General features: G+C 69.2%; 223 protein-coding genes and 1 pseudogene (2 of these 224 running past the window's edge). 98 read left to right on the forward strand and 126 right to left on the reverse strand.

The window, feature by feature from the left end; all coding sequences use genetic code 11:
- The 4 genes from JNUCC0626_RS22100 to JNUCC0626_RS22115 all read left to right on the forward strand — a co-directional run.
- On the forward strand, positions 1-581 hold the 3' portion of the coding sequence (locus JNUCC0626_RS22100; protein ID WP_394621678.1) for an ABC transporter permease. The gene continues 220 nt to the left of window position 1, outside the view; 581 of the gene's 801 nt are visible here — the last part of the coding sequence; its start codon lies beyond the left edge, outside the window; it ends in the stop codon at positions 579-581.
- Positions 582-632: 51 nt separating this feature from the next.
- Positions 633-1811 (forward strand): RtcB family protein, encoded by a 1179-nt coding sequence (locus JNUCC0626_RS22105; RefSeq protein ID WP_394621679.1) that lies wholly within the window; start codon positions 633-635, stop codon positions 1809-1811.
- Positions 1812-1882: 71 nt separating this feature from the next.
- Positions 1883-2467, forward strand: a complete 585-nt coding sequence (locus JNUCC0626_RS22110) for a hypothetical protein (protein ID WP_394621680.1) — start codon at positions 1883-1885, stop codon at positions 2465-2467.
- Positions 2460-2999, forward strand: coding sequence for a hypothetical protein (locus JNUCC0626_RS22115; protein WP_394621681.1), 540 nt, complete (start codon positions 2460-2462; stop codon positions 2997-2999). Before JNUCC0626_RS22110 ends, JNUCC0626_RS22115 begins: the two co-directional genes overlap by 8 nt.
- Positions 3000-3059: 60 nt before the next feature.
- On the opposite strand, the gene JNUCC0626_RS22120 is transcribed toward JNUCC0626_RS22115, so the two are convergent.
- The 5 genes from JNUCC0626_RS22120 to JNUCC0626_RS22140 all read right to left on the reverse strand — a co-directional run bounded on the left by JNUCC0626_RS22120 (position 3060) and on the right by JNUCC0626_RS22140 (position 9325).
- Complete coding sequence (locus JNUCC0626_RS22120) at positions 3060-3407, reverse strand: hypothetical protein (protein ID WP_285646168.1); 348 nt, start codon at positions 3405-3407, stop codon at positions 3060-3062.
- A 287-nt stretch (positions 3408-3694) separates the two neighbouring features.
- Positions 3695-4462, reverse strand: coding sequence for a GntR family transcriptional regulator (locus JNUCC0626_RS22125; RefSeq protein ID WP_394621682.1), 768 nt, complete (start codon positions 4460-4462; stop codon positions 3695-3697).
- A 31-nt stretch (positions 4463-4493) separates the two neighbouring features.
- Positions 4494-5327, reverse strand: coding sequence for a glutamate ABC transporter substrate-binding protein (locus tag JNUCC0626_RS22130; RefSeq protein ID WP_394621683.1), 834 nt, complete (start codon positions 5325-5327; stop codon positions 4494-4496).
- Between the two features lie 174 nt (positions 5328-5501).
- Positions 5502-8135: a GNAT family N-acetyltransferase gene (locus JNUCC0626_RS22135; protein ID WP_394621684.1), complete on the reverse strand. Its 2634-nt coding sequence runs from the start codon at positions 8133-8135 to the stop codon at positions 5502-5504.
- Between the two features lie 17 nt (positions 8136-8152).
- Positions 8153-9325, reverse strand: a complete 1173-nt coding sequence (locus JNUCC0626_RS22140) for an acetoin utilization protein AcuC (protein WP_394621685.1) — start codon at positions 9323-9325, stop codon at positions 8153-8155.
- A 78-nt stretch (positions 9326-9403) separates the two neighbouring features.
- Here JNUCC0626_RS22140 and JNUCC0626_RS22145 point away from each other — a divergent pair, with 78 nt between their 5' ends.
- The gene (locus JNUCC0626_RS22145) at positions 9404-10009 is read left to right on the forward strand and encodes a hypothetical protein (RefSeq protein WP_394621686.1); all 606 of its coding nucleotides are present in this window, start codon (positions 9404-9406) and stop codon (positions 10007-10009) included.
- Between the two features lie 29 nt (positions 10010-10038).
- Here JNUCC0626_RS22145 and JNUCC0626_RS22150 read toward each other — a convergent pair whose 3' ends face one another.
- The gene (locus tag JNUCC0626_RS22150; protein ID WP_394621687.1) at positions 10039-10890 is read right to left on the reverse strand and encodes a sulfurtransferase; all 852 of its coding nucleotides are present in this window, start codon (positions 10888-10890) and stop codon (positions 10039-10041) included.
- A 78-nt stretch (positions 10891-10968) separates the two neighbouring features.
- Between JNUCC0626_RS22150 and JNUCC0626_RS22155 the strand changes: the two genes are divergently transcribed.
- From JNUCC0626_RS22155 to JNUCC0626_RS22170, 4 genes are read left to right on the forward strand one after another with little or no spacing between them, the layout of a single operon-like run.
- Positions 10969-11664 carry a metal-dependent transcriptional regulator gene (locus JNUCC0626_RS22155; RefSeq protein ID WP_394621688.1) on the forward strand — a complete coding sequence of 232 codons (696 nt, stop codon included), beginning with the start codon at positions 10969-10971 and terminating at the stop codon, positions 11662-11664.
- Positions 11661-12836 carry a galactokinase gene (galK, locus tag JNUCC0626_RS22160; protein WP_394621689.1) on the forward strand — a complete coding sequence of 392 codons (1176 nt, stop codon included), beginning with the start codon at positions 11661-11663 and terminating at the stop codon, positions 12834-12836. The genes JNUCC0626_RS22155 and galK overlap by 4 nt, the downstream gene beginning before the upstream one ends.
- A 36-nt stretch (positions 12837-12872) precedes the next feature.
- Positions 12873-13835: a UDP-glucose 4-epimerase GalE gene (gene galE / locus JNUCC0626_RS22165; RefSeq protein WP_394621690.1), complete on the forward strand. Its 963-nt coding sequence runs from the start codon at positions 12873-12875 to the stop codon at positions 13833-13835.
- Between the two features lie 6 nt (positions 13836-13841).
- Positions 13842-15845: a S9 family peptidase gene (locus JNUCC0626_RS22170; protein WP_394621691.1), complete on the forward strand. Its 2004-nt coding sequence runs from the start codon at positions 13842-13844 to the stop codon at positions 15843-15845.
- On the opposite strand, the gene JNUCC0626_RS22175 is transcribed toward JNUCC0626_RS22170, so the two are convergent.
- A complete protein-coding gene (locus tag JNUCC0626_RS22175; RefSeq protein ID WP_394621692.1) occupies positions 15815-16852 on the reverse strand; it encodes a DUF4192 domain-containing protein in 1038 nt (345 codons plus the stop codon). The genes JNUCC0626_RS22170 and JNUCC0626_RS22175 overlap by 31 nt on opposite strands.
- Positions 16853-17026: 174 nt before the next feature.
- Positions 17027-18826 (reverse strand): Xaa-Pro dipeptidyl-peptidase, encoded by a 1800-nt coding sequence (locus JNUCC0626_RS22180; RefSeq protein WP_394621693.1) that lies wholly within the window; start codon positions 18824-18826, stop codon positions 17027-17029.
- 108 nt (positions 18827-18934) lie between these two features.
- Here JNUCC0626_RS22180 and add point away from each other — a divergent pair, with 108 nt between their 5' ends.
- Together add and cutA are read left to right on the forward strand one after the other, a co-directional pair.
- The gene (gene add / locus JNUCC0626_RS22185) at positions 18935-19936 is read left to right on the forward strand and encodes an adenosine deaminase (protein WP_394621694.1); all 1002 of its coding nucleotides are present in this window, start codon (positions 18935-18937) and stop codon (positions 19934-19936) included.
- On the forward strand, positions 19933-20247 hold the full coding sequence (gene cutA / locus JNUCC0626_RS22190; protein WP_394621695.1) for a divalent-cation tolerance protein CutA: 315 nt from the start codon (positions 19933-19935) through the stop codon (positions 20245-20247). Before add ends, cutA begins: the two co-directional genes overlap by 4 nt.
- Here the strand turns inward: cutA and JNUCC0626_RS22195 are convergent.
- Both JNUCC0626_RS22195 and JNUCC0626_RS22200 read right to left on the reverse strand, forming a co-directional pair.
- On the reverse strand, positions 20230-20721 hold the full coding sequence (locus JNUCC0626_RS22195; protein WP_394621696.1) for a hypothetical protein: 492 nt from the start codon (positions 20719-20721) through the stop codon (positions 20230-20232). The genes cutA and JNUCC0626_RS22195 overlap by 18 nt on opposite strands.
- Positions 20703-22247, reverse strand: coding sequence for a UvrD-helicase domain-containing protein (locus JNUCC0626_RS22200; protein ID WP_394621697.1), 1545 nt, complete (start codon positions 22245-22247; stop codon positions 20703-20705). The genes JNUCC0626_RS22195 and JNUCC0626_RS22200 overlap by 19 nt, the downstream gene beginning before the upstream one ends.
- 298 nt (positions 22248-22545) lie before the next feature.
- On the opposite strand from JNUCC0626_RS22200, the gene JNUCC0626_RS22205 reads away from it, so the two are divergent.
- Genes JNUCC0626_RS22205 through lspA form a run of 3 tightly spaced genes read left to right on the forward strand, consistent with a single transcriptional unit; the run spans position 22546 to position 24851 of the window.
- Complete coding sequence (locus tag JNUCC0626_RS22205) at positions 22546-23844, forward strand: 6-phospho-beta-glucosidase (protein WP_394621698.1); 1299 nt, start codon at positions 22546-22548, stop codon at positions 23842-23844.
- A gap of 4 nt (positions 23845-23848) precedes the next feature.
- The gene (locus JNUCC0626_RS22210; protein WP_394621699.1) at positions 23849-24316 is read left to right on the forward strand and encodes a YybH family protein; all 468 of its coding nucleotides are present in this window, start codon (positions 23849-23851) and stop codon (positions 24314-24316) included.
- A 49-nt stretch (positions 24317-24365) separates the two neighbouring features.
- The gene (lspA, locus tag JNUCC0626_RS22215; protein WP_394621700.1) at positions 24366-24851 is read left to right on the forward strand and encodes a signal peptidase II; all 486 of its coding nucleotides are present in this window, start codon (positions 24366-24368) and stop codon (positions 24849-24851) included.
- Here lspA and JNUCC0626_RS22220 read toward each other — a convergent pair.
- Positions 24823-25479, reverse strand: coding sequence for an endonuclease V (locus JNUCC0626_RS22220; RefSeq protein ID WP_394621701.1), 657 nt, complete (start codon positions 25477-25479; stop codon positions 24823-24825). The genes lspA and JNUCC0626_RS22220 overlap by 29 nt on opposite strands.
- Complete coding sequence (locus JNUCC0626_RS22225) at positions 25457-26422, reverse strand: DUF3500 domain-containing protein (protein ID WP_394621702.1); 966 nt, start codon at positions 26420-26422, stop codon at positions 25457-25459. The genes JNUCC0626_RS22220 and JNUCC0626_RS22225 overlap by 23 nt, the downstream gene beginning before the upstream one ends.
- Before the next feature lie 78 nt (positions 26423-26500).
- Between JNUCC0626_RS22225 and JNUCC0626_RS22230 the strand changes: the two genes are divergently transcribed.
- Together JNUCC0626_RS22230 and JNUCC0626_RS22235 are read left to right on the forward strand one after the other, a co-directional pair.
- Complete coding sequence (locus tag JNUCC0626_RS22230; RefSeq protein WP_394621703.1) at positions 26501-26848, forward strand: ArsR/SmtB family transcription factor; 348 nt, start codon at positions 26501-26503, stop codon at positions 26846-26848.
- Positions 26841-27377, forward strand: a complete 537-nt coding sequence (locus JNUCC0626_RS22235) for an SRPBCC domain-containing protein (protein ID WP_394621704.1) — start codon at positions 26841-26843, stop codon at positions 27375-27377. The genes JNUCC0626_RS22230 and JNUCC0626_RS22235 overlap by 8 nt, the downstream gene beginning before the upstream one ends.
- Positions 27378-27454: 77 nt before the next feature.
- Here JNUCC0626_RS22235 and JNUCC0626_RS22240 read toward each other — a convergent pair whose 3' ends face one another.
- The 4 genes from JNUCC0626_RS22240 to JNUCC0626_RS22255 form a co-directional block, all read right to left on the reverse strand.
- The gene (locus tag JNUCC0626_RS22240; RefSeq protein WP_394621705.1) at positions 27455-28384 is read right to left on the reverse strand and encodes an MBL fold metallo-hydrolase; all 930 of its coding nucleotides are present in this window, start codon (positions 28382-28384) and stop codon (positions 27455-27457) included.
- 25 nt (positions 28385-28409) lie between these two features.
- Entirely contained in the window at positions 28410-28838 is a 429-nt protein-coding gene (locus JNUCC0626_RS22245; RefSeq protein WP_394621706.1) for a CBS domain-containing protein, read from the reverse strand.
- 139 nt (positions 28839-28977) lie between these two features.
- Positions 28978-29139, reverse strand: a complete 162-nt coding sequence (locus tag JNUCC0626_RS22250; protein WP_285646227.1) for a hypothetical protein — start codon at positions 29137-29139, stop codon at positions 28978-28980.
- Between the two features lie 209 nt (positions 29140-29348).
- Complete coding sequence (locus JNUCC0626_RS22255; RefSeq protein ID WP_394621707.1) at positions 29349-30548, reverse strand: DUF6923 family protein; 1200 nt, start codon at positions 30546-30548, stop codon at positions 29349-29351.
- An 87-nt stretch (positions 30549-30635) separates the two neighbouring features.
- On the opposite strand from JNUCC0626_RS22255, the gene JNUCC0626_RS22260 reads away from it, so the two are divergent.
- Positions 30636-31394, forward strand: coding sequence for a hypothetical protein (locus tag JNUCC0626_RS22260; RefSeq protein ID WP_394621708.1), 759 nt, complete (start codon positions 30636-30638; stop codon positions 31392-31394).
- Here the strand turns inward: JNUCC0626_RS22260 and JNUCC0626_RS22265 are convergent.
- From JNUCC0626_RS22265 to JNUCC0626_RS22275, 3 genes are all read right to left on the reverse strand, one after another.
- A complete protein-coding gene (locus tag JNUCC0626_RS22265) occupies positions 31391-32047 on the reverse strand; it encodes an EcsC family protein (protein WP_394621709.1) in 657 nt (218 codons plus the stop codon). The two genes, JNUCC0626_RS22260 and JNUCC0626_RS22265, sit on opposite strands and share 4 nt — an antisense overlap.
- A gap of 28 nt (positions 32048-32075) precedes the next feature.
- Positions 32076-34574, reverse strand: coding sequence for a PEP/pyruvate-binding domain-containing protein (locus tag JNUCC0626_RS22270; protein WP_394621710.1), 2499 nt, complete (start codon positions 34572-34574; stop codon positions 32076-32078).
- 87 nt (positions 34575-34661) lie between these two features.
- Positions 34662-35558, reverse strand: coding sequence for an ADP-ribosylglycohydrolase family protein (locus JNUCC0626_RS22275; RefSeq protein WP_394621711.1), 897 nt, complete (start codon positions 35556-35558; stop codon positions 34662-34664).
- 37 nt (positions 35559-35595) lie between these two features.
- Between JNUCC0626_RS22275 and JNUCC0626_RS22280 the strand changes: the two genes are divergently transcribed.
- On the forward strand, positions 35596-36381 hold the full coding sequence (locus JNUCC0626_RS22280; RefSeq protein WP_394621712.1) for a LysR family transcriptional regulator: 786 nt from the start codon (positions 35596-35598) through the stop codon (positions 36379-36381).
- On the opposite strand, the gene JNUCC0626_RS22285 is transcribed toward JNUCC0626_RS22280, so the two are convergent.
- The gene (locus JNUCC0626_RS22285) at positions 36356-36907 is read right to left on the reverse strand and encodes a hypothetical protein (protein WP_285646243.1); all 552 of its coding nucleotides are present in this window, start codon (positions 36905-36907) and stop codon (positions 36356-36358) included. The genes JNUCC0626_RS22280 and JNUCC0626_RS22285 overlap by 26 nt on opposite strands.
- Positions 36908-37006: 99 nt before the next feature.
- On the opposite strand from JNUCC0626_RS22285, the gene JNUCC0626_RS22290 reads away from it, so the two are divergent.
- The gene (locus JNUCC0626_RS22290; RefSeq protein WP_394621713.1) at positions 37007-37528 is read left to right on the forward strand and encodes an HNH endonuclease; all 522 of its coding nucleotides are present in this window, start codon (positions 37007-37009) and stop codon (positions 37526-37528) included.
- A 90-nt stretch (positions 37529-37618) separates the two neighbouring features.
- Here the strand turns inward: JNUCC0626_RS22290 and JNUCC0626_RS22295 are convergent, their stop codons facing one another.
- The 3 genes from JNUCC0626_RS22295 to JNUCC0626_RS22305 form a co-directional block, all read right to left on the reverse strand.
- Positions 37619-40441 carry a vitamin B12-dependent ribonucleotide reductase gene (locus JNUCC0626_RS22295; protein ID WP_394621714.1) on the reverse strand — a complete coding sequence of 941 codons (2823 nt, stop codon included), beginning with the start codon at positions 40439-40441 and terminating at the stop codon, positions 37619-37621.
- Between the two features lie 67 nt (positions 40442-40508).
- On the reverse strand, positions 40509-40979 hold the full coding sequence (gene nrdR / locus JNUCC0626_RS22300) for a transcriptional regulator NrdR (protein WP_394621715.1): 471 nt from the start codon (positions 40977-40979) through the stop codon (positions 40509-40511).
- 274 nt (positions 40980-41253) lie between these two features.
- On the reverse strand, positions 41254-41526 hold the full coding sequence (locus JNUCC0626_RS22305) for a hypothetical protein (RefSeq protein ID WP_394621716.1): 273 nt from the start codon (positions 41524-41526) through the stop codon (positions 41254-41256).
- Between the two features lie 234 nt (positions 41527-41760).
- On the opposite strand from JNUCC0626_RS22305, the gene lexA reads away from it, so the two are divergent.
- Positions 41761-42438, forward strand: a complete 678-nt coding sequence (gene lexA, locus JNUCC0626_RS22310) for a transcriptional repressor LexA (protein ID WP_394622075.1) — start codon at positions 41761-41763, stop codon at positions 42436-42438.
- A gap of 55 nt (positions 42439-42493) precedes the next feature.
- Here the strand turns inward: lexA and JNUCC0626_RS22315 are convergent, their stop codons facing one another.
- On the reverse strand, positions 42494-43552 hold the full coding sequence (locus JNUCC0626_RS22315) for an SAVED domain-containing protein (RefSeq protein WP_394621717.1): 1059 nt from the start codon (positions 43550-43552) through the stop codon (positions 42494-42496).
- Positions 43553-43675: 123 nt separating this feature from the next.
- Here JNUCC0626_RS22315 and JNUCC0626_RS22320 point away from each other — a divergent pair, with 123 nt between their 5' ends.
- Positions 43676-44935 (forward strand): helix-turn-helix domain-containing protein, encoded by a 1260-nt coding sequence (locus tag JNUCC0626_RS22320; protein WP_394621718.1) that lies wholly within the window; start codon positions 43676-43678, stop codon positions 44933-44935.
- Positions 44932-45582 carry a toll/interleukin-1 receptor domain-containing protein gene (locus JNUCC0626_RS22325; RefSeq protein ID WP_394621719.1) on the forward strand — a complete coding sequence of 217 codons (651 nt, stop codon included), beginning with the start codon at positions 44932-44934 and terminating at the stop codon, positions 45580-45582. The genes JNUCC0626_RS22320 and JNUCC0626_RS22325 overlap by 4 nt, the downstream gene beginning before the upstream one ends.
- Here JNUCC0626_RS22325 and JNUCC0626_RS22330 read toward each other — a convergent pair.
- From JNUCC0626_RS22330 to JNUCC0626_RS22340, 3 genes are read right to left on the reverse strand one after another with little or no spacing between them, the layout of a single operon-like run.
- On the reverse strand, positions 45579-46490 hold the full coding sequence (locus tag JNUCC0626_RS22330) for a hypothetical protein (protein ID WP_394621720.1): 912 nt from the start codon (positions 46488-46490) through the stop codon (positions 45579-45581). The genes JNUCC0626_RS22325 and JNUCC0626_RS22330 overlap by 4 nt on opposite strands.
- A 35-nt stretch (positions 46491-46525) precedes the next feature.
- Positions 46526-47989, reverse strand: coding sequence for a GTPase HflX (gene hflX / locus JNUCC0626_RS22335; protein ID WP_394621721.1), 1464 nt, complete (start codon positions 47987-47989; stop codon positions 46526-46528).
- Between the two features lie 25 nt (positions 47990-48014).
- Positions 48015-48515, reverse strand: a complete 501-nt coding sequence (locus JNUCC0626_RS22340) for an ArsR/SmtB family transcription factor (protein ID WP_394621722.1) — start codon at positions 48513-48515, stop codon at positions 48015-48017.
- Positions 48516-48572: 57 nt separating this feature from the next.
- On the opposite strand from JNUCC0626_RS22340, the gene JNUCC0626_RS22345 reads away from it, so the two are divergent.
- Entirely contained in the window at positions 48573-49814 is a 1242-nt protein-coding gene (locus JNUCC0626_RS22345; RefSeq protein ID WP_394621723.1) for an MFS transporter, read from the forward strand.
- The gene (locus tag JNUCC0626_RS22350; RefSeq protein ID WP_394621724.1) at positions 49807-50688 is read left to right on the forward strand and encodes an SMP-30/gluconolactonase/LRE family protein; all 882 of its coding nucleotides are present in this window, start codon (positions 49807-49809) and stop codon (positions 50686-50688) included. The genes JNUCC0626_RS22345 and JNUCC0626_RS22350 overlap by 8 nt, the downstream gene beginning before the upstream one ends.
- A gap of 32 nt (positions 50689-50720) precedes the next feature.
- On the opposite strand, the gene dapF is transcribed toward JNUCC0626_RS22350, so the two are convergent.
- From dapF to JNUCC0626_RS22365, 3 genes are read right to left on the reverse strand one after another with little or no spacing between them, the layout of a single operon-like run.
- Positions 50721-51515, reverse strand: a complete 795-nt coding sequence (gene dapF, locus JNUCC0626_RS22355; protein ID WP_394621725.1) for a diaminopimelate epimerase — start codon at positions 51513-51515, stop codon at positions 50721-50723.
- The gene (miaA, locus tag JNUCC0626_RS22360) at positions 51503-52411 is read right to left on the reverse strand and encodes a tRNA (adenosine(37)-N6)-dimethylallyltransferase MiaA (RefSeq protein WP_394621726.1); all 909 of its coding nucleotides are present in this window, start codon (positions 52409-52411) and stop codon (positions 51503-51505) included. The genes dapF and miaA overlap by 13 nt, the downstream gene beginning before the upstream one ends.
- Positions 52408-53088, reverse strand: a complete 681-nt coding sequence (locus JNUCC0626_RS22365) for a class III extradiol dioxygenase subunit B-like domain-containing protein (RefSeq protein WP_394621727.1) — start codon at positions 53086-53088, stop codon at positions 52408-52410. The genes miaA and JNUCC0626_RS22365 overlap by 4 nt, the downstream gene beginning before the upstream one ends.
- 171 nt (positions 53089-53259) lie before the next feature.
- On the opposite strand from JNUCC0626_RS22365, the gene JNUCC0626_RS22370 reads away from it, so the two are divergent.
- On the forward strand, positions 53260-54612 hold the full coding sequence (locus JNUCC0626_RS22370) for a DUF349 domain-containing protein (RefSeq protein WP_394621728.1): 1353 nt from the start codon (positions 53260-53262) through the stop codon (positions 54610-54612).
- Between the two features lie 62 nt (positions 54613-54674).
- Here the strand turns inward: JNUCC0626_RS22370 and JNUCC0626_RS22375 are convergent, their stop codons facing one another.
- Both JNUCC0626_RS22375 and miaB read right to left on the reverse strand, forming a co-directional pair.
- Positions 54675-55181, reverse strand: a complete 507-nt coding sequence (locus tag JNUCC0626_RS22375) for an Rv2732c family membrane protein (RefSeq protein ID WP_394621729.1) — start codon at positions 55179-55181, stop codon at positions 54675-54677.
- Positions 55178-56662 (reverse strand): tRNA (N6-isopentenyl adenosine(37)-C2)-methylthiotransferase MiaB, encoded by a 1485-nt coding sequence (miaB, locus tag JNUCC0626_RS22380; protein ID WP_394621730.1) that lies wholly within the window; start codon positions 56660-56662, stop codon positions 55178-55180. The genes JNUCC0626_RS22375 and miaB overlap by 4 nt, the downstream gene beginning before the upstream one ends.
- Before the next feature lie 143 nt (positions 56663-56805).
- On the opposite strand from miaB, the gene JNUCC0626_RS22385 reads away from it, so the two are divergent.
- Positions 56806-57717, forward strand: coding sequence for a TAXI family TRAP transporter solute-binding subunit (locus JNUCC0626_RS22385; protein ID WP_394622076.1), 912 nt, complete (start codon positions 56806-56808; stop codon positions 57715-57717).
- Positions 57718-57727: 10 nt separating this feature from the next.
- On the opposite strand, the gene JNUCC0626_RS22390 is transcribed toward JNUCC0626_RS22385, so the two are convergent.
- The gene (locus JNUCC0626_RS22390; RefSeq protein WP_394621731.1) at positions 57728-58669 is read right to left on the reverse strand and encodes a hypothetical protein; all 942 of its coding nucleotides are present in this window, start codon (positions 58667-58669) and stop codon (positions 57728-57730) included.
- Between the two features lie 223 nt (positions 58670-58892).
- On the opposite strand from JNUCC0626_RS22390, the gene JNUCC0626_RS22395 reads away from it, so the two are divergent.
- Positions 58893-59837: a M23 family metallopeptidase gene (locus JNUCC0626_RS22395; protein ID WP_394621732.1), complete on the forward strand. Its 945-nt coding sequence runs from the start codon at positions 58893-58895 to the stop codon at positions 59835-59837.
- A gap of 48 nt (positions 59838-59885) precedes the next feature.
- On the opposite strand, the gene JNUCC0626_RS22400 is transcribed toward JNUCC0626_RS22395, so the two are convergent.
- Positions 59886-61271: a sensor histidine kinase gene (locus JNUCC0626_RS22400; RefSeq protein ID WP_394621733.1), complete on the reverse strand. Its 1386-nt coding sequence runs from the start codon at positions 61269-61271 to the stop codon at positions 59886-59888.
- A gap of 56 nt (positions 61272-61327) precedes the next feature.
- On the reverse strand, positions 61328-62002 hold the full coding sequence (locus JNUCC0626_RS22405; protein ID WP_266042156.1) for a response regulator transcription factor: 675 nt from the start codon (positions 62000-62002) through the stop codon (positions 61328-61330).
- 159 nt (positions 62003-62161) lie between these two features.
- Here JNUCC0626_RS22405 and JNUCC0626_RS22410 point away from each other — a divergent pair, with 159 nt between their 5' ends.
- The 4 genes from JNUCC0626_RS22410 (at position 62162) to JNUCC0626_RS22425 (ending at position 65426) form a co-directional block, all read left to right on the forward strand.
- Positions 62162-62890: an amino acid ABC transporter ATP-binding protein gene (locus JNUCC0626_RS22410; protein WP_176960056.1), complete on the forward strand. Its 729-nt coding sequence runs from the start codon at positions 62162-62164 to the stop codon at positions 62888-62890.
- A 40-nt stretch (positions 62891-62930) separates the two neighbouring features.
- The gene (locus JNUCC0626_RS22415; protein ID WP_394621734.1) at positions 62931-63824 is read left to right on the forward strand and encodes a glutamate ABC transporter substrate-binding protein; all 894 of its coding nucleotides are present in this window, start codon (positions 62931-62933) and stop codon (positions 63822-63824) included.
- A 79-nt stretch (positions 63825-63903) separates the two neighbouring features.
- Positions 63904-64551: an amino acid ABC transporter permease gene (locus tag JNUCC0626_RS22420; RefSeq protein WP_394621735.1), complete on the forward strand. Its 648-nt coding sequence runs from the start codon at positions 63904-63906 to the stop codon at positions 64549-64551.
- Positions 64548-65426: an amino acid ABC transporter permease gene (locus JNUCC0626_RS22425; RefSeq protein WP_394621736.1), complete on the forward strand. Its 879-nt coding sequence runs from the start codon at positions 64548-64550 to the stop codon at positions 65424-65426. Before JNUCC0626_RS22420 ends, JNUCC0626_RS22425 begins: the two co-directional genes overlap by 4 nt.
- 49 nt (positions 65427-65475) lie before the next feature.
- Here JNUCC0626_RS22425 and JNUCC0626_RS22430 read toward each other — a convergent pair whose 3' ends face one another.
- From JNUCC0626_RS22430 to JNUCC0626_RS22440, 3 genes are read right to left on the reverse strand one after another with little or no spacing between them, the layout of a single operon-like run.
- Positions 65476-65943 carry a hypothetical protein gene (locus JNUCC0626_RS22430; protein WP_394621737.1) on the reverse strand — a complete coding sequence of 156 codons (468 nt, stop codon included), beginning with the start codon at positions 65941-65943 and terminating at the stop codon, positions 65476-65478.
- Positions 65928-66293: a hypothetical protein gene (locus JNUCC0626_RS22435; RefSeq protein ID WP_394621738.1), complete on the reverse strand. Its 366-nt coding sequence runs from the start codon at positions 66291-66293 to the stop codon at positions 65928-65930. The genes JNUCC0626_RS22430 and JNUCC0626_RS22435 overlap by 16 nt, the downstream gene beginning before the upstream one ends.
- 21 nt (positions 66294-66314) lie before the next feature.
- Positions 66315-66584: a hypothetical protein gene (locus tag JNUCC0626_RS22440; RefSeq protein WP_394621739.1), complete on the reverse strand. Its 270-nt coding sequence runs from the start codon at positions 66582-66584 to the stop codon at positions 66315-66317.
- Positions 66585-66698: 114 nt separating this feature from the next.
- On the opposite strand from JNUCC0626_RS22440, the gene JNUCC0626_RS22445 reads away from it, so the two are divergent.
- A complete protein-coding gene (locus JNUCC0626_RS22445) occupies positions 66699-67355 on the forward strand; it encodes a response regulator (RefSeq protein ID WP_394621740.1) in 657 nt (218 codons plus the stop codon).
- Position 67356: 1 nt separating this feature from the next.
- Here JNUCC0626_RS22445 and JNUCC0626_RS22450 read toward each other — a convergent pair whose 3' ends face one another.
- From JNUCC0626_RS22450 to JNUCC0626_RS22475, 6 genes are all read right to left on the reverse strand, one after another.
- On the reverse strand, positions 67357-67734 hold the full coding sequence (locus JNUCC0626_RS22450; protein WP_394621741.1) for a hypothetical protein: 378 nt from the start codon (positions 67732-67734) through the stop codon (positions 67357-67359).
- 20 nt (positions 67735-67754) lie between these two features.
- Positions 67755-68156, reverse strand: coding sequence for a hypothetical protein (locus tag JNUCC0626_RS22455; protein ID WP_394621742.1), 402 nt, complete (start codon positions 68154-68156; stop codon positions 67755-67757).
- 170 nt (positions 68157-68326) lie between these two features.
- Positions 68327-69076: a succinate dehydrogenase/fumarate reductase iron-sulfur subunit gene (locus JNUCC0626_RS22460; protein ID WP_394621743.1), complete on the reverse strand. Its 750-nt coding sequence runs from the start codon at positions 69074-69076 to the stop codon at positions 68327-68329.
- Entirely contained in the window at positions 69073-70941 is a 1869-nt protein-coding gene (locus JNUCC0626_RS22465) for a fumarate reductase/succinate dehydrogenase flavoprotein subunit (RefSeq protein ID WP_394621744.1), read from the reverse strand. Before JNUCC0626_RS22465 ends, JNUCC0626_RS22460 begins: the two co-directional genes overlap by 4 nt.
- Positions 70942-70950: 9 nt before the next feature.
- Entirely contained in the window at positions 70951-71715 is a 765-nt protein-coding gene (locus JNUCC0626_RS22470; protein ID WP_394621745.1) for a hypothetical protein, read from the reverse strand.
- Between the two features lie 86 nt (positions 71716-71801).
- On the reverse strand, positions 71802-72092 hold the full coding sequence (locus tag JNUCC0626_RS22475; protein WP_285646288.1) for a hypothetical protein: 291 nt from the start codon (positions 72090-72092) through the stop codon (positions 71802-71804).
- A gap of 227 nt (positions 72093-72319) precedes the next feature.
- Between JNUCC0626_RS22475 and edd the strand changes: the two genes are divergently transcribed.
- From edd to JNUCC0626_RS22495, 4 genes are all read left to right on the forward strand, one after another.
- Entirely contained in the window at positions 72320-74176 is a 1857-nt protein-coding gene (gene edd, locus JNUCC0626_RS22480; RefSeq protein ID WP_394621746.1) for a phosphogluconate dehydratase, read from the forward strand.
- Positions 74177-74390: 214 nt separating this feature from the next.
- Positions 74391-75014 carry a bifunctional 4-hydroxy-2-oxoglutarate aldolase/2-dehydro-3-deoxy-phosphogluconate aldolase gene (eda, locus tag JNUCC0626_RS22485; RefSeq protein WP_394622077.1) on the forward strand — a complete coding sequence of 208 codons (624 nt, stop codon included), beginning with the start codon at positions 74391-74393 and terminating at the stop codon, positions 75012-75014.
- A 226-nt stretch (positions 75015-75240) separates the two neighbouring features.
- Positions 75241-77202, forward strand: a complete 1962-nt coding sequence (locus JNUCC0626_RS22490) for a PEP/pyruvate-binding domain-containing protein (protein WP_394621747.1) — start codon at positions 75241-75243, stop codon at positions 77200-77202.
- The gene (locus JNUCC0626_RS22495; protein ID WP_394621748.1) at positions 77202-78437 is read left to right on the forward strand and encodes an MFS transporter; all 1236 of its coding nucleotides are present in this window, start codon (positions 77202-77204) and stop codon (positions 78435-78437) included. The genes JNUCC0626_RS22490 and JNUCC0626_RS22495 overlap by 1 nt, the downstream gene beginning before the upstream one ends.
- Here JNUCC0626_RS22495 and JNUCC0626_RS22500 read toward each other — a convergent pair.
- The 3 genes from JNUCC0626_RS22500 to JNUCC0626_RS22510 form a co-directional block, all read right to left on the reverse strand.
- A complete protein-coding gene (locus JNUCC0626_RS22500) occupies positions 78397-80937 on the reverse strand; it encodes a helix-turn-helix transcriptional regulator (protein WP_394621749.1) in 2541 nt (846 codons plus the stop codon). The genes JNUCC0626_RS22495 and JNUCC0626_RS22500 overlap by 41 nt on opposite strands.
- A 199-nt stretch (positions 80938-81136) precedes the next feature.
- Positions 81137-81550, reverse strand: a complete 414-nt coding sequence (locus JNUCC0626_RS22505) for a zf-HC2 domain-containing protein (RefSeq protein WP_394621750.1) — start codon at positions 81548-81550, stop codon at positions 81137-81139.
- Between the two features lie 2 nt (positions 81551-81552).
- Positions 81553-82080, reverse strand: a complete 528-nt coding sequence (locus tag JNUCC0626_RS22510; protein WP_394621751.1) for a sigma-70 family RNA polymerase sigma factor — start codon at positions 82078-82080, stop codon at positions 81553-81555.
- 257 nt (positions 82081-82337) lie between these two features.
- Between JNUCC0626_RS22510 and JNUCC0626_RS22515 the strand changes: the two genes are divergently transcribed.
- Positions 82338-83567 carry a DUF4142 domain-containing protein gene (locus JNUCC0626_RS22515; RefSeq protein ID WP_394622078.1) on the forward strand — a complete coding sequence of 410 codons (1230 nt, stop codon included), beginning with the start codon at positions 82338-82340 and terminating at the stop codon, positions 83565-83567.
- A gap of 32 nt (positions 83568-83599) precedes the next feature.
- Here JNUCC0626_RS22515 and JNUCC0626_RS22520 read toward each other — a convergent pair whose 3' ends face one another.
- From JNUCC0626_RS22520 to JNUCC0626_RS22530, 3 genes are read right to left on the reverse strand one after another with little or no spacing between them, the layout of a single operon-like run.
- Entirely contained in the window at positions 83600-84736 is a 1137-nt protein-coding gene (locus tag JNUCC0626_RS22520; protein WP_394621752.1) for an AAA family ATPase, read from the reverse strand.
- Complete coding sequence (locus tag JNUCC0626_RS22525) at positions 84729-85496, reverse strand: RNA ligase family protein (protein WP_394621753.1); 768 nt, start codon at positions 85494-85496, stop codon at positions 84729-84731. The genes JNUCC0626_RS22520 and JNUCC0626_RS22525 overlap by 8 nt, the downstream gene beginning before the upstream one ends.
- A gap of 42 nt (positions 85497-85538) precedes the next feature.
- The gene (locus tag JNUCC0626_RS22530) at positions 85539-86300 is read right to left on the reverse strand and encodes a hypothetical protein (RefSeq protein WP_394621754.1); all 762 of its coding nucleotides are present in this window, start codon (positions 86298-86300) and stop codon (positions 85539-85541) included.
- Positions 86301-86446: 146 nt separating this feature from the next.
- Here JNUCC0626_RS22530 and JNUCC0626_RS22535 point away from each other — a divergent pair, with 146 nt between their 5' ends.
- The gene (locus tag JNUCC0626_RS22535) at positions 86447-87244 is read left to right on the forward strand and encodes a S1 family peptidase (RefSeq protein WP_394621755.1); all 798 of its coding nucleotides are present in this window, start codon (positions 86447-86449) and stop codon (positions 87242-87244) included.
- Positions 87245-87309: 65 nt separating this feature from the next.
- Here the strand turns inward: JNUCC0626_RS22535 and JNUCC0626_RS22540 are convergent, their stop codons facing one another.
- From JNUCC0626_RS22540 to JNUCC0626_RS22570, 7 genes are all read right to left on the reverse strand, one after another.
- A complete protein-coding gene (locus tag JNUCC0626_RS22540; protein WP_394621756.1) occupies positions 87310-88113 on the reverse strand; it encodes an alpha/beta fold hydrolase in 804 nt (267 codons plus the stop codon).
- A 158-nt stretch (positions 88114-88271) separates the two neighbouring features.
- Positions 88272-88724 carry a MarR family winged helix-turn-helix transcriptional regulator gene (locus JNUCC0626_RS22545; protein ID WP_394621757.1) on the reverse strand — a complete coding sequence of 151 codons (453 nt, stop codon included), beginning with the start codon at positions 88722-88724 and terminating at the stop codon, positions 88272-88274.
- 78 nt (positions 88725-88802) lie between these two features.
- Positions 88803-89309, reverse strand: coding sequence for a regulatory protein RecX (locus tag JNUCC0626_RS22550; protein ID WP_394621758.1), 507 nt, complete (start codon positions 89307-89309; stop codon positions 88803-88805).
- Positions 89310-89322: 13 nt separating this feature from the next.
- The gene (recA, locus tag JNUCC0626_RS22555) at positions 89323-90369 is read right to left on the reverse strand and encodes a recombinase RecA (RefSeq protein ID WP_045309366.1); all 1047 of its coding nucleotides are present in this window, start codon (positions 90367-90369) and stop codon (positions 89323-89325) included.
- 147 nt (positions 90370-90516) lie between these two features.
- Positions 90517-90711, reverse strand: coding sequence for a DUF3046 domain-containing protein (locus tag JNUCC0626_RS22560; protein WP_394621759.1), 195 nt, complete (start codon positions 90709-90711; stop codon positions 90517-90519).
- Between the two features lie 9 nt (positions 90712-90720).
- Positions 90721-91977 carry an MFS transporter gene (locus JNUCC0626_RS22565; protein WP_394621760.1) on the reverse strand — a complete coding sequence of 419 codons (1257 nt, stop codon included), beginning with the start codon at positions 91975-91977 and terminating at the stop codon, positions 90721-90723.
- A 53-nt stretch (positions 91978-92030) separates the two neighbouring features.
- On the reverse strand, positions 92031-93878 hold the full coding sequence (locus JNUCC0626_RS22570; RefSeq protein ID WP_394621761.1) for an Hsp70 family protein: 1848 nt from the start codon (positions 93876-93878) through the stop codon (positions 92031-92033).
- Positions 93879-93987: 109 nt separating this feature from the next.
- Between JNUCC0626_RS22570 and JNUCC0626_RS22575 the strand changes: the two genes are divergently transcribed.
- Positions 93988-98532, forward strand: coding sequence for an ATP-dependent helicase (locus tag JNUCC0626_RS22575; protein WP_394621762.1), 4545 nt, complete (start codon positions 93988-93990; stop codon positions 98530-98532).
- A 103-nt stretch (positions 98533-98635) separates the two neighbouring features.
- On the opposite strand, the gene JNUCC0626_RS22580 is transcribed toward JNUCC0626_RS22575, so the two are convergent.
- The 4 genes from JNUCC0626_RS22580 to JNUCC0626_RS22595 all read right to left on the reverse strand — a co-directional run bounded on the left by JNUCC0626_RS22580 (position 98636) and on the right by JNUCC0626_RS22595 (position 101385).
- Positions 98636-99622, reverse strand: coding sequence for a 1-aminocyclopropane-1-carboxylate deaminase (locus JNUCC0626_RS22580; protein ID WP_394621763.1), 987 nt, complete (start codon positions 99620-99622; stop codon positions 98636-98638).
- Positions 99619-100248: a GntR family transcriptional regulator gene (locus JNUCC0626_RS22585; RefSeq protein WP_394621764.1), complete on the reverse strand. Its 630-nt coding sequence runs from the start codon at positions 100246-100248 to the stop codon at positions 99619-99621. Before JNUCC0626_RS22585 ends, JNUCC0626_RS22580 begins: the two co-directional genes overlap by 4 nt.
- Before the next feature lie 82 nt (positions 100249-100330).
- Positions 100331-100894 (reverse strand): GNAT family N-acetyltransferase, encoded by a 564-nt coding sequence (locus JNUCC0626_RS22590; protein WP_394621765.1) that lies wholly within the window; start codon positions 100892-100894, stop codon positions 100331-100333.
- Positions 100891-101385 carry a YbaK/EbsC family protein gene (locus tag JNUCC0626_RS22595; protein WP_394621766.1) on the reverse strand — a complete coding sequence of 165 codons (495 nt, stop codon included), beginning with the start codon at positions 101383-101385 and terminating at the stop codon, positions 100891-100893. The genes JNUCC0626_RS22590 and JNUCC0626_RS22595 overlap by 4 nt, the downstream gene beginning before the upstream one ends.
- A 203-nt stretch (positions 101386-101588) precedes the next feature.
- Between JNUCC0626_RS22595 and JNUCC0626_RS22600 the strand changes: the two genes are divergently transcribed.
- Together JNUCC0626_RS22600 and JNUCC0626_RS22605 are read left to right on the forward strand one after the other, a co-directional pair.
- A complete protein-coding gene (locus tag JNUCC0626_RS22600; RefSeq protein WP_394621767.1) occupies positions 101589-102056 on the forward strand; it encodes an SAV_6107 family HEPN domain-containing protein in 468 nt (155 codons plus the stop codon).
- Complete coding sequence (locus tag JNUCC0626_RS22605) at positions 102053-102799, forward strand: maleylpyruvate isomerase N-terminal domain-containing protein (protein WP_394621768.1); 747 nt, start codon at positions 102053-102055, stop codon at positions 102797-102799. Before JNUCC0626_RS22600 ends, JNUCC0626_RS22605 begins: the two co-directional genes overlap by 4 nt.
- On the opposite strand, the gene JNUCC0626_RS22610 is transcribed toward JNUCC0626_RS22605, so the two are convergent.
- Positions 102776-104347: an alkaline phosphatase D family protein gene (locus tag JNUCC0626_RS22610; protein WP_394621769.1), complete on the reverse strand. Its 1572-nt coding sequence runs from the start codon at positions 104345-104347 to the stop codon at positions 102776-102778. The two genes, JNUCC0626_RS22605 and JNUCC0626_RS22610, sit on opposite strands and share 24 nt — an antisense overlap.
- A 24-nt stretch (positions 104348-104371) precedes the next feature.
- Between JNUCC0626_RS22610 and JNUCC0626_RS22615 the strand changes: the two genes are divergently transcribed.
- The gene (locus JNUCC0626_RS22615; protein WP_394621770.1) at positions 104372-104881 is read left to right on the forward strand and encodes a VOC family protein; all 510 of its coding nucleotides are present in this window, start codon (positions 104372-104374) and stop codon (positions 104879-104881) included.
- On the opposite strand, the gene JNUCC0626_RS22620 is transcribed toward JNUCC0626_RS22615, so the two are convergent.
- Complete coding sequence (locus JNUCC0626_RS22620; RefSeq protein WP_394621771.1) at positions 104868-105155, reverse strand: hypothetical protein; 288 nt, start codon at positions 105153-105155, stop codon at positions 104868-104870. The genes JNUCC0626_RS22615 and JNUCC0626_RS22620 overlap by 14 nt on opposite strands.
- A 61-nt stretch (positions 105156-105216) precedes the next feature.
- Entirely contained in the window at positions 105217-106869 is a 1653-nt protein-coding gene (locus tag JNUCC0626_RS22625; RefSeq protein WP_394621772.1) for a DUF885 domain-containing protein, read from the reverse strand.
- A 99-nt stretch (positions 106870-106968) separates the two neighbouring features.
- Here JNUCC0626_RS22625 and JNUCC0626_RS22630 point away from each other — a divergent pair, with 99 nt between their 5' ends.
- A complete protein-coding gene (locus JNUCC0626_RS22630; RefSeq protein ID WP_394621773.1) occupies positions 106969-107631 on the forward strand; it encodes a DUF3153 domain-containing protein in 663 nt (220 codons plus the stop codon).
- 9 nt (positions 107632-107640) lie between these two features.
- On the opposite strand, the gene JNUCC0626_RS22635 is transcribed toward JNUCC0626_RS22630, so the two are convergent.
- A complete protein-coding gene (locus JNUCC0626_RS22635) occupies positions 107641-108522 on the reverse strand; it encodes a methylenetetrahydrofolate reductase (protein ID WP_394621774.1) in 882 nt (293 codons plus the stop codon).
- A gap of 124 nt (positions 108523-108646) precedes the next feature.
- Here JNUCC0626_RS22635 and JNUCC0626_RS22640 point away from each other — a divergent pair, with 124 nt between their 5' ends.
- The 3 genes from JNUCC0626_RS22640 to JNUCC0626_RS22650 all read left to right on the forward strand — a co-directional run bounded on the left by JNUCC0626_RS22640 (position 108647) and on the right by JNUCC0626_RS22650 (position 112213).
- The gene (locus tag JNUCC0626_RS22640; RefSeq protein WP_394621775.1) at positions 108647-109708 is read left to right on the forward strand and encodes a polyprenyl synthetase family protein; all 1062 of its coding nucleotides are present in this window, start codon (positions 108647-108649) and stop codon (positions 109706-109708) included.
- 169 nt (positions 109709-109877) lie between these two features.
- Positions 109878-111326, forward strand: a complete 1449-nt coding sequence (gene mptB / locus JNUCC0626_RS22645; protein WP_394621776.1) for a polyprenol phosphomannose-dependent alpha 1,6 mannosyltransferase MptB — start codon at positions 109878-109880, stop codon at positions 111324-111326.
- Positions 111323-112213 (forward strand): phytoene/squalene synthase family protein, encoded by an 891-nt coding sequence (locus JNUCC0626_RS22650; protein ID WP_394621777.1) that lies wholly within the window; start codon positions 111323-111325, stop codon positions 112211-112213. Before mptB ends, JNUCC0626_RS22650 begins: the two co-directional genes overlap by 4 nt.
- 95 nt (positions 112214-112308) lie before the next feature.
- Here JNUCC0626_RS22650 and JNUCC0626_RS22655 read toward each other — a convergent pair whose 3' ends face one another.
- Positions 112309-112677, reverse strand: a complete 369-nt coding sequence (locus tag JNUCC0626_RS22655) for an Rv2175c family DNA-binding protein (RefSeq protein WP_394621778.1) — start codon at positions 112675-112677, stop codon at positions 112309-112311.
- 101 nt (positions 112678-112778) lie between these two features.
- Here JNUCC0626_RS22655 and pknB point away from each other — a divergent pair, with 101 nt between their 5' ends.
- Entirely contained in the window at positions 112779-114791 is a 2013-nt protein-coding gene (gene pknB / locus JNUCC0626_RS22660) for a Stk1 family PASTA domain-containing Ser/Thr kinase (protein ID WP_430623503.1), read from the forward strand.
- A gap of 66 nt (positions 114792-114857) precedes the next feature.
- On the opposite strand, the gene JNUCC0626_RS22665 is transcribed toward pknB, so the two are convergent.
- The gene (locus tag JNUCC0626_RS22665) at positions 114858-116246 is read right to left on the reverse strand and encodes a class II 3-deoxy-7-phosphoheptulonate synthase (RefSeq protein WP_285646345.1); all 1389 of its coding nucleotides are present in this window, start codon (positions 116244-116246) and stop codon (positions 114858-114860) included.
- Between the two features lie 165 nt (positions 116247-116411).
- Here JNUCC0626_RS22665 and JNUCC0626_RS22670 point away from each other — a divergent pair, with 165 nt between their 5' ends.
- The gene (locus tag JNUCC0626_RS22670; protein ID WP_394621780.1) at positions 116412-117419 is read left to right on the forward strand and encodes a DUF2891 domain-containing protein; all 1008 of its coding nucleotides are present in this window, start codon (positions 116412-116414) and stop codon (positions 117417-117419) included.
- Between the two features lie 27 nt (positions 117420-117446).
- Here the strand turns inward: JNUCC0626_RS22670 and JNUCC0626_RS22675 are convergent, their stop codons facing one another.
- Positions 117447-118211, reverse strand: a complete 765-nt coding sequence (locus JNUCC0626_RS22675; RefSeq protein WP_394621781.1) for an IclR family transcriptional regulator — start codon at positions 118209-118211, stop codon at positions 117447-117449.
- A gap of 80 nt (positions 118212-118291) precedes the next feature.
- Between JNUCC0626_RS22675 and JNUCC0626_RS22680 the strand changes: the two genes are divergently transcribed.
- The 3 genes from JNUCC0626_RS22680 to dmpG are packed head-to-tail and all read left to right on the forward strand — an operon-like array spanning position 118292 to position 120989.
- Positions 118292-119068 carry a 2-keto-4-pentenoate hydratase gene (locus JNUCC0626_RS22680; protein WP_394621782.1) on the forward strand — a complete coding sequence of 259 codons (777 nt, stop codon included), beginning with the start codon at positions 118292-118294 and terminating at the stop codon, positions 119066-119068.
- Positions 119068-119994, forward strand: a complete 927-nt coding sequence (locus JNUCC0626_RS22685) for an acetaldehyde dehydrogenase (acetylating) (protein ID WP_394621783.1) — start codon at positions 119068-119070, stop codon at positions 119992-119994. The genes JNUCC0626_RS22680 and JNUCC0626_RS22685 overlap by 1 nt, the downstream gene beginning before the upstream one ends.
- The gene (gene dmpG / locus JNUCC0626_RS22690) at positions 119991-120989 is read left to right on the forward strand and encodes a 4-hydroxy-2-oxovalerate aldolase (RefSeq protein WP_394621784.1); all 999 of its coding nucleotides are present in this window, start codon (positions 119991-119993) and stop codon (positions 120987-120989) included. Before JNUCC0626_RS22685 ends, dmpG begins: the two co-directional genes overlap by 4 nt.
- A gap of 3 nt (positions 120990-120992) precedes the next feature.
- Here the strand turns inward: dmpG and JNUCC0626_RS22695 are convergent, their stop codons facing one another.
- Genes JNUCC0626_RS22695 through JNUCC0626_RS22710 form a run of 4 tightly spaced genes read right to left on the reverse strand, consistent with a single transcriptional unit; the run spans position 120993 to position 124112 of the window.
- The gene (locus tag JNUCC0626_RS22695) at positions 120993-121922 is read right to left on the reverse strand and encodes a 2,3-dihydroxyphenylpropionate 1,2-dioxygenase (protein ID WP_394621785.1); all 930 of its coding nucleotides are present in this window, start codon (positions 121920-121922) and stop codon (positions 120993-120995) included.
- A complete protein-coding gene (locus tag JNUCC0626_RS22700; protein WP_394621786.1) occupies positions 121922-122806 on the reverse strand; it encodes an alpha/beta fold hydrolase in 885 nt (294 codons plus the stop codon). The genes JNUCC0626_RS22695 and JNUCC0626_RS22700 overlap by 1 nt, the downstream gene beginning before the upstream one ends.
- Positions 122803-123330 (reverse strand): cupin domain-containing protein, encoded by a 528-nt coding sequence (locus tag JNUCC0626_RS22705; protein WP_394621787.1) that lies wholly within the window; start codon positions 123328-123330, stop codon positions 122803-122805. Before JNUCC0626_RS22705 ends, JNUCC0626_RS22700 begins: the two co-directional genes overlap by 4 nt.
- 14 nt (positions 123331-123344) lie before the next feature.
- The gene (locus tag JNUCC0626_RS22710; RefSeq protein ID WP_394621788.1) at positions 123345-124112 is read right to left on the reverse strand and encodes an SDR family oxidoreductase; all 768 of its coding nucleotides are present in this window, start codon (positions 124110-124112) and stop codon (positions 123345-123347) included.
- 39 nt (positions 124113-124151) lie between these two features.
- On the opposite strand from JNUCC0626_RS22710, the gene JNUCC0626_RS22715 reads away from it, so the two are divergent.
- The 4 genes from JNUCC0626_RS22715 (at position 124152) to JNUCC0626_RS22730 (ending at position 127291) form a co-directional block, all read left to right on the forward strand.
- Complete coding sequence (locus JNUCC0626_RS22715) at positions 124152-124934, forward strand: IclR family transcriptional regulator (RefSeq protein ID WP_394621789.1); 783 nt, start codon at positions 124152-124154, stop codon at positions 124932-124934.
- A gap of 77 nt (positions 124935-125011) precedes the next feature.
- Positions 125012-126517: a flavin-containing monooxygenase gene (locus JNUCC0626_RS22720; RefSeq protein ID WP_394621790.1), complete on the forward strand. Its 1506-nt coding sequence runs from the start codon at positions 125012-125014 to the stop codon at positions 126515-126517.
- Positions 126489-126935 (forward strand): cupin domain-containing protein, encoded by a 447-nt coding sequence (locus JNUCC0626_RS22725; protein WP_355302445.1) that lies wholly within the window; start codon positions 126489-126491, stop codon positions 126933-126935. Before JNUCC0626_RS22720 ends, JNUCC0626_RS22725 begins: the two co-directional genes overlap by 29 nt.
- Positions 126932-127291: a nuclear transport factor 2 family protein gene (locus JNUCC0626_RS22730; RefSeq protein ID WP_394621791.1), complete on the forward strand. Its 360-nt coding sequence runs from the start codon at positions 126932-126934 to the stop codon at positions 127289-127291. Before JNUCC0626_RS22725 ends, JNUCC0626_RS22730 begins: the two co-directional genes overlap by 4 nt.
- Positions 127292-127319: 28 nt before the next feature.
- Here the strand turns inward: JNUCC0626_RS22730 and JNUCC0626_RS22735 are convergent, their stop codons facing one another.
- The 5 genes from JNUCC0626_RS22735 to JNUCC0626_RS22755 all read right to left on the reverse strand — a co-directional run bounded on the left by JNUCC0626_RS22735 (position 127320) and on the right by JNUCC0626_RS22755 (position 132064).
- Positions 127320-129116: an FAD-dependent monooxygenase gene (locus JNUCC0626_RS22735; RefSeq protein WP_394621792.1), complete on the reverse strand. Its 1797-nt coding sequence runs from the start codon at positions 129114-129116 to the stop codon at positions 127320-127322.
- A gap of 2 nt (positions 129117-129118) precedes the next feature.
- On the reverse strand, positions 129119-129481 hold the full coding sequence (locus JNUCC0626_RS22740) for a putative quinol monooxygenase (protein ID WP_394621793.1): 363 nt from the start codon (positions 129479-129481) through the stop codon (positions 129119-129121).
- A 209-nt stretch (positions 129482-129690) separates the two neighbouring features.
- Positions 129691-130719 (reverse strand): 6-phosphofructokinase, encoded by a 1029-nt coding sequence (locus tag JNUCC0626_RS22745; protein WP_382431188.1) that lies wholly within the window; start codon positions 130717-130719, stop codon positions 129691-129693.
- Positions 130720-130795: 76 nt separating this feature from the next.
- A complete protein-coding gene (locus JNUCC0626_RS22750; protein WP_394621794.1) occupies positions 130796-131308 on the reverse strand; it encodes a polyadenylate-specific 3'-exoribonuclease AS in 513 nt (170 codons plus the stop codon).
- Positions 131309-131329: 21 nt separating this feature from the next.
- The gene (locus JNUCC0626_RS22755) at positions 131330-132064 is read right to left on the reverse strand and encodes a lysophospholipid acyltransferase family protein (RefSeq protein WP_382439744.1); all 735 of its coding nucleotides are present in this window, start codon (positions 132062-132064) and stop codon (positions 131330-131332) included.
- A gap of 181 nt (positions 132065-132245) precedes the next feature.
- On the opposite strand from JNUCC0626_RS22755, the gene JNUCC0626_RS22760 reads away from it, so the two are divergent.
- Complete coding sequence (locus JNUCC0626_RS22760) at positions 132246-132758, forward strand: hypothetical protein (RefSeq protein ID WP_394621795.1); 513 nt, start codon at positions 132246-132248, stop codon at positions 132756-132758.
- 381 nt (positions 132759-133139) lie between these two features.
- Here the strand turns inward: JNUCC0626_RS22760 and JNUCC0626_RS22765 are convergent, their stop codons facing one another.
- The 6 genes and pseudogenes from JNUCC0626_RS22765 to JNUCC0626_RS22790 all read right to left on the reverse strand — a co-directional run bounded on the left by JNUCC0626_RS22765 (position 133140) and on the right by JNUCC0626_RS22790 (position 137409).
- On the reverse strand, positions 133140-134141 hold the full coding sequence (locus tag JNUCC0626_RS22765; RefSeq protein ID WP_394622079.1) for an ROK family glucokinase: 1002 nt from the start codon (positions 134139-134141) through the stop codon (positions 133140-133142).
- A 14-nt stretch (positions 134142-134155) separates the two neighbouring features.
- A complete protein-coding gene (locus JNUCC0626_RS22770; protein ID WP_394621796.1) occupies positions 134156-134503 on the reverse strand; it encodes a hypothetical protein in 348 nt (115 codons plus the stop codon).
- Positions 134504-134515: 12 nt separating this feature from the next.
- Positions 134516-135722 (reverse strand): annotated as a pseudogene (locus JNUCC0626_RS22775) (ArsA family ATPase).
- Positions 135719-136159, reverse strand: a complete 441-nt coding sequence (locus JNUCC0626_RS22780) for an SRPBCC family protein (protein ID WP_394622080.1) — start codon at positions 136157-136159, stop codon at positions 135719-135721. The pseudogene JNUCC0626_RS22775 and the gene JNUCC0626_RS22780 overlap by 4 nt, the downstream one beginning before the upstream one ends.
- A 23-nt stretch (positions 136160-136182) precedes the next feature.
- On the reverse strand, positions 136183-136971 hold the full coding sequence (locus JNUCC0626_RS22785) for a metallophosphoesterase family protein (protein WP_394621797.1): 789 nt from the start codon (positions 136969-136971) through the stop codon (positions 136183-136185).
- 57 nt (positions 136972-137028) lie between these two features.
- Positions 137029-137409 (reverse strand): polyketide cyclase / dehydrase and lipid transport, encoded by a 381-nt coding sequence (locus JNUCC0626_RS22790; protein WP_394621798.1) that lies wholly within the window; start codon positions 137407-137409, stop codon positions 137029-137031.
- Positions 137410-137507: 98 nt separating this feature from the next.
- Here JNUCC0626_RS22790 and JNUCC0626_RS22795 point away from each other — a divergent pair, with 98 nt between their 5' ends.
- Together JNUCC0626_RS22795 and JNUCC0626_RS22800 are read left to right on the forward strand one after the other, a co-directional pair.
- Entirely contained in the window at positions 137508-139304 is a 1797-nt protein-coding gene (locus tag JNUCC0626_RS22795; protein ID WP_394621799.1) for an AMP-dependent synthetase/ligase, read from the forward strand.
- Positions 139305-139555: 251 nt separating this feature from the next.
- The gene (locus JNUCC0626_RS22800) at positions 139556-142420 is read left to right on the forward strand and encodes an AfsR/SARP family transcriptional regulator (RefSeq protein ID WP_394621800.1); all 2865 of its coding nucleotides are present in this window, start codon (positions 139556-139558) and stop codon (positions 142418-142420) included.
- 201 nt (positions 142421-142621) lie between these two features.
- On the opposite strand, the gene JNUCC0626_RS22805 is transcribed toward JNUCC0626_RS22800, so the two are convergent.
- From JNUCC0626_RS22805 to JNUCC0626_RS22820, 4 genes are all read right to left on the reverse strand, one after another.
- Complete coding sequence (locus JNUCC0626_RS22805) at positions 142622-143725, reverse strand: glycosyltransferase family 4 protein (protein ID WP_394621801.1); 1104 nt, start codon at positions 143723-143725, stop codon at positions 142622-142624.
- Positions 143726-143734: 9 nt separating this feature from the next.
- Complete coding sequence (locus tag JNUCC0626_RS22810; protein ID WP_394621802.1) at positions 143735-144502, reverse strand: hypothetical protein; 768 nt, start codon at positions 144500-144502, stop codon at positions 143735-143737.
- 10 nt (positions 144503-144512) lie between these two features.
- Entirely contained in the window at positions 144513-145517 is a 1005-nt protein-coding gene (locus JNUCC0626_RS22815) for a C40 family peptidase (RefSeq protein WP_394621803.1), read from the reverse strand.
- 65 nt (positions 145518-145582) lie between these two features.
- Positions 145583-146953, reverse strand: a complete 1371-nt coding sequence (locus tag JNUCC0626_RS22820; protein ID WP_394622081.1) for an NYN domain-containing protein — start codon at positions 146951-146953, stop codon at positions 145583-145585.
- A 183-nt stretch (positions 146954-147136) separates the two neighbouring features.
- Here JNUCC0626_RS22820 and JNUCC0626_RS22825 point away from each other — a divergent pair, with 183 nt between their 5' ends.
- A complete protein-coding gene (locus JNUCC0626_RS22825) occupies positions 147137-148837 on the forward strand; it encodes a DEDD exonuclease domain-containing protein (protein ID WP_394621804.1) in 1701 nt (566 codons plus the stop codon).
- A gap of 90 nt (positions 148838-148927) precedes the next feature.
- Positions 148928-149212 carry an Lrp/AsnC family transcriptional regulator gene (locus tag JNUCC0626_RS22830; protein ID WP_394621805.1) on the forward strand — a complete coding sequence of 95 codons (285 nt, stop codon included), beginning with the start codon at positions 148928-148930 and terminating at the stop codon, positions 149210-149212.
- 60 nt (positions 149213-149272) lie between these two features.
- Here JNUCC0626_RS22830 and qcrB read toward each other — a convergent pair whose 3' ends face one another.
- The 4 genes from qcrB to ctaE are packed head-to-tail and all read right to left on the reverse strand — an operon-like array spanning position 149273 to position 153540.
- Entirely contained in the window at positions 149273-150943 is a 1671-nt protein-coding gene (qcrB, locus tag JNUCC0626_RS22835; protein ID WP_394621806.1) for a cytochrome bc1 complex cytochrome b subunit, read from the reverse strand.
- Complete coding sequence (gene qcrA, locus JNUCC0626_RS22840) at positions 150940-152070, reverse strand: cytochrome bc1 complex Rieske iron-sulfur subunit (RefSeq protein ID WP_394621807.1); 1131 nt, start codon at positions 152068-152070, stop codon at positions 150940-150942. Before qcrA ends, qcrB begins: the two co-directional genes overlap by 4 nt.
- Complete coding sequence (gene qcrC, locus JNUCC0626_RS22845) at positions 152067-152879, reverse strand: cytochrome bc1 complex diheme cytochrome c subunit (protein WP_285647248.1); 813 nt, start codon at positions 152877-152879, stop codon at positions 152067-152069. The genes qcrA and qcrC overlap by 4 nt, the downstream gene beginning before the upstream one ends.
- Before the next feature lie 52 nt (positions 152880-152931).
- Positions 152932-153540 (reverse strand): aa3-type cytochrome oxidase subunit III, encoded by a 609-nt coding sequence (gene ctaE, locus JNUCC0626_RS22850; RefSeq protein WP_394621808.1) that lies wholly within the window; start codon positions 153538-153540, stop codon positions 152932-152934.
- 93 nt (positions 153541-153633) lie between these two features.
- Between ctaE and JNUCC0626_RS22855 the strand changes: the two genes are divergently transcribed.
- From JNUCC0626_RS22855 to JNUCC0626_RS22870, 4 genes are all read left to right on the forward strand, one after another.
- Positions 153634-154035 (forward strand): hypothetical protein, encoded by a 402-nt coding sequence (locus JNUCC0626_RS22855; RefSeq protein ID WP_394621809.1) that lies wholly within the window; start codon positions 153634-153636, stop codon positions 154033-154035.
- Between the two features lie 65 nt (positions 154036-154100).
- Positions 154101-154511, forward strand: a complete 411-nt coding sequence (locus JNUCC0626_RS22860) for a hypothetical protein (RefSeq protein WP_394621810.1) — start codon at positions 154101-154103, stop codon at positions 154509-154511.
- Between the two features lie 6 nt (positions 154512-154517).
- Positions 154518-155561, forward strand: coding sequence for an anthranilate phosphoribosyltransferase (gene trpD, locus JNUCC0626_RS22865; RefSeq protein WP_394621811.1), 1044 nt, complete (start codon positions 154518-154520; stop codon positions 155559-155561).
- Positions 155562-155735: 174 nt separating this feature from the next.
- On the forward strand, positions 155736-156422 hold the full coding sequence (locus JNUCC0626_RS22870) for a lysophospholipid acyltransferase family protein (RefSeq protein ID WP_394621812.1): 687 nt from the start codon (positions 155736-155738) through the stop codon (positions 156420-156422).
- Positions 156423-156674: 252 nt separating this feature from the next.
- On the opposite strand, the gene JNUCC0626_RS22875 is transcribed toward JNUCC0626_RS22870, so the two are convergent.
- Both JNUCC0626_RS22875 and ctaC read right to left on the reverse strand, forming a co-directional pair.
- A complete protein-coding gene (locus JNUCC0626_RS22875) occupies positions 156675-157091 on the reverse strand; it encodes a cytochrome c oxidase subunit 4 (protein WP_382439721.1) in 417 nt (138 codons plus the stop codon).
- Between the two features lie 12 nt (positions 157092-157103).
- Positions 157104-158036 (reverse strand): aa3-type cytochrome oxidase subunit II, encoded by a 933-nt coding sequence (gene ctaC, locus JNUCC0626_RS22880; protein WP_394621813.1) that lies wholly within the window; start codon positions 158034-158036, stop codon positions 157104-157106.
- Between the two features lie 194 nt (positions 158037-158230).
- On the opposite strand from ctaC, the gene asnB reads away from it, so the two are divergent.
- Positions 158231-160159 carry an asparagine synthase (glutamine-hydrolyzing) gene (gene asnB, locus JNUCC0626_RS22885; RefSeq protein ID WP_394621814.1) on the forward strand — a complete coding sequence of 643 codons (1929 nt, stop codon included), beginning with the start codon at positions 158231-158233 and terminating at the stop codon, positions 160157-160159.
- 45 nt (positions 160160-160204) lie between these two features.
- Here the strand turns inward: asnB and JNUCC0626_RS22890 are convergent, their stop codons facing one another.
- Both JNUCC0626_RS22890 and JNUCC0626_RS22895 read right to left on the reverse strand, forming a co-directional pair.
- Positions 160205-160969, reverse strand: coding sequence for a class I SAM-dependent methyltransferase (locus tag JNUCC0626_RS22890; protein WP_394621815.1), 765 nt, complete (start codon positions 160967-160969; stop codon positions 160205-160207).
- Between the two features lie 7 nt (positions 160970-160976).
- Entirely contained in the window at positions 160977-161909 is a 933-nt protein-coding gene (locus JNUCC0626_RS22895; RefSeq protein ID WP_394622082.1) for a carbohydrate kinase family protein, read from the reverse strand.
- Between the two features lie 157 nt (positions 161910-162066).
- Here JNUCC0626_RS22895 and JNUCC0626_RS22900 point away from each other — a divergent pair, with 157 nt between their 5' ends.
- Positions 162067-162240 carry a hypothetical protein gene (locus tag JNUCC0626_RS22900; RefSeq protein ID WP_394621816.1) on the forward strand — a complete coding sequence of 58 codons (174 nt, stop codon included), beginning with the start codon at positions 162067-162069 and terminating at the stop codon, positions 162238-162240.
- A gap of 151 nt (positions 162241-162391) precedes the next feature.
- On the opposite strand, the gene JNUCC0626_RS22905 is transcribed toward JNUCC0626_RS22900, so the two are convergent.
- Both JNUCC0626_RS22905 and JNUCC0626_RS22910 read right to left on the reverse strand, forming a co-directional pair.
- Positions 162392-162763, reverse strand: coding sequence for a HesB/IscA family protein (locus JNUCC0626_RS22905; RefSeq protein WP_089922497.1), 372 nt, complete (start codon positions 162761-162763; stop codon positions 162392-162394).
- Positions 162764-162938: 175 nt separating this feature from the next.
- Positions 162939-164012: a glycerate kinase family protein gene (locus JNUCC0626_RS22910; protein WP_394621817.1), complete on the reverse strand. Its 1074-nt coding sequence runs from the start codon at positions 164010-164012 to the stop codon at positions 162939-162941.
- 42 nt (positions 164013-164054) lie between these two features.
- Here JNUCC0626_RS22910 and JNUCC0626_RS22915 point away from each other — a divergent pair, with 42 nt between their 5' ends.
- The 3 genes from JNUCC0626_RS22915 to JNUCC0626_RS22925 are packed head-to-tail and all read left to right on the forward strand — an operon-like array spanning position 164055 to position 166351.
- Positions 164055-164693 carry a DUF3043 domain-containing protein gene (locus JNUCC0626_RS22915; RefSeq protein WP_394621818.1) on the forward strand — a complete coding sequence of 213 codons (639 nt, stop codon included), beginning with the start codon at positions 164055-164057 and terminating at the stop codon, positions 164691-164693.
- Positions 164693-165331, forward strand: coding sequence for a class I SAM-dependent methyltransferase (locus tag JNUCC0626_RS22920; RefSeq protein WP_394621819.1), 639 nt, complete (start codon positions 164693-164695; stop codon positions 165329-165331). Before JNUCC0626_RS22915 ends, JNUCC0626_RS22920 begins: the two co-directional genes overlap by 1 nt.
- Positions 165332-165364: 33 nt before the next feature.
- Complete coding sequence (locus JNUCC0626_RS22925) at positions 165365-166351, forward strand: aldo/keto reductase family protein (protein ID WP_394621820.1); 987 nt, start codon at positions 165365-165367, stop codon at positions 166349-166351.
- Between the two features lie 17 nt (positions 166352-166368).
- Here the strand turns inward: JNUCC0626_RS22925 and JNUCC0626_RS22930 are convergent, their stop codons facing one another.
- Positions 166369-166569 carry a hypothetical protein gene (locus JNUCC0626_RS22930; protein ID WP_394621821.1) on the reverse strand — a complete coding sequence of 67 codons (201 nt, stop codon included), beginning with the start codon at positions 166567-166569 and terminating at the stop codon, positions 166369-166371.
- A gap of 20 nt (positions 166570-166589) precedes the next feature.
- Here JNUCC0626_RS22930 and cobU point away from each other — a divergent pair, with 20 nt between their 5' ends.
- From cobU to cobS, 3 genes are read left to right on the forward strand one after another with little or no spacing between them, the layout of a single operon-like run.
- On the forward strand, positions 166590-167129 hold the full coding sequence (cobU, locus tag JNUCC0626_RS22935; RefSeq protein WP_394621822.1) for a bifunctional adenosylcobinamide kinase/adenosylcobinamide-phosphate guanylyltransferase: 540 nt from the start codon (positions 166590-166592) through the stop codon (positions 167127-167129).
- A 10-nt stretch (positions 167130-167139) separates the two neighbouring features.
- On the forward strand, positions 167140-168222 hold the full coding sequence (gene cobT, locus JNUCC0626_RS22940) for a nicotinate-nucleotide--dimethylbenzimidazole phosphoribosyltransferase (protein ID WP_394621823.1): 1083 nt from the start codon (positions 167140-167142) through the stop codon (positions 168220-168222).
- A complete protein-coding gene (gene cobS, locus JNUCC0626_RS22945; protein WP_394621824.1) occupies positions 168219-168920 on the forward strand; it encodes an adenosylcobinamide-GDP ribazoletransferase in 702 nt (233 codons plus the stop codon). Before cobT ends, cobS begins: the two co-directional genes overlap by 4 nt.
- Positions 168921-168922: 2 nt before the next feature.
- Here cobS and JNUCC0626_RS22950 read toward each other — a convergent pair whose 3' ends face one another.
- Entirely contained in the window at positions 168923-170014 is a 1092-nt protein-coding gene (locus JNUCC0626_RS22950; RefSeq protein ID WP_394621825.1) for a branched-chain amino acid aminotransferase, read from the reverse strand.
- Between the two features lie 92 nt (positions 170015-170106).
- Here JNUCC0626_RS22950 and JNUCC0626_RS22955 point away from each other — a divergent pair, with 92 nt between their 5' ends.
- Positions 170107-170379, forward strand: coding sequence for a hypothetical protein (locus JNUCC0626_RS22955; protein WP_394621826.1), 273 nt, complete (start codon positions 170107-170109; stop codon positions 170377-170379).
- On the opposite strand, the gene JNUCC0626_RS22960 is transcribed toward JNUCC0626_RS22955, so the two are convergent.
- Positions 170318-171553, reverse strand: coding sequence for an amino acid permease (locus tag JNUCC0626_RS22960; RefSeq protein ID WP_394621827.1), 1236 nt, complete (start codon positions 171551-171553; stop codon positions 170318-170320). The genes JNUCC0626_RS22955 and JNUCC0626_RS22960 overlap by 62 nt on opposite strands.
- Before the next feature lie 199 nt (positions 171554-171752).
- Between JNUCC0626_RS22960 and JNUCC0626_RS22965 the strand changes: the two genes are divergently transcribed.
- Positions 171753-173225, forward strand: a complete 1473-nt coding sequence (locus JNUCC0626_RS22965; RefSeq protein WP_394621828.1) for a leucyl aminopeptidase — start codon at positions 171753-171755, stop codon at positions 173223-173225.
- Positions 173226-173231: 6 nt separating this feature from the next.
- Here JNUCC0626_RS22965 and JNUCC0626_RS22970 read toward each other — a convergent pair whose 3' ends face one another.
- Positions 173232-173756 (reverse strand): nucleotidyltransferase family protein, encoded by a 525-nt coding sequence (locus tag JNUCC0626_RS22970; RefSeq protein ID WP_394621829.1) that lies wholly within the window; start codon positions 173754-173756, stop codon positions 173232-173234.
- A gap of 100 nt (positions 173757-173856) precedes the next feature.
- Between JNUCC0626_RS22970 and JNUCC0626_RS22975 the strand changes: the two genes are divergently transcribed.
- Both JNUCC0626_RS22975 and JNUCC0626_RS22980 read left to right on the forward strand, forming a co-directional pair.
- Positions 173857-174324 carry an OsmC family protein gene (locus tag JNUCC0626_RS22975; RefSeq protein WP_394621830.1) on the forward strand — a complete coding sequence of 156 codons (468 nt, stop codon included), beginning with the start codon at positions 173857-173859 and terminating at the stop codon, positions 174322-174324.
- Positions 174325-174358: 34 nt separating this feature from the next.
- The gene (locus JNUCC0626_RS22980) at positions 174359-175345 is read left to right on the forward strand and encodes a MerR family transcriptional regulator (protein WP_394621831.1); all 987 of its coding nucleotides are present in this window, start codon (positions 174359-174361) and stop codon (positions 175343-175345) included.
- Here the strand turns inward: JNUCC0626_RS22980 and JNUCC0626_RS22985 are convergent.
- Positions 175342-175668, reverse strand: a complete 327-nt coding sequence (locus JNUCC0626_RS22985) for an oxidoreductase (RefSeq protein WP_285647209.1) — start codon at positions 175666-175668, stop codon at positions 175342-175344. The genes JNUCC0626_RS22980 and JNUCC0626_RS22985 overlap by 4 nt on opposite strands.
- Positions 175669-175847: 179 nt before the next feature.
- Between JNUCC0626_RS22985 and lpdA the strand changes: the two genes are divergently transcribed.
- From lpdA to JNUCC0626_RS23015, 6 genes are all read left to right on the forward strand, one after another.
- A complete protein-coding gene (gene lpdA, locus JNUCC0626_RS22990) occupies positions 175848-177236 on the forward strand; it encodes a dihydrolipoyl dehydrogenase (protein ID WP_394621832.1) in 1389 nt (462 codons plus the stop codon).
- A 54-nt stretch (positions 177237-177290) separates the two neighbouring features.
- On the forward strand, positions 177291-179036 hold the full coding sequence (gene sucB / locus JNUCC0626_RS22995) for a 2-oxoglutarate dehydrogenase, E2 component, dihydrolipoamide succinyltransferase (RefSeq protein WP_394621833.1): 1746 nt from the start codon (positions 177291-177293) through the stop codon (positions 179034-179036).
- A gap of 172 nt (positions 179037-179208) precedes the next feature.
- Positions 179209-180099: a TIGR01777 family oxidoreductase gene (locus JNUCC0626_RS23000; protein WP_394621834.1), complete on the forward strand. Its 891-nt coding sequence runs from the start codon at positions 179209-179211 to the stop codon at positions 180097-180099.
- Positions 180096-180674, forward strand: a complete 579-nt coding sequence (locus JNUCC0626_RS23005; RefSeq protein WP_394621835.1) for a phosphatase PAP2 family protein — start codon at positions 180096-180098, stop codon at positions 180672-180674. Before JNUCC0626_RS23000 ends, JNUCC0626_RS23005 begins: the two co-directional genes overlap by 4 nt.
- Positions 180631-181356: a lipoyl(octanoyl) transferase LipB gene (gene lipB, locus JNUCC0626_RS23010; protein ID WP_394621836.1), complete on the forward strand. Its 726-nt coding sequence runs from the start codon at positions 180631-180633 to the stop codon at positions 181354-181356. The genes JNUCC0626_RS23005 and lipB overlap by 44 nt, the downstream gene beginning before the upstream one ends.
- A gap of 103 nt (positions 181357-181459) precedes the next feature.
- Positions 181460-181924 (forward strand): hypothetical protein, encoded by a 465-nt coding sequence (locus JNUCC0626_RS23015; RefSeq protein WP_394621837.1) that lies wholly within the window; start codon positions 181460-181462, stop codon positions 181922-181924.
- A gap of 156 nt (positions 181925-182080) precedes the next feature.
- Here the strand turns inward: JNUCC0626_RS23015 and JNUCC0626_RS23020 are convergent, their stop codons facing one another.
- Genes JNUCC0626_RS23020 through JNUCC0626_RS23030 form a run of 3 tightly spaced genes read right to left on the reverse strand, consistent with a single transcriptional unit; the run spans position 182081 to position 184344 of the window.
- Positions 182081-183013, reverse strand: coding sequence for an LLM class F420-dependent oxidoreductase (locus tag JNUCC0626_RS23020; protein ID WP_394621838.1), 933 nt, complete (start codon positions 183011-183013; stop codon positions 182081-182083).
- A gap of 30 nt (positions 183014-183043) precedes the next feature.
- Positions 183044-184051, reverse strand: coding sequence for a CaiB/BaiF CoA transferase family protein (locus JNUCC0626_RS23025; RefSeq protein ID WP_394622083.1), 1008 nt, complete (start codon positions 184049-184051; stop codon positions 183044-183046).
- Entirely contained in the window at positions 184048-184344 is a 297-nt protein-coding gene (locus tag JNUCC0626_RS23030) for an antibiotic biosynthesis monooxygenase family protein (protein ID WP_394621839.1), read from the reverse strand. Before JNUCC0626_RS23030 ends, JNUCC0626_RS23025 begins: the two co-directional genes overlap by 4 nt.
- Before the next feature lie 94 nt (positions 184345-184438).
- Between JNUCC0626_RS23030 and JNUCC0626_RS23035 the strand changes: the two genes are divergently transcribed.
- A complete protein-coding gene (locus JNUCC0626_RS23035; RefSeq protein ID WP_394621840.1) occupies positions 184439-185215 on the forward strand; it encodes a cyclase family protein in 777 nt (258 codons plus the stop codon).
- Positions 185216-185389: 174 nt separating this feature from the next.
- Here the strand turns inward: JNUCC0626_RS23035 and JNUCC0626_RS23040 are convergent, their stop codons facing one another.
- The 7 genes from JNUCC0626_RS23040 to JNUCC0626_RS23070 form a co-directional block, all read right to left on the reverse strand.
- Entirely contained in the window at positions 185390-186370 is a 981-nt protein-coding gene (locus JNUCC0626_RS23040; RefSeq protein WP_394621841.1) for an acyltransferase domain-containing protein, read from the reverse strand.
- Positions 186371-186374: 4 nt separating this feature from the next.
- Positions 186375-187589: a ketosynthase chain-length factor gene (locus tag JNUCC0626_RS23045; RefSeq protein ID WP_394621842.1), complete on the reverse strand. Its 1215-nt coding sequence runs from the start codon at positions 187587-187589 to the stop codon at positions 186375-186377.
- Positions 187586-188854: a beta-ketoacyl-[acyl-carrier-protein] synthase family protein gene (locus JNUCC0626_RS23050; RefSeq protein WP_394621843.1), complete on the reverse strand. Its 1269-nt coding sequence runs from the start codon at positions 188852-188854 to the stop codon at positions 187586-187588. Before JNUCC0626_RS23050 ends, JNUCC0626_RS23045 begins: the two co-directional genes overlap by 4 nt.
- Entirely contained in the window at positions 188851-189564 is a 714-nt protein-coding gene (locus JNUCC0626_RS23055; RefSeq protein ID WP_394621844.1) for a hypothetical protein, read from the reverse strand. Before JNUCC0626_RS23055 ends, JNUCC0626_RS23050 begins: the two co-directional genes overlap by 4 nt.
- Before the next feature lie 201 nt (positions 189565-189765).
- Positions 189766-190701: an aromatase/cyclase gene (locus JNUCC0626_RS23060; protein WP_394621845.1), complete on the reverse strand. Its 936-nt coding sequence runs from the start codon at positions 190699-190701 to the stop codon at positions 189766-189768.
- Between the two features lie 29 nt (positions 190702-190730).
- Positions 190731-190982, reverse strand: coding sequence for an acyl carrier protein (locus tag JNUCC0626_RS23065; RefSeq protein ID WP_285647185.1), 252 nt, complete (start codon positions 190980-190982; stop codon positions 190731-190733).
- 159 nt (positions 190983-191141) lie between these two features.
- Entirely contained in the window at positions 191142-191951 is an 810-nt protein-coding gene (locus JNUCC0626_RS23070) for an AfsR/SARP family transcriptional regulator (RefSeq protein ID WP_394621846.1), read from the reverse strand.
- A gap of 210 nt (positions 191952-192161) precedes the next feature.
- On the opposite strand from JNUCC0626_RS23070, the gene JNUCC0626_RS23075 reads away from it, so the two are divergent.
- The 5 genes from JNUCC0626_RS23075 (at position 192162) to JNUCC0626_RS23095 (ending at position 199494) form a co-directional block, all read left to right on the forward strand.
- Positions 192162-192347 carry a hypothetical protein gene (locus JNUCC0626_RS23075; RefSeq protein ID WP_394621847.1) on the forward strand — a complete coding sequence of 62 codons (186 nt, stop codon included), beginning with the start codon at positions 192162-192164 and terminating at the stop codon, positions 192345-192347.
- Positions 192344-194605 (forward strand): TOMM precursor leader peptide-binding protein, encoded by a 2262-nt coding sequence (locus tag JNUCC0626_RS23080; RefSeq protein ID WP_394621848.1) that lies wholly within the window; start codon positions 192344-192346, stop codon positions 194603-194605. The genes JNUCC0626_RS23075 and JNUCC0626_RS23080 overlap by 4 nt, the downstream gene beginning before the upstream one ends.
- 26 nt (positions 194606-194631) lie before the next feature.
- Entirely contained in the window at positions 194632-195276 is a 645-nt protein-coding gene (locus JNUCC0626_RS23085; protein ID WP_394621849.1) for a hypothetical protein, read from the forward strand.
- 99 nt (positions 195277-195375) lie between these two features.
- Positions 195376-197643, forward strand: a complete 2268-nt coding sequence (locus JNUCC0626_RS23090; protein ID WP_394621850.1) for a sensor histidine kinase — start codon at positions 195376-195378, stop codon at positions 197641-197643.
- Between the two features lie 39 nt (positions 197644-197682).
- Positions 197683-199494 carry a sensor histidine kinase gene (locus tag JNUCC0626_RS23095; RefSeq protein ID WP_394621851.1) on the forward strand — a complete coding sequence of 604 codons (1812 nt, stop codon included), beginning with the start codon at positions 197683-197685 and terminating at the stop codon, positions 199492-199494.
- On the opposite strand, the gene JNUCC0626_RS23100 is transcribed toward JNUCC0626_RS23095, so the two are convergent.
- Both JNUCC0626_RS23100 and JNUCC0626_RS23105 read right to left on the reverse strand, forming a co-directional pair.
- Positions 199458-200465: a ketoacyl-ACP synthase III family protein gene (locus JNUCC0626_RS23100; RefSeq protein ID WP_394621852.1), complete on the reverse strand. Its 1008-nt coding sequence runs from the start codon at positions 200463-200465 to the stop codon at positions 199458-199460. The genes JNUCC0626_RS23095 and JNUCC0626_RS23100 overlap by 37 nt on opposite strands.
- A gap of 5 nt (positions 200466-200470) precedes the next feature.
- On the reverse strand, positions 200471-201058 hold the full coding sequence (locus JNUCC0626_RS23105) for a flavodoxin family protein (RefSeq protein ID WP_394621853.1): 588 nt from the start codon (positions 201056-201058) through the stop codon (positions 200471-200473).
- A gap of 108 nt (positions 201059-201166) precedes the next feature.
- On the opposite strand from JNUCC0626_RS23105, the gene JNUCC0626_RS23110 reads away from it, so the two are divergent.
- On the forward strand, positions 201167-201772 hold the full coding sequence (locus JNUCC0626_RS23110) for a response regulator transcription factor (RefSeq protein ID WP_394621854.1): 606 nt from the start codon (positions 201167-201169) through the stop codon (positions 201770-201772).
- A 19-nt stretch (positions 201773-201791) separates the two neighbouring features.
- Here the strand turns inward: JNUCC0626_RS23110 and JNUCC0626_RS23115 are convergent, their stop codons facing one another.
- Genes JNUCC0626_RS23115 through JNUCC0626_RS23125 form a run of 3 tightly spaced genes read right to left on the reverse strand, consistent with a single transcriptional unit; the run spans position 201792 to position 204128 of the window.
- On the reverse strand, positions 201792-203009 hold the full coding sequence (locus JNUCC0626_RS23115; protein WP_394621855.1) for an NAD(P)/FAD-dependent oxidoreductase: 1218 nt from the start codon (positions 203007-203009) through the stop codon (positions 201792-201794).
- Position 203010: 1 nt separating this feature from the next.
- On the reverse strand, positions 203011-203790 hold the full coding sequence (locus JNUCC0626_RS23120; RefSeq protein ID WP_394621856.1) for an SDR family NAD(P)-dependent oxidoreductase: 780 nt from the start codon (positions 203788-203790) through the stop codon (positions 203011-203013).
- A 14-nt stretch (positions 203791-203804) separates the two neighbouring features.
- Positions 203805-204128, reverse strand: a complete 324-nt coding sequence (locus JNUCC0626_RS23125; protein ID WP_090070928.1) for a 2Fe-2S iron-sulfur cluster-binding protein — start codon at positions 204126-204128, stop codon at positions 203805-203807.
- A 152-nt stretch (positions 204129-204280) separates the two neighbouring features.
- On the opposite strand from JNUCC0626_RS23125, the gene JNUCC0626_RS23130 reads away from it, so the two are divergent.
- Both JNUCC0626_RS23130 and JNUCC0626_RS23135 read left to right on the forward strand, forming a co-directional pair.
- A complete protein-coding gene (locus JNUCC0626_RS23130; RefSeq protein ID WP_394621857.1) occupies positions 204281-204721 on the forward strand; it encodes a DinB family protein in 441 nt (146 codons plus the stop codon).
- Positions 204722-204994: 273 nt separating this feature from the next.
- Positions 204995-206413, forward strand: a complete 1419-nt coding sequence (locus tag JNUCC0626_RS23135) for an alpha/beta fold hydrolase (protein WP_394621858.1) — start codon at positions 204995-204997, stop codon at positions 206411-206413.
- 77 nt (positions 206414-206490) lie between these two features.
- Here JNUCC0626_RS23135 and JNUCC0626_RS23140 read toward each other — a convergent pair whose 3' ends face one another.
- Together JNUCC0626_RS23140 and JNUCC0626_RS23145 are read right to left on the reverse strand one after the other, a co-directional pair.
- A complete protein-coding gene (locus JNUCC0626_RS23140; protein ID WP_382439675.1) occupies positions 206491-207720 on the reverse strand; it encodes a cytochrome P450 in 1230 nt (409 codons plus the stop codon).
- A gap of 30 nt (positions 207721-207750) precedes the next feature.
- Entirely contained in the window at positions 207751-208509 is a 759-nt protein-coding gene (locus JNUCC0626_RS23145) for an SDR family NAD(P)-dependent oxidoreductase (RefSeq protein ID WP_394621859.1), read from the reverse strand.
- A 99-nt stretch (positions 208510-208608) separates the two neighbouring features.
- On the opposite strand from JNUCC0626_RS23145, the gene JNUCC0626_RS23150 reads away from it, so the two are divergent.
- The gene (locus JNUCC0626_RS23150) at positions 208609-208938 is read left to right on the forward strand and encodes a hypothetical protein (protein WP_394621860.1); all 330 of its coding nucleotides are present in this window, start codon (positions 208609-208611) and stop codon (positions 208936-208938) included.
- 49 nt (positions 208939-208987) lie between these two features.
- Here JNUCC0626_RS23150 and JNUCC0626_RS23155 read toward each other — a convergent pair whose 3' ends face one another.
- Positions 208988-209995 (reverse strand): zinc-binding dehydrogenase, encoded by a 1008-nt coding sequence (locus JNUCC0626_RS23155; RefSeq protein ID WP_394621861.1) that lies wholly within the window; start codon positions 209993-209995, stop codon positions 208988-208990.
- A 16-nt stretch (positions 209996-210011) separates the two neighbouring features.
- Positions 210012-211226: a cytochrome P450 gene (locus JNUCC0626_RS23160; RefSeq protein WP_394621862.1), complete on the reverse strand. Its 1215-nt coding sequence runs from the start codon at positions 211224-211226 to the stop codon at positions 210012-210014.
- Between the two features lie 136 nt (positions 211227-211362).
- On the opposite strand from JNUCC0626_RS23160, the gene JNUCC0626_RS23165 reads away from it, so the two are divergent.
- A complete protein-coding gene (locus JNUCC0626_RS23165; protein WP_394621863.1) occupies positions 211363-212487 on the forward strand; it encodes an epoxide hydrolase family protein in 1125 nt (374 codons plus the stop codon).
- Entirely contained in the window at positions 212484-213890 is a 1407-nt protein-coding gene (locus tag JNUCC0626_RS23170) for an MFS transporter (RefSeq protein WP_394621864.1), read from the forward strand. Before JNUCC0626_RS23165 ends, JNUCC0626_RS23170 begins: the two co-directional genes overlap by 4 nt.
- Before the next feature lie 54 nt (positions 213891-213944).
- Here the strand turns inward: JNUCC0626_RS23170 and JNUCC0626_RS23175 are convergent, their stop codons facing one another.
- Positions 213945-215153 carry a cytochrome P450 gene (locus tag JNUCC0626_RS23175; RefSeq protein ID WP_394621865.1) on the reverse strand — a complete coding sequence of 403 codons (1209 nt, stop codon included), beginning with the start codon at positions 215151-215153 and terminating at the stop codon, positions 213945-213947.
- 142 nt (positions 215154-215295) lie between these two features.
- On the opposite strand from JNUCC0626_RS23175, the gene JNUCC0626_RS23180 reads away from it, so the two are divergent.
- The gene (locus JNUCC0626_RS23180; RefSeq protein ID WP_394621866.1) at positions 215296-216132 is read left to right on the forward strand and encodes an NAD(P)H-binding protein; all 837 of its coding nucleotides are present in this window, start codon (positions 215296-215298) and stop codon (positions 216130-216132) included.
- A 59-nt stretch (positions 216133-216191) separates the two neighbouring features.
- On the opposite strand, the gene JNUCC0626_RS23185 is transcribed toward JNUCC0626_RS23180, so the two are convergent.
- Complete coding sequence (locus JNUCC0626_RS23185; RefSeq protein ID WP_394621867.1) at positions 216192-216644, reverse strand: hypothetical protein; 453 nt, start codon at positions 216642-216644, stop codon at positions 216192-216194.
- Positions 216645-216817: 173 nt separating this feature from the next.
- Here JNUCC0626_RS23185 and JNUCC0626_RS23190 point away from each other — a divergent pair, with 173 nt between their 5' ends.
- Together JNUCC0626_RS23190 and JNUCC0626_RS23195 are read left to right on the forward strand one after the other, a co-directional pair.
- Positions 216818-217042 carry an acyl carrier protein gene (locus JNUCC0626_RS23190; RefSeq protein ID WP_394621868.1) on the forward strand — a complete coding sequence of 75 codons (225 nt, stop codon included), beginning with the start codon at positions 216818-216820 and terminating at the stop codon, positions 217040-217042.
- A 9-nt stretch (positions 217043-217051) separates the two neighbouring features.
- The gene (locus JNUCC0626_RS23195) at positions 217052-218092 is read left to right on the forward strand and encodes a ketoacyl-ACP synthase III family protein (protein ID WP_394621869.1); all 1041 of its coding nucleotides are present in this window, start codon (positions 217052-217054) and stop codon (positions 218090-218092) included.
- Positions 218093-218141: 49 nt separating this feature from the next.
- Here the strand turns inward: JNUCC0626_RS23195 and JNUCC0626_RS23200 are convergent, their stop codons facing one another.
- Positions 218142-219614, reverse strand: coding sequence for an amino acid adenylation domain-containing protein (locus JNUCC0626_RS23200; protein WP_394621870.1), 1473 nt, complete (start codon positions 219612-219614; stop codon positions 218142-218144).
- A gap of 143 nt (positions 219615-219757) precedes the next feature.
- Between JNUCC0626_RS23200 and JNUCC0626_RS23205 the strand changes: the two genes are divergently transcribed.
- On the forward strand, positions 219758-220231 hold the full coding sequence (locus JNUCC0626_RS23205) for a hypothetical protein (protein ID WP_394621871.1): 474 nt from the start codon (positions 219758-219760) through the stop codon (positions 220229-220231).
- 205 nt (positions 220232-220436) lie between these two features.
- Here JNUCC0626_RS23205 and JNUCC0626_RS23210 read toward each other — a convergent pair whose 3' ends face one another.
- Together JNUCC0626_RS23210 and JNUCC0626_RS23215 are read right to left on the reverse strand one after the other, a co-directional pair.
- The gene (locus tag JNUCC0626_RS23210) at positions 220437-222185 is read right to left on the reverse strand and encodes an MFS transporter (RefSeq protein WP_394621872.1); all 1749 of its coding nucleotides are present in this window, start codon (positions 222183-222185) and stop codon (positions 220437-220439) included.
- A gap of 246 nt (positions 222186-222431) precedes the next feature.
- Positions 222432-222515, reverse strand: partial view of an acyl-CoA dehydrogenase family protein gene (locus JNUCC0626_RS23215; protein ID WP_394621873.1) — the final stretch only. 996 nt of this gene lie beyond the right edge of the window; 84 of the gene's 1080 nt are visible here — the last part of the coding sequence; its start codon lies beyond the right edge, outside the window; the stop codon is at positions 222432-222434.

Raw genomic sequence — 222515 nt, forward strand, 5'->3', positions numbered from 1 at the left:
CCACCATCACCGGCAGCGGTCTCGCCGAGGACATGACCAAGGGCATCATCGACCGGTTCCGGTCGTTGCCGATGGCGCGCTCGGCCGTGCTGATCGGCCGCACGACGTCGGACCTGGTGAACAACGCGCTGGTCATCGTGATCATGATGATCACCGGCCTGATCGTCGGCTGGCGCATCCACTCGTCGCCGCTGGAAGCTCTCGCAGCGATCGGGATCCTGCTGCTGTTCGCCTACGCGTTCTCGTGGGCGATGGCGTGGATCGGGTTGCTGGTGCGCAGTCCCGAGGTGTTCAACAACGCCAGCTTCATCTTCATCTTCCCGATCACCTACATCGCGAACACGTTCGTGCAGTCGGAGAACCTCCCGGCGGGCCTGCGGCACATCGCCGAGTGGAACCCGGTCTCCGCCGTCACGCTCGCCGCCCGCGAACTGTTCGGCAACACCTCTCCCCTGCAACCCGCGCCCGACGCGTGGCCGTTGCAGCACCCGGTGATCGCGTCCCTGGCCTGGGTCGTGATCTTCCTGCTGATCTTCGTTCCGCTGGCCAACTACCAGTACAAGCGCGCGGTGGCCCGGTGAGTCCCGAAAACCCTTTGGTGGAACGGCAAAGCGCCACCTAACCTCGAACGCATGGCAGCAACCCTGGTCCGCGGTCAGAACGTGGACATTCGCATGTGGACTCGGCCGGAAGAGGTCGAGGAGTTCGCCATGCGGCAGTTGCAGAACATCTCCTCGCTGCCCTGGGCTTTCAAGCACGTCGCGGTGATGCCGGACGTGCACTACGGCAAGGGCGCCACGGTGGGTTCGGTGATCGCGTTGCGCGACGCCGTCTCCCCCGCGGCGGTCGGCGTGGACATCGGCTGCGGCATGACCGCTGTGCGCACCTCGCTCACGGCCAACGACCTGCCGGAGACACTGCGCGGGCTGCGGTCCCGCATGGAGTCCGTGGTCCCGGTCGGGTTCGGACAGCACCGCGCGACGGCGTTCACCGAGAGGGACGCGTCCGACTGGGGCTCGTTCTGGCGGAAGTTCGACGACCTCACGCCGGTCGTGAAGGCGCGCGCCGACAAGGCGATGCACCAGATGGGCACGCTCGGCGGCGGCAACCACTTCCTGGAGGTCTGCCTGGACGGCGACCAGCAGGTGTGGGTCATGCTGCACTCGGGGTCGCGCGGGATCGGCAACGAGCTGGCGCAGCACCACATCGCGGTGGCGCGCACGCTCGCGCACAACGCCGAGCTGCCGGACCCGGACCTCGCCGTGTTCCTCGCGGGCACGCCGGAGATGGCGTCCTACCGGCACGACCTGTACTGGGCGCAGGACTACGCGCGCCGCAACCGCGCGGTCATGCTGCGCCTGGTGTGCGACGTGCTGCGCAAGGAGTTCCCGCAGATCTCCTTCGACGAACCCATTTCCGCGCACCACAACTACGTGGCCGAGGAGAACCACTTCGGCGAGGACGTGCTGGTGACGCGCAAGGGTGCGATCCGTGCCGGACGGGGCGAACTGGGCATCATCCCGGGCTCCATGGGCACCGGGTCGTACATCGTGCGCGGGCTCGGGAACCCCGACTCGTTCATGTCGGCGTCGCACGGCGCCGGCCGGAAGATGTCGCGCAACAAGGCCCGCAAGACGTTCACGACGAAGGATCTCGCCGCCCAGACAAGTGGTGTCGAGTGCCGCAAGGACTCCGGTGTCGTGGACGAGATTCCGGGCGCGTACAAGGACATCGACGCGGTGATGGCGAACCAGTCCGACCTGGTCGAGGTGGTCGCCAAGCTCAAGCAGGTGGTTTGTATCAAGGGTTGATGTTTCCCTTGTGAGTGAACGGGAAAGCCTCCCGGACAGCCAGAGAGTTTGCCTGTCTTGGAGGTTTTTCCATGTCAACGGGCGCCATCATCGGCGTTGTGGTCGCGATCGTCGCGGCATTGGTGATCCTCGCGATCGTGCTGAGGCCTGCCATGCAGCGCAAGAAGCTTCGCGACCGCTTCGGCCCTGAGTACGACCGCGTGGTCGAACGCAGCGACAACAGATCAGCTGCGGAGAAGGAGCTCGCGGAGCGGGAACACCGCCACAGCGAGTTCGACCTGAAGCCGCTTTCCCCGACGGCGCAGGAGAGTTACCGCCGGCACTGGGCGAACGTGCAGGCGAAGTTCGTCGACTCGCCGGAGAGCGCCATCGCCGACGCCGACCGCCTCGTGACCGATCTGATGGCCGAGCGCGGGTATCCCACCGAGGGGTACGAGGCGCAGCTGAGCGTGCTGTCCGTCGAGCACGCGCGGACGTTGGAGCACTACCGCAAGGCGCACGACATCTCGGAGCGCCAGGAGATCGGCGAGGCGAGCACCGAGGACCTGCGCACCGCGATGGTCCACTACCGCGAGCTGTTCACCGATCTGCTCGAACACGGCGCGTCCCCGCGCAAGAACCCCGAAGCCGTGCGGAAGGAGAAGTCTGATGTCTGAGGCCCCGACTCACGCCGCGGGGGTTCCCACCCCGGCCCGGCCCCAGCACACACCACAGCAGACGCCCCAGCAGTCGCCGCAGCAGCCCGAGCGCATGCCGCAGCAGGCTCAGCGCGTCGAGGCGCAACACGCTGAGGCACAACGGATTGACGCGCAACGCACCGACGCTCAGCGCACGGATGCCCAGCGCGCCGACGCACAGAAGACCGAAACGCAGAAGACCGAACACCAGCGCACGGAACCGCAACGCACCGAACAGCGGCACGCGGAACCGCAGCGTTCCACGGAGTCGCGGTCGATCGGCAAGCTGGAAGACGAGTGGCAGGCCGTGCAGTACGACTTCGTCGACGACCCGAAGTCCGCGGTCCGCAAGGCCGACGACCTCGTGACGCGCGCCCTGGAGGAGCTCACCAGCCGCCACCGTTCCCTCACCAAGCAGCTCGAGGGAAACAGTGATCCACAGACCGAGGACCTGCGACTGGCTCTCCACCGCTATCGGGAACTCTTCAAGTCGCTGGTCGCCGTCAAATAAGTGCTGGAAGCCCCGGCGCCGTGGCCGTAACAGGTGGCGGCGCCGGCAGGCATGTCCGGACTAGCTGGGGAGTTCGCGGATCTCCATCTCCAGCACGTCGATCTCGTCGCTGATCGCCTCGTCCAGCATGTCGTCGAGCAACTTGCGGCACTCCGCCGATCCGCAGCGCGGCAGCCCCGCGCCGAACCGCGGCACCTGCTCCCACCACACGGCGGGGTTGTTCCAGAACGACCCGGACCCCTGGTCGACGCCTTCGAGGCAGCGCAGCCTCTGGTCGGTCTCCGGAAGGGCGCGCACGAACTCGATGAACAACGCGAGCGCGTCGGGGTTGCTCACCGGGACGGCGCCGTAGCCGCGCAAGCAGTCTTCGAGTTCTGCGAGGAACTCCGCCTTGAAGGACACGGCCACCCCCGCTCCTCCGCACCGTTGCGGACGTCCTGAAGTTCGTACCACCAACAGTACCTCCGCTGCTTGAGCGGGGAACGAGTGCGAACGGGCGGTCTCTTCCTGTGGCCGCACGGGATTCCGGTGACCCGCAGTCACTTCGTCCGCCGGTGCGGCGGCGCTCGCGTCAGCGCGGCCGAACGTCACTCTCCCGGACGCGCCAAGGAAGTCACGCAAAGTGCGGGGCGTCGTCCGTTGGGGCCCGAAGGAACTCCCTCCACAGTGGACAGGGCACTGCGGTGGGCTCGGGGTCAGCGTTCGGCGTGCAGCCTCGCGACGAAGCTGAAGCGGTCGCCCCGGTACAGCGACCGGGCGCGTTCGATCGGGTGACCCTCGACGTCGTAGGACACGCGGTGCAGCAACAGCATCGGCAGTGCCGGGTTCGTGCCGATCAGCAACGCCTCGCGGGGCGTGGCGAGGACCGTCTCGACACGTTCCTCGGCCTCCGCGAACCGCACGCCGAGCCGTTCGGTGAGGCAGGCGTAGAGCGAGCCGGCGGGGTCGAGCTTCTCCAGCAGGTCCGGGAAGCGGGTCAGGCTGAGGTAGGTCGATTCGAGGCCGATGCGTTCGTCGTCGGCGAGCAGCACGCGTTCGAGGTGCAGGATCGGGTCGCCGGGTTCGAGCGTCAGGTCGCGGGCGAGGCCCTCGTCGGCGCCGAGTTCCTCGACGGTGATGACCGTGCGGTTCGGCTCGACGCCCTGACGGCGCATGCCCTCGGTGTAACTGACCAGGGACAACGGCTGGACGAGCTTGGGCGGCGCGACGAACGTGCCGCTGCCCTGGCGCCGGATGAGCTTGCCTTCGAGGACGAGTTCGCTGACGGCCTGACGGAGCGTGACGCGCGAGACGGAGAACCGTTCGGCGAGCTCGCGTTCGGACGGCAGGACGGTGCCTTCGCCGAGGTTCTCGACGAGGTCGAACAGTTCGGCCTTGACCGCGTAGTAACGCGGGACGCGGCCGTGTTCTGGAATGCCCGCGCGAACGGGTCGATCAGCGCGGTGCGGCGGGACGCGGTTCACGTGGCGTGAGCCTACGTGACGCCCCGTGTGATCACGGGGCCAGCTTCGGCGGGTCGGGAATCTTGTAGCCGGAAGATCCGATGTTCGCCTCGAGCGACTTGCGCCACGCACCCGTGTCGATCATCTTCTGCATCGCGGCCTGGACCTTGGCCTTGCTGTCCGGGTCGTCGCGGTGCAGGCCGACGCCGTACTCCTCCTTGCTGAACGGGTCGCCGACGACCCGCAGGAGTTCGGGGTTCTGGGCGGCGTACCCGGCGAGCAGCACGTCGTCGGTGGTGACGGCGTCGACGTTCTCCGCGAGCAGCGCCGTGACGCAGTCGCTGAACTTCGCGTACTCGACCATCTTCACGTCCTTGGCGAACTGGTCGCGGACGTAGGCGGCGGAGGTCGACCCGGCGGTGGAGCACAGGCGCAGGGTGGCGTTGAGGGACTTCGGGCCCTCGATGCGGTTCTCGTTCATGCGCACCAGCAGGTCCTGGCCCGCGACGAAGTAGGGGCCGACGAAGTCGACGATCTGCTTGCGCTTGTCGGTGATCGAGTAGGTGGAGACGACCATGTCGGCTTCACCGCTGGTCAGAAGCGTTTCGCGGTTGCCCGGCTGCGCTTCCTTCCAGGTGATGTTCTGCTCTTTGACGCCCAGCTCGTTCGCGATGTACTTCGCGACGTCGACGTCGAAGCCGCGGTAGCTGCCGTCGAGCCTGCGCACCGACAGTCCGGGCTGGTCGTACGACACGGCGATGATCATGCGGTCGTTGGAACTGACCTTGCCGGCCATTCCGTTCCCGCCGCCGCCCGCGCACGATGCGAGCAGGAGCACGGCGGCGATGGTGGTCGCCACCAGGCGGAGAAGTGCTCTTGGCGTCATTCGTCCCTACTCACAGCGATTCTCAGCTACAACGCTTATTCCACGGGCGTGCGCCTGCACACCTGGGAGGCGCTGCGTCGGCGATGCGGGAAACCTAAGCGCCGAAAGGACGCATGTCCATACCTCAACGCGAATGAAACATCGGAATCGTTGCGGTAACTCATCAGTAGCGTCTTACCGAAGACGGCGTGGACCCGCGTCGTGCAGCGAGGGAGGAGGCCCGACGACGATGCGCGCGCTGCTCACGAAAGCCCCTGCGGCAGAAGCAAGAACCGGTTCGAGCTTCAACGACCGCACCTCCGGAAGGTCCTCGGCCAACGCGGCCAAACGGAGTACCAGTTCCTGAAGTGCTTTCAGGTCCGCGGGTTCGTCGCCGCGGTAGCCGGTGAGCAACGGTGCTGCTTTCGGCGCGGCAACGAGTTCCGCCGCGTCGGTGTCGGTGAGCGGGACCGCCCGGTAGGCGCGGTCGCCGAGAAGATCGCTGACCAGTCCCGACAGTCCGAACCAGACCAGCGTGCCGAAGCTCGGGTCGTCCTGCAGGCCCAGGACGCAGCTGACTCCCTTGGGCGCCATGCGTTGCACGTAGACGCCGTGGTTGCCGGAGAGCGCGGCGAGGTCGTGGTAGGCGGCCCGGACGGACTCCTGCTGGGCGACGTCGAGGCGCACGCCGACGAGATCCGTGCGATGGCGCAGGCGTTCGCTGGTGGACTTCATGGCGACGGGGTAGCCGAGTTCGTCCGCGGCCTCGGCGGCTTCCTGTTCGCTGTGGGCGATGCGGAACGGGACGACGTCGATGCCGTAGCACTGCAGCAGTTGCACGGCCTGCTCGTCGCTGAGCCTGCGTTCGGCGTCTGGGCTGTCCACAATGGACCTCGCGCGGTCGAGGTCGATGCCTTCGGGCCGCACGAACATGCCCTGCGGCGCGGCCCGCCAGCGGGCGTAGCGGACGGCCCGCGCGAGGGCGAGCACGGCGCGTTCGGGACTGGCGTAGCTGGGAATCCCGCCCTTGCCCGGAATCCGCAGCTCGTCGGGGACGCCCTCGACCGCGAGGAACGTCGACACGATCGGCTTCGCGCGGTGGGCGGCTTCCCGGATGGCGCGCGCGTAGGCGGTGCCGGGAACGGCGACCGGCGGCACGAACACGACGACGAGGGCGTCGGTGTCGGCGCGGTCGAGAGCCTCCCGGACGGCCTTCGCGAACTCCTCCGGCGTGGCCTGGGCGCCGACGTCGACGGGATCGCCCGCGAGGTCGAGGTCCTGGGCGAGCAGGGTGTCGGCGGCGAGCAGGCCGATCGCGGTGGAGTTGCCGACGACGGCGACGCGCTTGCCCTTGGGCAACGGCTGGTGGGAGAGCAGCAGGGCGGTGTCGAAGAGCTGGGCCAGCGAGTCGACCCTGATCACGCCGGCCTGCTCGAACAGGGCCTGGACGCTCGCCTCGTCGACCTTGGCGGCGGTGGCGGCGAGGCCGGGGACGACGGCGTGCCGTCCGGACTTCACCGCGACGATGGGTTTGGTGCGGCCCAGTCGTCTGGCGAGCCTCGCGAACTTGCGCGGGTTGCCGAAGGACTCCAGGTAGAGCAGGACGACGTCGGTGGCGGGATCGGTCTCCCAGTACTGGAGCAGGTCGTTGCCGGAGACGTCGGCGCGGTTGCCGGCCGACACGAACGTCGACAGGCCGAGGCCCCAGCCGGCGGCGTTGGCGAGGATGGCCGTGCCGAGGGCGCCGGACTGGCAGAAGAAGCCCGCGCGGCCGCGTTCCGGCAGCTTGGGGGCGAGGCTCGCGTTGAGGCGGACCTTGGGGTCGAGGTTGAGCACGCCGAGCGCGTTCGGGCCGACGACGCGCATGCCGTGCGCTCTCGCCTCCGCCGCGAGTCTGCGTTCGGCCGACAGCCCGTCCGGTCCCGTCTCGCCGTAGCCGGAACTGACGACGACGAGTGCCTTCACGCCCTTGGCGAGGCATCCGTCCATGACCTCGTCGACGCTGGCGGCGGGCACGGCGACGACGGCGAGGTCGACGTCGTCGGGGATGTCGAGCACGGTCGGATAGGCCCGCACGCCCCGTACGGCGCGATGTTCGGCGTTGACGGGGTAGACGGGCCCGTTGAAGTCGGCTTCGAGGAGGTTCTTGAGGACCGCGTGCCCGATCTTGGTGGGGTCGGTGGACGCGCCGATGACCGCGACACTGCGGGGATGCAGCAGGTTGTGCACGCTGCGCGCCTCGGCGGCCTGCTCGCGCGCCCTGGCGACCGCGACGGACTCGTCGGTCTGGTCGATCGCGAACTCCAGGTGCAGCACGCCCTCCTCGAACGCCCTGCTGACCTGGTACCCGGCGTCGCGGAACACCCGCACCATCTGCCCGTTCTCGGCGAGCACCTCGGCCTCGAACCGCGCGAGCCCGACCTCCCGCGCCGCAGCGGCGAGGTGTTCGAGCAGGATGCTGCCGAGCCCACGCCCCTGATGCCCGTCCTCGACGACGAACGCGACCTCGGCGCTGTCCCCGCGGTGCCCCTCGCCGTGCAGCCGGTCGAACCGCCCGACGGCGACGACGTCGTCGCCGAGCAACGCGATGAGCGCGACCCGATCGTGGTGGTCGACGGTGCTGAACCGCTCAAGATCCCGCTGCGGAATCCGCGGATAGGGCCCGAAGTACCGGAAGTACCGCGTCCGCTCCGACAGCCGCCCGTGGAACTCCCGCAACTTCTCGCCGTCGTCCGGCGTGATGGGCCGCAGATGGACCGTCCCGCCGTCGCTCAGGACGACGTCGGCCTCCCACCGCCGCGGAAAGTCGAACGGATCCCTGCCCGGCACGCTGTCCACCACTTGTGTCAGTCCCTGGGGTCGTCGGGATCAAGCCCGTGCAGCGGGAACACCGCACGACGAGTCTCGCGGATCGCCTTGTCCACCGACTCCTCCGCGTCCCCGCCCCACGGCTGGTACCCAGGGTCGCATCCGTCGGTCATGGACGCGGGCAACGGCCACTCAGGCGCGATCCGTGTCGCATGAGCCACCCAGTCCGCGGGCAACGGCCGATCGGGGTCGACATCCCGATCCAGCACCGTCGCCAACAAGTGCGTCCACGACCGAGGCACCACCCGCAACAACTCGTACCCGCCCCCACCAAGCGCGAGCCACTTGTACCCGTGCTCGTTCACGAGGTCCCGAAACGCCTGGTAGATCGCCCGATGCCCGTCCACGCTCAACGACAGGTCCGCCAACGGATCCTCCCGATGCGTGTCCACCCCGCACTGCGTCACCAGCACCTGAGGCCGAAACGCCCGCAACAACGCCGGCACCGTCGCGTGAAACGCCCGCAACCACCCACCGTCCCGAGTCCCGGCGGGCAACGGCACGTTGACCGAACTCCCCTCGGCCCCAGCGCCCCCGACCTCGCCGGCCCACCCGGTCCCCGGCCACAAGCTCATCGGAGTCTGGTGCAACGACACCGTCAGCACCCGCGGGTCGTCCCAGAACGCCGTCTGCACCCCGTCCCCGTGATGCACGTCGACGTCAACGTAAGCAATCCGCTCCACCCCACTGCGCAACAACCACTCGATGGCCACCGCACAGTCGTTGTAAACGCAGAACCCAGCCGCGCTGTCCGGCATCGCGTGGTGCAACCCACCAGCGATGTTGACGGCCCGATCCACCTCCCCCGACGCAATGGCCCGAGCCGCCACCAGCGACCCGCCCACCACCAACGCCGAAGCCTCGTGCATCCGCTCGAACACGGGGTTGTCCGCCGTCCCCAACCCGTGCCCGACATCCCACCCAGCAGTAGGCGCGGCCTGCACAGCACTCAAATACCCAGGCTTGTGCACCAGTTCGATCTCTTCGTCGCTGGCCGCCTCAGGCACCCGCAACTCGACGCCGTCCAACACCCCGAGCGCAGTAGCGAGCCGCACCGTCAGATCGAGCCGGACGGGATTGAGCGGATGGTCGCCACCGAGGTCGTACCCGAGGAAGGACCTGTCCCAGACAACCGCGGCTGGCTTACCCATGCCCAGCAACCTACAGTCGCTTCGCCCCGGCGCACCTGGCCGGCGGAACCGATCTCACCGAACAGGGGTCAGAGGCGCATGCACCCGAGAGCAGCGGCCGTACTCGCAGCACTGAGCCTGACCCTCCTCGCCGCCACAGGCTGCGCCGCCGAGGTCAAGGGCACCGCCACAGCCGACCCGAACGCCACCCAAGAGGCCTCCGACCCCACCACGACCTCGAGGAAACCGCCGGCCAGCACCGCCAACTCCAAGCCGGCCACCCCCACCAAGCCACAACAGCAGGGCGCCGTGAAGATCGGCACCAAGAAGAAGGCCAACGGCCTGGAAATCTGCGGCGTCCTCAAAGCGGCGGACATCGAAGCCGCCACCGGCGGCAAGTCCTCGGCGGACGGCGGCTGCATCCACACCACCACCGGCCCGTCCGCCGTCATCACCCAGATCGTCACGGTCCCGGACATCGCAGACCAGGACGGCGAGAAGAAGCAGATCGAAATCGGCGGCAACACCGCCTGGCAGGTAGCCGCCGGCAAGGAGGACTGCCAGGTCACCGTCATCCTGACCGACGACCCGACCGTCATCACCTCGGCCTTCTCGGTGAGCGTCCTGGCGATCGATGACCTGGACACCTGCGCCACGGCCCTCAAACTCGCCACCGAGGGCTTCAACCGAATCCCCAACGCCTAGGCCCCATCCACAACCACCCGCCGCACAGGTCAGCCGCCGGTAGCGACCTCCCGGTCCAACGCACACCAGTTGGACCACGACCCGGCGTACAACGCGGCCGGCTTCTCGGCCGACGTCACGCCCGCAACCTCCAGCGCGAGCACCACGGACGAGGCGGTCACCCCAGACCCGCAATACGCCCCGACAGCCACCCCGTCCGACACCCCGAGCCCAGCGAACCGCGAGGCCAACTCCTCAGCCCCGAGCCACCGCCCGTCCGCCCCGACGTGCCCAGCGCTCGGCGCGTTGAGCGCACCCGGAACGTGCCCGGCCTTCGGATCCACCGGCTCGGTCTCCCCGCGGTACCGAGCGGCCGCACGAGCGTCGAGCAACACGCCGTCCCGCGCGAGCGCCGCCGCCCCGTCCGCGTCCAGCACCGGCATCTGCCCGGACCGCACCACCACGTCGCCGAGGCCATCGCCAGCCAGTTCGGACGGCACCTCGTCGGTCACCGGCAACCCGGCGGCCTCCCACGCGGCGAACCCGCCGTCCAGCACCGCGACCTCACCGAACCCGGCCCACCGCAGCAGCCACCACACCCGCGCGGCGACCGACCCGTCCCCCGCGTCATAGGCCACGACCTGGCCGCCCTCACGCACGCCGGCGCGGCGCAGCACCTCCTGCAGACGCTCCGGCTCCGGCAGCGGATGGCGGCCCCCGACACCGGGCGGAGCGGACAGCTCGGTGTCCAGATCCAAGTACACCGCGCCAGGCACGTGGCTGACCTCGTAGTCTTGGCGTCCGGGTGGTCCACCGAGACGCCACCGGACGTCCAGCACAACGGTGGCCGGGCGCGCACTCAGCGCATCGGCGAGGGCCTCAGGAGTGATCAAGGGATGCACGACTCACATCCTGCACCCGCGCGGACACCTGTGTCCCCCGGCACGACTACCATTGACACCATACGAAGGGGAGCGGGTGTGAACGACCTCATCGACACCACGGAGATGTATCTCCGCACGATCTACGAGCTTGAGGAAGAGGGCGTGGTGCCGCTGCGCGCCCGCATCGCCGAGCGCCTGGGCCAAAGTGGACCGACGGTGAGCCAGACCGTCGGCCGCATGGAACGCGACGGCCTTGTGGTCGTGGCGGAGGACCGCCACCTCGAACTCACCGAGCAGGGCCGCAACCTCGCGATCGCCGTCATGCGCAAGCACCGGCTCGCCGAGCGCCTCCTCGTGGACATCATCGGGCTCGAGTGGGAGCACGTGCACAGCGAGGCATGCCGCTGGGAGCACGTGATGAGCGAGGCGGTCGAACGCAAGCTCATCAAGCTCCTCGGCAACCCCACCACCTCGCCCTACGGCAACCCGATCCCCGGCCTCGACAAGCTGGGCGACGGCGAGCCGGCGCCGCCCGCCGAGGCGGACCTGGTGCGCGTGGACGAGGTGGCCCGCCGCGGTGGCGGACGCGTCGAGGTGCGCCGCATCGCCGAGCACGTCCAGCTCGACCCGGACCTGATGGCCGAACTGAAGGACGCCGGCGTGGTGCCGGGCGGCACCGTGGAGGTCGAGGCGCTGGGTGGCGCCAAGGTCATCCAGGTGCGCGGCGGCAACGGCAACTCCGCTGAACTCGACCCCGCGGTCGCCCACGCCGTCCTGGTGCTCGCCCGGTGACCCAGGCGACAACACCGGCGGCGAAGGCGGCCGAGGCGTTCCAGCGTCTGTACGGACGCACGCCGGAGGGAGTGTGGTCGGCCCCTGGCCGCGTCAACCTCATCGGCGAGCACACCGACTACAACGACGGCTACGTGCTGCCGTTCGCGTTGCCCCACCGCATCGCGGTAGCGGCGTCGCCCCGTGCCGACGGCGTCATGAACGTCGGCACGATGGGCGACGACGGCGAGGTGCAGGAGGCGGACCCGGTCGTGGTCGCCGACCTAGTCCCCGGCACCGTCAAGGGGTGGGCCGCGTACCCCGGTGGCGTCGCCTGGGCCCTGCGCGAGCAGGGGATCCCCGTCACCGGCGGGGCGGACCTCGTCATCGCGGGCGACGTGCCCGCGGGGGCCGGTCTGTCCTCCTCGCACGCCCTGGAGTGCGCTGTCGCGCTCGCGCTGCTCGGCCTCGCCGGCGTCGACGCCGAACGGCCGGACATCGCGCGCTGGGTGCAGCGTTCCGAGAACGACTTCGTGGGCGCGCCAACCGGCATCCTGGACCAGACGGCATCGCTGTGCTGCGTCGAAGCGCACGCGCTGTTTTACGACGTGCGCTCCGGCAAGCCGGAACAGGTCGCGTTCGACGCGGCTGCCAGCGGGCTCGAGGTCCTCGTCATCGACACCCGCGCCAGCCACGCCCTCGTCGACGGCGGCTACGGCGCCCGGCGGGCCGGCTGCGAACGTGCGGCCGGCATCCTCGGCGTGCCCGCCCTGCGGGACGTCGACATCGCGGAGCTCGACCAGACACTCGTCCGGCTGCCCGAAGACCTGCGTCCGCTGGTGCGGCACGTCGTGACCGAGAACGACAGGGTCCTGCGAACGGTCGAACTGCTCCGCGCGGGCCGGCTCGCCGACGTCGGCCCGCTGCTCTCGGGTTCCCACGAGAGCCTCCGGGACGACTACCGCGTCTCCTGCCTGGAGCTCGACGTCGCCGTCGACTCCGCGATGGCGGCTGGCGCCCTGGGCGCCCGGATGGTCGGCGGCGGTTTCGGTGGCTCGGCCATCGCCCTCGTGCCCGTCGAACGGCACGACGAGGTCGAGCGGTCCGTGCTCGCCGGCTTCGCCTCGCGCTCGCTCACGCGGCCGAGGCTTTTCACGGCGGTTCCGTCCGCGGGTGCGGGCAGGGACCGGTAGCGAAGAACGATCCTGATCAGGAATGCGAGGACTGTGGTGAAGCTGCTCGTCACGGGCGGGGCCGGATACGTCGGCAGTGTGTGCGCTGCCAGGCTGCTCGAAGCCGGGCACGAGGTGGTCGTCCTCGACGACCTCTCGACCGGCCACGAGGACGCCGTGCCCGCGGGAGCGCGCTTCATCCAGGGCGACATCGCCGAGGTGATCGGCGATGTCCTCGCGGAAGGGTTCGACGGAGTTCTGCACTTCGCGGCGAAGTCCCTCGTCGGCGAGTCCATGCAGGACCCCGGCAAGTATTGGACGGGCAACGTCCTTACCGCGATTGATCTGCTCGACGCGATGAAGGATCACGGCACGCCGAAGCTCGTCTTCTCCTCGACTGCCGCGACGTACGGCGAGCCGCGGGAGGTTCCGATCCCCGAGACCGCCCCCACGGCTCCCACCAACACCTACGGCGCCACCAAGCTGGCCATCGACCACGCGATCACGTCGTACGCCGCGGCGCACGGCCTCGCGGCGACGAGCCTGCGGTACTTCAACGTCGCCGGCGCCTACGGCAGCATCGGCGAGCGGCACGCGACCGAGACCCACCTCATCCCGCTCGTGCTGCAGGTCGCGCTCGGGCAGCGTGAGCACATCTCGATCTACGGCGAGGACTGGCCCACCGAGGACGGCACCTGCGTCCGCGACTACATCCACGTCCTGGACCTCGCGGACGCCCACCTCCTCGCGCTCGAGAACGCCACCGCGGGCGAGCACCGGATCTACAACCTGGGCAACGGCACCGGCTTCTCGGTGAAGCAGGTCATCGACACGTGCCGCGAGGTCACCGGCCACGCGATCCCCGCCGTCGTCGCCCCCAGGCGCGCCGGCGACCCGGCCGTCCTCGTCGCCTCCGCCGAGAAGGCCCGCACCGAACTCGGCTGGAAGCCCGAGCGCGCGGACATCACCGGCATCGTCCGCGACGCGTGGGAGTTCACCCGCGCCCGGCACGAGGCCTGAGCCGTGATGACCGACTTCGCCTCCTTCGAGAGCTACAACGCCACCCCGCGGCTCGCGTCGCTCGCGCTGTCCCCGGACGGCACCCGGCTCGTCACGGTCGTGTCCACGCTCGCCGCGGACGGCAAGACGTGGCAGGGCGCGCTCTGGGAGGTCGACCCCACCGGCGAGCGGGAGGCCGTCCGGCTCACCCGGTCCGCCAAGGGGGACTCCTCCCCGGTGTTCGCGCCGGACGGGTCGCTGCTGTTCCTCTCGGCGCGCCCCGACCCGCTCGCGAAGCCAGGCGAGACCAAGGACAAGAAGGCGCTGTGGCGGCTTCCGGTCCGCGGTGAGGCCGCGGAGGTCCTGCGGCCGGGTGGCGGAGTCGGTCAGGTGCGTGCCGCCGGCGAGACGGTGCTGTTCACGTCGTCGGCGTACCGCTTCGCGGAGTTCGGCGAAAGCGACGAAGCCAAGCGCAAGGCCCGCGAGGACGCCGGCGTGACAGCGATCCTGCACGAGTCGTACCCGATCAGGTACTGGGACGCGGACCTCGGTCCTGCCTACCCGCGCCTGTTCGCCGCTCCCCTCGCGAACGTCGGCGCCGACACGGTTGGCGCCCTGAGCGAGGACTCCGAGAGCAGGCTCAGCGACGAGGACATCACGCTCAGCCCGGACGGAAAGCTGGCCGTCTACGGCCACGACGTCGACGTCAGCGCCGCCTACGGCCGCCGCACCGAACTGCGGATCGTGGCGACCAGCGGCGGGGAGTCCCGCGCCATCGCCTCCGAGGAAGGTTTCTCCTTCCACGGCGCCACGTTCACGCCGGACTCGGCCGCGGTGATCGCGATCCGGTTCCGCGAGTCCACTTCCGACTCCCCGCACCGGCGTGATCTGGTCCGCATCGACCTGGCCGCCAACACGATCACGCCAGTGGCGCCCGACTTCCAGGAGGAGCCGGACCACCCGGTGGTGAGCCCGGACGGGTCCGCGGTGTTCTTCACCGCGAGCCACCTCGGGCACCAGCCGCTCTGGCGCCTGGACCTCACGACCGGTGAGATCACGAAGCTGACTGTTTCCGGTTACTACAGCGATCTGGTCGTGAGCCCGGACAGCAAGACGCTGTACGCGTTGCGCAACTCCGTCGACCACCCGCCGCAGCCCGTGCGGCTCGCCGCCATCGGTGCCGATCAGGATCCAGAACGGCTGCGGGCGCCCGGTGCCCTCCCGTCGATGCCCGGCACGCTCACCGAGATCTCGACGGTCGTCGCCGACGGCAGGAAGGTTCGTTCCTGGCTGGTGCTGCCCGAACGCGCCTCCGCCGACTCCCCCGCGCCTCTGGTGCTGTGGGTGCACGGCGGTCCGGTCATGAGTTGGAACGGCTGGACCTGGCGCTGGAACCCGTGGCTGATGGCCGCCCGCGGCTACGCCATCCTGCTGCCCGACCCCGCCTTGTCGACCGGTTACGGGCCGGACTTCATCAAGGCCGGCTGGGGCCGTTGGGGTGCTGAGCCCTACACGGACCTGATGGCCATCACGGACGTCGCGGTCGATCGGGCCGACATCGACGCCACCCGCACCGCCGCCATGGGTGGCTCGTTCGGTGGCTACATGGCCAACTGGATCGCGACTCAGACCGACCGGTTCCGCGCCATCGTCACGCACGCCTCGCTGTGGCACCTCGACGCCTTCTCCGGCGGCACCGACAGCTCCTACTTCTGGATGCGGGAGATGGGCGACCCCCTCACGCAGCCCGAGCGGATCCAGGCCAACTCTCCGCACCTGCGCGTGGCCGACATCAAGACCCCGATGCTCGTCATCCACGGGGACAAGGACTACCGGGTTCCCATCGGTGAGGGACATCGCCTGTACTTCGACCTCGTCCGCCACGGGGTCAAGGCGAAATATCTGTACTTCCCAACTGAAAACCACTGGATTCTCACCCCCGGCAACTCTCGGGTCTGGTACGAGACGGTGTGGGCGTTCCTGGCCGAGCACGTGCTGGATCAGGACTGGGAGCGACCCGAACTGCTCTGACCGCGGGAGAGCAGACGGGCGTTGTCCATGTACGTCGTGGACAGCGCCCTCAGGTCTGAGGGCGGGAACGCGGAGCTGACCGCGTCGCGGATCAGGCTGCTCAAGGCGTGCCCGGGGCAGGCTTCGTCCGCAGCGTCGAGCGCGATGGACGCAACGCCGCCATCGCCGCGCTGGTAGGCGTAGAACGCGAGCAATGCTGCCGGCTCCGCTCGTTCCGGAGCCGGGCAGGTCCTGGTGAGTTCGAGCCACAGCCGTTCCGCGAGCCTGGACCTCGCCTGCGTCGCGAACCCGATGCTCGCATCCCTGACCTCGGGCATCGCCAGCGCTCTGGTCAGAGCGACGATCTCCTTGTCCGGCAACGGTCCCTTGCGGTGTTCGACGGCGTCGATCGCGTCACTCACCCGACGTAGTTCGACGCTCGGGTCAGGGGTCTCTTCGGCAGTCATGAGCTCGTCGAGCAACGCGGATCTGCGTTCCAGCGCCTCTGGTGGGTCCAGCGCGGCGATCGCGGCGAGGGCGGCACGCGACTCGAACGTCACCTGGCCCTCGTGCGCGGACGCGGCGGCGAGAGCCGACAGCTGGGGATCCGGCAACGTGCCGTGGCAGTCGATGTCGAGATAACAGAGCCACTGCGCGTCTTTCTGACACGACGGCAACCACACGGCCTCGACGACGTCGACGCCGACACCGCCCAGCCGATTTCTGAGTTTGGTGACCAACTGCTCGTGCGGCAGCTCCTCGGGCATGTTCTCCGAGGGCGCGCTCACGACGGCGAGGATCACTTCCGCCGCACCGTGTTCGAGCAACGGACCTTCCAGCTGGGCTGCCAGCAATCCCCTATGTCGTGGTCTTGGCAGGTCGACGCGCATGGTCATGCTGACCATCTCGTCTTGCAGCACCAGCACGACCAGCGATTCGGCCGGGTGGAACCCCATCAGGTGCGGGATCGCGGCGTAGAGGTCGCCTGCTCCGCGAACGCGGATGGGTTTCGGGAGGGTTGAGGGCATGGGCCCACTGTGGAGGGTGGGGATGGGTGTGGGGCCGGGGTTGTCGTGAAGTTGTGGACAGGTCAGCGGGTGTGGACAGGTTGAGATCTTGGGGTGTTCGGGAGCCGGGGTTTGTCGGGGGTTGGTGCTAGGGTGCCGCGCTTCGGTCTTGGGAGACCGAAGCGCGGCGCTACCTCAGAACGACTGGAACAGCGTGCGCCAGCCACCGACGATCGGCAGTTCCACCGACGTCCGGGTGAGGTCCAGCGAGAGGCCCGCACCCGGCTGGGGGCGCAGGGTGTAGTCGTAGTCGCTGGAGATCACGACGAACTCGAGCCGGTGCCCGGTCTGCAGGACGTAGTCGTCCGGCACGATCGGCACCTCGACGTCGTAGAACTTGCCGGGCTTGATCGGCGTGGTCCGGTCCGGCCGTTCACGGTTCTGCGGATCGGTCGATCCACGCGTGATGACATGCGACCTGCCGTCCGGGGCGCGGTCGACGAGCAGCGTCGTCACGTTGGCCGCGGGGCGGTCGAACGCGAGGCGCAGGTTCGCCGTCGACTTGCCGGACAGCCGCACCGGCTTCTTCGCCGCCTGCGAGGTGTAGGAGAGGCGGTTCGGTGAGGTCGCCAGGTCGATCAGCGACTCGGCCGTCTTCGTCGCGTCGTCGGTCAGCTTCTCGACGCCGCGGCCGGGCAGCACACCGAGGCCTCCCTTGGTGGTTCCCCCGGCGGACAGGCGCAGCTTGACGTCGGACGTGCCGGGAGCCGGCCAGTCCTTCTCGTCGACCCACGTCTTGTCCTCGCGCTGGATGGTCGCCTTCGGCTCCTTGTCGACGCCGTTGCGGTGACCCCAGAGGTACTGCGTGAACCAGCGGTTGAGCGTGCGTCGCCATTCGACCGAACGCAGCGTGTCGGCGTCGGTGTGGCCCGACTGGTGCAGCCAGATCTTGTGCGGCGCGCCGGTCTTCTTCAACGCCGAGTACCACTGCTCGACGTGCGTCATCTTGACGTTCCAGTCGTTGAGCCCGTGCACGGCGAGCACGGCCGCGCGGACCTTGCGGACGTCGTTCATGTAGTTGCGCTTGTCCCAAAACCGGTTGTAGTCGCCGGTGATGCGGTCCTGGTCCTTGGCGATCTCGGCGATGATCGGCTTGCAGATCTCGCGGTCCGCGCGCGTGTAGACGTACTCGGCGAGCACGTCGGCGTCCTCACCCTGGAACGTGCCGGGGGCGACGACGGCGCCGTCCGCGCGGTAGTAGTCGTACCAGTTGGAGATGGCGGCGATGGGCACGATGGCTTCGAGGCCGCGGACGCCGGTGGAGGCGACGGCGTTGGGCAGCGTTCCGTTGTAGGAGACGCCCATCATTCCGGTCTTGCCGGTGGACCAGGTCGCCTTGATGGCTTCGCCCGTGGCGGTGCGTGCGGACGCACGGCCGTTGAGCCAGTCGACGACGACACGCGCGCCGATGGTCTCGTTGACGTCGCCGGTGGTCGGGCAGCCCGTTGACTTGCCGGTGCCGAGCGATTCGGCGTAGACGACGGCATAGCCGCGTGCGATGAAGTACGCCTCGTAGCGGCCGGAGGTGATCGGGTTCGGGCCGAGTGCGGCGGTGATGCGTTCGTCGGAGGAGGACTTCAGCAAACGGCCGTTGCGCTTGTCGGGCACGTACAGCTCGACGTCGACGTTGTGGTTGGCGACGTCGTTGCCGCCCGAGAAGTACGGGCTGACCATGTAGACGACGGGGACTTTGAGGCCGCGTTCGGTGGCGCGGGGCCGGACGACCTCGGTGTAGACCTCGTCGTCCTTGCCGTCGCGGTCGCTGTCGACCGGTGCGCGGACCCAGAGGCTCTCCTTCACCACGTCCTTCGGATCGAAGACGGGTTGCGCCTCGCCGTCCTGGAACACCGGCCCTTCGGCGGCGTTCGCCGTGGCGGGCAGGAATGGCAGAACCAGCACCGCTGTCAGCAGTGCAACTCTTCGTGCGCCCCTCACGAGGCACCCCCAATGCGGAAGCCAGAGACAGGGATTCGCCCTGCACCCTCTCCTTTGACTGCAAGACATGTCACCCGTCGAACGGCCCTTGACCTGAGAGCATGGACCGTGCACATTTCCGACTTCGTCCGCGCGTTGCCGAAGGCCGAGTTGCACGTCCACCTCGTGGGCGCTGCCTCCGTCGACACCGTCCTCACGCTCGCGCGGAACCACCCCGATGGGCGCGTGCCGGTCGATGAGGCCGAGTTGCGGAAGTTCTACGAGTTCAGGGACTTCCGGCACTTCATCAACGTCTACGGCATCGTCAACGACCTCGTCACCACCGGCGAGGACGTCCGCACCCTCGTCGTCGGCTACGCCCGCGACGCCGCACGGACCAACGTTCGCTATGCGGAGCTGACGATCAGTGCGACAAGTCATCTGCGGGCCGGCATCGCGCCTGACGAGCTCGTCGAGGCGTTGCGCGCGGGTCGGGAAGAAGCGCTCGCGGCGCACGGTGTCGAGTTGCAGTGGATCTTCGACGTGCCCGGGATCTGGGATCGCGACTGGGGCATGACGAGTGCGCGGTTCGCGACCGAGTACCGGCCGGAGGGGCTGGTCGGGTTCGGGCTGGGCGGGTTCGAGTCGGATTCGCCGAGGGCGAACTTCCGCGAGGCGTTCGCGATGGCACGGGACGCTGGTTTGCACATGGTGCCGCACGCCGGGGAGACGACGCCGCCCAGCGAGATCTGGGCCGCATTGCGTGATCTGCGTGCCGAACGGATCGGCCACGGCGTCAGTGCGGTGCAGGACCCCGAGTTGGTGCGGTGCCTGGCCGACGAGGGCGTCGTCGTCGAGGTGTGCCCGACGTCGAACATCCGCACGGGTGCGGTGAAGTCGTTGGACGAGCACCATCTGCCGCTGCTGGTGGAGGCCGGGGTGCCGGTGACGATCAGCACCGACGACCCCGGGATGTTCCACACCGATCTCGATCGCGAGTACCTGGTGTGCCACGAACGGTTCGGGTTCGGGCGTGACGAGCTCGCCGGCCTCGCACGGGCGGCGGTGCGGGCGTCGTTCGCGCCGGCCGAGTTGAAGGACCGGATGTTGAAGGAGATCGACGCGCTGTGAGTGGTGTGTGCGTGGTGACGACGACGGTCGACTCCGACGAGGCCGCGGAGTCGCTGGCGAAGGGGATCGTCGAGGCGCGGTTGGGTGCGTGTGTGCAGATCGTTCCGATCCGCAGTGTCTACCGGTGGGACGGCGAGGTGCGCGTCGACGCGGAGTGGCAGTGCGTTGTGAAGACGACCGCTGTCCGCGCCGACGACCTCGTCGCGCACATCAAGGCGCAGCACACCTATGACGTGCCCGAGGTCGTCGTCACCCCCGTGATCGGGGGCAACGACGAGTACCTCGCGTGGGTTTCAGAGGAGACCTCGTAGGTGGCGCGGCAGTGGTTCGGTGTGCAGGACGCCTAGCCGTTGCGTTGCCCTCGTCAGCGCCACGTACAGCTCGCTGGGTGACATGCGTTGCGGTTCGACGACGAGGACGACGTCGAACTCCAGTCCCTTCGACGCGCGCGGTGGCATCCAGCCTTCGCCGATGACGGCGATCGTGCGGTCGTCGTGTGCGTTGGCGTGGGCGTCGAGTTCGTCGCGGACGGCGGCCGAGAGGTCGGTTACGTGGCGGGCCCACGGGCGGGTGCCGGCTGTGCGGACCGAGACCGGTGCCGACGCGTCGGGGTCGACGAGCTTCAGGACCGGGGTGGCGACGGCCATGATCTCGCCGGGGGTGCGGTAGTTGACCTCGAGGCGGCGGTAGGTGAAGCGGTCGAACACCGATCCCCAGCTGCGGACGCCGCCAGCAGCCTGGCGTTGGGCGAGGTCGCCTACGACCGTCAGGACTTGTTGGGGCATCGGCGCAGCAGTACGCGCCAGTCCATTGCGGACAGTTCTTGGGCCTCGTCGACGACGACGTGGGCGTAGGTCCACGTGCGGTCGTCGGCGGCGCGTTCGGCGAGGGTTCGGTGATCGCGTGCCTCGTGCCGGGCGGCCAGGACTTCGGCGTTGACGAAGTCGGTGACGATGTACTCGTCCGAGTCGGCGCGTTTGTCGATGGACAGGACGTCCATGACGCCGCGGGCGTATTCGAGGTGTTCTGCTTCCTCTCGTTTCGCGGCGCGTTCTGCCGTGCCGTCGGAGCCGAGGAGGTCCGCCAGTTCGTCGAGCAGGGGGACGTCGGACACCGTCCACGCCTCGGCTTCGGGGCGGTACAGCTCCGGGGCACCGATTCGGAAGCAGCGGCCCTCGTACAGGTCGGCCAGGAGTTGTTCGGGGGTGAGGAGGGGCCAGAGACGGTCGACGGCGTCGCGCAGGACTGGGCTGTGGCGGAGTTCGTGGCGGACGTCCTCCTCGATCTCCGGCCAGTCGACGCCGATCAGGCGCAGGGCCGGCGCTACGAGTTCCTCGGCCAGCGCGAGGAAGAAGTACTTGCGGGCGGCGTTGTGCGGGAGGTCGTAGTAGCGGGTCTTCTCTCGTGCGACGGCGGTGGTGTGGGCGTCCAGGGGGACGACCACGTCGTCCAGTTCGATCTCGATGGGGTCGTCGGGGAGTTCCTGGCGGTCGGCGACGGCTACGGCCAGGAGGTCCAGGACTGATATATCGCCTTTGAGTCGTTGCAGCGGCGGGGTGTCTTCCAGGTCTGTTGTGACGCCGGGGTAGAGCTCGCCGGGGGTCGCGAAGACGACGTCGGTCTCTCCCAGGGAGGGGAGGACGTCGCCGACGTAGCGGAGGAAGCCGGTGTTCGGGCCGACGATCAGCACACCGTGCCTGGAGAGGCGTTCACGGCGCGTGTACAGCAGGTATGCCACTCGGTGCAGGGCCACGGCGGTCTTGCCGGTGCCGGGGCCGCCCTCGATCACCAGGACGCCGGGGCCCGAGTAGCGGATGATCTCGTCCTGCTCGGCCTGGATGGTCGAGACGATGTCGCGCATCGTCGCGGTCCGGGGCGCGTTCAGGGCGTCGAGCAGTGCTGTCGTGTCGGTCAGCAGTTCGTCGTCGTGGAAGTCGCACAGTTCCCGGTCGCGGACGCGGAAGTGCCGTCGCAGGACGACGCCCTCCGGGTTCGCGGCGGTCGCCGTGTAGAACGGGCGTGCCGCGGGCGCGCGCCAGTCCAGCAGGAGTGGTTCGAAGTCGTCGTCGAAGAGTCCGACGCGACCGATGTAGGTCTGGTCGCCTTTCTCCGAGTCGATGCGGCCGAAGCACAGCCCTTCCTCCGCCGCGCGGTACTTGCCCACTTCCCTGGTCAGCAGGTCGACGAAGGCCTCGCGGTCCAGTCGCTGGGTGACGGTGTCCCGCAGGGCGGCCGCGAGGTCGGCGGCCGCTTTGTTCCGTTCTTTGTCGAGCTTTTCATACAGAGAGGTGATCCGTGCCTGTTCGCTCACCAACACCTTGCCCCCTGTGATACAATATTGCCATCTCTTCGGAAAATTCATTCCGAAAACGCAAAGCCATTCTTTGTATCACACTTCAGTCGTGCGCGGAACCCGTTGAGCGATCCCGCGATCAGGGCGTCCTCACTGCTTCTACCAGCGGAAAGTCACGTTGAGCTGGTGTCCGCACAGGCCTCAGAGGCGTCCGTTTCTGGTCCGTCGTTGTTCGTCGTCCACCGCAGCTGGAAATGTTAGATTCGGCTGGGCGGATCGCACTGCGGGGAGAGGCCGGAATGGACGTGGTCGAGGCATGAAGCTGGTCATCCTGGGTGGGGGCGGCTTTCGCGTGCCGCTCGTCTATCGCGCGTTGCTGGCCGATCGTTCGCCCGGCCGCGTGACCGAGGTCGTCCTGCACGACCTCGACGCCGCCCGGCTCTCCGCGATCGGCGGCGTGCTGGCCGAACTCGCGACGGATGTGCCGGACGCTCCCGCCGTGACGACTTCGACGGACCTCGACGAGGCGTTGCGCGGGGCCGACTTCGTGTTCTCGGCGATTCGCGTCGGCGGGCTCGAGGGGCGGGCGGCCGACGAGAGCGTCGCGGCGGGGTGTGGTGTGCTCGGGCAGGAGACCGTCGGCGCCGGGGGCGTTGCGTACGGGTTGCGCACGGTGCCCGTCGCGGTCGACATCGCGCGTCGTATATCAGTGCACGCGCCGGACGCGTGGGTCATCAACTTCACGAACCCCGCCGGCATGGTGACGGAGGCGATGTCGGCGCATCTCGGCAATCGCGTCATCGGCATCTGCGACTCCCCCGTCGGGCTCGGCAAGCGGGTCGTGCGTGCTGCCGGGGCCGATCTCGGCGACGCGTGGCTCGACTACGCCGGCCTGAATCACCTCGGCTGGTTGCGGGGTGTTCATGTGCGTGGGCGTGACGTGTTGCCGGATCTGCTCGCCGACACCGCGCGGCTGGAGTCGTTCGAGGAGGGCAAGCTGTTCGGGGCCGAGTGGCTGCGGACACTGGGGGCGATCCCGAACGAGTACCTGCACTACTACTACTTCACGCGTGAGGCCGTGGAGGCCGGTGCGTCGCGCGGGGCGTTTTTGCTGGAGCAGCAGAAGCAGTTCTACGCAGCGCCTTCGTGGGAGAGCTGGGAGCGGACCCGCCTCGAACGTGAACAGACGTACATGGCCGAGACGCGCGAGGACGAGCGGGACGCCGACGACCTCGAAGGCGGCGGCTACGAACGGGTCGCGCTCGACCTGATGCACGCGATCGTGTCGGACAAGCGGGCGACGTTGATTCTCAACGTGCCGAACAGGACGACGTTGTCGTGTCTCGACGCGGACGCCGTCGTCGAGGTGCCGAGTCTGGTCGACGCGAACGGCGCGCGGCCTCTGTCGGTCAGCCAGGTGCCGAACGAGGGCGTCGGACTCGTCACGGCGCTCAAGGTCGTTGAACGGGCGACCATCAAGGCGGCTATCAGTGGCGAGCGCGCGCACGCGGTGAAGGCGTTGGCGTTGCATCCGCTCGTCGACTCCGTCGCCGTCGCCCGCAAGATCGTGGACGCTCATCCGCTCCTGGCGGGGGTCTTCGGCGCTACGTTCTGAGGTCGTGGACATCGACCTTGTTCAGCAGCTCAACGATGACGTTTGGCATCCGTTCCGGCGGGCGTACGGGGAGCTGGACGCGCCGGGGTTCCTGAGCCTGTACTCGCCTGACCTGATTCGGGCGGGTGGGCCGGCGAAGGAAGTGCTCGGGTACGCCGAGTTCGCGGCTCAGACGGAGTCGTGGTTCGCCGACCTCGCTGACCGCGGGAGTGCGGTGAGCATCTCGTTCCGGTTCGTCGAGCGGATCGTGGCGGGCGACGTCGCGAGCGAGCGGGGCGTCTTCGAGCTCGTGGCTACGCGTGCGGATGGTGATGGACGCACGTTCTATGGGCGCTTCCACACATATTCGCGACGCACGGACGGACGGTGGCGCATCTGCGTCGACTACGACACCAACGAGCGGTCGGAGACTCTGGAGGAGGAGTTTCAGGCCGCTGCGGCGGTCGACGACGTCGACGCGTTCAAGGCGTGACCAGGGTCTGATGCCGAGTGGCGGTGTTCTTAACTACGCTCGTCGGCAAATGGACACCACCACCTCTCGCCGCGTGCCACTCGTCATGGGCATCGCCGTGCTCGTGCTGCTGCTGGACCAGGCCACGAAGTTCTGGGCCGAGAGCGCGCTGACCGGCCGCGCGCCCATTCCCGTGCTCGGGGAGTTCCTGCAGTTCAGGCTCCTCTACAACCCCGGTGCCGCGTTCTCGATCGGTGCGGGGTCGACGTGGATCTTCACCATCGTCGCCGCCGTCGCCGTCGTGATGCTCGCCCGGTACGGGATGCAGCCGCAGCCGAAGCTGCGGGCGGCCGCGCTCGCGTTGATGCTGGGCGGTGCGACGACGCACCTGCTCGACCGTCTGTTCCGGCCGCCGGGGTTCGCGCGCGGGCACGTCGTCGACTTCATCGACTACAACGGCTGGTTCGTCGGCAACGTCGCGGACATCGCGCTCGTCGGCGGCGCGATCCTGCTCGTGCTGCTGAGCTTCACCCCGACGAAGCAACCTGCCGAGTGAGCGTGTCGGCGCGGCGGGTCGTCTCGGGCAGCCGGTAGCGCGGGGCCAGGCGCAGCACTTCGGCGCATGCCCGGTCGAGGTCGATCTTGTGGCCGACCGACACGAAGACGGGCTTCACTCCGTCCTGCGTTCTGAGTGCTTTGCCGACGACGTCGTCGGCGTCCATGAGGAGGTCGCTCGTCGAGCCGCGGCTGGGGCCGGGTTGGTCGAACCTGCCCATCGGGTTCTTGGCGACGCCGATGCTCGGGATGCCGGTGTGCACGCCGAGGTGGCAGGCCAGGCCGAACCGGCGTGGGTGCGCGAGGCCCTGACCGTCGGCGACCAACAGGTCCGGCGCGACCTTCACCTGATCGAGCGTTCGCAGCAGTACGGGCATCTCGCGGAACGCGAAGAGCCCGGCAATATATGGGAAGTCGGTCTTGTCCTCGACGACGACTTCGTCGAGGACGGCCAGCGTGTTCGCGTCGAACACCACGCAGACGCCGACGACGGCGTCGTCGCCGCGGTAGCCGACGTCGAGGCCCGCGACGGTGTCGACGCGCAGGTCCGGGGCACTGGTGGTGATCACCTGGGTGCGCAGGCGTTCTTGCATCGCGACGGCGTCGTCAACCGTTCTGGGCCACTCCACGGGCGACAGTGTGCCGTGACGTGTCGTAGTGGGCGGCGAGGAGGTCGTCGCCGAAGTCACCTGAATGGCGACGCCAGACGGTGTGGACGTGGTTGGCCTCGTTGGCCGTGTTGTCGTACTCGATGAGCAGGTCCGGGCCCTGGACGCGGTAGTAGTGGCCCTCGCCCCTGCGCAGCGAGCCCTCCCACGAGAAGTGCAGGCGGTCGGGGTCGAGCCGGTCGAACTCCTCGTCGGCCAGTTCGTACGAGAGCCGGTCGAGGTAGAGGCGGACGATGTCGACGAACAGCTCGGCCGCGGGTTTGCCGAGTTGGGCCGGCGTCACGCCCACCGGGTCGGACGGACTGATGCGTGGTGCGTTGCCGGTGCGGATGTCGTGGGGTGCGGTGTCGGCGACGACGGCCAGGCCGCGGGCGGTCGGGCCCATGCGGTCGAGGAGTTCACGGGCCAGTTCCTCTTCGAGTTGAAGAGGCTGGGCCACGACGCGGCCGCGGTAGGTGACGCGGGCCGGGTTCGCGCCGAGGAAGAACGGGGTTGCCGCGACGCGGCCGTCGGCGACGACGACGTTCACCGAGAGGTGGTGGCCTTCGACGCGCCAGCCCCACGGTTCGTCGCCGCCGGGCGTGCCGAAGAGCACGGTCCAGTAGTCGCCCTGGTGGCGGTCGCGGTGGCCGCCTTCGCGGTGGTCGAGCACGTCTTCCAGTGCCATCACCGCTGCCGCTTGCGCGTAGGCGTGCGGGCTGAGGACGGTCGCGAGCATGCCGTGGACCGCTTTGCGCTGGTCTCGGTGGAGGTCGTTGAAGGCCAGTCCGGGGCGGGTGCCGGGGGTGTAGGCCCAGCGGTGGCGGAGGTCGTCGTCGGTGATCGCGCGGGTCGCTTCGTCGCGCTCGTCGGCGGCGAGCAAATTGATATATCGGCGCGTGGCGTCGGCGACGTCGTGCAGCATCACTCGAACTTATCCGCCTTGAGGTCGCGGAGCAGCACGCTCGACATCAGCCTCGACAGGTGTTAAAAACCTTACGTAATGAAGTTGCCACATGATGACGACGCCGTCTGGCGTGCCCTGGCGAACCCGCTGAGGCGCGCGATCCTCGACGTCCTGCGCACGGGCCCGCGCACCACGGGTGAGTTGGTCGAGGCGTTGGAGACGAGTCGGCACGTCGTCATGCAGCACCTCGGTGTGCTTCGCGAGGCCGATCTGGTGCTCGTGGAGCCGCGGGGCCGGAAGCGGGTCAACCACCTGAATCCCGTGCCCATCCAGCAGATCCATCAGCGGTGGGTCACGCACTACGAGCAGGACCGGGCAGCGGCGCTGGTCGGCTTGAAGATCACGGTCGAGAGCGCCGAACAGGAGGATGAGGACGTTGGCTGAACCTGGCACCGAGCTGTTGCACAGCATCGTGATCGCCGCGCCCATCGAGAAGGTGTGGGCGGAGATCACCCGACTCTACGGCAAGCAGCGCGCGATGATGGACGCGATCCTCGACTCCGCGCTCGAGCCCGGCGCGCCGTTGTACTACCGGTCGCCCGACGGCAAGCGGGTCTTCGTCGTCGGGCGGGTCGTCGAGGTCGACCCGCCTCGGCTGCTCTCCCACACGCAGCGGCTGACCATGCGCGACGATCCGTGGACCGTGGTCTCGTGGGAGCTCGCGGAGGTCGACGGCGGCACGCGGGTCACGGTGCGCAACTCCGGTTGGCCGGAGGGCGTCAAGCGGCTCGACAAGGTCGACGCCACGTGGAAGGGCATCCTCGCCGCGCTCAAGCAGGTCGTGGAGTCCGGCGACGTCGGCACCGGCCTGAAGTTCCAGTACGCGATGATGCGCGCCTTCATGTGGGCGATGCCGTCGGGCACCAAGACCGAGAACGTCCCCGAGCCGCCCGGCATCGACCAGGCCGTCTAGCACCTGACACCTGCTTCGCCCTCGGAGTTCGACGACGTCGTCGAACTCCGAGGGCAAAGCAATATATTGGATGTGGGTCAGGCGTGGCAGGCGATGGGGCCGCCGTGGAGCTCCATCATGTCCATCCACACGCGCTGGAGTTCGAGGCGTTCGGCGAGGGGTTTGCCGTCGAGTTCGTGGTAGGCGCGGTGGAGGTTGCCGACCAGGCGTTCGGACTCCTGCCACCACGAGAAGCGCGACTTCCCCGCCTCGCGGACGACCTCCATCGGGGTCTTGGCGGCGGCGTGGCCGGACGACGCGAGGTCCGCGAGGTAGGTCGTGTAGGCGACGAGGTCGTCGAGGACGCGGGTGATCTCGTCGCCGCGCAGCAGCGGGCCGTGACCGGGGACGACGACGTCGGCGTCGAACGCGCGGAGGAACTCCAGGGCCGACAGGTAGCCGTGGATGCTGCCCTCGGCGAGGAACGGCTGGCCGCCCGCGAAGACGAGGTCGCCGGTGAACAGGACGCGCTCGGCCGGGAGCCAGACGACGGTGTCGCCGCGCGTGTGGGCGGGGCCGGGGTGGTGCAGTTCGACGACACGCGTGCCCAGGTGCAGGGTCAGGGTCGTGGTGTAGGTGAGCGACGGCGGGCGGACCTCGATGTGGCCGTAGTCCGGACCGGCCAGGACCTGCGAGGCGAGCAGCCCGGCGGCGATGACCTCGTCGCGGCAGGCGTCGTGGCCGATGATGGTGGTCGCTGACGGGACCAGCCAGTTGCCGAACGTGTGGTCGCCGTGGTGGTGGGTGTTGACCACGTAGCTGGGGTCCGCCGGGCACACCGACGCCACCGAGGCGAGCAACGCGCGGTTGCGGGCCTCGGTGGACGTGGTGTCCACGAGCAGGAGCGTGCCGTCGGAACCGACGACGACGCCCGTGTTGTTGATCATCCAGGAGCCGTCCGGCTGGACGTAGCCGTGGACCCCTGGCGCTACCTCGACGAGCTCGGGCTGACCGGTGGAAGGTTTCACCCGATCAAGCGTAGTGAGGTGGCGTTCAGCCCTGAGCGATGTACGCCTGCAGCTGGTCGTGCGACTGCTCCAACTGGCCGATCCTGCTCTTCACGACGTCACCGATGCTCACGATTCCGACCAACCGGCCGTCGGAAACAACGGGGACGTGCCGGAAGCGCCGTTCGGTCATCACGACCGTGAGACTGTCCACGGTGTCTGAGGGCGTGCAGGTGAACACGTCGGCGGTCATGATCGCCGACACGGGTGATGCGAGCAGGTCGACGCCGGTTTCGTGCAGCCGGCGCACGACGTCCCGCTCGGACACGATCCCCGCCACGCCGGACGGGCCGACCACGACGATCGCGCCGACGTTGTGTTCGGCGAGCGCTCTCAACAGTTCGGACACGGGAACGTCCGGGTCGATTGTCGCGACCGCCGATCCCTTGGTCCGCAAAACGTCAGCGATCCTCATCTGGCGCCTCCGATCCTGTCGGTCCGGTAGCACCTCAGGCTAGATCGGATCCGGACAGAACGGGAGATCGAACCACGAAGGGAGCAGGGGGACGCGCTCGATCGCGTCCCCCTGCGGTGTCGCGCCGGTTCGGCGTCGGCTACGCGGTACCACCGCGGCGACGGGTCGCGAACTGGCGCGGCTGGACCATCGGTGCCCGCTGCTGCGGCAACGGGAAGTGCGTCTTCTGGTCCTGCTTGGCCCGCTTCTGCGCACGACGTGCGGCGCGGTTGCCGGGCTCGGGCTGGCTGGTGTCAGGCATGCGAAAGCCTCCTCACGAAGAGGGCGTGCAAAGGGCACGGCGAAGAACGGCCGTGAGAGATCGACCCGCGCGTTGGGTCACCGTGAGAGAGCGCGACGACATAGGTCGCGAGGGCAGCGTCGAGAGCGCTGCGGAGGTTCATCAGATGAGGAACATGTCCGCAACGCTAGCGACGTCGTCGTCGCACGCCAACTGAATTAACGCGAGGGTCAGCCCCGGACCCGTGCTGCTGCGGCACCGGCGCCGAGCATCACGAGGATGACGGTGACCATCGCCCACTTGCGGGACTTGGTCATCGGCGTGGTCTCGGCGGCGAGCGGGAGTTCCTCGCGCGGTTCGGGTCGCTGGCGCGCGGCCCGCACCGGAACCGGTTGCTGCGGAACGGAAGGCGGCGGCGTCACCACCGGAGGAGGAGGCGGCGGCTGCTGCACGACGGGCGCGGGCACCGGCGCCGGGGTCGTCACCGGCGGAGCGGGCGGGGGCGGAGGCGGTGGAGGCACCTCCGGGCGTGGCGCGGGAGGTTCGACGCGCGGGGGCATCGGGTTCGGCAGGCAGCCCGCCGCGTCGATCATGCCCATCTGCGGGCCCGTCGACAGCTCCACCGCCGCAGCACCCGTGATGCGGTAGAGGCGGCTGTGGCCCTTATAGCCGTTGTTGATGGCATAGATGGTGCCGGCGGCGTCGATGATGACGGCGCCGTAGGTCGACTTGCCGGGCAGGTCGGCGATCTCGGTCCGGCTCAGCACCCGCCCGGACACCGGGTCGAACGACACGACCTCGCCCGGTCCCCAGCCTGCGGCCGACACCCCGGTCAGCTTGCCGCTCACCGGGTCCGGGGTGAAGTCGTCGAGCGTCATGGCGGGCCAGTCCAGCACGACGGTCCGCACGATCTTGAGGTACGACGGGCTGGCGGGGTCGATGTCGATGGCGTGCAGCCGGGCGTTGTCCCGGACGTAGAACAGGGTGCCGACGACCGCGCCCGCGGACACGTCGTCGGTGCGGAACCAGTGCGCGTCAACGGGTCCGAGGTCGTTGACCACGCCCTTCGTGTCGATCAGCACCACGTGTGAGGGCTTCTTCCACCAGTGAGGCCCTCTAGCGGTAAGACCAACCAAACGGCCCAACGACGCCGAGTACCCCAGCGCGTTCACCGCGTAGTCCAGCCGGGCCACTTCCGTCACCCCACCGGATGACGGTTCCACTTTCGTGAACGACGAGAACCCGCCACGATTGGATGAACGCACTTGATAAGCGTCACAGTTCGGCTGCGCGGCCTGAGCAACGGCGCTGGTGAACGGCGCGGAAAGCACCAATAGCGTCGAGACCGCGCCCAACGCGAGCGAATCCCGCCGCCACCGGTATGGAGTAGCCCAATACGACAACCGGGTATTTCTGTCGTTGCCGCGCATTCCCACCTGACCATTACTCGTTAACCAGACCGTGCTGTACCGGTCACAGTAGACCGTGGTCTAATCCCACACCAGAAAGGAGCCGAATTGAGCATTTACCTCAGCGGCACGCTCTGGGTTCTCGGTGCTGCCGTCATCTCCGCCGTTCTCGTCGTCATCACCCGCCGGTTCGGCTCGGACGAAGTGGGCGAGAAGAACCTCGGCGCGGGCGGTTCGGTGTTCAGCATCGTCGCCGGCCTGCACGCGGTGCTGGCCGCGTTCATCCTGATCTCGCTGTTCGACGCGGCCAACGGCGCCGAGGAACAGGTGCAGCGGGAAGCGAACTCGCTGGTCGCCGTGAACTGGTCCTCGGACTCGCTGCCGGAGCCCGCGAAGTCCAAGGTCGACGGCCTGATCCGCGAGTACGTGTCCATCGTCGTCGACGACGAGTGGCCCCGCATGCGCGAGGGCGAGGACGTCGGCAACCGGGGCTGGACCACGTTGAACCAGCTCAGGGAGACGATCGCGACGTCGGCGCCGGACGGCGGCTGGCAGGAGGACCGCAAGGCCGAGGCCGCGAACCAGCTCTGGGAGGTCTACCAGGCACGACAGGAACGCCTCGACGCGTCGGGCGGCGGCATCAGCCCCGTCGTGTGGCTCGCGCTGCTGATCGGCACGGTCCTGTCGCTGCTGTTCCCGTACCTGTTCGGCGGGCCGAACCTGATCTCGCAGCTGCTGATCACCATCACGCTGAGTTCGACGCTGATCCTGCTGCTGTTCGCGATCTACCAGCTGCAGAACCCGTTCAGCGGCGGTGTGCTCATCCCGCCGGACGCGTTCAGCTCCGCACTCGACCGCCTGAGTTAACGCGAATCGGTCGTTCCGTCCGCTTCTTCGATCTGCACGTGCAGCACCTCGCCGTCGATGACCTTCGGCAATGCGTCCGTCTGAGCGAAGTAGCGATTTGCGAATGCGCCGACGGCTCTGGTAGAGGCGGCGTCGACGGTACCGCCGATGACGCCGCCCAACACCGGAACACCCTTGGCGGCGATGGTGCCGAGTTTCTTTGTACCGTATTTTGTGATGAGTGCCGACGCGGCCTTCTTGGTGAACTGCTTGATGCCGACTTTTTTGAACAGCTCGGTTCCGGCATTCCCGAGCAGGCAGAGCAGGATCGCCATCTGCACCTCGTCGCTGTCCACGTCGTGGCCGCGCAACGACGCGATGGACGCGATGAGGTGCGTCTGGATGACGTAGGTGGCCGCGACGTTGGACGGCAACGAGATCGGCAGCGTGATCAGGCCCCCGAGGTTCGTGATGAACCCCTGAGCGCCCGCCAGCGCGACGTGCGTGCGGATGAGGTGCTTGACCGCGTCGGCCTCGTCGCCCTTCTTGACGAGCGCGTCGGACGCGGACTCCTTCGCGCTCTTGAACGGCCCGAAGCCGTCCACACCGGCGCGCAGCAGGTAGTCGGCGATGCCCTGCTGGGCCTTGTTCAGCTCACCCTTGGACTCAGCCACAATCCCGACATTACGCGTCCCACGTCCGTCAGGAGACCTCAACGGGCGAGTCGGCCGTGGTCACCGCGCCGGTGCTGCCGTCCACGGTGATCCGTTCGCCGGTCCTGATCCGCGTCACGGCCTGGCGCACGCCCACGACCGCCGGAATCCCGTACTCCCGCGCCACCACGGCGCCGTGCGAGTTCGCGCCGCCCATCTCCATCACCAGGCCGCCCGCCGTCAGGAACAGCGGTGTCCAGCCGGGATCGGTCGACGGCGCCACGAGGATCTCGCCGGGTTCGAGGTGCGCGCCGACGGGGTCCATGACGACGCGCGCGACACCGGTGATCGTGCCCGCCGACGCCGGCGTGCCGACCAGGTCGCCCTCGACAGGGCCGCCGTGGTGCACGGCTTCGGGTTCCGTGCCGTCCGACAGCAGGACGCGCGGGATGTGCCTGCGTCGCATCTCGCGGTCGTAGACCTCACGGCGCTGCGCCACGAGTGAGCGGAGATCTCCGTGCTCTGACCGCATCTCCTCGAAGTTCAGGAAGAACACGTCGTCCGCGACGTCGAGGCGGTCGGCGGCCACGAGTTCCGCACCGATGGCGGTGAGCCGCTTCCTCAGCGCGCCGAACAACGTGATGATCAGGTACTTCGGGTACTCCCTCAGGCCGGCGAGCAACCTGGTGCGGCGCAACGCGAAGCGCACGAACCAGCCGCGTCCCCACGCCCGCCGGGCGAGCGTCTCGATCATCGCCTCGGCTTCGGCGGCGCCCCGTGCGAAGACCGCGTCCGGGTGCGCCTGCTCGCCCTCCAGGCGCAGGAAGTTCTTGACGACGCCGATGACGTGCGCCGGGTCGTCGGACCACCGCGGCAGGCCGAGGTCGATCTCGGCGACGGCCCGGTGACCCCACCGCGCGAGGAAACGGTCGAGCGCGGCCGGGCGTTCGCCGTTCTGGAACTGGCGCAGCGCAACGGGATCGTGGCGGATCTCCTGCGCCAGGTCCCACATCGCCATGTCCATCTCGGTGGTGATGTTGTTGGGCAGGCCGCGCAGGACGGTCTGCAACTCCCCCGGCCTCGTCTTCACGACCTTGCCGACGAGGCCGAGCATCGCGAACCCGATCAACGCCGTCGGCGCGAGGCCCGGCAGCACCGGCACGACGCACTGGCGCAGCGCCTGCTCGATCGTGAGCCGGTCGGACTTCTCCAGGACGTCGCGTTCCATCCGCAACGCGGCCTGCACGGCCTTTTCGGGGTTCACCAAGGCTTTCATCGCGGTCACGGGCACCCGGAACCGCCGGGCGAGCCGGAACACGCGCTTGAGGGCGGGCGCGGGCGAGTTGCTCCTGATCGCGAACCTCGGGTCGTCGAACAGGCCGCGCAGCACCTCGGACGAGCGCGCCTCCATCACGCCGAGCAGGCGCGTGACGAACTCGCGGCCGACCTTGCTCCGCAACACCTTGGTGACGTCGAAGAAGATGCGCTCGCCGTTCTCCACATAGGACTGGCTCGCCGGATCGCCGATGACGATCTCGAAGGCGGACCGGGCGACCTCCCGGAACGCCGCGCGGCCCATCGGCGTGATCGGCCGTTCGAGACCCTGCGCGAGGCTGAAGCAGAAGTAGACGTGCGCGCCGCCGTCCGGGTTGGCGGGCAACGGGAACAGCGTTGTGATCGGGCGCGCCTGGGTGAGGTGCAGCTCGCCGTCGTCGTCGATCGCCCACTCGGTGTCCTGCGGTGACCCGTAGTGCTGCTGCACCTTGCGGCCGAGGACGGCGAGCGCGTGGATCTGGCCGTCGGTGAGGCACGGCTCGTCGTTCTCGCCGACGTCGACGTGCTCGGTGCCGCCACCCGGGAGCGAGCGGATGACGAACTTCTTGTCCCCCAGTCGTTTCTCGACGATCTCGGCGCCGTCGACGACGAAGTGGTCGGGGTTGACGGCGCCGGACACGACGGCCTCGCCGAGGCCGGGGCTCGCGTCGATGACGATCTGGTCGCGCGTGCCGGTGACCGGGTTCGCGGTGAACATCACGCCGGACACCGCGGACTGCACCATCCGTTGCACGACAACGGCCAGGTAGGTGGTGGTGTGGTCGATGCCGTTCGTCTCGCGGTAGCTGACGGCGCGGTCCGTCCACAGCGACGCCCAGCAACGGCGCACGGCGTCGACGACCGCGTCCTCGCCCACGACGTTGAGGAACGTGTCCTGCTGGCCCGCGAAGCTCGCGAACGGCAGGTCTTCCGCCGTCGCGCTGGACCGGACGGCGACCGGGATGTCGTCGCCGAGCTTGCGGTACCCGTCGACGATCGCGTCCCGGATCTCCTGCGGCACAGGGGTTTCCAGCAACGTCCGGCGGGCGTTCTCCGGCGTGGTGCTCGCCAGCGCGTCGGCCTCGGCCACCTCGCGGTAGGCGTCGGTCGTGACGCAGAACCCCTGCGGCACCGGCAGGTCCGCCCTGGTGAGCTCACCGAGGTTCGCCGCCTTGCCGCCCACGGTCGCGAGCATCGTGCCGTCGATGGACTTGAAACCGATCGTGAACGCCATGGTGACCCTCCAGGTTCCGCCTGAAGAGGAGGTTACGAGGGTTCGGCCAAAAACTCAACACGTGATGAATAAATCACCTCGTCGAGGTCAAACCTCCTGTTCAGCGCGGTCGGACCAGTCTGGTAGCGGCTCTCGTTCGCGCCGCCACTGCTCCGGTGGGTGCGCGACGATGCCGCCGACGATCGCGGCCGTCGTGTCGATGTCGCCGCCCGCCCGGACGCACGCGGTGACGGCGGCCCGGTAGTCGCCGAGGTGGTGGGCGGCGACCCAGAGCGTGAACGGGACGGTGTCCTGGGCGGTCACGCGCGAGCCGTTGCCGAGCACGTACGCGGCCTCCTCGGCGTTGCCGATCTTGCGCGCCTTCTCGATTCCCTTGCGCACGAAGGAGTCTTCGAGGTGGTCGAGCACCGTGCCGAGCAGATCGGCCGGTGGTGAGCCCGTCAGTCTGGCTTTGGCCGCGATCGCCGACGCGTGCGCCACGGCGAGGCCGCCCATGACGCCCTCGGGGTGCTGGTGGGTCACCTCGCTGGCGCGGATCGCTTGTGTCGTCACGGTGTTCGGGTCGTCGGCGAAGTACGCGCCCAGGGGTGCGATCCTCATCGCGGCGCCGTTGCCGCACGAGCCCTGGCCGTTGAACGCACTGGTAGCCGCTTCTTTCCACGGCGTGCCCTGGCGGATCTTGCGCAGGATGGTGAACGCTCCGGCGCCGTAGCCGCGGTAGGGCTCGCAGCGTTCGGCGAACGTGGTGGCGAGGCGGGTCTGGTCGACTTCGCCGTGGTCGCGCAGTTCGGTGACGAGGTTGCAGGCCATTTCGGTGTCGTCGGTCCACTCCCACGGGCCCCGTGGCGGCTGGCCGGCCACGAGGTCGGGCAACGAGCGGCCGACCATGAAGAACTGAGCGCCCAGAGCGTCGCCGACGGAGAGGCCGTCGAGCGAGGCGTATGCGAGGTCCAGGCGCGCACGAGTGTGCAGAACTATGCGCATCACCTGCGATTTTACCGGTTTGGCCTACGCTGGTCACATGGATTTGGACCTCCGCAAGCTGCGCTACTTCGTTGCGGTGGCGGAGCATCTGAACTTCGGCCGGGCCGCCGAGGCCCTGCACATCGCGCAGCCGGTGTTGTCGCGGCAGATCCGTGCTTTGGAGGCCGAACTCGGTGCGCAGTTGTTCGACCGGTCGTCGTCGGGCACGGTTCTGACGGGTGCCGGGGTGCGGTTGTTGGACGACGCGCGGCCGTTGCTGGCCTCGGCCTCGGCTTTGGTGCGGCGGGTGGGGGTGGAGTCGTTCACCGTCGGGTTCATGCCGGGGTTGATCGTGACGCCGGCGGTGCGGGTGCTGGCTTCTCGGCATCCCGGGCTGCGGATCGACGTGCTGCGCACCACCTGGGAGGACCAGGTCGAGGTGATCCACGACGGGCGGGTGGACGTCGGGTACGTGCGGTTGCCCGTGGTGGTGGACGGGCTTTCTTGCGTGCCGTTGTTTTCAGAGCCGCGTGTTGTGGTGTTGCCTGTTTCGCATCGGTTGGCGGATAAGGAAAGTGTGCTGGAGGCGGACCTCGCCGGGGAGCTGCGCGTGCACCACGCGACGATGCCGGAGATCCGGACGGTCGAGGAGAAGCTGGAGCACGTCGCGTTGCACGGTGGTGTGGCCGTGTTGCCGTTGTCGACGGCGGTGTTCTACTCGCGCGAGGACCTCGTGCACGTGCCGGTCTCGGACATGGCACCCGACGAGGTCGCACTGGCGTGGGCGGCGCACCGGCAGACGCCGCTGCTCGCCGAGTTCATCGCGATAGCCCGGCAGGTGTGAAGACGAAGCTGTCGCGGAAGCCGCCGTCGCCCCGTCGCGTCGCCATCAGCCGCAGCTCCGGCATGAAGTGGAAGAACACCAGCGAGCCCGAGCGGTCCGGGTAGCCGAGCGTCTTCGAGTACTTGGGGTTCGTGCCGCCCAGCCACAACGGCGGTTCGCCGTACTCGGCGATGACGTCGTCGAGCAGGCAGTCCCGCTCCCCCAGCACGCCGGGGATGCGGCTGTCGGCGTCGAGGCTCAACCAGCCCTGGCGGTGCGCGAGGTCCGCGTACACCGACGCCATGACGTCCTCGCTGCGGTGACCGAGGGCCTCGTGCACCGCGCCGCTCACCATCGCCGCGTTGGCCGCGCCGCGCTTCACCAGCGCGTCGAGCTCGTTCTGCCACCGGTCGGTGCGGTCGTCGGCGAACGCCAACGCGTCGAGGAGGGTGAGGATCACCGCCTCACCGCCGTACATGCCAGGACGCCGGACAGCGGCGTTGAGCTGACCGAGCAGGTACCGGCGTAAGTCGTCGAACGAAGGCATCTCTCCCCCTTACTGCGAGATGTTCTATCAGTTGCGAGGGGGTGAAACGGAATCGCCTTCGTCACCGACAGGGGAGGCAACGCCCTGGGGAAGGATCACATGCGCATCAGCAACCAGCAGATCGTCGCGCACTGGGTCGAGCACGAGGTCGACCTCGTCATCGACTGGAGCACCGCACACGAGAGATGCTGGCGCTGCGGTTACAGGTCCTCACTGGAGCAACACCTCGTAGTGCCCGCGTCCATGGGTGGCAGTCGCACCACGGACAACGTCGTGCTGCTGTGCGGGCGGTGCGTCAGCGAGTCGCCCAGCCACGTCGATCCGCAGTACCTGTGGCGGTGGCTGCGCGCGACGTCGACGCCGTCGTTCGACACGTACTGGACGTTGCGCGGGTGGGAGGAGTTCGAGGTCATCTTCGGGCGCAAGCCGCTGGAGTGCTTCGAGGAGGCCTCGGTCGACCACCGGTCGTTGAACGCGGAGTGCCGGGCGCTGGCGGCGGACGAGTTCGCCAAGACGGTGGTGCGGTTCGGGGAGGGGCGGCTCAACCCGTCGACCATCGCTTGTGTGATCGCGGAGGTCGAAAAGAAGCTGGCGGACCGCCACGGCATCTCACTGCCGTGACGACCCGCCACTTTTGTTACAGGGTCTAACCAAAGCGACTGGCTACAGCGTCTGGCCCCGCAGTCGACTGCGGGGTCAGACGGTCAGCGATCAGCTGCAGCCGGAGGTGCTGCCGCAGCCCTCGCACAGGTAGCACGAGCCGGCCGGACGCATCTTCGTGCCACAGGTCATGCACAGCGGCGCGTCGGCGGCCTTGCCCAGGTGCAGCTCGAGCAGTTCGGTCGAGCTGCCCACCTGCTTCGGGGTGTCGACGGTCGCCTCGACCTGCGCCGGGGCGGCCTCGACGGAGCCGCGCAGGCCCTCGAGGTCCACGTCGGACGACGCCGGGGCGCCGTACTCGCCCGCCACCTGGGCCGAGCGCTCGTCGGCGGTGAAGATGCCGAGCTGCGCGCGCTTGTCGTACGGCAGGTAGTCGAGCGCGAGGCGGCGGAACAGGTAGTCGAGCACCGAGGTGGCGATGCGGACGTCCGGGTCGTCGGTCATGCCCGCCGGCTCGAAGCGCAGGTTCTGGAACTTCGAGACGTAGAACTCGAGCGGGATGCCGTACTGCAGGCCGACCGAGATGGACATCGAGAACGCGTCCATCACGCCGGCGAGGGTGGAGCCCTGCTTGCCGAGCTTGACGAAGATCTCGCCGAGGCCGTTGTCCGGGTAGGAGCCGGCGTGCAGGTAGCCCTCGGCGCCGCCGACGGTGAACGACACGGTCTGCGACGGGCGCTTCTTCGGCAGGCGCTTGCGGACCGGGCGGTACTCGACGACCGTCTCGGACTTCTTCTCCTCGGCCTTGGCCGACTTGCCGGCCGAGAGCGGCTGGCCGACCTTGCAGTTGTCGCGGTAGATCGCGAGCGCCTTCAGGCCGAGCTTCCAGCCCTGGTAGTAGATCTCCTCGACGTCCTCGACCGTCGCCGTCTCCGGCATGTTGACGGTCTTGGAGATCGCGCCGGACAGGAACGGCTGGGTGGCCGCCATCATCCGCACGTGGCCCATGGGCGCGATGGAACGCTCGCCCATGGCGCAGTCGAAGACCTCGTAGTGCTCGCGGCGCAGGCCCGGCGCGTCGACGACGTGGCCGTGCTCGCCGATGAACTCGACGATCGCCTCGACCTGCTCGTCCAGGTAGCCGAGGGCCTTCAGGGCGCGTGGCACCGTCTGGTTGACGATCTGCATCGAGCCGCCGCCGACGAGCTTCTTGAACTTGACCAGGGCCAGGTCCGGCTCGATACCGGTGGTGTCGCAGTCCATCATCAGGCCGATGGTGCCGGTGGGGGCCAGCACGGACGCCTGGGCGTTGCGCCAGCCGTTCTTCGCGCCGATCTCCAGCGACTGCTGCCAGGCCTCGGTCGCGACCTTGTGCGTGGCGGAGTCGTTGCCGCCGTAGGTGCGGATCAGGTCGTTGGCGGCGGCGTGCTTGCGCATGACGCGCTGGTGCGCGGTGGCGTTGCGCTTGTAGCCGTCGTAGGCGCCGACCATGCCCGCGAGCTCCGCGGAACGGCGGTACGAGACACCGGTCATCAGCGAGGTGATGGTCGCGGCGAGCGCGCGGCCGCCCTCGGAGTCGTACGCGTGGCCGGTCGCCATCAGCAGCGCGCCGAGGTTGGCGTAGCCGATGCCGAGCTGGCGGAACTTGCGGGTGGTGTCCGCGATCGGCTCGGTCGGGAAGTCCGCGAAGCAGATCGAGATGTCCATCGCGGTGATGATCAGCTCGACGGCCTTGGCGAACGTGACGGCGTCGAAGCGGCCGTCGTCACCGAGGAACTTCATCAGGTTGAGCGACGCGAGGTTGCAGCTCGAGTTGTCGAGGTGCATGTACTCGGAGCACGGGTTGGACGCGGTGATGCGGCCCGACTCGGGGCAGGTGTGCCAGTCGTTGATCGTGTCGTCGTACTGGATGCCGGGGTCGGCGCACTCCCACGCGGCCTTCGCCAGCTTGGTGAACAGGCCCTTGGCGTCGATGCGCTCGATGACCTCGCCGGTCTGGCGGCCGCGCAGGCCGAAGTCGTTGCCGCCCTCGTACGCGTGCATGAACTCGTCCGAGACGCGGATCGAGTTGTTCGCGTTCTGGTACTGCACCGACACGATGTCCGCGCCGCCGAGGTCCATGTCGAACCCGGCGTCGCGCAGCGCGCGGATCTTGTTCTCTTCCTTCGCCTTGGTCTCGATGAACTCCTCGACGTCCGGGTGGTCGACGTCGAGGACGACCATCTTGGCCGCGCGGCGGGTGGCGCCACCGGACTTGATGGTGCCCGCGGACGCGTCGGCGCCGCGCATGAACGACACCGGGCCCGACGCGGTGCCGCCGGAGGACAGCAGTTCCTTCGACGAACGGATGCGCGAGAGGTTCAGGCCGGCACCGGAGCCGCCCTTGAAGATCAGGCCCTCCTCGCGGTACCAGTTGAGGATCGACTCCATGGTGTCGTCGACCGCGAGGATGAAGCACGCGCTGACCTGCTGCGGCGAGCTCGTGCCGACGTTGAACCACACCGGCGAGTTGAAGCTGAACACCTGGTGCAGAAGCATGTAGGTGAGCTCGTGCTCGAAGATCTCGGCGTCCGCGTCACCCGCGAAGTAGCCGTGCTCCTTGCCTGCGCCCACGTACGTCTTCACGACGCGGTCGATCAGCTGGCGCAGCGACTGCTCGCGCTTCTCGCTGCCGACGGCACCGCGGAAGTACTTGCTGGTGACGATGTTGGTGGCGTTCACCGACCACGCCTCGGGGAACTCGACACCGCGCTGCTCGAAGTTCACCGAGCCGTCGCGCCAGTTCGTCATGACGACGTCGCGGCGCTCCCACGTGACCTCGTCATAGGGGTGGCGGCCTTCGGTGGTGTAGACGCGCTGGACCTTCAGCGCGGCAGGCTTGGCAGCCGCCCGTGCGGCTGTCTTCTTGGCTGAGCCGCCGACGGTCTCGGTCACGGTGGATCTCCCTCGTGCTGGTGCTTAGGAAAAAGATGGTTGCCTCACGCGCTTAAGTGCGCGCGGATCACTGCTCGGCCGGTACGTCCTCGGCTCTCGCAGTGCGAAGATCAAGAATTTCCTTCTCGAAGTCCTCGACGGACGAGAAGGACCTGTAAACGCTCGCGAAGCGCAGATAAGCGACTTCGTCGAGCTCCCGCAGGGGGCCGAGAATGGCGAGACCGACCTCGTGGCTCGCGATCTCCGCACACCCCGTCGACCGGATCGACTCTTCCACCTGCTGTGCGAGCACCTGGAACGCGTCCTCGTCGACCGGGCGGCCCTGGCACGCCCTGCGCACGCCGACGACCACTTTGTCGCGACTGAAAGGCTCCGTCACGCCGGAGCGCTTGACCACGGCGAGAACCGCTTCTTCGACCGTGGTGAACCTGCGGCTGCAGCTGTTGCAGGAGCGCCGACGACGGATCACCTGACCCTCGTCGACCTCGCGGGAGTCGACCACCCGCGAGTCCGAATGGCGGCAGAACGGACACCGCACGCCACCTCACCCCTTCCCCCGCGCAGCATCCACTGCAGCAGCCACACTGGTCGGGTTACCCACAACCTGTGGACTACTTACAACGGTGCAACCACTAGATGTAGGGGTAGAACCTAGATCGCAACCCAACCCCTGCGCAACTCGACACGGCGCATCGCGTGTCACCCTGTTGGGCGAACCACCGACGATCAGCGGCGATTACGCAAAAAAGCCCGCCAGTGACGGAGCGTTCACGTCACCAGCGGGCACCGAAACACAAGATGTAGGGGCAGACCTACGGGGTGACCCCCGCCTGCTGTAGGTAGAGCACGCCGAGCGCGACCACCGTGAGTGCGCTCAAGACGCCGACCGCCACGAGTTCGAACAACGACTCGCGCTTTGGACGGACCTCGCACGAGCTCGACTCGCGCTTGGCGGGCACCACGACGGGGTGCGGCCTCGTGGCGGGTCGTCGCGGCATGACCCGGGGACCCGAACGGAGTGGACGTCCTGCTGCGACATCCGCGTCCTCGACTACGCGCAACCGCTTCTCGACGACTACCGCCATCACGACCTCCATCGCAGGTCAGCCATCTTGATCGAACAGGGGTTCGATCGAACGTCCGTGCGAATTTCTACCAGACCCTCTCTTCGAACGCCACAACACGCGCCCAAATACCTCGAACAGGTGTTTGATCTGTGCAGCAAACACGACTACCGTCGACCACGAAGATCGACGGAGGCCGGAATCCCATTCGAACTGGGGGCGGCGAGGAGGACAGCGACCGTGGCAGGCAAGACGATCGACCCGGATCCCGCGCTGGTGGAGACACAGCTGAACGAGATCGCGGGGAACGCCGGCCTGACTCTGCGTCAGCGCAAGGTGCTCGACGTTATCCGCGACTGGGTCGACCGCTTCGGCTACCCGCCGAGCGTGCGCGAGATCGGTGAGGCCGTGGGTCTCACGTCGACCTCGTCGGTCGCGTACCAGTTGCGCGCGCTGGAGCGGAAGGGCTTCCTGCGCCGCGACCCGAACCGCCCGCGCGCGGTCGGGATGCTGCCCAACGAGATCGACGCCGGTCTCGACCCGATGTCCAAGCCGACGCCCGCATACGTGCCGATGCTCGGCCGGATCGCCGCCGGTGGGCCGATCCTGGCGGAGGAGTCGATCGAGGACGTGTTCCCGCTGCCGCGCGAGATCGTCGGTGAGGGCGAGCTGTTCCTGCTGCGCGTCGTCGGTGACTCGATGATCGACGCCGCGATCACCGACGGCGACTGGGTCGTGATCCGCAAGCAGCCCACCGCCGACCAGGGCGAGATCGTCGCCGCCATGATCGACGGCGAGGCGACCGTGAAGACGTTCAAGCGCAAGGACGGCCACGTGTGGCTGATGCCGCACAACCCGGCCTACCAGCCGATCAACGGCGACGAGGCCACCATCCTGGGCAAGGTCGTGACCGTGCTCAGGCGCCTTCCGTAGTTCTTCCCGACGGCCCGCTGCCCAGCTCCAGTCAGCTGGACGGCGGGCTGTCGCATTAGAACGGAAAGGCTTCGTAGGTGTTCCCGGCGGGGTCCTGCGCGTAGGCGGTCCACCGGCCGTGGTCCCGCGAGGCCAGGCGGGCGCCGAGCACGACCGCCATCGCCAGCGGGCAGCTGAGGAAGATCGCGTGCCGTCCGGTGCGCGCGCTTTCGTTCAGCGACGCCCCCTGCCACTCGCGGCAGACCAGGTCCACCACACCCGCGAGTGCCGACGCACTCCCGTTCCGCAGTGCGGGCGGTGGCGTGATCATCAGCAACTGGCCGATCCCGTCGCGTGTGCAGGTGGCCTTGACCTGGCCGAAGTACTGGTCACCCGCGCCGTGCAGGTCCAGCGCGATGGCGACGCGGGTCATGTCACCGTTGCCCACGTGCAGGAGCCGGCCGTAGTACGACGTCACCTCGCCGTCGACGGCTCGCGGTGACAGCAGCGGAACGCTGATGGTGGTCCCGCCCGACCCGATCTCGTGCACCACCACTTCGCGGGCGAAGGGGTAGTCCGAGATCTTGGCTCCGAACAGGAAGCCGACGTTCTCCGCCATCGCCGGGAACAGGTTGATCGCGGTGGCACTCGGTGCGGCCCACTGCGCCCACCCGGACGCTTCCGCGGTCTTGTCGGCGAAGTCGTCCAGCACACCGCGATCACCTGCGTCCAGGTCGACGTTGACCTTCAAGGTGTACTCGCACAGGGACTTGCCGACCTTGTCCGCGCGCTGCTCCAGCTGACGGATCCGGGCGTGTCCGCCGCGCGGGCCGGCCGCGGCCACCACGATGCCGGTCTCCGTCCGGCTGCCCACCGTCCCCCGCTGCCGCAGGCCGAACAGGACGGCCGCCAGACCCGCGAGCGCGAGCGCCAGGAACCACCAGCGCCCGTCCACCTCACCAGCCACGAAGCTCTTCGCGAACTCAACGCCGAAGGTCGTGACCAGGGCACCGCCCACCGCGATCTGCGAGGTCCCGTCCGCGACCGCGGCCATCACGCTGCTCCACCTGCTCGGCGGCTCGCTGGGCCCTGCCACCGTGAGTCTGGCCAACACCGGCCGTTTCGCCCTTGTCATCGCATCCACCCCGTCCGCGCGTCACCACCAGCATAGGTCGTCCTCTTCTAGAGTTTCCTAATTGGGAAACCAGCTGCTCATGATGCATACTGGCCCAGGATGTTGACCTGGACGAGGTGGGCAATGGACAGATCAGAGGAGTTCGGGGCCGAGCTTCGGCGTCGTCGCGCCGCCGCCGGCCTGACGGCCACCGAGTTCGCCGCGCGCGTCCGCTACAGCAAGGGCTTCGTGAGCAAGATCGAGACCGGCAAGAAGGCGCCGAGCACGCAGTTCGCGCGGGTCGCCGATGCCGTTCTCGAGGCGGACGGGCAGCTCATCGCGCTGCACGAGAAACCCTTCGCGCCGCGAGTCGAGCCTCCGGCTTCGCCTCCACCTGCCCGGCCCGTCCCCGAGGACGTTCCGGCCGCGACGCCGCGTCTGCTCGACGACACCGAGGCCGAGCAGACGCTGTCCGCGTTCGAAAGCATGTACGACGAGGTCCGCAAGCTCGGTCAGACGCTCAACCCGTCGGTGGTGGCGAGCATGCTCGTTCCCCACATCGCCGCGCTCGAGTCGCTCGCGGACGCTCTGCACGGGCCGATGCGCAACGACGCCCTGCGGCTGACCGCGCACTTCACCGACTTCACCGGCTGGATGACCCAGGAGGCGGGAGACGACGTCACCGCGCGCGCCTGGATCGACCGGAGCGCGGCACTCGCGCAAATCATCGGGGACGACGACATGATCGCCCACGCCTACGTGCGCAAGGCGAACATCTCGCTGTACCAGCAGGACGCGTACGGCACCATCACGTCCGCCAAACAGGCGGGCACGTTCGCGCGCACTCCGCGCAGGCTCAGTTCCTGCCTGTCCCGCGAGGCCCAGGGGCACGCGCTCGCGGGTGACTTCCGGAGTTTCCGCACCTGCATGGATCGCGCGGTCGAGCAGGACGCGCTCGCCGAGAGAGAGCGGCGGGCGCAGAGCGGCCCGGTCGCCGGCCCGACGCGAATCCTGAATCCCCTGAAGCTGGCCGAGGGGTGGTCTCTGTACGACCTGGGCATGCCCGCCGAGGCCGTCGAGGTCCTCGCCCCGGAACTGGACGACGACCAGAAGACGAACGGCAGGGCGTGGGCGAAGATCGCCGCCCGTCTCACGCTGGCACTGGCGAGCCTGCGCGAGATCGGTCGCGTCTGCGCCCTGACCGAGGAGCTCCTCCAGGTGTCGGCGGTAGCGCACTCCGCGACGATCCGCAGCGATCTGCGTCAGCTGGCCAGGATGCTCAACCGCTGGAACTCGGACCCGGCGGTGCGCGAGCTCGCGCCCAAGTTGTCCGCGGCGCTGGTGCCCACCTCCGGTGGTCCGCTGCCGGGCGCCTCCCCCACCGACCTGAAGAGGCGCTGGTGACGAGCATCTTCCTCTGCTACCGCTCGGCGCACGACGCCTACGTGGCCGCGTACCTCGACGAGAAGCTCTCCCAGCTGTTCGGGCGTGACGACGTGTTCCGGGCGACTCGGTCGGTGGCACCGGGCGAGAGCTACGACAAAGCGATCATGGGAGCGCTGGAGAGCTGCCGGGCGATGCTGGTGGTCATCGGCCCCACCTGGCGTGACGAGCTCGCGGCCCACGACGACGCCCAGGAAGACTGGGTGCGCATCGAGATCACCAAGGCGCTGGCGCACAACAAGAAGGTCATTCCGGTCCTGCTGAGCCGCACTCCGCGGCTGACAGCGAACGAACTGCCGCCGGACATGGTCGACCTGGCCAAGCAGCAGCACGTCAAGTTCGAGCACCTGGAACCAGCGGAGGACCTGGACCGGCTGGTCGCGGTGCTCGAGCAGGCTCTGGGCCTGCACGAGGGCGAGGCCCTGCAGCGCGTCGGCGACGACGAGTTCACCGTGCACTGCGAACCGGGCGACGACGGCCGGGTGGAGGTGGACGTCGTGCAGCGGAACACCGGCGGGGCGATCGTCGGACGCCTGACCGGTCGCGTCCGTGCGGCGGACCTGCCTCGGATGGCCGCGTTCCTCGCCGATCCCCCGAAGGAGTCCTAGGCGCGGCGGCGCAGGCGCAGGCCGATGACGAGGGCGGCGACGAGCACGAGGCCGCCCAGGGTCAGGGCCAGCGGCCAGTTCTGCCACGACGTCGACGCGGGCTCGGCGGCCTGGGGTTCGTCCGCGGCCGCCGGGGGTGGCGTCGTGGTCGTCGGCGGCGGGGGCTGGGCCAGGGCCGCGGCGCCCGCGACGGCTCGGATCGGGGTGCCGACGCCCTCGGAGGCGGACAACAGGGTGCCGTCCGGGTCGAACGCGACGGCCTCGCCCTGGGGTTCGTTCGGCAGGGGGACGCGGACCGGGTCGCCGGCCAATGCCTTGAGGACGTCGCCGTCGGGGACCGGGTAGAGGTACGCGTCGGTGTAGGTGCGCAGGGCGATGACGGAGCCGTCGGCGGTCTGGGCGGCACCGGTCACCAGGCGTGAGTCGAGGGTGCCCTCCAGGGGGCCGCCCGGGGTGTCCGTCGTCGACAGCGACACGCGCGCGACCTGCTCCATCGGAACTGATATATCGGTTCGAAGGGGGCCTGTCGGGCGATATACCAGTGCGGAACCCAGGGGTTCCTTGGTGATGATGTACGGCGTTCCGGACTTGTCGATGATCAACGCCTCGGCGTCGTGCTTGCCGTCCGGGTAGGTCAGGCGGTACCGCTCCACGGCGCCCGAGGGCGAGACCTTGTGCAGGGCGACCGTGGGGCGGGACTTGTTGTTGTCGCCGGTGTCGGACGCCCAGAGGGTGCCGTCCGGCGTCATCGCGAGGTCCTCGACGTCGAACGGGTCGACGGGCGCGGTGATCGTGCGCTTCACGACGCAGTCGCGGCCCATGACCTGGATGCGCAGCGTGCCGTTGTCGCTGTCGCTGACGGCGAAGAAGTCGGTGCCGTTGGACGTGAGCCCGGAGAGCTCCTGCATTGCTACCGGGCACACGTCCACCGGTGGAGGCGGGATCAAGCAGGCGTTCCGTTCGTCGCGAACTCCTCGAGCACGCCGGCGAGGTCCGGGCGCACGCGGGCGGACAGCAGCGTGCCCGACTCCGTGTGCTTCTCGGACAGGATCTCGCCGTCGCGGTGCACGCGGGCGACGACCTCGCCGCGCGCGTACGGCACGAGTGCCTCGACGACGACCTCGGGACGCGGCATCAGCTCGGCGATGCGCACCCGCAGTTCCTCGATGCCGACGCCCGCGTGCGCCGACACGAACGACGCGTCCGGGAACAGGTGGCGCAGCCGCGCCATGCCCAGGTCGCCCACCGCGTCGATCTTGTTCACGACGAGCAGCTCGCGCGGCATCGGCGTGCCGGACTCCTCGTTGATCTCGGCGAGGACCTCGCGCACGGCCTTGACCTGCTTCTCCGGCATGCCGTCGGAGCCGTCGACCACGTGCACGAGCAGGTCGGAACCGCCGACCTCCTCCAACGTGGAGCGGAACGCCTCGACCAGCTGGTGCGGCAGGTGCCGGACGAAGCCGACCGTGTCCGTCAGCGTGTACGGCAGGCCTTCGGGCGTCAGCGCGCGGCGGGTCGTCGGGTCGAGGGTGGCGAACAGCGCGTCCTCCACCAGCACGCCCGCGCCCGTCAGGGCGTTGAGCAGCGACGACTTGCCCGCGTTGGTGTAGCCCGCGATCGCGATGCTCGGGATCTCGTTCGCCGTGCGGCGGCCCCGCTTGGTCTCGCGGACGACGCCGATCGCGGCGATCTCGCGGCGCAGCTTGGCGATGCGCGCGCGGATCCGGCGACGGTCGGTCTCGATCTTGGTCTCACCGGGACCACGCAGACCCACACCGCCGTTGCCGCCACCGGCACGACCACCGGCCTGCCGGGACAGCGACTCACCCCAACCACGCAGGCGGGGCATCAGGTACTGCAGCTGCGCCAGCTCGACCTGCGCCTTGCCCTCCTTGGACTGCGCGTGCTGCGCGAAGATGTCCAGGATGAGCGCGGTGCGGTCGATGACCTTGACCTTGAGCTTCTCCTCCAGCTGACGCAGCTGGCCGGGCGAGAGCTCGCCGTCGCAGATCACCGTGTCGGCGCCGGTCGCCTGCACCACGTCGCGCAGCTCGGAGACCTTGCCCGAGCCGATGTACGTCGCGGCGTCCGGCTTGTCGCGCCGCTGCACGACGCCTTCGAGGACCTCGGAACCGGCGGTCTCGGCGAGGCGGGCGAGCTCGGCCATCGACGCGTCGGAGTCCGCCGCGGTGCCCTCGGTCCACACCCCGACCAGCACGACCCGCTCCAGGCGAAGCTGGCGGTACTCGACCTCGGTGACGTCCTGAAGTTCGGTCGACAACCCCGCCACGCGGCGCAGAGCGGCACGCTCGACGCGTTCGAAGTCGCCGGTCGAGAAGTCTTCCTCCTCGTCCCACGTGGCGTCGAACTCGGGGTCGAACTCTGTGCTCTGGATGTTTTCCGTCATTTGCCCTTCATCGTCCCACGGACAGTTAGTCCCCCGGATACACCGCGAGGTAGATCGCCACACGGGGAACATCCGGCTTGACCGGTTGCGCGGCCAGCTCATCCATCAACGACGCGAGCCGCTGCTTTAGTTCCTCCGGGTCGACGGTGACGACCAGACGGCTCTGATCCACGTCACTGAGCCCGATGTCGGCAACCTCGCCGAGGAAAGCGTGCAACATCGCCTCACCGACGGCGACCGCATTTTCGCTGTTGTCGAGCTGCCAGGACAGTCCTGTCGACCGATAGGGGATTTCTTTCGCCCCCCGGTTGCCCGCGCGTGGCGGCATCGCCTCGAGGAATCCGGCGGCGACGAGCTTGCGCACGTGGTGCAGCGTCGTGGCCGGGTCCTTGCCGAGCCGTTCGGCCAGCTCCTTGTTCGTGAGCGGGCGGTCGAACGTCATGCGGATCATCCGAATCCGCAGCTCAGAGCTCAGCGCGGCCGCTTCCTCCTGCGTCGCGGGGCGTCGCTTCCTGGAAAGTGGCACGGGTCGAGCGTACCAAGTGATTGACAGTTTCCAATCACTTGACGCAGACTCCCCGCCATGGCGCTTTGGGGGCACCCCGACTTCCGCAGGCTCTGGATGGGCGACACCATCAGCCAGTTCGGCGCGAACGTGGGGATGACGGTGATCCCGCTGCTCGCGGCGGGTGTGCTGAACGCGACACCGTTCGAGATGGGTCTGCTCGCCGCGGCGAGCACGATGGCGTTCCTGGTGATCGGCCTGCCCGCCGGGGTCTGGGTCGACCGGATGCGCCGCAAACCGCTGATGATCGCGATGGACGTCGCGCGCGCCGCGCTGATGCTGAGCGTGCCGCTCGCCTGGTGGCTGGGCCTGCTCGGGCTGCCGCAGCTCATCGTGGTGAGCCTCGCCGTGGGCGTGTGCACGGTGTTCTTCGACGTCGCCTACCAGTCGTACCTGCCGTCGCTGGTCGGGCGCGGCCAACTCGTCGAGGGCAACTCGAAGCTCCAGGCCAGCCTGTCGGTGGCGGAGGTGTCCGGCCCGGCCATCGGCGGGTACGGGGCCCAGTTCCTCGGCGCGGCCAACAGCGTCCTCGCGACCGGACTCGGCTACCTGAGCTCGGCGTTCTTCCTGATGCGCATCCGGACGGCCGAGCCGGCTCCGGAACGGCACCCCGACCCGCACCTGCGCCGCGAGATCATGGAGGGGCTGCGGTTCGTCTTCGGCAACGTCACCCTGCGCATGATCGTGGCCTGCACCGGCACGTCGAACTTCTTCCACGGCATCCAGAACGCCGTGCTGATCCTGTTCCTGCTCCAGACCGTGCGCCTGAGCGAGGGCACCGCGGGACTGGTGCTGAGCGCGGGCGGCGTCGGCGGTGTGCTCGGCGCGGCGTTCGCGTACAAGATCGGACTGCTCGTAGGCCAGGCCAGGATGATCTGGCTCATCCCGGTGCTGACCTGGCCGTTCACCCTGGCGTTGCCGTTCGTCTCGGACGGCTGGGGCCTGGTGCTGCCGATGGTCGGACTGGCGATCAGCGTGTTCGGCATCGTCGTCTACAACGTCGGCCAGGTGAGCTACCGGCAGGCGATCTGCCCCGACCACCTGCTGGGGCGGATGAACGCCTCGATCCGCTGGGTCGTGTGGGGCTCGACGCCGCTGGGCGCGCTGCTGGGTGGCGGGCTCGGCACGTGGATCGGCGTCGTGCCGACGCTGTGGGTGTCGCTGGTCGGCTCAGTGGGCGGGATGGTGTGGCTGCTGGTGTCGCCGTTGCGGACTATGCGCGACCTGCCCACCGCGTCTAGCGTCGAGGCCCATGGCTGATACGAAGGTTGTGCGCGAGGGTCTTCACTTCGGCGAGGGGCCGCGACGCGGTCCTGACGGGCGCCTCTACTACTCCGACTTCTACGCGGGCGAGGTGCACGCCCTCGACCTCGCGACAGGTGACGACGAGGTCGTCGTCGCCTTCGACGGGCAGCCGTCGGGCCTCGGCTGGCTGCCTGACGGGCGGTTGCTCGTCGTCTCGATGCTCGACCGCACGGTCCGCCGCCTCGACGGCGACGACCTCGTCGTCCACGCCGATATATCGGATATCGCGACCTTCCACGCCAACGACATGCTCGTCGACGCCGAGGGCCGCGCGTACGTCGGCAACTTCGGCTTCGATCTGCACGGCCTGATCGACGAGGTCGGCATCCCGCATCTGCTCGAACCCGACTTCGACCCGCTCGGCGCCTCACTCGCCCTCGTGCAGCCCGACGGCTCCGTCGGCGTCGTCGCCGAGGACCTCAAGTTCCCGAACGGCATGGCGCTGCTGGCCGATCCGGCCGGCGAGTCGGAGAGCGGCCAGATCCTCGTCGTCGCCGAGACCGTCGCGTTCAAGCTCACCGCGTTCTCCGTCGACCTCGACGGGTCGTTGCGCGGCCGCCGGACGTGGGCCGAGGTCAAGGAGCACGGGATCGCGCCGGACGGGATCGCGGGCGACGGCGACGGCGTGTGGGTGGCGCCGGCGTTGCAGCCCGCCGTGTTCCGGGTGACCGAGGGCGGGACGATCACGCACCGGGTCGAGACGACGCAGACGGTGTTCGCCGTCGCCGTCGTCGACGACCGCCTGGTGTGCCTGACCGCGCCCGACTCGAACCCGAAGGTGGTCAGGCCGGAGCGGCTCGGGAAGATCGAGGTCTACGACCTGAACTGATATATCGCAGCCGATATATCAGATGCCGAAGATCAGACGAGGGCGTCCCACCAGGACTTGTCGAGCTCGCCGCGTGCGACGAGCACGGCGGGTCCGGTGAGGGTCGACGTCGTCGGCTCGACGGTCACGAAGACCTGACCGCCGAGGACGTCGACGGTCGCCGACCCCGTCGTGCGGCCCTGGCCCGCGAGCCACGAGGCGACGGACGCGACGGTGCCGGTGCCGCACGAGCGGGTCTCGCCGACGCCGCGTTCGTAGACGCGCATCCGCAGCGCGCCGTCACCGATGACGTTGATCAGCTCGACGTTCACGCCGTGCGGGAACATCACCGGGTCGAAGCCGGGCGGCACGGTCAGGTCGAACGACTCGACCGGCGTCTCGGTGACGCACGCGAGGTGCGGGTTGCCGACGTCGACCGCGAACCCGCCGATGCCGGCGCCGTCGACGGCGGCGATCGAGGTACCGGTGACGCGGGCGGGGCCCATGTCGTTGGTGACGGAGCCGTCCGGGTGCGTCGTCACGGTGCGGTCGCCCGCGCGCGTGCCCACGACGAACTCGCCCTGCGGCTGGTGACCGGCGTCGACCAGGTAGCGGGCGAAGACGCGCAGGCCGTTGCCGCACATCTCGGCGATGGAACCGTCCGCGTTGCGGTAGTCCATGAACCACTTGCCGTCTACCCGCACCACGCGCAGGACGCCGTCCGCGCCCAGGCCGCGCTGCCGGTCGCACAACGCCTGGACGCGCGCGACGGTCAGGTCCAGCTGGTCATCGAGGTCGGGCAGGACGACGAAGTCGTTCTCCGTGCCGTGCCCCTTCACGAACTCCACGGCACAAGGTTACCGGCGGCGGTCAAAAGATCCGGGTCAGCACCGTCGAGCCAGGTGATGCGCTGGTCACGCCGGAACCAGGAACGCTGGCGGCGCACGAACCGGCGGGTGGCGCGTTTGGTCTCCTCGGCGGCGAAGTCGATCGTGCAGGCTCCGTCCATTGCGGACAGCACCTGCTGGTAGCCGAGCGCGCGGGATGCGGTCTTGCCCTCGCGCAGCCCGATCCGGACCAGCGCGCGCACCTCCTTCTCCAACCCGGCGGCGAACATCGCGTCCACCCGCTGGTCGACGCGCGAGTCCAGTTCGGACACCTCGCGGTCGACGCCGATCTGGACGGTGCCGTAGCGGGCGGGGCCGGGCTTGGGGAGGTTCGCCGAGAACGGCTGCCCGGTCAGCTCGATGACCTCCAGCGCGCGCACGATGCGGCGGCCGTTGGACGGCAGGATCGCGATCGCGGCGGCCGGGTCGAGCTCCTGCAACCGCCGGTGCAACGCCTCGGAGCCGAGCGACGCCAGCTCGGCCTCGAAACGCTCGCGGACGGCGTCGTCGGTGCCGGGGAACTTCAGGTCGTCCAGCACGGCCTGGACGTAAAGTCCCGAACCTCCGACGAGGACCGGCACCCGACCGGCGTCCAGCAACGACTCCACGACGGCCCTCGTCTCGCGCTGGTAGGCGGCGACGGACGCGGTCTCGGTGACCGACAGGACGTCGAACAGGTGGTGCGGCACCCCACGGCGTTCGGCCAGAGGCATCTTGGCCGTGCCGATGTCCATGCCCCGGTAGAGCTGCATGGCGTCGGCGTTGACGACCTCTCCCCCGAACCGTTCCGCGAGCAGGACAGCCAGGTCGGACTTGCCGGTGGCGGTAGGACCGACCACGGCGATAGGCGCAATCACGGGCGCTCCCAGACAGCGACGTGGTAGCCCACGCCGAACGGTGCGAAGAACTCGGCGGACGAACAACGCCACGGGCCGGGCACCCCGGCGAGGACCTGCCACGCGGCCCTGCCCTGCGCGCCCAGCTCGGCGGCCAGCTCGACGTCGAGGCCGAGCAGGCCGTCCACGTCGGCGCCGGCCAGCAGACCGTGGACCAAGGAGTCAAAAGGTCCCGAACGCTCGTCGTCCGCTCCTGGCGAACGCGGACCGTGCCGCGTCGATCCGTCACCGAGGACCAACAGCCCGCAGTCCTCCGCGGCGAGTTGTTGTCCAAACGAGACACAGTCCGAAACGGGCAGGTCACGGGGAACGAGTTCAACGCGTGACACCTCGACCGCGCAGCGTTCCCGCAGCCACGCGGTGATTAGCACTGGCAACGGAATCGTGGCGTCCGCGGGCAGATCACCGCCGAGTGACGCCCGCACATCGACCCCATAACCGAGAAAACTTCCCGACAACGGTGGTGTGTAGGTCGCCCGCCCTCCGTCGTCGACCGCGACGGCGATCCACGGACCTGGCAGTTTCCCTGCTGCCGCAAGGGTTGCGGCGCGCACGGACTCGGTTTCCAAAGCGGCGCCGGACACCAGTTCTGGCACCAGAAGAGGCGGGTGCGGCACCACCGCAGCGCGGGTGATCACAACGAACGAGGCTACCTATCGTGGACTCCCAGTACCGAGTCGAGCTCTGACCTGTTTGAATGCGCGCGGGGAACTGGGGACGGGAGACCCTCCAGCGCCCGTATCGCACTGGCCCCGCCTGGTGGCGGGGCGCCCGTGGCAGGCACGGGCGTCAGACGGGAGGAACCGGCGATGTCGGAGCAGGACAGCACACCGCAGGCCGTGGCGGAGAACGCACCGGTCGAGGGTGCAGCCGAGGGTGTGGTCGAGAAAACGCCGAAGGAGACCGCCGCGGCGCCCGCGAGCACCCCGGCCGTCCCCGTGGCGTCGGACCACCCTGACCGCTGGGGGCGCGTGGACGCCGACGGCACCGTGTACGTGAAGACCGAGGACGGCGAACGCGCGGTCGGGTCGTGGCAGGCCGGGGAGCCCGTCGAGGGTCTCGCGCACTTCGCGCGGCGCTTCGACGACCTGCGCACCGAGGTCGAGCTGCTCGTGTCGCGGCTCGCGTCCGGCGCCGGCGACCCCAAGCACGCCCTGACCAGCGCGAAGCACGTCAAGGAGCAGCTGGCCGAGGCCGCCGTCGTCGGTGACCTCAAGGCACTGGCCGCCCGCGTCGAGCACGTGCTGGAGCGGGCCGAGGCCGGCATGGAGAAGGCGAAGGAGGCCAAGGAGGCCGCCCGCGCCCAGTCCGTGCAGCGCAAGCAGGCGCTCGTCGACGAGGCCGAGTCGATCGCCAACGAGTCGACGCAGTGGAAGGTCGCGGGCGACCGGCTGCGCCAGATCCTCGACGAGTGGAAGACCATCCGCGGCGTCGACCGCAAGACCGACGAGCAGCTGTGGCGCCGGTTCTCGAAGGCCCGGGACGCGTTCAACCGCCGTCGCGGCTCGCACTTCGCGGACCTCGACCGCCAGCGTTCGGTCGCGAAGGCCTCCAAGCAGGAACTGGTCGACGAGGCCGAGAAGCTCGTCAACTCCGACGACTGGGGCCCCACGGCCGGTCGCTACAAGGAGCTGATGGTCGAGTGGAAGGCCGCCGGGCGTGCGCCCAAGGAGGCCGACGACGCGCTGTGGCAGCGGTTCCGGGCCGCGCAGGACGCGTTCTTCCAGAAGCGCTCCGAGGCCTTCAGCGAGCGGGACGCCGAGTTCTCGGCCAACGCGAAGCTGAAGGAGGAGCTGCTCGCCGAGGCCGAGGGCATCGACCCGTCGGGCGACCTGGAGGCGGCGCGCAACGCCCTCTACAAGATCCAGGAGCGCTGGGACGCGATCGGCAAGGTGCCGAGGGAACGCATCCGCGAGCTCGAGGGCAAGCTCCGCACCATCGAGGAGCGGGTCCGCGGCGCGGTCGACGCCCAGTGGCGCCGGTCCGACCCCGAGGCCGAGGCCCGCGTGGCGCAGTTCCGCGAGCGCGTCGAGCAGTTCGAGGCGCAGGCCGCCAAGGCCCGTGCCGCGGGCGACAAGCGCCGCACCGAGCAGGCCGAGGCGCAGGCCGCCCAGTGGCGCGAGTGGCTCGCCGCCGCTGAGCAGGCCCTGGCGACCCGCTAGAGGTTCTAACGACCGAGAGCCCCTCCTCCAGCCGGAAGAGGGGCTCTCGGTCGTTTCAGGGGCTACTGCTGCTCAGACAGCTGTGTCTCTCCTAGCTGGGGCGGGCGCGAGGCCGCGATCTTCAGCCACTTCACCAGCAGGTAGATCGTGGCGATCGCCGCGATGATCAGGCCGATGCCGGGGCCGGGGCCGACCGTCTTGTTGCTCGTCGTGGTCTGCTGCGTCCAGATCGACAGCACCCCGATGATCGAGCCCGCGAAGAGCCCGAGCGAGCACACCCACGCGAGCCCCCAGCGGCGCGCGGCCAGGGTGATGCCCGACCCGGCCACGCCGACACCCAGCGCGAGGAACGAGAACAGCCGGGGCAGGAACAGGTCCGACTCGCCGAGCAGCACCGCGAGCCCGGTGTGCTCCCCCACCCACGGCAGGATCAGCGACACCAGGATCGCGAGCACCGCGATCGAGATCGTCAGCGCGCCCGTGCCGGGATCGATGCGCTTGGCGGCCTGGTGTTCGACGGCGTCGATTTCCTTGCGCAAGAAGTCGTCCTGTTCTTGTGGATCGCTCACTGCGCCGCACACCCCGAGACGGCGGCGGGCAGTGGCGCGGGCGCTCCGAACGAGGGCAGACCCAGGCCGACGCCCGCGGTCTTGGGCTTGATGCCGGCCTCGGAGCGGTCACCGGCCTTCGTGCGGCGCCACGACAGCGGTTCGCCGTCCGCGACGAGGTAGTGCGGGGCCGCGTACGTCACGACGGCCTCCACGACGTCACCGGGACGCGGCGCGGTACCGCCAGGCGTGAAGTGCACCAGGCGGCCGTCACGGGCGCGGCCGCTCATGCGGTGCGTCTCGGCGTCGCGCTTGCCCTCGCCGGTGGCGACGAGCACCTCGACCGTGCGGCCGACCTGCTCGATGTTGAGCTGGTGCGTCATCTCGTTCTGCAACGCCACGAGCCGGTCGAACCGCTCCTGCACGACGGCCTTCGGCAGCTGGTCCGGCAGGTCGGCGGCGGGCGTGCCGGGGCGCTTCGAGTACTGGAACGTGAACGCCGACGAGAACCGCGCCTGGCGCACGACGTCGAGCGTGCCCTGGAAGTCCTCCTCGGTCTCACCGGGGAAGCCGACGATGATGTCGGTGGTGATCGCGGCGTCCGGCATCGCGGCGCGGACCTTCTCGATGATCCCCAGGTACTTCTCGGTGCGGTACGAGCGGCGCATCGCCTTGAGCAACCGGTCCGAACCGGACTGCAGCGGCATGTGCAGGCTGTGGCACACGTTCGGCGTCTCGGCCATCGCGGCGATGACGTCGTCGGTGAAGTCCTTGGGGTGCGGCGAGGTGAACCGGACGCGCTCCAGCCCGTCGATCTCCCCGCACGCGCGCAGCAGCTTGCCGAACGCCAGCCTGTCGCCGAACTCGACGCCGTAGGAGTTGACGTTCTGGCCCAGCAGCGTCACCTCCAGCACGCCCTCGTCCACCAGCGTCTGCACCTCGGCCAGCACGTCCCCGGGACGGCGGTCCTTCTCCTTGCCGCGCAACGACGGCACGATGCAGAACGTGCAGGTGTTGTTGCAGCCCACCGAGATCGACACCCAGCCCGAGTAGGCGGAGTCGCGCGCGGCCGGCAGCGAAGACGGGAACGTCTCCAGCGCGTCGAGGATCTCGACCTGCGCCTCCTCGTTGTGGCGCGCGCGTTCCAGCAGCACCGGCAGCGACCCGATGTTGTGCGTGCCGAACACGACGTCCACCCACGGCGCGCGCCGCACGATCTCGCTGCGGTCCTTCTGCGCGAGGCAGCCGCCGACCGCGATCTGCATGCCCGGGTTCGCCGTCTTCTGCGGGGCGAGGTGGCCGAGCGTGCCGTACAGCTTGTTGTCGGCGTTCTCGCGGACCGCGCAGGTGTTGAAGACGACGACATCGGGCTGCTCGGACTCGGTGGCCCGCTCGTAACCCGCGTCCTCGAGCAGTCCGGCGAGGCGCTCGGAGTCGTGCACGTTCATCTGACACCCGAACGTGCGGATCTGGAAGCTCTTGCGAACCTGCGCGGTACTCACGCCCAAAACCATAACTCCTGGTCACACGCCCAAGTCGCGCGGACCGCCCCTAGGCGGGCACATCCACACGTTGACCAGGCAGGACCTTCGTCGGGTGCAATCACGCACGACCCCCGTGGCACGATGCGCTGGTGCTGGGACGAATGCATGCCGCCGTGAGCCTGCTGACCGCCGCGACGGTCCTGACGGGCTGTAGCAGCACGGTCGCGGACGTCAAGATCACGATGGCCACGGGCAGCCCGGGCGGCGTCTACTACTCGCTCGGCAACGGCCTCGCGGACATCTGGAGCGGCCGTCTCGGCATCGTGAAACCCCAGGTCGTCGCCACCGCCGGGTCGAAGGACAACATCACCCGGCTGATCAACGACCAGGCCCAGGTCGGCTTCTCGCAGGCGGACGCGCTCGAGGGCGTCCCCGGCTCGGAGAAGCTGCGCGCGCTGGCCCGCATGCACGACGACTACCTCCAGGTCATCGTCCGCGCGGACGTGCCGGTGACGAAGCTGCGCGACCTCTCGGGCAAGCGCGTGTCGATCGGCGGGAAGGAGTCCGGCGTCGAGATCATCGCGAGCGCGCTGCTCAAGTCCGCGGGCGTCACCCCGGAGGCGGTGAACCTCAACCTCGACGACTCCGCGCAGGCGATGCGCGAGGGCAGGCTCGACGCGTTCTTCTGGTCGGGCGGCCTGCCCACCAAGACGATCACCGACCTCACCAAGGGTCTCGGCGTGCGGATGCTCGACCTGAGCGACGTGCTGTCGACGTTCCGCAAGGAGAAGCCGGTCTACGGCTCGGCGACGCTGCCCGCGTCCACCTACAACCTCCAGTCCGGGCCGGTCGGGCCCGTCATCACCCTCGTCGTGCGCAACTTCCTGCTGGTCAACGAGAAGATGCCGGACGACGTGGCCGAGGCGTTGGTGCGACAGCTGTTCGAGGGGCAACCCGAACTCGTGAAGGCCCACTCGGCGGCCCGCACCATCGAGCAGCGGTCGGCGATCGAGACGTCACCGGTACCGCTGCACAACGGCGCCATGCGTTATTACCGCGAACACAAAGTCTGATTTCCGGGGTCTAGTCCCAGTCCCAGCCTATGCCGAGCACGCCGGGCCGCACGTCCTTCGCCGTCACGTGCAGCACTCGCCCCGGCGTGAGCGTGAGTTCGTCGCCGTGGGCCAGGGTCGCGTCCACTCCGGGCTGCGCGAGGGTGTAGCAGCGCACCGGCAGGCGGGGTTCGGTGAACTGCACGCTCGCCACGTACGTGCCCACCGGATATCGGAACGCGCGGCGGTAGTCGTGGGACCGCGTGCCGGTCTCGGCGATGGTGAACCGGTACTCCAGCAGGTGCGTCCGGCCCACCGGCAGGACGTGGTCGAACAGCAGCTCCGCGGCGATCACCGGCTCCCGGTGGTGCCGCCGCACGCGTCCCAGCCGGCAGTCGCGCACGGCCTCCACGTCCAACGCGTCCGGCGGCGTGCCGCCTTCCGCGCAGTACACGGCCACGTAGCGGTCGGGCTGGCCCGCGACCGCGCGCAGCACCTGTCTGGTGTGGACCGAGCGGAGCGCACCGTGGCGGTCCACGGCGGCCGCGTCGTCCTGCGACCACAGGCGCAGGTCACCGTCGGACGGTCCGATCAGCGCCTGCATGGTCTCCGCCAGCGACTGCGCGGGTTCCAGCATCTGTCCGAAGTCGCGGCTCCGCTGCTGCTTCGACGCCCAGCGGCCACGCGGGCGCGGCGGCCCGAGCAACGCTTCGAGAGAGTGCCTGGGCAGGCCGAGAATGGCCTCGATGGCCTGCACCGCGCGCAGTGAGTCCACTCGTTCGGGACGGCTGCGGCCGAGCCGCCAGTAGCTGAGCGTGGACAGGCTGACGTGGATGCCCCGCCGGTCGAGCCGGTCGCGCAGGCGTTCCAGGGTGAGGCCGCGGTGCGCGATGGCGGCCCCCAGCGCGGCGTGGAACGGACCGGCGCGCAGCCGCACGTCGACCTCGTCGCCCGCATCGGGAGGAACGGCCACGGCGTGCCCTTCGACTGTGGAAGAAACAGTCTAGAAGTCCGGCACGGGTCGAAAACCCGACAAAAGGTGGGTATTCCTCCACAGTTTTGGCGGACGTTCCACAGTGGTGGGTCCTCAGCCTGGGCGACCTTGACCGTGCCGGTCCACCGGTATGTCATCGGCGCGGCGGCCCCTGCAAGAGCCGCCGACCCCCTGCCTTGTGCTGACTTCCCCTGGAGGGCACATGTCCCGTTCGTTGTCCGCGCGGCGATTCACCGCGCTGTTCTCCGCATTCGTGGCCGGTGCCGCGGTGCTCGTCACGCCGTCGGCGATCGCCGCCGCGCCCGATCTCGCCACCACCGTCCGCTCCGCCGTGCTCCAGCAGCACGGCGAGGCGTTGAAGCGGGAGTGGGACACGCAGACGTTGCGTGAACCGCTGTTCGAGCCGACCCGTGCGTCCGGCGCGTGGGTGTTCGGCAGCTCCACCGTCCCGATGGCCCACGGTCAGGACCACGGGTCGCCGCACATGGCGTTGTTCCTGGCCCGCAAGGAACGATCCGCGTGGCGGGTCGAGCTCGACGGCACCTCCGGGTTCGCCGAACTGGCCGCGCTGGCGCCTTCCGGCGTGCTCAGCGACGGCGAGAAGCGGACGTTCGCGGCCAACCAGAGCAGCCGCGCGCAGGCACTCGCGCCGACCGGTCTCGGCCTGCCGTGGCCGGTGAACGTGTCGTGGTGGATGGGCGGCGGCCCGCACGGCAACAGCGGCAACAGCCGGCCGTTCAGCTCCATCGACTTCAACGGCGGTGACGGCCGCGTGCTGTCCGCGGGCAACGGCCGGGTCTACAAGAGCTGCGTCGTGGGCCGCAGCGCACTGGTGAAAGTCGTGCACGACAACGGTTACAGCACCACCTACTACCACATGTACAACCTGACGACACTGGCCAACGGCAGCGCGGTGCGCACCGGCACGTACCTCGGCAACATCGGCAACGAGCTGCCGTGCGGTGGTTCGAGCACCGGGGCGCACGTGCACTTCTCGTTGCTGCGCGGCAACTCCCACGTCAGCGTGCACGGGATGACGATCGGCGGCTGGACCTTCTACGAGGGCTCGCAGGCGTACGGCGGCTACGCGCAGCGCGGGAGCACGCGAGTGGGCGTCGGCGGCCGGATCACGAACTACGGCGCCTGATCCCTGCGTTGCCGATCCCACCCGCCACCGGGTGGGATCGGCTCGCGGCTAGACGGCCGGGAGTTCGACGACGACCTTCAGGCCGCCGTCTTCCGGCGACTCCAGCCGCACGGTCCCGTCCACGCGTTCGACGATCAGCCGCACGATCGAGAGCCCGAGACCGGAGCCCGGCACGTTCTGGTGCGCGGGGCTGCGCCAGAACCGGTCGGTGGCGCGCTCGAGCTCGTCGGCCTGCAACCCCGGTCCGTGGTCGGCGACGGACATCGTGATCACGCCGTCGGCCTTGCGCGCGTCCACGACGATCAGCGTGCCCTCGGCGGTGAACTTCAACGCGTTGTCCAGCAACGCGTCCAGGATCGTCTCGACCCCGCGCGGCGGGACGAGCGCCATGCCGACCCGCTGCCCGTCGAGCACCAGGTGCACCTCCTTGGCCGCCGCGGCCGACTGCCACGCCGACAGCCGGGCCGCCACGGACTTGTCGACGTCGACCGGCACCGGGTCCACCGAACTCGACTCGGCGCGCGCCATCGCGAGCAGCTCGTCGAGGATGCGGTTGAGGCGGTCGGTCTCGGCCAGCGCCTCGACCTGGTGCACCTCCGCCTCGGCGTCGACGTGACCCTCCAGATTGGACAGCCGGAGTTTCAGCGCCGTCAACGGGTTGCGCAGCTGGTGCGAGGCGTCGGCGACGAAAGCCCGTTGCGACGCCAGCACATCGCCCACGTTCGCGGCCATCTGGTCGAAGGAACGGCTGAGCTGCCGCAGTTCCGGCGGCCCGCTCTCCGCGCCCACCGGCGGCACCGGCCGGCCCGACACCACGGCGGCGAGGAGCTTGCCCGTCGCGTCGTCGAGCGCCTGCACCGGCCGCAACGTCCAGCGCACCACCGGCAGCGCCAGCAGCACGGCGAGCGCCAGCACCAGCAGGCTCGCCGCGAGCAGCAACGCCCACCAGGCGAGCACCTCGAACCGGGTCTTCGTGGTCGGCGAGAACGTGATCACCGCGCCGCGCACCTCACCGTCGACCAGCACGGGTTCGGCGAGCACCAGCCGTGAGGTGTCCCAGGGCTGCAACAACGGCGGCGCGACCGGCAACCGTCCGGCCAACGCCTTGCTGACCAGGTCCTGCACACCGCTCTCGCCGAGCGCGAGGTCGTTGCGCGACGCCACCAGCGGCACCGTCGGCGCGTCCCTGGCCACGACCGCCACGCCGATGTCGTAGAGGTCGTCGTAGCGCTGCAACTCCGGCAGCAGCAGGTCCGGCTTGTCGTCGATCAACGGCCGGGCGGCGAGCGACGCGAACCGGCTCGTGTCGGTGAGCCGGTCCAGGAACATCTCCTGCTGCTCCGCCGCCGCCACGTTGCGGCCCAGCGGCACGCCGAGCCCCACCAGCACGAGCACGATCAGGGCGAGCACCACGCCCAGCAGTCGCGACCTCACAGCCCGTCACCCCACCCGGTCGCGACACGCCGACGCGAAAGATCACCCAATCGAGATCACACCTGCCCCAGCCGATACCCGACGCCCCGCACGGTCTCCAGCAACGACGGCCTCCCGAGCTTGGTCCGCAGCGTGGCGACGTGCACGTCGAGCGTCCGGTTCGCGCCGGACCACGTGCGGCCCCACACCTCCGCGAGGATGCGCTCCCGCGTGCACACCGCGCCACCCGCGGCCATCACCAGGGCGAGCACCTGGAACTCCTTGCGGGACAGGGCGACCGACTCCCCCGCGACCGTGACCTCGTGACGTCCCAGGTCAACCCGGACGTCGCCGGTCTCGAACACCTCCGTGGACACCGCGCCCACCCCGACCGGATCCGCGCCGCGACGCCGTCGCACGGCGTGCACCCGCGCGACGAGTTCTCCCACGTCATATGGCTTGACGAGGTAGTCGTCGGCCCCGGCGTGCAGGCCGAGGATCCGGTCGTCGATCTCCCCCCGCGCGGACACCACGATGATCGCGACGTCCGACGCGGCCCTGATGGCACGGCACAACGTCACGCCGTCCATGTCGGGCAGGCCCAGGTCGAGCAGCACCACGTCGACGCCCGCCAGGCGGTCGAGGGTGCCGCGGCCCGTGGCCTGCCGGTCCACGTGGAAACCCCGTCTGGTCAGGGCGGGGACCAAGGCCTCGGCGACCCTGTCGTCGTCCTCGACGAGCAGCACGCGCACTTTCGCTACCTCCCGGGCAACCGATGTCTGCCTGTGACAGAGTTGAGACCCTAAGTCTTGCTCAATGTCCTGGACTGGTGTGGTGGCGGACACCTAGGTTTCCGCCAACGCCGACGACCCCAAATGGAGGACTGGATGACTGCCGCCTCTGCACCGCCGATGATTCGTGTGGCGGGTGTGGACAAGTTCTTCGGCCCGTTGCACGTGCTCAAGAACGTGCAGCTGGAAGTGCCGAAGGGGCAGGTCGTGGTCGTGCTGGGGCCGTCGGGTTCCGGTAAGTCGACCCTGTGCCGGACCATCAACCGCCTCGAACCGATCGATTCCGGTGTCATCGAGGTCGACGGCCAGCCACTTCCCGCCGAAGGAAAAGAACTGGCCCGACTCCGCGCCGATGTCGGCATGGTGTTCCAGTCCTTCAACCTTTTCGCCCACAAAACCATCGTCGAGAACGTCATGCTCGCCCCGGTGAAGGTGCGCAAGACGCCCGCCGCCGACGCGCGCAAGACCGCGATGGAACTCCTGGAGCGGGTCGGTATCGCGAACCAGGCGGACAAGTTCCCCGCCCAGCTCTCCGGTGGCCAGCAGCAGCGCGCCGCGATCGCCCGCGCGCTCGCCATGAAGCCCAAGGTGATGCTGTTCGACGAGCCGACGTCCGCGCTCGACCCGGAGATGGTCCAGGAGGTCCTGGACGTCATGACGGGCCTGGCCAAGGACGGGATGACGATGCTGGTCGTCACCCACGAGATGGGCTTCGCCCGCAAGGCCGCGGACCGCGTGATCTTCATGTCCGACGGCGAGGTGGTCGAGGACTCGACCCCGGAAGAGTTCTTCTCGGCCCCGAAGTCCAACCGCGCGAAGGACTTCCTTGGCAAGATCCTGACTCACTAGTAGTCAGCCCACTTCCAGAACGAATGGCAGGAGAAGGACGATGAGGGTTCGCACCCTTGCGGCGGTGCTGCTGACGGGCGCACTGGCCCTGACCGCGTGTGGCAAGGAAGGCGCTCCGGCAGACCAGGGCGCCGCGCCCGCCGGTCTGTTCGAGGTCGCCAAGGACGTCGCCGTCGCCGGTTCGCCCACGTTCGACAAGGCGAAGTCGCGTGGTTCGCTGATCGTCGGCGTCAAGGAGGACCAGCCGGGCCTCGGTTACAAGGACCCGACGACGAACAAGTACAGCGGCTTCGACATCGACATCGCGAAGCTCATCTCGGCGAAGCTCGGCTTCGACCCCGAGAAGATCCAGTACAAGACCGTCCAGTCGGCCGCTCGCGAGCAGGCGCTGATCAACGGGGACGTCGACTACTACGTCGGCACCTACACGATCAACGCGGGCCGCAAGGAGAAGGTCGCGTTCGCGGGCCCGTACTTCGTCGCCGGCCAGGACCTGCTGGTGAAGAAGGACAACACCGACATCACCGGCCCGGACGCCCTCAAGGGCAAGAAGGTCTGCTCGGTCACCGGCTCCACCCCGGCCAAGAACGTCAAGGAGAAGGGCCTCACCGAGCCCGGCAACGTCCTCGAGTTCCAGGGCTACTCGCAGTGCGTCACCAAGCTCCTCAACGGTGAGGTCGACGCCGTCACCACCGACGACGCGATCCTCAAGGGCTACGCCGCCGCCGAGGAGGGCAAGCTGAAGGTCGTCGGCAAGACGTTCTCCAGCGAGCCGTACGGCATCGGCCTGCCGAAGGACGACAAGGCGCTGCGCGACAAGGTGAACGACGTCCTGCAGGCCTCGCTCGACGACGGCACCTGGCAGAAGATCTACGACGGCACGCTCGGCAAGTCGGGCTCGTCCGCGGAGAAGCCGAAGATCGACCGGTACTGACGGTTGTTCACGTGGCCGGTGGATCCCGCGTGGGTCCGCCGGCCGTTCCTTTGAAGGCGGACGGACGGCAAGGAAACCGATGAACGTCCTCACCAAGAACTTTTCTTTCTTCCTAGACGCGTTCGGGCAGACCCTCCAGCTCTTCGCGATCTCCGCGGTGCTGTCCCTGGTGCTGGGCACGATCCTCGCCGCGCTGAGGGTCAGCCCGGTGCCCGTCTTCCGCGGCATCGGCACGGCCTACGTGACGATCCTGCGCAACACGCCGCTGACGCTGGTGTTCGTGTTCTTCGTGTTCGCGTACCCGCTGCTCGAGATCCTGAAGATCGACGAGTACACCGCCGCGGTCGTCGCGCTGTCGCTCTACACGGCGGCGTTCGTCTGCGAGGTCGTCCGCTCGGGCATCAACACCGTGCCGGTCGGGCAGGCCGAGGCCTCCCGCGCGCTGGGCCTCACGTTCACGCAGATGCTCGGCAACGTGGTGCTGCCGCAGGCGTTGCGCTCGGTCGTGCCGCCGATGACGAGCACGATGATCGCGTTGCTGAAGAACACGACCGTCGCGTCCGGCTTCGCCGTCTTCCAGGCGGGCAACATCCGCGAGCAGCTGTCGGACCAGGGTGACAACGTCCTGCTCGGGCTCCTCTGGGTCGCTCTCGGGTTCGTCATCCTGGTCATGCCGCTGACGTACGTGCAGCAGGTCTTCGAGAAGCGCTGGAGCGTGGCCCGATGAGCATGGTGCTGTTCGACGTCCCGGGCCCGAAGGCCCGCGTCCGTCACAAGATCATGGCCGTCATCGGCATCGCGGCGATCATCGCGGCCGTCGTGTACGTGGCCATGCGGTTCATCGTCACCGACCAGTTCACGACGCGCCGGCTCGACTGGATCAACTACAAGGTGATCCAGCTGTCGCTGGTGGAGGCGATCGGCAACACGCTGTCCGCGTTCGCCGTCGGCGCCGTGCTGGCGCTCGTGTTCGGCGCGATCTTCGCGGCGGCGCGGCTGTCCGACCACGCGTGGGTGCGCGCCCCCGCGGCGGTGATCGTCGAGATCTTCCGCGCGATCCCGCTCGTGATCATGATGTTCTTCTTCTACTACGGCCTTCCCGTGGCCGGGGTGAAGCTGAGCGCGTTCACGGCGGTCGTGGTCAGCCTGATGCTGTACAACGGCTCGGTGCTCGCGGAGATCTTCCGCGCGGGCATCAACTCGCTGCCCAAGGGGCAGGCCGAGGCCGCGTACGCGCTGGGCATGCGCAAGACCCAGGTGATGACGTTCGTGCTGCTGCCGCAGGCGTTGCGGGCGATGCTGCCGACCATCATCAGCCAGCTCGTGGTGCTGCTGAAGGACACCGCGCTCGGCTTCCTCATCACGTTCGAGGAGCTGCTGCGGTGGGGTACGCGCATCGGTAATGACGCGGTGAACTTCGGTCGCCCGATGATCTCGGTGATGATCGTGGTCGCGCTGATCTACATCGGACTGTGCCTGTTGCTGACGTGGCTCGCGACTTACCTCGAGAAGCGCAACCGCCGCAACAAGAAGGTCATCAACACCGATGCCGGCGACGCCGCCAACCAGGTCCAGGTCGCCAACGCCGCGGCTTCGATCTGACGTCCGCCTGCCGAAACGGGGCGTGTCCACTTCGGACACGCCCCGTTCGTCATTTCCAGAGCACCGAATCGCAGTTGTTCGTCACGTAGTCCGCGGCCAGTGAGCCGTCGCCCCGTTCCGCTTTCGCGGCCGTCTCGCGGGCATAGCGCTGCCCGTCGGGGTCCTCGGGCGAGAACTTCGGCAGCACCTCACCCATGACCTGCAACGCCTTCGTCGCGGCTGCCTGGTCGCCGCGTTTCCGGGCGTCCTCCCAGTCGAGGTACCAGGCGCAGGAGTTGGTGATCTCCAGGACGATCCGCTCGCTGCCCGCCGGTGCCCTGTCCGGTCCCGGCCCCGACTTCTCGGCGAGCACGCCCAGGTCCGGTTTCCGGCTGTCCGGCCAGGAGAACCGCGCCGAGCCGTCCTGGAGGTCGCGGGCGTACCGCTGCTGGTCGACGAGTTCGGGGACCTGCTGAGGCGGTGCGGCGCACCCGGTCAGCAGGACGAGGGCGAGCAGCGCGGTCAGTTTCCGCTCCACCACAGCGTTCCTCCGACGGTGCCCGAGGTGTACGGGCTGTTCGAGGCGAGGCAGAACTTGGTGCCCGCCTTGAAGTTCGTGCCAACGTGCTTGCGGGTCTCCTCCATCCGCACGAACGCGCCGCGGTTGTTGCGGTCGCCGCACTTGTACCAGGCGAGCTGCATGACACCGCCCAGCGCGACCCGTGCGTCGATGTTCGAGCCGGCGACGGTGATCGTGCGCGCGGTGGTGAACCAGGTGATCTGGTTCTCCTTGAACGGCACGGTGATCGTCGTCGACGCCGCCTGCGCGGGCGTGGCCGACAGCATCGCGAAGCCCAGGGCGAACAGGCCGGCGAGAGCGCGTTTCATCGAGAGTCCCCTCCAGAGTGGTCAGACGTTCCAGTCGACGACACCGCGCCAAGCCTGTGCCTGCTCCCCCAGGACGTCGAGGCAGAACGTGGTCCCGGCGGGGAAGTTCGCGCCGAGCAGCCGCCGGGAGCGGTCACCCGCCGGGAACAGCACGGGCGCTCCGGCGACCCGTCCGTCGCGGAACCACCGGATCTCCAGGTCGACCGGGCTGTCGGTGACGCGGAGGTAGACGTCCGAGCCGTCCACGGTGACCGTGCGGACGGCGAGCAGGTCGGCCGATGCGGTGTGCATGAGCCGGAACGTAGCGGCGCAAGCGGAACCGGGTCGTCTCACGAACAGTGGATCTCCCGTCAACTTTCGCGGTACGCTCCTGGTGGGGGATCTGCCGGCGGTGACGTCACATGAATGAGGGGCGTTGTGACGCGCGTGCTCGTGGTCGACGACCAGCCGTTGTTCAGAGCCGGCCTGGTCGCCTTGCTGAACGCCGCACCGGAATTGACCGTCGTGGGCGAGGCCTCCGACGGCGCCACCGCGTGCGAACTGGCCCGCACGGCGCGGCCGGACGTGATCCTGCTCGACATCCGCCTGCCGGGGCTGACGGCGCTGAAGAACGTCGCGGGGCCGGCCAGGGTGCTGGTGCTGACGACGTTCGACCTGGACGAGTACGTCCACGAGGCGTTGCGGCTCGGCGCGGCGGGGTTCGTGCTGAAGGAGTCCGAACCGGCCCGCCTGATCGCCGCCATCGCGGCCGTGGCGTCCGGGGAGATGCAGTTCAGCCCGACGGTGATGCGCAGGCTCGTGGCGGCCTACCTGAGGGGCGGCACGGCGGCCCCGGGGAGTGACGCGGGGCTGGAGGAGCTCACGGACCGCGAACGCGAGGTGCTGCGGCTCGTCGGCACCGGGCTGACGAACACGACGATCGCGGCGCGTCTCACCGTCACCGAGGGCACGGTGAAGACGCATCTCAACCGCGTGATGACGAAGCTGCGGCTGACCAGCCGGGCTCAGGCCGTGGTGATGGCGTACGAGTCCGGACTGGTCGTGCCGCAGCTCGCCGGGTGAGCTACCAGCGCAACCCGAGGTGGGCGAAGTCGGGCGTCTGCTTGCCGACGTTGAGCGTGATCGGCCCGGCGTGGATGTTGTCGCAGGTCCACGACGCGGGCGGGTCGTCCGACCAGAACTCGCGCTTGCAGCTGGTCGGGCCCTGGCTGTCCCAGACGTCCCAGTTGGTGCGGTAGTTGACGAACGGCCACCGGCGGTCGATGTCGACGTCGATCGAGAGCCTCCCGCCGGGGAAGTCCAGCGTCGCGATCTGGCAGTCGCTCTGCGTCGGCACCGGGCCGCACACCCCCGTCACGCTGCCCGCGTGCGCGGCCGTCGCCGCCAGAGGCACCACCAGTGCCGCGATCACGGCCGCCATCATGAATTCACGAATCTTCATCGTCGTTCCCCCAGGAACTTTCAGACTTCGATGCACACGGGATTGTCGGCACGGGTGAACGTGGAGCCGGTCTGCATCCAGAACTCCGAACACCACAAAGTGCCCTCGTGCGTTTTCTGGTTCGTCTCGGCGCGATAGGACTCGAACGACGTCCAGTACTTGGTCTGGCTGTCGCTGATGTGCCCGTTCGGGCCGAACACGCGGAAGAACCCGCTCTGCGTGGGAATCATCGGCGCCCCGGCCAGCTGCGTGATCACCCGCCCGATCGTGCACGGGTCACCGCCGTCGACCAGGAAGATGTTCACCGTCCCGTTCCCCATCGACTGGTAGGGGTTGCACCGCGCCGAGTGCGCGGACGCGGACGGGACGACGACGAGACAGGACAACAACGCCACCACAACGGCAGCGAAACACCTTCGCATTTCGAATCCCCCAATTCGATGTGGACCGCTCGACCGCGATCCGTCATCAGTACAGCACCGGAACGTCGTCAACGGCGCGGCGAAATCAGGGGAACCCACGAAAGTGGCACACGAGCGAAAACTGTTCCGAGCACCGCGGGCCGGGGTTATGATCCCCGGCCCGCGGCTCGCTAGGACCGCTTGAACAGCTTGTTGCCCAACCAGACGATCGGGTCGTACTTGCGGTCGGCCACGCGCTCCTTCATGGGAATGAGCGCGTTGTCGGTGATGTGGATGTGCTCGGGGCACACCTCGGTGCAGCACTTGGTGATGTTGCACAGGCCGAGGCCGTGGTCGTCCTGCGCCTGGTCGACGCGGTCGGCCGTGTCGAGCGGGTGCATCTCCAGTTCCGCCACCCGCATCAGGAACCGCGGCCCCGAGAAGGCTTCCTTGTTCTCCTCGTGGTCACGCACCACGTGGCAGGTGTTCTGGCACAGGAAGCACTCGATGCACTTGCGGAACTCCTGCGAGCGTTCCACGTCGACCTGCTGCATCCGGTACTCGCCCGGCGCCAGGTCCTTCGGCGGCGCGAACGACGGGACCTCACGCGCCTTGGTGTAGTTGAAGGACACGTCGGTGACGAGGTCGCGGATGATCGGGAACGTCCGCATCGGCGTGACCGTGATCGTCTCGCCCTCGGTGAAGGTCGACATCCGGGTCATGCAGAGCAGCCGCGGCCGTCCGTTGATCTCGGCGGAACACGAACCGCACTTGCCGGCCTTGCAGTTCCACCGCACCGCGAGGTCCGGCGCCTGCGTCGCCTGGAGCCGGTGGATGATGTCGAGGACGACCTCGCCCTCGTTGACCTCGACGGTGAAGTCCTCCAGCGCGCCGCCGGAGTCGTCGCCGCGCCACACCCGGAACTTCCCCTGGTAGCTCATGACAACTCCTCCGCGGTGAGGTACTTCTCCAGCTCCGTGCGCTCGAACAGGTCCAGCAGGTCGTTGCGGATCGGGATCTGCGGCTTCTCCGTCACGCTCGCCCCGTCGCCGTCGGCCTGGCACACCAACAGCTTCCGGCGCCACTCCGCGTCCATCACGGGGTGGTCGTCGCGGGTGTGCCCGCCGCGCGACTCGGTGCGCAGCAACGCGGCCTTCGCCACGCACTCCGACACCAGCAGCATGTTGCGCAGGTCGAGCGCGAGGTGCCAGCCGGGGTTGAACTGCTGGTGGCCCTCGACGGTGAGCGAGCGGGCGCGTTCCTTGAGCTTCTCCAGCCGCTGCAACGCCTCCTCCATCTCACCGGCGCGGCGGATGATGCCGACGAGGTCGTTCATCGACTGCTGGAGTTCCATGTGCAGCGTGTACGGGTTCTCGCCGCCCTCTTCCTGGAACGGCTTGAGCGCCATCGCGCGTGCCTCGGTGACGGTCTCCTCCGCCACCTTCGGGCGTTCGCTCATCGCCCGCACGTACTCCGACGCTCCCGCGCCCGCACGCCGTCCGAAGACGAGCAGGTCCGACAGCGAGTTGCCGCCGAGCCGGTTCGAGCCGTGCATGCCGCCGGAGACCTCACCGGCCGCGTAGAGCCCTGGCACGGAAGAGGATCCGGTGTCCGGGTCGACCTCGACGCCGCCCATGACGTAGTGGCACGTCGGCCCCACCTCCATGGGTTGCGCGGTGATGTCCACATCGGCCAGTTCCTTGAACTGGTGGTGCATGGACGGCAGCCGGCGCCGGATCTCCTCGGCGGGCAGACGCGTTGACACGTCGAGGAAAACGCCGCCGTGGGGTGAGCCGCGCCCGGCCTTGACCTCGGAGTTGATCGCGCGGGCGACCTCGTCGCGGGGCAGCAGTTCCGGTGGGCGCCGGTTGTTGGCCTGGTCGGTGTACCAGCGGTCGGCCTCGGCCTCGTTGTCGGCGTACTTGTCCTTGAACACCTCGGGGATGTAGTCGAACATGAACCGCTTGCCGTCGGAGTTGCGCAGCACGCCGCCGTCACCGCGCACGGACTCGGTGACGAGGATGCCCTTGACCGACGGCGGCCAGACCATGCCGGTGGGGTGGAACTGGATGAACTCCATGTTGATCAGCGAGGCCCCGGCGCGCATCGCGAGTGCGTGCCCGTCCCCGGTGTACTCCCAGGAGTTCGAGGTGACCTTGAACGACTTGCCGATGCCGCCGGTCGCGAGGATCACCGCGGGTGCCTCGAAGAGCACGAACCGGCCGGACTCGCGCCAGTAGCCGAACGCGCCGGAGATCTTGTCGCCGTCCTTCGTGAGCTCGGTGACGGTGAACTCCTGGAACACGCGCAGGCGTTCCTCGTAGTCGCCGAACTCCTTGAAGTCGTCCTGCTGCAACGACACGATCTTCTGCTGCAACGTGCGGATCAGTTCGAGGCCGGTGCGGTCACCGACGTGGGCGAGGCGCGGGTACTCGTGGCCACCGAAGTTGCGCTGCGAGATCCGGCCGTCCTTGGTGCGGTCGAACAGCGCGCCGTAGGTCTCGAGTTCCCAGACCCGTTGCGGCGCCTCCTGTGCGTGCAGCTCGGCCATGCGCCAGTTGTTGAGGAACTTGCCTCCGCGCATGGTGTCGCGGAAGTGCACCTGCCAGTTGTCGCTCTCGTTCGCGTTGCCCATGGCGGCGGCGATGCCGCCCTCGGCCATGACGGTGTGGGCCTTGCCGAACAACGACTTGCAGAGAACGGCGGTGCGCAGGCCGTGCTCACGGGCCTCGATCGCGGCTCGCAGACCGGCACCACCCGCGCCGATCACGAGGACGTCGAACGAATGCCTTTCCAGCTCGGGCAAAACCACTCCTTAGTTGATGAAGCGGAGGTCGGAGATCGTTCCCGAGGCGACCAGCGCGACGTACAGGTCCGTGAGGCAGACGAAGATCAGCGAAGCCCACGCCAGTTGCATGTGGCGGTTGTTGAGCTTGGAGATCTGCGTCCACGTCCAGTAGCGGACCGGGTGCTTGGAGAAGTGCTTGAGACGTCCACCCGCGATGTGGCGGCAGGAGTGGCAGCTCAGCGTGTAGGCGGCGAGCAGGCTGACGTTGACCAGCAGGATGATGTTGCCCAGGCCGAGGCCGGTGCTGAACGCCGACACCGCGTCGTAGATGTTGACCAGCAACAACAACGAGGCCGCGTAGAAGAAGTAGCGGTGCAGGTTCTGCGCGATGAGCGGGAACCGGGTCTCACCGGTGTACTTGCTGTGCGGCTCGGCCACGGCGCACGCGGGCGGCGACGCCCAGGCCGCGCGGTAGTAGGCCTTGCGGTAGTAGTAGCAGGTGATCCGGAATCCCAGCAGGAACGGGATGATCAGCAGCGGCGGTGTCAGGAACCCCGGCAGCGCGGGGAACCACTGCCCGAAGTGCGATGCCGCGGGGACGCACTCCTCCGTGAGACACGGCGAGTACATCGGTGTGAGGTAGTGGTACTGGTCGACCCAGTAGTAGTCCCCCTGGAACGTGCGGAACGCCGCGTAGATCGAGATGAGCAGCAGGCCGACGAATGTCGTCAGCGGCGGCAACCACCATCGGTCCGTGCGCAGAGTCCTGGCGGCGATCTCTGCCCTCGCCATTGGTCACCTTTCTGGGGGTCCACGTCGTTGTGGAACAAACGCGTAACGGCCCCCGCTGTCCGCGAGGGCCGTGAGGTCGGGCTGGGTCAGGTCCGGTTCCGGTACCCACCGAGTCCTTCGTCGTCCGCGTCCTTCCAGAGCGACTCGTCGTAAGGCGTGTCTGGCACGACCACGACCTCGCGTTCCACTTGAGGCGCTTCGCGCTGCCTCGGGGTGCTGAGGTCGACGAGTTCGGAAGCGTCGATGTCCATGCGTTCCACGTCGTTGGCCAGACGCTGAACCGCAGCCACGTCGCCGTATCGGGCGCGCAGATTGCTGACGGCATGCCGCATCTGACCGATGACCCGGCGCAGCTCGACGATCTCCGTGGAGTTCATGGGACACCTCCGTTCCAAGGTCGTGCCCCGCACTCTGCCCAATCTCAAGCCATGTGACAAGCACCACACGCCAAGATTCAAAACTGGTTCAGTCCCAGTTACTGAATCGTTTTTGTGTCTACGACCAGCCATGACTTACTGTGTGTGGCGTCACGCCCGTCCGTGGGACGCCACCGTTGTCGTCTCGTAAGGGCCCCACCACGGCCCGTGATGACCCGGAGACCCCCATGACCGAACTGCATCCTGTTCTGACAGAGGTGACACGCCGCATCGCCGCCCGCAGCGCCGACTCGCGCCGTGCGTACCTCGAACGCGTGGCCGCCGCCGCGCAGGACGGAACGTCCCGGTCCGGCTTCGCGTGCAGCAACCTGGCGCACGGCTTCGCCGGAATCACCGGCGGCGACAAGGCGGCGCTGCGCGCGCTGCGCAAGTCCAACGTCGCGATCGTGTCGTCCTACAACGACATGCTGTCGGCCCACCAGCCGTTCCAGGAGTACCCGGCCTGGATCAAGGACTCCGTGCGCTCGGCGGGCGGTGTGTCCCAGTTCGCCGGCGGTGTGCCCGCCATGTGCGACGGCATCACCCAGGGCCGCGAGGGCATGGAGCTGTCGCTCTTCAGCCGCGACGTCATCGCCATGTCGACCGGCGTGGCCCTGTCGCACGAGATGTTCGACGCCGCCGTGCTGCTGGGCGTGTGCGACAAGATCGTGCCCGGACTGCTGATCGGCGCGCTGTCGTTCGGGCACCTGCCGTCGATCCTGGTGCCCGCGGGCCCCATGGCGTCGGGCCTGTCGAACAAGGAGAAGGCGCGCGTCCGGCAGCTCTACGCGGAGGGCAAGGCGTCCCGCGAGGACCTGCTGGAGGCCGAGGCCGCCTCGTACCACTCCCCCGGCACCTGCACGTTCTACGGCACCGCGAACTCGAACCAGATGGTCGTCGAGGTCATGGGCCTGCACCTGCCGGGCGCCTCGTTCGTGCCGCCGGGCACGACGCTCCGCCGCGCGCTGACCGAGCACGCCGGACGCCGCGCCGTCGAGATGGCCCGCGGCGAGCACTACACCCCGATCGCGCACGTCGTGGACGAGAAGGCCGTCGTCAACGGTGTGGTGGCGTTGCTGGCCACCGGTGGTTCGACGAACCACACGATGCACCTCGTCGCCATCGCCGCCGCCGCGGGCATCGAGCTGAGCTGGGACGACTTCTCCGACCTGTCGTCCGTCGTGCCGCTGATCGCCCGCGTCTACCCCAACGGCGGCGCCGACATCAACCACTTCCAGGCGGCGGGCGGCGTCCAGTTCGTCGTCGGCACCCTGCTCGACTCCGGCCTGCTGCACGCCGACGTGAACACCGTCGCGGGCCACGGCCTCGACCGCTACCGCCAGGAGCCGATGCTGGCCGACGGCGAGCTGATCTGGGTCGACGGCCCCGGCCGCTCCCTGGACACCGACGTCCTGCGCCCCGTCACCGAGCCGTTCGCCTCCGACGGCGGTCTGCGGATGCTCTCCGGCAACCTCGGCCGCTCGGTCATCAAGGTGTCGGCCGTCGCCGTCGAGAACCACGTCGTCGAGGCCCCGGCCCGCGTGTTCACCACGCAGGAGGCGTTCCAGGAGGCCTTCAAGGCGGGCGAACTCGACCGCGACGTGGTCGTCGTCGTCCGGCAGCAGGGACCGCAGGCCAACGGCATGCCCGAACTGCACAAGCTCACACCGCCGCTCGGTGTGCTGATGGACCGCGGCTACAAGGTCGCGCTGGTGACCGACGGCCGCATGTCCGGCGCGTCGGGCAAGATCCCGGCCGCGATCCAGCTGACGCCCGAAGCCGCCGTCGGCGGACCGCTGGGGCGGGTGCGCGACGGCGACGTCCTCCGGCTGGACGCCTCGGCCGGGACGCTGGAGGTCCAGGTCTCCGCCGACGAACTCGCGTCGCGGCCGCTGGTCGACTTCCCGCCGACCAGCCGGGAGTGGATGGGCACGGGGCGCGAGCTGTTCGCGGCGTTGCGGCGGAGCGTCGGGCCGGCGGATCGCGGGGCCACGGTGTTCGGCCCGATCACGGCCGACCACTTCGCGCCGGTCACGCACCACTAGGTGGATGGCAAGCTTGCCGGGAGGTCGTCAACATCGACGCCGTCAACGTCGAGGTTGACGACCTCATCGTCGTCAACGTCGTCAACCTCGCGTCAACGTCGTCAATGTCAGCATCAACGTCGTCAATGTCGTCAACGTTGAGAACATCAGCAGCAGGATCCCGGCAAGGAGAGCAGCAGTGACCAACGGCGACAACCCCAGCGACGTTCTTCGGGTGAGCACCGGCGCGGACCTCCTCGGTCTCTCGCCCGTCATCCCCGTCGTCGTGGTCGACGACGCCGACCACGCGGTGCCGCTCGCCCAGGCACTGCTGCGCGGGGGCGTGCGCGTCATCGAACTGACGCTGCGCACCCCGGCCGCGCTCGCCGCGATCGAGAACGTCGCCCGTGAGGTGCCGGAGATCGTGATCGGCGCGGGCACCGTGACGGCGCCGGAGCACGCCGAGCAGGCCGCGAAGGCCGGGGCGGCGTTCCTCGTCACCCCCGGCACGACCGAGCGGGTGCTCGACGCCGCCGACGCGACCGGGCTGCCGTACCTGCCGGGCGCGGCGACGGTGTCCGAGGTGATGCGGCTGGCCGAGCGCGGGCTGACGGCGCTCAAGTTCTTCCCGGCCGAGGCGGCGGGCGGCGCCGACTACCTGAAGTCGATCGGTGGGCCGATCCCGCACGTCCGGTTCTGCCCGACCGGCGGCATCACCCCGCAGAGCGCGCCGAACTACCTGAAGCTCGCGAACGTCGGGTGCGTCGGCGGCTCGTGGCTCGCGCCCAAGGACGCCCTCGTGCAGGGCGACTGGGAGCGGATCGAGCGGCTCGCCAGGGAGTCCACCCAGCTCGGCTGACACACCGGGTAACCCAGATCACGAACCGGAAGTTCGGCTCACCCCACGAGACCGGCGTCCCACCACGTTGGATTCTTCACCCAACGGGCGGTGACGCCGGTCTCCAATTAACAAGGGGTTGATGGAAAGTGAACCGGACACGAACCAAATGAGATTCGGACTGGAATAACCCCACCTACAGCGATGTCACACTCACTCGTTGCAATCGAGCGCGAGAGGAGCGGATGTGGCTGTCCAGGAAGCCGACGTGGCGGGGCTGGTCGGGGAACCGCTGACCATGTCAGCATTCAACCAGCTGTCCGGCAGTCTGGGTGGTTATTCATTCGTCAAGGTGGTGGTGGACCGGCAGAACGACACCATCCACTTCCTGAACAACGCGCGCCACGAGTTCCACGCGATCTACATCGGGACCGAGATCCTGGGCATCGCCGAAAGCGAGCTGCGGGCGCGGATCGACGAGTTCAACCAGAGCTTCTACCACGCCTCTGACCGGCGGTTCTTCCTCGGCATCCTGTCGCTGCACCAGCGCGAGGACCGGCACATGTTCTCGCTGGAGACCGTCGAGGTCGACACCATGTCGGCGGACATGATCGAGTTCTTCCACGCCGAGGTGCGCCGCAACGTCGACGCCGCCACGCCGTTGTTCTTCAAGCCCGCGAACCACCTCCAGGAACAGGCCGTCGCCGGAATTCCGGCGGAACGGCTGCCGCGGATCCTCGCCCACGAACTGTTCTCGACGGCGGAGTTCGTCGCATTGAACCCGGGCGTCACCAAGGGCCGGTTGCGCGCATTCCGCGACGAGCGCGAGTACCGCGAGAACACCCTCGAATGGTTCGACATCGTGGTGATGCACCGCGTTCCGGACGACATTCCGCGGCTCGCCGGCATCATCAACGCGAGCCACACGACGCCGTTGTCGCACACGAACGTCCTGGCGACCGGCTGGTCGATTCCGAACGCCATCCAGATCGGGGCGTTCGAGCTGATCGATCGGGAGAACCTCGACGGCCAGTGGGTCGAGTACGAGGTGTCGGCGAAGGGCGCCGGGGTCGGGTTGCGGCTGATCGACGAGCCGCAGGACCTCGGCCAGCGGCCCGCCTGGTACGCGCAGCGCGTCACGCTCGACGAGCCCGAGCACACCTACAACCCGATCGTGAACCTCGCGAAGATCCGCTACAACGACAGCCACCGCTACGGCACGAAGGCCGCGAACCTCGGCGAGCTGCACCACGTGCTCGCCTCCGAGTCACCGCGCCGCCTGCTCGGGTTCTTCTCGGTGCCGCGCCCGCCGCGCGACAACCTCCTGCCCTACCTCCAGAAACTCCTCGACACCGACGAGGACCTGCTCCAGGCGGCCCAGCAGCTCCTCGCGGAACGGGTGCGGGTGCCGCGCGGCGTCGCGCTGCCGTTCTCGCTGCACCAGGGTTTCCTGGAGTCGTCGCCGAAGATCCAGCAGGCCATCGGCAAGCTCAAGATGGCGCTGGAACTCAACGCCCGCGAGATCGAACCGCTGTGCGTCGAACTCCAGCAGCTGATCCGCAAGACCCGCGTGCCGGACTACCTGCTGTCCGAACTGGACACCGCGATCGTCGAGAACCTCGCGGGTGTAAGGACTTTCGTCGTGCGCAGCTCGTCCAACGCCGAGGACCTCGCCGGGTTCTCCGCCGCGGGCATCTACGAGTCGTACAACCACGTCACCAGCGCCGAGAAGATCGTGGAGTCGGTCAAGGAGGTGTGGGCGTCGCTCGTGTCCGCGCGCAGCGTCCGCCTCCGCCAGCAGGCGGGCATCTCGCTGGACGACTGCTTCATGGGCGTCGTGGTCCAGGAACAGGTCAAGGCCGACTTCGGCGGCGTCATGGTCACCACGAACCCCATGAACCGCAGCGACTTCCGCAACGTCTACGTGAACGTCTCGCCGAACGTCACCGACGTCGTCGAGGGCTCGACCCAGCCGATGCAGTACCTGTACTCCACTGTGGAGGGTGGCGGCCGCACGGTCTCCCTCGGCGACGCCACCGAAGACCTCGGTCCCCAAGCCCACCAGCAGTTGCAGCGCCTCGCGATCGTGGGCCGCCTGCTCCAGGCGCACTTCTCGCCGGACTACACGTTCGACTCGCCGGTCGACATCGAATGGCTCGCCACCGACGAGGTCCTGTACGTCCTGCAGCTGCGGCCGTACTCGATCTGATGCTGGGTCTTCGCGTACCGGCGACTCCGGAAGTGGCGCGTGCCGTCCGCCTGACGTACGGCTTCCAGTTCTTCTTCGGGCTGCTGCTGTGGATCCCGGTCTTCTACGAGTACCAGAAGCAGCTCGGGCTGAGCGACGCCGAGATCTTCGGCATCCAGTCGATCTACTACATCGCGTTCTGCCTCATGGAGATCCCGACCGGCATGGTCGCGGACCGCTTCGACTACCGCACGTCGTTGTGGCTCGGCGCGAGCGTGCTGGTCGTCGCGAACCTGGTGCCGGTGCTCGCCGGCAACTACACCGGGTTCCTGGTGCACTTCCTGCTGATCGCGCTGGCCAGGTCGTTGATCTCCGGCGCCCAGAGCGCGTACCTCTACGAGTACCTGCACGCGCACGACGCCGGGCACCTCTACCTCAAGGTCGAGGGCGTCGGGCGGTCGTACAGCCTGATCGGCAAGATCGTGTACTGGCCGGTGATCGGCCTGCTGATGCAGTGGAACATGCCTTCGCCGTACTGGCTCACGGCGATCAACGCCGCGATCGCCGTCGTGTTCGCGCTGAAGCTCCCGCCGATCCCGGGCTGGACGAGGCCGGAAGGCAAAACGGCGAAGCTCCTCGCGGGCGTCGGTGGCGCGTTCAGCGCGCTCAGGACCTCGCGGTGGCTGCTGCTCCTGATGATCCAGGGCATCGCGATGTTCACGCTGGTGCGCATCCTGCAGGTGAACCTCTTCCAGCCCGTCCTCGACACCAAGGACGTCCCGGTCACCTGGTACGGCTCGGTACTCGCCGCGATGACGATCTTCGAGGCCCTCGCCGCCGCCCGTCCGCACTGGCTGTCGCGCAAGATCGGACCGGCGAAGTCGGTGTTCCTGCTGACGATCGTGATGGCGCTGGCGATCGGGTTCATCGCGCCGTCCGGCGGGGTGGTGACGATCGTGTTGCTGTGCCTGTTCTCCGTGACGGCGGGCATGAGCTTCCCCGTGCAGAAGAAGCTGCTCAACGACGCGATCCCGGATTCCCGTTATCGCGCAACGCTGTTGTCGATGGAGTCCATCATGGACCGTGCCGTGTGCGCGGTCGTGGCGATCGCGCTCGGCGCCTACCTCACGAGCGGCAGGCTCGACGAGTTCCTGGTGCTGTCGGCGGCCGTCACCGTGATCGTGATGGCGTTGCTGGCGGGTCTGCTGGTCGTCGTCAGGACCACAAGGCGGCGACGAGCTCAGCTCGTCCCGTGATGCCGAGCTTGCGGTAGGCGCTCGACAGGTGCAGTTCGACGGTGCGGCGAGTGAGGTGCAGGGCTTCGGCGATCTGCCGGTTCGTGAGGCCCTGCGCCGCCATCCGCGCGACCCGGTTCTCCTGCTTGGTGAGGCCCTGCACCTGGTCGTCCTCGTCGCGGACCTCGTCGCCCGCGAGCTTGGCCAGCGGGTGCGCGCTCAGGTGCCGGGCCAGGTCGTAGGCCTGCCGCAGGTGCGGGGTGGCGGCGTCGGCCCGGCCCTTGCGGCGCAGGTGGTGGCCGAGCCAGTACAACGACTGGGCGTGCAGCAGCCGGTGCGGTGACGAGGCCAGCACCTCTTCCGCCTCGAGGAGAACCTCGACGTCGTCGGTGCTGATGCCGACGCTCATCAGGGCCGTCCCGACCACCCGCGGCGAGCCCCACCGCTTGGCCAGGTCGAGTTCCTCATGCGCGAGCCGGACGGCGTCGTCGCGGTTGCCGATCGCGAGGTGCGCGCGCACGGCGTGGTGCCTCCACGGCATGAGCGCCGGGTTCGGCATGTCCCGTTCGGCGAGGCGGCGGCCCGCCTCCAGCAGGTCCTCCAGCCCGCCCTCGGCGTGACACGACGCGAGCTTGAGCCGGCCGCGCGCGTAGACGATGTTGATGTGCTGCAACAGGTTGCCGTCCTCGGCGACGAGCGGGGCGGCCTCGTCGAACTGTCCCATCTCGACGCACACCTCGGCGAGCTTCGCGGTGGCGAGCACGACGGCGGGACAGTTCTGGTTGCCGGTCGACACCGGCGGCGTGAGGAACGTGTAGGCGCGCGCGAGGTCGCCGTTGTTGTGGAACGCCCCGGCGCGGGCGATCATGCTGAGCATCCCGCGGCGCAGGTGCGGGTCGTGCGAGACCGGCGCGGTGCTGTGCGAGAGCCAGAACTTGGTGATGTGCTCGGGGTTGTCGCCGAGCACGGGCACCAGGAACGTGAAGAGGTACGGCTCACCGAAGACGTCGACCCAGTCGCCTTCGAGTGCTTCCAGCGCGTACTCGACGGCCTCGGCGTACGAGTCGCCGCTGCGGGCGTTGCCGACCGCGAGCAACGCCGACCGGGCGCGCTGGAGTTCCGGGGCCTGCGGAATTTCGCCGACGAGGTCCTCGAAGTACTTGCCCGCGCAGTTGGCCATCCGCGCGTCCCTGTTGGCGGACAACAGGTACGTGGTGCAGACGAGGTTCCAGACGAGGTCGCGGTCCTCGGGCAGCAGCCGGGCGACGACCATGATCGCGAGCGAGACGGCGAAGTGCGCGTCGGTGCCGGTGCACATGCGCTGGATCAACGCCAGCGCGACGTTCGCGGCGAGGTGCGGGTCCTCGCAGCGCATCAACGCGTCGCGGACCCGGTCGCGGCCGAGTGCCCTGTCCCGCAGGTGTTCGGTGTGCCCGAGTTCGACCTCGACGGCCAGCCGGTCGGGTTCGGAGAGGTGTTCGTCCAGCGCGCGTTCCAGGTGCTCGACACCGCCGACCTCGCGCAACAGGTCGACAGCCCACGGTAAGCGGACTGATCTGGCCTTCAACACGTGCTCGGCGACGCGCTCGTCCGGGGCGTCGGACTCGAACAGCAGCCAGGCGGCGCGGGCGTGCGCGGCGGACCTGACCGCGACCGGCATGTCGGCGAGAATGCTGTTGCGCACGAACGGATGCAGGAACGTCAGCGGGTCCGTGTCGGCGAGCACGCCGAGCCGGACGAGCGTGTCGACGGCGGGCAGCGCGTCGAACCCGGTGAGCGCCGACAGCAGTTCGAGGCCCGCGTCCCCGTCGAGCACGGCGGCGGACCGCGCGACCTCGGCGGCGCCGGTGTACTCGCGCAGCCGCACGCCGACCATCTCGCCGACCGCGGCCGACCCCTCGCCTTCCTCGCGCAGCAGGGCCTGCAGCAGGTAGGGATTGCCGCCGGTGAGTTCGTGGCAGCGCTTCGGGTCTCGTTCCGGGTGGTCCTCGACGAGCGCTTCGACGGTCACGACGTCGAGTCCGTCGAGGTCGAGGCGGTGCGGGTGGGCGCCGGCGATCTCGGGCAGCGTGACCTCGTCGGTGGCGAGGTAGCCCTGGGACGCGCCGAGCGCGATGACGACGGGCATGTCCCGCAGCCGGGGGCGCAGGTACGCGAGCGCGCGCTTGGAGAAGGTGTCGGCGACGTGGACGTCGTCGATGATCATGAGGATCGGCGTCTTGCGCGCGGAGTTGGCGGCGCGCGCGTACAGCTCTTCCAGGTCGTGTTCGTTGGCGAGGCACGGCGCGAGTTGCCGCACTACGGCGCCGGGCAGGTGGCTTTCCAGCCGGGCGCTCTTGGCGAGCCGGACGGTGAAGCCGCGTTCACGTGCGTCGGCGGCGAGCGCGTCGAGGACCGCCGTCTTGCCGATGCCGAACCCACCGGTGACGACGACGCACGAGCCGTTGCCCATGACCGCGTCGTCCAGCAAGCGTCCGAGAGTCGCGAGTTCCGCGTCCCGGCCGAGCAGTGGAGTTGTCACCTCTGTCTACCCCTTGCCTTCGGTACCGAGAGGACCGCAGGTCGAAGGTTTCGGTGTTCCTTCGGTGCCGACCGTAGAGACCTGCGCTTCGTCGTCGGGCAAACTTACCCACAGGTAACGGTTAACGGAACGGGAGCGAGCGATGGTCTTCGCCGGGCTGATGCGCGCGTGGTTGCGCCTTGCCCGTCTGCTGACCAGCTCACATGCGTTCGACCAGCGGGAATCCCTCGTGGTGAGAGGGTGCCGCGCGCGTGAGGGTGCCGACGTCCACGGTGTCGACGCCGTGAGAGGACAGCGACTCCACGACCGAGAGCACCGCGGCGACGGCCACCACGATGCCCGCCGCCACCACCAGGATGCTGCGCGCGATCGGACACGGCTCGCGCGCCGGCGGGTGGGTGCGCAGCACCGGCCGCAGCACGGGCGCGAACATGCCGAAGTCGGCCGCGTCGCGCTCGCAGTCTTCGCACCCGGCTAGGTGCCTCGAGAACCTGACGTGCTCGGCCGGGTCGAGCACGCCCAGCACGTAAGCCGCCACATCACCGCACGGCCCCTCCGGGCTCGTGCGGTTTTCGTCGTTCTGCTGCTCGTGATGTGGTTGACGGGTCACCATCACTAGCTCCTGTCCTGCAGCGCCCGGCGGATCGTGTGCATCGCCTTGTACAACCGGGACTTGACGGTTCCTTCCGGGACTCCGAGAACGTGCGCGGCCTCCTTCACCGTTCGTCCCATGACATACGTTTCGTAGATTGCCGACCGGTGTTCATCACTCAATTGGCGTACTACGTCGGTGATAACCATTACCGAAAGTGTCTGCTCGGTGTCGTCCGGAGATTCGGCGATGTCCGGTCGCAACAATTCCACTTCCTGCGGGCGCGCCTGTCGGCTGCGCCATCCGTCGATCACAATGCGACGAGCCACAGTACAAAGCCAGCCGCGCAACATACCGGGTTCCCGAACGAGATGCGCGGAGTTCTGCCAAGCCCTGATCAACGTCTCTTGAACGACGTCTTCCGTCCACTGGCGGTCGTAGTTGGTCAGGCACAGGACCTGCGAGAACAACATCCTCTGGAACTGCCCGTAGAGCAACGTGAGCAATTCTTCGTCCTGGTGGGCTTGTGCGACTTTGCCCTGATCACCCATGAAGCTGACGACCTCCCCAGATATCGGCGACGTTCGCTTCGGGCGGCAGACCTAGCGACTCGGTGGCCGAGCGTGGAATCCATCGGATCCTACATCGTGAACACGAAAAGCTCTCGGGTACGTAAATTCGGTCCGAATGGTTCGCCGAAAGCGATGTGATCCACGTCACATGCCTATTCTCACGCACCCGTGAACTCAGGCACCACCAGCGCGTATCACCTTCGAAGGCAGCTCGATCGCGGGGAGGAACGAGCACTATGCGTCACCAGTTGGGCACGCTGGGACAGCAGGTAGCACTGTTTGTCATCCTGTCAGCCGTATTCCTGGGAGCTTTCATCGGAGCCGTCCCGGCCAATGCGCAATCAACAGAAGTGCAGCCGTCGGATCGTTCGTTCATGGTGTCTCTGCGCCAAGCGAACTCTTGGTTGGTACCGGTGAGCAAAGAAGCTCCGGCACGCACCACCAATGCAGCGATAAGCAACACCGGAAGGGACGTCTTCGAGGGACATTCACGACTCGACGTCGACCTTCTGAAATCCGCCGAAGGACTCGGCGTGGTCCTGCCGAACGACGTCAGCAGTGAACACCAGTCACTCATCGCCGAGATGGCGGAACGCACCGGCGACAACCACGACAGCGCCTACGCGACGATCGTCCGGCAGGCGCAGGGCGGCCTTCTGGTGATGGCCGTGCAAACACGCGCGACAACGCAGAACACCGCAATTCGCACCCTGGCTCACCAGACCGTGCAAATGCTGGTCCGCACCATGACGACGCTGGAGAACACCGGCAAGGTCGACCCGTCCGCATTCGAATTGGTGACGGCCAAGGCGCAGGTGAACGCGGTGCGCGTCATCGGTCAGAACATCGAACCGTCGGACCGGGAATTGCTCGTTCTGCTCACCCAGCACTCGCTCTGGCAGAAACCGGCGAGCCGCGAGAGCTCCGACCGCGCCCGCGACGCGAAGGTCCGCAAGGTGGCGGGCCAGCTCGCCGCCGAGCACACGCAGCTGGCGCAGGCGGTCACGGAGGCGGCCCGCCAGATCGGCGTCGACCTCCCGTCCGAACCGACCACGGAGCAGAAGTCGTGGGCGAACGCCATCTCGGCGAGCTCGGGCGACGAACTCGACAACATGTACGCGAACCTGGCCCGCGCCGCGGACGGCACGCTCATCACGCAGGTCGCCCAGGCGCGGGCCACGACGAGGAACCTGCCCGCGCGCATCGCCTCCCAGACCGCGCTGACCCTGCTCCTCAAGCACATGCTCCTGCTGGAGAGCACCGGCCTGGTCAAGGCGAACTCCCTGCAGATGTCCGACATCCCGGCCATCGCGCAGTCCAAACCGAACAGCAGCCCGGCACCGCAGCCCGACGACTCGTCCACGAGCATCGGCTTCCTCACCGGCATCGCCGTTCTCGTCGTCGCCGGTGCCGGCACCCTCTGGCTCGTTCGGGCGGTGGGCCACCACGGCGAACACCGGCGCTGATATATCGGATATCGCCCTCGCTAACCGATATATCAGCGCAGGGAAGTGTCTACGAGATCAACGACGTGCGCTTCGGTCACGTCGACGGCCTCCCACTTGGCAGCGAGCCGGTCGATCACGGCGGCCGGCACCGGGTCGGGACGGGCCTGGTTGCGGGCGTGGATCACGTTCCTCGGTGCTTCGAGCCCGACGAGCGTGATCCGGGCCCGGTAGTCGGCGGCGAGGCCGATGCAGCGTTCCCGGATCTGTTGGGAGATGTTGGTCGCGTTCCACACGAACGGCTCCCCCGCGCGCAGCAGCACACGGGCTTCTTCGAGCGCGGCGGCGGCAACGGCTCGTTGGTCGCCGTCGGGCGCGATGCCGAGCCGCTGCCGCACCGCGTCGAGGCTGACCACCCGCCAACCGGGGCGGTGGGTGGCGATCCAGTGGTCCTTGCCGACACCGGGCAGTCCGGACAGAACCGTCACCTCGACGCGCGTGTCGTCGTAGGCGGCGTAGGACGGATCGCGGCCGGGCGTGCGGAAGTACCGGAAGCGCGCGTGGTCGGACGGAAAGTCGCGCGGCCGGTCCAGGCACGACCGTTCGCGGCAGTACTCCTCGAACAGCGCGATGTTCTCCAGCACGACGTCGGCGTCGGAGCAGACGCGGCCGAGGATGTCGGCGCGGGCGAGGGTCGCGAGGTCGTCGTTGCGCGCGAGCAGGCTCACCCGGAACGCGATGCGGTCGAGGTCCGGGCGTTCGAGAGCCCAGAACGGCACCTGGTGGTGGCGAATCAACGCGGCCACGTGCTCGCGCCAGGCGATCGGGCGACCCATCTCCCACAGCAGGGTGCGAGCCATCAGGTCACCGGCTCGCGAGTGGCCGTGAGCGGTGATGCGGCCGTCGGTGATCTGGGTGCGGAACGGCTTGGCGACGTCATGCAGCAGCACCGTCGCGAACAACCGCACACGGTCCGGCTCAGGTCGCGCGCGCCATTCGGGCAACGACGCCAAGGCCTCGCACGCCATGCGGGTGTGTGTCGCGACGTCACCCTCGGCGTGGTGCACGGGATCTTGCGGCACGCCTTCGAGAGCGCGCACCCACGGGAACGCGTCGCGCACGGCGTCCCAGTCGAGCGTCCACTCCGGACCGCTCGGACAGAGCCTTTCGAACACAGGTTGGTCAAACACGGGCCACCACCTGGTTCGGCAGGATCGGGCGGTCCTGCCAGTGGCTGCCCGAGTCCAGCACGGCGGTGAGGAACGTCGGCCGCACCCACTTGTAGCGCTCGACTGTGCGCCCGCCCTCCTCCACCTTGATGTAGAGGCCTTCCATGTCGTCGTCGGAATCCGTTTCCGCGACAACGACTTCCGGGTCCTGACCCAGCGCACGGGCCGAGGCCACCAACGCCGCACGCCACCCCGGGGTGCGGCACGTCGACGGGCCGAGCAACGCGGTCAGGTCCTTCAGCCGGCGCAACTCCCCCTCGTGCAACACCGGCACGGACACCACCGGCGTGCCGGCGAGCAGCCGTCGGCGTTCCGGTGTGGACAGGAACTCGCCGGTCTCCCGGTCGAGCAGGTCGAACTCGCAGAAGTGGTGCGGCAGCGCGTCGTAGAACACGGTGTGCTTGGCATAAAGCCATTCCCCGTAAAGAACGAACCGCGTGCCGAGCCGCTCCCACAGCACTCCCTGGTGCGTCGCGGCCCACGCCTTCAACGGCGCGAACTGCCGTTCGCGCGGCCCACCGGCCAGGAAGTGACCGCGGGACTGGAGCTTGAGCACGCCACCGGAGTCGAAGCTGATGCCCGCGTTGGCGCCGTCGAGCTTCTCCTCGACGACGAGGTGCCGCCCCGCGATCGCGCGGAACGGCACCTGGTCGAGGTCCTCGTCGCCCGGTTGCAGGCGCGAGCCCTCGAGGTGGGGCGTTCGCGGGTACTTGCGCAACATGCCCCGATTTGTAACCCGTCCGTGCGCCCGCGAGCGAACGGTTTACGCCTGCCCGACGAACGCCGCCTTGGCCGAGTTGAACGTCGGCTCGAACACGAGCTGCATCTCACCGGGCTGCGCACCCACCGCGTACGCGACGTGGAACGTGTAGGTCTTGCCCGGCAACACGGTCGCCGAGTCGTACGTGCTGTCGCAGCCGCCGCTGCTGTCGAACACCATCTCGGCCTTCTGCCCGTTGAACTGCGCATCGGTGCCGATCGACATCAGCGCGGTCTCGAACGCGGCGGTCGTGCCGTTGGTGATGGTGATCTCGAACTTCACCGCGCGGGCGATGGACGACGGCACCGCGAACTGACCCGGCTGGCACGCGACCGGCGCGGCGACGTCGACCGCGAGGCCGTTGTCCCAGGTGAACCGCTTGCCCCAGGTGGGGTTCTGCACCAGCGCGTCCTGCTTCGCGGGCTCACCGGGAGTGCCGACCTGGCCCTGGTTGGTGTCGCCGAGGATCTTGTCCAGCTCCTCGACCGCGGCCTGCTGCGCGACCATCGTCAGCACGATCGCCACGACGCAGAGGACGACGCCGATCGCCGCCAGCACCTTGCGCGTGCCGAACAACGCGATCACGCCGAGCACGACGCCGAGGAACGCGCCGATCGCGGTGAGGTTGTTGAAGAAGATGAGCCACGAACTGAGGATGCCGACGATCCCGAGGATCACCGAGGTCCAGGCGAGCGCACCGAACCGGGCGGGCTTCGGCGGTGCGACCGGGGGTTCGGCGTAGGCGGGCGGCATCGGGTAGGTCATCACGGCTCCTGGCGGTTGCGATGTGTGACCACGACGTCGATTGGTCCGCTTCGACTGTTAGCTCCGCCCAGCTCCGTCACCCGATCGAGTTATGGAGCGGCCAGTCAGCCGACTCCTGAAGGTAGTTGATCGACTACGATCCGTGCATGGCACGACGACTCGTCGCAACCCTGCTCATCGCGTTCACAGCCCTCGGCATCACGACCACTCCCGCCCAGGCCGCCGACTTCACCGGCGCGGTGAAGCTGAACAACTGCTCGGGTTCGCTCGTCCGCCTGCCCGGCTCGACCCCGTCCGACCAGGCGCTCGTGCTCACTAACGCCCACTGCGTCGAACTGATGAAGCCAGGATCCGTGCTCACCGAGGTCCCGGCGAACCGCGACTTCACGCTGCTCAGCGGCTCCGGCGCACCCCTCGCGAAGCTGAAGAGCACCGAGATCGTCTACGCGACCATGACCGGCACCGACGCCGCGCTCTACCGGCTCGACCAGACCTACCGCCAACTTCAGCAGAAGCACGGCGGCCGCGCGCTCACCCTGTCCGCGTCCCGCCCCTCCGCCCGGTCCGAGATCCGGATCGTCTCCGGCTACTGGACGAAGATCTACTCGTGCGAGGTCGACGCCGTCGTCCACCAGGTCAGGGAAGCGAAGTGGACCTGGACCGACTCGCTGCGCTACACGCCGTCCTGCGACACCATCGGCGGCACGTCCGGCTCGCCGATCCTCGACACGAGCGGCAAGGTCGTCGGCGTCAACAACACGGGCAACGAAAGCGGCGGCCGCTGCACGATGAACAACCCGTGCGAGGTCGACACCGCCGGCAAGATCACCGTCCACAAAGGCATCGGCTACGGCCAGCAGACCGCAGATCTCGTCGCCTGCTTCGGCCCCGGCGCAACCCTCGACCTCACCCTGCCCGGCTGCGCGGTCGCGAAACCCGCGTAGCCCCGGACACGGGGAAACCGGGACGCCCCTGCCCGCGTCCCGGTTTCCCCGTCCTTCCGCCGTGCTTACCGCGCGGCGCGCACGATCAGGTCGGCCACGGCGTCCGGGTGCGACACGGCCACCGAGTGCGACGCGTTCTTGACCTCGACCAGCTCACGGGCGTGGGCGCGCTGGGCCATCCACTTCGTCGCGGCCAGCGGGATGTTCTTGTCCTTGCCTGCCACCAGGAAGTACGACGGGATCGTCTTCCACGCGGGCTCGCCGGCCTGCTCGTTCAGCGCGGTGTCGTTGATCGGCCGCTGGGTCGCCGCCGCGATCGTCGCGTCCTTGCGGGACACGTCAGCCGCGAACTGCTGCCAGTACTTGTCCTGCGCGATCACCAGGTCAGTGGTGCCGTCGCCGAGCGGGATCGGCCGCACCGCGTCCCCGAGGCTGCTGCCGGGGAACTTGCCGGTCAGGCCGAGGGCGCTCTCGCCCTTCTCCGGCGCGAACGCCGCGATGTAGACGAGCGACTTCACGTTCTTGTTGCCGACCGCCGCGGCCGACTGCACCATGCCGCCGTAGGAGTGCCCGGCTAGGACGATCGGGCCGTCGATCGAGGCCAGCACCTGCTTCAGGTAGTTCGCGTCACCGGAGACCGACCGCAGCGGGTTCGACACCGCCACCACCGGGAACCCCTTGCGCTGCAAGCGATCCACCACGCCGTTCCAGCTGGACGCGTCGGCGAACGCGCCGTGCACCAGCACGACCGTGGGCTTCTTCGCACCGTGCTTCTCGGCGGTCTCGTCGGCAGCGCCCGCGCTGGACGGAACGACAGCGCCCAGCGCCAGGAGCGTTCCCAGGACCGCGATCACCTTGCGAACTCGCATTGCTCTCTCACTCTCTCGTCGGGCACCTTGGAGGTGTCGCATCGCGCTCGATTAGGTCGTGCACGATGTAAATTACCTGACGAGTTACCTCGCACGCGATGTGTTTCAGCTCACCGAGATGAGAGAGCTTGCGAACCAGCGGTGACGGGCAGGCAGGACTAGCGCTCGGCCCCGTGCTTCACGCGGTGCAGCGCCTTGCGCAGGACGGTGATCTCCTCGATGGTCATGCCGAGGGCCTTGCCGAGCTGGTTCGTCATCTCGGCGCCGATCCACTGCAGGTCACGGCCCTTGTCCGTGAGCTGCACGAGCACCGAGCGCTCGTCGTCGGGGTGCGTGACGCGCACCAGCAGGCCGCTCTTCTCCAGCCGCTTGATGAGCGGCGAGAGCGTGCTGTACTCCAGGTCGAGTTCCTGGACGAGCTCCCGGATCGGCCGCGAGTCCCGCTCCCACAGCAGCAGCATCACCAGGAACTGCGGATAGGTGAGGCCCGCCTTGTCGAGGATCGGCCGGTAGAAGCCGGTGACCGCTCGCGACGTCGTGTAGAGGTCGAAGCAGAGCAGGTCGGAGACCGTGGGGGTCTCCGTGGGCGACGCGTCGGGAGTGGTGCTCACGTCAACCAGATTACTCGCGGTAGCGCCGAACTCGGTGCTACCGCGAACGCTGCCGCTCAGACGCCTCCGTCTGAGCGGCTACCACGGCTCGTCCAGCGCCGTCGCCTCGTCGCCCGCGTTGCGCAGTTCGTCGCGGACCACGCGGTAGGCCAGGCCTTCCGCGTAACCCTTGCGCGCCAACGCTCCCACGAGGCGGCGGATCTTCGTCGTCTCGTCCACGCCGGACAGGGTGCGCAGGCGTTTGCGGACGAGTTCGCGGGCCCGTTCTTCCTCGGCCTCGCTGTCGACCGCGGCGACGGCCTCGGCCACCACCTCGTCCGCCACGCCCTTGCGGCGCAGTTCCATGGCCAGGGCGCGGCGGCCCAGGCCGTTGTACGTGTGCCGGGACTGCACCCACATCTCGGCGAACTGCGCGTCGTCGATCAGGCCGGCGCGGTCGAACTTGCCGAGCACGATCTCGGCGGCACCGGCACTGATCCCCTTGCGCAGCAACGCGTCGTACAACTCCTGCCGGGAGCGGGCTCTGGCACCGAGCAGCGCGTAGCAGATGTCCCGTGCCTTGCGCTGCTCTTCAGCCTCGTCCAAACCCCACTACCTCTTAGAACTCGACCGGCGCGGCGGGAACCGTCTCGTCGGCGTCGAGGGTGGCGCCGATGCCGAGCTTGTCCTTGATGCGCTTCTCGACCTCGTTGGCGATGTCCGGGTTGTCCAGCAGGAACTTGCGGGCGTTCTCCTTGCCCTGGCCCAGCTGGTCGCCCTCGTAGGTGTACCAGGCACCCGACTTGCGCAGGATGCCCTGGTCGACGCCCATGTCGATGAGCGAGCCCTCGCGGCTGACGCCCTTGCCGTAGAGGATGTCGAACTCGGCCTGCTTGAACGGCGGCGCGACCTTGTTCTTCACGACCTTGACCCTGGTGCGGTTGCCGACGGGCTCGCCGCCGTCCTTCAGGGTCTCGATGCGGCGCACGTCCAGACGCACGGAGGCGTAGAACTTCAGCGCCTTACCGCCGGTCGTGGTCTCGGGAGACCCGAACATCACGCCGATCTTCTCGCGCAGCTGGTTGATGAAGATCGCGGTCGTGTTGGACGCGCTGAGCGCACCCGTGATCTTGCGGAGCGCCTGGCTCATCAGGCGGGCCTGCAGACCGACGTGGTTGTCGCCCATCTCGCCCTCGATCTCGGCGCGCGGCACGAGAGCGGCGACCGAGTCGATGACCAGGATGTCGAGCGCGCCGGAGCGGACGAGCATGTCCGCGATCTCGAGCGCCTGCTCACCGGTGTCGGGCTGGGAGACCAGCAGCGCGTCGGTGTCGACGCCCAGCTTCTTCGCGTACTCGGGGTCGAGGGCGTGCTCGGCGTCGATGAACGCCGCGATGCCGCCGGCCTTCTGCGCGTTCGCCACGGCGTGCAGCGCCACGGTCGTCTTACCCGACGACTCCGGACCGTAGATCTCGACGACCCGGCCTCGGGGCAGGCCACCAATGCCGAGCGCCACGTCCAGGGCGATCGCGCCGGTCGGGATCACGGCGATGGGGGCACGGCCCTCTTCGCCGAGGCGCATGACCGAGCCCTTGCCGAACTGCTTGTCGATCTGCGCCAGGGCCAGCTCGAGCGCTTTGTCCCGGTCGGGTGCTGCGGGTGCCATCTTGGGTCCACCTTTTGTCGTCTGCCGTTGCTTCGTCATGTTGGACCTGACGCTACTGGCGGGGTCTGACAATTCTGCGAAGCCGGGGGTCGCGGCCACTGTAGCCGAACACGTGTTCGAGCACACGTGACACTCCGAACCGGCTTTTCAGCGACGATTTTCGGGAACTTCGAACGCCTCGCAGACCGCGACCCAGATCTCCTTCGCGCCGATCCCGGCCTCCAGCGCCTGGTCCGCGGTGCGGCCGCCGAGCGCCGACAGGACGTGGTCGCGGGCGATCATCTCGGACCTGACCTGGCCGAACTCCCCCGCCATGAGCTTGCGGAACATGGTGATGCGCACCGGGAGACCCTAACGAACGGGCCTGCGCAGCGATGTCAGCAGGCACACCACGAGCAACGGCAGCGCGGTGAACCCGACGATCAGCCCGAGCGCCGCGTACGACCACGCCGTCACGACGATGCCGGACACCGCTCCCCCGATGGCGCCACCGACGTTCATCACCAGATCGGACAGGCCCTGCGCGGCGGGCCGGTCGTCCACCGGCACGGACTCCGTCAGCAGCGCGGACCCCGCGACCAGCCCGGCCGACCAGCCGAGCCCGAGCAGCGCGAGTCCCGCGGCGAGTTGCGGCGCGTCGTGCGAGGGCGCCATCCCGGCGACCCCGGAGGCCGCCACCACCAGCGACGCGCCGATCGCGAGCACCGGCACGCGCCCGAACCTGTCCGCCATCCACCCGAACAACGGGCTGGCGGCGTACATGGCGGCGACGTGCACGCTGATCACGATGCCGACGATGCGCAGCGACGACCCGGAGTGGTTCATGTGCACCGGCGTCATCGACATCAGCCCCACCATCGCGGTGTGGCACAACATCACACCAACGAGTGCAAGCCGGGCCAGGGGGCCCAGGGATCCCCAGATCTTCAGGCCACCGGGCGTAGCGGTGGATCCCCCGGCACAGTGAGCAGGTTCAACCGGTCGTGTGCTCTTCACGACGACCAGCGGGTCCGGCCGCAGTCCGAACTGGATCACCAGCACGGCGCCGCCGAGCACGACGGCCGCGAGCAGGAACGGCCCCACGCCCGCCGGCAGCCCCAGCGCGCCGGCCGCGCGTCCGGCGGGGTCGGCGAGGTTCGGGCCGATGACCGCGCCGATCATGGCGGCCCACACCACGCGCGAGAGCTCCCGCGCACGGCGGTGCGGATGCGCCAGATCCGTTGCGGCGTACCGAGCCGCGTAGTTCGCGCTGGACGCCCCGCCGAACAGGAGCAGGCCGACCAGCAGCACCTGCCACAGGCCGAGGCCCACGGCGACGGCGGCGATCACCGCGCCGAGCGCGCCCATGCCGTAGCCGAGGACGAGCGCGGGACGACGCCCGCTGCGTTGGGCGAGCCGGGCGCCGGGCAGGGCCAGCAACGCCGCTCCGGCCACGGCCGCCGTCTGCGCGAGGCCGCCGACGGCTTCGGACCCGGACAGCGACGCGGCGATCAGCGTGCTGAACGCGAGGCCGATCGTCACCGCCGCCGACCCCAGGACCTGGGTACCGGTCAGCACGCGGACGACCTTGCGCTGCACGCGTTCGACCTGCGGCGCGGCGGTCACCATGATCACGATCGTGACACGGCGGGACCTCGCGCCGACAGGTCCATCAGGGGCGGTTACTCGCCCGGCTGCACCGACTTCTCGAAGAAATCGGCCATTTCGTCCGGCTTGAGCTCGTCGGCGTTCTCCTCGGCGTTCTTGGTGAGGATGCCGAACATGGGCCGGTCCTTGGCCCGGAACACGAGCACGCCGGTGCCGCTGGAGGTGGCCGCGCGGTAGTCGCCCTGCAGGCCGTTGCCGGTCCAGTCGGCCTCGACGCGGTCGGTCTGGAACGACTTGGCGATGGCGTCGGCGTTGTTCTCCGCGCCGGTGACGCTGTCGGTGAGGATGTACTGCACCGCGTAGCCGTCGCGGATCGTGCAGCTCACGACGGTGCCCTTGATCTCCTCCATGCCGGTGATCTGCGCGGAGTCGGCCTTCTCGCACCCGCCGCCGTCGGGCACGTGGCCCGCGAGCTGGCGCAGGCACTTCGTGAAGCCCTGGTCGTCCTGCGAGACGTCGTCCTTGCACTCGTCGGCGCTCGGCAGGTTCGGGCCGGACAACGCGACGGTCGCGCCGATGATGGCCGCGACCGCGACGACGGCCGCGCCGACGCCGAGGAAAACCTTCTTGTTGTCCTTCTTGGGCGCCTGCTGCTGCGGGAAGTTCGTGGGGTAGCTACCGCTGACGTTCGGGTTCGGGTAGGGGCTGGTGAGCTGGTAGGTGCCGCTCGCCGAGTACGCGCCGCTCGGGTAGGACCCGCTCGGGTAGTTGCCGCTGACCACCGGGTTCGGGCCGCTGACGTTCGGGTTCACCGGGTGCGGCCCGGTCACGGCGGGGCTGACCGGCGCCGTCACGACCGTGGGCGGTTCGACGAACTTCGGCTTGTCGTCCTCGGGCTTGAGCGTGATCATCGCGCGGTCCACGACCTGCGCGCCGGACGCGACGATCGTCTCCGGGTGGTCGGGGTTGGTCGGGACGATGCCGACCTTCTCCGCGATCATCTGCGCGACCAGCGGCATCCGGCAGGAACCGCCGACGAGGTAGACGTGCTCGGGCGTGACGCCGGCCTTGCGGACCGCGGAGATCAGGACCTCGGTGGTGCGGATCAGGCTCGACCTGACCAGTGCCTCCAGCTCGGCGCGGGTGATGACGACCTTCTCGAACGGCTCCGGCATCAGCACCTCGACCTGAGGCAACTCGGAGAGGTCCTCCTTCGCCAGGCGCAGTTCCTCGCGCAGACCCAGGCGCGCGCGGTGGTCGTCGATCGTGGTGGGGCGCAGCAGCCGTTGCCAGCCGGCCGGGTCCTTGTGCGACACCATGCGGCCGATGTGCTCGAGCAGCGCCTGGTCGATGTCGAGACCGCCGACGTCGCTGAGGCTGCCGTCGGCGAGGATGCGGTGCTGGGCGTCGAGCACGGAGACGTCGAACGTGTCGGCGCCGAAGTCGTAGACGGCGAGCGGGCGGCCGCCGCCGAGCGAGGCCACCGCGATGGCCTCGGGCACCGGCACGAGTTCGCCGGTCATGCCCGCGAGACGCGCGGAGGACAGCAGCCTGTTGCGCCTGCTCGGGCCCCACTCGGCCGGGTGCGTCAGGCGGATCTCGTCGAGGTGCTCGCCCTTGAGCAGCGCCGTGACGGCCTCCATGACGCGCGCGTAGATGGCCGCGAGCGCGTCGTTGATCGGCAGGTTCTGCTCGCCGAGCTTGATCGTCGCCTTGTCGATGTGGCGCTTGGGGTTGGCCTCGTAGCGCGACGGGTCCTCGCGGGAGCGCCGCTCCGCTTCTCTGCCGACGCGCAGGGAGCCGTCCTCGTCGAGGTAGACGGACGAGGGCATCGTCGGCCCACCGTCCACATCCACCACTCCGTGGTCGGACAGCACCGCAACCGTGTTGGCGGTGCCCAGGTCGACGGACAGGACGCGCACCGTGCTCCCCTCGCAGGACGTACGGGGTGATCGTGCCACAGCGGCCTCTGCCGGGTGCTCGGACCTGCGTAATCAGAAATTGTCGGACCCCGGCGTCATGATGGTCGCCATGGACGTGATGGAGGCATTCTCACCGGCGACCAGGCAGTGGTTCGCCGGGGCCTTCGCCGCGCCCACCCAGGCGCAGACAGGGGCGTGGGCGGCCGCGGCGGCGGGCGAGCACGCGCTGGTCATCGCCCCGACGGGCTCGGGCAAGACGCTGGCGGCGTTCCTGTGGGCGCTCGACCGGCTGGCGTCGTCGCCTCCCGCCGCGGAGCCGAAGCGCCGGTGCCGGGTGCTGTACGTGTCGCCGTTGAAGGCGCTGGCGGTGGACGTCGAACGCAACCTGCGCGCGCCGTTGACCGGTATTCGCCAGGCCTCGCACCGGTTGGGGCTCGCGGAGCCGTCGATCACGGTCGGCATGCGCACCGGGGACACGTCGCCGGAGGAGCGCCGGGCGTTCGGGCGCACCCCGCCGGACGTGCTGGTGACGACGCCGGAGTCGTTGTTCCTGCTGCTCACGTCGTCGGCGCGGGAGTCGTTGCGCGGCGTGGAGACGGTGATCGTCGACGAGGTGCACGCGGTGGCGGGCACCAAGCGCGGCGCGCACATGGCGTTGTCGCTCGAACGGCTGGACGCGTTGCTGGAGCGGCCGGCGCAGCGGATCGGGCTGTCCGCGACGGTGCGGCCGGTCGAGGAGATCAGCACGTTCCTGTCGGGCGGGCGGCCGATCACGGTCGTGCAGCCGAAGACGCCGAAGACCATCCAGGTCGAGGTGGAGGTGCCGGTCGAGGACATGGCGCTGCTCGGCCAGCCGACGGGCGAGGTGTCGGGGTCGGCCGCCGGTGCCGAGCAACGCACGTCGATCTGGCCGTCGGTCGAGGCGCGGGTGCTGGAGCTGGTGCGGGCGCACCGGTCGACGATCGTGTTCGCGAACTCGCGGCGGCTCGCGGAACGGCTGACCGCGCGTCTGAACGAACTCGCCGAAGAAACCGCCGAGCTGGAGTCGTTCCCGGCGGAGGCGATCGGGCAGTCGGGCATGACGGTGCAGAAGACGGCGTCCGTCGCCCGCGCGCACCACGGGTCCATGTCGCGTGAGCAGCGCACGGCCGTGGAAGAAGACTTGAAGTCGGGCCGGTTGCCGTGCGTGGTGGCCACGTCGTCGCTGGAACTCGGCATCGACATGGGTGCGGTCGATCTGGTGGTGCAGGTCGAGGCGCCGCCGTCGGTCGCCTCCGGGCTGCAGCGCGTCGGCCGGGCCGGGCACCAGGTGGGCGCGGTGTCGCGGGGCGTGATGTTCCCGAAGTTCCGCGGCGACCTGGTGTCGTGCGCGGTGGTGGCGGAACGGATGCGCGACGGCGCGATCGAGGCGGTGAGGTTCCCGCGCAACCCGCTCGACGTGCTGGCGCAGCACGTCGTCGCCATGGTGGCGATGGAGTCGTGGCCGGTCGCGGACCTGACGGCGCTGGTGCGGCGGGCGGCGCCGTTCGCCGGGCTGCCGGACTCGGCGATGGACGCGGTGCTCGACATGCTGTCGGGGCGCTACCCGTCCGAGGAGTTCGGCGAGCTGCGGCCGCGGATCACCTGGGACCGGGTGAACTCCGAGCTGCGCGGCCGTCCCGGCTCGCAGCGGCTGGCGGTCACCTCCGGCGGCACGATCCCCGACCGGGGGCTGTTCGCGGTCATGACCCCGGCCTCGGAGAACGGTCCCGGCTCACGGGTCGGCGAGCTCGACGAGGAGATGGTCTACGAGTCCCGCGTCGGCGACACGTTCCTGCTGGGCACGTCGTCGTGGCGGGTCGAGGACATCACGCACGACCGGGTGATCGTGGTGCCCGCGCCGGGACAGCCAGCGCGGATGCCGTTCTGGAAGGGCGACGCGCCGGGCCGTCCGCTGGAACTCGGCCGGGCGATGGGAAAGTTCCTGCGCGAAGTGTCCACGATGGAGGACTCGGCGGCGCGCGAGCGGGCCACGTCCGCCGGTTTGGACGAGTGGGCGACGGACAACCTGCTCGCGTACCTGGGCGAGCAGCGGGAAGCGACCCGGCACGTCCCGAACGACAGAACCGTTCTGGTGGAACGGTTCCGCGACGAACTGGGCGACTGGCGACTCGTCGTGCACTCGCCGTTCGGCGCGCAGGTGAACGCGCCGTGGGCGTTGGCGATCGCGGCCCGGCTGCGGGAGAAGCGCGGCGTCGAGGTGCAGGCCGCGCACTCCGACGACGGCATCGTGCTGCGGCTGCCGGACGCTCTGGACTACGAGGGCGCGGAGGTGACGGCGGGCGCCGAGGACGTGCTGCTCGATCCGGACGAGGTCGAGCAGATCGTGGTCGCCGAGGTGGGCGGATCGGCGTTGTTCGCGGCCCGGTTCCGCGAGTGCGCGGCCCGGTCGTTGCTGCTGCCCCGCCGCGATCCACGCCGCCGCACGCCGTTGTGGCAGCAGCGGCAGCGGTCTGCGCAGCTGTTGTCGGTCGCCTCGAAGTACGAACGCTTCCCGGTGGTGCTGGAGGCGATGCGCGAGTGCCTGCAGGACGTCTACGACGTGCCGGGCCTGCGCGAGCTGATGTCGGACGTCCGCGCGCGGCGAGTGCGGGTGGTCGAGGTGGAGACGCAGTCGCCGTCGCCGTTCGCCCGCAGCCTGCTGTTCGGGTACGTCGGGATGTTCCTCTACGAACTCGACGCGCCGCTGGCCGAACGGCGCGCGGCGGCGCTGTCGCTCGACTCGACGCTGCTCGCGGAACTCCTGGGCTCGGAGGCGATCCGCGAACTGCTCGACCCGGACGTGGTGACCGAGGTCGAACGCGCGTTGCAGCGGTTGAGCGAGGACAGGCGCCCCCGGCACGCCGAGGACACCGCGGACCTGTTGCGGTTCCTGGGAGATCTCTCCGACGCCGAGGCGCTGGAGCGGGGCGTGCCCCGCGAGTGGCTCGACGAACTGCTGGCGCAACGCCGGGCGATCCGGGTCCGGATCGCGGGCGAGGAACGCACGATCGCGATCGAGGACGCCGGTCGAGTCCGGGACGCCTTGGGCGTGGCCCTGCCGGTGGGTGTGCCGGAGGCGTTCATGGAGCCGGTGGCGGACCCGCTGGGCGACCTGCTGAGCCGGTACGCCCGCACGCACGGCCCGTTCCCGGCGTTGGAGCCGGCCGCCCGCTTCGGCCTGGGCGTGGCCGTGGTGACGGCCGTGCTGGAACGGATGGCGGCGACGGGCCGCCTGGTGCGCGGCGAACTGCGCCCCGGTGGCACGCACACCGAGTACTGCGACGCGGACGTCCTGCGCCGGCTGCGCCGAGCCTCCCTGGCGTTGCTGCGCTCCGAGGTCGAACCGGTGGAACCGGCGGCGCTGGGCCGGTTCCTGCCGCAGTGGCACGGCCTGGGCCGCCGCCTGCGTTCGGCGCCGACGATCGACGACGTCTTCTCGGTGGTGGAACAACTGGCGGGCGCCCCGCTCCCGGCGAGCGCCCTCGAATCGCTGCTGCTGCCGTCCCGTCTGCCCGGCTACTACCCGGCCCTGCTGGACGAACTCACGGCGTCCGGCGAGGTGACCTGGACGGGCTGCGGAGCCCTGACCGGCGGCGACGGCTGGATCGCGCTGGCCCCCACCGACGTGGCCGACCTCCTGCTGCCCGACCTGGTGCCGGAGTCGATCCCGGAGTCACCGCTGCACACCGCCGTGCTGGAGTCGCTGGCGGGCGGCGCCCTGTTCTTCCGGCAGGTGGTGGACCGCACCTCGCTGTCCGTGGCGTGCACCGACGCCGAGGTCGTCGGCACCCTCTGGGACCTGGTGTGGGCGGGCCTGATCGCCAACGACACCCTGTCCCCGTTGCGCGCCTTGGTCTCCGGCGGAGGCGCGGCCCACAAACCACGCCGCAGCGCACCGCGCGGCCGCTACGCCCGTCTCCGCGCGGCCCGCCCGGACATGCCGTCCCGCACGGGCCCGCCCACCGCCGCGGGCCGCTGGTCCCTGGCCGTCGTCCCGGCCCAGGACCCGACCCGCCGGGCCCACGCCAGAGCGGAGGCCTTCCTGGAACGCCACGGCGTCCTGACCAGAGGCGCCCTCGACACCGAACGGGTGACCGGCGGCTTCAGCGGCGTCTACAAGGTGCTGCGCGCGATGGAGGAGTCCGGCCAGGTGATCCGCGGCTACGTGGTCGAGGGCCTGGGCGCGGCCCAGTTCGCGGCCCGAGGCGCCGTCGACCGCATGCGAGCCCTCTCCCGCCCACCGGGCCAGCCACCGTCGTCGGACGAGACCGCGGTGGTCCTGGCCGCGGCCGACCCGGCCCAGCCGTACGGAGCGGCCCTGTCCTGGCCGGACCCGCTCGGCGAGGGCAAACACCGCCCGGCCCGCAAGGCCGGCGCCCTGGCCGTCCTGGTCGACGGCACCCCGGCCCTCTACGTGGAGAGAGGAGGCAAATCGCTCCTGTCGTTCACCGACGACGAACCCACCCTCCGCACCGCCGCCAACGCCCTGAGCCGGGCGGTCCGCGACGGCTGGCTGGGCCAGCTGGCGGTCCAACGGGCCGACGGCGAGGTGGCCCTCACCTCGCACCTGGCCACGGTCCTGCAGGAGGCAGGCTTCCGAGCCACCCCGAAGGGCCTGCGCCTGCGAGCCTGACGCACGGCTCGCGCATGCCTTGCCACAGCGGCGGTTCGCCGCCGCGCTCGCCTCTCGCCCGGCCTGCGGAACGTCGTGGCGAGTCCGCCCCGCATCTCCGCGCCTAGGCGGGGAACAGCGAGCTGTAGGCGTTCAGGGCCGGCTGGCCGCCCAGGTGCGCGTAGAGGACGGTGGAGTCGCGGCCGATCTCCCCCGACGACACGAGGTGGATGAGCCCCGCCAGGGACTTCCCCTCGTAGACCGGGTCGGTGATCATGCCTTCGAGGCTCGCGCCGAGGCGCATGGCGTCCACTGTGGACTCGTCGGCGATGCCGTAGGTGCCGGCGTGGAAGCGGTCGTCGAGGAGGACGTCCTCATCGGACACCGTGACCTCGCGGAGCTTGGCGGTGTCGTGGGCGATGCGGGTGATCTGGTCGAGGGTCTCGGCCGGCTTGGCGGAGGCGTCGATGCCCAGGACTCGGCGGCCGGTCTCGCCGGCGAAGCCCGCGACCATGCCCGCCTGGGTGCTGCCGGTGACGGAGCAGACGACGATGGTGTCGAAGAAGACGCCGAGTTGCGTTTCCTGTTGGCGGACCTCGTCGGCCCAGTTCGCGAAGCCCATGCCGCCGAGCGGGTGGTCGGAGGCGCCGGCCGGGATCGGGTAGGGCTTGCCTCCGGCGGCGCGGACCTCTTCGATCGCCTGTTCCCAGGCGGGTTTGACGCCGATGCCGAACTCGGCGCTGACCAGCCGGACGTCGGCTCCCATCATGCGGCTGAGCAGGATGTTGCCCACCCGGTCGCTGCCGGTGTCGGTCCAGTCGACCCAGCTCTCCTGCACCAGCACGGCTTTCAGGCCGGCGCGGGCCGCCGCGGCGGCGACCTGGCGGGTGTGGTTGGACTGGATGCCACCGATGGAGACGAGGGTGTCGCAGCCGGTGGCGAGGGCGTCGGCGACGAGGTACTCGAGTTTGCGGGTCTTGTTGCCGCCGTAGGCGAGGCCGGAGTTGCAGTCCTCGCGCTTGGCCCAGACCGCGGCGCCGCCCAGGTGGGTGGTCAGGCGGTCGAGGCGGTGGACGGGCGAGGGGCCGAAGAGCAGCGGGAATCTGTTCACAGTTCCTCCTTGAGGGTGCTCCAGTTCTGGTCGGCCAGGGCGGCGGCTTGGAGGTCGTCGCCCTTCTCGCAGGCCTCGATGATCTGCTGGTGCTGCGTCACGGAGTGGCGGGCGTGCGGCGAGGAGAAGCGGCTGTGCTCGAGCCTGCGCACCAGCGGGGTGTAGCGGTCGATGGTCGCGGTGACGGCGAAGTTGTCGCAGCAGCGGACGGCGACGGCGTGGAACTCGTCGTCGGCGGCCAGGGCGGCGGTGGCGTCGTCGGCGTCGAGCGCGGCCTTGAAGGCCTTGTTCGCGGCGCGCATCGCGGCGATGTCGTCGGCCGTCATCTTCGGCACCGCGATGCCGATGGCGAGAGAGTGCATGGACTGGACGACGACGAGGGCGTCGCGCACGGGTTCCGCGTCCAGCGCGGTGACCCTCGTGTAGGCGTGCGGCTTGGTCTCGACCAGGCCCTCGTCGGTCAGCGTGGCGAGCGCCTCGCGCACCGGGGTGCGGGACAGGCCGAGCTTCTCGGCGAGTTCGACGTCCTTGATCGGCGTGCCCGGTTCGAGGTCGCCGCGCACGATGGCCGTCCGGATCTCGGCCGCCGCCCGCTCCTTCAGTGACCCATATCCAATATATTGCATATTGGTGAGGGTAGGGCCGAACGCACGTGATCGCAACAAAAGCCCCGAGCCGGAACGACTCGGGGCTGGAGAGCAGGACGAGCTAGACGACCGGGAGCGTGCGGCCGAGGACCGCGAACGGACGCGGGTCGCCGGTGAACTGGTAGTGGCGCAGGACGTCGACGAAGCCGACGCGGCGGTAGAGCTTCCACGCCTTGCTCGGACCTTCGGGCGTGGAGAGCAGCACGCGGGAGGACGGCACGCCCTCCATGAGGCGGCGCAGCAGGTCCTCGCCGAGGCCGCGGCCCTGGGCGCGCGGCAGCACGTGCAGTTCGGTGAGCTCGAAGTAGTCGGTGAGCCAGTCCTCGACGACGGTGGGCGGCGAGACCTGCATCAGACCGCGCCGCACCTGCTCGTGCCACCACTGGCCGGACGCGCCCCGGTAGCCGTAGCCGATGCCGACGAGTTCGTCCTGCTCCCCCAGCGCGACGACGCAGCGCCAGTCCTCGCGCATCATGTGCGCGAGCCACATCGGGGCGCGCTGCTCGACGGTGCCGGGCGGGTAGTTCATGGCCGTCACGTACAGGGCGAGGGCCTCGCCCAGCCGCACGTTCAGCTCCTGAGCGGTGAACTCGACGATGCGCTCCAGGCGCGGTGAGGCCGTCATTCCGACACCGCCACCACGGCGACGCGGCCACCGGTCAGTTCCACGAGGTCCGCGAACGTCGTGGGGTAGACGGCGTGCGGATGCCCCGCGGCGGCCCAGATCTCGGTGTAGCCGGAGAGGGACTCGTCGACCAGGGTCTCGATCGGCGCCGGGTGCCCGATCGGCGAGACGCCGCCGATCACCTGGCCGGTGTGCTCGCGGACGAACTCTGGGTCGGCGCGCTTGACGGCGTCCGCGCCCACGAGCGCGGCGATCAGCGACGTGTCCGCGCGGTGCGCGCCCGACGTCAGCACGAGCAGCGGAGCGGCCTCGCCGTCGCGCACGGCGGCGAAGACCAGGCTGTTCGCGATCGCGCCCGCCTCCACGCCCACCGCCTGCGCCGCGGCCGCCGCTGTCCGCACGGCGTCCGGCAGCACGACGATGCGTTCGGCGGTGGCGGGCGGCAGGGCTTCCGCGACCCTGCGGATTCCGGGGTGTTCGAGCGCACTCACGTCTCCATCAGACCACGACTCACGCCCACGTGGTGGGGCGGGTTGAGGAATCCATCGGCCGGGAGCTACGCTGAGGGGGACTCGAACATGTGTTCGAGTCTCACCATGCCTCGGAGGTGGGGTGGGGGAAGCACCCCACCTCCGAGAGCCGCCGGCTTCCCCTCGGCGGTGACGTCGTTCGCCGACGCCACGAGGAGGCCGAGATGTCAGCCGAACTTTCGAATCCGGCAGCCTTCCCAGTCGCCGTCCCGATTCCGTTGCCCATACCGAGGCCTGACCCGTTACCCCTGTCGTCGCCGCCCGCGTCCGCGCTGGCGTTGCTGCGGCAGGCCCACGACTCGCTCGCCGAGGCCGAACGCACGCCCGAGCCCTCCGAACGGTTCGCGACCGCCTACCTCGCCGCGTTGCGGGCCGCTGCGGCGGTGCTCGCGCTGCGCGGACGGCCTCATCGCGGACGTTCCCGGCCGACCAGCGCGTGGGTGCTGCTCACCGCGATCGCGCCGGAACTCGGTGAGTGGGCGGCGTTCTTCGCGTCGTGGTCGTCCACGCGGGCGGCCGTGCTCGCGGGCATCACCCGGCACGTCGACGCCCGCACGGCCGACGACCTGGTGCGCCAGACCGCTCAGTTCGTGACGCTCGTCGACCGCGTGATGAGCGAGGCGAGAAGGTGAACCATCTGGAAGTGCTGCGCCGCGAGGCGGAGTTGCTGGCCGTGTCCGCGATCGGCCAGCCGCCGCACAAGGGCGTGCCGGCCTGCCCCGGACTGAACCTCGGGGAGACCGTGCGGCACGTCGGCGGCGGTTGTCGCGGCGCGCTGGCGTGGATGGACCTCGGCCGCGAGCCCAAAGCCGGCGAGTGGCAGGACCACCCGGAACCCGGCGCCGATCCGCTGGAGTTCATGCGCACGGGCGCCCAGGCCGTGATCGCACGGCTCGAAGCGCACGACGAGGACGACCCGTGCGCGACGTGGTGGCCGCAGCAGCAGAACTACGGGTTCTGGCGGCGACGGCTCGCACACGAGACGACCTTGCACCGCATGGACGTGCAGGGCGCCGCAGGCATGGAGGTCGGCGCCGTCACCGACGAAGTGGCGGTCGACGGCGTCGACGAGGTGCTCACGTTGTGGCTGGGCTACAAGCTGGACGTGCTCGGGGTGCTGGGGTCGCGGGACAGCCTCGTCGCGATCGAGGTCGAGAACGACCTGTGGCTCACCCGGTGCGGTCCGCAGGGCGCGTCGGCGTGGCGCGTCATCGATCCGGAGGACGCGCACCTCGCCGACGCGCAGGTGTCGGCGAGTCCGATGACGATGTACCGCTGGCTGTGGGGGCGGTTGCCCGACCGGATGGTCGAGACGATCGGCGACCACGACGCGATCGCGCAGCTGTGGGCGCTACTGCGGCTCGCGACCAAGTGACACCGAGGCGGTCTCCCCGCCCGTTGCCGAGATGAGGCGGTAACGGGCGCGGCGGCCGTCGAAGTCCAGCAGTGCCACGGAGTTCCCGAAGTGCGGGCCGTTGGTCTTGCGCCAGTGCACCAGGTCCTCAGGCACGCCCACGAACGTCGCGAGCCGCCGGAACACCTTCGAGGCCGGGCGGGACCACGACAGCCGGAACCCCGGCCGCAGGAACTTCGGCGCCTCGTTGTGGATCGGCGAGCAGACGAGCTGCGCGACGACGGCCTTGGTGGGACTGGCGAACTCGGCTTCGGCGACGTAGCTGTGGTGGACGTCGCCAGACAGCACGCACACCGTCGCGGCGCCGTTGTTGCCCGCCTTCTCGATCATGCGGGAGAGCCGGTCGAACGACGCGCGGAACGCGGGCCAGTGCTCCAGGTCGACGGCCTGCCGGATCTTCTCGGCGGCCCAGCCCTGCCAGCCGGGCTTCTGCGCGCCGATCTCGTTGATGGACTGGAGGTGGCTGAGCGCGTGCGGCATCAGCCACGGCAGCGAAGAGCCGATCAGCAGGTGGTCGTACTCGTCGTCGTGCTCGGTGTTGCGTTCGATCCAGGCGAACTCGTCGTCGCTGACCATCTGCCGCGCGCCCTCGTCGAGGATGCGGCCGCAGCGCGTGTCGACCATGAGCAGCCGGGCCCTGCCGAAGTCGCGGCGGAAGCTCCACCACGTCGACTTGTGGCCGTCGACCTCCTTGTCGGCGGCCTCGGCGAACTCCTCCAGCAACGGCAGCACGTCCGTGTCCTGGGCCTTCACCTTGGCGTACAAGGGATCCTTCGCCAGCTCGGCCGGACTGAGGTTGCCCAGGTGCTGGTAGACCCAGTACGAGACGATGGCGCCGCGGACCCTGTCCTTCCACCACGGCTTGTCGGCCATCTGCTTGCGCCACGTCTCCGAGGTGTTCCAGTCGTCGCGCACGTCGTGGTCGTCGAAGATCATCGCGGTGGGCACGACGGACAGCAGCCAGCGGATCTCCGGGTCGCCCCAGGTCTCGTGGTAGAGCCGGGCGTACTCACCGAAGTGGACGACCTCGCCGTCGGGTTCCTCGGTGCCGTCGCGGCGCTTCTTCAGCCACTGCTTGGTTTCCTCGGTGGGCTCGTCGGCGTAGACCTGGTCGCCCAGCAGGATCATGGCCTGCGGCCACTCCTGCTCCGGCGTCTTCATCAGCCGTTGCGCGAACGCGTCCAGCGCGTCGGGCCCGAGCGGCTGGGTGGGCGCGGCGCGGCACGACCCGAAGGCGATCCGGCGGACCTCGGTGGTGCGGATGACCGGTTTCGGGAAGTCGCTGCCGGGTTCCGGCCAGACGAGGTCGCCGTCGAGTCTGACCTCGTACTCGGTGCGCGGCCCCAGTTCTTCCAGTCGTACCAGGGCGAAGTGCTGAGCACCCGCCTGGAACGTGCGCGCGGTGCGGCCGTTGACGTCCACCTCGCACGAGGTGTCGGCCTCGACCCACACCGTCGCGGACGTTGCGTCGACATGCCTGAGGAGAGGTCCGAGCACCAGCTTCGCCACGCGCGAGACAGTACCCTCGCACGCGTGGAAATCACGTTCGAGTCGGCGGATCCCTCCGCGCTGGCCGCGTTCTGGTCCGAGTTCGCCGGCGACGAGATCGAGCTGACGTTCGTGTGGAGCGACGCCCCGAAGATCGAGAAGAACCGGGTGCACATCGATCTGGCCTCGACGTCGCCCGAACACCAGGCGGACATCGTCGCGCGGGCGCTGAAGCTCGGCGCCGAACACGCCGACGTCGGTCAGTCTGGCGTGCCGTGGGTGGTGCTGCGCGATCCGCAGGGCAACGAGTTCTGCGTCCTCGAACCCCGCCCCGAGTACCCCGGCGTGGTCGCGGCCGTCGTCGTCGACTCCCCCGACCCGCTGGCGTCGGCCGAGGCGACCGGACATCCCGTGGCGCGCAGCGGCGACGGCTTCGCGTCGGTGCGGCCGGAGCCGGGGCCGTGGCTCGAGTTCGTGCGGACCGACGACCCCGAGCCGATCACGAACCGGGTGCGCGTCCGCTACGCCGATCCGGCTCAGATCACCGCGCCCTGATCTCCGATATATCGGATATCAGCTGGCCGCCGCTCGCGACGACGGCGACGGCGACGGCGGGCACCAGTTCGGACGCGAGCAGGCAGGACCAGACGAGCGGCGACCCGGTCATGCCCACCCGTGCCGCCACGTACTCCTGGAACCCCGCCAGCGGCACCCCGTCGTGCGCCTGGTCGAAGCCGTCGACGAACGCGACGGCACTCGCGTACCGGGTGTCGGGCAGGTACATCAAGCGCCGGTGCCGCAGGTGGAAGCACAGCTCAGACAGGTCCATCGGAGTTCCTCACCCGGTGCGGAGAGCGAACGCTCCCCGCACCACGGCGACAGGCAACGGCTCAGAGAGCCGCCAGCCGTTCGCGCAACGTGTCGAGGCCCATCGCGCCCATCTCCAGGGCCTCCTTGTGGAACACCTTGAGGTCGAAGTCGGCGCCCTTGCGGGTCCGCGCGTCCTCGCGGGCGGCGAGCCACAGGCGTTCGCCGATCTTGTACGACGGCGCCTGGCCGGGCCAGCCGAGGTAGCGGTCGATCTCGTCGTGGACGTGCGCCGCCTCGGAGAGGGTGCGGGTCAGCATGAACTCCAGGCCGAGTTCGGGCGTCCAGCGCTCGCCGGGGTGGAAGCCGGTGCCCGCCGGGATCTCGAGTTCCAGGTGCATGCCGATGTCGATGATGACGCGGGCCGCGCGGAACAGGTGCGCGTCGAGCATACCGAGCAGGTCGCCGTCGTCACCGAGGTAGCCGAGTTCGCGCATGAGGCGTTCGGCGTAGAGGGCCCAGCCCTCGCCGTGGCCCGACACCCAGCACATGAGGCGCTGGAAGTCGTTCAGGGTCTCGGACTGGTACACCGCCGTCGCGCACTGGAGGTGATGGCCCGGCACGCCCTCGTGGTAGACCGTCGAGGTCTCGCGCCACGTCGGGAACACCGACTTGCCCTCGGCGATCGACCACCACATGCGGCCGGGACGGGAGAAGTCCGCGGTCGGCGGCGTGTAGTAGGCGCCCACGGCACCGCCGGGCGGGGCGATCTTGCACTCGAGGTTCATCAGCGCGTCGGGCAGGTCGAAGTGCACGTCGCGCAGGTCGAGCAGGGCCTTGTCGGACAGCTCCTGCATCCAGTTGCGCAGGCCGTCCTGGCCGTGCACCTGGTAGCGCGGGTGCTCGTCGAGGTACTCGGCGGTCTCCTTGAGGGAGGCGCCCGGCTTGAGCCGCGCCGCGATCTGCTTCATCTCGGCCTCGATGCCGAGGAACTCCTCCCAGCCCCACGCGTAGGCCTCGGCGAGGTCGAGGCGCGAGCCGGTGAAGTACCGCGAGCCGAGGCGGTAGCGCTCCTCGCCGACGGCGTCCTTGGTGGGTGCCTGCGGCGCCAGCGTCGTGCGCAGGAACGACGCGAACTCGGAGTAGGCGGCGGCTGCGGCCTGTGCGCCCGCGTCGAGAGAGGTGCGGACGGTGCCGTCGACGTTCGCGGACGCGGCGAACGGGAGGAAGAAGGTGGAGGCGAACGTGTCGCACTGCTTGGCGACCTGGGTGACCTGACGCAACGCGGAGACGTTGCCGCGGGAAGCGGCGTGCGAGAGAGAGGCGCGCAGACCGTCCAGTGCGGCGGGCACGGCGGCGAGGCGGCGGCCGATCGTGGCCCACTGCTCGGGGGTGTCGGTGGGCATCTGGTCGAAGATGTCGCGCACGGACTGGATCGGGCTCGCGATGACGTTCAGCGAGGACTCGGTCTCCCCCGCCTCGTACAGCTCGTGCTCCAGGCCGATCCGTTCCAGGAAGACGGCGCGGGCCGCCTCCTCGGAGGCATCCGCGGGCTGGGCGGCGGTGATGTCGGCGAGCGCGCGGGCGGCGAGGTCGTCGCGCGCGGCGTGCCCGTCCGGGGAGAGGTCCGTCAGCTGGTCGTCGGAGCCAGCGAAGCCCAGGCTCGTGGCCGTGATGGGGTCGAGCGCCACGAAGTCGCGGACGAATTTGTTGCTGATGTCGTGCACGGATGCCATGTTTCGAGACGCTACCTCGCGCCTCTCGGCACCAAAAGGTAGTTAGTCAAGCTCACGACCTTTGGAGGGGACCTGCGTCGTTTGGACCACCCTGGCAGGATGTCCGCCGTGCGTCGTTCCCGGGCACTGCTGCTGCCGGTCTTCTTGCTGCTCACCCTGTTTTCGTTGAGTGGCTGCGTGCGCGTGTACGCCGCCATGGCCGTGTCGGACGACGACCGCATCTCCGGCGAGATCGTCGCGGCCACCCCTCCGACGCAGGACAACGATCCCGGCCCGCAGCTCAAGGTGCCACCGGAGCTCGCGAGCCGGGTGACCACCAAGCCGTACCGGGTGGAGTCCTACGCCGGTACGCAGCTGTTCTTCAACGGGCTGTCGTTCGACGAGATGCGCACGCTGTCGATGACCACCAGCTCGTCGAACAGCCGCTACAGCCTCAACTTCCGCCGGTCGGGTGATCTTGTCACGCTGTCGGGGTCGGTCGACCTGACGCAGGTCCCGGTCGAACGCGCGGACATCCAGATCAAGGTCAGCTTCCCCGGCAAGATCGTGAACACCAACGGCCGCGAGGAGGAGAACAACACGATCGCGTGGTCTCCGAAGCCCGGTCAGGCCTCGATGCTCCAGGCGACCGTGCAGTACGCGGGCGAGAACTCCCAGTCGTTCTTCGGCTGGGCGCTGCTGGTCGCCGGGCTCACCGGTGGCGCGGCGCTGATCGTCGTCGTGCTCGCCCTCATCGCGCACAAACGCAACGTCACCATCTAGGGCGACGATCTAGGCGCGCGCCACCAGGCCCAGGCGTCCCAGCACTTCCTTCGTCGCCTTCGACCTGTTCATCGTGTAGAAGTGCAGCGCCGGCACGCCCTCGTCGAGCAGCCGCTGGCACATCTCGGTCGCGATGTCGATGCCGGTCGCCCGGAACCCCGCGACGTCGTCGAGGTACGGCTCCAGTCGGCGCGCGACGTCGAGCGGCAGGTCGGCCCCGGACAGCTCCACGATCTTGGACAGCCCGCGCGGCGACAGCATCGGCATGATGCCCGGCAGGATCGCGGCGGTGCTGCCCGCGTCCGCGACGCGGTCGCGCAGCCGCAGGAACGGCTCCGGCGCGTGGAACAGCTGGGCCACTGCGTAGTCCGCGCCCGCGTTGAGCTTGCGCAGCAGGTACTTCAGGTCGGTGTCGAGGTCGTTCGAACGCGGGTGCCCGTACGGGAACGCCGCCACGCCCACGCAGAAGTCGCCCAGCTCGCGCACGAGCGAGACGAGCTCGTCGGCGTAGTTGAGGCCTTCCGGGTGCGCGACCCACTCGCCCATCGGGTCGCCGGGAGGGTCGCCGCGCAGCGCGAGGACGTTGCGCACGCCGATCGCCGCGTACCAACCGATGACGTTGCGCAGCTCGGCCACCGAGTGGTCGACGGCGCAGAGGTGCGCGACGGGCAGCAGCGTCGTCTCCTGCGCGATGCGGCCGGTGGCGCGGATCGTGCGGTCGCGGCGGGACCCGCCGGCGCCGTAGGTGATCGACACGAACGCCGGGTCGAGGCCCTCGAGCTCGCGGACGGCCTTCCAGAGGACCTTCTCGTCCTCCGCGTCCCGTGGCGGGAGGAACTCCACCGAGAACTTGGGGAACTCCCCCTGGAGCCTGTCCACCACCGACGTCATAGGGCAACCTTAGTGGGTCTTCCGGTAGGTGAGACACCAGCTCACCATGTGGTACGCCGGACCCGACATGCGCGTGTCCCGGGACACAGCGGACCATGGACGTGTGTCCCACCACCCCATCGGCATGACCGATAAGGACAGGGCCCTGCCCGCACGTGTCGAAGCAGCACTGACCACGTATCTGGCCTCCCGGCGAGCGTCCGGCGAGGCGATGGACCCGAGCTTCGCGAGCGCCGTCGACGCGCTCTCCGACTTCGTGCTGGGCGGGGGCAAGCGCATCCGTCCGACCTACGCGTGGTGGGGCTGGCGCGCGGCCGGGGGCGACCCCGACGGCGAACTCGCCGACGAGGTGCTCACGGCGGTCAGCTCGCTCGAGCTGATCCAGGCGTGCGCGCTGATCCACGACGACCTGATGGACGCCTCGTCGGTGCGCCGGGGCAAGCCGACCGTGCACATCGCGTTCGGCGCGCGGCACCGCGAGCAGGGCTGGCTCGGGTCGTCGGAACGCTTCGGCATGTCCGCGGCCGTGCTGATCGGGGACGTCGCGCTGGCGTGGGCGGACGACATGCTGTTCGCCGCCGGGCTGCCCGCCGAGGTGCTGCGGCGGATGAGCGAGCCGTGGCGGGACATGCGCACGGAGATGCTCGCGGGCCAGTACCTCGACGTGCTGACGCAGGCGCGGGGCGACTCGTCCCCGGACGCCGCGGTGCGCATCGACCGGCTCAAGACGGCCGCGTACACCGTCGAACGGCCGTTGCACATGGGCGCGGCGATGGCGGGCGGCTCGCCGGAGCTGATCGACGGCCTGCGGGCGTTCGGCGCCGACATCGGCGTCGCGTTCCAGCTGCGTGACGACCTGCTCGGCGTGTTCGGCGACCCCGAGGTCACCGGCAAGCCCGCGGGCGACGACCTCGCCGAGGGCAAGCGCACGCTGCTCGTGGCGCTGGGCATGCAGTTCGGCGCCGATATATTGGATATCGCCTTGGGCAAGCCCGACCTCGACCTCGAGATCGTCGAGGAGGTCCGCCGCGCGCTCGTCGACGTCGGCGCCGTCGACGCCGTCGAGGAGCGCATCGAGGAGCTGACGAAGAGCGCGCTGGCCGCCCTCGACGACGCCCCCGTCGCCGAACCGGCCGCGACCAAGCTCGCGGACCTCGCGATCAGCTCGACGAAGCGGACCTTCTGAAGTCGATCTTGAGCGTTCTTTCCTGAGAGTTGGTTAACTGCTCGTGACCGTGTGGGCTGTTGCCTGCTGACGCTTCCGCGCGTTGTGCAACGATGTTCGGGCGATGGCAGCAACCCCGTCCCTCCCCCGCACGAGCTCCGAGGCGTCTCCACAGGAGCTTGATCCAGTCGTGCGCACGAACACGTACGCCATCCCCATCCGCACGACCATGCTGGGCCTGCTGGGCGTGGCGCTGATCGCGCTCGGGGGCATGGGTGCCGGCGCGATCCTGGAGCGCGACCCGCTGCTCGCCCAGGTGGGCCTGAGCTGGCTGCGCTACGGCCACGGCCGCGATCTCGCGAGCATGGTCCTGTACCTCGGCCTCGGCCTCGTCATCTGGGCGTGGATCCGGCTCGGCCGCCTCGTGCGGTGGGGTGAGATCGGCGACTTCGCGGTGCTGGTCGCGGTGACGGTGTGGACGTTGCCGCTGCTGTTCGCGCCGCCGCTGTTCAGCAAGGACATCTACAGCTACCTCGCGCAGGGACAACTGGCGCTGAGCGGGTACGACCCGTACACGGTCGGGCCCGCGGTCCTGCAGAGCACGCTCTCCGAGAACGTCAGCTGGGTGTGGCAACACACGCCGGCGCCGTACGGGCCGTTGTTCATCCTGGTCGCCAAGGCGATCGTGTGGATCACGGACGCGAGCGTCATCCTCGGCGTCGTCGCCATGCGGTTCTCGCTCGCGGGCGGCCTGGTGCTGCTGTGCTGGGCGCTGCCGGGCCTGAGCAGGCACCTGGGCGGCAAGTCGGCGATCGCGCTGTGGCTGGTCGCGGCGAACCCGCTGGTGCTGATCCACCTGATCGGCGGCGCGCACAACGACCTGCTGATGATCGGGCTGATGGCGGCCGGTGTGCTGCTGGTGCTCGACCGCAGGCACGTGCTCGGGTTCGTGCTGCTCGCGCTCGCGTTCTCGGTGAAGGCGACGGCGGTCGTGATCGTGCCGTTCCTCGTCTGGATCTGGGCGGCGCGGCTCGACGGCGACAAGAAGACCCAGTTCCGCAAGGCGCTGGTACCCGGCCTCGTCGCGTTCCTCGGAACGTTCGCGGTGTGCACGGTGATCGCCGGGGTGAGCCTCGGCTGGATCCCGGCGCTGCGCAGCTCGTCGATGATCATCAACTGGTTGTCGCTGCCGAGCGCGGTCGGCGACTTCGTGCGCATGATCGTGAACTGGTTCGTCTACGTCGACGGCGGCATCTTCCTCGGCGTCGCGCGCGGCATCGGGTCCGTGGTGCTGGTCTGGATCGCCTACACGCAGTGGTGGGCGTCGCGGGACGGCGAGGTGCGCGACGCGATCCGGCGGGGCGCGCTGACGATGCTGGCCGTGGCGCTGCTGTCGCCGGCGACGCTGCCCTGGTACTTCAGCTGGCCGCTGGCGCTGGCCGCCGGGTTCGCCTGGACGACGGGCGCGCTGGTCACCGTGGTGGTGGCGTCGCTGTTCCTGATGCTGGTGACGTTCCCGAACGGCGACACGGCCCTGTACTCGTGGGGCTACCTGTTCTTCGCCCTGCTGGTGTCAGGACTCGCGGCGCGGTCGCTGGTGAAGCCGGACCCGTTCGGCCTGTCCTCCCGCTACGAATGAGCGCCGGGACAACAAGCCTGGCATCGGACTACACCGCGTGCCGCCGGGTCAACGCGCGGTACGGCAAGACGTTCTTCCTGGCCACCACGCTGCTGCGGCCTGAGCAACGGCCCGCCGTGCACGCGCTGTACGCATTCGCGCGCTGGGCCGACGAGATCGTCGACGCCGCCGGGGTCGAGGACCGCGCGGGCGAACTCGACCGGCTGGAGCGGCTCCTCGACAAGCCTCCGTCCAACCCGGTCCTGAACGCGCTCGCCGACACGATGCGCCGCTACGACATCGACAGGTCGCTGTTCACCGACTTCCTCGCGTCGATGCGAATGGACCTCGACGTGACGGAGTACGCCGACCTCGACGCCCTCGGCGTCTACGTGCACGGCTCGGCGGAGGTCATCGGCCTGCAGATGCTGCCCGTGCTCGGCACCGTCGTGCCGCGCGAGGAGGCCGCCCCGTACGCGGCGCGGCTCGGGGTGGCGTTCCAGCTGACGAACTTCCTGCGCGACGTCGGCGAGGACCTCGACCGCGGCCGCGTCTACCTGCCGCAGGACGTCCTCGCCGCGCACGGCGTCGACCGCGACCTGCTGCAGTGGGTTCGACGAAGTCGTCGTCCGGACGACCGGGTGCGCGCGGCGCTCGACGACCTCGTCGCGCACTCATATGCGATATATCAGTCGGCGGAGCCGGGCATCGGGATGCTGACGGCGTCGTCGCGGCCGTGCGTCCGGACCGCGTACACCCTGTACCGCGACATCCTCGCGCTCGTCGGCTGCGAGGTGCTGTGGCGGCGCGTGGCCGTACCGCAGTGGCGGCGGCTGGCCGTAGCAGTGCCCGGTGCGAGCCGAGCCCTCGTCGCCCGTGTGACCCTCGCCCGTGCGGCACAGCGGTGAGGCCTGCTTTAGCCGTAGGCACCCCTGGGTACGCGCACGGCGGCCCTGGGCGTCTCTCGTCTGCGGAGACGCCCGGAACCGCCGTGGCAGGTGTCCTAGAAGCCCATGGACTGCGCGCGGCGCTTTACCTCGCGCCCACGGTCACCGCGCAATGCTTCGATCGGAGTGCCAGGGAGGCTTTCGTCCTCCGTGAAGAGCCAGCGCAGAATCTCGGCCGTGGAGAAGTTCTGGTCGCGCAGCACCGTGATGGTGCCGGGCAGACCCTTGACCACGGCTCCTCCGGCGGCGAGGAACGCCGCCGGGATGACGAGAACGCCGGACCGCCGCTCGGCGAGCAGTTGCCCGTCGCGCAGCATTTGGTGGACCCGGGTGACCGGAAGCCCCATTCGGTCGGCCACCTCGGGGAGGTCGAGAACCTCCAGGTCGGCAGCCAGTACATCCGCAGCGGCAGGAATCGCACTCACGGGGGTCACAATGCCATAACCGAACTGGGAACGCCCTTCCGCCAACCGGGTCATCCTGAGCTTTACCATCTCGCACTGTGGAGAGGTCGGTTTCGAACGTGATGGGTGGACTGCTGGAGCAGCGCTACCGGGTGGACTCCGTGCTCGCACGGGGTGGCATGTCCACCGTCTATCGAGGTCGTGACACCCGCCTCGATCGCGATGTCGCCATCAAGGTGATGGATCCTCACCTGACCGCCGACCCCGCGTTCGTGGCGCGCTTCGAGCGCGAGGCCCGGGCCGCGGCCCAGTTGCATCACCCGGCCGTGGTGTCCGTGCACGACCAGGGCGTCGACGGTGACCAGGTGTACCTGGTGATGGAGCTGATCGACGGCGGCAACCTCCGTGACCTGCTCAACCAGCGCGGCAAGCTCGCTCCCGCGGTCGCGTTGAGCGTCCTCGGGCCGGTGTTGTCGGCGTTGGGCGCGGCACACCGCGCGGGGCTCGTGCATCGGGACGTGAAGCCGGAGAACGTGCTGATCGGACCGGGTGGCCAGGTCAAGGTGGCGGACTTCGGGCTGGCGCGCTCGATCGGCGTCAACGGCGTCACGAGTGACAGTGAGATCCTCGGCACCGTTGCCTATCTTTCACCCGAACAGGTGGAAACGGGCGCCGCGGACGCGCGCAGTGACGTGTACTCGGCCGGCATCGTGCTCTACGAGATGCTGGCGGGTCAGGCGCCGTACCGGGGCGAGACGCCCCTCTCGGTGGCCTACCAGCACGTGAACTCGGACGTCCCGTCGGTTCCGGACATCCCACTGGCGCTCGACACGCTGGTGCGCAAGTCGACGCGGCGCAACCCGGTGCTGCGGCCCGCGAACGCCGACGCGTTCCTGGCCGAACTGGAGCGCGTGGGCACGGAGCTGGGCCTCACGCCGCAGCCGGTGCCCGTGCCCGGTTCGCTGCCGGAGAACGACAGGACGGTCATCATGCGGCCGGTCCCGGTCGCGGTGGGCGCGACGCCTCCGTCGGCGGCCGAGCTGACCAGGCCGGTGGTGCCGAAGCCCCCGATCAGCCCGGCGAACTCCAACGCGGCGGCGATGACGACCATCAACACCGGTCCGCCGACGCCCCCGCCCGGCATCTCGGCGACGCGCGCGATGCAGCGGCAGGACCCGCCGCGCAGGCGCACCCCGGCGAAGAAGAAGACGAAGGCCGAACTGGCCGAGGAGCAGCGCCAACGGCGCAAGAAGCTCTACATCATCTGGGGCTCCGTGGCCGCGGTGCTGCTGATCGCCATCGGCTCGTTCGCCTACTACGTGAACGCGAACCGGTACACCGAGATGCCGACGGTGACCGGCCAGTCCGAGCAGAACGCGATGCTGCTGCTCCAGAAGGCCGACCTGACCGGCCTGGTCGAGAAGGTGGCGTCCAACGACGTGCCCAACGGCACCGTCATCAGCTCGGATCCCGCCCCCGGCGCGGAGCTGCGCAAGAACGAGGCGGTGAAGATCGTCGTCTCGCGCGGCAAGCCCGTGGTGCCGTTCATCCAGACCGGCGCCGAGGTGGACGCGGCGACCAAGGAGATCACGGCGGCAGGTCTGAAGACGGCCAAGGACGCGGCGAAGGACGCGTTCCACGACACCGTGCCGATCGGCAAGGTCGTGGGCGTCGACCCGCGGCCGGGCACGACCCTCGACATCGACTCGCCGGTCACCCTGATCCTGAGCAAGGGCCCGCCGCCGCGCCTGCCGGTGCCGAACGTCGTCGGCAAGACGAAGGACGAGGCGTTCGCCGAACTGCAGCGCGCGGGCATCGAGGTCGTCGAGGCGGGTGGCGAGGACGCCGCCGAGAACGGTGGGTCGCGCGTGGCCCGCACGGACCCGCCCGCGGGCACCGTGCTCGACCCGACGCAGAGCAAGCGCGTCACGGTGTTCTTCGAGAACAACCGCGAGGTCGAGGTGCCCGACGTCGCCCGCAAGAAGGTGCGGGAGGCCAAGGAGGAGCTCGAACGGGCCGGTCTGAAGGTGAAGGTCGAGTTCAACAAGAACAACAACGCGACCGTGGTGAACCAGTCGATCCCGCCGGGTCAGCGGGTGCGACGCGGTACCGAGATCACGATCGTCGGTCTCTAGGGCACAAAGCGAAGGGCCCCGCGTTCTCGACGCGGGGCCCTTCGTTCTTCAGCTGGTCTTCAGGAGTTACGAGCGCAGCATCTCGGCCACGAGGAACGCGAGCTCCAGCGACTGCTGCGTGTTCAGGCGCGGGTCGCACGCCGTCTCGTAGCGGCCGGCGAGGTCGTCGTCCGAGATCTCCTGGGCGCCGCCGAGGCACTCGGTGACGTCCTCACCCGTGAGCTCGATGTGGATGCCGCCGGGGTGCGTGCCGAGGCGGCGGTGCACCTCGAAGAAGCCCTGGACCTCGTCGACGATGCGGTCGAAGTGCCGGGTCTTGTAGCCGGTCGACGACTCGTGCGTGTTGCCGTGCATCGGGTCGCACTGCCAGATGACCTTGTGGCCGCTGGCCTCGACCTTCTCGATGATGGCGGGCAGCACGTCGCGCACCTTCTGGTTGCCCATGCGCGAGATGAGCGTCAGGCGGCCCGGCCGGTTGTGCGGGTCGAGGCGCTCGACGTACTCGACGGCGAGTTCCGGCGACGTCGTCGGGCCGATCTTGAGACCGATCGGGTTCGACAGCATCTCCGCGAACGCGATGTGCGCGCCGTCGAGCTGACGGGTGCGCTCGCCGATCCACACGAAGTGCGACGACAGGTCGTAGAGCCGCGGCTCGTCGCCCGTCGTGTCGAGGCGCAGCAGCGCGCGCTCGTAGTCGAGGAGCAACGCCTCGTGCGAGGCGAAGATCTCGGTGCCGTGCAGCGACTGGTCGTTCACGCCGCACGCGGACATGAACTTGAGGCCGCGGTCGATCTCGCCGGCCAGCGCCTCGTAGCGCTCACCCGCGGGCGAGGTGCGCACGAAGTCGCGGTTCCAGTCGTGCACGCGGTGCAGGTCGGCGAGACCCGCGCCGGTGAGCGCACGGAGGAGGTTCATGGCCGCGCCCGCGTTCGCGTACGCGCGGATCATGCGACCGGGGTCGGCGATGCGCGCCTCGGGGGTCGCGACCAGGGAGTTGATGATGTCGCCGCGGTAGGACGGCAGGCCGAGGGCGTCGATGCCGGACGAACGCGGCTTGGCGTACTGGCCGGCGATGCGGCCGACCTTCACCACGGGAAGGCTCGCGCCGTAGGTCAGCACCACGGCCATCTGCAGCAGGGTCCGGATGTTCGCGCGGATGTGCGGCTCGGTGTTGTCAGCGAACGTCTCCGCGCAGTCACCGCCCTGCAGGAGAAATGCCTCACCGTTCGCGACCTGCGCCAGTTGCGTGTGCAGCCGGTCGATCTCGGCGGGCACGGTGATCGGCGGCACGCTCTCGAGCACGGTCCGCACGCGACGCACCTGTTCGGCGTCGGGCCACTCGGGCTGCTGGGCAGCCGGGCGCGACAGGGCGTCGTCCAGGCGCTTGCGCATCTCGGGAGGCAGCGGCGGAAGCTCGGGAAGCGTGTCGATGGGCACGTCCACGGTCCAGTTCACGCTGCTCATCCTAGTTGTCCCACACTGAGAGACCCTGTCGGGCCTGTCAGCTGCCCAGCACGAGGTTTCCACGCGACGTGGCCCACCGGGCGGCCGGGCGAAGTCTGTTACCTGTCAACGATCGGCCTCTGCCCTATTGAGATGTCGCACTGCATGATGTGGGCCATGGACGCCACCCGATTGGATGACAGCACCGCGACCCGGCTGCTGGGCATCGCGATCGACAACATCCAACGCGACCACCCGGTGCACTGGACGCACGTGATCGACGGCGATCACCGCCTCCTGCCGCAGCGGGTGCTGCATCCCGTGTTCGCCGGGTCGTTCGACTGGCATTCGTGCGTGCACCAGACGTGGCTGGCCGTGCGGCTGCTGCGACTGCGTCCCTCTCTCTCGGGAGGGGACACGGCGCGCAACGCCCTCGACAAACTCGTCACCGCCGACAACTGCGCCGTCGAGGCGGCCTTCTTCGCCTCCCCCGCCGGACGGCACTGGGAACGCCCGTACGGCTGGGCCTGGCTGCTGCTGCTCGACGCCGAACTGCGCACCTCGGACCTGCCGTGGTCGGTCGCGCCGATCGCGGACGTGCTGCGCGACCGCTGGCTGGAGTGGATCTCGGCCGCACGCCTGCCGATCCGCACCGGCACGCACAGCAACACGGCGTTCGCGACGGGCCTGGTGTTCGACTCCGCTCAGGCGGTCGGTGACACCGAACTGGCCGACGCGTGCGTCGCGGCCGCGCTGCGCTGGCACGGCGACGAGGCCGGGTACGGCGGCTTCGAACCGGACGCCGCCGACTTCCTCTCCCCCGCGCTGACGACGGCCGACCTGATGCGCCGCGCCCTGCCCGCCGACGCGTTCGCCGACTGGCTCGACGCCTACCTGCCGGACCTGACCGCGGAACGGTGGCGGGTGCTGCGCGAGCCGTTCCCGGTCGACGACCCCGGCGACCCGTACGGCTCGCACCTCGCCGGGCTCGCGTTGTCGCGTGCCTGGAACTGGGAGGCGGTCGCGGACGCCCTCCCTGCCGGTCACCGGTACGTGGACCTGGCCCGGACGGCGTCGTCGACGCATCGCGAGGCCGCGTGGGGGTACGTGTTCGGCGGGCACGGGTACATGGCCGACCACTGGCTCGGGACGTTCGGCGCGTACCTCGACGTCAAAGCCTTCTGACCCGCACGGCCACTGATATATCGGATATCAGTGGCCGGCGGTCAGGCTCGCGCGGCGGATCAGGGTGAGCGCGATGCCCGTCGCCGCCGCGTGCACCGACGCCGCGTGCGCGCGCGGGTCGAACCGGGTCGTCGGCCCGGCGACGCTCACCGCCGCGACGACCTCGCCGTCGTGCCCGAGCACCGGCGACGCCACGCAGCAGAGCCCTACCCGCGACTCCTCGAACTCGTAGGCCACGCCCGTCTCGCGGATGGTGGCGAGTTGCCGCCGCAGCATCCCGGGCGTGGCGATCGTGCGCGGTGTCCGGCGTTCCAGCGGAGCCGAGAGCACGGCGGTGCGCAGCGCGGCGGGTGAGTGGGCGAGCAGGGCCTTGCCGATCGCCGACGCGTGCAGCGGCATCCGGCCGCCCAGGCGGGACGGGGTCGGGGTTTGGCGGTGACCGCCGATCTTGGCGACGTAGAGGACGTCGTGGCCCTCCGAGATGCCCAGGTGGACGGTCTCGTGGGTGCGTTCGTAGAGGTCCTCGAGGTACGGGGTGGACACCTCGACCAGGCGGCGTTCGACCGAGGCGCGGATGCCGAGTTGGAACAGGTGGCCGCCCAGGCGGTAGCCGCGGGTGCCGCGGTCGAGGAGGCGGACCTCGACGAGGTCGCCGAGCAGACGGTGCAGGGTCGCCTTGGACAGGCCGGTGCGGCGGCCCAGTTCGGCGAAGCCGAGTTCGTCGTCGTCTGCTCCGAAGGCGTTGAGCACCGTCATCACCTTGCCGAGCAGGGTGTTCGGGACCTCGGTCATCACCTGATCGTGCCACTTGGTTCCGCTGAGCGGAACTTTCCGGTGTCCACGAGGCCCGGCTCGACTCCACGATGGGCGGCATGAACGAAGTCCGAACCGCAGCGGAGCGACTCGCGCAGGCGAGCCGCGACAAGGTCACGTGTGCGCCCGTCCGGGATCTCGTCGGCGACGCCGAGGCCTACGAGGTGCAGCAGCTCAACATCGCCGCGCGCGTCGCGGACGGCGCCGGACGGGTCGGGCGCAAGATCGGGCTCACCTCGCCCGCCGTGCGCAAGCAGCTCGGCGTCGACCAGCCGGACTACGGCGTGCTGCTCGACGACATGGCGTTCAAGGACGGCGACGTGCTGCCGACCGGGCGGCTGTTGCAGCCGCGGGTCGAGGCCGAGGTGGCGTTCGTGCTGAGCGACGACCTCGTCGAGGGCCCGTTCGACGAGGAGTCGGTCGCGCGGGCGGTCGGGGCGGTGCTCGCGTCGCTGGAGGTCGTGGACAGCCGCGTCGAGGGCTGGAACATCACCTTCGCCGACACGGTCGCCGACAACGCCTCGGCCGGGCTGTACGTGCTCGGCGGCGACGAGAAGCACCTGCGCGACGTCGTCACCAAGGACGTGTCGATGGTGCTCAAGCTGAACGGCGAGGAGCGCTCGACCGGTACCGGCGCCGACTGCATGGGCGACCCGCTGACCGCCCTCGCGTGGCTCGCCACGACGTCGGCGGCGCTCGGCACCCCGCTGCGGGCGGGCGAGGTCGTGCTCAGCGGCGCGCTCGGTCCGGTCGTGCCGGTCCAGGCGGGCGACGAGGTCGAGGCGACCATCACCGGCCTCGGCACGGTCCGGGCGAGCTTCGGGAAGGACGTCTGATGAAGGTCGCGATCATCGGGTCGGGCAACATCGGCACCGACCTCGTCATCAAGGTGCTCAGGCGGTCCAGCGTGCTGGAGGTGGTGGCGCTGGTCGGCATCGACCCCGATTCCGACGGCCTCGCCAAGGCCCGCAAGCTCGGCGTCGCCACCACGTCGGACGGCATCGACGGCCTCGTCGCGATGCCCGGCTTCGAGGACGTCGAGATCGTCTTCGACGCGACGTCCGCCGGTGCGCACGCGAAGCACGCGGAGATCCTCGCCGCGCACGGCAAGAAGGTCATCGACCTCACCCCCGCCGCGATCGGGCCGATGGTGGTGCCGACGGTCAACCTCGACGAGCACCTCGACGCGCCGAACGTCAACATGGTCACCTGCGGCGGCCAGGCCACGATCCCGATCGTCGCCGCCATCAACTCGGTCACGCCCGTGCCGTACGCGGAGATCGTCGCGTCGATCTCGTCGCGCAGCGCCGGTCCCGGCACGCGCGCGAACATCGACGAGTTCACCGAGACGACCGCGCAGGCCATCGCGGACGTGGGTGGCGCGCGGCGGGGCAAGGCCGTGATCGTGCTCAACCCGGCCGACCCGCCGATCACCATGCGGGACACGGTGTTCGCGCTCGTCAACGCACCGGATCCGCAGACACGGCACCGGATCCGCGAGTCCGTCGAGTACATGATCACCCAGGTCGCCGCCTACGTCCCCGGCTACCGCCTCAAGCAGCCGGTGCAGATCGACCCCGTCGACCAGCCGGGCACGCTCACCGAGGAACCGGTGACGCACCAGGTCACCGTGCTGCTGGAGGTCGAGGGCGCGGCCGACTACCTGCCCGCCTACGCGGGCAACCTGGACATCATGACCAGCGCGGCGCTCCAGGTCGCCGAGACCATGGCGAAGGCGTCCCAGAAAGCGGTGCGGGCATGAAGCTGTACATCCAGGACGTGACGCTCCGGGACGGCATGCACGCCCTGCGGCACCGCATCGACCCGAAGAAGGTCGCCGAGATCGCGAAGGCGCTGGACGACGCCGGCGTCGACGCCGTCGAGGTCTCGCACGGCGACGGCCTCAGCGGCGGCTCGCTCGTCTACGGACCGGGCAGCCACACCGACTGGGAGTGGATCGAGGCCGCCGCGGGAGCGTTGACAAACGCCAAACTCACGACACTGCTGCTGCCGGGCATCGGCACGTTGCACGACCTGAAGCGCGCGCACGGTCTTGGCGTGAAGTCCGTTCGCATTGCCACGCATTGCACCGAGGCCGACATCTCGGCGCAGCACATCGCCGGCGCGCGCGAACTCGGCATGGACGTGTCGGGGTTCCTGATGATGAGTCACCTCGCCGAACCGAAAGAACTCGCACGGCAGGCGAAGCTCATGGAGTCGTACGGCGCGCACTGCGTCTACGTCACGGACTCCGGCGGCCGCCTGCTGCCCAACGACGTCCGCGACCGCATCCGGGCCTACCAAGAGGTACTGGAGGAAACGACCGAGATAGGCATTCACGCTCATGAGAACCTCTCACTCGCGGTAGCGAACTCCATCGCGGCCGTCGAGGAGGGCGCCACCCGCGTCGACGCCTCACTGGCCGGACTCGGCGCGGGCGCGGGCAACTGCCCCATCGAGCCGTTCGTCGCCGTCGCGAACCTCCAGCAGTGGCAGCACAACGCCGACCTGTTCCAGCTCCAGGACGCCGCCGACGACCTCGTGCGGCCGATCATGGACAGGCCCGTGCGCGTCGACCGCGAAAGCCTCACCCTCGGCTACGCGGGCGTCTACGGCTCGTTCCTCCGGCACGCCGACACAGCCGCCCAACGCACCGGCGCCGACGTCCGCACCCTCCTGCTGGAGGCCGGACGCCGGCGCCTGGTGGGCGGCCAGGAGGACATGCTCACCGACATCGCCCTGGACCTGACCAAATAGCCGTCAGACGGGGAACGTGGTTCCGATGCCCATGCCGGTGATCCACTCCGGCACGGGCTCGTAACTCGTCCACACCAGCGGCAGGCCGACGGCGACCTGCCCGATCAGCCAGCAGCGGATCTCGTGCCCGCCGCTCCCCGCGTGGTCCTCCAGGGCCTCGTGCCCGAGGGCCGCGATCTCCCCAGGCGACCCCGCGACCAGCCGATCGAGGAACCACTCGTCCCACACGGCGTTCACGCGCGCCTCCGGGTTACCACCCATCGCACGCACCCGAGGTTCCCGCGCCGCCGCGAACTCCTTCGCGAAGGCCCGGCCCCGGATCAACGACTCGCGCCGCTCCCCCACCACAGAGGGATCGCGCGGGTCGTTGGACGGCAACCAGTGCGACAGCCCACCGGAAGCGACGACCAGCACGCGGCCGGGGAACGCCGACGACCGCAACGCCGCCCCCAGCGCCCGCCCCAGTTCCACACACCGGTCCAGCGACGGCAACGGCGGCGCCGCCGTGTTGACCACCAGCGGCACCAACGGCAGCGTGGTGCCGCCGGTGATCATCTCGTAGCTCTGCACGATCCCGTGGTCGACCGTCAGCGAGTAAGACAGCGACACGTCGAACCCCGCGTCCGCGAGCCCGCTGTGCGCCGACCAGGCCAGCAGTTGCGACACCGGCAACGGACCGGAGCTGCTGCCGAAGTCGCCGAACCCCACCGCCTCCTCGACGCCCAGCACGAACGGCGGCATCACGTCGTAGAAGTTGGCGTGGAAGTGGTCCGGCCCGATGACGACGATCGCGTCCGGCTCCAGCTTCTCCACCGCCAGCCGCACCCGGTCGGCGTCGCGCAGGAACACCGAACCCGGACCGGTGCCGTCCGGCGGCAGCAGCGTCGCGAACGGGCTGTGCGACATCCCCGCGAATCCGATGAGCTCGGCCATCAGGACGGGTCCTTTCCGTGCAGCAGCCAGGTGCGGTGCGTGTCGAGGAACTCCGAGACCTTCTCCCACTGCGGCCAGTGCCCGGCGTCGTCGATGACGTGCAGCCGCGCGTCCGGCAGCCACTGCAGCAGCATGTCCGCCTCGTCCAGCCCGCCCGTCGGGTCGTGGCTGGTCCACAGCAGCAACGTCGGCGCGGTCACCTTCCCGACCCACTCCGGGTCCCACGCGAAGTCCTTGCGCACCACCGGGTCCTGCAACACCAGCGTGTTGGTGATCGCCTGCACGAACCCCGGCCGCGAGTACACCTGGCGGCGCAGGTTCACCAGTTCGTCGGTGACCATCTCCTTGTGGTGGAAAAGGAACTCCACCCGCCGCCGCACGGTCTCCTCGCTCGGGTCGAGCACCGCGGCCATCGTGCTGTCCCGCATGCGTTGCATGACCTCGGGCTTGTTCGCGATGTTGCCGGGAGTGTTCAGCACGAGCCGGTCGACGCGGTCGGGGAAGTGCGCGGCGACCCACGCGACCACCCAGCCGCCCAGCGATTCCCCGGACAGGTGCGCGCGTTCGACACCTAAAGCGTCCAGCAGCCCCACGAGGTGCTCGGACAGCACGTCGATCGTGTAGGGCAGGTCCGGCAACGACGACCAGCCGTGCCCGACCATGTCGTAGGCGGTGACGTGGAAGTCCTCCGCCAGCCCCGCGATGTCCCGCGCGTAGGCCTCCAGGTGGCCGCCGGTGCCGTGCAGCAGCACCAACTCGGGCCCGGACCCCGCCTGCAGGACCCTGGTGCGCACGGTGTGGCCGCGCACCGGGACGTCGACGTGCCGCACGGTGTGGTCCACATGCGACAGTTCGCCCCAGATGCTGACGTGCTCGGGAATCACTGTTCCTCCCCATTGGTGTCGAAACGGGCGCGGGCCTCGTCGAAGGTCGCGAGGCCGGCGCTCTGCCTGCGGGCGAGCCCGAACAACGCGAGCAGCCGCGAGTTCTCGATCGTCAGGAACTCGACCGGGTGCTCCGACGAGTCGTTGTAGTGGCGGTGCCAGGTCCACGGCGGCGTGTAGACGAACGAGCCGGAAGTCCACGACACCGTTTCGCACGCATCAGGTTCGGCGTGCTGGATCTCGCTGTGGCCGTCGCCGGAGATCACGAAGTGCACGGTCTCGTGGTAGTGCCGCTGCATGTCCGAGCTCTCGCCCGGCGGGATGACCTGCCGGAACAGTTCGAACGTCGACGTCGGCAGCTTGCCCGCGATCCGCAGCGTCGTCGGGTTCGGCACGGCGCCCGGCGGGATCGTCTCCAGCTCGTCGTCGTGCACGACCAACGGCCGCGCGCCGTCGGGACGAACGGCGTGCGTGAGCGCGCCGAGGAAGTCGGTCATCGCGAAGTCGGGTCCTGAGGTGGCCAACTCGATCGTCCCTTTCAGACAGTCTCGGTGCGGCCGCCGTCGACGGTCAGCACGGTGCCGTTGACGTACGAAGCCTGCGGTGAAGCCAGGAACGCCACGGCGGCGGCGATCTCGCTAGTGTCGGCGGCGCGCAGAGCGGGGATGTCCGCCATGTCCTGTGCCGCAGCGGTGTCGAAGTCCACGCCCGCCGCTTCCGCCCTGCGCACGAGCACCTCCATCCGGCGCGGGGTCAGCGTCGCGCCGGGAGCGACGCAGTTGACGGTGACGCCGTCCGCCGCGAACTGCCGTGACGCCAGCTTCATCGCCGACGTCACGGCAGCGCGCAGCACCGTCGACGACGCCAAGCCGGGTTGCGGCTGCCGCACGGCCGTCGAGGTGATGGTGACGGCCCGGCCGAACCCCCGCCGGGCCATCAGTGGCAGGGCCTCCCGCAGCAACGCGAGCGGCCCGAGCAACAGCAGATCGAGATCGCGGTGCCACTGCGCGTCCGGCACGTCGAGCAGCGCGCCCGGTGACGGCCCGCCGGCGTTCACGACCAGCACGTCGAGCGACCCGTGCCGGTCGATGACGTCGGCGACGACCGAGGTGGCCTCGGCCGGATCGGCGAGGTCGCAGACGAGGTAGTCGGCGTCGAGCGCGGCGGCGGTCTCCTTCAGCGTGGCCTCGGTGCGTCCGGCCAGGACGACGCGGTGCCCGCTCTCGCGCAGCGCCGCGGCCGTCGCCGCCCCGATTCCGCCGGCGCCGCCGCCGACGAGCGCGACCCGCGTGGTGTTTGCGTCCATGAGCTCCTACAGTCGCCGTGTGCGAATGGTTGACCAAGGATGAGTCCCAGTGACCGGGACTCGCAGTCAGGCGAGCCGAGCGGTTCACTCGAACGCGCGGCGGCAATCCTCGACGCGTTCGACGTCACGCACCGCGAACTCGGCCTCGCCGAACTGGTGCGCAGGTCCGGTCTGCCGCGGTCGACGGTGCACCGCACGGCGGGGCGGATGATCGAGCTCGGCTGGCTCGACAAGCCGGGCGACCGCTACCGGATCAGCACCGGTCTGTTCAAGCTCTCCAGCCTGGTGCCCGTGCGGCATGAGCTGCGCGAAGCCGTGTTGCCGTTCCTGCAGGACCTCTACGCCGCCGCCCGCGTGACGGTGCAGCTCGGCGTGCTGGACGGCACCCGCGTGCTGGTCGTGGACAAGATCACCGGGCACCGGCCGATGCCGATGCTCGACCAGGTCGGCGGCGTCATCCCGGCGCACTGCTCGGGGCTGGGCCGCGCGATGCTCGCCTACTCCGACCCGTCCACTGTGGACGCGGTGATCGCGGCAGGCCTGGAACGCCGCACACCGCGCACGATCACCAGCCCGACCACGTTGCGCCGTGAGCTCGCCGCGATCCCGGATCGGGGCTGGGCCTACGACCGCGAGGAGGGCATCGTCGGCATCAGCTGCATCGCCGCGCCCATCTTCAGCGCAGGTGGCGGGGTTGCGGCAGCCTTGTCGGTGACCGGGCCGAGCGCGGCGGTGCGTCCCGAACGGATCGGCCCGGCCGTGCGGATGGCGGCAGCGGCGGCGACGCGCGCCTACTCGACGCGGCGCTGGGAGTCCCACTAGCCGGGACTCCTGGTTGGTCGGCGACGCGGCCGCGCTCCACAGTGTGCTCCGTCACGTCCTCACCGAGGAGGCCCAGGATGCGAGTCGCGATCATCGGCGCCGGAGTCGCCGGCCTGACCACCGCGAAGGTGTTGTTGCAGGCAGGCCACGAGGTCGAGGTCTTCGACCGGACACCGGACGTCGGCGGCGTGTGGAGCCGCACCCGGCGCTACCCCGGGCTCACCACGCAGAGCCCCAAGGCCCAGTACTCGTTCTCGGACTTCCCGATGCCGAAGGACATGCCGGAGTGGCCGACCGGCGCGCAGGTGCAGGCGTACCTGGAGGCCTACACGTGGCACTTCGGCGTCGACGCGTGCCTGCGCCTCGAAACGACCGTGACGTCCGTGGTGCCCGTCGGCAGCGGTTGGGAACTGACCACGCACACAGGCACGACGTACCGCTACGACCGCGTTGTGGTGGCGAACGGCGTGTTCTGCGAACCGCTCGTGCCGGACTTCCCCGGCCGTGACGAGTTCGAGGCGGCCGGCGGGCGGGTGCTCGCGGGCACCGAGTTCCTCGACGTCGAGGAGGCGCGCGACAAGCACGCGCTCGTCGTCGGGTACGGCAAGTCCGCGTGCGACGTCACGGTGCCGATCAGCGGGGTCGCCGCGAGCACCGACATCATCGCGCGGCAGTTGCTGTGGAAGGTGCCGCGCAAGATCGGCGGTGTCGTGAACTTCAAGATGCTGTTGCTGACGCGCATGGGTGAGGGGCTGTTCCGCTACCGGTGGGTGCGCGGGTTCGAGAAGTTCCTGCACGGCCCCGCGAACCGCGTGCGGCGTTCGATGCTCAACTCGCTCGGCTCGGTGTCGGTGAAGCAGTTCGGGCTCGCGAAGCACGACCTGGTGCCGTCCGGGCAGATGGAGGACATCGTCAAGGGCGCGATCGGCCTGGCCACCGAGGGGTTCTTCGAGGGCGTCGAGGCCGGGGTGATCCGGGTGCACCGCGACCGGACTATCGCGCGGTTGAAGGCCGGTGGTGCCGAGCTTTCCGACGGCACGGTGCTGCCCGCAGACCTCGTCGTGTGCGCGACCGGGTTCACGCAGGGCGTGCCGTTCCTGCCCGATGCCGTCCAGGAGCGCCTGTTCGACGAGCGCGGGAACTTCCTGCTGTACCGGCAGATCCAGCCGATCGGTGTGCCCGGGCTCTACTTCAACGGCTACAACTCGTCGTTCTTCAGCCCGCTCAACGCGGAGATGGCGGCGTTGTGGATCGCGGCCGACCTGGTGGGAGCGCTCTCGCTCCCGAACGCCGACGCGCGCCGCGCGGACGTGGACGCGCAGCTGGCGTTCATGGACACCGCGACGAACCGGCACCACTGCCGCGGCACGAAGATCATCCCGTTCTCGCTCAAGAACGCCGACGAGGTGCTCGCCGATCTCGGGTTGCAGATCAGCCGCGCCACCCGCGCGTCGCACTGGCTCAACCCCGTCGCGCCCTCGGCGTACCGCAAGGTGACGCCCGCACTGCTCGCCCGGCTCAGTCGAAATGAGGTTGGAGACCATGGAAACCCCCGTGAAGCATCACGTCTACCGCAGCGGTGAGGGCACGAACGTCGGCGCGATCGGCCTGGGCATCTACACGCGGCTGACCGGCGCGGACACCAAGGGCGCCTACTCGTTGTTCGAGTACGTCGTGCCGCCGAACCTGGGCGGGCCTCCCACGCACATCCACTCGCGCGAGGACGAGCTGTTCACGTGCGTGCAGGGCCGGGTCGTGGTCGAGCTCGACGGCGAGGAACACGTGCTGGCGCAAGGGGATTCGCTGCTGATGCCGCGCGGGGTGCCGCACATGTTCCACAACCCGTTCGACGAGGAGACGCGGGTGGTGGCCGTGGTGTCGCCGCCCGGGCTGGAGAACTACTACCAGGCGTTGTCCGAACTGCCTCCCGGCCCGCGCGACATGAAGCTGGTCGCGGAGATCATGGTGCAGCACGGTCTTTCGCTGCAGAAGAAGCCATGACGCGCGCGGAGATGGTGCGGCAGATGTGTGCCGCCGTGGATTCCGGCGACGCCGAGGCGTTCGGTTCCTGGTTCGCCGCTGACGCTCGGTACGTGTTCGGCAACAACGAGCCGTTGATCGGGCGCGAGGCGGTGGTGGCGGCGACCGCCGGTGCCGCCGGGGCGTTGCCGTGGGTGCGGCACGTGGTCGACCAGGTGGCCGAGGTCGGGGACCAGCTGTTCTGCCGGTTCACCATCGAGACCGAGGCGCGGGACGGCAAGCAGCTCGCGTTGCCGTGCGTGACGGTGATCTGGCTGTCCGGGGACGAGATCGTGGACTACCGCGTGCACATGGACATAGCGCCCGCACTGGCGTGAAAGGGGCCCGGCTCGCCGGGCCCCTTTCTCATGCGGCCTGGACCTGCCGGCTGACCGGGTGGCGGAGGGTGCCGAGGAACCGTTGGCAGGCCTCGAAGTCGAGCTCGTCGCAGCGCCAGGCGACGTGGCCGTCCGGGCGGATCACGTACAGCGCCTGGGAATCCGGTTCGGTGAGGCCGAAGTGCTCGAACACCTGCGGCGAGTCGGCCCGGTGCACGCGGTCGTCCGTCCTCAGTTCGACGCGGGCGATCAGGTGGTGGACGACGTCGAGTTCGGCCAGAGCCTTGGTGTGCACGGCGATCTCGTCCGTCGTGAGGTGCTTGCGGGACAACGCGACGACGTGCAACTGGTAGTCCTGGAGCAGGTCGAACACCTGCTCGCGGTCGTTGATCCGGGCGTCCGGAACGCGCTGGCCCGCCAGAGGTCCCTTGAGCGAGTAGAGCAACTCGTTGACGTTGAGGTCGCTCGGCCGGTAGCCGAGGCTGATCTGACTGAGCCGCTGGAACGACTTGCGGTGCGGGATCGGTGCCGCCGACATCCGGCCGATCAGGAACGGGCCCGCGGTGTCGCGCAGCCACGCCTTGACGCCCTTCAGCCCGGCCGCGACGCGGTAGAGGCGGTCGGTGAACTTCAGCAGCCGGACGCCCGCGGGGTGTCGTTCGGCGGAGTAGGTGTCGAGCAGGTCGACGTCGTCGTTGATCGCGGTGGCGAGCTTCCAGGCGAGGTTGGCGGCGTCGTGCAGGCCGGTGTTCATGCCCTGGCCGCCCGCCGGGGAGTGGATGTGGGCGGCGTCGCCGACCAGGAACCCCCGGCCCTTGCGGTAGTCGTCGACGCCCTTGAGATGAACCTGGTAGCGGCTCGTCCAGATCGGTGCGCTGAGGGTGACGTCGAGGTTCATCGCCTTGCGGAGTTCCTGTTGCAGGGTGCCGAGCTCGAACTCGGCCTTCGGGTCGCCGAAGTCGGTGACCATGACCCTGGACGTCTCGGCGCCCTTGAGGGGCAGGAACAGGCCGATGCGCTCGCGGTTCATGAACACCCGGAAGTGCGCGTGGTCGAGCGGCCAGTCGACCTTGCAGTCGGCGAGCAGGTAGCGCTGGCCGTACTTGTCGCCGTCGAAGCTGATGCCGAGCTGCTGCCGGACGGTGCTGTGCGCGCCGTCGGCCCCGACGACGTACTGGGCGGTGATGGTCCGCTCGCCGATCTTCGCGGTGACGGCGTCGTCGGTCTGGTGCAGGTGCGTCAGCCGCGTGCCGCGGCGGACCGAGATGCCGTGCCGGGCGAGGTCCCGCAGCAGCACCTCCTCCACTTCGGACTGCGGCGCCATCAGGATGAACTGGTACGGCGTGGTCGCGGCCCTGGCCCGGTCGAAGTCGAGGCCGCCGACGTGCCTGCCCTTGATGTGGAAGCGGATGCCGGTGGTGACGACGCCGCGGTCGAGGAGTTCGTCGGCCAGTCCGATGCTCCGGAACAGCTCGATCGTGCGGGCCTGGACGGCGAACGCCCTCGACTCGGTGGCCGGACCGGCGTTGGCGTCGACCACGCACACCTTCACGCCCTGGCGGACCAGCAGTGCGGCGGTCATCAGGCCGCTCGGGCCCGCGCCGACGACGAGGACGTCGCAGTCGTAGCGGGGCAGTCGTGGTCCCGCGTGCTTCGGCGGGGCGACCGAGGGTTTCGGACGGGTGCGCGACTTGCCCAGGTTGACCAGGAATCCACGGCCCGGACGGGCAGTCACCTGAGGCAGCGGGTTGCCGGTGAGCCTGCCCCACATCTTCCTGGTGAGCAGGAACAGCACGGTGACGACGGCGAAGATCAGCAGGCCCACGGCTACCTCACCGCCGGCAGGTCGCTCGCCATGCGCAGGAACTGCTGCACGAGCGGTCCCTCGACCAGCGGCCCGATCGCCCGCACGAACTCCTGCACGTACGGCTCGGCGAGGTGCTTCTCGAGGTCCTGCTTCGACCGGAACATCTCGTAGATCACGAACTGCCGCCGGTCGGCGCGGTCGCGGTGGACGTGGAACTCGATCGAGCCCTCCTCCGCGCGCAACGGCTCGACCAGCCCGAGGATCAACGCCTCGACCTCGTCCTCGTGGCCCGGCTTGGCCGTGGCGAACCCGAGGTGGGTGTACGGGCCTGTCTCGTCGGCGTCCGGCTCGGGCAGGACCGGTGCTACTCGCGCGTCGCTCATCAGCTCTCCTGAGGCTGCTCAACGGATGGTGAATTCACCATCGCAGTCAGCGAGAGCGCGATCACAGCGCGAGTCCCAGCGAGCGGGACTGTCACACGGACCGGACACCGGCGGTATACAAGCCGAATGCCGGGTGTCGACTGTGCGTCGACACCCGGCATTCGCGAGCTGATATATCGGATATCGGGCCCGAGGATCAGGCCCAGATATCACGCCCCGAAGAAGACCTCGGCCTCTTCGTAGCGCTCGGTCGGGACCGTCTTGAGCTCCGCGGTCGCCTCGGACAGCTTCACCCGGACGATGTCGGTGCCGCGCAGCGCGACCATCGTGCCGAAGTCACCGGCGGCGACGGCGTCGACGGCGTGCAGGCCGAAGCGGGTCGCGAGGACGCGGTCGTAGGCGGTCGGCGTGCCACCGCGCTGGATGTGGCCGAGGACGGCCGCGCGGGACTCCTTGCCGGTGCGGTCCGCGATCTCCTCCGCGAGCCACTGGCCGACGCCACCGAGGCGGACGTGACCGAAGGCGTCGCGCTCACCGGAGTGCAGCACCTCGGCGCCGCCCTCGGGGATCGCACCCTCGGCGACGACGATGATCGGGGCGAACTCGCTCTCGAAGCGGCGCTCGACCCACTCGACGACCTTCTCGACGCTGAACGGGCGCTCCGGGACGAGGATGACGTTCGCGCCACCGGCGAGGCCCGAGTGCAGCGCGATCCAGCCCGCGTGCCGGCCCATGACCTCGACGACGAGCGCACGGTGGTGCGACTCGGCCGTGGTGCGGAGGCGGTCGATGGCCTCGGTCGCGATGTGCACGGCCGTGTCGAAGCCGAACGTGTAGTCCGTGGCGCCGAGGTCGTTGTCGATCGTCTTCGGCACACCGACGACGCCGATGCCGTCGTCCGTCAGGCGCTTCGCGACACCCAGGGTGTCCTCGCCGCCGATCGCGATGATGGCGTCGATGTTGTTCGCCGCGATGGTCTCGCGGATGCGGTCGACACCGCCCTCGACCTTGTACGGGTTGGTGCGCGACGAGCCCAGGATGGTGCCACCGCGGGTGAGGATCTCCTCGACGTCCGCGAGGCCGATCTCCTTGGTGAGGTTCTCGATCGGGCCCTGCCACCCGTTGCGGAACCCGACGATCTCCCAGCCGTGTGCCTTGATGCCCTTGCGGACCACGGCCCGGATCACGGCGTTCAGACCGGGGCAGTCACCACCGCCAGTGAGCACACCGATGCGCATCTGCTTCCCCATCTCTCGTGTTCTGTGTCACGCAGACTTTCACGAGCTGTATCGGTGCAGCAACGCGGGGTCTCACCTACCGGACAGGAAACCCGATTTTGAGCCGCTGCTCCTCGATCACCTTCCAGCGCGCGAGGTTGTGCCGGGCGTCGGCGAGGGCGTCGTGGGCGTCCGCCGGAGGGGCGGGCAGCTTGGGGCGGCCGACGTCGTCCCAGCGCTGCCGCAGGTCGCGCGTGAACCGGGGCAGCGCGCGCGGCAACGCCGGCATGGCACCCCAGAGCTGCGCCAACGCCACGTGGTCGTACGCGGCGAACCACGCCCACAGCTCGACCTCGTCGCGCGCCGCGTTGCGGGCGTTCAGGAAGTCGAGCAGGTCCTCGCGGATGCGGGCACGGCTGCGCCACGCCTTGTCCGCGGGCGAGGGCAGCTGGTTGAGGACGTTCTGCCGCACCCACGGCCCCGCGCGATCGGGGTCGAACTCGGTGGACACGGCGTAGAACTCGCGGCCTTCCTCGTCGACCACACCGATCGACACCAGGTCGATCGTCAGCCCGTCCTCGATGAACTCACAGTCGTAGAAAAACCGCACCGCGACACCCTAGGGGTGCGGTCAGCTCGCCTTCTTCTCGGGCACCCGGTCGCTCTTCTTGCCCTGTTCGGGCACGTCGGCGGTCTGCTCCTTGGCCTTGGCCGCGTAGACGTCGACGTACTCCTGGCCGGAGAGCTCCATCAACGCGTACATGATCTCGTCGGTGATGGACCGCAGCACGAACCTGTCACCGGACAGGCCCTCGTAGCGGGAGAAGTCGAGCGGCTTGCCGATCTTGATGCGGATCGGGTGCGGCTTCCACATGCGCGAGCCGATGGGGTTGGCCTTGTCCGTGCCGAACATCGCGACCGGGATGACCGGCGCACCGGACTCCAGCGCGATCCACGCGACGCCGACCTTGCCCTTGTACAGCCGCGCGTCGGGCGAGCGCGTGCCCTCGGGGTAGATGCCGAGCAGCTTGCCCTCGCGCACGATCCGGACGCCGGTGTCGAGCGCTCCCTGCGCGGCGGACGCGCTGGACCGGTCGATCGGCACCTGGCCGACGCCGGAGAAGAACCACTTCTGCAGCCGGCCCTTGATCCCCGTGCCGGTGAAGTACTCGATCTTCGCCGGGAAGGTCACCCGCCGCGACAGCATCAGCGGCAGGAAGAACGAGTCGGAGACGGCGAGGTGGTTGCTCGCCAGGATGGCGCCGCCGTCCTTCGGGATGTTCTCGGCGCCCTCGATGATCTTCGGCTGGAAGAACAGCCGCAGAATCGGTCCCAGGAGGACGTGCTTCATCAACCAGTACAGCACCTTGGGAAGCGCCTCCCTTAAGACCCCGCGAACCTTGATCCCGACAATCAGCCTACGGAGCCGACCGCACCTCACACAACGAGTCCCGTCTTAGTGCGTCACGCCGACCGCTGAGCCGACTGCCGTAACCCGCAACACATCCCGCCCGTGCAACGATGTGGGGTCAGAGGGTTGCTGCTTTGTGGAGAGGCTCTGGATGAACGCCCGGCGCGACTCGACCGACGGACCGGAGAACGTCGACGAGCTCTTTGCCGAGATCGTCGCGGGTCTCGAACGGGACGGGGTCGGCAAGGACTGGCTCGACCTGGACGAGGCGAACGCGGACACCGACGACGGCCCGGACGGCGCCCGCGACGGTGATCGCAGTGGACCGGACGCGCGCACGGCCGTCGCCGACGAGCCCGTGCCGGACCTCGACGACGAGCCGAAATACCGAGATCCGGCCGACGAGGACCACTACGTCCCGCCGGAGCCGCCGCCGTTCCCGGTGCTGCGCGCCTCGACGTTCGCGGCGCTCGGCCTGTTCGTGCTGGGCATCCTGCTGCTGGTCGTGCCGGGCATCTTCGGCCTCCAGTCGAGCATCGGCACGCCCCTGTCGCTGGTCGCGCTGTGCGCGGGCGTCGGCTGGCTGATCCTGCGCATGCGCAACACCCCGCCACCGGACTCGGGCTGGGACGACGGCGCCCAGGTGTGACACGTCACATCCCGTTCGGTAACGGCGTGATAACGGCCACTCAAACCTTCAGATAACGATTCGGTCATGCTTACCGTGGCGCTCATGGACCAGATGCAGCACCTGATGATGGCCCGCGCCATGGCGACCCTGAGCAAGAAGGACGCGGAGCGCGCCAAGCGCCGCCGCCCGCGCATCCTGCGCCTGCTCGGCCGCTAGCTCCCCCGGTCCGGCCGCAGCGGGCCGGACGCTTCTGCACAGTTCTGGAGACCGTGTTCGCGGCGGGTGAACAACCCCGACACACCCGCCGCGACACTCCAATATCCGATATATCAGCCACTCCGGCCCTGCCTACGGCGACGACTTCGACGACTTCGACGACTTCGACGACTTCGACGAGCGTCAGGAGCGGCGGGAGTTCTTGGCCAGAGAGTTCTTGGCCGCGGAGTTCTTGGCCAGAGGGTTCTTGCTCAGCGAAGCGGCCATCTCGCGGGCCAGCGTCGCCGCGCCCACGATGCCCGCGTCGTCGCCGAGCTGCGCCGTGCGGATGCGCGCCAGCGGACGGTGCCCCGCCCCGGTAACGACGGCGGCGTAGCGCTCGCGGGCGTCGTCGAGGAACAGCGGCGCCGACGTCGACACCCCTCCCCCGATGACGATCACCTCGGGGTCGTAGACGTCCGCGACGAGCGCGAGGCCCTCGCCGAGCCAGCGGGCCAGGTCGGCCATCGCGCGCTTGGCCAGCGGGTCGCCGTCGCGGGCCGCACCCGCCACGCGGCGGCCCGTCACGGCACGCGAGTCGCCGGCGGCCTCGCGGGCCAGGACCGTGGACACGCCGGGGTGCTTCGCCAGCAGTTCGACGGCCGTCGCGCTGAGGGCTGTGCCGCTGCAGTAGCGCTCCCAGCAGCCGTTCTTGCCGCACGGGCAGGGGCGGCCGTCCGGGACGACGCGCAGGTGGCCCAGTTCGGGGGCGACGCCGTGGGCGCCGCGGAAGACCTCGCCGTTGAGCAGCAGCGCGGCGCCGATGCCGGTGCCGATCGCGACCAGCACCGCGGTCTTGGCGCCGCGGGCCGCGCCGAAGCGGTGTTCGGCGAGGGCGGCGGCGTTCGCGTCGTGTTCCAGCACCACCGGCATGCCGAGGCGGTCGCTCATGCGGTCGGCGACGTCGGCCTGCCGCCACGCCAGGTGCGGCGCGAACCGGACCGTGCGGCGGTCCGAGGCGATGAAGCCCGCGACGGCGAGGCCGACGGCGTTCACCGCGTGGCGGTCCGCCACCTCCTCGACGGCGGCGACGATCGCGTCTTCCAACGCGCGCTCGCCCGCGGGCGTGGGGGCGCGGGAGGTGTCCAGGACGGAGCCGCGCGGGTCCACGACGCCCGCGCGCACGCTGGTGCCACCGATGTCCACTCCGACGGTGAGCACTAGTCGGACTTCCTGACGACCTTGATGTGCTGCACGCGCTGACCGGGGTCGGGCGCGGGTTCGGCGTCCGAGGCCGGTGGCGGCGGGGTGCCGGGTTCGCGCAGGGCCGCCCGCAGCACCGCGACCAGGCCCGCCGCGTGTTCGGCGGCCTTCGCGGCCAGTTCGGAGCGGTCGCCGCGGAGCAGCGCCACGCCGTTGCACAGCGGGCACCAGCCGCACGTCTCGGGCGTGTGCCCGCCGTCGCCCGCCTCCGCGACGCGCTGCAACCACGGCTGCATGCGCTCGGCGGCGGTGTCGATCAGCAGCCGCAGCTCCTCGGCGAGCTTGCCTGCGTTGTCCTGGGTCATCTTCAAGCTCTCCTAGCGCCACAGCGAGGGGTCTGGACGGAACCCCACCGTCACGCCACCCGAGTCCATCTCCGCATCGGTGACGATGCAGCGCCTCAACAACGACGGCAGCGCCACGAGCCGACGCCTGCTGTCGACCGTCAACGCCAGATCGTCGCCCACGCGCGCGAGGTCCAGCTCCGTGTCGTCGGAGAGCGGCAACGCGATCCGCAGCGAGTACCGGGCGTCGAGGCCGCGTCCACTGCCCGACACCTCCAGCATCGACGCCGAGTCCGCATCCCCCGGCAGCGGATCCGCGGAGCCGTAGAGCTGCTCGGCGACCTCCAGCAACGCCGGCACGCCCACGGGCTCCGACGCGCGGTGGTCGACCGTGCGGATCTCGCCGATGCCGGTCAGCTCGGCCAGCACCGCGTCCTGCTCGTGCCGGCGGGTGCGCAGCCACGAGGCAGCGGCCCCGCGCGGCACCCGGCGAGGGCACGAGGCGGTTCGCGATCACGCTGTCGACCCGGATTCCCTGCAACGCCAGCGCCGTCAGCGTGCGGCGGGTCTCGGCGGCGACGACGCGTTCGGGCGTCAGCACCAGCCGCACCGAGCACGACGCCGGGTCCGCGAGCATCGACCGCAGCGCGTCCAGGCGTTCGGCGAGACGGCTCAGGGCGTCGGCCGTCGCGTCCCACTTCTCGACGGTCCCGGTGCCCGCGACGCCCGCCAGCAACCCGCGCACCACGCGCCGGTGCGTCGGGAAGAGCCGTTCGAGGTAGCCCGCGAACGCCTCCGGCAACGACAGCAGCCGCAACGTCTCCGCGGTCGGCCCGCAGTCGACGACCACGACCTCCCACGGCCCGGACGCGGCCAGGCGCCGCACCTCGGCGAGCGCCAGCAGTTCCTCGACGCCGGGCAGCACGGTGAGTTCCTCGGCGTCGAGCTCGTCGACGCCGGCCCCCGCCAGCACGGTCCTCAGGTGGCCGCGCAGCTCACCCCACGCCTCGTCGACGAGGCCGCGCGGGTCGATCTGGCACGCGTACAGACCGGCGGTTCCGTCCACTTCGGACGGTTCGGCGCCGAGCCGCACGTCGAGCGCGTCGCCCAGCGAGTGCGCGGGGTCGGTGGACACCACGAGCGCCTTGCGGCCGTTCGCCGCCAGCGAGGCGGCGGTGGCGGCCGACAAGGTCGTCTTGCCGACCCCGCCCTTGCCGGTGAAGAGCAGGACCCGGCTCAAGCCGCCTTCTCCGCGCGCTTCTTGAGCTCCTTGAGCGCGGTGTCGAGGATCAGCTTCTCGGCCTTGCGGCGGAACAGGCCGATCATCGGGATCACCAGCTGCACCGAGAGCGTGTAGGTGACCTTGGTGCCGGTGCCGGACGGCGCGAGCACGTAGCTGCCCTGCTGCGCCTTCTGCATGGTGCCCTTGACGAGCTCCCACTTCACCGACAGACCGTCGGCGGCCCAGTCGTACTTCAGGGTGTACTCGTCCTTCACGGGACCCTGGTCGATCGCGAACCGCACCTGCTCGGCACGGCCGTCGTCGCGGGTGTCGAGGACCTCGACTTCCTTCATCCCGTTCGCCCAGTCCGGGTACGACGGGAAGTCCGCGATGATCGCCATGATCTTCTCAGGCGGAGCGTCGATGACGATGGACTGAGTGGACTCGTCGGCCATGAACGTGGAGGTTACTCGCGTGGTCACCAGTTGAGGACGTGAGGCTTGCCGCTGCGCTGGAAATGCCCGACGTTCACGCACTCGGTGAAGCCGACCCGCACCCTGCGCGCCAACGGCTGGTGCACGTGCCCGAACACCGACCAGCGCGGACGTTCGCGGACGATCTTGTCCAGCGCGGCCCGCGAGCCCCACTCGGGACGGCGCGCGACGACGTCGTAGGTGAGTTCCGGCACGAGCGGCGGGATGTGCGTGCACAGCACGTCGACCTGGCCCATCCGGTCGAGCGCGGCGGCCATGTCGTCCTCCGTGCGCAGGTACGGGAACCACGGCGCGTTGGGGTTGCGCACGAGTCCGGGCACCATCAGCCCACCACCCGCGAAGCCGAACTTGAGCCCGCCGATCTCCGCGGCCTCGCCGTCGAGGACGTGCACGCCGACCCCGGCGAACTGGGGCCACAGGTGCGGACTGTCCACATTGCCCGGTGTCGCGTAGGTCGGCGCGGACATGGCCGCGAACAACGCCGTGTACTGCTCCAGCACCGCTTCTTCGACCACGGACCGGGCGTCGGCGAGACCGTCCCACAGGGAACGGATGTAGCTCGCCGTGTCCGCGCGGCGCGTGCCGCGTCTCAACTCGGCGAAGATCCCGACCTTCTCGGCGCCGAAGACGCGGCCGAGGATGCCCTTGGAGTGGTCGTGGTAGTCGACGAAGTCGATCAGGTCGCCGAGCACGACCAGAGCGTCCGCGCCCTCACCGGCGCGCGCCAGCGCCTCCGCGTTGCCGTGCACATCCGAGACCACGTGAACCCGCACGCTTCCAACTTAGTTGACGCGCTTGGGGGTGTTCAGCGGGACGCACGTCCAGCAAGATCACACGGACGGAGGGCATCCGGCCGGACGACCGTCCTCCAGCGTCAGCTTGAGCCCCAGCGAGACCGACTTGGCGTCGAGCTGACGGCGTTGCACCTCGCGGCGGGCGTCGCGGGGGGTGAACGGTCCGGTGGGTGAGTCAGCACGGAGGAAGTAGTGCAGCACAGTGCCGTCGAGCACCGGCTCGAGCCAGACCTCCATCGTGCCGGCGAGCGCGCCGCCGACCGTCCAGCGCAGCCCCTCCTCGCCCCGGTCGGCGTAGACGTCGAGCTCCAGATCGGGCCAGAACTGACGCCACGACGAGGGCGTCGCGAAGGCGGCGGCGACCACTCTGGGTGGTACCGCGAGGAAGGTCTCGTCGACGACGTCCACGCTGGCCATAAGGACAAAAGGTAACGGAAGGGCGTACCAACCTTTGTATCGCCGGAATCACACGCTAGGTTTCCCCACCAGTAACATTTCACCGTACGGAGGTTGACGTGCGCGAGTTCAGCGTCCCCGCCACCGCCGCTGTGGCTCCGGAGGAAAACCTCACCGACATGGTGTGGGCCAACGCGGAGCGCTTCGGCAACGCCGTCAGCTTCCGCAGGCAGGTCGACGGCACCTGGGTCGACATCACCGCGCGTGACTTCGCCGCGCAGGTCATGGCCGTCGCGAAGGGCCTGGTAGCCGCCGGTCTGCAGCTCGGCGACCGAGTCGGTTTGGTCTCCAAGACGCGCTACGAGTGGTCGTTGCTCGACTTCGCCATCTGGGCGGCGGGCGGCGTCGTGGTGCCGATCTACGAGACGTCGTCGGCGGACCAGATCGAGTGGATCCTGTCCGACTCCGGCGCGGCGGCGGTGTTCGTCGAGGCGTCGTCGCACCGCGCGATGGTCGACGACGTCGTCGGCAAGCTGCCCGAGCTGCGCCACGTGTGGCAGATCGAGGGAACGGCTGCCGCCGTCGACGAGTTGACGGCGCTGGGTGCCGAGATCACCGACGAGCAGGTGCACGAGCGCCGCGGCGAGGTGAAGGCGGACGCCACGGCGACGCTGGTCTACACGTCCGGCACGACCGGCCGTCCCAAGGGCTGCACGCTGACGCACCGCAACCTGCTGTCCGAGGTGCGGTCGGCGCTGTCGCGGTTCCCGGAGATCCTCACGGCCGGCAACTCGCTGCTGCTGTTCCTGCCGCTCGCGCACATCCTGGCGCGTGCCCTGTACCTCTCCTGCGTGTACTCGCGGGCGACGCTGGGCCACACCGCGGACGTGAAGAACCTCGTCGAGGACCTCGGTCAGTTCCGCCCGACGTTCGTCGTCGCGGTGCCGCGCGTGTTCGAGAAGGTCTACAACGGCGCGAAGCAGAAGGCGCACGCCGGCGGCAAGGGCAAGATCTTCGACGCGGCCGAGGCCACGTCGGTCGAGTACAGCCAGGCGCTCGACAACGGCGGTCCCGGCTTCGGGCTGCGGATCAAGCACGCGGTGTTCGACAAGCTGGTGTTCTCGAAGCTGCGCGGAGCACTCGGCGGGCGGGCGATCGCGGCCGTCTCCGGTGGCGCGCCGCTGGGTGACCGGCTGTCGCACTTCTTCCGCGGCGCGGGCATCCCGGTCTACGAGGGCTACGGCCTGACGGAGACGTCGGCGGCGGCCTGCGTGACGTTCCGCGGCCAGGAGAAGGTCGGCACGGTCGGTCTGCCGGTGCCTGGCACGTCGGTGAAGATCGCCGAGGACGGCGAGATCCTGATCAAGGGTGACATCGTCTTCACCGGCTACTGGAACAACGAGGAAGCCACCAAGGAGGCCCTCGAGGACGGCTGGTTCCACACCGGGGACATCGGCGAGCTCGACAACGACGGGTTCCTGAAGATCACGGGTCGCAAGAAGGAGATCATCGTCACCGCCGGTGGCAAGAACGTCTCCCCGGCGCAGCTCGAGGACCGGATCCGGGCGCACCCGCTGATCTCGCAGTGCATGGTCGTCGGCGACAAGCAGCCGTTCATCGGCGCGCTGATCACGATCGACCCGGAGTTCTTCCCGTCGTGGAAGGAGTCGCGCGGCAAGCCCGCGTCGGCCGAGGTGCCCGACCTGATCGAGGACGCGGACCTGCTGGCCGAGATCCAGGCCGTCGTGGACGAGGCGAACAAGTCGGTGTCGAAGGCCGAGGCGATCCGGAAGTTCCGGGTGCTGCCGGTCGACTTCACCGAGGCGGGTGGCGAGATGACGCCGTCGCTGAAGCTGAAGAGGTCGGTCGTCGCGACCACCTACTCGGCCGACATCGACGCGATCTACGCCAAGTAACCGCAGGTCGGAATACGCGAAAGGCCCAGGAGCTGAGAGAGAGCTCCTGGGCCTTTCGACCCCCAGCGATCGTGATCCGCGGAGACTTCCGCAGAACCCGAGAAGTTGTTGCCCCGGCCCCCCGACCGGGACATGGAGAAGATTGCCTTACGGCGCTGACGTATCGCTGACGCGCCGATGTCACTTGGCGACAGCGCGCTAATAGGCTGTGCGGCAGACGGGGATCATCTGGCTCGCACGAGGGGTAGGCAATGGCTTCGGGTCCGCAGTTCCGGCTGCTCGGCCCGATGGAAGTACGCCTGGACGGCGCTGCTGTCGTGCTGCGAGCGGGCAAGCACAGAGCGTTGCTGGCGGCGTTGCTGCTGCGGCCGAACCGCGTCGTTCCCGTGACGGAACTCGTCGAGCACGTGTGGGGGGACACACCGCCCGCGCGCACGCGAGGCACGGTGCAGACGTACGTCATGCGGTTGCGCGCGGCGCTGGGTGATCCGTCGTTGATCCAGACGGCCGCGGACGGTTACCGGATGCGGGTGGACCCGTTGACCGTGGACGCGCACCGGTTCGCGGACGCGGCGGCGCGCGGGCGGGTGGCGGCGGCCGCCGATGACCTGGACGCGGCGCGTAAGGCGTTCGCCGAGGCGTTGGAGTTGTGGCGCGGGCCGGTGCTGTCGGACGTGCCGTCGGAGACGTTGTACAGCGAGCACGCGCCACGGCTGACCGAGCTGCTGATGACCGTGCACGAGCAGCGGATCGACGTCGAACTCGCGCTGGGCAACCACGCCGACCTGGTGCCGGAGCTGTTCGGGCTGACGCGGGACCACCCGTTGCGGGAGAGGTTCTGGGCGCAGCTGATGCTCGCGTTGTACCGGTCCAGCAGGCAGGCGGAGGCCCTGGAGGCGTTCCGGCAGCTCGACCGGACGTTGGACGAGCAGCTGAGCATCGACCCGTCGGCCGAGCTGCGGTCGTTGCACCAGGCGATCCTGGAGGGGTCGCCCGCGCTCGCGGCGCCCGTCGTGGCCGCGGTGGCGGTGCGGGAACCTGCCTCGCCGATGCGGCTGCCGGACGACATCACGGACTTCACCGGACGGTCGGCGCACGTGGACCGGATCTCCGGGCTGGTCACGGGGTCGGTGCCGATCGTGACGCTGGCCGGGCCGCCGGGGGTGGGCAAGACGACGCTGGCCGTGCACGCGGCGCACCTGCTGCGGGACCGGTTCCCGGACGGGCAGCTCTACGTCGACCTGCGCGGGTACGCGTTGGGGGCGCCGGCGGACGGCGTGGACGTGCTGTCGCGCTTCCTGCGGGCGCTGGGGGTGCCGGCGGACGAGATCCCGCCCGACCTGGACGAGCAGAGCACGATGCTGCGGTCGTTGCTGTCGGGCCGGCGGATGCTGCTGGTGCTGGACAACGCCTCGGCGCCGGACCAGGTGCGGCCGTTGCTGCCGGGGACCGCGTCGTGCCGGGTGATCGTGACGTCGCGGGACGACCTGCGCGGGCTGATCGCCCTCAACGGAGCGCGGACCGTGCCGGTGGACGTCTTCTCGGCTTCGGAGTCTGCTTCGTTGCTGACGAAGCTGCTCGGACCGGGCTCGCACGCCGAACTGGCCGAACGCTGCGGGCACCTGCCGCTGGCGTTGCGGGTGGCGGCGGCGTACCTGGCGGGCCGCGACGACGTGACGATCTCCGGCTCGCCGATCGAACTCGCCTACGCCGCCCTGCCGCCGGCCCCGCAACGCCTGTTCCGACTGTTGTCGCTGGTCCCAGGCCCGGACTTCACCGCAGAGGCCGCGTCCGCGCTGGCCGACGTCGACGCCGAGGGCCTGCTGACCGTGCTCGAGATCGCCCGCCTGGTCGTGTCCGCAGGCCCTGGCCGTTACCGCCTGCACGACGAACTCGTCCGCTACGCCGCCGCGCTGCGCGAGGAGTCCGACAGCCCGTCCGAGCAGCGGGCCTCCTGGACCGCCCTGCTGAACCACTACCAGCGCGGCGTCGACCGCTGCGCCGAGCTCCTCTACCCCGGCATCGTGCGGCTGGCGTCCGCCGCCACCGGACCGGCGCCCCGCATCCCCGGCGCCGCCGAGGCCCTCGCATGGCTCGACGCGGAACGCCCGAACCTGATCGCCGCCATCCGCCACGCCGCCGAACACGGCCCTGCCGACATGGCCTGGCAACTGGCCGACGCCCTGCGCGGCTACCTCTGGATCGGCCAGCACGTCGGCGAATGGCTCGCGACGGCCCACCACGGCCTGCAAGCCGCCGAGGCGTCCGCACACCGCCCGGCCGAGGCCGCCATGCACGCGAACCTGGGCACCCTCTACCTGCGCCTCGGCGAGTACGCGCGCTCGGTCGACCACCACGACCGCGCCGCCCGCCTGTACCGGGACCTGGGCGACGAGGACGCCGAAGCGGGCGTGCTGAACAACCTCAGCCTCGTGCACCGCCGCTCCGGCAACCTCACCGCCGCCCGCGAGGTCCTGCTGCACTGCATGGAGATGCTGCGCTCGTCGTCCGCCGACACCATCAGCACCAGCCTGTACAACCTGGGCCAGCTCTCCGTCGAACTGGGCGAGATCGACGGCGCCGTCGAACACTTCGCCCAGGCCCTCGCCCTCGTCCCGAACGCCGACAGCCACACGTACCTCGGCATGGCCCTGCGCCTGCAGGGCCGCCTCGACGAGGCCCGCGCCCACCTCGACCGCGCCCTGGAGATCGGCAACGTCCCCGCCGGCGAGGCCGAAACCCTGGAGAACCTCGCCGCCGTCGAACTCGCCGCCGGCAACACCGACGCGGCCGCGTCGCTGGCGACCCGCGCCCTGCGTCTGGTGGCCGACGGCGGCGACCAGCAGGTCGCGACCTCGGCCCGCATCACCTTGGGCGAGATCCGCCGCGCCGCCTCGGACCTCGACGACGCCGCCGAGGACTACCAGCAGGCCCTCACCACGGCCCGGCGCATCGGCTACGCCTCGGGCGAGGTGCGCGCGCTCATCGGACTGGCCGTGGTGCTGCGTGACCGCGGCCGCGACGCCGACTCCCGTGCAGCGGCCGACCAGGCTGTGCGGCGCGGCGCCGAACTGGGCCTGCGCGCCCTGGAACTCCGTGCCCGCGAACTCGCCTGACCTGCACCGATATCCGATATATCAGTGGCCGCGCGGATGACAACGTTGTCTTCCGCTGCTCATGACTGTCAAGCTCGACCACGACGTCAATGTCGTCAACATCGAGGTCATCAACATCGTCAACGTCGCCGTCAACATGTCAACGTCATCAACGTTGACATGTTGACGAGATCAACGTTGACGACATGCGGTACGTCTCGGTCAACCAATGAGGGATTCGAGGCGGTGCGCGAGTTGATCCCAGCGCCAGTGGTCGCTGACCCACTCCCGGCCGGCGCGCCCCATCTTGGCCGCGGTCTCGGGGTCGGCGAGCAGCGAGGCGATCCGTTCGGCGACGTTCTCGACGTCGCGGCCGTCGACGACGTTGCCGGTGATGCCGTCGCGCACGGTCTCCGGCGCACCGCCGGACCGTCCGGCCACGACGGGCAGGCCGGTCGCGGACGCCTCCAGGTAGACGATGCCGAGGCCTTCGACATCAAGGCCGCGGCCGCGCGTGCGGCAGGGCATCGCGAAGACGTCGCCGGCGTTGTAGTGCGCGGGCAGTTCCTCCCACGGCACGGACCCGGTCAGCACGATGTCGCGCGAGCCGGCGGCGAGCTTCTCCAGCGTCGACCGGTACGGGCCGCCGCCGACGATCAGCAGTGCGGCGTCCGGCACCGTCCGCTGGATCAAGGGCAGCGCGCGGATCAACATGTCCTGCCCCTTGCGCGGCACCAGGCGCGACACGCACACGATCACCGGCCGGTCGCCGAGGCCGTACCGGCGGCGCATCTCGGCACGCGCGGCCGGGTCCGGGCGGTACAGCTCGGTGTCCACACCGGACGGCAGGTGCTCCAACGCCGCCATCGGGCCGAACGCCGCCGCGAACCGCGAGCGGGTGTAGCGGCTGACGTAGGTCACGACGTCCACACCGGACCCGATCGCGCGCAACGCCTGCCGCGCCACCGGCAGCATCGACCAGCCGACCTCGTGGCCATGGGTGCACGCCACCGCGCGGCTCAGGCCTAGTGACGGCGCCAGCAACGCGAGCGGGGCGGCCGCACCGAACCAGGCGGCCTCGCACGACTCGGCGCGGGCGATCTCGCGGGCGCGGGACAGGACGTCCGGCGTCGGCAGCATCAACGACGTGGGGTGCCGCACCACCGGGAACGGCTGTTCGGCGTCGAACTCGGCAGCGCCCTTCCACTTCGGCGCGTACACGACGAGCGAGTCCGCGGGCATCCGTGTCGCCAAAGCGTGCAGGTAGGACTGGATGCCACCGGGGCGGGGCGGGAAGTCGTTGGTCACCAGCAAGGTTCGACGCACGAACCAACGCTATCCGATGCTCGCGCGCAGGAACTCACGCCAGCCCGCGACGTCGACCACGGCGGGATCCACAGCGGACAGCGACGCGGTGCGCAGGAAGAAGTCGACGACCCCGCGCTCCCCCAGCCCCGACTCGAGGTAGGCCATGATCGAGTACGCCTGCTGGTAGGCGAGGTCACGACCGGAGCCGCCGAAGTCGGACGGCAGCGCCGACACGTCGGACGTGAGCAACGGGGCGGCCTGCCGCAGCGACAGCCTCAGGCCGTGGAACGCCACCCAGTCCGCGAACCCCTCCACCAGCCACAGCGGCGCCGAGTCCGAGGTCAGGTCACGGGTCGCGACGTGCGTGATCTCGTGCCGCAGCAACACCCGCAGTTCGAGGTCCGTCAACGCCGACGCGCGCACCCGGTTGAGCACGACCCGCTGCCCGGCACCGTCGCGGATCGCGATCCCGGCCATGTCCGCGAACGCCGGTCCGACGAGCGCGACGAGGTCGTCGTCCGAGGCCGGGACGACGACGTCGACCCGCCGGCCCCAACCGATATCCAATATATCGGCGACCTCGCGCACCGAGGAGTCCAGCAACCCCGACACCCGCGTCGCCAGCTCCGAGTCGCAGGAACTGCTGGTGACGGTGCCCGACGAAGTCGTCAGCACGGCCTCGTGGCACCGGTCGGCAGCAGCAGGACGCACCTCGGCGGGCCGCAACGCGACGCTGAGGCTCAGCAGGAACGTCATGGCGACGGTGACCGCCATCAACGTCCGCAGGTGCTTCACCGGCGCAACGCTAGCCCTCGATGCGCCGAATCACCGCGATGGGCCCGATGGCGTCGATCGGCGCGATCTTCACCGGCTGCCCCTCGGTCGCGGCGTGCACGGCGCGGTCGCCGTCGACAGCCATCGCGACGTGAGAGCGACTCGGGTAGTAGACGATCAGGTCGCCCGCGCGGACCTCGCCGCGCGACACGACACGTCCGACCCCGGCCTGACCACCCGAGGTGCGCGGAATCGTGAACCCGGCGGCGGCGTACGCCTTCATCGTCAGCCCGGAGCAGTCCCAGCCCTCGGGCCCGACACCGCCGTACTGGTACGAGTCGCCGCGCTGCCCCAGCGCGAACGTCAGCGCCTGCCCCGCCACCCCGGCCGGCACGCTGACCTGCGCCCGGTCACCTGGATCGCGGAGCTGGTTCACCACGGGAGTGGGCAGTCGCGTCAACGCCGACCGCACCTCGTTGATCTGCGTCTGCAACGCCGCGTTGCGCGCGTCCAGGTCGCCCTTCAGCTTCTCGGCCGCCGCTGTCGTCTCCGCGGCACGCGCGCGGGCGTCCTCCGCCACCTGGTGCGCCTGCTGGGCCTGGTCGACCGCGCCGGACAGCCGTGCGATCGACTCCGCCTTGTCTGCGGCCAGCACGCGCATCATCTCGAGGCGGTTCAGGAAGTCCTGCTGCGAGTCCGCGACCAGCAACGCCGACAGCTGGTTGAACCGGGCGCCCTCGAACGACGCCTGGGCGATGAGGTCCACCTGCCCCTGGAAGTCGTCCCGGTCGCGCCTGGCCTGCCGCTCGACCTGCTGCGCCGCCCCGACCGTCGCGGTCGCGCGGTCGAGTTCGGCCTTGCGCCGCACGAGATCTTCATGCGCCAGCAGGACTTCCTCGTTGAGCTTGGTCGCCTGCGCGGTCAGTTCCGCGTACGCGCGCGCGGGATCAGCCGGTTGCGCCGCTAAGGACACAGCCGGAGTCACCGGAACCAACAACACGAGAACCACGAGAATGCGGGTGAAGTTGCGCGACATGAGGTCGCCGATCCCCTTCGCCAGAACCAGACCGTCAAGATCGACGGCGTCAGGCTACCGGGTGATCAAACGCGCCCGAGACGGGCCAGCAACACAGCGGACGGCACCGGGTGCGCACCCCGCCGGCGCACCGAATCCGCGACCGCGCGATCCGACGTCACCACCACCACGGGCCGCCCCTCGGGCTCCGCGGTGACCAGCGCGCGGATCACGTCATCAGCCAGAACACCGGGGTCGCTGAACAGCACGCGCACGCCCCGAGGAGCGGCGGCGGGCACGGCGACCACACCGGCGCCGTCGAACACCAGCGTCACCTCCGCACCCGTGCGCGCGGCGAGCACCGCGAGCTGGTGCACGAGCCGATCGCGCTGATCCGACAACGACAGCTCCGGATAGCCGGTCTTCGTGACGTTGTAGCCGTCCACCACCAGGTGCACCGCGGGCAACGCCAGCAGCCGGTCCAAAGCCGCCGGGTCCTCCACCCGTCCCACGGCCCCCTGCGACGCGCTGGCGCCCCGCACGAGGTCAGCAGGACGCGGTCCGCTGCCGCCCAGAGCGAGCTCACGACGCAGGCCCGTGACGGCACCGTCGAGCGTGTCGACGAGCAACGCGAGCCGCACCTCGTCGGCCTGCCGGGCCTCGCGCGCGGACTGCCGCGCCACCTCGGCGTCGGCGATCGCGCGCTGGGCCTTGCCGCGCTCGGTCTCCGCGCGTTCCCGTTCGCGGTCGCGTTCGGCGGACACCTGCTTGACCTCGGCCGCGGTCCGCACCTGGATCTTGTCGACCTCGACGGCGGCGGCCTCGGCGGCGTCCTTGGCCTCGCGCAGTTTCACGCCCTGCTCGCGCAACCGCTTGCGCAGGCGTTCCAGCTCGATCTCGGCGTCCGCGCGGACGCGTTCGGCGGCACCGTCGAGCTGGGTGCGCTCGGCCCGCAGCCGTTCCAGCTCGCCTTCCAGCCGTTCCGCGCGCACGACGGCGGCGTCCCGTTCGGCGCGCAACGTCGCGTCGCCGACCCGCCGCGACACCAGCTCCACGTAGTGCAGCGCGACGTCGTCACCGGTCAGCACCGCCGCCGCGGCCGCCGTCACCGGGTCCGGCGACGTCACCTCGAGCGTCGACGGCCTGTTCTTGCGCAGCCACTCGACGACGGCGGTGCGGAAGTTCGCCGAGTCCCGCAGCCCCGCGACCACCTGCGGCCCGCCCAGCCGCGCGCGCTTGGTCGGCGCGAACTTCGCCACCGGGCGCAGGTGCTGCGGCACGTCGACCTTCGCCATCTCGCCCAACGCGTCCGCGCCCAGTTCCGCGAGTCTCACCCGCAGCGGTTCGGGCAGCGCCGACCAGTCCACAGTGGATTCTTCCGGGGATTCCTCGACAGAATCTTCCACGGCGGACTCACCCGCCTCCTCAGCAGGCAGGTCGATCTCCGGGTCGGGCATCGGGTCGGACACCCCCACAGGCTAGAGCCCTCGCGCTTGAGCAGCGCACGGACGTGTCCGCCCTTCGGAACAACGATCTGGAAAAGATCACCCGAACGCCACTCCAATGGAGCAACCGCAGGTCAGAGCACGCTCAAAGATCAGCTCCAAAAATTGTCAGACCCCGTCGCTAACGTCAGCCCCGTGACCGGACAACTGTCCTTCGACGAACTCGGGACGCCCCTGCGCGACACGACGTTCGTCGTCTTCGACCTGGAGACGACGGGCGGCAGCAACGAGGAGGACGCCGTCACCGAGATCGGCGCGGTGAAGGTGCGCGGCGGTGTGGTCCTCGGCGAGTTCGCCACTCTCGTCGACCCCGAACGCGGCATCCCGCCGATGGTGGCGCAGCTGACCGGGATCACGCAGCTGATGGTGACGGGCGCGCCGACGATGAAGACGGTGCTGCCCGCGTTCCTGGAGTTCGCCGCTGGGTCGGTGCTGGTCGCGCACAACTCGGGGTTCGACGTCGGGTTCATGAAGGCCGCCTGCGAACGGCACGGTTATCGCTGGCCGAAGCCGTCGGTGGTGTGCACGGTGAAGCTCGCCCGCCGCGTCCTGAGCCGCGACGAGGCGCCGTCGTGCCGTCTGTCCGCGCTGTCGGACCTCTTCCAGACCGAGACCAAGCCCACGCACCGCGCGCTCGCCGACGCCCGCACGACGGTCGAGGTGCTGCACTCGTTGCTGGAGCGCGTCGGCAACGTCGGCGTGCACTCGCTCGAAGAACTGCTGGCGTACCTGCCGGAGGTGACGCCGGAACAGCGCCGCAAGCGTTCCCTGGCCGCCCACCTGCCCCACTCGCCGGGCGTGTACCTGTTCCGCGGCCCGAGCGAGGAGGTGCTCTACGTGGGCACGGCGTCGGACCTGCGCCGCCGCGTCCGCCAGTACTTCACGGCCAGCGAGGGCCGCCGCCGGTTGCGCGAGTTGGTCGCCCTGGCGGTCCGTGTGGACGCCGTGGAGTGCGCGCACCCGCTGGAGGCCGAGGTGCGCGAACTCCGGCTCTTACGCGCGCACCGTCCCGCCTACAACCGACGGTCGAAGAACCCGCACCACGCGTGGTGGCTGACGCTGACCGACGAACCGTTCCCCCGGATCTCGCTGGTGCGCACCCCGCGCGACGGAGCGCTGGGCCCGTTCCGCACGCGCCAGGCGGCCGAGTCGGTGGCCGACGCCCTGCTGGACGCCGTGCCGCTGCGCTCCTGCACCATCAAGATCCCGGCGACGAACCAGCGCGCCTCGCCCTGTGCGCTCGCCGAACTGGACCGCTGCCAGGCCCCCTGCGCGGGCCACCAGACCGTCGCCGAGTACTCCCCCGCCGTCATCGCGGTGCAGGACCTCGTCGTGGGCCGCAACGCCGACCCGCTGCGCGCCCTCGCCACCCAGCTCACCGGCCTGGCCTCGGCCGAACGCTTCGAGGAGGCCGCCCGCCGCCGCGACCGCCTGGCGGGCCTGGTGCGTTCCCTGGACCGGGCGCAACGCCTCGCCGCCCTGGCCGCGCTGCCCCAGCTGGTGGCCGCGAGACCGGACAAGGAGGGCGGCTGGGAGTTCTCCGTCGTCCGCTACGGCCGTCTCGCCTCCGCGGGCGTGGCACGCCGGGGCACGCGGCCGATGCCGGTGGTCGACGCCCTCGTCGCGTCGGCCGAGACCGTCGTCCCGACCCCCGGCCCGCTCCGGGGCGCCCCGCCGGAAGAGGCAGGCGTCGTGCTGCGCTGGCTCGACCAGCCCGGCACCCGTCTCGTCTACGCGGACGAACCGTGGTCGTCGCCCGCCGGTGCCGCCGCGGCCTGGGTGCCGTGGGCCGAACAGGCCGCCGGTGCGCGCCCGATCCACGACCGCTGGAACTGACCCCGGGGCAGCGCGACGTCCTCACGCCCGTGATCAGGCGGTAGGGCAGACTACGGGTGCTTCGAGACACCCAGACCCGAGGAGGACGCCGTGGTCACCGCCATCGTGCTGATCCAGGCCGCCGCCGAACGCATCCCCGAGGCGGCGCAGGAGATCGCCGACATCGACGGAGTCACCGAGGTGTACTCGTGCGCCGGCGACGTCGACCTGATCGCGCTGGTGCGCGTCAGCAAGCACGAGGACCTCGCCGCGCTCGTCCCCGGCAAGATCAGCAAGGTCGCCGGTGTGCTGAACACCGACACGCACATCGCGTTCCGCAGCTACTCGAAGCGCGACGACGAGGCGGCGTTCGCGATCGGCCTCGACGACCAGTAAGACCCCAAGCGAAAGGCCCCCGTGAAGTTCACGGGGGCCTTTCGTGGTTCTGGCGGAAGGTCAGGCCTTCGGGTCGGACGGCTTGCCCGCGAGCTCGCCGGCCTTCTCGCCGGACGCCTCGGCCGCACCGGACTCCAGCAGGTGCTGGTGCCGCGCGTTCTCCAGGGCCACGGTCTCCTCGACCGGGTCCGGCGACCACGTGCTGCCGGCGACCGGGTGACCGGCCGAACCGAGCTTGTTCATCTTCTTCGGCACCGACGCGCCCTGGTAGGCGAGCGGGATCGGGTGGCCGTGGTCGTCCACCGGGCCGAGCGGCTGGTGGATCTCGATGAACTCGCCGTGCGGCAGGCGCTTGATGATGCCCGTCTCGACGCCGTGCTCCAGCACCTCGCGGTCACCGCGCTGCAGACCGATGCAGACGCGGTACGAGATGAAGTAGGCGATCGGCGGCAGGACCAGCATGCCGATGCGGCCCATCCACGTCGTCAGGTTCAACGAGATGTCGAACTGGTACGCGAAGATGTCGTTCGCACCCATGAGCAGCAGGACCATGAAGTACGTGATCGCCATCCAGCCGAGCGAGGTGCGGACCGGAACGTCACGCGGGCGCTGCAGCAGGTTGTGGTGCGCGTAGTCCTTGGTCATCTTGCGCTCGATCCACGGGTACGCACCCGCGATGCCGGTCAGCAGCGGCAGGCCGAGGATGAACGGCAGGAACGGCGCCGGGATCGTGTAGTTGCCCAGGTAGAACTCCCACGCGGGCCAGATGCGGACCAGGCCGTCGGTCCAGCCCATGTACCAGTCGGGCTGCGAGCCGGCGGAGACCTGCGCGGGGTTGTACGGGCCGATGTTCCAGATCGGGTTGATCTGGAAGACGCCACCCATGATCGCGATGACACCGACGACGATGGCGAAGAAGCCACCGCCCTTGGCCGCGAACACCGGCATGATGCGGACGCCGACGACGTTGGTCTCCTTGCGGCCCACGCCCGGGAACTGCGTGTGCTTCTGGTACCAGACGAGCGCGAGGTGCGCCGCGATCAGACCCAGGATGATCGCCGGGATGATCAGGATGTGCGCGGTGTAGAGCATCGGGATGATGTCGGTGCCGGGGAACTCCCCGCCGAACATCAGCCAGTTCAGCCAGGTGCCGATGACCGGGAACGAGATCAGCAGCGCCGCCATGACGCGGAGGCCGGTGCCCGAGAGCAGGTCGTCCGGCAGCGAGTAGCCGAGGAAGCCCTCGATCGCGCCGAGCATGAACAGCACGATGCCGATGACCCAGTTGATCTCACGCGGCTTGCGGAACGCGCCGGTGAAGAAGATCCGGAACATGTGAACGACGATCGCGCCCATGAACAGCAGTGCGGCCCAGTGGTGCACCTGGCGGACGAACAGACCACCGCGGGTCTCGAACGAGATGTCGAGCGTGGACGCGAACGCCCGCGACATCTCGATGCCCTTGAGGTTCTCGAACGCGCCGTTGTAGGTGACCTCGGTCATCGACGGGTCGAAGAACAGCGCGAGGTACGTACCCGACAGCAGCAGCACGATGAAGCTGTAGAGCGCGATCTCACCGAGCAGGAACGACCAGTGCGTCGGGAAGACCTTGTTGATCTGCTTCCGCAGCCCGGAGGCCGGGTGGTACCGCTCGTCGGCAGCGTTCGCAGCCGCCCCTACGACGCGCGCGGCCGCGTTGGCCGGCTTCGTCGGCGTGGTGATGGCACTCATGACTTCCGCTCCCAGAACGCCGGTCCCACAGCCTCGATGAAGTCACTGCGGGCTACCAAGTATCCCTCTTCGTCCACAGTGATCGGAAGCTGGGGAAGAGGACGGGTCGCCGGGCCGAACCGCGGCTTGGCGTATTCGAAGACGTCGAACTGCGACTGGTGGCACGGGCAGAGCAGCAGACCGGTCTGCTGCTCGAACAGCGACGTCGGGCAACCCAGGTGCGTGCAGATCTTCGAGTACGCGTACAGGTCACCGTAGTTGAAGTCCTCCTGGCCCGCGCGCTTGGTGACCGCCTGGTTCGGGCGCATGCGGATGAGCATGACCGGGGCGTCGGCCCGCTTGAGGGCCGCGACCAGGGCGTGCTCGTCGTCGCGCTCGGACTCGCGGAACGGGAAGACCGTCTCGAAACCGCCCGGCTCGACGTCCTCGGGACGCACGAGCGAGACCTCGTGGAAGTTGCCGGTGTGGCGGCGCAGGTAGACCTTCTCGCCCGGCTTCTCGGGCTTCCACCCGGTGTGCCACAGCGAGGCCTTGGTCTCGCTGTCCGAGTGCGGGTTCTTCATCAGCGCGCCCAGCGGCACGGCCGCCACGCCCAGGCCCAGCACACCGGCGCCGAGGCCCGCGGTGCGCTTGATCAGGCTGCGGCGGCCGATGCCGCTGCGGTCACCGGCGTCGGCGAGCTCCGCGACCAGGGTCGCGCGGTCGACGGCGGCGGACGGGCCGTCGTGACGCTGCTGCACCGCGAGCTCCTCGGGGAGGAACTTCTTGGTGTAGAGCAGCGCGCCGACGCCGAGGCCGACCACCGACAGGCCGAGGAACAGGCCGATCAGCGGGTTGTACAGGTTGTGCAGGAAGTGGCCCTCGGCGTTGGACGGGGACTCGTACTCCCAGGGCCAGAACAGGAACACGCCGAGGAACGCGAGACCCGACAGCGCGGAGACCAGGAACCACGCGGCGACCGAACGCTGAGCGCGACGCTCGGCCTTGGTGCCGGGGACCGGGAACTTCTCCTCGTAGTGGACGAGCTCGACGCCGTCCATCTTCGTGCCGAGCCGGACGAGCTCGTCCCGGCTCATCTCCGCGAGCTCTGCCTCGCTGGGCAGCTCGATCGGCTTGTCGCCGCTCATGCCTTGGCTCCGATCCAGAGGGTCACGCCGATGAGCGCGGCGATGCCCACGATGAACGCGATCAGGCCCTCGGAGACGGGTCCGAACCCGCCCAGGGCGTTACCGCCGGAGTTGTTGTTTCCGTCGGTGACCGACTTGACGTACGCGATGATGTCTTTCTTCTCTTCCGGCGTGAGCTGGCGCTCGCCGAACTTCGGCATGTTCTGCGGACCGCTCAGCATCGCCGTGTAGATCTGCTCCTCGGTCACCCCGTCCAGGGCCGGCGCGAACTTGCCGGAGGACAGCGCGCCACCACGACCCGTGAAGTTGTGGCAGCTGGCGCAGTTGAGGCGGAAGAGCTCGCCACCGCGCGCCGGGTTGTCGCCGCGCAGGGCCTCACCGGACTCGGAGGGCTTCTTCGGGCCCTCGCCGCCGTTCGCCGTGATGTAGGCCATCAGCGCGTTGATCTGCTCGGGGGTGAGCTTCGCGGGCTTGCGGATGGCCTGCGCCTCCTGCCGTGCCATGGGCATGCGGCCGGAGGAAGTCTGGAAGTAGACCGCGGCGTCGCCGACGCCGATCAGGCTCGGCCCGCGGTCCTTCACACCTTCGAGAGACGTGCCGTGGCAGCTCAGGCAGGTGTTGAGGTAGATCTGCTCGCCCTGGCGGACCAGAGCGTCCTGCTGCTGCGCCTGGGCGGTCTGCGCCTGCGGCGCGAAGGCGGCGAACAGCATGCCGGCGCTCAGCAGGGCGAAGCCCAGTGCGAGCAGTCCGGCGACCCGGCGGCGCAGCTTGGTGCGGGCGCCGCGGGGGCGTTTCGTCGTGGTGGTCATGGTGTGCGGCAACCCTTGCTGTCAGTTCGGGAGCTCGTGGCTGGGGAGCAGGTCAGGGCACGATGTAGATGATGGCGAACAGCCCGATCCACACGACGTCGACGAAGTGCCAGTAGTACGACACGACGATGGCGGAGGTGGCCTGCGCGGGCGTGAACTTGCTCAGCTTCGTCCTGATCAACAGGTAGACGAAGGCGATCAGACCGCCGATGACGTGCAAGCCGTGGAAGCCGGTCGTCAGGTAGAAGACCGTGCCGTAAGCCGAGGACGGGATCGTGGTGCCGTGCTCGACCAGCTCGATGTACTCGCCTGCCTGCCCGCCGACGAAGATCGCGCCCATGATCAGCGTCACGATGTACCAGCGACGCAGACCGAAGACATCACCCCGCTCCGCCGCGAAGACGCCCCACTGACACGTGAAGGACGACGCGACCAGGATGATCGTGAAGACCGACGCGTAGGGGATGTTCAGGTGCGTGGGGGGCGGGGGCCAAGGGCCCTCGTTCTGGGCCTTCACCGTGAAGAACATGGCGAAGAGGCCAGCGAAGAACATGAGCTCGCTGGACAGCCAGACGATCGTGCCGACGCTGACCATGTTCGGGCGGTTCAGCGAGTGCACGCGCTGGCCGATTGAAGGCGCTGCCGTGGTCACGCGCAGCATTATTGCTTGCGGAATTTCTGTCCGCCCATCGGGTCCTGCGCGGATCACGGGCCGGACGGGTCACACAGCGGGTGATCGCTAGGAGATCAACGAATGAGCTCGCTGGGCCGATTGCGGGACCTGCTGCGGCGAGAGGAGGAGCCGTCGTTGTCGATCGACGACCCGGCGCTCGTCGTGGTGGCCGAGGCGTTCGACCACGCGGAGGCCGATTCGGCCGTTCTGGCCCGTTCTCCGCAGTGGCGCGCCGACGACCTCGCCGTCCTCCGCCACCACCTCCGCATACCCGCTGACCAGCTGGAACGAGCGCGAGAACTGCTGGCACCGGACGGCTGGGTCCTCGTCGCCGGTGATATATCGCATATCAGTCGGGTGCAGAAGCTGGACGCCCTGCACTGCGCCCAGGAGCGCTCGCGGATGGCCTCGCTGGCCCAGCGACTCGGGGGTGAGGCGCTGGGGTGGGACGCCCTGCAACCCGCCCGCGAACCGGCCCGATAGCATCGTGGCGACCTTGGTCACTTTCTTCACAGGACCGCAGTCGGCAGTCGCAGCGGAGGATCCAGATGAGCACGCAGACCACGAAGATCCTGGTGTTCAGCCACCGGCCCGAGGTGCGTGAGACGATCATCACTGCGGTCGGCCGCCGTCCCGCGCCGGACCTGGCGCGCGTCGACTACGTCGAGGCCGCGACGATCGCGGACGTCCTCTACGAGGCGGACAACGGCACCGTCGACCTGCTGATCCTCGACGGCGAGGCGCAGCCGACCGGGGGCATGGGCCTGTCCCGCCAGCTCAAGGACGAGATCACCAACTGCCCGCCGATCGTGGTCGCGGTGCGCCGCAAGGACGACCGCTGGCTCGCGACCTGGTCGCAGGCGGACGCGGTGCTGGTGCACCCGCTCGACCCGCTGGCCGCCGCCGAGACCGTGGCCGAGGTGCTGCGGGGCTCGGCATTGCCCGTCGTCAAGGGCTGATCCGCGATGAGCCAGCGCACCTGGCCCTCGTTGCTCAACCGCCTGCTCGACGGCGCCGACCTGACCGCCGACGACACCTCCTGGGGCATGGACCAGGTGATGTCGGGCGAGGCGACGGCGGCGCAGATCGCGGCGTTCATCGTCGCGTTGCGCGCCAAGGGTGAGACGCCGGAGGAGGTCGACGGCCTCGCCACGATGATGCTCAACCACGCGAACCGGTTCACGGTGGACGTGCGGGCGGCCGACATCGTGGGCACCGGCGGCGATCATTCCGGTTCGGTCAACATTTCGACGATGGCCGCGATCATCACGGCCGCCGCGGGCGTGCCGGTGGTCAAGCACGGCAACCGCGCGGCGTCGTCGCAGTGCGGCACGGCGGACGTGCTGGAGGCGCTGGGCGTCGCGATCGACCTGCCGGCCGAGGGCGTGCAGGCGACCGTGCGCGAACTCGGCATCGGGTTCTGCTTCGCGCCGGTGTTCCACCCCGGCTTCCGGCACGCGGGCCCGGTGCGGCGCGAGATCGGCATCCCGACGTCGTTCAACCTGCTCGGCCCGCTGACGAACCCGGCGCAGCCCACCGTCGGCCTGATCGGCTGCGCGCGGGCGGCGGCGGCACCGCTGATCGCGGGCGTGTTCGCGCGGCGCCGCAACACCGCTCTGGTGGTGCGCGGCGACGACGGCCTCGACGAGATCACCACGACCACGACGACGTCCGCCTGGCTCGCCCAGGACGGCGTGGTCCGCACGGAGACGATCGACCCGGTGGTGCTGGGCGTGAAGCCCGCGCGCGAGGAGGACCTGAAGGGCGGCGACGCGTCCGTCAACGCCCAGGTGGTCCGCGACCTCGTGGCCGGCAAGACCGGTTCGGTGCGGGACGCGGTGCTCGTGAACGCGGCGGGTGCCATCGCGGCGCACTCCGGGTTCTCCGAGGACCTGCACGCCGACCTGACGGCCTCGCTGAGCCGCGCGGCCGACGCCATCGACTCCGGCAAGGCCTCTGCCCTGCTGACGCGCTGGGTGGAGCTCTCGACGTCCCTGAAGGCTCGCTGAAGGCTCTGCCGCCGTTCTCCGCTGGATTTTTTTGGGGGTTTCGGTCACGCGTCGTCGTCGGCGCGTGACCGTGCTCGCACGGACGCTGCATCGGTGTAGTCCGAGCGAGTGATGGGCCCGAGATGCGCACCACGTGGTAACGCCGTCGCAATCGCCACCTGGAATGCTGGAGACATGGCCCTCCTCTACCCGGTGATGAAGCACGTCGTCGCGCGCACAGCCCGTCTGGTCTACCGCCCGGTGGTGGACGGTCTGGAGAACATCCCCACCGACGGCCCCGTCATCCTGGCGGCCAACCACCTCAGCTTCATCGACAGCGTCGTGATCCCGATGGTCGTGCCGCGCCGCGTCTCGTTCCTCGCGAAGGCGGAGTACTTCACCGGCACCGGCGTGAAGGGCTCGCTGTCGCGCTGGTTCTTCTCGTCGCTCGGCCACGTGCCGGTGCACCGCGGCAAGGGCCGGGACGCCCGCGCGGCCCTCGACACGGCCGCCGAGATCCTTGGCCGCGGCGACGCGTTCGCCATCTACCCCGAGGGCACCCGCTCGCTCGACGGCATGCTGCACCGCGGTCGCACGGGCGTGGCCCGCATGGCGCTGGAGTCCGGCGCCCCGGTGATCCCGGTCGGCATCATCGGCACGGACAAGGTGCAGCCCGTCGGCAGCAGGTTCCCCAAGATCGTCCCGGTGACGATCCGGTTCGGCGAGCCGCTCGACTTCAGCCGCTACGAGGGCATGGAGGAGTCGCTGCCAGTGCTGCGCAGCGTCACCGACGAGATCATCTACCGCATCCTGGACCTCAGCGGCCAGGAGTACGTCGACGCCTACCAGAAGACCCCGGTGCCGGTGACGACGGCGGCGTAACCGCTTCTCGGGGCCGCTTTCTCAGGCTCGCGAACGAAAGCCCTCCGCGCCGTTGCCGGCGAGGAGGGCCTTTCGCCTTGCCGAGGTCGTGCCTTGTCGCGACGTGGCCGCTGGGCGATATCCGATATGCGATGTATCACATGCTGGATATCGGGTCGGCTGCCCGAACTCGGCGCCCAGCGTCGGGAACGACGAAGGCCCCCTCCGCGTGCGGAGGGGGCCTTGGCCGAGCGATGTCCGATATATCGGATATCAGTCGTGGTTGGGTCCGGTGTGGTACTCGAACACCAGGCCACCGACCATGATCAGCACCATGACGATGGCGATCACGAGCAGCCACACGTGCCAGAACGCCACCGCGACACCCGTGGTCGCCGCCGCCGCGGCGAGGCCGACCGGCCAGTAGGAGCCGGGGCTGAAGAAGCCCAGCTCACCGGCGCCGTCCGACACCTCGGCGTCGGGGTTGTCCTCCGGCCGCACCTCGATGCGGCGGGCGACGAACCGGAAGTAGGTGCCGGTGATGAGGGCCAGGCCACCGGTCAGCGCGAGCGCCACCGTGCCGGTGGGCTCGACGTGGCCGGTCGCGAGGTGCGTCCAGTAGCCGTAGACGATGGCCATCAGGAACGAGAAGGCCATCACCAGGTCGAATACGCGAGCTTCGATCTTCATCGCGGGGCGTCCCTACTTCTGACCCGCGCCGGAGGCCTCGCGGGCCGTCCGGTCGGTGTTGAACGGGGTGGTCGTCGTGGCCAGCGGTGAGCACCACTTGTCGCAGTTCACCTGAGACAGGGCCTCGGCCGTGGTGTACGGCTTGCCCGTCTTCTCGTTGACCTGCTTGCGGAGTTCGATGTACTTGTCGAAGTCGGCCGACTCGAGAGCGCGGACCTCGAAGTTCATCACCGCGTGGTACGAGCCGCAGAGCTCGGCACAACGTCCGACGAACGCACCGGGACGGTCGATCTGGTCGACCTGGAAGACGTTGTCCTGGTTGTTCTTCTCCGGATGCGGGAAGACGTCCCGCTTGAAGTGGAACTCCGGCACGAAGAACGAGTGGATGACGTCGGTCGAGCGCAGCGTGAACTGGATGCGCTTGCCAGCGGGCAGCACCATGATCGGGACCTCACCCGAGGTGCCGACCGTGCTGACGGCCTTGCCCTCCTCGGTCTTGTGGTCCGGGTACTGGAACTCCCAGTTCCACTGGAACGCGATCACGTCGACGTTCACGTCGGGCTTGCCCGACTTGTCGGTGACGTAGTTCTGCGTGATGGCGGTGAAGTAGAACAGCACCGCCACGATCACCGTCGGCACGACGATGAGCACGATCTCCAGCGGGAGGTTGTACGCCGTCTGACGCGGCAGCTCCTCCGACTTCTTGCGGTGGAACACGATCGACCACAGGATCAGGCCCCACACGATGACGCCGACGACGAGCGCGGCGATCACGGACCACGTCCAGAGCTCGCGCATCTTCTCGGCCTGCGGCGTGACGGCCTGCGGCCATCCGAAGCGCAGCACCTCGTCCGTGGAGCAACCGGTGGCCCCGATACCGACCAGGCCTACCAGCCCAGCGGTCTTCACCAGCCGGGATGCCCTGGTGCCCTCCTTCAGGCCCACTGCTCGCCCGCCTCCTCGTTCACAAACATCTGGCCATGCCAACGGATCAAGCGGGAGCGTAGCCCAGCGGGGCAGCGCTCACCCCTCGGGGGCACCGCCGCTGCGGTGCAGTTTCGGTCACACAGAGCGCCTTCGGCATACTGAGGACTTCCCCGTGGTCTTCCCCTTCGTGTTTCTTGAGAGGTGCGAGAGCCTTGTGCGGCCTGGCAGGACTTGTTTGCCCTAGCGAGAACGAGGCCGAGAACGCACGCCCGGCCGTGGAGGCGGCGCTGCGCTGCATGCGGCACCGCGGGCCGGACGAGAGCGGCACCAGGCGGGTCGACGAGGTCGTGTTCGGCTTCAACCGGCTCGCGATCATCGACATCGAGCACTCCCACCAGCCGTTGACGTGGGGTCCGCCCGAGTCGCCGAGCCGGTACACGATCAACTTCAACGGCGAGATCTACAACTACCTGGAACTGCGCGCCGAGCTCACCGAGAAGCACCGCGCGGTCTTCCACACCGACGGCGACACCGAGACGATCGTCGCCGCCTACCACTACTACGGGCCCGCGGCGATCACGAAGCTGCGCGGCATGTTCGCCTTCATCATCTGGGACTCCGAGCGCGAGGTCCTGTTCGGCGGCCGCGACCCGTTCGGCATCAAGCCGCTGTACTGGGCGCAGGGGCAGAGCGGTGTCGCGTTCTCCAGCGAGAAGAAGATCATCCTGGAGATCGCGTCGTCGATCGGCATCGCGCCGAAGATGAACGTCAAGGGCCTTCAGCACTACCTGACGCTGCAGTACGTGCCGGAGCCCGCCTCGCTGCACGACCCGATCCAGCGGGTCGAGTCCGGGCACTCGTTCACGCTGGTCCCCGGCGAGTCGCCGCGGTTCGAGCGGTACTTCCCGGCCGAGTTCAAGGTGCGCACGGTCCGCAGCGAGGCCGAGGCGAACGCCCTGTACGACGAGATCACCGCCGCGTTGCGCGACTCGGTCGCCAAGCACATGCGCGCGGACGTGACGGTCGGGTCGTTCCTGTCCGGCGGCATCGACTCGACGGTCGTCGCGGCGCTGGCCAAGGAGCACAACCCGGACCTGATCACGTTCACGACGGGCTTCGAGCGCCAGGGGTTCTCCGAGGTCGACGTGGCCGCGGAGTCGGCGGCGCTGATCGGCGTGAAGCACGTGGTCCGCACGGTCAGCGCGCAGGAGATGATGGACGCGCTGCCGCTGATCACCTGGTACCTCGACGACCCGGTGGCCGACCCGGCGTTGGTGCCGTTGTGGTTCATCGCCCGTGAGGCGCGCAAGCACGTGAAGGTCGTGCTGTCCGGCGAGGGCGCGGACGAGCTGTTCGGTGGCTACACGATCTACCGCGAGCCGTTGTCGCTGGCGGGCTTCGAGAAGGTGCCGGGCGCGCTGCGCAAAGCGATGGGCAAGGTCTCCACGAAGATCCCGCACGGTGTGCGCGGCAAGGACCTGCTGCGCCGTGGCGCGCTCACTCTCGAGGAGCGCTACTACGGCAACGCGCGCATCTTCCTCGACGACCACCTGCGCCAGGTGCTCAAGACGTACGACCCGGCGGTGTCGCACATGGACGCGACCGCCAAGCCGTACCGCGAGTCGATGGCGTGGGACCCGGTGACGCGCATGCAGCACGTCGATCTGTTCACGTGGCTGCGCGGCGACATCCTGGTCAAGGCCGACAAGATGACCATGGCGAACTCGCTGGAGCTGCGCGTCCCGTTCCTCGACCCCGAGGTCTTCAAGATCGCGTCGCAGATCCCGAGTGAGTTGAAGATCACGAAGGACACGACGAAGTTCGCGCTCCGCAAGGCGATCCGCGACATCGTGCCGGCGCACGTGCTGAACCGCCGCAAGCTCGGCTTCCCGGTGCCGATCCGGCACTGGCTCAAGGACGAGATGCACGAGTGGGCGGTCGACATCGTGCGCTCGTCGCAGACCGACCAGTACCTGGACAAGAACGCGGTGCTGCGGCTGATCGAGGAGCACCGGTCCGGCGTGCTCGACCACAGTCGCCGCATCTGGGCGCTGCTGGTGTTCATGATCTGGCACGGCATCTTCGTCGAGGCCCGCATCCAGCCGGTGGTGCCGGAGCCGCAGTACCCGATCAAGCTCTAGGTGATGGGCCCCTCTCCGGAGGGGCCCTTCGCTCTTGCCGGCTGCTTATCGACGTCCCTGCGCGCTGCAGATCGCGTACGAGCTGATGACGGTCTCGGGAGACGCCAGAAGTTCCAGGTAGCGGTCGAACTCGTCGTCGGTGAGCGGGAGCTTCGCGCGCACCAGGCGAGCCGTCGCGGCGAGCAGGCGGCAGCCCGGGGACCCGCCCTCCCACTCCTGCACCTCGCGGGAGCCGCTGACGTCGTTCAGCCCGGCGTCGAGCAACGCCTTCTCGACGCGCGCGCCCCACGCCAGTTCGGCACCGGCCTGGTCGAGCAGGGTCAGCAGGGCGTTCTTCACCCGCATGATCAGCTTCGCGTCGTCGGGGGCGGCGTTGAGGACGTCGAGCGGGAGGCAGTCGAACTCCTCGAGCACGAGCCAGCCGCCGGGCCGCAACGAGTCGCGCAGCTTGCGCAGCACGGCCTCGCGGCCGGGGAGGTAGAAGAGCACCAGGCGGGCGTGGACCAGGTCGAACGCGTTGCCCGGCAATATATTGGATACCACGTCGTGCTCCAGGACGGTGACGTTGTCCCGTTCCTCGAGCCTGGTGACGTCGATGTCGGTGACGGTCACGTGCCCGGACGGAGCGACGACGTCGGCGAGCCAGTTCGCGACCGATCCCCCGCCACCCCCGACCTCGAGGCAGCGCCATCCGTCCGCGACACCGAGCTGCTCGACGCGGGCGAACGTGCCCGCGTCGAGCAGGGAGCTCAGCGCGTCGAACTTGGGATCGAGCGGTTCATCGGCGTCGCCGAACAGGTACGTCCCCATTGTCCGATCATGGCAGGACGGCGGCGATCTCCTCAGCTGCTTCTGCACCAAACGCGCCACGAATGCGGGTGAGCGCGGACTCGCGCTCCAGCACCCATTCCTGCGTGCCGACGGTCTCGAGCACCTCGACCGCGATGAACGAACCGAGCTGAGCAGCGCGTTCGATGCTCAGGCCGTAGTGCGTGCCGGCGAGGAAGCCCGCGCGGAAGCCGTCGCCGACACCCGTCGGGTCGGTCTTCGCGACCTCGGGGACGGCCGGGACGTGCAGCGAGAAACCGTCGCGGTCGACGATCTCGACGCCCTTGGCGCCGAGCGTGGTGACGCGCTTGCCGACGCGGGCGAGGACGTCGGCCTCGGTCCAGCCGGTCTTCTGCAGCAGCAGTTCCCACTCGTAGTCGTTGCTGAAGAGGTACTCGGCGCCCTCGATGAACGCGCGCGCCTGCTCGCCGTCCATGCGGGCCAGCTGCTGCGACGGGTCGACGGCGAACGTGAAGCCGCGCTGACGGCACTCCTCGGCGTGCCGGAGCATCGCCGCGGGGTCGTCGGGGCTGATGACGACGAGTTCGAGGTTCTCGACGCGGCCGGCGATCGGCGCGAGTTCGATGTTGCGCGCCTCGGCCATCGCGCCCGCGTAGAACGAGGCGATCTGGCACATGTCGTCGTCGGTGGTGCAGACGAACCGCGCGGTGTGCGCCACCTCGGACACGTACACGCCGGACGTGTCGACGCCGTGCCGTTCGAGCCACGAGCGGTAGTCGTCGAAGTCCTTGCCGACGGCGCCGACGAGCACCGGCCGCACCCCGAGCACACCGAGGCCGAACGCGATGTTCGCGCCGATGCCGCCGCGCCGGACGACGAGGTCGTCGACGAGGAAGCTCAGGGACACGCGGTCGAGACGCTCCGCGACCAGCTGGTCCGCGAAACGACCCGGGAAGTGCATCAGATGGTCGGTCGCGATGCTGCCGCACACGGCTAGGGGCACGTCGGCTCCTCTTTTCTTGTTGCGCTACGTGACTACTCACCCGGACGAGTACCGCGGTGAAGACTACTGTTTGGTAGGGCTACCGCAGGTCAGGCCGCCGTCATACGGTCAGAAAGTGACGATCCCAGAGGCGACCACGATGAGTGAACTGATCGAGGACTGCGCGCAGCTCCCCTTCGCTCTCACCCACCCTGAGCACCCCCTTCCCGCCCCGCGCGCGGCCGCGCCCTGGCAGTTGGACGAGCGGTGCGCCCACCAGGTCGAAGGCCTCGCCGAGTACGGCGTCTGATCTCTGGGTCCGACTTCTGGGTCTGACCTTTCCGGTCCGAGCCCTCGTCTTCCAGTCCGTCCGGGCTTTGCTGGGAGATTTCCCGGTCTGCACACGCGGAGAGGCCGCGTTCCCGTCGCTGCGGGAACGCGGCCTCTCGCGTTGGTTCGCCTTAGTGGAACGAGTCGCCGCAGGCGCACGACCCGCCGGCGTTCGGGTTGTCGATCGTGAAGCCCTGCTTCTCGATCGTGTCCACGAAGTCGATGACAGCACCTTCGACGTACGGGGCGCTCATGCGGTCGACGGCGACCTTCATGCCGTTGAAGTCGACCATCGCGTCACCGTCGAGCGCGCGCTCGTCGAAGAACAGCTGGTAGCGAAGGCCGGCACAACCACCGGGCTGGACGGCGATGCGCAGGTGCATGTCGTCGCGGCCCTCCTGGTCGAGCAGCGCCTTGGCCTTGACGGCGGCCGCATCGGTCAGCGTCACGCCGTGGCTGGGCGCCTCGGAAGCGGTCGAAGCGGCATCCTGAGCGGTCGTCATGGCTCTCCTAAGAGGTCCTCTGCGGGCGGTTCACCCATCAACAACACGGGCGTTCCCCGCCTTGTTCCACTTCCCATGGTCCCACAACGGCGGCCCTCGACGCCTTAGGTGTCGACTGTCACGTAGACCACGCTCAAGCCAACCGATATATCAGCGCGACCCTCTTGCCTGCTCTCTAGCGCGACCACTGCCGGGCGACGTGCTGAGCCGTGGCGACGACGCTGTCGCGGGCTTCGTCTATCGCCTTCCGCACGGAGCCGACGTGGTCGGCGACGGAGTAGGCGTCCTGGACACCGGCCGCGCCCATCTCGCGGCGGCCGACGCTGACCTGGCCCGCGATGGCGATGCACGGGATGCCGCGTTCGGCGGCGCCGCCCGCGACGGCGGTGATGAGCTTGCCGCGCAGCGACTGCCAGTCGAAGCTGCCCTCGCCGGTGACGACGACGTCGGCGTCGTCGAGCGCGCTGTCGAGGCCGGTGAGGGTGCGGACGAGGCCCGCGCCCGACGTCACCGTCGCGCCCAGCGACAGCAGCGCCGCGCCGAGACCGCCTGCCGCCCCCGCACCCGGCATATCGGATACGGGCTTGAGGACGTCCATGGCGGCGAGCTTGGCTTCGAGGCGTTCGACGGCCTCCGGCGACGCGCCCTTCTGCGGACCGAACGTGTGCGCGGCGCCGTGCGGGCCGAGGAGCGGGTTCTCGACGTCGGAGGCGGCGACGAGCGATATATCAGTCAGGTCGACGACGTCGTCGGTGTTGGCGTGGTGGTCGGCGTCGGCGTTTCGGGCGTCGGCCAGTGCGGCGAGCATGCCGGCGCCGCCGTCGGTGGTGCCGGAGCCGCCGAGGCCGACGTAGATGACATCGTTGTCAGCCGCAGCTGCCGCGATGAGTTCGCCGACGCCTCGCGTCGTGGCCGTCTCGCAGGTCTGCGGGCGGAGGTCGGCGGGGATGAGGTGGAGGCCGCACGCCTCCGCGGACTCGATGTATGCAGTGCGTGTGCCGTTGATGTCCACGCTCAGCCAGCGTGCTTCGACGGGCGTGCCGAGCGGGCCCGTCACGGTGATATATCGGATATCGCCGTCGAGGGCGGCGTGCAGGACGTCGACGAAGCCGGGGCCTCCGTCGGCCAGAGGGCGTTGGACGACGACGTCGTCGGGCTTGGCGTCGCGCCAGCCGGTGGCGATGGCGTCGGCGGCCTCGCGGGCGGTCAGGGTGCCGCCGAAGCAGTCCGGAGCTATGAGTACGCGCACCTCGCGAAAGGTACAGAAAACCCGCTGCCCTACCCTGATGGTGTGAGGTTCTTGCGCCGCAACTCCGACGACACCGCCACCGCCGAGACTCCCGAGTCCGGGGCTGAGCTCGCCGAGCCGCTCGACAGGGCGCGCACGGCGGCGAAGGGCAAGGCGACGCCCAAGCGGCGTGAGGCGCAGGGTCGGCGCACCGGGCCGGTCCCGCCACCGCCGAAGACGCAGCGCGAGGCGTTCAAGCGCATGCGCGGCAACAAGGTGAGCAAGGAAGAACGCCGTGCCGCGGCGACCGAGCGTCGTCAGCGCATGATGGCGGGCGAGGACAAGTACCTGCTGCCGCGTGACCGCGGTCCGGTGAAGGCGTACATCCGCGACCTCGTCGACTCGCGCCGCAACCTCATGGGCCTGTTCATGCCGCTCGCGGTCCTGGTGTTCGTGGCGCTGCTGACGCCGTCGCTCGCGGTGCAGCGGTACGCGACGCTGGCGACGACGTTCATGCTGATCGCGATGGTCATCGAGGGCATCGTGCTCGGCCGCCTCGTGACGCGGCGGGTGCGGGCGAAGTTCCCGACCGAGCCGATCAAGGGCCTGTCGATCGGCTGGTACTCGTTCATCCGGGCGAGCCAGATCCGCAAGCTCCGCGTGCCGAAGCCGCGGGTCAGCCCTGGCGATGCCATCAAGTAGTGCGCCGGATTCCTCTCAAGCTCGAACTGCCGGAGAAGCTCTGGTGGGACCACAACGCGTGGTACCGCCGGTGGCTGTTCCGGCAGTTGCCGTCTCGGGCCAGGACGGCGCTGGACGTCGGGTGCGGTCACGGGGTGCTGGCGCGGACGATCCCGGCCGACGAGGTCACCGCGATCGACGCCAGCGAGCGCATGATCGAGATCGCGAGCAGCACCGATCGGGACAGCCGGGTGCGATGGGTGCGCGGTGACGTGTTCACCGAGGACCTCGGGCGGTTCGACGTCGTCACGGCCGAGGCGAGCCTGCACCACCTGCCGCTGCGAGAAGGGCTGGAGCGGCTCCGGGAACTGACGGCGCCGGGAGGCACGCTGGTCGTCGTCGGGCTCTACACCATCGCGACCCCGCTGGACTGGGCGGTGGAGGCGGTGACGTTGCCGGCGAACGCGATCGTCGGCGCCGTGAAGGCCGCGACCGGCACGGCGGGCAAGCCGTACGACGTCGACATGCCGGTCGTGATGAGCGCGCCCACGTTGAACGAGATCCGCGAGGCGGCGGCGGAGATCCTGCCCGGCGCGCGGATCCGGCGCCGGTTGTTCTGGCGGTATTCCATGGTGTGGCACGCGCCCGAAGTTCATTAGCAGTACGAACGAAATCGGTTTAAGCTCCGATGTATGAAGTTCCGTCGACTCGGCCGCAGCGGCCTGTCCATCAGTGAGATCTCGTACGGCAACTGGCTCACCCACGGTTCGCAGGTGGAAGAGGAGCAGGCGCACGCCTGTGTGAAGGCGGCGCTGGAGTCGGGGATCACGACCTTCGACACAGCCGACGTCTACGCCAACACGGCGGCGGAGTCGGTGCTCGGGCGGGCGTTGCAGGGGCAGCGGCGCGAGTCGCTCGAGATCCTCACCAAGGTCTACTGGCCGACCGGTCCCGGCGGCCCCAACGACCGCGGGCTCGGCCGCAAGCACATCATGGAGTCGGCCAACGCGTCGCTCAAGCGCCTGCAGACCGACTACGTCGACCTGTACCAGGCGCACCGGTTCGACCACAGCGTCCCGCTCGAGGAGACGATGCTGGCGTTCGCCGACCTCGTCCGGCAGGGCAAGGTCCTCTACGTCGGCGTCTCCGAGTGGACCGCCGAGCAGATCACCCGCGGTGCCGCGCTGGCCCGTGAGCTGAACGTGCCGTTCGTGTCTCACCAGCCGCAGTACTCGATGTTGTGGCGGGTCATCGAGCCGCAGGTCGTGCCGGCGTGCGAGCGCGAGGGCATCAGCCAGATCGTCTTCTCCCCCGTCGCGCAGGGCATCCTGACCGGCAAGTACCTGCCGGGCGCCGACGTGCCGGAGGGCTCGCGCCTGGCCGACGCGCGCGGGTCGCAGATGATCGCCCGCTGGATGCGCGACGACGTGCTCAACGCCGTGCAGCAGCTCAAGCCGATCGCCGAGGAGGCGGGCGTCACGCTCGCCCAGCTCGCCGTCGCGTGGGTGCTGAAGAACCCGAACGTCGCGTCCGCGATCATCGGCGCCTCGCGTCCGGAGCAGGTCCACGAGAACGTCAAGGCGATCGACGTCGAACTCGGCGACGACGTCCTCAAGCAGATCGACGCCGTCCTCGAGGGCGTCATCACCGACGACCCCAGGCTCACCGCGCAGGGCTGAGTCAGGAACTGCGCCGATCAGGAACTGGGGTGCAGGCTCATCGGGCCGTACACCTCGATTTCCGACTGCAGCAGCGTGACCTGCTCGACACCGGCTTTGAGCAGGTCACGCCACTGGTCGCTGAACCAGTCCTCGGCCTCCGTCTGCTCCGCGAACGTCACATCCGGGCCCGCGACCTCGCGTCCGTGTGCATCCTGGTAGCGCCAGCGGAATTCCATGAGACGAAGGCTACTGACTCTTGTCATCCAGAACGCTCGTGCTCGGCGGAGCGCGTTCAGGCAAGTCGGCACACGCGGAAGGCCTGCTCACCGAACCGACGGTGACGTACGTGGCCACCGCGCGCAGGTACCCGGACGACCCCGACTGGGACGCGCGCATCGCGTCGCACGTCGCGCGGCGCCCGGCCACGTGGCACACGGTCGAGGCGTCGACGCCCGACGACCTGCCCGCCCTGCTCACGGCCACCCAGTACGAGGACCCGCCGATCCTGGTCGACGACCTGTCGACGTGGCTGGTCGGCGTGCTCGACGACGCCGACGCGTGGGAGGGCAACGGCGCGGACGCCATCGCACGTCACTCCGACGCGCTGGTCCGCTCGGTCGCCACCTGCCGGACGCGACTCGTGCTCGTGAGCGCGGAGGTCGGCCTCGGCGTCATTCCGTCGACGCGCTCTGGCAGGCTCTTCCGCGATCACCTCGGTGCGCTCAACGCGCGCGTCGCCGAGGTGTGCGACGAGGTCACGCTCCTCGTCGCGGGTATCCCGTTGAAGCTGAGATGAGGAGCGCCGAGTGAGCACCGAGTTCCCGCCGGTCGAACCGCCGGACGAGACAGTTCTGCGCGAGGCCGAGGCCCGCCACGCGGTGCTGACGAAGCCGATCGGCTCGCTCGGCCGGCTCGAGGAGCTGGGCAACTGGATCGCGGCCTGCCAGGGCGTCGTGCCGCCGAAGCCGTTCGTGCGGCCGCGCGTCGTCGTGTTCGCGGGCGACCACGGCATCACCGCGCAGGGCGTGTCGGCGTTCCCGAGCGAGGTGACCGGCCAGATGGTCGCCAACTTCCTCACCGGCGGTGCCGCGGTGAACGTGCTCGCGCAGGTCGCGGGCGCCACCGTGCGCGTCGTCGACATGGCCGTCGACGCCGACACCCCGGCCGCCGTCAGCCAGCACAAGGTGCGGCGCTCGTCCGGGTCGATCGACCGCGAGGACGCCCTGACCCGCGAGCAGTGCGAACTCGCCATCGCGGCCGGCCGCGCGCTGGCCGACGAAGAGGTCGACGCGGGCGCCGACGTGCTCGTCGCGGGCGACATGGGCATCGGCAACACCACGCCGTCGGCGGTGCTGATCGCATCGCTGACCGGATCCGAGCCCGTCGCGGTCGTCGGCCGCGGCACCGGCATCGACGACCAGGCGTGGATGCGCAAGACGGCGGCGATCCGGGACGCCCTGCGCCGGGCCCGCCGGGTGATCAGCGACCCGGTGGCGTTGCTCGCGACGGCCGGTGGCGCCGACATCGCGGCGATGGCCGGGTTCCTCGCGCAGGCCGCCGTGCGCAAGACGCCGGTCGTGCTCGACGGCGTCGTCGCCGGTGCGGCCGCGGTCGTCGCCGAGGAGATGGCGCCGGGTGCGCGCGAGTGGTGGGTCGCCGGGCACGAGTCCGCCGAGCCCGCGCACGCGATCGCCCTCGGACACCTCAACCTGAAGCCGCTGCTCGAGTTCGGCATGCGCCTCGGCGAGGGCTCCGGCGCGGTGGCGGCGCTGCCGTTGCTGATCTCGGCGGTGAAGGTGCTGGCCGAGATGGCGACGTTCGAGAGCGCCGGGATCACGAACCGCGAAGACGCGGTCACTAACGCTGACCAGGAAGAACCCGCTGGGTGAAGCTCGCGTTCTCATGGCTGACGGTCCTGCCGTTGCGCGTCGACGACGTCGACAAGCGGGCGGCGGGACGGGCCATCGCGTGGACGCCCGTCGTCGGCGTCGTCATCGGCGCACTCGTCGCCGGTGTCCTTGAGCTACTCGCAATATCCAATATATCGGCGCTCGTCGCGGGGTTCCTGATCGTCGGCGTCGTCGCGTTGTTCACGCGCGGTATGCACCTCGACGGGCTCGCCGACGTCGCCGACGGGCTCGGGTGCTACGGACCGCCGGAGCGTGCGCTCAAGGTCATGAAGGACGGCGGCGCGGGACCGTTCGGGGTCGTGTCGCTGATCGTCGTGCTCGGCGCGCAGGCGGCGGCACTCCCCCACGCTCACTGGGGCGTGGTGCTGCTCGCGTTCGCGACGAGCCGGGCGGCGTTCGGGATCTGCTGCATGCGTGGCGTGCCCGCCGCACGGCCTGAGGGGCTCGGTGCACTCGTTGCGGGCACACAGCATCCAGGAGTCGTCATCGGCACGTGGGTGGTGCTCGCGGGCGCGGCGGTTCCGCTCGGGTGGCGAGCGGTCGTCGCCGTCGTCGTCGCGTTCGGGCTCGTGTGGGGGCTGGTGAAGCACACCGGAAAGCGTTTCGGCGGCATCACCGGTGATGTGCTCGGTGCTGCCGCCGAAATCGCGCTTCTGGCCGTACTGGTGATCGCTTAGCCCTACGCCTTGAGGGTCGTCATCCAGCCGTGGGAGTCGGTGACGTGGCCGTGCTGGAGGCCGGTCAGGCGCTCGCGCAGCTTCATCGTCACGGAGCCGGTGCCGCCGTCGGCGATGTCGAACTCGCCCCCGGCGTGCTTCACGTGGCCGACCGGCGTGATGACCGCCGCCGTGCCACAGGCGAAGACCTCGGTGAGTTCACCGGAGGCGTTGGCCTTCTCCCACTCGTCGGTCGAGATGCGGCGCTCCTCCACGGACAGGCCGAGGTCGGAGGCCAGCTCCAGCAGCGAGCTCCGGGTGATGCCGGGTAGCAGCGTGCCGGTGAGCTCGGGCGTGATCACCTTGTCCCCGAAGACGAAGAACAGGTTCATGCCGCCCATCTCCTCGACCCAGCGGCGTTCCACCGCGTCGAGCCAGACGACCTGGTCGCAGCCCTTCTCGGCGGCCTGCGCCTGCGCCACCAGGGACGCGGCGTAGTTGCCGGCGAACTTGGCCGCGCCGGTGCCACCGGGAGCCGCGCGGACGTACTCGGTCGAGAGCCACACGCTCACCGGCCGGACGCCACCCGCGAAGTAGGAACCGGCGGGGGAGGCGATCAGCACGTAGAGGTACTCGGACGAGGGTCGCACGCCGAGTCCCTTCTCCGTGGAGATCATGAACGGACGCAGGTAGAGGGACTCCTCCGCGGCGGACGGCACCCAGCGGTCGTCGACCGCGAGGATCTGCCGCACGGACTCGAGGAAGAGCTCGTCGGGGAGTTCGGGCATCGCCATCCGGCGGGCCGACGCGCGGAAGCGCTCGGCGTTCGCCTCGGGGCGGAAGGACGCGATCGAACCGTCGGGCTGCCGGTAGGCCTTGAGCCCTTCGAAGATCGCCTGGCCGTAGTGCAGCACCATTGCCGCGGGGTCCAGTGCGAGGGTGGAGTACGGGCCGACTTCAGCGTCGTGCCAGCCCTTCTCGCGGTTCCAGCGGATCGTCACCATGTGGTCGGTGAAGTGCTGCCCGAAGCCCGGCTTGGCAAGTACCTCCGCTACGCGCTCCGGGGTCGCCGGGTGCGGGTGGGAAGTCCGGGTGAAAGGCAACGCGCTCGTCATGTGAGCACGGTAACCCGCAGGTGGGGATACGGAAAATCCACTTCCCAAAACTCGGACGTCCTACTAAGTCGGACTCGATAGAGTCCCCGGCCATGACCGAGCCGGAAAGATCTTCCAAGGGTTCCGACGTCCGCATCGTCTTACAGGCCACGCTGCTCGTGCTGGGCACCGGCCTGACGTTCTTCGCCGGCTGGGCGATGTGGGGCGGGGGCGGCATCGTGGCCGCCGTGTTCGCCTCCGCGACCTTCCTGTTCGTCTACTGGGCGATCACCAGGGAGAAAGCCGAGATCTCCACCGGACGGATCATCTGGCTTGCGGTGTGCGTAGGCGTGACGCTGCTCGTTTTCCTCTCATCGCTGACGTGAGGCCGATGAGCCCGGTGCCGACGCCCAGCCCTGCGATCGAGATCAGCATGGCGGGCACCGGCAGGCTCATCGCCAGCAGCACCGACAGCCCGAGGCCGAGGCACGCCGTGCGCATCGGCCACGTGCGGTCGTTCTGCAGCAGCACGCGCGCCGACGCGTTGGTGAAGGCGTAGTAGAACAAGGTCCCGCTGGCCGCCACGCCCAGCGCCGTCGCGAAAGGCATGATCACCACGGCGAGCGCTGCGGCGACGACCACGACGAGGGTCAACGCGCCCGGCTTGAGCCGGGTCGGCAGGTCACCGTCCTCGGTCAGGCCGGTCAGCGTGCGATGTGCGGACGCGAGGACGAAGTGCAGCGCGGCCACCCCGGCGACGGCGGCGGCGATCTGCACGAGCGGGACCAGCGCGGCCGAGTCGGCGGCGACGAGCGCGTCCCGCAACGGCGCGGGCGACAGCGCGAGGCGCGCGCTGCCGAGCTGACGCAGAACTCCGGCACCCACGGCCAGGTAGACGGCGAACGACAGTCCGATGAGGACGGGAATCGCGATCTTCAGCACGCCGGGCGAGTGCTGCCGCTCGCCCCGCAGAGGCGCGGTGATGCGTTCGAACCCGGCGAACGCCACGAACATCAGCCCGGCGACGCCGACGAGTTCGTTGACGGTGCCCGCCTCCCCCGCCGACGGCACGGGCTCGATCGCGAAGCTCGACGCGACGACCAGCGCCAGCACCCCGAGCACGACCACCGACACCAGCGCGCTCACCCCGGCGGTGAAGCGGAATCCGGCCGCACCGAGCAACGCCGTCGTGACGACGAGAGCGAGCCCGCCGACCACCGGGCGGTCCGGCACGACGTACGCGCCGAACATCAACGCCACCGCGGCCGCCATCGCGACGCGCCCCACCAGGTGGGCGCTCGCTGTCATCCGTGCGGGCCACACGCCGAGCTGCGCGCGTACGTATCCGTAACCGCCGCCGACGTCCGGATAGGCGCGCGACTGGTCGGCCGTGGAGAACGCGGAGCACAGCGCGGCGAACGCGGACAGGGCCAGCGCCGGGAGCACCCACCAGCCCGCAAGACCTGCTGCAGGGGCGAATCCGGCGAAAACCCCCGCTCCGAGCACCGCGGGAAGACCGAGCGCGACCGTGGCGACGATCTCGCGAGGCTTGTGGGTCACGCGTACACGTTCTCAGATGCGGCATCCGGCCGTAACCACCCGGTCGACTGATGCGTGAAACGGGCGAATCGCCACACTGAGCAACTGTCAACGTCACGGATTGCGGCGAACGTGGCGGGGCTGGGCATTAGTGGGACAGTCCGACCTTTAGCATGAGTCACGATTCCGAGCCCCGCCCGCAACAACCCTGGAGCAGCACGTGACAGCCCCGAAGCTGGCCCTCACCGAGGGTGACCTGAGCACCACCGCCGCGGACGCAGTCGTCGTGGGCACCCTGCAGGGTGCGGACGGCCTGGAGCTCGCGCCCGGTGCCGAAGCGGTCGCCGCCGCGTTCGACGGCGCGCTGCTCGACGTGCTCGGCACGCTACGCGCGTCCGGCAAGGCCGACGAGCTCGTGAAGGTGCCGACGTTCGGCAAGATCGCCGCCCCGCTGGTCCTGGCCGTCGGCCTGGGCAAGTCCGCCGGCGAGGAGCAGGTGCGCCGCGCGTCCGGTGTCGCCGCCCGCGCGCTGGGCGGCAAGAAGCGCGCGATCAACACGCTCGCCGCGCTGCACGTCGGTGCCGCCGCCGAGGGCACGCTGCTCGGCGCCTACTCGTTCACCGAGTACAAGTCCGACAAGGGCGAGGGCCCGGTCGCGAAGGTCGACCTGCACGCCGCCGGTTCCAAGGAGAACAAGGCCGCGCTGAAGGCCGCCGTGGCGATCGCCGAGTCCGTCGCCATCGCGCGCGACTTCATCAACACCCCGCCGAACGACCTCTACCCCGCCTCGTTCGCCGCCCGCGCGGAGAAGCTCGCCACCGCGGCCGGCCTCGACGTCGAGATCCTCGACGAGAAGGCCCTGAAGAAGCAGGGCTTCGGCGGCATCCTGGGCGTCGGCGTGGGTTCGACCCGCCAGCCGCGTCTCGTGCGCATCTCGTACAAGGGCGCGAAGGCCGTCAAGAAGGTCGCGCTCGTCGGCAAGGGCATCACGTTCGACACCGGCGGCATCTCGATCAAGCCGGCCGCGGGCATGGACGAGATGACCTCGGACATGTCGGGTGCCGCCGCGATCGTCGCCACGATGGTGCTCGCCGCGAAGCTCAAGTACCCGCTGGAGATCATCGCGTCGATCCCGATGGCGGAGAACATGCCGTCCGGTGACGCGTACCGCCCCGGCGACGTGCTGACCATGTACGGCGGCAAGACCGTCGAGGTGCTCAACACCGACGCCGAGGGCCGGCTGATCCTGTCCGACGCCATCGTGCGCGCGTGCGAGGACAACCCGGACTACCTGATCGAGACCGCGACGCTGACCGGCGCGCAGGTCGTGGCGCTGGGCAAGCGCACGGCGGGCGTCATGGGTTCGGACGAGTTCCGCGACCGGGTGGCCGCCATCGGCACGGCCGTCGGCGAGTCGGCGTGGCCGATGCCGCTGCCCGAGGAGCTGCGCGCCGACCTCGACTCGCGCCTCGCGGACCTCGCGAACGTGACCGGGCACCGCTGGGGCGGCATGCTCGCCGCCGGGCTGTTCCTGCGCGAGTTCGTGGCCGAGGGCGTGCAGTGGGCGCACATCGACATCGCCGGTCCGGCGTTCCACACGGGTGGGCCTTACGGGTACACCTCGAAGGGCGGCACGGGCGTTCCGGTCCGGACCATCGCAGCTGTGCTGGCGGACATCGCGGCCAACGGCTGATCTTCTTCACGGCGACGGGCGGGGACCTCTGCGGAGGACCTCGCCCGTTTCCTGTTCAGGCCACGGGAGAACGGTCAGGTCCGGCCACTGCTCCCGCCACCTGGCCGTTTTGGTCTCGTAGACGTGTTTCGGGGCGAGCACGGGATTCGGGCGGACGACGAGGTCGAACACGTCCGACAGGCCGTGCGGCGCGTAGACCCGCCATCGGCCGTCGGATTCCGTGCGGACACCGACACAGCACGTGGTGGCGGCGAACGAGTCGATGGCGGCCTCCGTCGACTCGTAGGGCAGGCACGGCACGCCGAACTTCTCCTCGTACCAGAGGTGGACGCGGGCCTCGTTGCGGATCTCGACGGCCGCGGGCCTGCCGGTGACGACGTTCCACACCGTCTGGACCACGCACCCCGCCGTCAGGCACCAGCCGGGCAGACGCAGGTCCGCAGCGCCCACGAGGACGTTCATCAGGACCTCGTTGCGGCTCAAGGCTTCCCGCAACGTCTCGACCTGCTCGTCCATCCTTTCAGGACTCACATCCGCTCCCCAGATCCGAAGTGGACTGCGCAGCGGGCCTCCCTCGGAGCCCGCGCAAAAGAGGCTAGGCGCTCGGGCGTGTGAGGAGGAGAATTTCCACATGGGGACGCATCAGTACGAGACCGAGGTCGTGTGGACCGGCAACACCGGAAGCGGTACGTCCGGCTACAAGACCTACGAGCGCGCGCATGAGATCCGGGCCGAGGGCAAGGAGACGATCCTCGGCTCGTCCGACCCGTCGTTCCGCGGCGACCGGAGCCGCTACAACCCCGAGGAGTTGCTGGTCGCCTCGCTGTCGCAGTGCCACATGCTCTGGTACCTGCACCTGGCCTCGACCAACGACGTCGTCGTGACGGACTACCGCGACCGCGCCACCGGCACGATGGCCGAGCACCCGGACGGGTCGGGGCGGTTCACCGAGGTGGTGCTCAACCCCGTCGTGACGGTCGCCGATCCGGCCACGCGGGAGAAGGCGCAGGCGTTGCACGAGAAGGCGCACGCGTTGTGCTTCATCGCCGCCAGTGTGAACTTCCCCGTGCGGCACGAACCGATCGTGGAAACCGCTTGAGTCTCAAGCCGCTTGAGACCGCAGGGTGGTCCGCATGACCACCTTGTACCCCATCGGGGACGTCGCGCGCCGCACCGGACTGAGTGTGAGCGCCATCAGGTTCTACGCGGACGAAAACGTTGTGCCGCCGACCAGTCACACGGACGGCGGGTACCGGCTCTACGACGTCGAGGCGGTTGCCCGGCTGGAGCTCGTGCGGACGTTGCGCGATCTCGGCGCGAGTCTTGAGGACGTGCGGCGGCTGCTCGCCGACGAGACGTCGTTGCACGACCTCGCGACCACGCATCTCGTGATCGTGGAACGGCAGTTGCGGCATCTGAAGGCGCGGCGGGCCGTGTTGCGGACCATCGTCGGGCAGGGCGGCGGGGCTCGGCAGGCGGCGTTGATGCACGCGCTCGTGTCGATGTCCGACGAGGAACGCGAGCGGTTGCTGGACGACTTCTGGAACGAGGTGACGGACGGGCTGACGGTGCACCCGTCGTTCGTCGAGCACCTGCACCGGTTGCGGCCCGTGCTGCCGGAGGAGCCGGAGACCGAGCAGCTCCAGGCGTGGATCGAGCTCGCGGACATGGTGCAGGACAAGGGTTTCCGGCGTGAGATGCGGGAGTTCTTCCACGCCGGCCTCACCTCGCCGCAGGCACTCACCGTGACGTCGCCGGAGATGGCGGCGCGCGTCGAGGCGCATCGGTTGATCGAGATCGAGGCGCACGAAGCCGAACGGGCCGGGGTGGCACCGGACTCGGAGCGCGGCAGGGACATCGCCGCGCGCATGCTCGACTCGATCGCCGGACTCACCACCGCTGTCACGGGGACGCCCGCGGAACCCGCCGAGGTGAAGCGGGCCCTGAGCGAACCGGACCCGGTCGTCGACGAGGTGGCGCGGCAGGCCGTCGCCCGGTTCGGCGACCTGCTCGACCGCTACTTCGCGCTGATGGCGACGATCAGCGGCACGCCCGTACCGGACCCGGAGGACACCGGCGCGAGCGAGCCGTGGATCGCCGCCGCGATGACCGCGATCTAGCCGTTGCCGAGCTTGCGCTGACGCGCCGTGTAGTCGCGCATGCGCTTCGGGTAGCCGACGATTCCCGCGTCGTAGATCGGCATGCCGAGTTTGCGTGCGAACGACCTCGCGGCGTCCGGCGAGGCGACCCTGCGGCGGGTCCACTCGCCGTCGTGAGCGACCAGCACCACAGTGGTTTCGGTCACCGTCGTCTTGGGCTCCACATAGGCCTCGACGCCCTGACGGCTCTTCGTCCACTGCTCGAGATGGCTGGTGTCCTGGTTGGAGGCGGTCCGCAGCACACCTGGGCGTGGCTTCCTGCGGAAACGGTCGAACAGCCCCATCGAGCACCTCCTGCGTCTCCCTCCACCATGATGCCAGGAAAGGGTGTTATGAGTAGGTGAATGATCAGGGCCGGGCGTGGTGTCCTATGCCGGATCACCACGCTCTGGCAAGTAGTGACAAGATGGCCGCGTACCTCGCGCGCACCCGCGCGTAGTAAGTAATCCCGAGGAGATCCGAAGTGACTTCGCCGGAACTGGAGTCGGCCACCAACGCCGATCTCGTCATCCTCGGCGGTGGTTCAGGTGGCTACGCCTGCGCGTTCCGCGCGGCCGAGCTCGGCCTGTCCGTCGTCCTGGTCGAGAAGGACAAGCTGGGTGGCACCTGCCTGCACCGCGGTTGCATCCCGACCAAGGCGCTGCTGCACGCGGCCGAGGTCGCGGACAACGCCCGCGAAGGCGACCAGTTCGGTGTGAAGTCCTCGCTCGAAGGCATCGACATCGCCGGTGTCAACTCGTACAAGGACGGCGTGGTCTCGCGGCTCTACAAGGGCCTGCAGGGACTCGCGAAGGCCAACAAGGTCACCTTCGTCGAGGGCGCGGGCACGTTCGTCGGCCCGAACACCGTCGAGGTGAACGGTCAGCGCTACGTCGGCAAGAACGTGGTCCTCGCGACCGGTTCGTACGCCCGCAGCCTGCCCGGTCTGGAGATCGGCGGCCGGGTCATCACCAGCGACCAGGCCCTCAACCTGGACTTCATCCCCGAGAAGGTCGTCGTCCTCGGCGGCGGCGTCATCGGTGTGGAGTTCGCGAGCGTGTGGCGTTCGTTCGGCGCCGAGGTGACCATCGTCGAGGCCCTGCCCCGCCTGGTCCCGGCCGAGGACGAGTACGCGTCCAAGCAGCTGGAGCGCGCGTTCCGCAAGCGCGGCATCAAGTTCAAGACCGGCGTGAAGTTCACCGGCGCCACCCAGACCGACTCGGGCGTGTCCGTCACGCTGGAGAACGGCGACGTCCTCGACGCCGACCTGCTGCTCGTCGCGGTCGGCCGCGGCCCCAACAGCGCGGGTCACGGCTATGAGGAAGCCGGCATCAAGATCGACCGCGGCTTCGTGATCACCGACGAGCGCCTGCGCACCAACCTCCCGAACGTCTTCGCCGTCGGCGACATCGTGCCCGGCCTGCAGCTCGCGCACCGCGGCTTCCAGCAGGGCATCTTCGTGGCCGAGGAGATCGCGGGCCAGAACCCGAAGGTGATCGACGAGGCGGGCATCCCGCGGGTCACCTACTGCAAGCCCGAGGTCGCGTCGGTCGGTCTCACCGAGGCCGCCGCCAAGGAGAAGTACGGTTCGGCCGAGACGTTCGTGTACGACCTCGCGGGCAACGGCAAGAGCCAGATCCTGAAGACCGCGGGTGGCGTGAAGCTCGTGAAGGCTCCCGACGGCCCGGTCGTCGGCATCACCATGGTCGGCGAGCGCGTCGGCGAACTCATCGGTGAGGCGCAGCTGATCTACAGCTGGGAAGCTTTCCCGGAGGACGTGGCTCCGCTGATCCACGCCCACCCGACCCAGACTGAAGCCCTGGGCGAGGCGTTCCTCGCTCTGGCCGGCAAGCCGCTGCACGTGCACGGCTGACCGTTCCCCACACAAAGTCAGCCACACGACGAGAGCACGAGGAGTCAGCGAACAATGGCCTTCTCCGTCCAGATGCCCGCACTCGGTGAGAGCGTCACCGAGGGCACGGTCACCCGGTGGTTGAAGCAGGAAGGCGACCGGGTGGAGGTGGACGAGCCGTTGCTCGAGGTGTCCACCGACAAGGTCGACACCGAGATCCCGTCTCCGGCGGCCGGCGTCCTGCAGAAGATCGTCGCGCAGGAAGACGACACCGTCGAGGTCGGCGGCGAGCTCGCGGTGATCGGTGACGGCGACGCCGCACCGGCCTCCGCCCCCGCCCCCGCCGCTCCCGCGCAGGAGGCTCCGGCCCCCGCCCAGGAGGCGCCCGCCCCCGCCCCGGCTCAGGAAGCGCCCGCCGCTCCCGCGCCGGCCGGCGGCCCGGCCGAGGGCACCGACGTCACGATGCCCGCGCTCGGCGAGTCCGTCACCGAGGGCACCGTCACCCGCTGGCTGAAGCAGGTCGGCGACAGCGTCGAGGTCGACGAGCCGCTGCTCGAGGTCTCGACCGACAAGGTCGACACCGAGATCCCGTCCCCGGTCGCCGGCACGCTGCTGGAGATCTCCGCGGGCGAGGACGAGACCGTCGAGGTCGGCGGCAAGCTCGCCGTCATCGGTTCGGGCAGCCCGGCTCCGGCCGCCGCTCCCGCCCCGGCCCCGGCTCCCGCTCCGGCCGCACCGGCTGCTCCGGCTGCTCCGGCCCCGGCTCCCGCGCCCGCCGCCGCGCCTGCCCCGGCTCCGGCCGCCCCTGCGCCCGCGCCTGCCGCGCCGGCTCCGCAGGCCGCGCCCGCCGCGTCGTCTTCTTCTGAGGACGCGAACGGCACGCCGTACGTCACCCCGCTCGTGCGCAAGCTCGCGTCGGAGAACGGCATCGACCTGGGCTCGCTCAAGGGCACCGGCGTCGGTGGCCGCATCCGCAAGCAGGACGTGCTCGCCGCCGTCGAGGCCAAGAAGGCCCCGGCTCCGGCGCCCGCCGCCGCTGCTCCGGCTGCTGCCCCCGCCGCTCGCACCGCCGCCCCGGCCGCGGTCGACAACTCGGGCAAGCGCGGCACCGTGCAGAAGCTCCCGCGTCTGCGTCAGATCGTGGCGCAGCGCACCCGTGAGTCGCTGCAGCAGTCGGCCCAGCTCACCCAGGTGTTCGAGGTCGACGTGACCAAGATCGCCCGGCTGCGCAACCAGGCCAAGAAGGCGTTCGAGGCTCGTGAGGGCGCCAAGCTCACGTTCCTGCCGTTCTTCGCCAAGGCCGCCATCGAGGCCCTCAAGGCCCACCCGGTGCTCAACGCGTCGATCGACGAGGAGCGCAAGGAGGTCACCTACCACGGTGCCGAGCACCTCGGTCTGGCGATCGACACGGAGCGCGGCCTGCTCAACGCCGTGATCCACAACGCCGGTGACCTGAACCTGTCGGGCATCGCCCACAAGATCGGTGACCTGGCGGCGCGCGCCCGTTCGAACAAGCTCACGCCGGACGAGCTCGCCGGTGGCACGTTCTCGCTGACGAACCTCGGCAGCAACGGCGCCCTTTTCGACACCCCGATCATCCAGCAGCCGCAGGTCGGCATCCTGGGCGTCGGCGTCGTCAAGAAGCGCGCGGTCGTCATGACCGACGAGGACGGCAACGACACCATCGCCATCCGCTCGATGATGTACCTCGCGCTCACCTACGACCACCGCCTGGTCGACGGTGCCGACGCGGGCCGCTTCCTCACGACGGTCAAGAACCGTCTCGAGGAAGGCGCGTTCGAGGCCGACCTCGGTCTCTGACACCCCCGCAAGACTCCGAGCAGGACTGATATCCGATATATTGGATACTGCCTGTAGTGGATGTTGACCGAAGGCCACCCTGGTTTGACCGGGGTGGCCTTCGGCACATCCTGGGTCCGTTATGTCTTTGGTGGCTGTGCACGTGATGCTTGAGTGGGGAACGATCTAGGTCATGCGGGTAGTCATCGCGGGATCGTCGGGCCTGATCGGAACGAGCCTGGTGGCGTCCATGCGCGCCGCCGGTCACGAGGTGCTGCGGCTGGTGCGCCGCAAAGCCGCCGCCCCCGACGAACGCGGCTGGGACCCGTACGCCGGGCGCATCGACGAGGGCACGTTCGACGGCGTCGACGCGGTCATCAACCTGTGCGGCGCCGGCATCGGCGACAAGCGGTGGGACGACGCCCGCAAGCAGGTCCTGCACGACAGCCGCGTCGTCCCGGCCGAGGTGCTGTCGGCGGCGTGCGTCGAACACGGCGTGCTGGCGCTCGTGAACTCCTCGGGCGCCCACTACTACGGCGACACCGGCTCGCGCCTCGCCGACGAGGACGCGCCGGGCGGCCACACCTACATGTCGCGCCTGACCCAGGACTGGGAGGCGGCGACGTCGGCGGCGCAGGAAGGCGGCGTGCGCGTCGTGCTGATGCGCACCGCCGTCGTCATCTCCCCGTCGGGCGGGGTGTTCGGCCGGTTGAAGCCGGTGTTCCAGTTCTTCCTGGGCGGCAAGCTCGGGACGGGCGAGCAGTTCTTCCCGTGGGTGTCGCTCGACGACGTCGTCTCCGCCTACCGGTTCGTCGTCGAGCACGACGACGTCCGCGGGCCGGTGAACGTCGCGGGCCCGACGCCGGCGACGAACGCCGAGTTCACCAAGGCGGCCGGCGCGGCGCTCGGCCGGCCGACGCCGTGGACGGTGCCCGCGTTCGCGCTGAAGACGTTGCTCGGCGCCGAGATGGCCCAGGAACTGCTGCTCAGCGGTCCCGGCCTGACGCCGAAGGTGCTGGAGAGCAAGGGCTTCCACTTCCTGCACCCGGCGTTGCCGTCCGCACTGACCGCGGCGGTCGCATGACTCGTGCGCTCGCGGCGGTGCTGGTGCTCTCGTGGGTCCTGACAGGACTCCCGGAGACGACCCCGCTCGACGTGTGGGTGCACGACGGACTGCCGCGACCCGAGTGGTTGCAGACGACGGCGTTCGTGATCGGCCTGGTGCTCGGTCCGACGCTCGGGTGGGCGTTCGCGGCCGTGTTGTTCGTGCTGGCGTGGAAGCGGCGCGACCCGCGGCTGTGGAAGGCGCTGGCGCTGCACGGGATCTGCTGCGCGACACTGCTGACGCGGTTCCTGTTCGACCGCGTCCGGCCCATCGAGTACCACCTGCCGAGCTATCCGAGCGGGCACACGGTGGCCATCGCGTCGGTCGGGTTCACGCTGGTCGTGCTGTTGCGGCGAGGTGTGTTGTGGGCGGCGCTCGCGGTGCTCGTGGGCGGGTTCGCGAGAGTCGTTCTCGAGATGCACTGGGTCACCGACGTCATCGGTGCCGTGCTGGGTGTGACGGGCGTCGGGCTTTTGGCAGCCATGGCGCTGGGGTTGGTAACGTCGGGTCGTGAACTCGTGTCGCACCTCGACAGACCCCGTCGTCATCCGTGAGCTGGGGCTCATCGACTACATGGCGGCGTGGGACCTCCAGAAGGAAGTCCTGGACGCACGCGTCGCGGCCGGTCCCGACACGCTCCTCCTGCTCGAGCACCCGCCCGTCTACACCTGCGGCCGGCGCACCCTCGACGAGGAACGCCCGCGCGGCGGCAGCACCCCGGTCATCGACGTCGACCGCGGCGGCAAGATCACCTGGCACGGCCCCGGCCAACTGGTCGGGTACCCGATCGTCAAGCTCACCGACCCGATCGACGTCGTCGACTACGTCCGCCGCGTCGAGCAGGGCCTGATCGACGTGTGCGACCAGCTCGGCGTGCACACCGGCCGCGTCGAGGGCCGCAGCGGCGTGTGGCTGCCCGCCGACGACCGCGGTCCCGAGCGCAAGGTCGCCGCCATCGGCATCCGCGTGCAGCGCGGCGTCACCATGCACGGCTTCGAGATCAACTGCAACGCGAGCCTCGACGCGTTCGGCGACATCATCCCGTGCGGCATCAAGGACGCGGGCGTCGCTTCGCTCTCGCACGAGCTCGGCCGCGACGTCACCGTCGCCGAGGTCCTGCCTCTCGCCCGTGACTCTGTGCTCGCGGCGCTCGACGGAACGCTCCCCCTGACGGACCGCACTTTGGCCCGCACTGGCCCCGTCGCGCCGGGGATCACCTTCGCTAGCATTCCGTAGCCCTGCGGCGGGGAGCGGCGGAGTTCTCCTCGGGGCATTCGGAGGAGGGTGCGTCGTGAGGTTGTCCCGACGCCAGTTGTTCACGGCTGCCGGTATTACCGCGTTGACGGGTGGAATCACGTCGAGCGGCACCGGCGCGATCGCGCTCGCCGAGCCCGACGGCAAGCCGGTGCGCGCGTGGTCCGGTGAGATCCAGGTCGCCGAGTGGGAGCAGTACCACCTCGGCCTCGACGGCGGCGCGCACCAGAAGGCGCTGAGCGCATTGGGCATCGCACATCGCGATGGAGTCCACGCGGACGAGCAGTACCTGATGGTGCCGGTCGAGTCGGTGCGCCGGGCGGCGCTGGAGTTCGGCGACCACGCGGCCGCCGACGTGCTGCGCGCCCGGTTCGACCTCGACTCGCCCTCGATGCTCGGCCGCGGGTTGAAGCTGGTCCTCGGGCGCGACGGCCTGGAGAAGAGCTACTTCCACGACCCGGGCCTTCAACTGCGATACATCGGATATCGGCGGAGGTTCGCCGACGTCGTCCTGCCGATGCCGACGGTGGTGCGGCGGGCGCTCGCCTGATATCCAGTACCCGATATCCCATATCCAGTACGCGATACATCGCATGCCACACAGGGGATATCGGATATCAGGTACTGGATATCAGGCCGCCGCCGACATCCCGTACCCGATATCCAGTACCCGATACGCGATATCCGATGTGCGATATATCGGATATCAGGTCAGCTGCGGCGCGACGTCCGACGCGATCTCGGTGATGTGGTCGAGGTCGGCCAGGTCCAGGGTCTGGAGGTAGACGCGCTGGATGCCCGTCGCCTCGCGCCACGCGCCGACGCGGTCGACGACCTCGGCCGGGGTGCCGGCGAGGCCGTTCTGCTTGAGTTCGCCGACCTCGCGGCCGATCGCGGCGGCACGGCGGGCGACGTCGGCGTCGGTGCGGCCGACGCAGGCGACGAGCGCGACCGAGCGGGTGATCTCCGCCGGGGCGCGGCCGATGGCCTCGCAGGCGGCGTCGACGCGGGCGAACTGGGCGACGGCGTCGTCGATGCCGACGAACGGCAGGTTGAACTCGGTGGCGTAGGTGGCGGCCAGTGCCGGGGTGCGCTTGGCGCCCTTGCCGCCGATCAGCAGCGGGATGCGGTCCTGCGCGGGCTTCGGCAGGGCGGGCGAGTCGGTCAGCGTGTAGTGCTTGCCGTCGAACGAGAAGGTGCCGCCGACCGGGGTCTGCCACAGGCCGGTGATGATCGCGACCTGTTCCTCGTAGCGTTCGAACCGCTCCCCCAGCGCCGGGAACGGGATCCCGTACGCGGTGTGCTCGGTCTCGTACCAACCCGCGCCGATGCCGAACTCCACGCGGCCGCCGGACATCTGGTCGACCTGGGCGACGCTGATGGCGAGCGGGCCGGGGTGGCGGAACGTGGCCGCGGTCATCAGCGTGCCCAGGCGGATCGTCGACGTGTCGCGGGCGAGGCCCGCGAAGGTGATCCACGGGTCGGTCGGGCCGGGCATGCCGTCGACCGAGCCCATCTTGAGGTAGTGGTCGGAGCGGAAGAAGGCGCCGTAGCCGGCGTCCTCGGCCGTCTTCGCGACGCGGAGCAGGTCGTCGTAGCTCGCCCCTTGCTGGGGCTCGGTGAAGATGCGCAGTTCCACGACCACAAACTTAGCGAAGGCAAGTTTTGGTCAGGATGAGGTTTCCGGTGAGAACCGCGGGGCCGGGACGGCGGCGCCGTCGGCGGTGAACACCCCGCGCGCGACCAGGTGCGGGTACGAGGCAGCCTCCTCCAGGGTCAGCACCGGGGTCACGCAGGCATCCGTGGACGCGAACACCGAGGCCCACTCGTCGCGGGTCCGGGTCAGGAACGCCTCGGCGAACGTCTTGCGCAGCAACGGCCACGAGTCGCGGTCCATCTGCGCGGGAAGGTCCGAAGCAACCAGCCCGAGGCCGGCCAGCAGCAGCGCGTAGAACTGCGGCTCCAACGACCCCACCGCCACGGAACGGCCGTCCGCGCACTCGTACAGGGCGTAGAACGGACACCCACCATCGAGAAGGTTCGAGTCGGGCGCGTCCTCCCACACCTCCTGCGCCTTCATCGACCAGATCATCTGCGCGAGCGACGCCACGCCGTCGACGATGGCGGCGTCGACGACCTGGCCGCGGCCGGTGCGCTGGCGTTCCCACAACGCCGCCAGCACCCCGAGCACCAGGTACAGCGAGCCACCACCGAAGTCGCCGACGAGGTTGAGCGGTGGTTTGCCGATCGCGTGCAGCAGCCCGGTGACCGACAGGTAGTTGATGTCGTGGCCCGCGCGCTGGGCCAGCGGCCCGGTCTGGCCCCACCCGGTCATGCGCGCGTAGATCAGGCCGGGGTTGACCGCGAGGCAGTCGGACGGCCCGAGCCCGAGGCGTTCCAGCACGCCGGGCCGGAAGCCCTCGATCACGACGTCGGCCGCCGAGATCAGCGACAGCACCGAGGCACGACCTTCGGACGACTTCAGGTCCGCCGCCACCGAACGCCTGCCGCGCAACAGGAAGTCGCGGGAGGCGTCCGGCACCACGGACAGGCCGCCGGACGGACGTTCGACGCGGGTGACCTCCGCGCCGAGGTCCGCCAGCAGCATCGCGCCGTGCGGGCCGGGACCGATGCCGCCGAACTCGACGACCTTCAGTCCGTCCAGAGGAGACATCAGACGGAGGCGACGAACGACAGGCGCGGGTTGAAGATCGCGCCGGACGACTCGGCCAGGCCGCGCATCGCCTTGGCGTGGTTGCCGAAGTCCGGGTGGGCCAGTGCCGCGCGCAGGGCGTCGGCGCTCTCCCACAGCGCGATGTTGATGTAGGAGGCGGGGTCGTCGAGCTGACGCGAGAGCGTGTACTGGATCAGGCCCGGCTGTTCGCGCAGGAACGCCGCCGTCTCGTCGAAGGCCTTCTCGAACTCCTCGGGGTCACCGGTGAGCGTGAAGCGGTTCAGGAAGGTGATCATGCGAGAGCTCCCTCTAAAACGGTGTCAGACCACCGAAAACTCTGCACACCGCGTCTTGAGACGTGCTCAAGGAACGCCCGCCAAGCTCTGCTCCATGCGCATCATCGATCTGTCTTCCCACATTGACGCAGCCGCGTACGAAGCGGACCCGGTGACGCACGAGGTGCTCACGGCCGCCCAGGGCGCGGAACACATGGCCGAGCAGCTCAAGGCGCGCCTCGGCATCGAGTTCGACGTCTCCGTGCTGCGGGACTCCGAGTTCCTCACGCTGGACCGGATCAGCCTGACCTCCCACACCGGCACGCACGTCGACGCGCCGAGCCACTACGGGTCGAAGACCACGTACGGCAACGGAATCCCGCGCCACATCGACGAGATGCCGCTCGAGTGGTTCCACAACCCCGGCGTGAAGCTCGACGTGCGCGGCCACGGCACCGGCGTCATCGGCGTGGAGGTGCTGGAGAAGGAGTTCGCCCGCATCGGTTACACGCCGAAGCCGATGGACATCGTCATCCTCGACACCGGCGCCGCCGAGCACGCGGGCACCCAGACCTACTTCACCGACTACACCGGACTCGACGGCCCCGCCACGAACTTCCTGCTGGACCTGGGGGTCAAGGTGATCGCGACGGACGCGTTCAGCCTCGACGCGCCGTTCCCGGACATCGTCAAGCGCTATCTCCAGACCAAGGACGAGAGCGTGCTGTGGCCCGCGCACTTCGCCGGCCGCGACCGCGAGTACTGCCAGATCGAACGGCTCGCGAACCTGGACGCGTTGCCGGACTTCGGCTTCACCGTCGTCGCGTTCCCGGTCAAGATCAAGGGCGCCGGTGCGGGCTGGACGCGCGCAGTAGCCCTTCTGGACGACTGAAAACCGGACAACCGTTCTTCAAGTGAGAGCTGAATCACCGTACCTACCCTCGTAGGTATGGAAAACAGCGATTCATGGCCACCAGAGAACGAAGACCACATCATCCGAGGCATCGACTAGCAGGCACTAAAGGGCCGCCCTCCAGGAGAGGGCGGCCCTTTTATATTCCGGAAATCAAACCAGCCGAGCGCGAGCGGTCTCCACGGAGTCGTGGGAGTCCAGCAACGGCAACACCTGCGACGAACCGGACCGCACCGCCTTCGTGCGGCGCGCGAACGACGTCAACGTCTGTCCGGGCCCAGCCTCCACCAGCAGCACGTCGTACATCGCCACCAGCTCGTTCAACGCCGGTCCGAAGTAGACGGCGTCGGTCAGCTGCCGAGTCCAGAACCGCGCCGACAAAGCGTCCTCAGCGGTCATCAGCTTGCCCGTGTACCCCGAGTACACCGGCAGCGAAGGCGCAACGGGAGAAGCGCTCCACGACGCCAACGCCTCGTCGACAGCGGGCTGCATGGCAGGACTGTGGAACGGCGTGGAAGCCGGCACCGTCACCACGATGTACTCGTCCGCCTCCAGCCGGGCCCGCACCCGCGCCAACGGCTCGTCGGACCCGGCCAGCATCGTCTGCCGAGCCGAGTTCACCGCGGCGATCGCGACGTCCCCTTCCAGATACGGCACCAGATCCGCCTCGGAAGCGGCAACGGCCAGCATGCCGCCGGACGGGATCGGCACCGCCGACACCACCCGGTCCAGCACGAGAGAAACCGCTTCCTCCAACGAGAACACGCCCGCCAAAGTCGCAGCCACGACCTCACCCGCGGAGTGCCCGATCAAGGCAACCGGCTCGACACCCCACGACAACACCGTGCGCCCCAACGCGTAGTCCACCGCGAACAGCAACGGCTGCGCGCGCGACACGTGATCGATGTCGGTCCCGGCCAGCCAGTCCTCGCAGGCGACCGAACCCACCTCGCCGAACAGCTCGAACACCTCGTCGATCACCGAGGTGAACACCGCGTCCGTGCCGTACAGGGACGCCGCCATCCGCGGGTACTGCGATCCCTGGCCCGGAAACATAAGTGCTACGTCCACAACACGCCTCCAGAAACGGCTCAAGGGCCGCGAGAGAGAAAACCCTCGCGGCCCTTGAGGCATGACATCACCTGTACTCGCGAACCACCATGGCGGAGTTGAAGCCGCCCTTGCCGCGGCCGAGCACCAGAGCGGCCTTGATCTTGCCGTGCCGCGCCTCGTTCATCACGAGGTCGAGCTCGTACTCCGGCACGACGTTCTCGACGTTGACGGTCGGCGGGATCGCGCTCCAGTAGATGGAGAGGATCGCCGACGCCACGTCCAGCGAGCCACCACCGGCGAAGAGACGGCCGGTCATGGTCTTCGGGGCTGTGACGGGCACGCCGTACGGCCCGAAGATGCCCTTGATCGCCTCGGCCTCGGCCTTGTCGAGCTCCGGGATGCCCGCCGCGTCGGCGAACACCACGTCGATCTCCGAGGCGTCCATGCCGGCGTCGCGCAGGGCCAGTTCGGCCGCCCGCTTCAGACCCGGCTCCCGCGACGGCATCTTCGAGTCGAACGTCGAGGCGTACCCGACGATCTCGCCGTAGATGCGCGTCCCCGGCCGTCCCGCCGCCGACTCCGGCGTCTCGACGACCATGATCGCGCCGCCCTCACCCGCGACGTACCCGGAGGCGTCGCGGTCGAACGGCAGGTAGGCGCGCTTCGGGTTGTTGTTGCGGGACAGGTTGCCCGACGCCTGGTGGGCCACCCACGCCCACGGGCACAGCGAGGAGTCCATGCCGCCTGTCAGCGCGAGTTGCACGCCCTTGCGCAGCTGCCTGCGGGCGTGCCCGATGGAGTCGATGCCACCGGCCTGCTCGGACACCACGACCGCGCCAGGACCACGCGTGCCGTGCCTGATGGAGATCTGGCCCGTGTTGACCGCGTAGAACCACGCGAACGACTGGTACGCCGAGACGTACTCCGGACCCTGGTGCCACAGCTTCTGCAGTTCGCGCTGCCCGAACTCGTACCCGCCGGCGGTCGCCGCGGTGATCACCGCGATGTCCGTGTCGGGGATGTCGTTCGGCTGCACACCCGCACCACGCAACGCCCAGTCCGTGCCGACGAGTGTCAGCCGCGTCATGTGGTCCGTCTGCGGCAGCAGGCGACCCTGCAGGTGCCGCCCTGCCTCGAAGCCAGGCACCTCACCGGCGATCTTCGCCCAGTAGTTCGCGCTGTCGAACCGGGTGATCGGCCTGATCGCCGCCTCCCCGTGCAGGGTCGCCCGCCAGTACGCGGTCGGCCCCAGTCCGTTCGGAGACGCGATGCCGATCCCCGTCACCACCGCCCGAGTCACCGGCCTGCCCCTTCCACCTTCTTGAGCACCATGGCGCTCTGGAATCCACCGAAACCGCTGCCCACGGTCAGGAGCGTGTTGACCTTCTTCTCGCGCGCCACCAGTGGCGTGTAGTCGAGGTCGCACTCCGGGTCCTGCTCGTGGAGGTTCGCCGTCGGCGGGATGAGGTCCTGCTCGAACGCCAGCAGCGAGCCGACGATCTCCAGGGACCCGATCGCGCCCAGCGAGTGCCCGATCATCGACTTGAAGCCGGAGACCGGGGTCTTGTAGGCGTGCGCACCGAGAGAACGCTTGAAGGCGGCCGTCTCGTGCAGGTCGTTCTGCTTGGTGCCCGACCCGTGCGCGTTGATGTAGCCGACGTCCGTCGCGTCCGCCCGCGCCTGCTTCAGCGCGATGTTGATGGCGTCGGACATCTCGATGCCCTCGGGGTGCAGGCCCGTCATGTGGTAGGCGTTGCACCGCGAGGCGAAGCCGCCGATCTCACCGTAGATGTGGGCGCCGCGAGCACGGGCGTGCTCCAGCTCCTCCAGCACGATGATCGCGCAACCCTCGCCCAGCACCAGGCCGTCGCGGGTCTTGTCGAACGGCCGGCAGGCCGTGGTCGGGTCGTCGTTGCGGGTGCTGGACGCGCGGATCACGTCGAAGCACACCACGGTGATCGGGGAGAGCGGAGCCTCGGTGCCGCCGGTGACGACGACGTCCGCGGAGCCCTCCATGATCAGCTCGGCCGCGTAACCGACCGAGTCGAGACCGGAGGTGCAGCCCGTGGAGACCACGGAGACCGGACCTTCCGCGCCCACTGTCCACGCCAGCTCCGTCGCCATCGAGGACGGCGTGAAGTAGTCGTAGAGGTGCGGGACGGCGTAGGACTGGTCGACCTCCCAGTACTTGCCCCGGTCGGAGCCGACGATGAACTCGCGCTCCAGCGAGGTCGTGCAGCCGACCGCGGTGCCGAGCGAGACACCGATGCGGCCGGGGTCGAGCTGGTCGAACTCGATGCCGGAGTCGGACATCGCCTCACGACCCGCGACCACGGCGAACTGCGCGGCCCTGTCGAGCCGGCGGATCTCCTGCGGTGTCAGGCCTTCGCGCACTGGATCGAAATCTGCTTCCCCCGCCATGCGGGAGCGGTACGGAGACGCGTCGAAGTGCGTGATGTTGCGAGTCGCCGTACGCCCTTCGGACAGCAGTTTCCAATACGCCTTCGTTCCGATGCCACCAGGTGCGACCACGCCCACCCCGGTGATGACGGCGCGACGACTCATCGGACACCTCCAATCGCCTTCTGTGCGGACACGGTCTGCTCCAATCTCGGACAGGGCACGGGAGCGATACCTGTTTCTGCCGAATGAACCGATGGTGAAACGGCCCGATCGAGGCCACCTCGAACGACGGCGTAGAACCCCTGCACGAGGCTTGCCCCCGCATCCGCGGCGAACAGCTGCTTTGCCGCCGAACCGCCTTCGTCATGACATCCAAAACCAAGGGGCACACCGGTTTCCGCGATCGACGCGACGATCTCGCCGATCTGGTCCGGCCACAGCTTGCCCGCTGTGTCGTGCAGCAACACGGTTTCCGCCCCAGCCTCCGCGGCTGTCAGCACGACCTCCAACGCGTGTTCGGGGTCGATCAGCCAGCCGTCGAAGAAGTCCCGCGCCTCGACGATCACTCGTCGTTCGGCGCGCACGAGTTGACGCACGGCGTCCCTGACCATCGAGAGACCGTGCCCTTGCACGACAACCGCCACCGCGGGGGTTTCCGCGGCCAGCAAGGCGGTGAGGTCTTCCGCACCACCTGATGCGATGAGGGTGGCCACCCGCAACCGGAGTTCGATCGCCGCCCGGTGGTAGAACGACCGGACGGGCCTTCCTCCGTCGACGAACGCGACCCCGAGCGCGTCGAGGCGCCGCGCCGCGACCAGTCTGTCCGAAATGGACAGGCTGGTGCGACGCAGCGAGATGTCGTAGAGCTTCATCTAGAACCCCGACAACAGCACTCGAGAAGCCTCGATCTCGTACGCGCAATGCCCGACTTCCGAAGGGCAACCCTTGCGCTGGTGCTCGACCGCGGCTTTCTCCAGGTACAGGGAGACCACGTAAAGTCCGTTGCGGCTTGCAGCGCGTGCAGCGGCTGTCAGCAAGTCCGCGCCACCCAACCCCATCGCGTCACCTCATCCTCATCCGTTCTCGGCGAATTCCTTCGCGTGCCGGAGCGTCGTGAGGCTGTTGGTGCCCAGTGCGTGACGGATGAGCTCGCGAGCGCGCTCGATCGTCCCGTCTGCCCCCAGCACCTCGGGGATGACCTCGGGCCGGATGACGACGGTGTGGTGCGACGTCGCCTCGATGCCGGCCTCGATGCCGTCGCCGATGTCCTTGAACGTCCACCGGCCGACGTGCGCCGCCATGATCGGCGGGGTGTGCGTCTGCTTGTAGACGATGCCCTCGTACGGAGTGCAGACCCGCACCGAGTGCGTGGTGTGGATCGACCCGTCCGGGCTGCGCGTGTCCATCTCCATGGACTGCACGCCGGTGACGGCCTCGGTGAGGTCCAGCCGCGCGACGTGCGGCAGGCGTTCCGGCCACAGGTCGGAGCGGTACAGGAACTCGTAGACGTCCTTGCGGCTCGCGTGGATCGTGATGCTGTCGGAGAACGACAGCACGAGCTTCTCGTAGTCGTCGCCGTACTCGGCCGCCCGCTTGAGAGCGGCGAGTTCGGCGTCGCTGTTGTTGTTGACCGCGTTCAGGATGAGGTCGACCGCCTCCGGCTGCGCCGCGGTGAAGTGGTGGAGCAGATCGACCCGAGTCGCCGAGTCGGCGATCGGGACGATCCGCCACTCCCCACCCATCGTCTTCACCGGTGCCGCCGAACGCTCCTGCTCGAACTTGATGTGCAGGTTCGCCGGGTCGAGCTCTCGCCGGGACGTCCACGTGCGCACGTCACCGTTGGCGAACGCGTGCAACCGCAACCGCTCCGTCGAGCCATCCCGTTCGAACACCTCGGCCTGGACCGTGGGTCCGAAGATGTACGGCCAGGTCGTCACGTCCGCGACCAGGTCGTACACCACCTTGGCGGGAGCCCCGATCATGACCGTGTGCGTGGTGGTGTGCGTCATGTCCGTCTCCGTATCCCGAGTCGCCGGCGTCAGGCCGCGATCTGTCCGTTGACCTTGTCCAGCAACTGACGCGGCGTCTCGAGGTACGCCATCTCGTCGTCGGCGATGGAGACCCCGTGCTTGCGCTTGATCAGCGCGACCGTCTCCAGCAGGGCGAGGGAGTCGAAGCCCAGCTCGAGGAACGGGAGGTCGAGAATGTCCTGGCCGGGCTTGAACGAGTCGTCGTCGCCCGCGGCCTCGTTGAGGATCTCTTTGAGGCCCTCGATGGTCAGTGCGCTCACGGCTAGCTTCCTTTCCTCCAGCGGGCGATTCCCGCGCGCCCACGACTGAGGTTGCCACCGCACGACTGTGACTCGGTGGAGAGATTCTCGAAGAAACCGTTGCACGACAAGCAAAAACGGCCCCCGCCACAGTGTGGCGGGGGCCGCTGGAGCCTCGATCTAAGCGAGAAGTCGTTGCAACTGACGGGTTTCGGCGCTGTCGAGCCGCGGGTCGGACGTCAGGATGGCGTGCTGCAACGTCTGCAGGCGCGACGACGGTTCGACGCCGAGCTCCTCGATCAGGGTGTTGCGCAACGCCTTGAACGCGTCGAGCGCCTGCCACTGCCGGCCCGCGCGGAACAGCGAGATCATGTACTGCGCGCACAGGTTCTCGTTCATCGGGTTCTGCACGGTCAGCACGGAGAGCTCGCTCAGCAACGCCTTGTGCTTGCCCATCCGCAGCTCGGCGTCGATGCGCGCTTCGAGCACGCCCAGCCGGGCCTCTTCGAGGCGCACGATCTCGATGCCGAGCGGCATGCCGGGCCGCACGTCGACGACTGCGGCGCCGCGCCACATGTCGAGCGCCTGGCGCAGCAGGCGGGACGCGTTCGCGTAGTCCTCGACGTCGTAGGCCTGCTGGCCGGCGCGCGAGAGGCGTTCGAACTCGTGCACGTCGACGGCCTCCTCCGGCACGTCGAGCAGGTAGCCGCCGTACCGGGTGACGAGCACTTCCTTCGCCGCACCCTCGCCGGACGTCGCCAGCGCGTCGCCGATGAGCTTGCGCAACTGCAGGATGTAGGTCTGCAGGGTGGTGCGGGCGCTGCGCGGCGGACGGTCGCCCCACAGCTCCTCGATCAGCGTGGGGACGGACACGACCTGTCCGGAGTGCAGCGCGAGCAGCGCCAGGATCTGACGTGGCTTGGCCGCGGTGGGCGTCACCGAGCGACCGTTCACCTTGGCCTCGACGGGCCCCAGGACCTTGATCTGCATCGCGACCCCTCCTTCGGTTCCGAGCACGGGATTAGTCTGCTCGGCCCAACGGGCTCGCGTTAGTGCACAGGCCATCGATGTCAGGTGAGTTCTGCCCGTGCCGGGTATGAAAACTTCATACGGGGGCGCATTAGCCGGTAACTACCGATCCATTACCGCTGGTCCGCATGATTACCCACAACAAATCACACGCAAACATCGGAGATGCACATGTACCCCACCGTCACCGTGGAGCACTTGTCTTCCGTCACCACCGCCTTTGACGACTCCGACGACATGAAGATCTACCAGTTCGACCGTGAAGCCTCGATGGACTTCCTGTTCCCCTGGGGCTGGTGCACGACCACGGGGTCGGGCAAGGGCTGCGTCGCGTACGACGAGGTCCTCGCCGCATGAGACCCGAACTGGCCGAACCCGGTGAGCAGAGAATCGGGTTCAAACGCCATCTCCGCCCGCAGATCGTCCAGGGCGAGGCCGTCTACCTCATCGGGGAGTCCGGGGTCACCGCGATCCAGGGCAGCCACGTCGAGGCGCTGGCACCGCTGCTGGACGGCACCAGGGACCTCACGGCACTGCTGCGGGACGTGCCCGCCGGCCTGTCCGCGGACAGGGTCGAGCGCATGCTCACCCGGCTCGCCGCGGCGGGACTCATCGGCAGGCGCGGTGCGGAGGACTGTTCGGCCGCGGTGGAAGCCTCACTCGCGTACTGGGACGCGGCGGGGCTCGACCCCACCGACGCGGTGGCGGCGACAACGACGTCGCTCGTCTCCGTGGTCGCGGTCGGCGACGTCGATCCCGAAGCACTCGCGGAAACCCTGCGCCGCAACGGACTGACGGTCACCTCGGGGAGTGGTGACCTCACGGTCGTGGCGTGCTCGGACTACCTGGACCCCGCCCTGAAAGCGATCGACGAGGCCCAGCGCGCGGCAGGCACGCCGTGGTTGCTGGTCAAGCCGGTCGGCGCGCAGGTCACCGTGGGCCCGTTCTTCACCCCGGGCGACGGCGCGTGCTGGCGCTGCCTCGCCACCCGCCTGTCCGCGAACCGGACGGCGGAGGCCCACGTGCGGGCCCGGTGCGGCCAGAAGGGCCCGGCACCCCGCCCGCTCATCGGACTGCCGTCGCTGCACGCGATGGCCATGGAGATCGCGTCGGTCGAGGCGGCCAAGTGGCTCGCCGGACTCCGGCACGACACGCAGGGCTCCATCTGGAGCTACGACAGCCTGAGCATGAAGGTCACCCAGCACGAGGTGCGGCGCCGTCCGCAGTGCGCGGGCTGCGGTGACCAGGAAGTTGTCGCGCGCAGAGCGTTCGAGCCGGTCGAACTCGCGAGTCGCGTGAAGCGCTCCTGCGACGGCGGCGGGCACCGCTCGTCGCCGCCGCAGGAGATGCTCGACAACCACCGTCACCTCATCGGTCCCGTCACCGGGATCGTGCGGGAGATCCGCCGGGCCGAGGGCGGCCCGGCGTTCTTCAACTCGTTCCGCTCCGGCGCGAACATCGCGGCGGGCGGCGAGGGCCTCGAAGGGCTGCGTTCGGCGTTGCGCGCGGACACCGGCGGCAAGGGCGTGACCGCGCTCGACGCCGAGGTCGGCGCGCTGTGCGAGGCCGTCGAACGCCGCTCCGGCGCGTTCTTCGGCGACGAGGCCAGGGTGCGCGGCAGCTACGCCTCGCTGGGCGAGCGCGCGATCCACCCCGACACCGTGCAGCAGTTCCACCCGCGCCAGTTCGCGGATCGCGACACCTGGAACGCCGAGCACGCCGACTTCCAGTACGTCACCACGCCGTTCGACGAGCACGAGACGATGGACTGGACCCCGCTCTGGTCCCTCACCGAGCAGCGCCACAAGCTGCTGCCCACCGGCACGGTCTACTTCGGCGCCCCCTGCCCGCCGAGCATCGTGTCGAACTCCAACGGTTGCGCGGCCGGCAGCAGCGTCGAGGACGCCGTGCTGCAGGGGTTGCTGGAGCTCGTGGAACGGGACGCGGTCGCCATCTGGTGGTACAACCGCACACCCGTGCCGGGGATCGACCTCGACTCGATGCAGGACCCGTGGGTCCGCGAGTTGCGCGAGGTGCACGCGGGCCTCGGGCGTGAGGTGTGGGTCCTCGACGTGACGGCGGATCTCGGCGTACCGACGATGGTCGCGCTCTCACGACGGGTGGGCGGTGAGCGCGAGGACATCATGCTCGGCTGTGGCGCGCACCTGGACCCGCGTCTCGCCGTGCGCCGGGCGCTCGCCGAGCTCAACCAGTGCATGCCGATGGTGTGCGGCGAGGTGGACCTCGGCACGTTCGACGTCGACATGCGGCGCTGGTTCGAGACCACCCGGCTCGCGGACCACCCGTGGCTCGCGCCGGACCCCGCCGTGCCGGCCCGTGACGTGGTCCACCACGGCTACACGTTCCGCGCCGACCTGACCGACGACGTCCGCGCGATCCAGCAGACGCTGGAACAACGCGGCATGGAGGTGCTCGTGCTCGACCAGACCAGGCCCGACATCGGTCTGCCGGTGGTCAGAGTCGTCGTGCCGGGACTGCGGCACTTCTGGTCGAGGTTCGCTCAAGGGCGCCTCTACGACGTGCCGGTAGAACTGGGACGGCTGACCCGTCCTCGCAGCTACGAAGAGCTCAACCCGATCCCGCTGTTCATGTGATGCACACCTGCCAGAGCGGAGGCGCCGTGGTGCCCACGCAGTCGCACGTCCCGGCCGGCCGGCCGCTGTGGTCGTTGCTGGAGGACGCCTTCGTGGACGAGGGCGTCGAGCACCTGACCGTGCACGGCAGATGGGGTGCGATCGAGATCGCGGACACGAGCCCGCTCGTGCGCGAGGCACTGCACCGGATGACGCTCGGGCCGGTGGCGCTGGAGAACATCTCCGCGCTGCACGAGAACTTCGTGCGGTGGAAGACGGGCTCCGGGCCGTGCCTGATCTGGCGCAAGCTCAAGAACACGCTCGACCAACTGGGTGGTTGTCTCGTGCCGTCGCTCGGCCTGAACGACGGCGCGGGACCCATCCTCTCGGTCGTGGCGGTCACGAAGGACGCGGTGTTCGCGTTGCCGCACATCGCCGACGACGAGGTCGTCACGATGCGGCCGCGCACCGAGATCGAACGGTTGAACGGCGACCAGGCGCTCGCCTGTCCTGGACTCTCCTATCAGGTGATCCTGCACAGCGCGCCGGCCACCGAGATCGCGAAGTCGTTGCTGCACACCGAGAGCACGATCGAGCAGGTGGCGGAAGCGTTGCAGGTGGCGAAGACGCTGGTCGCGGATGTTGTCGCTTATCTGGCGGGGGCCGGACTCGTAGTCGTCCAGAGGTGTTGAGCCATCGCCATGTTGCTCCGATCGCGGACCGCAAAACGCGAGATTTCCCAGGAAGCGCCCGTATCATGGCCGCGTCCCGACCCTCGCGTGGGAGCTGCTGTGACGCTACGACAGGAACGCTCGTCCGTGTCCCGTCGCTTGGCGTACGTCGTGATCAGTGTGGTCTTCGCCAACTACCTCGGCAACGCGTTCTTCTACGTGCTGCAGGTGTCGGCGACCCTCCCCCGCATCGCGGCCTCGCTCGCCTGCCTGCTCTCGATCGGGTTCCTCCAGCTGCGGGTGTTCTCGCGGCCGGGTTCGGACCTGCGGTCGGGCAAGGCGTACCTGGCGCTCGGCGCGCTGGCGGGCCTCGTCTACATACCCATGTACTTCTTCCCCGCCGCGTGGCCCGGCATGCCGGGGTTCCTCGCGGGCAGCGCTCTGCTGGTGCTGCCGAGCCGGGTGCGCTGGCTCGCGTTCGGCCTGGTGACGCTGAGCAACGGCGTCATCCAGTCCTTCTTCGTGCCGACGCTGCCGCTGGTCGGGCAGGTGTACTACGTCATCTCGGCCACCGTCGCGGGCCTCGTCGTCTACGGCCTGTCGCGGCTGCCGTCGCTGGTGCGGCAGCTCGAGGCGGTCCGTTCCGAACTGGCCGAGCTCGCGGTGTCGCAGGAACGGCTGCGGTTCGCCCGCGACCTGCACGACCTGCTCGGGTTCAGCCTCTCGGCGATCACGCTCAAGGTCGAGCTCGCCCGCAAGCTGATCGGTGAGCACACCGACCGGGCGATGCGCGAGCTCGCGGAGATCCTCGGCATCGCCCGCGAGGCCCTGACGGACGTTCGTGCGGTGGCGTCGAGCTATCGCGAGCTGTCGCTGGCCGACGAGATCGAGTCCGCCCGGTCCGTCCTGACGGCGGCAGGCGTGCGGGCGACGATCGAGACCGCGCACGCCGAGCTGTCGCCGAGGTCGAAGACGGTGCTCGCCACCGTGCTGCGCGAGGGCGTCACGAACCTCCTGCGGCACAGCGAGGCGACCCGGTGCGAGATCACCATCGCGGGCACCGGCGGCCAGGTGTCGATCGACATCGTCAACGACGGCGCGCCCGCCCAGGTGAACACCGACCGGGGCAGCGGCCTCACCAACCTCGCGAACCGCGCGACCGCCATCGGTGGCTCGCTGCTCGCGCACGCCGGCGCGGACGGCACCTACCGGCTGCACGCCGAGGTACCGGCCGACTCGGCACCGGACCGGCCGGAGGACGACGATCGACCGGTCGGCCCGGCGATCCCGACGACGTTCGTGCGGGTGCTCCTCACGTCGGTGGTGATCGGATACCTCCTCACCACGACGACACTGGTGCTGAACGAGTTCGCCCGCATCGGCGGGACCGGGATCGTGCTGACCGCGGTCGGCGTGATCGGCACGGTCGCGCTGGTGCTCGGCGTGGTCAGCCGCCCGAGCGTGCGGATGTCCCTGGCCACGCGCTGCGCGGTCCTCGCGGGGATGGCCGCGTTCGTCTACGTCCCCCAGCTGACCTACGGCGACCCGTACCTCGGTCTGACCGGCTTCCTCGCCGGGTCCGCCGCCCTGGTGCTACCGCCCCGCGTGGGCTGGCCCGCGTTCATCGCCGTCGTCATCTCCCAGGGCGTCATCTTCGGCGTGAACGGGCACAGCGTGGTGGAGATGGCGTACGGCGTCATGGCCGCCACGAACCACGGCCTGGTGATCTACGCGCTGTCCCGGCTGCGGTCGATGGTGACCGAACTGCACGAGGCACGCGAGGAGCTGGCCACGGCGGCGGTCACGCAGGAGCGCTTCCGGTTCGCCCGCGACCTGCACGACCTGCTCGGCTACAGCCTGTCCGCGATCACGTTGAAGAGCGAGCTCACGCACCGGCTGGCCACCCTCGACCCCGACCGGGCCCGCCAGGAGCTGACCGAGGTCCTGGAGATCTCCCGCCAGGCCCTCGCGGACGTCCGGTCGGTGGCGCTGAGCTACCGCGAGCTGTCGTTCGACGAGGAGACCCAGTCGGCGCAGGCGCTGCTGTCCGCGGCCGACATCGAGGTCACCGTGAAGATCGACGCGTGCGACCAGCTGCCGACCGAGGTGAAGGTGACGCTCGCGACGGTGTTGCGCGAGGGCGTCACGAACCTGTTGCGGCACAGCAAGGCCGAGCACTGCGAGATCGTGCTCTCCAGCTCGCAGCACCTCGTCACGATGGACATCGTCAACGACGGCATCCCGTCGACCGAACGCCGGTCGCGCGACGGCAGCGGCATCGGCAACCTGACCACGCGGGTGCGGGCGCTCGGCGGTGACCTGCACGCCGGTCTCACGCCCGAGCACACCTACCGGCTGCGCGCCGAGATCCCGCTGCCGCTCAACTGAGGACCCCGCCGGCCGTTCCGGGTGCCATCATGCCTGCCCATGTCGGCCGATTTGCCGAGACCGGGGCACTCCAGGGTGTCCCGGCGGCTCGCGTTCGTCGTGGTCAGCGTGGTGTTCGCGAACTACCTGGCGAACGCGTTCCTCTACGTGCTGGACGCGGGCGCGACACCGGGGCCGGTCGCCGGGTCGCTCGCCTGCCTGGTGACGATCGGGTACCTCCAGCTCGGGGTGTTCTCGCGGCCGGGCACGGACCTGACGTCCCGGCGCGCGCACCTGGCGTTGGGGGTGCTGGCGGTGCTGGTGTTCGCGCCGGTGCCGTTCTTCCCCACGGCCTGGGCGGGCATGCCCGGGTTCCTCGCCGGCAGCACGTTGCTGGTGCTGCGCGGGCGGGCGCGGTGGGTGGTGTTCGTGCTGGTCGCGGCGGCCAACCCGCTGTCGAAGACGTGGATCGACGCCCCCGGCGGGGTGCTGGCGTACTACCTGGTGTCCACGCTGACCGCCGGACTCGCCGTCTACGGGCTGTCGCGGCTGCCGACCCTGGTGGACCGGCTGGAGACCACCCGATCCGAGCTGGCTGACCTCGCGGTGGCGCGCGAGCGGCTGGCGTTCGCCCGCGATCTGGAGGACCTGCTCGGGCAGGGCCTGACCACGATCATCCAGCAGACCCGGATCGTCGGCGAGTCCTCGACCACCCGGATCATCGGCATCGCCCGCGAGACGCTGGCGGGCGTGCGCGCGGTCGCGTCGAGCTACCGCGACCCGCCGCCGGCCGCGCCGGTCCCGGTCCTGTTCCCGCGGCAGCTGCTCACGGCGGTGGTGATCGGGTACTGCGTGATGGCGACGTTGCTCGCGTCGTTCGACCTCCGCGTGATGGCGGTCTGCGCGGTGAGCTGCGCGATCCTCGCCACCCTGGTGCTCAGGACCGAGATCCGGCCCGTCGCGCTCGCCGGGATCGCCCTGTGCGTGGTCGTCCCGCAGCTCGCGACCGGGAACCCGTTCGCCGGCGGTGTCCCCGGTTTCGCCGCGGGCGCCGCACTGCTGGTGCTCCCCCGGCGGGCCGGCTGGGCCGCGTTCGGGGTCGTCGTCGCGAGCCAGGGCGTCGTGCACGCGGTCGCCGGCAACCCGCTCACGGACGTGACGTGGGGCATGATCGCCGCGACCAACCACGGGCTCGTGCTGTACGCGCTGACCAGGCTGTGGTCGATGGTCATCGCACTGCAGCAGGCGCGCGAGGAGTTGGCGGCGGCGGCCGTCACCGGGGAACGGCTGCGGTTCGCGCGCGATCTGCACGACCTGCTGGGCTACAGCCTGTCCGCGATCACGCTGAAGACCGAGCTGGCGCACCGGCTCTCCCCCGGGCAGGCCCGTCAGGAGCTCGCCGAGGTGCGGGACATCGCCCGGCAGGCGCTCGCCGACGTCCGGTCCGTGGCGCTGAGCTACCGCGAGCTGTCGTTCGACGAGGAGCTCGCGTCGGCGCGCGCCCTGCTGGCGGTGGCGGGCGTCGACGTCCGCGTCGACGCGGACGAGGTGCCCACCGAGGTGGAGGTCACGCTCGCGACCGTGTTGCGCGAAGGCGTCACGAACCTGTTGCGGCACAGCAAGGCCGAGCACTGCGAGATCGAACTTTCCACGTCAGGCCGACTGGTGGCGCTGGACATCGTCAACGACGGGGTGCCCGCCGTTGCGCGGAAGTCCGGTGACGGCAGCGGGATCGGCAACCTCACCACGCGGGTGCGGGCGCTCGGCGGCGACCTGCACGCCGGCCGCACGCCCGAGCACACCTACCGGCTGCGCGCCGAAATTCCGTTGCCGCGTCAGAGCATCTCGATGACCGCGCAGCCCCAGCTGTAACCGGCGCCGACGCCGAACATCACGATCCGCTGACCGGACTTGGCCTTGCCGCTCGTCATCAGGTGGTCGAAGCTCGCGAACTGGTCGCCCGCGCCGAGGTGCCCGACCGTGCGGCTCCACGACCACGTCGTGCGGTCCGGCTCGAGGTCGTACGGCCGCAGGTAGTTCACGTCGAGGCGGCGCCTGCCGAAGTGCGGCAGGATCACCCAGTCCGCGTCGCCGATCTTCATGTCGGCGTCGGACAGCGCCTGCTCGACGGCGAGCGCCTGGCCCGCGTTGGCCTTGTTGATGCCGTAGGAGAGCCCGAACTCGCGGCTGAACGTGTGCTTGGCCTCCTCGAAGTCCACCGGGATGCGGTGCGAGAAGGGCGCGAGGCCGAACGGCACGTCGCCGCGGTGCAGAGGCTCCAGGTCGCTGTCCGCGTTGATGGCCAACGAGAGCAGCTTCGCGTAGCCGCCGCGGGTGGACAGCACCAGAGCCGACGCACCGTCGCCGTAGGGCGTTCCGGGGTCGGTCTTCCAGCGGTCGATTCCGGGCAGGCAGAAGCGATCTGAGGACGTGAGGAGGGCATCCCTGCCGGGACGGGCGATCAGGTACGAGACGGCGAGGTCCATCGCGGCGAGGCCGCCGTTGGACATCTGCCGGATCTCCAGTGCCAGGCAGGAGTTCCTGACCGTCTCGCGCTGGATGTAGGAACCGACCGGCCACAGGTCCTGGCCCTGGTGGTAGGTGGTGGCGTGCAGGATCAGGTCGACGTCGTCGGGCTCGGACTTCGCCCGTGCCAACGCGACCCTGGCCGCCTCGACCGCCATCTCGGCCGCGGACTCGTGCGGGGACACGGAGACGGACTCGACGTCCGTGCGCGCGACGAGCTTCGGCTCGCACTCCCCCGACGCGATCGCGTCCGCGACGTTCAGCGTCGAGGGCAGGCGCACACCGCTGCCGTTGACGAAAACATCCTTGACTCGCACCGCGGTCAGACCTCCTTCAGCGCGCGTGCCACGCGCACGACGCGTTCCGCCTGGATCTGGGCCGCCTGCAACGCGATCTCGTCGACCGGCAGGTTGTCGGCGCCCAGGACGTGAGAGGTGCCGTAGGGGTTCAGGTTTCCGCCCGGCGGCACGATGATCCCGCCGAAGTGGCAGACCATGTTGTAGATCGACACGAGCGTCGTCTCCATGCCCCCGTGCAGGCTGCCGCCGGAGGTGAAGGCGCTGTAGACCTTGTCGGCCAGCAGACCGCTGAACCAGGCCGGCCCCAGCGTGTCGATGAACTGCTTGAGTTGCGAGGACACGTTGCCGAAGCGGGTCGGCGTGCCGAAGACGACGGCGTCGGCCCACAGCACGTCGTCGACGGCCGCGATGGGGACGTCCTTCGTCTCCTCCAGGTGATCCGCCCAGGAGGGCCGCGACCGCCAGACGGCCTCGGGAGCGAGTTCCGCGGCGCGCACGAGCCGCACCTCGGCACCGTTCTTCTCGGCCGTCTCGGCGATCTCCGAGGCGATCCGGTGAATCGTTCCCGTCGAGGAGTAGTAGACGACCGTCAGGTTGACGCCGCGTTCCATGACGCATCCCTTCGCGAGGTTGCTCGGTTCACCCTTGCCGGGCCGCCTTGATGTGGCGTGGAGCGCGACATGAACGTTGGGAGATATGGTGTCGCGCGGAGGGGCGCGATGATCAGGGTTCTGCTCGCGGAGGACATGCACATGGTGCGCGGTGCTCTCATCGCGCTGCTCAACCTGGAACCGGACATCGAGGTCGTGGCCGAGGTGAGCTCCGGCGACAAGATCGTGCCGGCCGCGCGCCAGCACAGTCCGGACGTCTGCGTCATCGACATCGACCTGCCGATCCTCGACGGGCTGAGTGCCGCGACGACGATCCGCGAGACGATGCCGCAGGTCAGGACGTTGATGCTGACGTCCCTCGGCCGTCCGGGGACGTTGCGCAGGGCGTTGGCCGCGCGCGTCGACGGGTTCCTGCTGAAGGACGCGCCGCCGACGGAACTCGCGGACGCGATCCGCCGGGTCGCCGCCGGGGAACGCGTCGTCGACAGCCAGCTCGCCCTGGCCGCGTGGGACCGCGGCGAGTGCCCGCTGACCGACCGCGAGCTGGAGGTCCTGCGGCTCGCGGCGAACGGCGCCGACTCGCCTGACATCGCTGTCGCGTTGTCGTTGTCGGTCGGCACCGTGCGCAACTACATGACGACGATCATGACCAAGCTGAACGGCCGCAACCGGGTGGACACCATCCGCATCGCCGAGGAAGCCGGCTGGCTGTAGCTGTGCGGATGGCATCCTGCTAGGCGGCCTTCTGCTGGCTCGCCCGCAGGTCGAAGCCCGGCTGGGCCACGATCTCGGGCGTGAGCGCGTTGCCGTTCTCGAGGATCCTCCTGCCCATCAGGAAGTCGATGGGGCGGTTGTAGGCCTCGATCCCGATCAGCCTGCCCTGCTTGAAGCAGAACACCGAGAACTTGCCCTCGGCCGGGTCGCCGACGGTGACCGTGCGGTCGTGGCCGTTGGTGAGACCCGCGGTCTGGAGCTTCACGTCGTACTGGTCGCTCCAGAACCACGGCAGGGCGGTGTAGGGCTCCGCGCTGCCGAGGATGGCCGACGCGACCGTGGTGCCCTGATCGGTGGCGTTCTGCACTGATTCCAAGCGAATGAGCCCACCCGCGTGGGTGCTCGCGAAGCTCGCGCAGTCGCCGAGCGCGTGGATCCGCGGGTCGACGGTGCGCAGGTGGGCGTCGACGACGATGCCGTTGTCGACCGCGAGGCCGGCCCGTTGCGCGATCTCGGTGTTGGGGATGACGCCGATGCCCGCGACGACGAGGTCGGCGACGAGCACCGTGCCGTCCGCGAGTTCGACGAGACCTTCCTTGACCGCCGCCACGCCCGTCCCGGTGAGGATCTGGACGCCTTCGCTGCGGTGGCGGTTGACGAGCTGTTCCGCGGTCGCCGCGGACACGGCCCGTTGCATCACCTGCGGCTGCGCCTCGACGACGGTCACCTCGTGGCGCAGTTTCCGGACCACGGCGGCGAATTCGAGGCCGATGAACCCGCCGCCGATGACGACGACGTCGAGTCCGATCTGGCCTTCGAGGCGTTCCTTGATGGCGTCCGCGTCGGCGATCGAGCGGAGGTTGAGCACGTGCTCGGCGCCGGGGATCGGCAACGGCCGGGGCCGTGCGCCCGTCGCGAACACCAGGTGGTCGTAACCGACCGTGCGGGCACAGCCCAGCACCGCGACCCGTGCCTGCCGATCGACCCCGATCACCCGTTCGTTGCGGATGAGCTTGATGCCGTGGTCGTCGTAGTACGAGTCCTGCCTCAGCACCAGCCCGGCGAGGTCGGTCTCCCCCGCCAGGTAGGCCTTCGTGAGCGGCGGCCGCTGGTAGGGCGGCGCGCTCTCGTCACCGATGAGCGTGATGGGGCCGCGGTGTCCCTGCTCGCGCAGGGACACCGCGACCTGGCAGCCCGCCTGCCCGGCCCCGACGACGACTACCGACTCGCCGCGCATGTCAGTAGTTGCCCAGCCCGCCGCAGACGTTGAGCGCCTGCGCGGTGATCGAGGACGCGGTGTCCGTCGTCAGGTACGTCACGAGACCGGCGACCTCTTCCGGCGTGCTGTACCGACCCAGCGGGATCTTGGCGTTGAACTTCTCGAGGACCTCTTCCTCGGTGACACCCCAGTGGTTCGCGTACCCCTGGCGCACCCGGCCGGCCATCGGCGTCTCGACGTAGCCGGGGCACACGGCGTTGACCGTGATGCCGGACTTCGCGAGCTCGATGCCGACGGCCTTGCTGAAGCCGACCACGCCGTGCTTGGACGCCGAGTAGGGCGCGGCGAACACGACGCCCTGCTTGCCGCCGGTGCTGGCGATGTTGATGATCCGGCCCCAGCTCTGCTCGACCATCTTGCCGGTGCTCAGAACCTCTTTGGTGAAGCGGAAAACGCCGTTGAGGTTGGTGTCGATGACGTCCAGCCACAGGTCCTCGTCGAGCTCGGCGGTGATGCCGCCGCCACCCCGGCCCGCGTTGTTGACGAGGATCTCGATCGGCCCGAACACGTCCACGGCCTTCTGGACGGCCGCCTTGATGTCCTCTGTGGACGTGACGTCGCTCGCCGCGCCGTCCGCCTCGATGCCTTCTTCTCGGAGCTGCTTCACCGTGGTCGTCACGTTCTCGGCGTTGCGGGCGACGACGAAGACCGCGTGCCCCTCCTTGCCGAGACTGCGCGCGACCTCAAGCCCGATACCGCTGGTAGCGCCCGTGACCAGGGCGACCCGTCGCTGGCTCATGCTTCTTCTCTCCCTCAGAGTTGCTTCTCTGGCATGTGCACGACGAGCCCGTCCTGCTCCTCGGTCACGGGGATCTGGCAGCTCAGCCGGCTGTTCTCCTTGCGCTCGCAGGCCGTGAAGTAGAGGAGCTCGTCCTCGACCTGGTGCATCTGGGACAGCGGCTTGGTGTTCTCGGGGTCCACGTACACGTGGCAGGTCCCGCACGACGCCCCGCCGCCGCACTGCGCGACGATTCCCTTGATGCCGTTGAGAACCGCGCCGCGCATCACGGTGTCGTTCTGGGCAACGTCGACGACGGTCTCGACACCGTCGTGCGCTACGTAAGTGATCTTTGGCATGGCAGTTCTCCCACGGATCTGCGGCTCGCCGGACGTTTGTCACCTTGAACGTCTTCGCTTTGCACGTGGTGGAGACCACCTTGAGCGTTTCCGCCCTTGCCGTTCCGGCAAGACCGCGTGCGTTCGGGCGCGGTGCGACCGAGGATCGAGCCATGCCCAGGAAACGAGACCAGCCGCCGCCCAAGACCGGTGAGACCGAGACCGAGGTGCTGCGCGGGTTCCTCGACTACCTGCGCTCAGCCGTGATCGCGAAGGTGGACGGTGTTGCGGAACCCGCTGTGCGGACCGCGATGGTGCCGTCCGGGACGAACCTGCTGGGGTTGGTGCGGCACCTGACTTTCGTGGAGCGGGCGACGTTCCTCGGGGTGAAGCCGCGCAGCTGGAAGGCGACGTTCCACGTACCCGACGGAGACAGCGTCGCGGACGTGGTGGCGGGCTACCGGGAGGCGGTCGCGCGGTCCGACGAGGTGCTCGACGGGAGTGCTGTGGAGGATGTCCGGTGGCGGCTGGCGCACATGATCGAGGAGACCGGCCGGCACGCCGGGCACGCGGACATCGTCAGGGAGCTGATCGACGGCGCGACCGGCCGCTGACGTGCCACAACCGCCCGCCACCACGCCGGCCACATCACTCGAACAGGTGATCCTCGTCCTGTTTCTCGCCTGACGCCCTCTGTTAGATGTCCGGAAAACATGGTCATCTTCCTCGCCGCATAAGGAAGGCGCGGACGGGGCACGGCACACGAGCATCTGGTGGAGGTGGGCACGACGGCACAAACCCGGCACCTGCCCCGCTGCTCCGCTGGCATTCGAGCAGCTGTTGCGACTCTGCGGTGTCGGCGTACACCCACACGCGGAGGTTCCACCGTGCCCCTCAAGGAGTTCTACGACCAGCAGGTGAACTGGTCACCGCCGTTCGAGGACGGCCTTGAACGCGCGACCGTCGTCGTGCCACGCGACTACTCCGACCCGGACGGTCCCAAGCTCACCATCGCGATCGCCCGGCTGAAGGCGACCGACCCGGCCAAGCGCCGCGGGGTGTTGCTGGCCGTCAACGGCGGTCCCGGTGGCGATGGTGGCGACGGGCTCGGGCTGATCAAGCGCCTCGGCAAGCGGGTGCGGACGGCCTACGACCTCATCGGGTTCGACCCGCGCGGGTACGGCGAGTCCACCAAGCTCTACAGCGAGGTGACGATTCCCAAGGCGCCGTTCGACTCGCGGCCGCCGGACTCGTTGTTCGCGCAGCTGGCCGAGGACATGCGGTTGCGCGAGCTGGGGTGTGAGAAGGCCGGCGGCGAGCTGCGCAAGCACATCACGACCCGCAACACCGCGCGCGACATGGACCTGATCCGGGTCGTGTTGAACGAGCAGAAGATCTCGTTCGTCGGGTACGCGTACGGCACGTACGTCGGCGCGGTCTACGGGACGATGTTCCCGGAGCGCCTCGACCGCACGGTGCTCGACTCGTGCATCAATCCACAGTGGACATGGCGCGAGCAGTTCGTCACGCAGGCCGAGGCGGTGTACCGCAACGTCGCGCTGTGGGCGGACTGGACGGCCGAGCGCGACGGGCACTTCCACCTCGGCAACACCCGCCAGGCCGTCATCGACGAGATCGAGGCCGTGGTCGCGAAGCTCGACGAGGGCGACCAGGTCCAGCTCCGCACGCTGCTGGACGGCGCGGTCGGCACGAGGTCGACCGACCGCGGGCAGTGGGACTCGCTGGGGTACCTCATCGGCGACCTCAGGACCACCCTGCAGGACGCCAACTACGACAAGGCGCGGTCGCTGATCGTCGGGCAGGCCACGTGGCGGCCGCAGGACTCCGAGGGTGATCTGCGGGTCGGCGTGCTGGAGGCCATCACGCTGGAGACCTACTGGCCGCAGGACCTGGAGGTCTACTACGCCGACGTGCGCAAGCACCGGGCCGAGCACCCGTACGGGTACGGCGTGCTGAGGGCCCAGCCGTGGGTCGGGGCGTTCCGGACGTTCGAGAGCCTGGAGCCGCCGACGAAGCTCGCCCAGCCCGGCTACCCCAAGGGCCTCGTCGTGCAGGCGGACGGCGACCCCATGGACCGCGTCGAGGGCGGCATCGAGCTCGCCGCGCTGCTGGACCACCCGCTGGTCCTCATCGAGGACTCCGGCGACCACGAGGTGTACGGGTTGGCGGGCAACGAGGTCCTCGACGCGCTGGTCGACGACTACCTCGTCGACGGCGTGCTGCCGGAGTCCAAGCACACCAGGGTTCCCGGCCACGTCAAGCGCCCGGACATCCCGAAGGACTAGGAACCCCGAAAGGGACCAGGAAACACCGAAGGGCCCCGCACCGAGAAGGTGCGGGGCCCCTTTCGCGTCGGGGGAACTCAGTCCTCCGCGGGGATGTCCCACGTGACCGGCAGCTCCCACAGGCCGTAGATCACGGCGCCTTCCTTGCGCGGGATCTCCAGGAACGGCTTGGCCAGCCGCAGCGAAGGAATCCGCTGGAACAGCGTCGACCACACCAGCTGCATCTCCAGCCGGGCGAGGTCGGCACCGATGCAGTGGTGCAACCCGTGCCCGAACCCGAGGTGCTTGCGGGTGCCGCGCTCCAGGATCAGCTTCTCCGGCTCCGGGAAGATCTCCGGGTCGCGGTTGCCGTTCAGACCGAGGCACAGGATGCCGTCGCCGGCCTTGATCGTCTTGCCGGCAATCTCGATGTCCTCCAGAGCCACCCGCGGGATGGCCGTGTCACCGATGGTCGCGAGACGCACCAGCTCCTCGACGGCCGGCTCGATCATGCCCTCGGGGTCGTCCAGCAGCAGCTTCAACTGGTCCGGGTGCTCCAGCAACGCCGCCGTGCCAAGGGAAAGCATCGACGCGGTGGTCTCGTGACCGCCGTTCATCAGCAACCGGATCATGTTGAACAGGTCGCGGCGGGTGTACTCCTCGCCCGAGGCCGCGTACTCGGCCATCGCGCGCGAGAGCAGGTCCTCGCCCGGCTCCTTCTCCTTCAACGTGATCAGCTTGTCGACATAGGCGTTCACCTCGACGATCGCGGCCTGGCGCTGCTCCGGCGTCGAGTGACCACCCAGCAGACACGTGCCGTGCTCGATGAAGAAGTCGTGCTCGTCCTGCGGGATGCCCAGCAGCTCGCAGATGACGGTCATCGGGACGGCCAGCGAGAACTCGCGGTGGAAGTCGATCGGCGGCGTCATCGTCAGGATCTTGTCGATGTACTCGTCGACGATCTCCTGGATGCGCCCGCGCAGCCGCTTCACCTGGCGGTTGGTGAACGTCACCGCGGCCTTGCGCCGGGTCTTGGTGTGCTCCGGGTTGTCGTAGCCGATGAACGACGTCTCGGTGCGGAACTCCGGCGGCGCGATGAAGTAGAACGGGAAGTTGTCGTGCTTGCGCGACGCGCTGATCCGCGGGTCGGTCAGCAGCTGCTTGATGGTGTGGTAGCCGCTGATCGTCCAGATCCGCAGACCGGACCCGGTCAGCGTCACCTCGACGACGTCCTCCTCGGCCATCTGCGTGTACTGCGCAGGCGGGGTGAACGGGCACGTGCGCTTGTAGGGGAACGTGTCCACACCCGGCTCGGCGGTGCTGGTCATCTGGGTCTTCCTCCTAGTCGAAAGGTTGGCTCACGCCAGGTCAGCGCCGCCATCGAGCGTGATGACCTGCCCGGTCACCCACGAGCTCGCCGGCTCCGCGAAGCGGGTGATCCACGGAACGACGTCGTCGACCTCACCGGTGCGCCCGAGAGGCGTCTGCGAGGCCTGGAAGCCGAAGTAGCCCTCGACCTCCTCGGGGCTCAAACCGTTGGCCGAGTAGACCTCCGTGCGCACCGCGGCGGGCGCGACCGCGTTCACGCGGATGCCCTGCGGTGCGAGTTCGAGGGCCCAGCTGCGGACCAGGCTGTCCACGGCGGCCTTGCTGGCGCCGTACACGCCACCACCGGGCACGGCGATGTGCCCGGCGTTGCTGGAGACGAACACGATGCTGCCGCCGGGCGAAGTCAGTTGCGGCAGCAGTTTGGCGGTCAGCACCAGCGGGCCGACCAGGTTGGTCTCCAGCACGTCCCGCGCGGTCGCGAGGTCGAAGCCCGCGACCGGCGTGAAGCGGAAGATCCCTGCGTTGTGCACGAGCACGTCCACCTTGCCGCCGCCCAGCTTCACGGCGTCGGCGACCTTCTGCGCGCCCTCGTCGGTCGTCACGTCGGCGACGACGGCGGTGATCGCGGGGTGCAGGGCGACGACCTCGGTGAGGCGGGTCTCCCGGCGGCCGGTGATGATCACGTTCGCGGCGCCGAGGTCGGCGAACGCCAGCGCCGCCGCGCGGCCGATGCCGGTTCCCCCACCCGTCACGACGACCTGCTGTCCGGCAAATGGTGCGTCCGACATGACGCCTCCAGCTTCTTTCCACTCGGCAGTGCAGTCACCGTCCACCCTGCTGGTTGAACCTTGAGTCCAGGTCTAGGTCGGACGGAAACCCTGGAGGGCATGGGAATTCTCGCGGTGGGCAGGTGGCGCGCACGGGTCGGCAGACCCGGCGGGGCCACGGAGAGCGAGTTCGAGTTCGCCCGCGACGGCACAGCGCTGCTGGTCGTGGGCGGAAGAGGAGCCGGGACGTGGACCCAGACGGGGCCCGACACGTTCAGCTACCGGATCGACGAGGAACTCACCGAGGCGCCGGGCACGATCGAGATCGAGCAGGACGCGGTGCTGCGCGGCGACGAGTTCGTCAGCAACGGCAAAGCCGTGGTGCGCCTGGAGAACGGCACCACAGCGCGCGAGGCGACGATCAGCATCGTGGCCCAGCGGCTCGGGTGAGACCTCGAAGGGGGCGCCAGCGAAGGCGCCCCCTTCTACAGCACGCGCGTCAGGAGAACTTGACCGTCACGTTGCCGGTGTACGAGCCCGACAGCAACGACAGCAACGCCTGCGGCGCGAACTTGACCCCGCCCTCGACGATCGTGTGCGGGAAGACGAACTTGCCCTCCTGCAACCACTGTCCGAAGTGGACGACCCAGTCCTGGATCTGCTCCGGCAGGTGGTAGCAGGCGAACGGCCGGATCTCCAGGTGCTTGGTGATCGCCGTCATCAGGTCGATCCGCGGGTGCTCGTCGCCGTCGTTCTGGTTGGCGAGCGCACCGCACAGCGCGAACCGGGCGTGCGGACGCGCGGCCTGGATCGCCGCCTCGAACTGCTCGCCGCCGACGTTGTCGAAGAACACGCTGATGCCGTCCGGAGCGAGCTCGCGCAGCCGGTCGGCCACCGGGCCGTCCTTGTAGTTGAACGCGGCGTCGAAGCCGAGCTCGTTCACCAGCCAGTCGACCTTGGCCTGGCTGCCGGCCGACCCGATCACCTTGGCGCCACGGGCCTTGGCGATCTGCCCGGCCAGCGACCCCACGCCACCGGCGGCACCGGTGACGAACACGACGTCACCCTCGCCCGCCTGCGCGATCGTCGCCATGCCGTAGTAGGCCGTCGGCCCCTGCGACAGGAAGTACACCGGCGACGGCACGTAGTGCGGGTTCTGCTTGATGAACTGCTGCGCGGGCCCTGCCCAGTACTCCTGCCACGGCCCGAACGACTGCACCAGGTCGCCGACGGCGAGGTCCGGGCTGTTCGACTTGACCACGGTGCCCACACCGCCGGCACCGGCGGGCTCGCCGACCTTCCACGGCGGCACACCGGGGATCTGGCAGTCGGACCTCATGAACTCCTTGAAGGCGGCGGCCACCGACACGTAGTCGACGCGCACCAACACCTCACCGTCACCGATCTCGGGGACGGCCACCTCGACGACGTCGAAGTGCTCGAGGGTCAGGTCGTCCTCGACGTGCTTGGCGAGCCTGACCTCCCACTGCTTCTCGGGGATGCTCATGGCTCTCCTTCTATCTCTATCCCCAGGTGACGGGGAAGGTGACAAGTGAGTGGTTGATTTCGCCCTGATGCCACTTCAGGTCCTCGTACGGCACGGCGAGGCGGAGGTCCGGGAAGCGGCGGGTCAGACCTTCGATGGCGATCGCCATCTCCATGCGCCCCAGCTGCTTGCCGAGGCAGTAGTGCACGCCGTGCCCGAACGCGATGTGCGGGTTCGAGGCGCGGTCGATGTCGAGCTGCTGAGCGTTCTCGAAGACGGCCTCGTCGCGGTTCGCCGACGACAGCACGAAGAACACCGCGTCACCCTTGGCGATCTGCTGACCGCCGAGCTCCAGGTCCTCGGACGCGATCCGGTGGAACCCGGTGGTGTCGGTGGCGAAGAGGTTCACGTGCCGCAGCAACTCCTCGACGGCCGCGGGGATCAGCGTCGAGTCGGCGACCAGGCGCTTCCACGTGTCGGGGTGGTCGTGCAGCAACGCGAGCACCGAGTTGGAGATCTGGTTCGCGGCGGTGTCGAAGCCGGCGCCGATGAGGGTGAACGCGAACGTCACCAGCTCCTGCTCGCTCAGCTTGTCGTCGTTGTCCCGCGCGGAGATCAGGTCGGACAGCATGTCCTGGCCGGGGTTCGCGCGCTTCTGCGCGATCAGGCCCATCACGTACCCGGCGAGCCTGCCGAACGCCCTCATCGGCGCCTCGGGGTCGTTCTCGTCGAACGTGGCGAACGCCCGCGCGTCCGTCTCGAAGATCTTCAGGTCCTCCGTCGGCACGCCGAGCAGATCGCCGATGATCGTCAACGGCAGCGGAACGCACAGCGCCTCGACGAGGTTGACCGGCCCGCCCGTCACCATCATGGTGTCGAGCAGCTCGTCGCACACCTTCTGCACGCCCGCGCGCATCGCCTCGACCTTGCGGACGGTGAAGGCGCCCATCACGAGCTTGCGCAGCCGCGAGTGCTCCGAGCCGTCCAGCGAGATGATCATCTCGGGCGTGGTGGTCATGGCGCCGCCGACCTGGGGAGCACCCTCGGCGCACGTCAACGCGCGGCTCAGCCTGGAGTCGGCGAGCCCGGCGCGGACGTCCTCGTACTTGGTGATCACCCAGGTCGGCGTGCCGGAATTGGTGCGCACCTTGGCAACGGGGCATTCGGCGCGCAGTGTGTCGTACTTGGGGTCCGGGCCGCGGTAGGAGGAACCGCTGAACGGGAACTCCTCGTCCAGTTCAAGGGGCAGCACGGGACACCTCCGGTGGATTCCTCGTGACGAGGGAATTCGGCCTGGCCTCGCGCCGAACCTTGCTACGCGCACCTCGAAAGCGGCTCGAAACCTGAATGTCGACCGGGAGTCGAGCCCCCGTACCTACCTTCGCGCCATGGACACTGCACTCGTGCCGTTCCGGGTCGAGGTTCCCGACTCCGAACTGGCGGACCTCACCCGGCGGCTGGCAGCGACCAGATGGCCGGACGCGGAGACCGTGGACGACTGGTCGCAGGGCATGCCCCTGGCCTATGCCAAGGAACTGGCCGAGTACTGGGCCAACGTCTACGACTGGCGTGCCACGGAGGCCCGGCTGAACGCCATCCCCCAGTTCAAGACCGAGATCGACGGTGTCGGAATCCACTTCCTGCACGCTCGTTCCCCGCACGCGAACGCGAAGCCGTTGCTGCTGACGCACGGCTGGCCCGGTTCCGTGGCCGAGTTCCTCGACGTGATCGAGCCGCTGACGAACCCGCCGGACCCGGCCGACGCGTTCCACGTCGTCGCGCCCTCGTTGCCCGGCTACGGTTTCAGCGACAAGCCGACCGGAACCGGCTGGACGCTCGAGAAGATCGCGGCATCGTTCGTCACGTTGATGGGGCGCGTCGGCTACGACAAGTTCTACGCGCACGGCAACGACTGGGGTTCGTTCATCACGGGCATCCTCGGCCACATCGCGCCGGAGCACGTCGAGGCGATCCACCTCGTCATGCCGTTCGCGTCCGCGCCCGAGGCGGAAGTCCAGCTGACCCAACGGGACTACGAAGGTCTCGGCGCGTTGAAGGAGTTCGCCGCCAAGGAGTCCGCGTACGCGGCGGTGATGAACACCAAGCCGCAGTCGCTCGCCTACGGCCTCACCGACTCCCCCATCGGCCAGCTCGGCTGGGCGGGCGAGAAGTACTGGTCGTGGAGCGATCACGACGGTGACGCGGAGAAGATCATCTCCCGCGACCGCATCCTCGACATGGTCTCGGTGTGCTGGTTCACCGCCACCGCCGCGTCGTCGGGCCGGCTGTACTGGGAGAGCTACAACAAGTCGCCGCTGACCCAGGTCGGCGTGCCGACGGGGTTCTCGGTGTTCCCGGCGGACGCGCGGATGCCCAAGGCGTGGGCCGAACACCGGTTCACCGACCTGCGGTACTGGAAGGAAATGCCGTCCGGCGGCCACTTCCCGGCGTTGGAGAACCCGGTGGTGCTCGTCGAGGAGCTGCGGACGTTCTTCCGGCTGGTGCGCTCATGACGGCCACGCTGGGCAAGCCCGGCACCAAGCTCGGCATGGTGCTCGTCGTGTGCTGCCTGGCGCAGTTCATGAACGTGCTCGACGCGTCTGTCATGAACGTCGCGCTGCCGTCGATCTTCGAGGACCTCGGCTTCGAACGGCACGACCTGCAGTGGGTCAACAGCGCGTACACGATCGCGGTGTGCGGCTTCCTGCTGCTGGGCGGCCGGCTCGCGGACCTCTTCGGGCAGCGCCGGGTGTTCCTGTTCGGCGCGGCGCTGTTCACGGTCGCGAGCGCGGTCGGTGGCATGGCGACCTCGCCCGGCACCCTGATCGCGGCCCGCGGGTTCCAGGGCCTGGGCGCGGCCGTGATGGCACCGGCGTCACTGACCGTGCTCGGCACGACGTTCACCGACCCGAACGCCCGCGCGAAGGCGTTCGGCTGGTGGAGCGCGGTTTCTGGCACGGGTGGCGCGGTCGGCGTGCTGCTCGGCGGCATCGTCACCGAGTCGCTCGGCTGGCGCTGGGTGCTGCTGATCAACGTGCCGCTCGGCATCGCGCTGGTGTCCATGATCCGCGGCGCCGTGCCGGAGACGGCGAGTGGCGGCGGCCGCAAGAGCCTCGACGTGCCGGGCGCGATCACCGTGACGATCGGCCTGATGGCCCTGGTCTACGGCATCGCGCAGTCGCACGAGCTGGGCTGGGGTTCCTGGCAGGTCGCCGGATCGCTGGTGCTGTCGTTGGTGCTGTTCGCGTTGTTCCTGCGCCAGCAGACGGTCTCGGACCACCCGCTGATGCCGCTCGGGATCTTCCGCAACCGCCAGGTGACCGCGACGAACATCGTGGCGTTCTTCGCGATCGCCGCCTTGTTCAGCACCTTCTACTTCCTGACCCTGGTGCTGCAGCAGGTGATGGGGCTCAGTGCTCTGGCCACCGGGCTCGGCTACCTGCCGTTGTCGATCGGCATCGCGCTCGGCGGGTTCGGTGTCTCGCGGATCGTGCCGAAGATCGGGCCGCGGCCGGTGCTCATCACCGGTCTGCTCACCGCGACCGTCGGGTTGTTGTGGGTGTCCACAGCGGACGAGACGTCGACGTTCCTCGGCACGATCCTGGTGCCGACCACATTGCTGGGTCTCGGCATGGGCGCGGTGCTGAACGCGACCACGAACGCCGCCACCTCCGGGGTGCCGCGCGAGCAGGCCGGTCTCGCGTCGGGTCTGCTCAACACCATCCGCCAGATGGGCAGCGCGATCGGCCTGGTCGTGCTGGCGACGATGTCGTCGGCGCGCGCGGACTCGTTGCTGGAGCAGGGAGAACCGCTGCGGCACTCGCTCGGTTCCGGGTTCGGGCTCGCGTTGTTCGGTGCCGCCGCCTTCACCCTCTGCGGCGCGATCGCGGCCCTCGCCGTTCCCCGCAAGAAGTAGGCACGACAACGGAAACGGCCCCTCGGACTCGCCGAGGGGCCGTTTCTCGTTCTCTCAAAAGCCCTTGCCGTGCAGGTCCACCGGCAGGGCGACGAGCCGGTGGTTCAGGTCGACCCGCTGCCATTCGAGGTCTTCCTCGGCGACGGCGAGCCGGGCGGCCGGGAAGCGCCGGGTGAGTTCCTCGAACGCGCTGACCAGCTCGATGCGGGCGAGCGGGGCGCCGAGGCAGCGGTGGATGCCGTACCCGAACGCCAGGTGCGCGTTGTCGGTGCGCGCGAAGTCGAGCGCGTCGGGGTTGGTGAACAACGTCTCGTCGCGGCTGGCCGAGTTCGTCGACACGAACACCGCGTCGCCCTTGGGGATCGTCACGCCGAACAGCGTCACGTCCTCGGTCGCGATCCGCGGCAGGCCGGTGGTGTCGTTGGTGGACAACGTGATCCACCGCAGCAGCTCCTCGACCGCGGCCGGCACCTCCTCAGGCCGTTCGCCGAGCCGCACCCACACGTCGCGGTGCTGCCCGAGCAACGTCAGGACCGAGCTCGCCAGGTGGCACGCAGTGGAGTCGCCGCCCGCGCCCAGCAACGTGTAGCCGAGGCCGATGAGTTCGCCGACATCCAGCTTGTCGTCGCCGATCCGCGCCTCGATCAACGCCGACAGCACGTCGTCACCAGGAGCGGCGGTCTTCGCGAACACCAGCCCTGCCATGAACTCGCCGAGCCGCTCCCCCGCCGCGGCCGCGACCTCCGGCGCGTCGACGGCAGCGAACTCGCGGATCAGCTGGGCGAACGTGTCGCGGTCGCCGGCGGGCACACCCAACAGGTCGCTGATCGCGATGATCGCCAGGGGGAACGTGAACTCGCCGAGCAGGTCGACGGGCCCTTCCAGCGCTTTCTCGTCCGCCCGGTCCAGCAACTCTGTCACCAGCCGCTGGATTCTCGGTCGCATGGACTCGATCCGGTCCATCGAGAACGCCTGCGACACCAGGTCGCGCAGCCGGGTGTGGGCGGGCGGGTCGAGCGAGATGATCATGCCGGGCGGCGCCTGGAACAGTCCGGGGAAGGTCGGTGCCGTCGGTTCGTAGGACGCCGCACGGGAAAACCGCACGTCGTCGAGCACGACGCGGACCGAGTCCTGCGTGGTCGCGATCCAGCAGTGACCGCCGCCGTTCGCGGGCAGTCGCACGACAGGACTCGACGCGCGGAACCCGGCGAACTCCGGCGCCGGACCGCGGTAGCTGGATCCGGGAACGGGAAAGGAAACCACCGTGCGCTCCTCACGCTCATGGGGATGTTTCCGCACGTTAGGAGGGGTGGCCTGAAGCCCGATCTAGTGCCGTTCGAGTGACCGGGTGAACGCTGAGCGTGATCGGCCATCCAGCCGAAAACCCCCAATTCGGGAGATCCACATGACCATCCTCGTCACCGGGGCGCGCGGCAACGTCGGCCGTCGCGTGCTTCAGCGGCTCTACGCGGCGGGTCACAGCCTCCGCGCGTCCGGCCGAAATCCCGCGGAACTCGAAGTTCCCGAGGGCGTCGAAACCGTCGCTCTCGACCTGAACGACCCGGAGACGTTCGTCGCGGCCCTCGCCGGTGTCTCCAAGGTCCTGCTCTACGCGGAGCCGGACGGCATCGTGAAGTTCCTCGACGAGGCCGAGAAGGCGGGCGTCGAGCAGGTCGTGCTGCTGTCGTCCAACACCGTCGGCCTGCCGGGTGCGGACCAGGACCCGCTGGCGCACCACCACGTGGTCGTGGAGGAGGCCGTGATCGGCTCCGGCCTGACCTACACGATCCTGCGGCCCGGGGCTTTCATGAGCAACGCGTTCGGCTGGAGCTACTCGCTGCAGCAGGGCGACACGATCGACCAGGTGTTCCCCGAGGCCCAGGTCGCTCCCGTGCACGAAGATGACATCGCTGACGTGGCCGTGGTCGCGTTGACGGAGAAGAAGCTCCAGGACGAGATCGTCGACCTCACCGGGCCGGAGTCGCTGACGTTCCGCCGTGAGCTCGAGATCGTCGGCGAGGTGCTCGGCCGCGAGCTCGTGATCAACGGCCTGACCCGCGAGGAGGGTGAGGCGCAGATGAGCAACTTCGTGCCGCCGCCCGTGCTCACGTCGCTGCTGAACCAGTGGGAGGCCGCGGTCGGCGTCGTCGCGGACACCAGCGCCACGGCCGAGCGGATCACCGGCAAGCCGGCCCGCACCTTCCGCCAGTGGGTGGAAGAGCACGCGTCGTTCCTTGTGTGACGCGGGTGCCGGAGCCGGGATGAGGGCGGCGGACCCGTCCCGGCTCCGGCAGGCTCGTGCTAGACCTTCGACATCGTGAAGGTGATGTTCGAGGTGCCCAGGTTCGTGCCGTCCGCGAGGAAGAACGTGGACGGGCCGGAGCTGGTGAAGTTGCTCGGTCCACTTTGGACGGCGTCCTGGTCGAAGTCGACGTAGGCGAAGTAGGCGCCGTTCTCGTCGTAGACCTTCTCGCCGCGGAACTTGAAGTGGAACCTGTTCACGCCGGTGAACCACCAGGTCCCCTGCGTGGTGGTGTTCTGCTCGTTGGTGACGAACACCTTGCCGTTGGCCTTGAACACCAGCTTGGTCGGGTGGTCGCCGTCGGTGCGGGTCACGTACCCGGTCCAGGTGCCCACCGGTGTGCAGGTCGCGTTGGCCGCCGTCGCGGTGCCGGCTAACGCGAGCAGGACCACGGCTGTGATCGCTCCTATGCGCGCGAAGAGGGTCGAACGTTTCGGAGTGAACGTCTGCATCTGTGCGGCTCCTGATCCGGGGTGCGAGCGCTGGACGCGCGCAACCGTGGCCGACCGTCCTCGACCCAAACCTCAGAACGGCTCGAACTCCCGTTTTTCCGTTGCGGCACAAGCTCACCTCAACTCGGGTATCGCAAAATTTTCGTTACTCATGAGCTGACAGGGAGGACGCCGTGACCGAACGGGAGACAGAGCTCTGCGCGCTGTTCGGGGAGGTGCTCGGGGTACCGGGGATCGAACCGGAAGACCACTTCTTCGATCTGGGAGGCCATTCGCTGCTGGCGTCGAAGCTGGTCAAGCAGGTCCACGAGCGGTACGGCGTCCGCGTCCCGTTGCGCAGCTTCTACGAGGACCCGACGGCGCGTGCCGTCGCCAAGCACCTGGACCAGGCAGCCTAGGAGTACGAGATGCGATGGAATGACCTGTACATCGCCGGTGTGGGCACATATCTGCCCGAGCAGGTCGAGACGGTGGACGACGCCATCGCGGCCGGCCGGTACACAGAAGAGAAGAAGGCCATGAACGGCTACCGGGAGCTGCGCGTCGCCGCACCCGGTGAGACCGGACCCGTCATGGCGGCGAAAGCCGGAATCCAGGCCGTGGAACGTTCCGGGCTCAGCCCGCTGGACTTCGGCCTGACCGTGCACGCCTCCCTGTCTCACCAGGGACTCGACCTGTGGACGCCGGCGAGCTACGTGCAGGCGAACACCGTGGGCGGCACCGGGCCCGCGTTCGAGGTCAGGCAGGGCTGCAACGGCCTGATGGCCGCGGTGGACCTCGCCGCCTCGTACATCTCGTCGCACCGCGAGGCGTCCGCCGCGCTGGTGACCGCGGGCGACGCGTTCCACCTCCCGTACATCGACCGGTGGAGCTCGGAGGAGCAGAACGTCAACGGCGACGGCGCGGGGGCGCTGGTGCTGTCGAACCGTTCCGGCTTCGCGCGCATCCGGTCGATCCACTCGCACGCGGACTCCACTTTGGAGCAGATGTCGCGCGGCTTCCAGCCGTGGACCACCGGCCCGTTCGCGGACGGCAAGACCCTGCAGCTCAACAGCGGCGTCGAGGACTTCCTGCAGAACGGCGACGTCGACCTCGACGACATGATCGCGCGCATCGGCGGCGGGGTGCGGCACTCGCTCAAGATGGCTCTGTACGAGGCGGAGATCGAGCTCGCCGACGCCCGCTTCTTCCTGCACCAGCAGCTCGCGGAAACCATCGTCACGCACGGCATCTGCGGTTTGCTGGGCGTCGACAGGGCTTCCACCACCTACGACTGGGCCAAGCAGTACAGCATGGTCGGCACCGCGGACATCGCGCTGGGACTCGACCACGTGCTGGCCGAGCGCGACCCGAAGCCCGGTGACCTGGTCGTCCTGCAGTCGTCCGGCGCGGGGTACGTGTGGACCGCGGCCGTGATCGAGATCCTGGAAGTTCCCTCCTGGGTGTAAAGAGCGTGGAAAGGCCGGGCTCACCTTGCGAGCCCGGCCTTCGTGCTTTCTAGATGTAGAGGGACTTCGAGTTCCAGTCCGGTTCCGGCAGCGCCTTGCGGTCGGTCTTGCCGTTGCTGGTGATCGGCAGCTCGTCGAGGACGACGAACCCGGCCGGCACCATGTGCTCGGGCATGCTCGCGCGCATGTGGGCCTTCAGCGCCCGCTTGTCCAGGTCCTCGCCCGTTCTCACGACCCACGCGACGAGCCTGCGGTCACCGCTCGGGTGCGTGCGCAGGTGGACGGCGGCGGTGCGGACCTGCGGGTGTTCGGTCAGCGCGTTCTCCACCTCGCCCGGTTCGATCCGGAACCCGCGCAGCTTGAACTGGTCGTCGATGCGGCCGAGGAACTCGACGACGCCGTCCGCGCGCTTCCGGCCCTGGTCACCGGTGCGGTAGTAGCGCTCGCCGTTCCACGTCGCGCGCACGAACTTCTCGTCGGTGAGGTCCTGGCGCTTCCAGTAGCCGCGGGCCACCTGGGCGCCACCGATCCACAGTTCGCCGGCGGCCTCGGTGAGATTGCCGTCCGCGTCGACCACGACGACGTCGACGTTCTGCAACGGCATGCCGATCGGGATGGCCCCGCCGAGGTCCTCGTGCCGGCCGATGCGGTGGCAGGTGGCGAACGTCGTGGTCTCGGTCGGCCCGTAGCCGTTGATGATCTGCAGCTCCGGCACGGACTCGCGCAGCTGCCGGACGTGCGGCACGGACACCACGTCCCCGCCGGTCATGACGGTGTGCAGGCCCTTGAACGCGGCCACGTCCACGTCGATCTGCCGGTGGAACAGCGCCGCGGTCAGCCACAGCACGCTGATCTCGTTGGAGCGCAGCAGATCCCCGAGTTCCTCGGCCTGCACCACCCCGGGCGGGGCGAGCACGACGCGCGCGCCGTTGAGCAGCGCGCCCCAGATCTCGAACGTGGCCGCGTCGAACGCGACGGGCGCGAGCTGCAGGATCCGGTCGGCCGGCGTGACGGTGACGTAGTTGGGCCCGGTGACGAGGTTGGTGATGTTGCGGTGCTCGATCATCACCGACTTCGGCTTGCCCGTGGACCCCGAGGTGTACATGAGGTACGCGAGGTCGTCGGGGTCGATGTTCGGGAGCTCCACTGTGGACCGCGCGGCCGGTGGCGGCACCTTGACCGTGGTGAAGCCGGCGAAGAACCGCCCCACCACCAGGGAGACCTCGGCGTCGGTGAGCATCATGGACACCCGCGACTCGGGGTCCTCGGGGTCGATCGGCACGTACGCCGCCCCGGCCTTGAGCACCCCCAGCAGCGCCACGACGAGCTGCGGCGACCGGTCGAGGCACACCGCCACCCGATCACCGACCCGCACGCCGGCGTCGACGAGCTCGCCCGCCAGCGCGTCCGACCAGCGGTCGAGCTCGGCGTACGTCACCGTCGCCTCGTCGGCGGAAAGCGCCACGGCGTCAGGCGTTCTGGCCGCCCGGCAGCGGAACGCGTCGGTCACTGTCGCTGACATGCCCCAGCTCCTCTCACTTTCCCCCATCGTCGGCGAGGAACCTCGGGCCTGCCTCGGGCCACAACTGGCGCTACAGGGGTGTTCGACCTGCACGAACAACACTCAGCGCGTCCGCTGCCCACCTCACCGGAGGCGCAAACCCCATGAAGTTCCGCAAGAAGGCACTCGCCGTCGTGGCCGCCTGCGTGCTCGCCACCCCCGTCGTCGCCGCCGCTGGTGCCACCGCGAAGCCCAACTACGACAAGGCACTCGTCGGCCGCTGGGACCTCACCGTGACCATCCACATCGAGGAACCGCCGCTGCTCACACCGCTGTTCTGCGACTTCACCGCCGACTACCAGCTGCACTGCGAGACCAAGCCCGGGTACCCCGACCAGCTGGAGGGTCGCGGGATCTGGACGATGGGCAAGGACGGGCAGTTCAGCTTCTGGATCACCCACCACGCGCACCGGGACGAGAACGGGAACCCGGTCGGGTCGATCAACGCCAGTCATCTGGGGAAGTTGAGCAACAACAAGAAGAAGTTCAGCACGAAGGCGCACACCTACATCAACATGAACGACGGGACTCCTTGGCAGGGGCCCGTGGACATCGAGGGTGCGGCGTTCCGCATCTGAGGTTCAGCTTGGTGGCCCCCTTCCTGGTTGGGAGGGGGCCTTTTTGGTTGCGGGTCGGCTTTGCCGGGCGGATTCCTGTTTCCAGCGGAGTGGGTTGCGTTCGGTGCGTTGGCGAATGCGGTTGCGTCCTGCGGTTCTGCGCCCTGAAACGCCTTGAGGCCCCAGGCGAGTCGCCTGGGGCCTCAAGGGATTCCAACGAGGGTGGTTACGCCTTGGCGGTCTCCTCAGACCCCTCAGCGCCCTCCTCGGCGGGAGCGCCCCACTCCTCCTGCTTCAGCCAGCGAGGCAGGAAGGAAGCGAGCAGCAGAGCCAGCGCCGCGAAGCCGAACCCGACGTACAGCGTGGTCTTGAACGCGTCCGTGAAGGACTGACCCGCTGCCTGGTGCGAGAACTTGTCAGCGATCGCCTTGGCCTGCGGGTCCGCCTGGACCGTGCCACACGCCGCCGCGTCCGGCGTACCGGAGAAGGTGGAGGTGGCGCAGCTCTGGAAGGCCGCGGTCAGCTCGGTGGCGCGGGCGTCCGCGACACCTGCCGCCACGATCTCCTGGCGGAACTGCGGTGCCAGCGCCTCGGTGTTGGACACACCGTGGGAGGCCAGCGGGGAGAAGAACGCCAGCGTCACGACCGAGATGCCGACCGCGAAGCCGAGCTGCTGCTTGGTGTTGATGAGGCCCGAGGCGGCGCCCGCGTCCTCGTGCGGCACCTCCTGCAGGGCGAACAGCGCGATCGGGGTCGCGGTCATACCGAAACCGAGACCGATCAGGAGCAGGCCGGGGACGAGGCCCCAGCTGGTGACGTCCGGGCTGACCGAGGCCAGCAGGACGGCGACACCGACGGCGATCACGACGGCACCGGCCTGCAGGACGGCGCGGCCGAACTTCGGGACCAGGGCGATGACCGAGGCCGAGGCGGTGATGAAGGCGCCGATGCAGAACGCCAGCAGCGTGACGCCGGTGCGCAGCGGCGAGAAGCCGAGGCCCTCCTGCAGGTACAGGTAGAGCGCCAGCATGAACATGCCGGTGAAGCTGAACATGCCCAGCATCAGCGCGAGGGCCGCGGAGAAGCTGCGGGACTTGAACAGGTTCAGCGGCACGAGGGGCATGCCGTCCTTGCGCTGCTTGGCCTTCTCGTAGGCGATGAAGCCGATGAAGCCCACGACGGACGCGGCCATCAGCACGAAGCCCCACGCCGGCCAGTGCAGCTCACGGCCGAAGGTCAGCGGGAACAGCAGAGCCGTGAGGCTGACGGTCGCCAGGACGACACCGATGATGTCGAGGCGGATGCGGCTCGGGGCCTTGGACTCGTTGATGTACTTCCAGCCCAGGACGTAGCCGATGATGCCGATCGGCACGTTGACCAGGAAGATCGTCCGCCAGTCCCACCCGAAGACGTTCCAGGCGACCAGGAGACCACCGACGAGCGGTGCGATCGTGGCCGCGAGACCACCGATGGTGCCCTGGATGGCGAAGACCGCGCCCTTCTCCTTGTCGGGGAAGGTGACGTGGATGATCGACATGACCTGCGGGACCATCAGGCCGGCCGCGAGACCCTGCGCGAGGCGGGACGCGACGAGCATCTCGGGGTTGACCGAGATACCGCACAGGAACGACGTGACGACGAAGCCGAGCACGCCGAGCTGGAACATGCGGCGACGGCCGTAGATGTCGCCGAGACGGCCACCGGTGATCAGTGTCAACGCGAACGCGAACACGTAGCCGGCGGTGATCCACTGCAGCTGCACGAAGCTCGCGCCCATGCCGTGCTGGATCGCGGGGAGCGCGACGTTGACGATGCTGCCGTCCAGCATGTCCATGAACGTCGCGACGGTCATGATGATGAACGCGATCCAGCGACGCGGGTCGGCCGCTGCCGGCGCGTCAACGACCGGAGCCGCCTGCGCGCCGGCAGTCGCCGACGGCGACTCCAGGTCGTGGTTGGTGTTGGTGGAGGTCACGATTTCTCCTCAGATGACTTTGTTTCGCTGCGCACGACAGGCGATGGCTCTGGACTACTCGGGGCGGCCTGAGGCCTTGCGAGTGGAACGAGGACGCACCTCCTGCCTGAAAAACGACTGCCGGTCGATGACCTTCAGGGTGATCCCCTCCGCTTGAGTCCCGGTCAGGTCGCGACGGAGCGTTTCGGGCGCATGCCGAAGGCCCTGGTGCCGGGGAGGTGGGCACCAGGGCCTGTCGATTCCGGGTCAGCCGAGAACCGACGCCGGATAGGTGCGCACGGACGCGGTCTCGTACCGCAGCGCCACGTGGCTCGAACAGCTCACCACGTC

This window comes from Lentzea sp. JNUCC 0626 (assembly GCF_043632865.1).
Classification (GTDB): Bacteria; Actinomycetota; Actinomycetes; order Mycobacteriales; family Pseudonocardiaceae; genus Lentzea.

Excerpts from the sequence above, each read along its gene's own strand:
- JNUCC0626_RS22105 (WP_394621679.1), top strand. The coding sequence starts at position 633 with ATGGCAGCAACCCTGGTCCGCGGTCAGAACGTGGACATTCGCATGTGG.
- JNUCC0626_RS22110 (WP_394621680.1), top strand. The coding sequence starts at position 1,883 with ATGTCAACGGGCGCCATCATCGGCGTTGTGGTCGCGATCGTCGCGGCA.
- JNUCC0626_RS22115 (WP_394621681.1), top strand. The coding sequence starts at position 2,460 with ATGTCTGAGGCCCCGACTCACGCCGCGGGGGTTCCCACCCCGGCCCGG.
- JNUCC0626_RS22130 (WP_394621683.1), bottom strand. The coding sequence starts at position 5,327 with ATGACGCCAAGAGCACTTCTCCGCCTGGTGGCGACCACCATCGCCGCC.
- JNUCC0626_RS22140 (WP_394621685.1), bottom strand. The coding sequence starts at position 9,325 with ATGGGTAAGCCAGCCGCGGTTGTCTGGGACAGGTCCTTCCTCGGGTAC.
- JNUCC0626_RS22145 (WP_394621686.1), top strand. The coding sequence starts at position 9,404 with ATGCACCCGAGAGCAGCGGCCGTACTCGCAGCACTGAGCCTGACCCTC.
- JNUCC0626_RS22170 (WP_394621691.1), top strand. The coding sequence starts at position 13,842 with ATGACCGACTTCGCCTCCTTCGAGAGCTACAACGCCACCCCGCGGCTC.
- JNUCC0626_RS22175 (WP_394621692.1), bottom strand. The coding sequence starts at position 16,852 with ATGCCCTCAACCCTCCCGAAACCCATCCGCGTTCGCGGAGCAGGCGAC.
- JNUCC0626_RS22195 (WP_394621696.1), bottom strand. The coding sequence starts at position 20,721 with ATGCCCCAACAAGTCCTGACGGTCGTAGGCGACCTCGCCCAACGCCAG.
- JNUCC0626_RS22205 (WP_394621698.1), top strand. The coding sequence starts at position 22,546 with ATGAAGCTGGTCATCCTGGGTGGGGGCGGCTTTCGCGTGCCGCTCGTC.
- lspA (WP_394621700.1), top strand. The coding sequence starts at position 24,366 with ATGGACACCACCACCTCTCGCCGCGTGCCACTCGTCATGGGCATCGCC.
- JNUCC0626_RS22225 (WP_394621702.1), bottom strand. The coding sequence starts at position 26,422 with ATGCTGCACGACGTCGCCGACGCCACGCGCCGATATATCAATTTGCTC.
- JNUCC0626_RS22230 (WP_394621703.1), top strand. The coding sequence starts at position 26,501 with ATGAAGTTGCCACATGATGACGACGCCGTCTGGCGTGCCCTGGCGAAC.
- JNUCC0626_RS22245 (WP_394621706.1), bottom strand. The coding sequence starts at position 28,838 with ATGAGGATCGCTGACGTTTTGCGGACCAAGGGATCGGCGGTCGCGACA.
- JNUCC0626_RS22250 (WP_285646227.1), bottom strand. The coding sequence starts at position 29,139 with ATGCCTGACACCAGCCAGCCCGAGCCCGGCAACCGCGCCGCACGTCGT.
- JNUCC0626_RS22255 (WP_394621707.1), bottom strand. The coding sequence starts at position 30,548 with ATGCGCGGCAACGACAGAAATACCCGGTTGTCGTATTGGGCTACTCCA.
- JNUCC0626_RS22270 (WP_394621710.1), bottom strand. The coding sequence starts at position 34,574 with ATGGCGTTCACGATCGGTTTCAAGTCCATCGACGGCACGATGCTCGCG.
- JNUCC0626_RS22275 (WP_394621711.1), bottom strand. The coding sequence starts at position 35,558 with ATGCGCATAGTTCTGCACACTCGTGCGCGCCTGGACCTCGCATACGCC.
- JNUCC0626_RS22280 (WP_394621712.1), top strand. The coding sequence starts at position 35,596 with ATGGATTTGGACCTCCGCAAGCTGCGCTACTTCGTTGCGGTGGCGGAG.
- JNUCC0626_RS22285 (WP_285646243.1), bottom strand. The coding sequence starts at position 36,907 with ATGCCTTCGTTCGACGACTTACGCCGGTACCTGCTCGGTCAGCTCAAC.
- JNUCC0626_RS22290 (WP_394621713.1), top strand. The coding sequence starts at position 37,007 with ATGCGCATCAGCAACCAGCAGATCGTCGCGCACTGGGTCGAGCACGAG.
- JNUCC0626_RS22305 (WP_394621716.1), bottom strand. The coding sequence starts at position 41,526 with ATGGCGGTAGTCGTCGAGAAGCGGTTGCGCGTAGTCGAGGACGCGGAT.
- JNUCC0626_RS22315 (WP_394621717.1), bottom strand. The coding sequence starts at position 43,552 with ATGACAAGGGCGAAACGGCCGGTGTTGGCCAGACTCACGGTGGCAGGG.
- JNUCC0626_RS22320 (WP_394621718.1), top strand. The coding sequence starts at position 43,676 with ATGGACAGATCAGAGGAGTTCGGGGCCGAGCTTCGGCGTCGTCGCGCC.
- JNUCC0626_RS22330 (WP_394621720.1), bottom strand. The coding sequence starts at position 46,490 with ATGCAGGAGCTCTCCGGGCTCACGTCCAACGGCACCGACTTCTTCGCC.
- hflX (WP_394621721.1), bottom strand. The coding sequence starts at position 47,989 with ATGACGGAAAACATCCAGAGCACAGAGTTCGACCCCGAGTTCGACGCC.
- JNUCC0626_RS22345 (WP_394621723.1), top strand. The coding sequence starts at position 48,573 with ATGGCGCTTTGGGGGCACCCCGACTTCCGCAGGCTCTGGATGGGCGAC.
- JNUCC0626_RS22350 (WP_394621724.1), top strand. The coding sequence starts at position 49,807 with ATGGCTGATACGAAGGTTGTGCGCGAGGGTCTTCACTTCGGCGAGGGG.
- JNUCC0626_RS22370 (WP_394621728.1), top strand. The coding sequence starts at position 53,260 with ATGTCGGAGCAGGACAGCACACCGCAGGCCGTGGCGGAGAACGCACCG.
- JNUCC0626_RS22385 (WP_394622076.1), top strand. The coding sequence starts at position 56,806 with ATGCATGCCGCCGTGAGCCTGCTGACCGCCGCGACGGTCCTGACGGGC.
- JNUCC0626_RS22395 (WP_394621732.1), top strand. The coding sequence starts at position 58,893 with ATGTCCCGTTCGTTGTCCGCGCGGCGATTCACCGCGCTGTTCTCCGCA.
- JNUCC0626_RS22410 (WP_176960056.1), top strand. The coding sequence starts at position 62,162 with ATGATTCGTGTGGCGGGTGTGGACAAGTTCTTCGGCCCGTTGCACGTG.
- JNUCC0626_RS22415 (WP_394621734.1), top strand. The coding sequence starts at position 62,931 with ATGAGGGTTCGCACCCTTGCGGCGGTGCTGCTGACGGGCGCACTGGCC.
- JNUCC0626_RS22420 (WP_394621735.1), top strand. The coding sequence starts at position 63,904 with ATGAACGTCCTCACCAAGAACTTTTCTTTCTTCCTAGACGCGTTCGGG.
- JNUCC0626_RS22425 (WP_394621736.1), top strand. The coding sequence starts at position 64,548 with ATGAGCATGGTGCTGTTCGACGTCCCGGGCCCGAAGGCCCGCGTCCGT.
- JNUCC0626_RS22435 (WP_394621738.1), bottom strand. The coding sequence starts at position 66,293 with ATGAAACGCGCTCTCGCCGGCCTGTTCGCCCTGGGCTTCGCGATGCTG.
- JNUCC0626_RS22440 (WP_394621739.1), bottom strand. The coding sequence starts at position 66,584 with ATGCACACCGCATCGGCCGACCTGCTCGCCGTCCGCACGGTCACCGTG.
- JNUCC0626_RS22445 (WP_394621740.1), top strand. The coding sequence starts at position 66,699 with ATGAGGGGCGTTGTGACGCGCGTGCTCGTGGTCGACGACCAGCCGTTG.
- JNUCC0626_RS22450 (WP_394621741.1), bottom strand. The coding sequence starts at position 67,734 with ATGAAGATTCGTGAATTCATGATGGCGGCCGTGATCGCGGCACTGGTG.
- JNUCC0626_RS22455 (WP_394621742.1), bottom strand. The coding sequence starts at position 68,156 with ATGCGAAGGTGTTTCGCTGCCGTTGTGGTGGCGTTGTTGTCCTGTCTC.
- JNUCC0626_RS22460 (WP_394621743.1), bottom strand. The coding sequence starts at position 69,076 with ATGAGCTACCAGGGGAAGTTCCGGGTGTGGCGCGGCGACGACTCCGGC.
- JNUCC0626_RS22470 (WP_394621745.1), bottom strand. The coding sequence starts at position 71,715 with ATGGCGAGGGCAGAGATCGCCGCCAGGACTCTGCGCACGGACCGATGG.
- JNUCC0626_RS22475 (WP_285646288.1), bottom strand. The coding sequence starts at position 72,092 with ATGAACTCCACGGAGATCGTCGAGCTGCGCCGGGTCATCGGTCAGATG.
- edd (WP_394621746.1), top strand. The coding sequence starts at position 72,320 with ATGACCGAACTGCATCCTGTTCTGACAGAGGTGACACGCCGCATCGCC.
- JNUCC0626_RS22495 (WP_394621748.1), top strand. The coding sequence starts at position 77,202 with ATGCTGGGTCTTCGCGTACCGGCGACTCCGGAAGTGGCGCGTGCCGTC.
- JNUCC0626_RS22505 (WP_394621750.1), bottom strand. The coding sequence starts at position 81,550 with ATGGTGACCCGTCAACCACATCACGAGCAGCAGAACGACGAAAACCGC.
- JNUCC0626_RS22510 (WP_394621751.1), bottom strand. The coding sequence starts at position 82,080 with ATGGGTGATCAGGGCAAAGTCGCACAAGCCCACCAGGACGAAGAATTG.
- JNUCC0626_RS22515 (WP_394622078.1), top strand. The coding sequence starts at position 82,338 with ATGCGTCACCAGTTGGGCACGCTGGGACAGCAGGTAGCACTGTTTGTC.
- JNUCC0626_RS22525 (WP_394621753.1), bottom strand. The coding sequence starts at position 85,496 with ATGTTGCGCAAGTACCCGCGAACGCCCCACCTCGAGGGCTCGCGCCTG.
- JNUCC0626_RS22530 (WP_394621754.1), bottom strand. The coding sequence starts at position 86,300 with ATGACCTACCCGATGCCGCCCGCCTACGCCGAACCCCCGGTCGCACCG.
- JNUCC0626_RS22535 (WP_394621755.1), top strand. The coding sequence starts at position 86,447 with ATGGCACGACGACTCGTCGCAACCCTGCTCATCGCGTTCACAGCCCTC.
- JNUCC0626_RS22540 (WP_394621756.1), bottom strand. The coding sequence starts at position 88,113 with ATGCGAGTTCGCAAGGTGATCGCGGTCCTGGGAACGCTCCTGGCGCTG.
- recA (WP_045309366.1), bottom strand. The coding sequence starts at position 90,369 with ATGGCACCCGCAGCACCCGACCGGGACAAAGCGCTCGAGCTGGCCCTG.
- JNUCC0626_RS22565 (WP_394621760.1), bottom strand. The coding sequence starts at position 91,977 with ATGGTGACCGCCGCGCCGCAGGTCGAACGCGTGCAGCGCAAGGTCGTC.
- JNUCC0626_RS22575 (WP_394621762.1), top strand. The coding sequence starts at position 93,988 with ATGGACGTGATGGAGGCATTCTCACCGGCGACCAGGCAGTGGTTCGCC.
- JNUCC0626_RS22585 (WP_394621764.1), bottom strand. The coding sequence starts at position 100,248 with ATGCAATATATTGGATATGGGTCACTGAAGGAGCGGGCGGCGGCCGAG.
- JNUCC0626_RS22590 (WP_394621765.1), bottom strand. The coding sequence starts at position 100,894 with ATGACGGCCTCACCGCGCCTGGAGCGCATCGTCGAGTTCACCGCTCAG.
- JNUCC0626_RS22600 (WP_394621767.1), top strand. The coding sequence starts at position 101,589 with ATGTCAGCCGAACTTTCGAATCCGGCAGCCTTCCCAGTCGCCGTCCCG.
- JNUCC0626_RS22620 (WP_394621771.1), bottom strand. The coding sequence starts at position 105,155 with ATGGACCTGTCTGAGCTGTGCTTCCACCTGCGGCACCGGCGCTTGATG.
- JNUCC0626_RS22625 (WP_394621772.1), bottom strand. The coding sequence starts at position 106,869 with ATGGCATCCGTGCACGACATCAGCAACAAATTCGTCCGCGACTTCGTG.
- JNUCC0626_RS22630 (WP_394621773.1), top strand. The coding sequence starts at position 106,969 with ATGTCCGCCGTGCGTCGTTCCCGGGCACTGCTGCTGCCGGTCTTCTTG.
- JNUCC0626_RS22635 (WP_394621774.1), bottom strand. The coding sequence starts at position 108,522 with ATGACGTCGGTGGTGGACAGGCTCCAGGGGGAGTTCCCCAAGTTCTCG.
- JNUCC0626_RS22640 (WP_394621775.1), top strand. The coding sequence starts at position 108,647 with ATGACCGATAAGGACAGGGCCCTGCCCGCACGTGTCGAAGCAGCACTG.
- JNUCC0626_RS22650 (WP_394621777.1), top strand. The coding sequence starts at position 111,323 with ATGAGCGCCGGGACAACAAGCCTGGCATCGGACTACACCGCGTGCCGC.
- pknB (WP_430623503.1), top strand. The coding sequence starts at position 112,779 with ATGGGTGGACTGCTGGAGCAGCGCTACCGGGTGGACTCCGTGCTCGCA.
- JNUCC0626_RS22670 (WP_394621780.1), top strand. The coding sequence starts at position 116,412 with ATGGACGCCACCCGATTGGATGACAGCACCGCGACCCGGCTGCTGGGC.
- JNUCC0626_RS22675 (WP_394621781.1), bottom strand. The coding sequence starts at position 118,211 with ATGACCGAGGTCCCGAACACCCTGCTCGGCAAGGTGATGACGGTGCTC.
- JNUCC0626_RS22680 (WP_394621782.1), top strand. The coding sequence starts at position 118,292 with ATGAACGAAGTCCGAACCGCAGCGGAGCGACTCGCGCAGGCGAGCCGC.
- JNUCC0626_RS22685 (WP_394621783.1), top strand. The coding sequence starts at position 119,068 with ATGAAGGTCGCGATCATCGGGTCGGGCAACATCGGCACCGACCTCGTC.
- dmpG (WP_394621784.1), top strand. The coding sequence starts at position 119,991 with ATGAAGCTGTACATCCAGGACGTGACGCTCCGGGACGGCATGCACGCC.
- JNUCC0626_RS22695 (WP_394621785.1), bottom strand. The coding sequence starts at position 121,922 with ATGGCCGAGCTCATCGGATTCGCGGGGATGTCGCACAGCCCGTTCGCG.
- JNUCC0626_RS22710 (WP_394621788.1), bottom strand. The coding sequence starts at position 124,112 with ATGGACGCAAACACCACGCGGGTCGCGCTCGTCGGCGGCGGCGCCGGC.
- JNUCC0626_RS22715 (WP_394621789.1), top strand. The coding sequence starts at position 124,152 with ATGAGTCCCAGTGACCGGGACTCGCAGTCAGGCGAGCCGAGCGGTTCA.
- JNUCC0626_RS22720 (WP_394621790.1), top strand. The coding sequence starts at position 125,012 with ATGCGAGTCGCGATCATCGGCGCCGGAGTCGCCGGCCTGACCACCGCG.
- JNUCC0626_RS22730 (WP_394621791.1), top strand. The coding sequence starts at position 126,932 with ATGACGCGCGCGGAGATGGTGCGGCAGATGTGTGCCGCCGTGGATTCC.
- JNUCC0626_RS22740 (WP_394621793.1), bottom strand. The coding sequence starts at position 129,481 with ATGAGCGACGCGCGAGTAGCACCGGTCCTGCCCGAGCCGGACGCCGAC.
- JNUCC0626_RS22745 (WP_382431188.1), bottom strand. The coding sequence starts at position 130,719 with ATGCGCATCGGTGTGCTCACTGGCGGTGGTGACTGCCCCGGTCTGAAC.
- JNUCC0626_RS22770 (WP_394621796.1), bottom strand. The coding sequence starts at position 134,503 with ATGACCCAGGACAACGCAGGCAAGCTCGCCGAGGAGCTGCGGCTGCTG.
- JNUCC0626_RS22780 (WP_394622080.1), bottom strand. The coding sequence starts at position 136,159 with ATGGCCGACGAGTCCACTCAGTCCATCGTCATCGACGCTCCGCCTGAG.
- JNUCC0626_RS22790 (WP_394621798.1), bottom strand. The coding sequence starts at position 137,409 with ATGGCCAGCGTGGACGTCGTCGACGAGACCTTCCTCGCGGTACCACCC.
- JNUCC0626_RS22800 (WP_394621800.1), top strand. The coding sequence starts at position 139,556 with ATGGCTTCGGGTCCGCAGTTCCGGCTGCTCGGCCCGATGGAAGTACGC.
- JNUCC0626_RS22815 (WP_394621803.1), bottom strand. The coding sequence starts at position 145,517 with ATGTCGCGCAACTTCACCCGCATTCTCGTGGTTCTCGTGTTGTTGGTT.
- JNUCC0626_RS22820 (WP_394622081.1), bottom strand. The coding sequence starts at position 146,953 with ATGCCCGACCCGGAGATCGACCTGCCTGCTGAGGAGGCGGGTGAGTCC.
- qcrB (WP_394621806.1), bottom strand. The coding sequence starts at position 150,943 with ATGAGTGCCATCACCACGCCGACGAAGCCGGCCAACGCGGCCGCGCGC.
- qcrA (WP_394621807.1), bottom strand. The coding sequence starts at position 152,070 with ATGAGCGGCGACAAGCCGATCGAGCTGCCCAGCGAGGCAGAGCTCGCG.
- qcrC (WP_285647248.1), bottom strand. The coding sequence starts at position 152,879 with ATGACCACCACGACGAAACGCCCCCGCGGCGCCCGCACCAAGCTGCGC.
- ctaE (WP_394621808.1), bottom strand. The coding sequence starts at position 153,540 with ATGCTGCGCGTGACCACGGCAGCGCCTTCAATCGGCCAGCGCGTGCAC.
- JNUCC0626_RS22855 (WP_394621809.1), top strand. The coding sequence starts at position 153,634 with ATGAGCTCGCTGGGCCGATTGCGGGACCTGCTGCGGCGAGAGGAGGAG.
- JNUCC0626_RS22860 (WP_394621810.1), top strand. The coding sequence starts at position 154,101 with ATGAGCACGCAGACCACGAAGATCCTGGTGTTCAGCCACCGGCCCGAG.
- trpD (WP_394621811.1), top strand. The coding sequence starts at position 154,518 with ATGAGCCAGCGCACCTGGCCCTCGTTGCTCAACCGCCTGCTCGACGGC.
- JNUCC0626_RS22870 (WP_394621812.1), top strand. The coding sequence starts at position 155,736 with ATGGCCCTCCTCTACCCGGTGATGAAGCACGTCGTCGCGCGCACAGCC.
- JNUCC0626_RS22875 (WP_382439721.1), bottom strand. The coding sequence starts at position 157,091 with ATGAAGATCGAAGCTCGCGTATTCGACCTGGTGATGGCCTTCTCGTTC.
- JNUCC0626_RS22890 (WP_394621815.1), bottom strand. The coding sequence starts at position 160,969 with ATGGGGACGTACCTGTTCGGCGACGCCGATGAACCGCTCGATCCCAAG.
- JNUCC0626_RS22895 (WP_394622082.1), bottom strand. The coding sequence starts at position 161,909 with ATGCACTTCCCGGGTCGTTTCGCGGACCAGCTGGTCGCGGAGCGTCTC.
- JNUCC0626_RS22905 (WP_089922497.1), bottom strand. The coding sequence starts at position 162,763 with ATGACGACCGCTCAGGATGCCGCTTCGACCGCTTCCGAGGCGCCCAGC.
- JNUCC0626_RS22925 (WP_394621820.1), top strand. The coding sequence starts at position 165,365 with ATGAAGTTCCGTCGACTCGGCCGCAGCGGCCTGTCCATCAGTGAGATC.
- JNUCC0626_RS22930 (WP_394621821.1), bottom strand. The coding sequence starts at position 166,569 with ATGGAATTCCGCTGGCGCTACCAGGATGCACACGGACGCGAGGTCGCG.
- JNUCC0626_RS22950 (WP_394621825.1), bottom strand. The coding sequence starts at position 170,014 with ATGACGAGCGCGTTGCCTTTCACCCGGACTTCCCACCCGCACCCGGCG.
- JNUCC0626_RS22955 (WP_394621826.1), top strand. The coding sequence starts at position 170,107 with ATGACCGAGCCGGAAAGATCTTCCAAGGGTTCCGACGTCCGCATCGTC.
- JNUCC0626_RS22975 (WP_394621830.1), top strand. The coding sequence starts at position 173,857 with ATGGGGACGCATCAGTACGAGACCGAGGTCGTGTGGACCGGCAACACC.
- JNUCC0626_RS22980 (WP_394621831.1), top strand. The coding sequence starts at position 174,359 with ATGACCACCTTGTACCCCATCGGGGACGTCGCGCGCCGCACCGGACTG.
- JNUCC0626_RS22985 (WP_285647209.1), bottom strand. The coding sequence starts at position 175,668 with ATGGGGCTGTTCGACCGTTTCCGCAGGAAGCCACGCCCAGGTGTGCTG.
- sucB (WP_394621833.1), top strand. The coding sequence starts at position 177,291 with ATGGCCTTCTCCGTCCAGATGCCCGCACTCGGTGAGAGCGTCACCGAG.
- JNUCC0626_RS23000 (WP_394621834.1), top strand. The coding sequence starts at position 179,209 with ATGCGGGTAGTCATCGCGGGATCGTCGGGCCTGATCGGAACGAGCCTG.
- JNUCC0626_RS23005 (WP_394621835.1), top strand. The coding sequence starts at position 180,096 with ATGACTCGTGCGCTCGCGGCGGTGCTGGTGCTCTCGTGGGTCCTGACA.
- JNUCC0626_RS23030 (WP_394621839.1), bottom strand. The coding sequence starts at position 184,344 with ATGATCACCTTCCTGAACCGCTTCACGCTCACCGGTGACCCCGAGGAG.
- JNUCC0626_RS23035 (WP_394621840.1), top strand. The coding sequence starts at position 184,439 with ATGCGCATCATCGATCTGTCTTCCCACATTGACGCAGCCGCGTACGAA.
- JNUCC0626_RS23040 (WP_394621841.1), bottom strand. The coding sequence starts at position 186,370 with ATGCCTCAAGGGCCGCGAGGGTTTTCTCTCTCGCGGCCCTTGAGCCGT.
- JNUCC0626_RS23050 (WP_394621843.1), bottom strand. The coding sequence starts at position 188,854 with ATGAGTCGTCGCGCCGTCATCACCGGGGTGGGCGTGGTCGCACCTGGT.
- JNUCC0626_RS23055 (WP_394621844.1), bottom strand. The coding sequence starts at position 189,564 with ATGAAGCTCTACGACATCTCGCTGCGTCGCACCAGCCTGTCCATTTCG.
- JNUCC0626_RS23060 (WP_394621845.1), bottom strand. The coding sequence starts at position 190,701 with ATGACGCACACCACCACGCACACGGTCATGATCGGGGCTCCCGCCAAG.
- JNUCC0626_RS23070 (WP_394621846.1), bottom strand. The coding sequence starts at position 191,951 with ATGCAGATCAAGGTCCTGGGGCCCGTCGAGGCCAAGGTGAACGGTCGC.
- JNUCC0626_RS23075 (WP_394621847.1), top strand. The coding sequence starts at position 192,162 with ATGTACCCCACCGTCACCGTGGAGCACTTGTCTTCCGTCACCACCGCC.
- JNUCC0626_RS23080 (WP_394621848.1), top strand. The coding sequence starts at position 192,344 with ATGAGACCCGAACTGGCCGAACCCGGTGAGCAGAGAATCGGGTTCAAA.
- JNUCC0626_RS23095 (WP_394621851.1), top strand. The coding sequence starts at position 197,683 with ATGTCGGCCGATTTGCCGAGACCGGGGCACTCCAGGGTGTCCCGGCGG.
- JNUCC0626_RS23105 (WP_394621853.1), bottom strand. The coding sequence starts at position 201,058 with ATGGAACGCGGCGTCAACCTGACGGTCGTCTACTACTCCTCGACGGGA.
- JNUCC0626_RS23110 (WP_394621854.1), top strand. The coding sequence starts at position 201,167 with ATGATCAGGGTTCTGCTCGCGGAGGACATGCACATGGTGCGCGGTGCT.
- JNUCC0626_RS23115 (WP_394621855.1), bottom strand. The coding sequence starts at position 203,009 with ATGCGCGGCGAGTCGGTAGTCGTCGTCGGGGCCGGGCAGGCGGGCTGC.
- JNUCC0626_RS23120 (WP_394621856.1), bottom strand. The coding sequence starts at position 203,790 with ATGAGCCAGCGACGGGTCGCCCTGGTCACGGGCGCTACCAGCGGTATC.
- JNUCC0626_RS23125 (WP_090070928.1), bottom strand. The coding sequence starts at position 204,128 with ATGCCAAAGATCACTTACGTAGCGCACGACGGTGTCGAGACCGTCGTC.
- JNUCC0626_RS23130 (WP_394621857.1), top strand. The coding sequence starts at position 204,281 with ATGCCCAGGAAACGAGACCAGCCGCCGCCCAAGACCGGTGAGACCGAG.
- JNUCC0626_RS23140 (WP_382439675.1), bottom strand. The coding sequence starts at position 207,720 with ATGACCAGCACCGCCGAGCCGGGTGTGGACACGTTCCCCTACAAGCGC.
- JNUCC0626_RS23145 (WP_394621859.1), bottom strand. The coding sequence starts at position 208,509 with ATGTCGGACGCACCATTTGCCGGACAGCAGGTCGTCGTGACGGGTGGG.
- JNUCC0626_RS23150 (WP_394621860.1), top strand. The coding sequence starts at position 208,609 with ATGGGAATTCTCGCGGTGGGCAGGTGGCGCGCACGGGTCGGCAGACCC.
- JNUCC0626_RS23155 (WP_394621861.1), bottom strand. The coding sequence starts at position 209,995 with ATGAGCATCCCCGAGAAGCAGTGGGAGGTCAGGCTCGCCAAGCACGTC.
- JNUCC0626_RS23165 (WP_394621863.1), top strand. The coding sequence starts at position 211,363 with ATGGACACTGCACTCGTGCCGTTCCGGGTCGAGGTTCCCGACTCCGAA.
- JNUCC0626_RS23170 (WP_394621864.1), top strand. The coding sequence starts at position 212,484 with ATGACGGCCACGCTGGGCAAGCCCGGCACCAAGCTCGGCATGGTGCTC.
- JNUCC0626_RS23180 (WP_394621866.1), top strand. The coding sequence starts at position 215,296 with ATGACCATCCTCGTCACCGGGGCGCGCGGCAACGTCGGCCGTCGCGTG.
- JNUCC0626_RS23185 (WP_394621867.1), bottom strand. The coding sequence starts at position 216,644 with ATGCAGACGTTCACTCCGAAACGTTCGACCCTCTTCGCGCGCATAGGA.
- JNUCC0626_RS23195 (WP_394621869.1), top strand. The coding sequence starts at position 217,052 with ATGCGATGGAATGACCTGTACATCGCCGGTGTGGGCACATATCTGCCC.
- JNUCC0626_RS23200 (WP_394621870.1), bottom strand. The coding sequence starts at position 219,614 with ATGTCAGCGACAGTGACCGACGCGTTCCGCTGCCGGGCGGCCAGAACG.
- JNUCC0626_RS23205 (WP_394621871.1), top strand. The coding sequence starts at position 219,758 with ATGAAGTTCCGCAAGAAGGCACTCGCCGTCGTGGCCGCCTGCGTGCTC.